Origin of the sequence: Methylicorpusculum oleiharenae (assembly GCF_009828925.2) — a bacterium.
Classification (GTDB): domain Bacteria; phylum Pseudomonadota; class Gammaproteobacteria; order Methylococcales; family Methylomonadaceae; genus Methylicorpusculum; species Methylicorpusculum oleiharenae.
In genome coordinates this window covers 5,073,604-5,241,379 of the sequence record NZ_WUTY02000001.1, presented here as the reverse complement: position 1 = coordinate 5,241,379, position 167,776 = coordinate 5,073,604, and the positions used below count along the sequence as shown (strand labels likewise).

At 46.6% G+C, this 167,776-nt stretch carries 138 protein-coding genes, 4 tRNA genes and 2 CRISPR repeat arrays (1 of these 144 cut by a window edge); of the genes, 86 read left to right on the top strand and 56 right to left on the bottom strand.

Going from position 1 to position 167,776, the window contains the following annotated elements; all coding sequences use genetic code 11:
* Positions 1–951 (bottom strand): dihydroorotase (gene pyrC, locus GO003_RS23365; RefSeq protein ID WP_231089164.1); only part of this gene is annotated, 951 nt, incomplete at its 3' end.
* 99 nt (positions 952–1,050) lie between these two features.
* Between pyrC and GO003_RS23360 the strand changes: the two genes are divergently transcribed.
* From GO003_RS23360 to GO003_RS23340, 5 genes are all read left to right on the top strand, one after another.
* The gene (locus tag GO003_RS23360; RefSeq protein ID WP_159658178.1) at positions 1,051–1,335 is read left to right on the top strand and encodes an FmdB family zinc ribbon protein; all 285 of its coding nucleotides are present in this window, start codon (positions 1,051–1,053) and stop codon (positions 1,333–1,335) included.
* Between the two features lie 68 nt (positions 1,336–1,403).
* Positions 1,404–3,194 carry an aspartate--tRNA ligase gene (gene aspS / locus GO003_RS23355; RefSeq protein WP_159658179.1) on the top strand — a complete coding sequence of 597 codons (1,791 nt, stop codon included), beginning with the start codon at positions 1,404–1,406 and terminating at the stop codon, positions 3,192–3,194.
* Between the two features lie 391 nt (positions 3,195–3,585).
* Positions 3,586–4,152 (top strand): DUF2780 domain-containing protein, encoded by a 567-nt coding sequence (locus GO003_RS23350; RefSeq protein ID WP_159658180.1) that lies wholly within the window; start codon positions 3,586–3,588, stop codon positions 4,150–4,152.
* Positions 4,153–4,304: 152 nt separating this feature from the next.
* Positions 4,305–5,402: a quinolinate synthase NadA gene (gene nadA / locus GO003_RS23345; RefSeq protein ID WP_159658181.1), complete on the top strand. Its 1,098-nt coding sequence runs from the start codon at positions 4,305–4,307 to the stop codon at positions 5,400–5,402.
* Between the two features lie 347 nt (positions 5,403–5,749).
* Positions 5,750–7,150 (top strand): sodium:solute symporter family protein, encoded by a 1,401-nt coding sequence (locus GO003_RS23340; RefSeq protein WP_159658182.1) that lies wholly within the window; start codon positions 5,750–5,752, stop codon positions 7,148–7,150.
* 70 nt (positions 7,151–7,220) lie between these two features.
* Here GO003_RS23340 and GO003_RS23335 read toward each other — a convergent pair whose 3' ends face one another.
* Positions 7,221–10,685 (bottom strand): hypothetical protein, encoded by a 3,465-nt coding sequence (locus GO003_RS23335; RefSeq protein WP_159658183.1) that lies wholly within the window; start codon positions 10,683–10,685, stop codon positions 7,221–7,223.
* Positions 10,686–11,446: 761 nt separating this feature from the next.
* On the opposite strand from GO003_RS23335, the gene GO003_RS23330 reads away from it, so the two are divergent.
* Together GO003_RS23330 and GO003_RS23325 are read left to right on the top strand one after the other, a co-directional pair.
* Positions 11,447–11,920: a Crp/Fnr family transcriptional regulator gene (locus GO003_RS23330; protein WP_159658184.1), complete on the top strand. Its 474-nt coding sequence runs from the start codon at positions 11,447–11,449 to the stop codon at positions 11,918–11,920.
* 20 nt (positions 11,921–11,940) lie between these two features.
* The gene (locus GO003_RS23325) at positions 11,941–12,159 is read left to right on the top strand and encodes a DUF2905 domain-containing protein (RefSeq protein WP_159658185.1); all 219 of its coding nucleotides are present in this window, start codon (positions 11,941–11,943) and stop codon (positions 12,157–12,159) included.
* 167 nt (positions 12,160–12,326) lie between these two features.
* Here the strand turns inward: GO003_RS23325 and folD are convergent, their stop codons facing one another.
* From folD to GO003_RS23285, 8 genes are all read right to left on the bottom strand, one after another.
* Complete coding sequence (gene folD, locus GO003_RS23320; protein ID WP_159658186.1) at positions 12,327–13,181, bottom strand: bifunctional methylenetetrahydrofolate dehydrogenase/methenyltetrahydrofolate cyclohydrolase FolD; 855 nt, start codon at positions 13,179–13,181, stop codon at positions 12,327–12,329.
* 130 nt (positions 13,182–13,311) lie between these two features.
* Positions 13,312–13,977, bottom strand: a complete 666-nt coding sequence (locus GO003_RS23315; protein ID WP_159658187.1) for a Crp/Fnr family transcriptional regulator — start codon at positions 13,975–13,977, stop codon at positions 13,312–13,314.
* A gap of 33 nt (positions 13,978–14,010) precedes the next feature.
* A complete protein-coding gene (locus GO003_RS23310) occupies positions 14,011–14,412 on the bottom strand; it encodes a hypothetical protein (protein ID WP_159658188.1) in 402 nt (133 codons plus the stop codon).
* Positions 14,413–14,465: 53 nt separating this feature from the next.
* Positions 14,466–17,822 (bottom strand): FecR domain-containing protein, encoded by a 3,357-nt coding sequence (locus GO003_RS23305; RefSeq protein WP_159658189.1) that lies wholly within the window; start codon positions 17,820–17,822, stop codon positions 14,466–14,468.
* Positions 17,823–18,066: 244 nt separating this feature from the next.
* Positions 18,067–20,352 carry a CHASE2 domain-containing protein gene (locus GO003_RS23300; RefSeq protein WP_159658190.1) on the bottom strand — a complete coding sequence of 762 codons (2,286 nt, stop codon included), beginning with the start codon at positions 20,350–20,352 and terminating at the stop codon, positions 18,067–18,069.
* Between the two features lie 144 nt (positions 20,353–20,496).
* A complete protein-coding gene (lpdA, locus tag GO003_RS23295) occupies positions 20,497–21,939 on the bottom strand; it encodes a dihydrolipoyl dehydrogenase (RefSeq protein WP_331001673.1) in 1,443 nt (480 codons plus the stop codon).
* 7 nt (positions 21,940–21,946) lie between these two features.
* Positions 21,947–23,233 (bottom strand): 2-oxoglutarate dehydrogenase complex dihydrolipoyllysine-residue succinyltransferase, encoded by a 1,287-nt coding sequence (odhB, locus tag GO003_RS23290; RefSeq protein WP_159658192.1) that lies wholly within the window; start codon positions 23,231–23,233, stop codon positions 21,947–21,949.
* A gap of 1 nt (position 23,234) precedes the next feature.
* Positions 23,235–26,063: a 2-oxoglutarate dehydrogenase E1 component gene (locus tag GO003_RS23285; protein ID WP_159658193.1), complete on the bottom strand. Its 2,829-nt coding sequence runs from the start codon at positions 26,061–26,063 to the stop codon at positions 23,235–23,237.
* 545 nt (positions 26,064–26,608) lie between these two features.
* Between GO003_RS23285 and GO003_RS23280 the strand changes: the two genes are divergently transcribed.
* Positions 26,609–27,331, top strand: a complete 723-nt coding sequence (locus GO003_RS23280) for a DUF2914 domain-containing protein (protein WP_159658194.1) — start codon at positions 26,609–26,611, stop codon at positions 27,329–27,331.
* Between the two features lie 236 nt (positions 27,332–27,567).
* Positions 27,568–27,882, top strand: coding sequence for an H-NS histone family protein (locus GO003_RS23275; protein ID WP_159658195.1), 315 nt, complete (start codon positions 27,568–27,570; stop codon positions 27,880–27,882).
* Between the two features lie 326 nt (positions 27,883–28,208).
* Here GO003_RS23275 and GO003_RS23270 read toward each other — a convergent pair whose 3' ends face one another.
* From GO003_RS23270 to GO003_RS23255, 4 genes are all read right to left on the bottom strand, one after another.
* The gene (locus GO003_RS23270) at positions 28,209–29,096 is read right to left on the bottom strand and encodes a carbon-nitrogen hydrolase (RefSeq protein ID WP_159658196.1); all 888 of its coding nucleotides are present in this window, start codon (positions 29,094–29,096) and stop codon (positions 28,209–28,211) included.
* A 28-nt stretch (positions 29,097–29,124) separates the two neighbouring features.
* A complete protein-coding gene (locus GO003_RS23265) occupies positions 29,125–29,742 on the bottom strand; it encodes a DUF2238 domain-containing protein (protein WP_159658197.1) in 618 nt (205 codons plus the stop codon).
* A gap of 97 nt (positions 29,743–29,839) precedes the next feature.
* Positions 29,840–31,519, bottom strand: coding sequence for a DNA repair protein RecN (recN, locus tag GO003_RS23260; RefSeq protein WP_159658198.1), 1,680 nt, complete (start codon positions 31,517–31,519; stop codon positions 29,840–29,842).
* A gap of 9 nt (positions 31,520–31,528) precedes the next feature.
* Positions 31,529–32,404: an NAD(+) kinase gene (locus GO003_RS23255; RefSeq protein WP_159658199.1), complete on the bottom strand. Its 876-nt coding sequence runs from the start codon at positions 32,402–32,404 to the stop codon at positions 31,529–31,531.
* A 396-nt stretch (positions 32,405–32,800) separates the two neighbouring features.
* On the opposite strand from GO003_RS23255, the gene hrcA reads away from it, so the two are divergent.
* From hrcA to GO003_RS23225, 6 genes are all read left to right on the top strand, one after another.
* Positions 32,801–33,859 (top strand): heat-inducible transcriptional repressor HrcA, encoded by a 1,059-nt coding sequence (gene hrcA / locus GO003_RS23250; protein ID WP_159658200.1) that lies wholly within the window; start codon positions 32,801–32,803, stop codon positions 33,857–33,859.
* Positions 33,860–33,920: 61 nt separating this feature from the next.
* Positions 33,921–34,568 carry a nucleotide exchange factor GrpE gene (grpE, locus tag GO003_RS23245; RefSeq protein ID WP_159658201.1) on the top strand — a complete coding sequence of 216 codons (648 nt, stop codon included), beginning with the start codon at positions 33,921–33,923 and terminating at the stop codon, positions 34,566–34,568.
* A 66-nt stretch (positions 34,569–34,634) separates the two neighbouring features.
* The gene (gene dnaK, locus GO003_RS23240; protein WP_159658202.1) at positions 34,635–36,566 is read left to right on the top strand and encodes a molecular chaperone DnaK; all 1,932 of its coding nucleotides are present in this window, start codon (positions 34,635–34,637) and stop codon (positions 36,564–36,566) included.
* A gap of 342 nt (positions 36,567–36,908) precedes the next feature.
* Positions 36,909–38,039, top strand: coding sequence for a molecular chaperone DnaJ (gene dnaJ / locus GO003_RS23235; protein WP_159658203.1), 1,131 nt, complete (start codon positions 36,909–36,911; stop codon positions 38,037–38,039).
* 4 nt (positions 38,040–38,043) lie between these two features.
* On the top strand, positions 38,044–38,850 hold the full coding sequence (dapB, locus tag GO003_RS23230; protein ID WP_159658204.1) for a 4-hydroxy-tetrahydrodipicolinate reductase: 807 nt from the start codon (positions 38,044–38,046) through the stop codon (positions 38,848–38,850).
* Positions 38,851–38,904: 54 nt separating this feature from the next.
* Positions 38,905–39,474 (top strand): DUF4124 domain-containing protein, encoded by a 570-nt coding sequence (locus GO003_RS23225; RefSeq protein WP_159658205.1) that lies wholly within the window; start codon positions 38,905–38,907, stop codon positions 39,472–39,474.
* Between the two features lie 86 nt (positions 39,475–39,560).
* Here the strand turns inward: GO003_RS23225 and bfr are convergent, their stop codons facing one another.
* Together bfr and GO003_RS23215 are read right to left on the bottom strand one after the other, a co-directional pair.
* Positions 39,561–40,025, bottom strand: a complete 465-nt coding sequence (gene bfr, locus GO003_RS23220; protein WP_159658206.1) for a bacterioferritin — start codon at positions 40,023–40,025, stop codon at positions 39,561–39,563.
* 185 nt (positions 40,026–40,210) lie between these two features.
* Positions 40,211–40,402: a (2Fe-2S)-binding protein gene (locus GO003_RS23215; RefSeq protein ID WP_159658207.1), complete on the bottom strand. Its 192-nt coding sequence runs from the start codon at positions 40,400–40,402 to the stop codon at positions 40,211–40,213.
* A gap of 364 nt (positions 40,403–40,766) precedes the next feature.
* On the opposite strand from GO003_RS23215, the gene GO003_RS23210 reads away from it, so the two are divergent.
* The 7 genes from GO003_RS23210 to rluB all read left to right on the top strand — a co-directional run bounded on the left by GO003_RS23210 (position 40,767) and on the right by rluB (position 47,114).
* Positions 40,767–42,683 carry an ATP-dependent DNA helicase gene (locus tag GO003_RS23210; protein ID WP_159658208.1) on the top strand — a complete coding sequence of 639 codons (1,917 nt, stop codon included), beginning with the start codon at positions 40,767–40,769 and terminating at the stop codon, positions 42,681–42,683.
* Positions 42,683–43,366, top strand: a complete 684-nt coding sequence (gene tsaB / locus GO003_RS23205) for a tRNA (adenosine(37)-N6)-threonylcarbamoyltransferase complex dimerization subunit type 1 TsaB (RefSeq protein WP_159658209.1) — start codon at positions 42,683–42,685, stop codon at positions 43,364–43,366. Before GO003_RS23210 ends, tsaB begins: the two co-directional genes overlap by 1 nt.
* Before the next feature lie 44 nt (positions 43,367–43,410).
* Entirely contained in the window at positions 43,411–44,034 is a 624-nt protein-coding gene (locus GO003_RS23200) for an L-threonylcarbamoyladenylate synthase (RefSeq protein WP_159658210.1), read from the top strand.
* A 14-nt stretch (positions 44,035–44,048) separates the two neighbouring features.
* Positions 44,049–44,702, top strand: a complete 654-nt coding sequence (locus GO003_RS23195) for a site-2 protease family protein (RefSeq protein WP_159658211.1) — start codon at positions 44,049–44,051, stop codon at positions 44,700–44,702.
* 64 nt (positions 44,703–44,766) lie between these two features.
* On the top strand, positions 44,767–45,591 hold the full coding sequence (locus GO003_RS23190; protein WP_159658272.1) for a segregation and condensation protein A: 825 nt from the start codon (positions 44,767–44,769) through the stop codon (positions 45,589–45,591).
* Between the two features lie 10 nt (positions 45,592–45,601).
* On the top strand, positions 45,602–46,267 hold the full coding sequence (gene scpB / locus GO003_RS23185; RefSeq protein ID WP_159658212.1) for an SMC-Scp complex subunit ScpB: 666 nt from the start codon (positions 45,602–45,604) through the stop codon (positions 46,265–46,267).
* Entirely contained in the window at positions 46,200–47,114 is a 915-nt protein-coding gene (gene rluB, locus GO003_RS23180) for a 23S rRNA pseudouridine(2605) synthase RluB (RefSeq protein WP_159658213.1), read from the top strand. The genes scpB and rluB overlap by 68 nt, the downstream gene beginning before the upstream one ends.
* An 89-nt stretch (positions 47,115–47,203) precedes the next feature.
* Here rluB and GO003_RS23175 read toward each other — a convergent pair whose 3' ends face one another.
* Positions 47,204–48,088: a GGDEF domain-containing protein gene (locus GO003_RS23175; protein WP_159658214.1), complete on the bottom strand. Its 885-nt coding sequence runs from the start codon at positions 48,086–48,088 to the stop codon at positions 47,204–47,206.
* 598 nt (positions 48,089–48,686) lie between these two features.
* Between GO003_RS23175 and GO003_RS23170 the strand changes: the two genes are divergently transcribed.
* The 6 genes from GO003_RS23170 (at position 48,687) to GO003_RS23145 (ending at position 53,093) form a co-directional block, all read left to right on the top strand.
* The gene (locus GO003_RS23170; protein ID WP_159658215.1) at positions 48,687–48,854 is read left to right on the top strand and encodes a DUF1674 domain-containing protein; all 168 of its coding nucleotides are present in this window, start codon (positions 48,687–48,689) and stop codon (positions 48,852–48,854) included.
* Between the two features lie 640 nt (positions 48,855–49,494).
* Complete coding sequence (sdhC, locus tag GO003_RS23165; RefSeq protein WP_159658216.1) at positions 49,495–49,869, top strand: succinate dehydrogenase, cytochrome b556 subunit; 375 nt, start codon at positions 49,495–49,497, stop codon at positions 49,867–49,869.
* Positions 49,870–49,882: 13 nt separating this feature from the next.
* Entirely contained in the window at positions 49,883–50,263 is a 381-nt protein-coding gene (gene sdhD, locus GO003_RS23160; protein ID WP_159658217.1) for a succinate dehydrogenase, hydrophobic membrane anchor protein, read from the top strand.
* A gap of 3 nt (positions 50,264–50,266) precedes the next feature.
* Positions 50,267–52,051, top strand: coding sequence for a succinate dehydrogenase flavoprotein subunit (sdhA, locus tag GO003_RS23155; protein WP_159658218.1), 1,785 nt, complete (start codon positions 50,267–50,269; stop codon positions 52,049–52,051).
* The gene (locus tag GO003_RS23150; RefSeq protein ID WP_159658219.1) at positions 52,051–52,836 is read left to right on the top strand and encodes a succinate dehydrogenase iron-sulfur subunit; all 786 of its coding nucleotides are present in this window, start codon (positions 52,051–52,053) and stop codon (positions 52,834–52,836) included. The genes sdhA and GO003_RS23150 overlap by 1 nt, the downstream gene beginning before the upstream one ends.
* Positions 52,836–53,093: an FAD assembly factor SdhE gene (locus tag GO003_RS23145; protein ID WP_159658220.1), complete on the top strand. Its 258-nt coding sequence runs from the start codon at positions 52,836–52,838 to the stop codon at positions 53,091–53,093. Before GO003_RS23150 ends, GO003_RS23145 begins: the two co-directional genes overlap by 1 nt.
* 100 nt (positions 53,094–53,193) lie before the next feature.
* Here the strand turns inward: GO003_RS23145 and GO003_RS23140 are convergent, their stop codons facing one another.
* Positions 53,194–53,829 carry a FlgO family outer membrane protein gene (locus GO003_RS23140; protein ID WP_159658221.1) on the bottom strand — a complete coding sequence of 212 codons (636 nt, stop codon included), beginning with the start codon at positions 53,827–53,829 and terminating at the stop codon, positions 53,194–53,196.
* A 405-nt stretch (positions 53,830–54,234) separates the two neighbouring features.
* Positions 54,235–56,520, bottom strand: a complete 2,286-nt coding sequence (locus GO003_RS23135) for a DNA translocase FtsK (RefSeq protein ID WP_159658222.1) — start codon at positions 56,518–56,520, stop codon at positions 54,235–54,237.
* Between the two features lie 357 nt (positions 56,521–56,877).
* Here GO003_RS23135 and trxB point away from each other — a divergent pair, with 357 nt between their 5' ends.
* The 6 genes from trxB to infA all read left to right on the top strand — a co-directional run bounded on the left by trxB (position 56,878) and on the right by infA (position 61,952).
* Complete coding sequence (gene trxB / locus GO003_RS23125) at positions 56,878–57,834, top strand: thioredoxin-disulfide reductase (protein WP_159658223.1); 957 nt, start codon at positions 56,878–56,880, stop codon at positions 57,832–57,834.
* 235 nt (positions 57,835–58,069) lie between these two features.
* Entirely contained in the window at positions 58,070–58,765 is a 696-nt protein-coding gene (gene aat / locus GO003_RS23120; RefSeq protein ID WP_159658224.1) for a leucyl/phenylalanyl-tRNA--protein transferase, read from the top strand.
* Positions 58,762–59,481, top strand: coding sequence for an arginyltransferase (locus tag GO003_RS23115; RefSeq protein ID WP_159658225.1), 720 nt, complete (start codon positions 58,762–58,764; stop codon positions 59,479–59,481). The genes aat and GO003_RS23115 overlap by 4 nt, the downstream gene beginning before the upstream one ends.
* A 279-nt stretch (positions 59,482–59,760) precedes the next feature.
* The gene (gene hemH, locus GO003_RS23110; protein WP_159658226.1) at positions 59,761–60,777 is read left to right on the top strand and encodes a ferrochelatase; all 1,017 of its coding nucleotides are present in this window, start codon (positions 59,761–59,763) and stop codon (positions 60,775–60,777) included.
* A 60-nt stretch (positions 60,778–60,837) separates the two neighbouring features.
* Entirely contained in the window at positions 60,838–61,626 is a 789-nt protein-coding gene (locus tag GO003_RS23105; protein WP_159658227.1) for a hypothetical protein, read from the top strand.
* Between the two features lie 107 nt (positions 61,627–61,733).
* Entirely contained in the window at positions 61,734–61,952 is a 219-nt protein-coding gene (gene infA / locus GO003_RS23100) for a translation initiation factor IF-1 (RefSeq protein ID WP_159658228.1), read from the top strand.
* A gap of 40 nt (positions 61,953–61,992) precedes the next feature.
* Here the strand turns inward: infA and clpA are convergent, their stop codons facing one another.
* Positions 61,993–64,263: an ATP-dependent Clp protease ATP-binding subunit ClpA gene (gene clpA / locus GO003_RS23095; protein WP_159658229.1), complete on the bottom strand. Its 2,271-nt coding sequence runs from the start codon at positions 64,261–64,263 to the stop codon at positions 61,993–61,995.
* 12 nt (positions 64,264–64,275) lie between these two features.
* Complete coding sequence (gene clpS, locus GO003_RS23090; RefSeq protein WP_159658230.1) at positions 64,276–64,599, bottom strand: ATP-dependent Clp protease adapter ClpS; 324 nt, start codon at positions 64,597–64,599, stop codon at positions 64,276–64,278.
* Positions 64,600–64,738: 139 nt separating this feature from the next.
* Here clpS and GO003_RS23085 point away from each other — a divergent pair, with 139 nt between their 5' ends.
* The 7 genes from GO003_RS23085 to rpoH all read left to right on the top strand — a co-directional run bounded on the left by GO003_RS23085 (position 64,739) and on the right by rpoH (position 72,078).
* Positions 64,739–65,194, top strand: coding sequence for an NUDIX hydrolase (locus GO003_RS23085; protein ID WP_159658231.1), 456 nt, complete (start codon positions 64,739–64,741; stop codon positions 65,192–65,194).
* Positions 65,191–66,303 (top strand): tRNA 2-thiouridine(34) synthase MnmA, encoded by a 1,113-nt coding sequence (gene mnmA, locus GO003_RS23080; RefSeq protein WP_159658232.1) that lies wholly within the window; start codon positions 65,191–65,193, stop codon positions 66,301–66,303. Before GO003_RS23085 ends, mnmA begins: the two co-directional genes overlap by 4 nt.
* Positions 66,304–66,390: 87 nt before the next feature.
* Positions 66,391–67,755, top strand: coding sequence for an adenylosuccinate lyase (gene purB, locus GO003_RS23075; protein WP_159658233.1), 1,365 nt, complete (start codon positions 66,391–66,393; stop codon positions 67,753–67,755).
* A 78-nt stretch (positions 67,756–67,833) separates the two neighbouring features.
* The gene (locus GO003_RS23070; RefSeq protein WP_159658234.1) at positions 67,834–69,063 is read left to right on the top strand and encodes a nucleoside recognition domain-containing protein; all 1,230 of its coding nucleotides are present in this window, start codon (positions 67,834–67,836) and stop codon (positions 69,061–69,063) included.
* Complete coding sequence (gene mtaB, locus GO003_RS23065) at positions 69,063–70,352, top strand: tRNA (N(6)-L-threonylcarbamoyladenosine(37)-C(2))-methylthiotransferase MtaB (protein WP_159658235.1); 1,290 nt, start codon at positions 69,063–69,065, stop codon at positions 70,350–70,352. The genes GO003_RS23070 and mtaB overlap by 1 nt, the downstream gene beginning before the upstream one ends.
* Before the next feature lie 150 nt (positions 70,353–70,502).
* Positions 70,503–71,036 carry a hypothetical protein gene (locus tag GO003_RS23060; RefSeq protein WP_159658236.1) on the top strand — a complete coding sequence of 178 codons (534 nt, stop codon included), beginning with the start codon at positions 70,503–70,505 and terminating at the stop codon, positions 71,034–71,036.
* 178 nt (positions 71,037–71,214) lie between these two features.
* A complete protein-coding gene (rpoH, locus tag GO003_RS23055) occupies positions 71,215–72,078 on the top strand; it encodes an RNA polymerase sigma factor RpoH (RefSeq protein WP_159658237.1) in 864 nt (287 codons plus the stop codon).
* A gap of 69 nt (positions 72,079–72,147) precedes the next feature.
* Here rpoH and GO003_RS23050 read toward each other — a convergent pair whose 3' ends face one another.
* From GO003_RS23050 to GO003_RS23040, 3 genes are all read right to left on the bottom strand, one after another.
* Positions 72,148–72,723 carry a DNA-3-methyladenine glycosylase I gene (locus tag GO003_RS23050; protein ID WP_159658238.1) on the bottom strand — a complete coding sequence of 192 codons (576 nt, stop codon included), beginning with the start codon at positions 72,721–72,723 and terminating at the stop codon, positions 72,148–72,150.
* Positions 72,724–72,751: 28 nt separating this feature from the next.
* Positions 72,752–73,141: a hypothetical protein gene (locus GO003_RS23045; protein WP_159658239.1), complete on the bottom strand. Its 390-nt coding sequence runs from the start codon at positions 73,139–73,141 to the stop codon at positions 72,752–72,754.
* Positions 73,142–73,569: 428 nt separating this feature from the next.
* The gene (locus GO003_RS23040; protein ID WP_159658240.1) at positions 73,570–74,508 is read right to left on the bottom strand and encodes a hypothetical protein; all 939 of its coding nucleotides are present in this window, start codon (positions 74,506–74,508) and stop codon (positions 73,570–73,572) included.
* A gap of 433 nt (positions 74,509–74,941) precedes the next feature.
* On the opposite strand from GO003_RS23040, the gene GO003_RS23035 reads away from it, so the two are divergent.
* The gene (locus GO003_RS23035) at positions 74,942–75,271 is read left to right on the top strand and encodes an exosortase system-associated protein, TIGR04073 family (RefSeq protein WP_159658241.1); all 330 of its coding nucleotides are present in this window, start codon (positions 74,942–74,944) and stop codon (positions 75,269–75,271) included.
* A gap of 312 nt (positions 75,272–75,583) precedes the next feature.
* Here GO003_RS23035 and GO003_RS23030 read toward each other — a convergent pair whose 3' ends face one another.
* The 3 genes from GO003_RS23030 to GO003_RS23020 form a co-directional block, all read right to left on the bottom strand.
* Positions 75,584–77,170: an FAD-binding oxidoreductase gene (locus GO003_RS23030; RefSeq protein WP_159658242.1), complete on the bottom strand. Its 1,587-nt coding sequence runs from the start codon at positions 77,168–77,170 to the stop codon at positions 75,584–75,586.
* Positions 77,171–77,641: 471 nt separating this feature from the next.
* On the bottom strand, positions 77,642–78,139 hold the full coding sequence (locus GO003_RS23025) for a hypothetical protein (RefSeq protein ID WP_159658243.1): 498 nt from the start codon (positions 78,137–78,139) through the stop codon (positions 77,642–77,644).
* Positions 78,140–78,696: 557 nt separating this feature from the next.
* The gene (locus GO003_RS23020; RefSeq protein ID WP_159658244.1) at positions 78,697–79,455 is read right to left on the bottom strand and encodes an alpha/beta fold hydrolase; all 759 of its coding nucleotides are present in this window, start codon (positions 79,453–79,455) and stop codon (positions 78,697–78,699) included.
* A 280-nt stretch (positions 79,456–79,735) separates the two neighbouring features.
* On the opposite strand from GO003_RS23020, the gene GO003_RS23015 reads away from it, so the two are divergent.
* The 5 genes from GO003_RS23015 (at position 79,736) to greA (ending at position 86,571) form a co-directional block, all read left to right on the top strand.
* A complete protein-coding gene (locus tag GO003_RS23015) occupies positions 79,736–80,122 on the top strand; it encodes a 4a-hydroxytetrahydrobiopterin dehydratase (protein WP_159658245.1) in 387 nt (128 codons plus the stop codon).
* A 57-nt stretch (positions 80,123–80,179) separates the two neighbouring features.
* Entirely contained in the window at positions 80,180–81,148 is a 969-nt protein-coding gene (gene dmeF, locus GO003_RS23010; protein ID WP_159658246.1) for a CDF family Co(II)/Ni(II) efflux transporter DmeF, read from the top strand.
* A 375-nt stretch (positions 81,149–81,523) separates the two neighbouring features.
* Positions 81,524–82,657, top strand: coding sequence for a glutamine-hydrolyzing carbamoyl-phosphate synthase small subunit (gene carA / locus GO003_RS23005; protein WP_159658247.1), 1,134 nt, complete (start codon positions 81,524–81,526; stop codon positions 82,655–82,657).
* 28 nt (positions 82,658–82,685) lie between these two features.
* Positions 82,686–85,904, top strand: coding sequence for a carbamoyl-phosphate synthase large subunit (gene carB, locus GO003_RS23000; RefSeq protein WP_159658248.1), 3,219 nt, complete (start codon positions 82,686–82,688; stop codon positions 85,902–85,904).
* 190 nt (positions 85,905–86,094) lie between these two features.
* Positions 86,095–86,571, top strand: a complete 477-nt coding sequence (gene greA / locus GO003_RS22995) for a transcription elongation factor GreA (protein ID WP_159658249.1) — start codon at positions 86,095–86,097, stop codon at positions 86,569–86,571.
* Between the two features lie 42 nt (positions 86,572–86,613).
* Here greA and yhbY read toward each other — a convergent pair whose 3' ends face one another.
* Positions 86,614–86,880 carry a ribosome assembly RNA-binding protein YhbY gene (gene yhbY, locus GO003_RS22990; protein ID WP_159658250.1) on the bottom strand — a complete coding sequence of 89 codons (267 nt, stop codon included), beginning with the start codon at positions 86,878–86,880 and terminating at the stop codon, positions 86,614–86,616.
* A gap of 46 nt (positions 86,881–86,926) precedes the next feature.
* Here yhbY and rlmE point away from each other — a divergent pair, with 46 nt between their 5' ends.
* The 10 genes from rlmE to GO003_RS22940 all read left to right on the top strand — a co-directional run bounded on the left by rlmE (position 86,927) and on the right by GO003_RS22940 (position 96,295).
* A complete protein-coding gene (gene rlmE / locus GO003_RS22985; RefSeq protein WP_159658251.1) occupies positions 86,927–87,547 on the top strand; it encodes a 23S rRNA (uridine(2552)-2'-O)-methyltransferase RlmE in 621 nt (206 codons plus the stop codon).
* Positions 87,548–87,691: 144 nt separating this feature from the next.
* Positions 87,692–89,611 (top strand): ATP-dependent zinc metalloprotease FtsH, encoded by a 1,920-nt coding sequence (gene ftsH, locus GO003_RS22980; RefSeq protein WP_206444736.1) that lies wholly within the window; start codon positions 87,692–87,694, stop codon positions 89,609–89,611.
* 240 nt (positions 89,612–89,851) lie between these two features.
* Positions 89,852–91,195, top strand: a complete 1,344-nt coding sequence (gene glmM, locus GO003_RS22975; RefSeq protein ID WP_159658253.1) for a phosphoglucosamine mutase — start codon at positions 89,852–89,854, stop codon at positions 91,193–91,195.
* Between the two features lie 53 nt (positions 91,196–91,248).
* Positions 91,249–91,998 (top strand): triose-phosphate isomerase, encoded by a 750-nt coding sequence (gene tpiA / locus GO003_RS22970; protein ID WP_159658254.1) that lies wholly within the window; start codon positions 91,249–91,251, stop codon positions 91,996–91,998.
* Between the two features lie 5 nt (positions 91,999–92,003).
* Complete coding sequence (gene secG / locus GO003_RS22965; protein WP_159658255.1) at positions 92,004–92,372, top strand: preprotein translocase subunit SecG; 369 nt, start codon at positions 92,004–92,006, stop codon at positions 92,370–92,372.
* Positions 92,373–92,399: 27 nt separating this feature from the next.
* Positions 92,400–92,484 (top strand) — tRNA-Leu (locus tag GO003_RS22960).
* 279 nt (positions 92,485–92,763) lie between these two features.
* Positions 92,764–93,942 carry an HPP family protein gene (locus tag GO003_RS22955; RefSeq protein ID WP_231089163.1) on the top strand — a complete coding sequence of 393 codons (1,179 nt, stop codon included), beginning with the start codon at positions 92,764–92,766 and terminating at the stop codon, positions 93,940–93,942.
* Positions 93,943–93,988: 46 nt separating this feature from the next.
* Positions 93,989–94,159, top strand: coding sequence for a rubredoxin (locus GO003_RS22950; protein ID WP_159658256.1), 171 nt, complete (start codon positions 93,989–93,991; stop codon positions 94,157–94,159).
* An 18-nt stretch (positions 94,160–94,177) separates the two neighbouring features.
* The gene (locus GO003_RS22945) at positions 94,178–95,191 is read left to right on the top strand and encodes an NAD(P)/FAD-dependent oxidoreductase (RefSeq protein ID WP_159658257.1); all 1,014 of its coding nucleotides are present in this window, start codon (positions 94,178–94,180) and stop codon (positions 95,189–95,191) included.
* 264 nt (positions 95,192–95,455) lie between these two features.
* Positions 95,456–96,295 (top strand): SHOCT domain-containing protein, encoded by an 840-nt coding sequence (locus GO003_RS22940; RefSeq protein ID WP_159658258.1) that lies wholly within the window; start codon positions 95,456–95,458, stop codon positions 96,293–96,295.
* A 280-nt stretch (positions 96,296–96,575) separates the two neighbouring features.
* Here the strand turns inward: GO003_RS22940 and GO003_RS22935 are convergent, their stop codons facing one another.
* Complete coding sequence (locus GO003_RS22935) at positions 96,576–96,818, bottom strand: hypothetical protein (RefSeq protein WP_159658259.1); 243 nt, start codon at positions 96,816–96,818, stop codon at positions 96,576–96,578.
* A 274-nt stretch (positions 96,819–97,092) separates the two neighbouring features.
* Here GO003_RS22935 and GO003_RS22930 point away from each other — a divergent pair, with 274 nt between their 5' ends.
* Entirely contained in the window at positions 97,093–99,927 is a 2,835-nt protein-coding gene (locus tag GO003_RS22930; RefSeq protein ID WP_159658260.1) for a PAS domain S-box protein, read from the top strand.
* 30 nt (positions 99,928–99,957) lie between these two features.
* On the opposite strand, the gene GO003_RS22925 is transcribed toward GO003_RS22930, so the two are convergent.
* On the bottom strand, positions 99,958–100,839 hold the full coding sequence (locus GO003_RS22925) for a LysR substrate-binding domain-containing protein (RefSeq protein ID WP_159658261.1): 882 nt from the start codon (positions 100,837–100,839) through the stop codon (positions 99,958–99,960).
* 374 nt (positions 100,840–101,213) lie between these two features.
* The gene (gene norR / locus GO003_RS22920; RefSeq protein ID WP_159658262.1) at positions 101,214–102,731 is read right to left on the bottom strand and encodes a nitric oxide reductase transcriptional regulator NorR; all 1,518 of its coding nucleotides are present in this window, start codon (positions 102,729–102,731) and stop codon (positions 101,214–101,216) included.
* 797 nt (positions 102,732–103,528) lie between these two features.
* Here norR and GO003_RS22915 point away from each other — a divergent pair.
* From GO003_RS22915 to GO003_RS22900, 4 genes are read left to right on the top strand one after another with little or no spacing between them, the layout of a single operon-like run.
* Complete coding sequence (locus GO003_RS22915; protein ID WP_159658263.1) at positions 103,529–104,356, top strand: hypothetical protein; 828 nt, start codon at positions 103,529–103,531, stop codon at positions 104,354–104,356.
* Between the two features lie 53 nt (positions 104,357–104,409).
* Positions 104,410–105,990, top strand: a complete 1,581-nt coding sequence (locus GO003_RS22910) for a DHA2 family efflux MFS transporter permease subunit (RefSeq protein WP_159658264.1) — start codon at positions 104,410–104,412, stop codon at positions 105,988–105,990.
* Entirely contained in the window at positions 105,987–107,447 is a 1,461-nt protein-coding gene (locus GO003_RS22905) for an efflux transporter outer membrane subunit (protein ID WP_231089162.1), read from the top strand. The genes GO003_RS22910 and GO003_RS22905 overlap by 4 nt, the downstream gene beginning before the upstream one ends.
* A complete protein-coding gene (locus GO003_RS22900) occupies positions 107,444–108,625 on the top strand; it encodes an HlyD family efflux transporter periplasmic adaptor subunit (RefSeq protein WP_159658265.1) in 1,182 nt (393 codons plus the stop codon). Before GO003_RS22905 ends, GO003_RS22900 begins: the two co-directional genes overlap by 4 nt.
* A 275-nt stretch (positions 108,626–108,900) precedes the next feature.
* Here GO003_RS22900 and GO003_RS22895 read toward each other — a convergent pair whose 3' ends face one another.
* Both GO003_RS22895 and GO003_RS22890 read right to left on the bottom strand, forming a co-directional pair.
* A complete protein-coding gene (locus GO003_RS22895; protein WP_159658266.1) occupies positions 108,901–109,779 on the bottom strand; it encodes a phosphate-starvation-inducible PsiE family protein in 879 nt (292 codons plus the stop codon).
* A 945-nt stretch (positions 109,780–110,724) separates the two neighbouring features.
* Positions 110,725–111,192, bottom strand: coding sequence for a phage virion morphogenesis protein (locus tag GO003_RS22890; protein ID WP_206444737.1), 468 nt, complete (start codon positions 111,190–111,192; stop codon positions 110,725–110,727).
* A 358-nt stretch (positions 111,193–111,550) separates the two neighbouring features.
* Positions 111,551–112,179: direct repeats of the CRISPR family, unit length 28 nt; unit sequence TTTCTAAGCTGCCTGTGCGGCAGCGGAC.
* A gap of 128 nt (positions 112,180–112,307) precedes the next feature.
* Between GO003_RS22890 and GO003_RS22885 the strand changes: the two genes are divergently transcribed.
* Positions 112,308–114,248: an IS1634 family transposase gene (locus GO003_RS22885; protein ID WP_231089160.1), complete on the top strand. Its 1,941-nt coding sequence runs from the start codon at positions 112,308–112,310 to the stop codon at positions 114,246–114,248.
* A gap of 452 nt (positions 114,249–114,700) precedes the next feature.
* Here GO003_RS22885 and GO003_RS22880 read toward each other — a convergent pair whose 3' ends face one another.
* From GO003_RS22880 to GO003_RS22835, 10 genes are all read right to left on the bottom strand, one after another.
* Entirely contained in the window at positions 114,701–116,212 is a 1,512-nt protein-coding gene (locus tag GO003_RS22880; protein ID WP_231089159.1) for an IS1182 family transposase, read from the bottom strand.
* A gap of 145 nt (positions 116,213–116,357) precedes the next feature.
* Positions 116,358–125,724: a CRISPR direct-repeat array (repeat unit 28 nt; unit sequence TTTCTAAGCTGCCTGTGCGGCAGCGGAC).
* 498 nt (positions 125,725–126,222) lie between these two features.
* Positions 126,223–126,810, bottom strand: a complete 588-nt coding sequence (gene cas6f, locus GO003_RS22875) for a type I-F CRISPR-associated endoribonuclease Cas6/Csy4 (protein ID WP_159658105.1) — start codon at positions 126,808–126,810, stop codon at positions 126,223–126,225.
* Positions 126,811–127,809, bottom strand: a complete 999-nt coding sequence (gene csy3 / locus GO003_RS22870) for a type I-F CRISPR-associated protein Csy3 (protein ID WP_159658104.1) — start codon at positions 127,807–127,809, stop codon at positions 126,811–126,813.
* Between the two features lie 11 nt (positions 127,810–127,820).
* A complete protein-coding gene (gene csy2 / locus GO003_RS22865) occupies positions 127,821–128,837 on the bottom strand; it encodes a type I-F CRISPR-associated protein Csy2 (RefSeq protein ID WP_159658103.1) in 1,017 nt (338 codons plus the stop codon).
* Positions 128,834–130,510: a type I-F CRISPR-associated protein Csy1 gene (gene csy1, locus GO003_RS22860; protein WP_159658102.1), complete on the bottom strand. Its 1,677-nt coding sequence runs from the start codon at positions 130,508–130,510 to the stop codon at positions 128,834–128,836. The genes csy2 and csy1 overlap by 4 nt, the downstream gene beginning before the upstream one ends.
* A 10-nt stretch (positions 130,511–130,520) precedes the next feature.
* The gene (cas3f, locus tag GO003_RS22855) at positions 130,521–133,823 is read right to left on the bottom strand and encodes a type I-F CRISPR-associated helicase Cas3f (RefSeq protein WP_231089235.1); all 3,303 of its coding nucleotides are present in this window, start codon (positions 133,821–133,823) and stop codon (positions 130,521–130,523) included.
* Positions 133,823–134,770: a type I-F CRISPR-associated endonuclease Cas1f gene (cas1f, locus tag GO003_RS22850; RefSeq protein WP_159658100.1), complete on the bottom strand. Its 948-nt coding sequence runs from the start codon at positions 134,768–134,770 to the stop codon at positions 133,823–133,825. Before cas1f ends, cas3f begins: the two co-directional genes overlap by 1 nt.
* 23 nt (positions 134,771–134,793) lie before the next feature.
* The gene (locus GO003_RS22845) at positions 134,794–135,021 is read right to left on the bottom strand and encodes an HD domain-containing protein (protein ID WP_159658099.1); all 228 of its coding nucleotides are present in this window, start codon (positions 135,019–135,021) and stop codon (positions 134,794–134,796) included.
* A gap of 68 nt (positions 135,022–135,089) precedes the next feature.
* Positions 135,090–135,290 (bottom strand): DUF2442 domain-containing protein, encoded by a 201-nt coding sequence (locus tag GO003_RS22840; protein ID WP_231089158.1) that lies wholly within the window; start codon positions 135,288–135,290, stop codon positions 135,090–135,092.
* A gap of 440 nt (positions 135,291–135,730) precedes the next feature.
* The gene (locus GO003_RS22835) at positions 135,731–136,711 is read right to left on the bottom strand and encodes a helix-turn-helix transcriptional regulator (RefSeq protein WP_159658098.1); all 981 of its coding nucleotides are present in this window, start codon (positions 136,709–136,711) and stop codon (positions 135,731–135,733) included.
* 412 nt (positions 136,712–137,123) lie between these two features.
* On the opposite strand from GO003_RS22835, the gene GO003_RS22830 reads away from it, so the two are divergent.
* Both GO003_RS22830 and GO003_RS22825 read left to right on the top strand, forming a co-directional pair.
* Positions 137,124–138,002, top strand: coding sequence for a WYL domain-containing protein (locus GO003_RS22830; protein WP_159658097.1), 879 nt, complete (start codon positions 137,124–137,126; stop codon positions 138,000–138,002).
* 83 nt (positions 138,003–138,085) lie between these two features.
* Positions 138,086–139,644 (top strand): IS3 family transposase gene (locus GO003_RS22825; RefSeq protein WP_231089157.1). Its coding sequence is split into 2 segments (ribosomal slippage): positions 138,086–138,548 and positions 138,548–139,644, totalling 1,560 coding nucleotides; the frame shifts between segments, so codons are not numbered across the junction.
* 171 nt (positions 139,645–139,815) lie between these two features.
* Here GO003_RS22825 and GO003_RS22820 read toward each other — a convergent pair.
* From GO003_RS22820 to smpB, 3 genes are all read right to left on the bottom strand, one after another.
* Positions 139,816–140,172: a HopJ type III effector protein gene (locus GO003_RS22820; protein WP_159652414.1), complete on the bottom strand. Its 357-nt coding sequence runs from the start codon at positions 140,170–140,172 to the stop codon at positions 139,816–139,818.
* Positions 140,173–140,196: 24 nt separating this feature from the next.
* Positions 140,197–140,763 (bottom strand): isochorismatase family protein, encoded by a 567-nt coding sequence (locus GO003_RS22815; RefSeq protein WP_159652412.1) that lies wholly within the window; start codon positions 140,761–140,763, stop codon positions 140,197–140,199.
* 134 nt (positions 140,764–140,897) lie between these two features.
* Positions 140,898–141,383 (bottom strand): SsrA-binding protein SmpB, encoded by a 486-nt coding sequence (gene smpB, locus GO003_RS22810; protein WP_159652410.1) that lies wholly within the window; start codon positions 141,381–141,383, stop codon positions 140,898–140,900.
* Positions 141,384–141,486: 103 nt separating this feature from the next.
* Here smpB and GO003_RS22805 point away from each other — a divergent pair, with 103 nt between their 5' ends.
* Genes GO003_RS22805 through GO003_RS22795 form a run of 3 tightly spaced genes read left to right on the top strand, consistent with a single transcriptional unit; the run spans position 141,487 to position 143,565 of the window.
* Positions 141,487–142,848 (top strand): sodium-dependent transporter, encoded by a 1,362-nt coding sequence (locus GO003_RS22805; protein ID WP_159652408.1) that lies wholly within the window; start codon positions 141,487–141,489, stop codon positions 142,846–142,848.
* A complete protein-coding gene (locus GO003_RS22800) occupies positions 142,848–143,279 on the top strand; it encodes a type II toxin-antitoxin system RatA family toxin (RefSeq protein ID WP_159652405.1) in 432 nt (143 codons plus the stop codon). Before GO003_RS22805 ends, GO003_RS22800 begins: the two co-directional genes overlap by 1 nt.
* 7 nt (positions 143,280–143,286) lie before the next feature.
* On the top strand, positions 143,287–143,565 hold the full coding sequence (locus tag GO003_RS22795; protein WP_231089234.1) for an RnfH family protein: 279 nt from the start codon (positions 143,287–143,289) through the stop codon (positions 143,563–143,565).
* Between the two features lie 122 nt (positions 143,566–143,687).
* Here GO003_RS22795 and GO003_RS22790 read toward each other — a convergent pair whose 3' ends face one another.
* Positions 143,688–144,221 carry an outer membrane protein assembly factor BamE gene (locus GO003_RS22790; protein WP_164505702.1) on the bottom strand — a complete coding sequence of 178 codons (534 nt, stop codon included), beginning with the start codon at positions 144,219–144,221 and terminating at the stop codon, positions 143,688–143,690.
* 138 nt (positions 144,222–144,359) lie between these two features.
* Complete coding sequence (locus GO003_RS22785; RefSeq protein WP_159652401.1) at positions 144,360–145,307, bottom strand: GNAT family N-acetyltransferase; 948 nt, start codon at positions 145,305–145,307, stop codon at positions 144,360–144,362.
* 357 nt (positions 145,308–145,664) lie between these two features.
* Here GO003_RS22785 and fur point away from each other — a divergent pair, with 357 nt between their 5' ends.
* Genes fur through lolD form a run of 3 tightly spaced genes read left to right on the top strand, consistent with a single transcriptional unit; the run spans position 145,665 to position 148,025 of the window.
* Positions 145,665–146,081 carry a ferric iron uptake transcriptional regulator gene (gene fur / locus GO003_RS22780; protein ID WP_159652399.1) on the top strand — a complete coding sequence of 139 codons (417 nt, stop codon included), beginning with the start codon at positions 145,665–145,667 and terminating at the stop codon, positions 146,079–146,081.
* Between the two features lie 20 nt (positions 146,082–146,101).
* Positions 146,102–147,352: a lipoprotein-releasing ABC transporter permease subunit gene (locus GO003_RS22775; protein ID WP_159652397.1), complete on the top strand. Its 1,251-nt coding sequence runs from the start codon at positions 146,102–146,104 to the stop codon at positions 147,350–147,352.
* A complete protein-coding gene (gene lolD, locus GO003_RS22770) occupies positions 147,345–148,025 on the top strand; it encodes a lipoprotein-releasing ABC transporter ATP-binding protein LolD (RefSeq protein ID WP_159652395.1) in 681 nt (226 codons plus the stop codon). The genes GO003_RS22775 and lolD overlap by 8 nt, the downstream gene beginning before the upstream one ends.
* A 154-nt stretch (positions 148,026–148,179) precedes the next feature.
* On the opposite strand, the gene GO003_RS22765 is transcribed toward lolD, so the two are convergent.
* A complete protein-coding gene (locus GO003_RS22765; RefSeq protein WP_159652393.1) occupies positions 148,180–148,698 on the bottom strand; it encodes a DUF2062 domain-containing protein in 519 nt (172 codons plus the stop codon).
* 354 nt (positions 148,699–149,052) lie between these two features.
* Here GO003_RS22765 and GO003_RS22760 point away from each other — a divergent pair, with 354 nt between their 5' ends.
* From GO003_RS22760 to GO003_RS22705, 12 genes are all read left to right on the top strand, one after another.
* Positions 149,053–151,326, top strand: a complete 2,274-nt coding sequence (locus GO003_RS22760; RefSeq protein WP_159652391.1) for a DNA internalization-related competence protein ComEC/Rec2 — start codon at positions 149,053–149,055, stop codon at positions 151,324–151,326.
* Positions 151,327–151,463: 137 nt separating this feature from the next.
* Positions 151,464–151,913 carry an SUF system Fe-S cluster assembly regulator gene (locus GO003_RS22755; RefSeq protein ID WP_159652389.1) on the top strand — a complete coding sequence of 150 codons (450 nt, stop codon included), beginning with the start codon at positions 151,464–151,466 and terminating at the stop codon, positions 151,911–151,913.
* A 14-nt stretch (positions 151,914–151,927) separates the two neighbouring features.
* The gene (gene sufB, locus GO003_RS22750; protein ID WP_159652387.1) at positions 151,928–153,376 is read left to right on the top strand and encodes a Fe-S cluster assembly protein SufB; all 1,449 of its coding nucleotides are present in this window, start codon (positions 151,928–151,930) and stop codon (positions 153,374–153,376) included.
* 132 nt (positions 153,377–153,508) lie between these two features.
* Complete coding sequence (gene sufC / locus GO003_RS22745; protein WP_159652385.1) at positions 153,509–154,264, top strand: Fe-S cluster assembly ATPase SufC; 756 nt, start codon at positions 153,509–153,511, stop codon at positions 154,262–154,264.
* Complete coding sequence (gene sufD, locus GO003_RS22740; RefSeq protein ID WP_159652383.1) at positions 154,265–155,587, top strand: Fe-S cluster assembly protein SufD; 1,323 nt, start codon at positions 154,265–154,267, stop codon at positions 155,585–155,587.
* Positions 155,588–155,686: 99 nt separating this feature from the next.
* Positions 155,687–156,910 carry a cysteine desulfurase gene (locus GO003_RS22735; RefSeq protein WP_159652382.1) on the top strand — a complete coding sequence of 408 codons (1,224 nt, stop codon included), beginning with the start codon at positions 155,687–155,689 and terminating at the stop codon, positions 156,908–156,910.
* Positions 156,910–157,362 carry a Fe-S cluster assembly sulfur transfer protein SufU gene (gene sufU, locus GO003_RS22730; RefSeq protein ID WP_159652381.1) on the top strand — a complete coding sequence of 151 codons (453 nt, stop codon included), beginning with the start codon at positions 156,910–156,912 and terminating at the stop codon, positions 157,360–157,362. Before GO003_RS22735 ends, sufU begins: the two co-directional genes overlap by 1 nt.
* Before the next feature lie 57 nt (positions 157,363–157,419).
* Positions 157,420–158,196: a class I SAM-dependent methyltransferase gene (locus GO003_RS22725; RefSeq protein ID WP_159652380.1), complete on the top strand. Its 777-nt coding sequence runs from the start codon at positions 157,420–157,422 to the stop codon at positions 158,194–158,196.
* A gap of 23 nt (positions 158,197–158,219) precedes the next feature.
* A complete protein-coding gene (locus tag GO003_RS22720; protein WP_159652379.1) occupies positions 158,220–158,540 on the top strand; it encodes a non-heme iron oxygenase ferredoxin subunit in 321 nt (106 codons plus the stop codon).
* Positions 158,541–158,936: 396 nt separating this feature from the next.
* Positions 158,937–160,035 (top strand): peptide chain release factor 2 gene (gene prfB, locus GO003_RS22715; protein ID WP_159652378.1). Its coding sequence is split into 2 segments (ribosomal slippage): positions 158,937–159,011 and positions 159,013–160,035, totalling 1,098 coding nucleotides; the frame shifts between segments, so codons are not numbered across the junction.
* Positions 160,036–160,256: 221 nt separating this feature from the next.
* The gene (lysS, locus tag GO003_RS22710; RefSeq protein WP_159652377.1) at positions 160,257–161,759 is read left to right on the top strand and encodes a lysine--tRNA ligase; all 1,503 of its coding nucleotides are present in this window, start codon (positions 160,257–160,259) and stop codon (positions 161,757–161,759) included.
* A 28-nt stretch (positions 161,760–161,787) separates the two neighbouring features.
* Complete coding sequence (locus tag GO003_RS22705; protein WP_159652376.1) at positions 161,788–162,363, top strand: Uma2 family endonuclease; 576 nt, start codon at positions 161,788–161,790, stop codon at positions 162,361–162,363.
* Between the two features lie 35 nt (positions 162,364–162,398).
* Here GO003_RS22705 and GO003_RS22700 read toward each other — a convergent pair whose 3' ends face one another.
* The gene (locus tag GO003_RS22700) at positions 162,399–162,836 is read right to left on the bottom strand and encodes a YcgN family cysteine cluster protein (RefSeq protein ID WP_159652375.1); all 438 of its coding nucleotides are present in this window, start codon (positions 162,834–162,836) and stop codon (positions 162,399–162,401) included.
* A 154-nt stretch (positions 162,837–162,990) separates the two neighbouring features.
* Between GO003_RS22700 and GO003_RS22695 the strand changes: the two genes are divergently transcribed.
* Positions 162,991–164,454 (top strand): helicase HerA-like domain-containing protein, encoded by a 1,464-nt coding sequence (locus GO003_RS22695; RefSeq protein ID WP_159652374.1) that lies wholly within the window; start codon positions 162,991–162,993, stop codon positions 164,452–164,454.
* Positions 164,455–164,534: 80 nt separating this feature from the next.
* On the opposite strand, the gene GO003_RS22690 is transcribed toward GO003_RS22695, so the two are convergent.
* The gene (locus GO003_RS22690) at positions 164,535–164,855 is read right to left on the bottom strand and encodes a hypothetical protein (protein ID WP_159652373.1); all 321 of its coding nucleotides are present in this window, start codon (positions 164,853–164,855) and stop codon (positions 164,535–164,537) included.
* Positions 164,856–165,209: 354 nt separating this feature from the next.
* Here GO003_RS22690 and GO003_RS22685 point away from each other — a divergent pair, with 354 nt between their 5' ends.
* Entirely contained in the window at positions 165,210–165,929 is a 720-nt protein-coding gene (locus GO003_RS22685; protein WP_159652371.1) for an SIMPL domain-containing protein, read from the top strand.
* A 158-nt stretch (positions 165,930–166,087) separates the two neighbouring features.
* On the opposite strand, the gene GO003_RS22680 is transcribed toward GO003_RS22685, so the two are convergent.
* The 3 genes from GO003_RS22680 to GO003_RS22670 form a co-directional block, all read right to left on the bottom strand.
* A tRNA-His gene (locus tag GO003_RS22680) sits at positions 166,088–166,163 on the bottom strand.
* 35 nt (positions 166,164–166,198) lie between these two features.
* Positions 166,199–166,275, bottom strand: a tRNA-Arg gene (locus GO003_RS22675).
* Between the two features lie 4 nt (positions 166,276–166,279).
* Positions 166,280–166,356 (bottom strand) — tRNA-Pro (locus GO003_RS22670).
* Between the two features lie 178 nt (positions 166,357–166,534).
* Here GO003_RS22670 and GO003_RS22665 point away from each other — a divergent pair.
* The gene (locus tag GO003_RS22665) at positions 166,535–166,801 is read left to right on the top strand and encodes a hypothetical protein (protein ID WP_159652369.1); all 267 of its coding nucleotides are present in this window, start codon (positions 166,535–166,537) and stop codon (positions 166,799–166,801) included.
* Positions 166,802–166,837: 36 nt separating this feature from the next.
* Here GO003_RS22665 and fchA read toward each other — a convergent pair whose 3' ends face one another.
* Positions 166,838–167,467, bottom strand: coding sequence for a methenyltetrahydrofolate cyclohydrolase (fchA, locus tag GO003_RS22660; protein WP_159652367.1), 630 nt, complete (start codon positions 167,465–167,467; stop codon positions 166,838–166,840).
* A gap of 54 nt (positions 167,468–167,521) precedes the next feature.
* Positions 167,522–167,776, bottom strand: partial view of a cysteine--tRNA ligase gene (gene cysS / locus GO003_RS22655; RefSeq protein WP_159652365.1) — the 3' portion only. The gene runs 1,137 nt beyond the window's last position; the window shows 255 of its 1,392 coding nt (coding positions 1,138–1,392); its start codon lies off the right edge, out of view; its stop codon occupies positions 167,522–167,524.

Here is a 167,776-nt window from a genome sequence, read left to right as displayed (position 1 = left end):
GCGCCACTCAGTTTTTACCAGGGTTAGCTTGTCAGCGTTTCTTGGCAGGCGATAAAAATCAGGTCCAAAGAAACTGGCAAAGCCCTCCAACTTATCCAATGCCTCTGCTTGCTCGAACGCTTCGGCATAAAGTTCAATGCCGGCATGTGCGCTATAACAGCCGGCACAACCGCACGCGTTTTCTTTAAGATGAGTCTGATGCGGAGCACTGTCGGTGCCCAGAAAAAATTTTGGATTACCGCTGGTCGCCGCCTTGACCAATGCTAAGCGATGATCTTCGCGCTTTAGAATGGGTAGGCAGTAATGATGAGGCCTGATGCCTCCTGCCAGCAAGGCATTGCGATTGTAGAGCAGATGTTGCGGAGTGATGGTTGATGCAACAAAAGAAGATGACGCTGTGACAAAGTCGATGGCATCCCGGGTTGTGGCGTGTTCGAAAACGATGCGCAGTTCCGGAAATTGGCGGACAATGTCAATTAATGTGCGCTCTATAAAAAGCCGTTCTCTATCGAAGATATCGGTTTTGCTGTCAGTGACTTCACCGTGAATCAGCAAAGGCATATCCACATTTTGAAGCGCTTCAAACAAGGGATAAATTGCTTTGACTTGGGAAACGCCCGCATCGGAATTTGTCGTGGCGCCCGCCGGATAAAGCTTAAATCCATAAACAATGCCGGATGCGGCGGCGGCTTTAATATCCTCTTGGGTTGTAGCTGCCGTTAAGTAAAGCGTCATTAAAGGCGTGAAGTCAGCGTTTTCCGGAAGCGCGTTTAAAATTTCCTGCCGGTAACTACTTGCCCGCGCAACAGACGTAACCGGTGGTTTCAGGTTGGGCATGACGATGGCTCTTGCAAACCTTTGAGCGGTATGGGGAATTACGGTTTTTAAGATGTCCCCGTTTCTCAAATGTAAATGCCAGTCATCCGGCCGGGTTATAGTCAATCGTTTCATAAGCGGTTTGATCTGTCGCAAAACTTGCATTCTAGCGCATGGAACTTGAAAAAATAAAATTGACCCTCATAAATTAGTTTATTTTCGGAGATTAAAAAGATGCCCATTTACGAATATCAATGCCAATCCTGCGGTCATGAATATGAGGCCCTGCAAAAGCTGAATGCACAGCCGTTAATAGATTGTCCTGCATGCAGTAAACCTCAGCTAATGAAAAAAATCTCAGCCGCAGGATTCAGGCTTAAAGGCGGCGGCTGGTATGAAACCGATTTTAAGAGCGGCACCAAAAAAAATGTCGCGGGTGACTCTGCTCCCAGTACTTCGGAATCAAAAAAACCGGCCGCATCGTCGGGCGGAGGCGCCTGCAGTAAAACCAGCAGTTGACCTTGGCTTGCACTGATGCATCTTAGCCAGTAATATCGGCTCTTTTTGGACAAATACGAGAACATTCTATGCGTAGCCACAAATGTGGAGAATTAACTGCCCAACATCTAGGCCAATCCGTTGCCCTTTGCGGATGGGTTCATCGGCGCCGAGATCATGGCGGTGTCATCTTTATCGATCTGCGGGACCGCGCTGGTTTAGTGCAGGTCGTATTCGATCCAGATGAACCGGAATCATTTGCTCTGGCCGAAAGCGTGCGTAGCGAATATGTTCTGCGCATTGAAGGTATTGTCAGAGAACGTCCTGAAGGCACGCATAATCCGAATATGGCAACCGGCGCTATTGAAGTGCTGGCCAAGCATATTGAAGTGTTGAACGAATCGGAAACTCCGCCGTTCCCATTGGAAAGCGATATAGAAGTCAATGAGGAAACGAGGCTGCGTTTTCGCTACATAGACTTGCGCCGCACGGTAATGCAACAAAAGATGAAAGTCCGCCGCGATGTGACGCGTCATTTACGTCAGTTTTTGGATGATCATGAGTTTTTCGAAATCGAAACACCTTATCTGACGAAAGCGACTCCTGAAGGCGCACGGGATTACATTGTGCCCAGCCGTACTCATCAAAATGCCTTTTTCGCTTTACCCCAATCGCCGCAGTTGTACAAACAATTGCTGATGATAGCGGGAATGGATCGTTATTATCAGGTCGTACGCTGCTTCCGGGATGAGGATTTGCGGGCCGACCGTCAGCCTGAATTTACTCAGCTCGATATCGAAACCTCGTTTATGAACGAGCAGCAAATCATGGAAGTCATGGAAGAAATGATTCGCCGTCTGTTCAAGGACATCATTGATGTTGACCTGGGCGCGCAATTTCCGGTCATAAGCTATCAGGAAGCCATGCGCCGTTATGGTTCCGACCGCCCTGATTTAAGGGTTCCGCTGGAACTTGTCGATATTGCCGATGAAATGAAAGATGTCGATTTCAAGGTGTTCTCAGGGCCTGCCAACGCCCCGGACGGTCGTGTAGTGGCGATGCGGCTGCCGAACGGCGGCGATTTAAGCCGGAAAGATATTGATGAATTGACTAAGTTTGTCGCAATTTATGGTGCCAAAGGTTTGGCCTACATCAAAGTCAACGATTTAGCCGCCGGTATCGAAGGCTTGCAATCTCCCATTGTTAAATTTGCGCCCGATACCGTTTGGGCCAACGTGATGAAAAAAGTCGGTGCTCAAAATGGTGATCTGATCTTTTTCGGCGCCGACAAAACCGCTATCGTGAATGAAGCGCTAGGCGCGCTTCGTGTCAAACTGGGTATTGACCGCAACTTGCTCGAAGGTGAGTGGAGACCGGTGTGGGTGGTCGATTTTCCTATGTTCGCTTGGGATGACAAAGCCAAACGCTTTACTGCAATTCATCATCCGTTTACTGCGCCAAGCTGTTCTTCAGAAGACTTGGTCGCAAATCCAGGACAGGCGTTATCGCGCGCTTACGATCTGGTCTTAAATGGTACTGAAGTTGGCGGAGGCTCGATTCGTATCAACCGGACTGCGATGCAGCAAACCGTTTTCGATATTCTCGGTATTGGTCACGAAGAAGCCCGGGAAAAATTTGGATTCTTGCTCGACGCTTTAAAGTATGGCGCGCCACCTCACGGCGGTATTGCTTTTGGTCTGGATCGATTGGTGATGTTGATGACCGGTTCTCACTCGATTCGCGATGTGATCGCTTTCCCGAAAACGCAAACGGCAGCCTGCCCGTTATTTAATGCACCTGCTTTTGTCAGTGAGGAGCAATTGAAAGAATTGGGAATTAAACTCCGCAAACCTGCGGGTAAGGAAGAAAAGCGGGATTAAAAGAGCGAGCCCAGGCAAGCATGGAACGGTCAAGTTGTAGCATCATGCCTTCCATGCTGCTGAAAACGACAGGCATTAGTTGGGTTAACAACAGTCTAACCCAGCCGAGGCTTTATCTGCTTGCTTCGGTCAATGGATTTCAGCAATTCCCAGTTTGATGATTAACAGGGAGAGGCGTAACCTTTGCGGGATGTCGGCAGCAGGGATGCTGCCGTCAAGCCCCCATCGAGGGTTCTACGGCGTTACTCGCAAGCCTTACGCCAACCCTCAAAGCCGCCACATAAAGTTCAAACTGGGAATTTGCTGCAATGGATTCTGCAAAACAACAATCGCACGTTGGTTGTTTACCCTTTTTCACCAAGCCACCATCTGGCCTGTCTAAGAGTCAATTATGAAACTATTAAAAAATGCAGCCGTTATAACTTCTTTGATAGGGCTGGCTGGCGGTTGCGTCCCAGCGCAACAAGGCACAGTTCAAAGCATCGGATTAGGAACTGCTCAGTCCGCAGTTAATCAGCAAGCACCTTTGGCCGGTGTTTTGGGTAATGCCGCGAGTGACAGTAGCGGGTTGGGTTTGGTCAATATCTTAGTCAATCAGCTGGGAATTTCTCCCGTTCAGGCTTTAGGCGGCGCGGGCTCGATTTTTTCAGTCGCTAAGCAAAGTATGAACGTTTCTGACTTTTCAGCATTAAGTAAAGCTGTACCGGGTATGGATCAGTATTTATCAAATGCCCCGCAGGTTCCAACCGCGGCTAATTCCTCTTTGCTGGGAGCCGCCAGCGGTTTGTTGGGCACTCAAGCAGGCGGTTTGGGTAACTTGGCGTCACTGGCGAGTTCTTTTCAAGCTTTGGGTATGAACTCAAATATGATCAGTCAATTTGTGCCGGTGGTCATGCAATATGTTCAGCAGCAAGGCGGAGCAGGTGCCATGTCATTACTTCAAAACGCGTTGTATTAAAGGATCATGGGTAACACTCCCGCTTTTGAGTTATGCTGATATTTGTACAGTCTGTTTCGGGTATTAGCTTTTAAACAGCATCCAAAACAATACAGTTCAATAACAGGTAAGGTGTTTAAACGTAAACCTTACCTATGATTTAGGTTCAAAATATGATATCCACTGCTTTACCCATCCAAAATTATGCCTTACTAGATGATGATGAGTGCGACGCGCGTATTGTTGCCGCTAAGCAAAAACTAGGCGCTCGTTGTGTGATTCTGGGGCATCATTATCAGCGGAATGAGGTATTTAAACATGCCGACTTTTCGGGTGATTCATTAAAGCTCTCCCGGAACGCAGCGGCTTCGGAAGCCGAATATATCGTATTTTGCGGCGTTCATTTTATGGCTGAAGTTGCCGATATTTTGTCTCGGCCCGAGCAAATCGCCATCTTGCCTGATATGGCTGCCGGTTGTTCGATGGCCGATATGGCCAATGTCATTAAAGTGAACAAATGCTGGCAAGAGCTTTCGGACTTATTGGATCCTGATGAAACGGTGACCCCCGTCACCTACATCAATTCGGCGGCAGATTTAAAAGCCTTTTGCGGAGACCATGGCGGTATTGTCTGTACGTCATCGAATACGCAAAAAGTTCTGGAATGGAGTTTTTCAAGACGCGAAAAAGTGTTGTTTTTTCCAGATCAGCATTTAGGGCGTAATACCGGCTATCGCATGGGTATTCCTCTGGATGAAATGGTGACCTGGGATTTTGAACAGCCTTTGGGCGGATTGACTGAAGCGCAGATCAGGCAAGCCAAAATCATTCTCTGGAAGGGTTTTTGTTCAGTGCATCAAATGTTCAAGCCCGAACACATTGACCGCTTTCTGGAGCGATACCCGGAAACTAAAGTCATCTCGCATCCCGAAGCCAGTTTCGAAGTGTGCGAAAAATCGGACTATGTGGGTTCAACGGAGTACATCCTAAAAGTGGTGGCAGACGCCGAACCGGGTACCCGCTGGCTGGTCGGTACGGAGCTTAATTTGGTCAATCGATTGAACGAATTGACCAAAGATCAGGGCAAAAATGTTCATTTCATGTCGCCCACCGTTTGTATGTGCTCGACGATGTTTAGAACGGATCCTCAGCATTTGGCCTGGGTAATGGAAAACCTCGCGGCAGGTCATGTGGTTAACCGGATACAAGTGCCTGAGAAAGAAGCTGTTTTAGCCCGGAAAGCGCTGGACAATATGCTGTCGATTCATTAACAAAAACAGTGACGCCTATTGGATCGAAAAACGTCTGGTTTCTAAAAGAGCAGGACTGTCGTCAGCATGTATGCCGCCTTCAAGCCCTGGGCACGGCTTTACTGGGGCCTCGACACAGGCGCATACCGTACCGTTAACAAAATCGAACGATTTTTCAGTATATACCTTTCGCACTTCAAATTTCGGCAGTGCCTAAGGAGGCAACGGGGTATTCGGCAAAGACTTTGCCAGCATGGAAGCTCGCATAGAGCCTACAGGGATGTATTTACGGCGTCCTTTGATGGGCACCCCGGTGCCGAATTTCGATTTACGATGGGTATAAAAGGCGTAAGGGGTCTCGACTGAATGTGAATTGGGTTCTGCTGGGCATTATTGTTTACATACTGATCCAGTTAGTGATCGGAATCGTTGTTTCTAAAAAGATCAACAACGAAGAAGACTATTTGCTGGCAGGAAGAAGTCTTGGAACCGGCCTTGCCACTTTAAGCGTTTTTGCGACCTGGTTCGGTGCAGAAACCTGTATCGGTGCAGCGGGTGCCGTTTATGAGAAAGGTCTGTCTGGCGCCACCATTGATCCTTTCGGCTATTCTCTTTGCCTGGTGGTCATGGGTTTATTGTTTTCAATACCCCTATGGCGAAGGCAAATGACGACATTAGCCGATTTATTCAAACAACGCTATTCGGTCAACATAGAACGATTAGCCGTTTTAATGATGGTGCCCGGGACGATTATGTGGGCGGCGGCCCAGATCAGAGCTTTCGGGCAGGTCTTGTCGTCGACGGGCGGTTTTCAGGTCGAATTGGCGATCAGTTGCGCCGCCGCCGTTGTGATTATCTATACACTTTACGGCGGTTTACTGGCTGATGTGATTACCGATGCCGTGCAAGGTGTGGCATTGATCATCGGTTTAATGATTTTACTGGTGTTAGTCGTTGAAGCCAATGGTGGTTGGCAAGCTGCCATCAGTAAAATTGAACCCGAACGTTTGCGATTTTTTAATGAAAGTTCTTCGAGTTCCTGGCTGGATACCGTTGAACTCTGGGCGATACCGGTCTGTGGTTCGTTAATGTCACAAGAATTGGTGTCTCGCGTCCTGGCCAGCCGTTCACCCGAAATCGCACGGAGAGCCTGTGTGGGGGGCGGATTGCTTTATCTCGCTGTGGGTTTGATTCCGGTAACAACGGGTTTGCTCGGTTACGGACTGCTGCCTAATCTAAGTCATCCTGAGCAAATATTGCCGCAATTGGCGCAAACCTATCTTAATTCTTTTCTCTATGTGATTTTTGCCGGGGCGCTGATATCGGCAATTTTATCCACTGTGGATAGCGCATTACTGGCCGCTTCTGCATTAATTTCTCACAACCTGATCGTGCCGGTTTTGGGGCATCCGGATGAGCGGAGTAAGGTGCTGATTGCCAGAGCTGCTGTCATGGTTTGCGGTTTTATTGCTTATGGTTTGGCGTTGCATGCCGGACGGGTCTATACCCTGGTTGAAGAAGCGTCCGCCTTTGGCAGTGCGGGCGTGATAACCGTCGTTGTGTTTGGTCTTTTTACCCGATTTGGCGGGAGTTTGAGTGCCGGTGCGGGGCTTATTTCAGGATTGGTAATGTGGCTGGCAGGCAATTACTGGCTTGAGCTACAGACGCCTTATTTATGGTCGCTGGGAGCTGCCATTTTCAGTTATGTCCTTTTGGCTTGCTATGAAAAGTGTGTGATTGAAAGAAGAGCTGCTTTTTGTCAGCGTTGAGTTTTACCCCTCGCCAAGTCAGGAAGCGCACCCTTTTTTAAGGTGCGCTTCCTAAACAGCATCGGTTTATCTAACTATTAAGCGCCTTGCGGTGAACCCAATCGGTACCCAACGTGCCGATCAAAGTCTGCGTATAGTTTGAATCATTCAAAGCTGAAAGCATGCGTTCAGCTGTATTCAGTTTTTCGGTTAATTGCTCTTGTATAACCGTATCACCTGGTTCGATCTCGCCCAATCTGAATTTGATATAGTCGCAGTGTCTTTGCCATAACTGCTTGTCACGCTGTTGCTTGATTTCCAGTCGTTCCTGATACCAATCACTGGCTAAAAGGTAGTCGCGGGTAAACATGCTACGGATAGCCGGGTCATCAATCGCTTTTCCTTCATATTGGCCTTCCGCCATGATATAGATAAGCGCTTTTAAAGGTGGGCACGCGTCTTCGACGGTACCATCCTCAATATACATCTGTGCGACCCGTTGTTGCGCTTCGTAAATATTGTCAATGCCGTCTACGAAAGCATCAAGATCCTGGGTTTCAGGTTTCAGCATCGCCTCATCGAAAACAGCACTAGGGTAGTCGAATATTTTACCGAAATTGGTATGCACAAAACGCTCGGTGATGCGATAACCCAACCGACTGGCATAAACGGTGCGGCCTTGATGCTCAAAGTCTTCCATTTTTTCCAGATGGCCGTGCTCGATCAAGTAACGGGGATCGCGTTCCTCAACTGTTAAACGTGACCAAAGTTCAGGAATTAACAAACTAATGTCATGATCGATACGGCGCTGCGAACCAATGTAACCGGCGCTGGTTGAAAAGCCTGCGTAGTCACACAAGATCATTGAGACCAGTGCCGTGTTAAGATCCGATGTCGCGCTCAGTGCGTTAAAAGGACCTTTGGTTAATGCGCCCTCAGAACCTGCTCCGGTTGTTGACGGGGATTTTCCGGTTAAGCTGCAGATGTAATCCATGAACAACTCAGGCAATTCCTGATAATGAATCGGGTTGTAAACGGCTAAAGGTCTGATACCGGCTGCAATTTCCTGTGGATTGTTCCTGCGTCCTGCCAGAACCGAGTTGACCGGAAAATAAACCGGTTGATCTATGTTCAACTTTCTGGAAAGGCGGGTCGACATTTCTGCGAGATAACGCATCAGAGGATTTGCCAGATCCGGACGGAGCTGTAAATAGCGAACGTTCAAGCTTGGCTTGCCATCGACAATTCTTGGATGAGCGGATGAAACAAAAAATTCACCTTCTTTACCCTGTGCAGCCCGTAAAATCACTTTCTGCATAGGTGCGCTGAATTCTTCAAAATGAATGACATCTTCGATCAGCTCTTGAGCGTCTTCAGGCGTTAAGGGTTGGAAATTTGAAATGAAGTTGTTGGTTCCGGACAAATCTAATTCAGTTTGTAAATCGGTGCCCCGATGAACCGCATCATCCGGGCGTTGAAAAAAGCTTTGTTCACAGTTTTCTACGAGCTTGATGCTTGGATTAGTGTAAGCGGGATTAAGGCCGCATAGGGAATCCGACCTAACCACGGTCGACGCGGTTATGTCATCTTCCAGTTGAACCTTCTCTGAAGCCATAAAGTCCTGACGCAGCTTAAATACGCGCCATGCACCTTTGGCATCAAAACCGACGCGCAAATAACTGGCAACCAGCTTGCGGCCATGAAATTTGAGTTCGTTTCCAGGATAACTGTTGACCAAGTCAACCGAAAAATGTTCTCGCCAATTTTGTCCCCATTCCTCTTTATAGAATCGTTTGATCATCAATACCAGGGCGAGAATGTGTTGAGGTATTGCTTCCAGCCAATGGTTGTATTCGTCGTTATAGTCAGAGACCGAAGGCGTCAGTAGTTTTATCACTGAGCCGAGTGTGCGTTTATTGCTTAATAAACTCCGTTGGTCCTGCCCTTGTTTGGCAGGGTCACGAAAACGGCCGGAGTAATCGCGCTCGAAAATACGGGCCACAAAATCCATATCTTTATCAAAGTCATCGACAAAAATGGCACCTGAAATGATGGCACCTGCAATGGACTTGGATATTTCCGATTTTCCTCCACCCGATACAGTAGACGGTTTATGGCAGAATGTGCCTTCCGGCTGGGTACCGATCAATCGCCAGCTGGGCGCGTGCGGGTGGCGCTCCATATGGATTTTGAAGCCATTGGGATACACATAGTAATGGTCGACCAGCAGTTTGATCGCCTGTTGTTGACCATTTTTTTCCCAGTTGATCTTTTGTTCCTGAATATTAACCTGTGCGTTTTCAGGTACATAAATGATTTCAGGATGTGTTTTGTCTATGGCATACCCCTCGGGCTTCAAATCAATGACAGCGGCCAATTTGGCATAAACATTTTCGAACGAATAGTCCGGGTCAAAATCAGTACTTAGCGGTAAATAGGTTTCCCCTAAATTGACCTGTGAAAAAGCCAAAGCACCACCGGAGTGTTCTTCTTCACAGTCACCCCGCAGGTTGGCTGAGTAGCTGATTTGCGATTTGTTTTCTTTTTTGCTGTAACCGAAATAATTGTCTGCAATGATGGTTACGATAACGCCTCGTATGTCCCTGCAAACCAATTTAAAGGGTGTGCCGTCGTTATACAATTCATCATCACTTTTCCAGCACATGCCCTCTTTACGCTGACGGTCTGTTGCCTGATCATAATGAGGAAGACCGACCTCTTTCTTTTTCAGACGAACTAAATGCGGTGCCAAGATAATGCAGCCGGTTGTGCCGGTCCAGTGATTGATATCCAACGCGGCGTCGTTATGCGGCAAATAGGGGTCTCCACCATTGCCAAAAATCGATTCGACAAAATCCAGATTAGCAACCAAACCGCCCGGCGCAAAAAAGCGCACTTCCATCGATTGTTCTGGCTTGCTTTCAGATATTTTAGGTCTTACGATGGGTCTTAACAGCAAGGATACCCAAACCTTTGCCGGATTATCCTGTGCACTGGTAAAAGGCAGTGCCAAAAGATCATCGGGTGGATTTAATGCGGCTTGCAAAATGCCGGCGTAAGCTTCGATAGGCACTTCTTTTTTGTCAGCCGGAACAGGAAGACCGCCTTCGACAATATGAAATACACCTTTTGTGGTCCGTCTGTCGTTCTGCGGATTATGCAGAACGCCTTGGGCCATGCGGTAAGAATCAACATAGGCCGAATGGAATTCATTTTGCTGATAGGGTACCGAAAGCTCCCGTGCTATACCCTTGTGTTCGAGTATAAACGACTCTCCGGGTAGCTTAACGTTAAGCTCAACACCGTTATCTTTCAGATAACTGTTTAAATAGTCCTGAATGCGCTGATCGGCAGGACAGCGGTACTTGGCAAGCAAGCGCCGTTGCTGCAAATAATTTTTAAGCAGACTGTCGGCGATTTTAAGGGTTTGTTGATCATTTTCAGCTTCACAAATGGGCTGGCCCAGCGCAGCGAGTTGCAAATTGATATGTTGCACCTCTTCAAACCGCTTTTGTCTGGTTGCGTCATCTTGCTGAGGTGTTGTTAACGTGTTCATCGTAAAAGCTCCGTTGGATGTGTTTGTATCAATAAATAATCACTTTAAAAAATAAAAAACCTGCGCTCGATTGGATATTGTTGATTTGGCGTTATTAATTAACCGATTTGTCGGTGGGGGTGTTTGGCTCGAGTTTGCTTATTTGAAAAGCAGCCATCTTTTTTTATTATTTTAAGTAACCATACAAAACATAACGCCTCAATCCGTCTAAGGCTAATTCATTCAGTTCTTGAATGATGATGTTGATGACTTTGGAGTTTTTCAGAATAAAAACGTCTTTAATGCACTAAATAGAATATGTTGAAATTTAGGATTCTTTAAGTAAGAGCGGGTAACTGTTTAAAGTCCTTTTTTCAGAATCAAAGCAAATTTACGATGTTGACCATTTTTCATTCGCTTACGACTGTATCTTCATTGAAAAACAGAATCAGATCAAGCCCTTTTATTACCCAGTCGATAGAAGATGCCTGGATAATTACGAACAAATAGGCTCCAAAAACGATTAAAATTAAAGTAATTATAAAAAGTTCTTATGACTTAAACTAGAATCCGAAATGTTCTAATATATTTTTAATTAAGCTTGAGTTTAATTCAAAACGATTATTTGTGCAGTAAACTTTAACTGAAAAATGCAAAATCCATCAGTGCTTAATTAAAGATCCTGGCGAGCAGTTGAGATCGCGGATTTTTTAAGATAACCGGCTGGTTTTGTACAAATCGATCAATGCTCCTCTTCAAACGGCACCCAATGGATAAGGTTAATGAGCAATATTCTGCATGAAATAATTGTTGATCCGGATTTTGAAGAAGGCCTTGCCTGGCGACGATTTCCTTTTTATGAACAGCAACTTATTGTTAAAGAAGGTGAGATCGGTCAATCCTTATTTTTGGTCGAAGAGGGCAGTCTCAGGGTTTCTGGGTATATAGCGATCGATGAAAAACGGATACAGTCGGGCTTTTGCGATTTAAATCCGGGCGATATTTTTGGTGAAATATGTTTGCTTGAATTTCTGCCCAGAATCGCGACAGTGACTGCCCTGACAGGCGGGCATGCGATTGAAGTCAATGGCAGGATGTTAAATGCCTACTTCGAAAAGAATCCTGAACCCGGATATAAATTTTATAAACAGCTGTTTGCGATTTTTATAGAAAGGATTAACCGTGCCAATCAGCGTGTTGAAAATTTGCTGGCGTGGGGACTTAAAGCGCATGGGATAGACCAGCACTTACTGTGAAACCTTTAGAGGAGGGCGTTATGTCAATCGGCAAGATATTAATACTGGTGGGTGGAATATTAATGATTTTTGGGCTTGTGGTCAGTTATGCCCCGGGATTAATCAGCTGGTTTGGTCACTTGCCCGGGGATATCAGAATAGAGGAGGAAAATAAAGGGGTATTTATACCGGTCACATCCATGATTGTGGTCAGTATTTTAATCAGTCTTGCGATTCATCTGTTCTCGTACTTAAAGTAATATAAAACTGAGGGTAACTACGCGCTCGCTTTGAATTAAGGTTGTAGGTGCTTGATTTCAAAGAACGCAAAATACGTCCCTGTAGCTCTCTGCAACATCCCTGTTGCAAAAGCCTTTTCAATCAACCACCTACAACCACTAAAATGGGAAGGGTTAGCAGATACAACTCAGGCCTGGTTGGCCTGTTCTGCAGCAATTACGGTATTGGCTACCAGCATCGTAATGGTCATCGGACCGACGCCTCCTGGAACAGGCGTGATATAACCGGCTACCTTTTTGACGCCTTCGAAATCTACGTCACCGACCAATCGACCGTCCTCAAGCCGGTTAATCCCTACATCAATCACCGCAGCTCCCGGTTTGACCATGTCCGATGTAATCAGGTTGGGTTTTCCTGTTGCTACAACCAGAATGTCAGCCAGCGATGTGAACTGCTTAAGGTCGCGGGTTTTAGAGGTGCAAATACTCACGGTGGCATTTTTTTGTAAAAGCATCATAGCCATCGGTTTCCCAACAATATTGCTGCGACCAACGATCACCGCATTTTGCCCTTCAATGGGAATGTTCGAATATTCGAGCAAGCATTGAACGCCGAAGGGCGTGCAGGGTGGAAAAATGGTATTACCAGACATCAAGGCGCCCAAATTATAAAGGTGAAAGCCATCAACATCTTTTTCAACGCTGATGGTTTCCAGCACTTTATTGACGTCAATGTGTTTGGGTAAAGGCAGTTGAACTAATATGCCATTGATAATTGGCGTCTGGTTTAAGTTCTCTATTGTCATCAATAACTGCGTTTCGCTGACATCCTCCGGCAGGTCAATCAGTTCAGAATGAATGCCGACCTCGTGGCAGGCTTTTATTTTGTTGCGAACATAGACTTGTGATGCAGGATTGTTGCCAACGATGATGACCGCAAGTCCCGGCAGAATGCCGCGTTGCTTGAGTCGATCGACTCTTTCTTTCCAGCTCTTTCTGACTTCAAGTGCGATTTTTTTGCCATCAATAATGATTGCGCTCATGGATTAACCGATAGTATTTGAAAGTGGGCAAGCTTAAAGAACTGGGGTAATGATGACAACGTTTTTTCTACGAATTCATCTATGTGTACAAGGCTAAATGAAGGAACATAGATTAAACTCAAAACAAGTCTTACCAGGATACGGGAAGTTTATTTACAATTTTAAGCGTCTTATGATCAATTTCTACATAGCCGCCTTTGGTGAGTTCCTTCATGATTTTATTGATCATTTCTCTGGAAGCGCCGACCATATTGGCTAATTCCTGTTGCGTCGGTCGGTTATGAATAACAGGAATACCTTGTTCATCAACCGCCATATCTTTCAAGACTCGAATGGTCCGCTCATAAACGTTGGATAAAGCCAGTTGTTTGACTTTGTCGGTCAGTTGTCTGACTTTATCGGAGAGTGTGCTTAAAAGCGCCAGACAAATTTCAGGATTTTGCAATAACCACTGTTTGAAATCGTATTTTGAAATGATGCCGCACAGACATTTCTCGGTAGTCACTACTGAGGCAGAACGAGGTTCATCGCCCAATAACGCCAATTCGCCGAAAAAAGACCCCGCTTCCTGAATGGCCAATGTGATTTCTTTGCCTTCATCATCACTGGTGAATACACGTACCTTGCCGCTCAGCAGAATGAACATCGAATGCGTATCGTCACCCTCAGTAATGATAAAAGCATCTTTTGGAAAGTGCGTTGTTTTGGCATGCGCAGAAAGCGATGCCAGTGATTCCTGCGGAACACTCGCCAGAAAAGGGATTTTTTGTAAAGTGTTCAGGAGTTCTTGATACACGGAAGTTCCACTTAACTATTAATTTATCCGAGATTACCAGCATTTTTCATATTCTCTCCCAGTAATCCGGTTAACGTAAGTTCGGCATGTTGGGTTGATTTTGAATTCGAATATACAATAACCAAGTTTTACATCTTTTACCTGGCCGGTTTTATCGCTTGTCTCTGGATTGCTCAAGCCAGGATCTGGAGTATCAGCCTGACAAAGTTTTTTAAACTCTCCTGCCGGCGCGCGACATTTATCACCTATTTTTTCCCGTTCTTCACAGGACAAAATTGGTTTGCCCTCATTATTCAACAAGACGAATTCACTGTTCTTAGTGATGACAATTATTTCACTGGTATCTTTTGGTAAAAAATTATCGCTGTTACATGCAGTCATTCCAGCTATTGATACCACAATAATGGATTTTTTAGCTAAGTTGATCATATTCATGTTTCATACCCTTTTTAAATTAAACAAATAAATTATTTCTGGAATAATTTCGGTTAAAAAGCCAGGTTAATAGTTGAAGAGATAAACCTTTCAGGTTGATAGGGTGAGGATAGGGGTTCACCCGTTCCGCTATTAGGGCTTTGGTAGTCGAATTTATGGTTAAAAATATTATTGATAGACAGTTTAATCAAGCCATATCTTTTGGGTAGTCTGTAGCCAATCGAAAAATCAGTGTTCCAAAACTGACTGTCTAGTCTATCCGTGCCGCTTGTTTCAGCCACAAAATCTACTTTTTGGTTAACATAGGTACTGGTAACTTTTGCAAACAAGCCACTTTCCATAAAATAAGCGACACTTAGCGGCAAAGTGTGAGTTAGGGTTTCTGCCGGATTGGTAGAGTCTTGTGTATCATTAACATAGTCTCTCTTAATATTCTCATAACCATACTCGGCACTCAATACCAGGTTTACAGTAGGTGTCCAATTTAGATAACTTCGATGATAATACTCATCGCGATCAGATCTGCCACCTCCAGTTAATGTGCGTTTAGTTAACTCCACACCTCCGAATAAGTCAGTAGACAATCGTTGATCCAAACCAATGCCGTGCCGCCATGCAAATGTTCCGTTAGTATCGTCGAAAAATTGATTAAATCCAGCAACCTGAGTAGGTTCCAGCGTTTGGTTCGATAATACGGGGCGTTTCATTGTGCTAAATGAGGCGTAACGCAGCGTTGTCCAGTCCGTTGGGTTGAGAATTAAACCAACTTTGGGGTTTATTCGTGTTTGATCCTGCTCCGATTGATTAAGCGTGTCAACACTTAAGCCTAAAGTCATTTTGGCAAAAGAAGTTAATACAATAGGTGTATAAGCATAAAAGTTGTGATATTCAATTTTTTCTGAAACAGTAAAGGGTTCAACGAAGATAAGTTCACCCTCTTCTGTTGCTTGAAATAAGTTATTTTGTTTATAAGGCTGGTTAGAATACCCTGCGCCAGAAATCAAATTAAAGCGTTCGCCATGAAATAAGTACTGTGACTCTAATTGATAGCCATTGCTTTTGGTACGATCGTCATTATGGATTGTCAGCGTATCGAAATTTTCATTATCTGAAGTATGCTGTTTGGCGTGTTTATAGATAAAAGATGACAAAACAGTATGACTTTTATTGGGGGAGAATTTAAGGCCCCCTCGGATAGTTTCTTCGTCGAAAAGATCGCGGTAATTTGGCCGGTGAAAATTATTTATTCTTTGTGCTATATCGCCATATTCAGTTGATTTTTTTCGGAGTTCGAGTTGCACGCTAGTGCTGGGCGTTAACGCGATCTGTGTGAACGCGCTATAGAGATTTTGCTTAATATGATCATTTGTTCTGTAGCCATCGGTTTGATAATGAAACTGGCTGAGGTTTATGGAAAATTGATTCCATAAACCCGATAGAATGACTTCATCCCCTAAACTGTTCTGACTTCCAGCAATGCCAGAGGCTCTGAGGGCGACACCATTGCGGGCGAACAAAGGATTAAATTCATTCAGGGAAAGGCTGCCAGGGCCTAGGTGGTCAACATTTTTCAGATTTGTTTCCGCCATTTGAGGTAAAACCGGCGTGATGTTGATCGGCTGCAGTAATTGAGTTTGCAGCGATTCGCTGACTTTCGCAATTTCATGTCTGGGTAAGACGGAATAATTATCGGCCATTAGCCGGTGTGCAGAAAAGTTAGTGGGATCAATGTTGACTGATTTCCATCCCTCCAGCAGACCTAACTCCTGGAAGCCCAAATCATTATAAATTCTACCCAAGCTTGCGCTTCTGGCGGCTAAATCCTCGTCCAGCAATAATCTTGATCGATACACGCCCCGATTATCATTCAATTCAATTGCGTGTTGCATATCATGGAGCGCTTCAACCGGCCGATTGGTGGTTTGCTTTAATATCGCATCATAAAACCAGGGGGTAGGATCTTTGGGGTCCATTTCTTTCGCAATTTTAAATTCGGTACTCGCAAAGTCCGAGTTTCTCAATTCGTAATAGGCTTTGCCGAGATAACTGCGCAAAACGGAATTGTTGGGGTCCAGATTGACTGCGGTTTCCAGATCGGTTTTTCCTGCTTCGATATCACCTTTTCTGATTTTCGATAGACCCAGCCCTAATCGTGCCAAAGGGTCGGACGAGTCAAGCGCCAAAGCCTGTTCAAAGTCTTCTTTTGCCCGTTCTATGTTGGTCCGGGCCAAATTGGCAAAACCGGTAAGAGTCTGTGTTCTGGCAAGGTGAGGATTAAGTTGACTGGATTTTTGAGCGGCTAGAAGAGCCGCGTCCTGGTCGCTCATCGAGAGGTGTAATTCTGTCAGTCTTGCCCAGGCCAGGGCGTTATCAGGGGCTAATCTAACGGCTGCTTGAGTGGATTTTAATGCCTCATCAATATTAAATAAGGATTGATAGGCATAGGACTGGGCTATTTTTGCGATCGAAGATTCTGGATTGGCAGTCACGGCTTGATTGGCCCATTCCAATGCTTGTTGTTGCTGGTTTTTTGCGACAGCGATAACGGCTTTTATCGCATACGCATCACTGCTGGTGGGTTCAAGTTGTTGTGCCTGATTAATCAAGGGCTCGGCTTCATCGACTCTGCCGACGGTAAGGAGAAGAGCGGCTTTCAAGGTTAAATAATGGACATTGTGCTGTTCAGCCGGCACCGCATCAAGAGCGGCAAGAGATTGAAAGCTATGTCCTTGCCTATAAGCTTCCAAAGCCGGAATCAGATTGTTGTCAGCGGCAAAACGGCCACCGGATGAGTCGTCAATAATGGGCGGATAATAGAGAGACCATTGCACGGCATCTTCCGGTTTTATCGTTAACGCTTGAATGTGGGGGGGGTGATTAGCGGAGGCAAGCCCCGTAAAGCCCTGACGTATGGAAATCTTGCCAAGCTCATTTTGAGCGGCGACTTGTCCGTCAAAAACACTGATTTGGGTTTGCGTTGCGTCGACTTCAACCAGAAATTCCGTACCTTCATGGACGGCATTGATAAAAGGCGTATGGATATTCAGTTGTTGTGTCTGCCTGCTTCTAAAAAATCCGGACCCTTGGAGTAGCTTTAAAAGCCATGGAATATTTTCCTCTTCAGGCTGCGAAAAAATCAGTGTGGAATTTTGATCCAGCGTGACAAGGGTTTGATTGCTCAGTAATAATGTTGCCCGGCTTCTTTTGCCGGTCCGGATTTTATCACCTGGACAAAAAATTTCTTCCTGTTTAACTGATAGCCACTGTGTATCACTCGGATGCTGGATATCAACCTTTCCCTGTCCGGATGCCAATTTGGCGATCCACTGCTCGCAGTCCCCCTTCGCCCAGGTCGTACAAGAGCAAGTAAGAAGGACTAATAAAAGGTAACCTTGAGCGATTCTGTTCATTTTAAGATGATTGCAAATAAATTAGGCGCTTAGGCTCGCCACCTCTTGAGTCAATCGTAGTCGATTTCAGAAAATGACAAGGAGAGACGGGTCCGGGATAAGCAGTTGATGCAAATGCATGCAGCAAAATTTAGAGGCGTAAAGCTTCTCTAAAAAATGAGTTTACTGTCCAGCGATTTGCAAAAAAGTAAATGAACCTTATCACAAAATTTCGCTTCAGTTCATTGTATGTTCATAAACTTTCCTATTGCAAGGCAGTGGTAATATTACCTAAGTCGATGACGCTTTTTTGTTTGAAATCAATGATTAGATCTTCTGATGGGGCGGGTTGATGTGTGAGGTAATTTAAATAAAAACGAGCAGGCCCATCATCCGGATACCTTTCGGCTATTGCTAAAAATGAATCATGAGCCTGAGTCCATTGATAAGACTGAAATAAATGCAGGGCGTTTTCAAAATCTTTGGCTCTATCCGCGGGATTTACAAGGCCGGATAAATTTAAACCGATTAATTCATAGACACACACGGGGTGGGTTTTGCCTTTGAGAATAAAAAGCCCCAGTTCCCGCTTTATAAAATGATCAAGATCATGGACAACCTCGTTTGTAACTAAAATGCGGGTGCCCAGGATTTTGTTTAGTCCTTCTATGCGGGTTGCGGTATTAACAACATCGCCGACAGCCCGGTATTCAAAATGATCAGTTGATCCGACGTTGCCCAGGTGCATTTCACCGTAATGAAGCCCAAGCCGAGTGTTGAGTGTGTGGGGTTGAGAGCGGTTAAACCTGTCGACCGCCTGTTGAATAGCCAAAGCGGCTTGACAGGCCCTGGTTCTCAACGCTTTGTCGTTATGATCCGATTTAGCCCAAATTGCCAGCATCGCATCGCCAATTACGTCGGAAATCATGCCTCCGTGTTGCTGCACTTCCGGGAATAAAGTGCCGTAGTAATGATTCATCAACGTGCTTAGGGCTTTAGGGGACAAGGACTCGGACAAGGATGTGTATTGCCCTGCGTCGCTGGCCATGCAGACGCCATTGATAAGCTCACCCAGACTGTTTAAACCGTCAAGACTGCCGTGGCCGGCCATTTTATTTACCATGTCTGAGGGTACATAGCGGCTGAATGCGTTAAACATATTTTTGTGTTCGCGCTTTCCCTCTAAATAATGTCCAACCGCCGCGGTGACGATAACTGAAAGCGCTTGAACAACAATCGGAATGAATAAAGGCAGCCATAAGTAATGCTGGTTAAAGCAGTAACTGGCGAGACTGAGGTAAGCGGCGGATGATGATGCAATAACGGCTAATAAGACCGAAAAAGAACAAAACCGGCAGGCCAGAGATAAGAACATGCTCCATAAAACCAGCAAAGCCAGCTGATAAGCAACGGGTAGGGCTTTGAGCCAGCTATGCTCGAGTAAATTGGCAATTGCAGTTGCAGCAAGTTCAATGGGGCTTATCGTGCTGCCGTCCTGTTCAGAATAGACGGTGTAAAATCCGCGGTTTTTTTCTTCCATGATATTTTCTGAGTAACCGATCAGGACAATCTTGTTGCTAAAAAGATCGGGGTTCAGTATGTCACTGACTAATGCCTGATAAAAAGGGATTGTGGTAAGGGTGCCGGCTTTTCCATAATGATTAAGCAGCAGACTGTCATTTTCTTTAAGCAAGGCAGCCCAGGATTTTAAAAGGTGGGCATTTCCCTGTGTAGCTTTGATAGCAGATGATGAATGGGGAACGTCATCTGTCAATCTCTGTTTGCTTAATACTGATTGGACGATTTGTATGGTTTCAAAATTATCCTGAGTGTTTACCAACCCTTCAAAATCAGGAGGAAATTGAGCGGAAAGTTCCGGTGCTGTTGTTTTGATCAGTTCCAAAATTGCCGGGTAAGCCTGTTTCAGCAGATGAGATTGGAACACGGCGACTGGAAATGTGGCGATATCGCCGGCGCTGCTTTTAAACGCCCAGAATTGTTTGATGCTGGATGATGATTTGGGGAGAGGAAATGGCGCAGTTCCCAATGCGACCTGATTCAAGATGGGAATCGGTTCTATGATGGTTTCGTATCTGAACTGGTTTAAAGGTCCGATGGAAGAAAGAGTGCTTTGTTTTAAATAATTGCTCAGCACAATGTTGCGGCCTTCTTTCATCGCTTGAGCGAGCATCAAATCGCTTTCGGCATCCCTGCTTTCCTCAAAAATGATATTAAAACCAATGATCGAGGGCCTTTGCTGATTCAGTTTATTTATCAGTTGGGCATAATAAGAACGCGGCCATTTTTCAGGGTCGTCCGGTAAGCGCAAGATTTCTGCAGAGGATTTGTCAATGCTGACAATGACTACCTCTTCGGGAGGGGTAACAGGGCCTCTCATATGGAATAACCAGGCGAGGCCCATTTCTTCTTCAAAATAAGCGCCCAATGGACTCAAACTTAGAACTATTCCCATCAAACTGATCAGCGCTGCCTGGAAGCAGGTATTATGAGTCTTACGGCTGAGTCTGATGTGAAGGGGTTGGTCACTCATGGTAGTAACACAGTCTGAAGCTTCAGAAGTGCGGTGATCACCGGCGGGTAAGAAGAGGTTGAGGAGCTGGCTATTGGATACTCCTCAACCGGTAGTCATTGTGAGACGGTCAGAATCACCGGTATTTTGTGCTTGGGTTTTAGCTTAAGGTAAGTGCAGTGAACGGTTGTCAATGGCTAATGCGGCTTCATGGAGGACCTCGGAAATGGTCGGGTGCGCATGAATTGTTCTGGCCAAATCTTCCGAGCTGGCTGAAAACTCCATTGCCAAAACAGCTTCTGCGATTAATTCGGATGCATTTATTCCGATGATGTGGACGCCCATGATTATATCGGTTTCAGCGTTGGTGATGATTTTGACCAGGCCTTCCGTTTTGTCAATGGCTTCTGCCCTGCCATTGGCTTTCAGTGGGAATACACCGGTATTGTATTTAATACCCATGGCTTGAACGGCCTGTTCGGTATGGCCCACCCAGGCGATTTCCGGATCCGTGTAGATAACACTCGGGATAATATCGTAGTTAATAGGTGTTTCCATGTTTGCAATTTGCTCGGCAACAAAAACGCCTTCCTCCAGTCCCTTATGAGCCAGCATCGGGCCGAGTAAGGTCAAATCGCCAATGGCATAGACACCTGGGACAGTGGTGCAGCATTTTTCATCGACATGAATGTAACCATTTTCATCTAAAACCAGTTCTGCTTCAGGTGCAGCAATATTTTCGGAATTGGGTTTTCGTCCGGAAGCGACAATCAGTTTATCCAGTTTCAAGGTGTGATTACCCTCTTGATCCTGATATTCGACGATTACCTTATCTTTAGATCGTTTTGCAGAAATAACCCGGGTGCCCATTCTCAGATCTAAACCTTGATCGGTATAAATTTTGTAGGCTTCCAGTGATATTTGTTGATCGGTTACATGCAGGAATATTTCCTGGGCTTCCAGCAGTGTGACGTCTGAGCCCAGTTTATTCCAGATTCCGCCAATCTCAAGGCCAATGATGCCTGCACCTATGATACCTAGCTTTTTTGGGACGGTTTGCAGGCTCAGCGCTGCAGTCGAATCGATGATGACATCGTTGTCTATAGCCGCACAGTTAAGTTCAATGGGTGAAGACCCGGTCGCCAGGATCACATTTTTTGCATTAAGAATAATCGGTTTGCCGCCGTTAGGAGGTGTTGCCGAAACTTGCCGGGCATTCATCAGTTTGCCTGAGCCATGAATAAAATCAATGCCGTTATCAGCAAAAACCTGCTTGATTTGCTTGCTGAGCATATCGACTTTTTTGTCTTTGCGGGCAATCATTTTAGGAACATCAAGGCTGATATTATCTACGGATATACCGTGGTCTTTGATGTCATGCCGAATCTGATGGTAGATTTTGGCAGATTCCAAAAGCGCCATTGATGAAATACAGCCTGCATTTATGTAAGTTCCGCCCAAACTGGTTTTACCGTCAGGGCTCATCCAGTTATCAACGCAAGCTGTTTTTAAGCCCAATTGCGCCGCTCTAATAGCTGCCACATAACCAGCAGGACCGGCGCCCAACACTATAACATCGTACGTTGATTCATATTTTGACATGGCAATATACCGTTTAAATATTTAGAAGCAGATGAGCAGGCGATTCTAGACATTCTTTGATAGTAGCCAGGAATTGCACTGCTTCACGACCGTCGACTAGTCGATGATCGTAGGACAAGGCCAGATACATGATGGGGCGGATCATTATTTCACCATTTTCAACGACTGGCCGCTCTTTTATAGCATGCATGCCTAAAATCGCGCATTGAGGCGGATTTAGGATGGGAGTTGAGAGCATTGATCCGAAGATGCCACCATTGGTAATAGTAAAAGTGCCTCCCGTCAGGTCATCCACGCTGATGTTGCCTTCTTTGGCCTTTTTACCGTAATCGGCAATACTTTTTTCAATGCCGGCAAAATCCAGTTGATCCGCATCGCGTAAAACAGGGACGATCAGGCCTCGGGGTGTTGATACAGCGATGCCGATGTCGTAATAGCCATGATAAATGATGTCGTTTCCGTCGATTGAGGCGTTCACTGCTGGAAACTTTTTCAAAGCTTCAATAGAGGCTTTAACAAAAAATGACATAAAACCCAGCTTGATTTTATGTTTATCTTCAAAACGGCCTTTGTATTGATTTCTAAGCTCCATGACGTTATGCATGTTAACCTCATTAAAAGTGGTTAACATGGCGGCATTTTGTTGAGCCTGTAATAAGCGTTCGGCAATTTTTGCTCTCAGCCGAGTCATAGGCACTCGTTGCTCGGGACGAATGCCGGCAGCGGCTACCGTCTTCACTTCTATCGGTGCGATGGGCTTTTCAGGTTCAATAGGGCTGACCGGCATAGGCCGTTGCTCTATAGGCGGTTCATCACTCAAATATTCAATAACGTCGTTTTTAGTCAGCCGTCCATGTTTGCCTGAGCCTTTGATTTGCGCTGGATCAATGTTTTTCTCGACGATCAGGCGGCGAACGGCAGGGCTCAGATGGGCCTCCAAAGATTGGGCGGCTGTGGATGCGGGTTGTTCAACCATCTTTTCAGGGCTTGCCGCAGATGCCGGTGCAATAACGGCTTCTGCCTTATTTTCAGCAGGGCTGGTGTCGGATGAGGTTGAAGAGGCTTCAGTGTCCAGTATTGCCAGGACATCATTACTGAAAACGAGGGCGCCATCTTCTTTGACAATCTGGCTCAATATTCCTGAGTTGGGTGAGGGTACTTCAAGAATGACTTTATCTGTCTCAAGATCAACAAGGTTTTCATTTTTATTGACCCAATCACCGGGTTTTTTGTGCCAGTTTATAAGCGTTGCATCGGCAACTGATTCCGGAAGAGCGGGAACGCGGACTTCAATGGTCATGTTATTTTCCTTTGTAGTTACCGAATAAAGCGGATTCTACGACTTGTTTTTGTTGTTCGAGATGCTTTTTAAAATTACCAACGGCCGGCGAAGCGGAGGCCGCTCTGCCAGCATATTGCAAGTTGATTTGAGTAGCAAGCGTATCGACGAAATGATGCCTGATTTGATACCAGGCGCCTTGGTTTTTGGGTTCTTCCTGGCACCAAATCATCAGTTCAAGATTTGGATATTTAGCGATTTCATCTTTAAACCGTTTGTCAGGAAAAGGATAAAGTTGTTCGATACGCACTATCGCGACATCTTCAGTATGAGTTTCACGGCGGGTTTCCAGTAAATCGAAATAAACCTTCCCGGCACAGAGCACCATTCGCTTTACGTTTTTTGGGTTTATCGAATCAGTTTCGCTGATGATTGTCTGGAATTTACCTTTGGACAGGTCCTCAAGTGTAGATACGGCCAGCTTGTGTCTCAAAAGACTTTTGGGGCTCATAATGATCAGGGGTTTGCGGTATGTTCTGATCATCTGGCGGCGCAACAGGTGGAAGATTTGAGCCGGCGTCGTTGGCGTGCAAACCTGGATATTATGTTCGGCACAGAGCTGCATATACCGTTCAAGTCGTGCGGATGAATGCTCCGGGCCTTGACCTTCATATCCATGGGGCAACAACATGACCAGGCCGCTGAGGCGGCCCCACTTGGTTTCTCCGGAGGTAATGAACTGGTCAATTACTACTTGCGCGCCGTTTGCGAAATCACCGAATTGCGCTTCCCAAATGACCAGGCAGTCGGGGGTGGTTGAACTGTAACCGTATTCGAAGCCTAATACCGCCTCTTCTGAAAGCAAAGAGTCATAAATCTGAACACGACCCTGATTGGGATCCAGATGGCTGAGTGGCTGATAAGTGCTGCCGTCGATTTGATTGTGAAGAACGGCATGGCGGTGGAAAAACGTGCCCCGGCCAACATCCTGTCCTGTTAATCTGACATTATATTTTTCCATAGCCAAGGTTGCATAAGCCATATTTTCGGCAAATCCCCAATCTAACGGGAGTGCGCCAGCGGCCATTTTTCTCCGGCTGTCCATTATTTTGCCGACCCGAGGGTGCAATTCAAAACCGGTGGGCAATAGTTGTAATTGTTTGTTGCAAAAACGTATCACGTCCAGGGAGACCGCGGTTTTGCAGGCTTGAGTCCATTTTTTATTCAGGTATTTATCCCATATGGCCGAATAAGAATAGACTTTTTCAGTGGCAATCGGCCTGGAGACGACTTGGCCCGATTCGAGTTTCCGGACATAGTCCTGTTCAATTCGAGTGGCATCTTCTTTGGAAATTACGCCGTCTTCAATCAGCTTATTGGCAAATATATGGCGTGTCGTTGGCCGGTTCCTGATGTATTTGTACATCAGTGGTTGGGTCGTCGCCGGTTCGTCCGCTTCGTTATGGCCTAGTCGGCGGTAACAAATGAGGTCAATCACCACATCCTTGTTAAACGTCATGCGAAAATCCAGCGCCATTTTTGCGACAAATAAAACCGCTTCGGGATCATCGCCGTTGACATGGAAAACAGGAATCTGAACCATGTTGGCCACGTCTGTACAATAAAGCGTGGATCTGGCGTCGGCCGGGTTGCTGGTGGTAAAGCCGATTTGGTTATTCACCACAATATGAACGGTTCCGCCGGTTGAAAAGCCGCGCGTTCCTGCCATGTTGAGTGTTTCCATCACAACGCCCTGTCCTGCGAACGCGGCATCGCCATGAATCAGAATCGGTAAAATAGTGTTATGGCTGTCAGCTCTGGGGTCTCTGTCTTGTCTTGCTCTGACCGATCCTTCCACTACAGGGTTGATAATCTCCAGATGCGAAGGGTTAAATGCCAATGTCACATGAATCGGTCCGCCAGGCGTAACTATGTCGGAAGAAAACCCCATGTGATATTTAACATCACCGGAATTCATCCCGGGTGCGGGAATGTGTATGCCTTTAAATTCCTCAAACAACTTGGCTGGATTTTTTCCGAGAATGTTGACCAGGACATTCAATCGGCCGCGATGCGCCATTCCGATCACAACCTCCTTCGTTTGCTTCTCACCTGCTCGTTGGAGGATGTTGTCCAAGATAGGAATTAATGATTCGCCACCTTCCAGTGAAAAGCGTTTTTGGCCTACAAAAGTATTGTGCAGGTATTTTTCTATGCCTTCTGCAGCGGTCAGAAATAAAAGTGTCGACATTTGTTCGTCGGCCGACAGTTTATGGTGAATCTTGGCGCCTTCCAGCCGGTTTTTAATCCAGCGTTTCATATCGGTGTCGACAATATGCATGTACTCTGTTCCGATATTGCCGCAATAAATTTCTTTTAGAGTGGTAATAATATCTCTTAAGGGGAGCCGGTCAACGCCGTACAACGTTCCTGTGTCGAACAACGTGTCCATGTCCAGTTCAGTCAATCCATAGTAGGCAGGATCCAAATCAGGAAAATACGGAGTTGTAGTGTGTAAAGGATTATTCGTTGCAATCTGATGACCACGAACCCGATAGTGATTAATCAGGCGTGCGACCGCCGACTGCTTTTTGACACTCTGCTCCGTAAAGCCTTGTAATTTGGCTAGCCGGCCCTGAGATTGTTGGGCTAATGAAGCGAAGCGTTCGATGATTGGGCTATGCGCTGTTTCCTGAATAGAGTCGCTTCGAATATGGCCGAACTTTTGTTTCCAGCTATCTTCGACTGAGTCCGGGTCCTGAAGATATTGTTCATACAACTCTTCTATAAAATTGGCATTGCTGCCGTACAAGGATGAAGATTCTCGAAACAGTTTAAGGAGGTCGCTCATTGATGTATTCCGTTAATTCTTTAGCAGTTGGGCCTATCTTAGGTCGAAAATGTTATATTACCAAACGTTAAAATCCACAAACATATGAAAAATGTTAGAGCTTCACGTGAAGGGATTAGCGTATTTTTTGATTTTAAAATCATCCTGATCCAGACTGAATACGGATTGCTAAAAGCCGCAAGTTAAAATTGTCGATATTGGTCGATCTCTTTGGTCTATGACCTCATATATATAAGCTGATTTTTAAGTGTCCAGAAAATTTATTTACCCTGTAATACTTTTCAATGTCAGGTCAATTTATAGCCGATCAGTATTTTTTCAGTTGAAGGCTGAGTTGTAAGAAACAGTAAACTTTCGACGCTATAACTCTCAATCAGAAATAGAGAGATTATTTTGGATGGATGCTTATTGATAATTCCATTGTTTTGCTTATAAGCGTTGACTTTTGGTCTGTATGAGTATTAACAAATAGATGTTATATTGAAAGAAAAATGAATGGGTTGGTTGTTGCCAAATCTCGAAAGGTAATGGATAGGAGCGGTGTTATGGCAGAGCAAAAGAAAATAATCATAAAAATAAATCATCCCAATAAAGCGGGTAAAAATACAAATCAGCTTAATGATGAAATTCAAATAACAGAATGGAATATTAAACGTATATTGATTGTCTCGTCTTTGATTTTACTGCTTATCGTTTTGCCTTATGTTTATCTGGATAACAGTCAACCGGAAAATAATGAGCTTCAAGGTATAAAAACTGAAGCCGAGTTTTTAGATGATACTGACGTCCAGACGCCAAAGTCTGAAGATGAAAAGGGTGTACTTAATCAAGATAATGCAGCAGATAAAAGCCCTCCAGTTAATTTGTCCCCAGCAAATCAAAATACAGAGTCACAGGTTGAAAGCATGGTCTCAGACCCGTCATCCCAAAAACAGTATAGAGTTGCGCGAGCTTCATTAACTTCGGGTATTCATGATAATCAACCCATGGATGAAGTGGTCTCTCCAATAAGAGTGGCCAAAAGCAAAGCAACAGGTATATTTTATTATACCGAGCTTTTCAACATGAAAGGCTTAAAGCTTTACCATCAGTGGCTGCACAACGGAAAAGAAAAGTTAAGAACCCCCATACTGGTTAAGCAGGATCATTGGCGAGTTTCAACCAGCAAACTGTTTACTCCTGCGGCCGAGGGAAACTGGTCGGTCAGGTTGATAGATCAGCAGGGTAGGATTTATCACAAAATAAATTTCACCGTAAAAACCAGGTAAAGCTATTTTGTTAACATCAATTTTTTGTTTTAAGCCTAGCAATTTTTTTAGAGCATGATAATTTATAGTTTTAAATAAACAATCGATGAATATATCGATTCCGTTTTAATTTTAATTGAACATATTTGGATAATGCATCCGTATTTGATATGATCAGCCGTCGATAACCTTTTAAGATAAATGATGGGTTATCAAAGAATATTGTTATGTTTAGGAATTTAAGGTGAGAAATACTAATGACTGAGTATCAGGAACTTTCTGAAAATGAATTGCAAGAGGTTATACTCAACGCAGAAAAAGCTTTAAAAACAAAATTAGCTAATAAGCGTAAAGACGTTATTGCTCAAATTAAAGAATTGGCCGCTGCCATTGATGTCAGTGTCGAAATAATAGAGAACGATAAAAAACTGACCCGTAAAGGATTGAAAGTGCCGATTAAATACCGGCATCCACAGGATCCCAGCAAAACCTGGACAGGAAGAGGCGTCACGCCAAGATGGTTGCAAACACTTTTGGATAGCGGGCGCGATCGGTCTGAATTTGAAGTTTAAAGGACCGGGATTAATAAAGTTGCGTTGTTCAATAGAGGGTTAATTGTATTACATAGGTATTGAGTAAGGCAGATTCCAGTATAGTTATATGGCTTATAACTTCCCGATGATTAAATTGCATGAATAATGAATTGGTTCTCTTCAACGCAATTTAAATACCTGATACAGATGACTCCGAGAAGTTATTGTTGGCATAAGTTTGAATCGTTTTGAAAAGATCATCAGTGTAGTGACTGAGGTGCTTTTACTCTCTATAATCAGTTTAAAACATGAGGAACCGGGTTTGTAACTCGAATAAGCCCGAACTCAATGTAGTACGGATTTGATTAATCTATAAATCGTTTAGTGATATCTCCGTACTCATCAATACGCCTATCTCTCAAATAAGGCCAAATTTGCCTTACTTTTTCGTTTCGGGCCTTGTCTATTTCACAGGTTAGTATCTTTTGTTCCGTTGCGTTAGCGCTGACTAATACCTCTCCTTGAGGGCCGGTTATGAAGCTGTTGCCCCAAAAATCAATGCCGGTATTAGTGTCAATCGGCGATTGCTCGAAACCGATACGATTGCAGGCGATAACGGGAATACCGTTGGCAACGGCATGCGCTCTCTGAATAGTAATCCAAGCGTCCAGTTGCCGTTTTTTCTCAGCCTCAGTATCGTCGGGATCCCAGCCAATTGCCGTTGGGTAAATCAATAATTCGGCTCCAGCCAGGGCCATCAGTCTGGCGCCTTCTGGAAACCACTGATCCCAGCAAACCATCACGCCTAGCTTGCCTACGGATGTTTCAATCGGTTTAAAGCCGATGTCGCCTGGAGTGAAATAGTATTTTTCGTAAAATCCCGGGTCATCCGGAATGTGCATTTTTCGATATTTTCCGGCGATGCTGCCGTCCTTATCGAAAATGACAGCGGTATTGTGATAAAGCCCCGGTGCCCGTTTTTCAAAAATGGTTGAAACAATCACCACGTCCAGTTCTTTTGCCACGTCTGCTAGAACAGATGTAGTAGGTCCCGGAATAGGTTCTGCGGTGGCGAATAACTGGTAATCTTCGCTCTGGCAGAAATAAGGTCCCAAATGTAATTCAGGCAAAACAACCAAGTCGGCGCCCAGGTTTTTGGCTTCGTGAATCTTGGTAATGGATAAATTTAAATTGGTCTGCTTGTCTGCATCGCAGGGCTGCTGAACGGCGCTTACAGTAAGGTTTGTTTTCATAATGGTAATGCTTTAATGAGCAGTCAGTTTATCGAAAATGGGGAGGTTGGCGGTTTGTCAGGTCATTGATTTGCCGGTCATGGACATGTGTCAGAGTCAACAGGGCAGTCACGGCGCCTAAAAGTGCGAAAGCCATATCGGATTGCGTGTCCCATTCATAACCTTGCGTGCCTAAAAAGGCAGTTGCGGCATCCTGACTTAACGTGGCTACCAACCACTCCAGCAATTCGTAAAATGCACTGATCGCCAGACAAATGCAAGTCACGATAAAATTTAACCAGGACAGGTTGGTGAGCACTGCTTTTCTAATAAAAATCTCTCTAACAATAATTGCCGGTATGAATCCTTGCGCTAAATGACCTAGTTTATCGTAATTGTTACGCTCCCATTCCATGGGCTGTTTTAGCCAATCGAACAGTGGTACTTCGGCATATGTGTAGTGACCGCCAATCATTAGAATCAAGCTGTGAATCAGAATCAAACCATAAACCAAACGCGTCAAAGGAAACCTTTGCCGGGAAATTATCATCACAAACAAGCCAATCAGAGCCGGTGATACTTCCAAAAACCAGGTTAATTGGTCTTTTGGTTCAAAGCCCGACCAGAAAAATCCGGCAAAAAAAATGACCAGCCAGATTTTCGTCATGGTGCCTGTCGCTTTGGACCGGCTCTAGAATCAATAGCGCTCTGAATTACGACGCCTAATGCGGCGGATGTGCCTTGCCGTTTAGTGCGTAACTTTGTCATGGTTCATTTTTTCCGGTCATCAGCATTTCCTTGGCATGTGCCAGCGTGTTTTCTGTGATATTAACGCCGCCCAGCATCCGGGCGATTTCATCTATTTGTTGTTGTTCATCAAGTTGTGAGACGGTAGAGGACGTCATTTCGGACTGGTTGTTTTTGGCAACAAAAAGATGATGATGGGCCTGAGCCGCAACCTGCGGTAAATGAGTGACACAGATGACTTGCCTGTTATGGCTCAAGCGCCGCAGTTTTTGTCCGACAATTTCTGCTATGCCGCCGCCAATCCCGGAGTCGACTTCGTCGAATATCATGGTGGGTGTTGATTTGTCGTTACTCGTTGTCACTTGGATGGCCAGACTGATTCTTGATAATTCACCTCCGGATGCCACTTTGGCTAGGGGTTTTGGGGGTAATCCTGGGTTTGCGCTAACCAGAAATTCGACCTTATCAAGACCCTGCTGGCGAGGTGTTTCATCTTCAAACGGCGAAATTCTAACCATAAAATCACCTTGCGGCATACCCAGTTCTTTAATCATCGTCGTGATTTGAGTTTGCAGTTTGAGCGCGCCTTCTCTGCGTGCCTCGCTTAACTGGTCGGCCAATTTGCGGTATTCGGTCAGCAAAGCTACGGATGCGGCACTCAGTTCTTCAATGCGTTCACTGCTGTGCGTCAGATTGGCCAATTCCTCATCAAGCCTTATCGCCAGTTCGGGTAATTGCTCAGGTATTACCTGGTGTTTTCGGCTTAAGTTCTGAATGATGCCGATTTGATTATCCAGCCAGGATAGTCGCTTAGGATCGGCTTCCAGGCTGTCCATGTATCTGCGTAATTGTTGAGAAGCTTCTTCGATCTGAATGTGCGCTTCAGTGAGGAGGGTGCTCACGCTTTCGAGCGCCGGAGCAAAACGGCTGAGATCCGTTAACGCATTAATGGAATACCCTAGCAGGTGGTGAATCGACATTTCGTCGTTTTCGTACAGCACATCGAGCTGCTGATGTCCGACGGTTAAAATCTCACCTAAATGCGCCAGTTGGCTGTGTTCTTCCGTCAACTCCGTGTAGTTGAAATGGTCCAGATCCAGTTGTTGTAACTCTTCTATCTGAAATTTCAGTAATTCTTCGCGTTCGGCTTTATCCGAATTGGCTTTCAATAACGCTTTGAGTGATTTGTTGGTATTAAGCCATTTCTGATGGCAGGCCTGAAGCTGTTCGAGTAAGCCCTGGTTTTGAGCAAAGTCATCTAACAGGCGGCGTTGCTCGTCGTTGTGCAGCAAAGTCAGATGAGCATGTTGGCCGTGAATTTCGACCAGCTTCTCGCTCAGATCTTGCAGTGATTGCAAGGTCACGGGGCGGTCGTTGATAAAGGCTTTTGAACGTCCATCCTGACTGATCACCCGGCGAATCAAACACTGATTTTCATGGTCCAATTCATTGTTTTCCAGCCAGGTTTTGGCTAAGGGTGCATCGGATAGGTCGAATTCAAGATTAATTTCCGCCCGCTTTGAATGCGGCCGGATATAACCCGAATCGGCTCTGTCACCCAAGGCAAGACCTAACGCGGTCAGTAAAATGGATTTTCCGGCCCCCGTTTCGCCGGTCAGCACCGACATGCCCTTTTCAAGCGCCAGTTCAAGCGATTGAACCACGGCCAAATCATTGATTGTGAGATTTAATAGCATGTGTTTGAGTTAACTGCTGCTCCAGTTAAGTTTTTTTCTAAGTATATGATAAAAATCATGTCCTTCGGGATGCAGAATTCTAATCGGTTTTGGGTCTTTGTTGATTAAAATTTTATCGCTGATCAAAACGTCAGGGATTTCCAGGTGATCACAAGTGACCAAGGCATTGATTTGTTTGGTCTGGCAAAAGCTGATTTCAATATGAGAGGAATCATCTATTACTATTGGGCGGTTTGTCAGGGTATGCGGGTTAAGCGGAACTAAGACCAATGCATTTAGCGAAGGATGCAGTATCGGTCCCCCGGCCGATAATGAGTAGGCGGTCGATCCGGTCGGCGTAGAGACGATCAGGCCATCGGAGCGCTGTGAATTAAGAAAAACCCCGTCAATATGGGTAACAATCTCTATCATGCTCGGCGTAATCCAGCGGTGGATCACCACTTCATTGACGGCGGTTTGCTCATGAATGACCGCATTGTCCCTGATGATTTTGGTGTGCAGTAAAAAGCGCTTTTCTTCCCGGAATGCACCGTTGAGAATTTGGTTGAGTTTGACCAGAAGCACATCGGGAGAAATATCCACCAAAAACCCCAATCGGCCTAAATTAACGCCAATCAGTGGAATGTTGTAAGGCGCAATGGCGCGCGCCGCTGATAAAAAAGTCCCGTCACCGCCTGCAGCGATAACCAGATCACAATGCAGTCCCATTTCTTCGGCAGCACAGGTCTTGACGTCGGATTCGTCAATAAATCCTGCGCTTTGCGCATCAACAAAGACGTGGTATCGGCACCGCTGCAAAAATTGATAGAGCAAGGTTAATGTTTCAGCAATACCCGGGTCACTTGATTTTCCAATAATGCCAATCTTTTTGAACAGTGTATGCATTGATCTCCGGTTTGCCGAATTACTTTTAAGTTATTTGGGTCATGCAATTAAATTTATCGATTGAATGGGTTTTAAAGACTGGCTTCAGTCAGTTTTAGAGCTAAACGGGAATCCTGCGTTTTTGGCCGTTTTACGGAAAAATCGAAATAACTTAATTCAGAGTGTTAATGTACAGGTACTTTAAGTATCTATTTGTAAAAGTTGTTGTAGGGTTGGTGCGAGATTATACAAAATATGGCTTCTTGTTTGGTTAAAACCAAAAATAATATTTGATTTACCCATTAAGCTTCGCTAAGCGAATGTTTTTGTTAATTTATTGATTTGACAAGTAAAGGGTTTGCTGATAATTTTTTGTTAGCACTCTGCTTTATAGAGTGCTAACATCGGAGCGAATAGATGGTTGAGAAAAAAAATCAGGCTTTAAACGAAAGATCTTTACTGTTACTTAAATCCTTGATTGAACGGTACATCTATGATGGTCAACCGGTAGGGTCAAGAGTTTTGTCCAAAGATCCGGCGCTTAATTTAAGTCCCGCTACCATCAGGAATGTGATGGCCGATCTGGAAGATCTTGGTCTTATTCATTCGCCGCATACCTCGGCAGGGAGAGTTCCAACCGTAAGCGGTTATCGCTTGTTTGTTGATTCACTGTTGACCGTGAAGCCGCTTGAAATCAGTGAGCTCAATCTTATTCAAAGCAGTTTGGTTGCAAAAAACGATATTAATCAATCTATTGGCGTTGCTTCAAAGTTGTTGTCCGATTTGACCCGAATGACCGGTGTAGTGACGTTGCCTAAAAGAGAACTGGTTAGTTTGCGGCATATTGAATTTCTGCCTTTATCGAATACCCGTGTATTGGTTATTTTGGTAACGAATGAACAAGAGGTTCACAACAAGATTATCCATACCTCCCGCGAGTTTTCTCCCTCGGAATTGCAGCAAATCGCCAATTACATCAACACTATGTACTCCGGACGTAGTTTGGCCGCAGTAAAAAAAGCGGTGATTGAGGAGTTGAAAGTCGCTCAGGAACGGATGAATCAGGAAATGCTGGATGTCGTGCAAATGGCTAAATTGGCGTTAGACCAGGACGAGAATTCTGAAGATTGTGTGATCAGTGGTGAGACCAATTTGATGGGCTTTTCCGAACTGTCGGATATTGATCGTCTAAAACAGCTTTTTGACGCCTTTAGCCAAAAACACAATGTGATTCATTTGCTTGATCAATGCCTTAATGCTGAAGGCGTCCAAATTTTTATCGGTGAGGAATCCGGCTATCAACCTTTTAATCAGTGCAGTTTGGTGACTTCGTCTTACTCTATAGACGATGAAGTGGTGGGGGTGTTAGCGGTTATCGGTCCTACACGCATGGCTTATGAAAAAGTGATTCCTTTTGTTGATCTGACGGCAAAATTATTGGGTGCAGCCTTGAATCCGAAAACATTGGCCCCATGATTACGCTTAATTGACAGTTTGCATCAGCACGACACCAAAATATAAACCGGAGTTTTAGATAATGAGTAACGAGCAGGAGTTGCCAGAGGCAGCGAACCAAGAAGAACTAAAAATTGAGGCTGAAGTAACACCCGAAATTCAGGAGCCGCCAACCGAAGAAGTTGCCGTGCAGCCGCCTGAAGTCCAAGAGGATTTATCGGCAGAGCTGCAGAAAAAGCTGGAACAGGCCGAACAAAAAGCCTCTGAAAATTGGGATAGGGCTATGCGTCTTCAGGCAGAAATGGAAAATCTGAAAAAACGTATTCAAAAAGATTTGGAAAGCGCTCATAAGTACGCGCTGGAAAGTTTTGCAAAAGAATTATTAGCCGTGCTCGATAGTCTTGAACTTGGCTTGCAGGCTGCAAGTGGCGAGAGTCCCGAAGTCCAAAAATTCCGTGAAGGCAGCGAATTAACGATTAAACAGTTCGAATCTGTTTTTACAAAATTCAATATTGAAGTCGTCAATCCGATAGGCCAGCCCTTCAATCCTGAATTACACCAGGCTATGGCTATGCAACCTTCGGCAGATGCGGAGCCTAATTCCGTTTTGAACGTTTTTCAAAAAGGTTATGTATTAAACGGCCGCTTATTACGGCCCGCAATGGTTGTGGTTGCAAAGGCGGAAGAAAAGCCGCCTGAAAATACACCCAAAATAGATGAGCAGGCTTGAAGATAACAAAACAGCCCTTATATAACTACTAACTTAAACAATCTCATATCAAGTCTGGAGAATTCAATGGCTAAAATTATTGGCATAGATTTAGGAACCACTAACTCGTGCGTAGCAGTGCTGGAAAACGGAACGGCGCGCGTGATTGAAAATAGCGAGGGTGCAAGAACGACGCCTTCTATCATCGCGTTTACCAAAGACGGTGAAGTACTGGTCGGGCAATCTGCCAAGCGCCAGGCAGTAACCAATCCTGAAAATACCTTGTTTGCAATCAAACGCTTGATCGGTAGACGCTTTAAAGATGATGTTGTACAAAAAGACATCAAAATGGTGCCTTATAAAATCATACCGGCTGATAATGGTGATGCGTGGGTAGAGTGTCATGGCAAGAAAATGGCTGCTCCGGAAATTTCATCACGGATTTTGATGAAGCTCAAAAAAGATGCGGAAGCTTATCTGGGCGAAGAAGTCAAAGAAGCGGTTATTACTGTACCCGCTTATTTTAATGATTCACAAAGACAGGCCACAAAAGATGCCGGACGTATTGCGGGTCTGGATGTCAAACGGATTATTAACGAACCCACAGCGGCAGCTTTGGCGTTCGGTATGGATAAGCCCAAAGGTGACATGAAAATTGCAGTCTATGACCTGGGTGGCGGTACTTTTGACATTTCTATTATTGAAATAGCTGAAATCGAGGGTGAGCATCAGTTTGAAGTGTTATCCACCAATGGTGATACCTTCCTCGGTGGTGAAGATTTTGATTTGCGAATCATCGATTTTCTGGCGGATGAATTTAAAAAAGATTCCGGTATTGATTTGCATAATGATCCTTTAGCATTACAGCGTTTGAAAGAAGCAGCTGAAAAAGCAAAAATCGAATTATCTTCAACGCAACAAACCGATATCAATTTGCCTTATGTCACAGCGGATGCATCAGGTCCAAAGCATTTGAACGTCAAGTTGACGCGGGCAAAACTGGAATCTCTGGTTGAAGATCTGGTTGAAAGAACCAAAGCGCCTTGTTTGATGGCAATTAAAGATGCAGGCCTGTCTGCGTCCGATATCAATGATGTTATTCTAGTCGGCGGTCAATCTCGTATGCCGCGTGTACAGGATTTTGTTAAATCCTTGTTCGGCAGAGAGCCTCGTAAAGACGTAAATCCGGATGAAGCAGTTGCCTTAGGTGCTGCGATTCAGGCGGGTGTGTTAGGCGGGGAAGTTAAAGACGTGTTGTTACTGGACGTAACGCCATTATCGTTGGGTATAGAAACGATGGGCGGCGTCATGACAAAACTGATTGAAAAAAACACAACGATACCGACCAATGCCTCACAGGTTTTCTCGACAGCAGAAGATAACCAGACGGCCGTTACCGTCCATGTATTGCAAGGCGAACGCGAAGTGGCCAGCGGCAACAAATCGTTGGGCCGGTTTGATTTGTCCGATATTCCACTTGCACCGCGCGGTGTGCCGCAAATCGAAGTGGCGTTCGATATTGATGCAAACGGTATCTTGAATGTTTCGGCCAAAGACAAGGCGACGGGTAAAAAACAATCTATTGTCATCAAAGCCTCCAGTGGTCTTGGCGAAGATGAAGTCCAGCGTATGATCAAAGATGCGGAAGCTCATGCAGACGAAGACCGCAAAATTGCCAAACTGGTCGGTGCCCGCAATCATGCCGAAGGTATGGTTCATGCGACAGAAAAATCCTTGAAGGAATTGGAAGGTCAAGTTGAGTCTTCAGAGAAGTCAGCGATTGAGTCCGCCATTAAAGATTTGAAGGATGCGATTAAAGGTAGCGATATTGACGTCATTGAAGCTAAAACCAATGCGCTGACTGAACTTTCCGGTAAGCTGGCCGAGCGCGTTTATGCTCAAAAAGATGAATCTGAAACCAAAGCCGAAGGACAAAGTTCCGGATCAAGTTCATCGACAGCGGATGATGGGGTGGTCGATGCTGAGTTTGAGGAAGTTAAAGAAGACGATAAAAAATAGTTTATGGAGCCATCACGCCGACAAAAAGTTGGACAGATGGCCCTGTAAGGTTCATAGTGCGGCTTTTTGACGCAGTCATGGGGCACAAAGTTGTGATTGACTTTGTGCCTTTGTGATTTCTGGCTGTGACGTTTGTTTAGCGGGTTCGGCATTTTCCTTAACAGGGTGTGCGGGATCAATTCAGGTTTTGTTGAAGTGTTTGCCTGGATTTCGGTGATTGACAAGCGGAACCCTATTATTTAAAAGCATAATTCCAAGCTCTCTAATGAGCGCGGGTATTCATAATTTGCAGCAATGCTATATCTTCTAATGTGACTTTAGAAGCGGATTGAACAGACTAACATGGCAAAAGAAGATTATTACAAGCTCCTCGGTGTCGATAGAAACGCCAGTGATGCGGAGATAAAGAAGAGTTACCGCAGCAAAGCGATGAAATTTCACCCGGATAGAAATAAAGAAAATCCTGAAGAATCAGAGGCGAAATTCAAGCAAATCAAGGAAGCCTACGAGGTATTGTCTGACCCCAAGAAGCGCTCAGCTTACGATCAGTTCGGGCATGCCGGGGTCGACGGTTCAATGGGCGGAAGATCGGGAGGATTTACCGGCGAAAGTTTCAGTGATGTATTCAGTGATGTATTCGGGGATATTTTTGGCGGAGGACGTCAGCGCAGCGGCGTTCAGCGCGGTGCTGATTTACGTTATAACCTTGAATTAAGTCTGGAAGAGGCCGTCGGGGGCACAGAAGCAAAAATCAGAGTTCCTGTCTTAGTGGTGTGTAACGAATGTGATGGTTCGGGCGCAAAAAAAGGCAGCTCTCCGGTCACGTGTTCAACCTGTCATGGTCATGGCCAGGTGAGAATGCAGCAGGGCTTTTTTTCCGTGCAACAAACATGTCCTACCTGTCACGGATCCGGAAAGCAAATTAAAGATCCTTGCCGAAAATGTCATGGTCAGGGCCGTGTCCAGGATACTAAAACTCTATCGGTCAAAGTGCCTGCAGGTGTCGATATTGGTGACCGGATCAGGTTGAGCGGGGAAGGTGAGGCCGGACTCAATGGGGGACCTTCCGGCGATTTATATGTTCAGATCAATGTCAGAGATCATGCGATATTCACTCGAGATGGCGCCAACTTGTATTGTGAAGTGCCTATTAGTTTTCCAACTGCTTGTTTAGGCGGAGAGCTTGAGGTCCCGACACTGGATGGTAAGGTTAAACTTAAAATTCCGGCGGAGACACAAACCGGAAAATTATTCAGGTTGAGAGGCAAAGGCGTAAAGCCGGTTAGAGGCGGTGCGGTAGGTGACTTGCTTTGCCGGGTCATTATTGAGACGCCGATTCATTTAACCAAAGACCAAAGAGACATGATTGAACAATTGGGGCAATCCTTGGTGGGTGGTGGTAAGCATCATAGTCCACAGGAACATTCCTGGCTGGACGGTGTAAAAAGCTTTTTTGAAAAACTGACAGGTTAGATTTATGGTCCGCGTTGCAATTGTGGGTGTTTCGGGCCGGATGGGCCTATGCTTGATCAAAGCCGCTGCGTTGTCCGGTTCCGCCGAATTAACTGCGGCTTTGTCCCGTCCTGAGAGTTTGTCAATCGGCAAAGATGCCGGTGAGTTGGCCGGTTTAAGTCCTTTGGCAGTTCAGGTGACCGATGATCTGGCTTCTGTGACTGAGCATTTTGATATCTTGATTGACTTTACCCGGCCGGAATCAACTTTACGCTACATTGAAATTTGTCAAAGTGCCGGTAAAGGTATTGTGATCGGCACGACCGGTTTTAATGAAGCGCAAAAAAATCTGATTAAATCGGCATCTGAGAATATCCCTGTCGTATTGGCGCCGAACATGAGTGTCGGCGTCAATCTATCGCTCAAATTGCTGGAAATGACCGCGAAAGTCATGGGGACCTATACAGACATAGAGATTATTGAGGCCCATCACCGTCATAAAATCGATGCGCCGTCGGGAACGGCATTACGCATGGGTGAGGTGGTAGCCGAAGCATTGGGGCGCGATTTAAAAGACTGTGCCGTTTATGGAAGAGAAGGGGTCACGGGGGAACGTGATCGAAAAACGATTGGTTTCTCTACCATTCGTGCCGGTGATATTGTCGGCGAGCATACCGTCATGTTTGCCGATGAGGGTGAACGTGTTGAAATAACTCACAAAGCCACCAGCCGTATGACGTTTGCCAACGGAGCTGTCAGAGCGGCTGTTTGGCTTCAAGGCAAGCCTAATGGATTCTATGACATGCTGGACGTACTGGGGTTGAAAGACTGAGATTTAAAGGGTCTTTGATCCTTAATGCCACATCAGACCGATGAGGTGTGTCCTATGAAGATCATCCTAATAGCATTAACCGTCACCGTTTTTGTGACGATTGAATCTGCGCAGGCCCAGGTTTTTAAATGCACCTTTCCATCCGGAAAAGTGCATTTTCAAGATGATGAGTGTCCATCAGAAGCGCAACAAGATTCTTTAAAAATTAAAGAAATGACGCCAGAGCAGAGGGTTGAGTCTGAAGCTCGTTTGAGGCAGTGGCAACTCGAGCAGGACGAAAAAGAGTCCAAAATAAAAAAAGCAGAACAGGAAAGGCGTGCTGAGAATGCCCGGTTGGAAGAAATCGAAGCCTTAAAGCGTAGCGCCAATGCTCAGGAAGACTTGGCGGAAACCAAACGCCGGGAACTCGAACTCCTTCAGCAGCAACCTTCAGTCAACATCTATCAGCCCTATTATCCGTTAGCCGTTCCATATAGAGAAAACGATTGGCGGAATCATCGCAAAGATCACTACGGTGACAAGAAACATAATAAAGCCCCGGTGATTGATAGAAATCAAAATCGTAGCGTCAATCAGGGAATCACCAATGACAGCGTCAATATAATCAGCAGGCCAAGACGCTAGCCTCGACCCGTTCAAAAAGGCTGTTTTGAGGGTTTAACTTTTTAACAAATTAGGGCGAATAGAATTCGCCCTGCTTGACGGGGAAGTTACATTTGAGATTGCAAATAGTTTTGCAGACCGATTTGTTCAATCAGTTCCAATTGTGTTTCCAGCCAGTCAATGTGTTCTTCCTCACTTTCGAGGATGGCTTCAAATAATTCTCTGGAAATGAAGTCTTGGACCGTTTCACAATAGATTATGGCTTCTTTTAAAAGCGGGACGGCCTGATATTCAAGCTTAAGATCACAAGACAGCATTTCCTGCGGATTTTCACCAATTAACAGTTTGCCAAGATTTTGCAGGTTTGGTAATCCCTCCAGAAATAAAAGCCGCTCAATCAGGCGATCGGCGTGTTTCATTTCATCGATCGATTCGTGATATTCCTTTTCGTTCAGTTTAGAAAAGCCCCAGTTTTTATACATGCGAGCATGTAAGAAATACTGATTGATAGCGGTCAGTTCGTTTTCAAGCGCTTTGTTGAGAAATTCAATAACCTTTGGATCGCCTTTCATTTTTGCCTCGTGGATTTGATAAATGGACGCGCAAGGGCAATATGGCAGTGAGGGCTTTAAAGTTAAGGGCATAAGTAGCAGTCAAATTCCAGAAAGGTAGGTTTTCCTGCAAACTTCATTCAAGCTCAGCTATTTAAACGTTACAAATTTACCTGAAAGATAAATATAAAACCTGCCAATGCTTCTTACGCAGCAGCCCACATTATAGGCGTTTGCGCGCGGTGTTCGTCAAGCAACTGTTTTACATGCGGCGAACATTTGCCGCAAACAGTTCCAACGCCCAAACATTGATTCAGGTCTTTACGAGAACAATAGCCATTGCTGATAGCCGATTTTATTTGCTTGTCAGTTACTGCTTTACAAACGCAAACATACATTGTGAATCTCCTGGAATTGTTTGTCATGTAAATAATAACAATTCTCATTAGAAAGTAAAGTCGTTTTTGGTATCTTTTGTGATGAAGTTTGCATAATCCGATATTTCGTATCAAATTCAAGCTTTTTAAACAAACTGACAACCCAATAAACAGTTTAATATTCATCGGGTTACGGATAAAGGCGATGAGCTTGACTGTTCCGTCACTCAGAATGAGTGGCGTGTTATTCACCTGCCATGAAAAAATCAATGATCATGGCTGCCTTAATAAAGATCAGTGAATGACATAAACATTTTAATTACGCTTGAATACTGACGATGTTCCTGCGTACACTTCCATCTTTTGTTATCAGCCTGTTATTAGAGTGATTGAACTGGAAGCATTTTTTGGTAGTGATGGGCCGCTGGCTAAAGTCATTAAAGGCTATAAGCCTCGTGCTGCGCAAATAGAAATGGCGTTAGCCATTGCCGAATCGATTGACCAAAAGAAGGACTTGATTGCGGAAGCCGGCACCGGCACAGGCAAAACATTTGCTTATCTGATCCCTGCTATTTTATCGGGAAAAAAATCCATCATTTCCACCGGAACGAAAAATCTACAAGATCAGTTGTTTTTTAATGACCTACCTGTTATCCGACAGGCCGTTACAGTGCCGTTTGTCGCGGCCTTGTTAAAGGGAAGAAGCAATTATCTTTGTTCATTTAGGCTTGATAATTCACTCAATTCGGCTCTGGGTTTCAGTAAGGAAGACGCCTCGGCATTGACAAAAATTCAGTCATGGGCCAAACGCACGCAATCCGGCGATATTGCAGAAATGCAGGATGTGAGTGAGGCTAATCCTGTGTGGTCTTTAGCTACGTCGACGGCAGACAATTGTCTGGGTGTTGATTGCCCTGACTATGAACAGTGTTTTCTGGTTAAAGCCAGAAAAAAGGCGCAGGAGTCGGATATTCTGGTGGTCAATCATCACCTGCTTTGCGCTGACTGGTCGATACGGGAAATTGGTTTTGGCGAGTTATTGCCCGATGCTGAGCTGGTAGTGATTGACGAAGCGCATCAGTTGGCCGATACCGCCTCCAATTTTTTGGGTATTTCATTCGGAGCCAGGCAATTAGATGATTTGGCTAAAGATGCGTTGGTTGAATATTTTAAAGATGCTACCGATATGCCCGATTTACGTACTGCTTGCGAAGAACTGGATCTTCAGATCAAAGCGGCGCGATTGTCATTTGGGCTTGAATTGAAAAAAGGGGATTGGGAGGACATCGAACATAATCAGGCGATCTGTGAGGCGCTGACAGAATTAGGTCAAAAGCTGAAATTTTTGCAGGATCAGTTGGAACTGGCCTCAGTTAAAACCAAAACACTGGAAGGCTGTTTCAAAAGAGCTCAGGAGTTGAGCGAGCAATTCAAGCTCATCATGCAGGACCATGATGGAAAATGGATACGCTGGTATGAAACGCATAAAAAAACCTTCACGCTAAGCCGAACGCCGCTGGATATTGCCTCTGAGTTTCGCGCCTTCATGAAACTGCATCCTGCTACCTGGGTTTTTACTTCTGCAACATTGAGTGTTGCCAATAAATTCGATCATTTTTCACGCAGTCTCGGACTGACCGAGCCAATCTGTCAGAGTTGGGAGAGTCCGTTTGATTATGCCAACCAATCCTTGTTTTATCATCCCAAGGGATTGCCGCAGCCCTCCACACCTAATTTTACGGAGCGTATTGTTGAATTTGCCTTGCCTGTTCTGGAAGCCAGTAAAGGTAGAGCGTTTTTTTTGTTTACCAGTTACCGCGCACTGAATCAGGCGGCGGAGTTGCTGGCTGGAAAAATGCCTTATCCATTACTGGTTCAGGGAACCCGGCCAAAAGGGCTGTTGTTGGAGGCTTTTAAACAAGCCGGTAATGCGGTTTTATTGGGCACTTCCAGTTTTTGGGAGGGTGTCGATGTCAGGGGGGATGCCTTATCCTGTGTAATTATCGATAAACTGCCGTTTGCAGCTCCGGGCGATCCGGTCCTGAAAGCCAGGCTGGCGTCAATGGAACGGCAAGGTCGCAACGCATTTTTCGAACACCAAATTCCTGCTGCAGCGATTGCATTACGTCAGGGTGTAGGTCGTCTGATTCGGGATGTGGATGACAAAGGTGTGCTGATGGTGTGTGATCCCAGGCTTTTAAAACGTTCATATGGGCAGATTTTTCTCGACAGCGTACCTTCAATGCGGCGGACCCGGAATATTGAAGACGTAAAAGCTTTTTTTCAAGATGAGAATACGTGATGAAATTACTTGCAGTTGAAACGGCAACTGAAGCCTGTTCTGCAGCTTTGCTGATTAATGGGGAAATCCGTGAGCGCTTCGAATTGGCCCCCCGGATCCATACTCAACGCATTTTGCCAATGATCGAATCACTGATGGCCGAGGCTGATTTACGGCCTCAACAATTGGATGCTGTCGCCTTTGGCTGTGGTCCCGGGTCTTTTACAGGCGTTAGGATTGCGACCGGAGTCATTCACGGAATTGCCTTTGGCGCAGACTTGCCTGTTGTGCCTGTGTCCACGCTTGCTGCTTTAGCGCAGGATGCGTTTGACTCTACTAACGCATCCGTGGCTTTTAGCGCCATGGACGCACGGTTAACCGAAATATTTTGGGCGGTTTATCAACGTGACGCAAACGGTTTTGCCCAATTGGCAGGTAAAGAGAGCGTGATACCCGCTGATCAGGCTGACGCGTGCCATCAAAAAGGTATCGGGGTGGGCAGTGCCTGGCGTGTTTACTCCGAGGTCTTGCTGGCTAAATTAACGCAAAGTGTTATTTCTTTTGACGCGGACCGTTTGCCGCGAGCTGCGGCTGTGGCTTCGTTGGGCGCGCAGGGCATGCTTGCCGGAAAGGCCGTTCCAGTTGAAGAGGCGATGCCCGTTTATCTGAGAGACAAAGTCGCAAAGAAAGAATCTGAGCGATAATGAGGTATAATGCCCGGTTTTTGAATTGGCGAAATTAAAACGTCATGGCTCAGTTTTTTCAAATACATCCCGAAACACCCCAGGCACGCTTGATTGTGAGAGCTGTCGATATTGTTCACAGCGGCGGGGTTATCGTTTATCCAACTGATTCATCCTACGCAATAGCCTGTCACATGGGTGATAAACATGCGCTGGACAGGATTCGCAGGATCCGTCAGTTAGATGATAAACATAACTTTACTTTGGTCTGTAAAGATCTGACGCAAATTTCGACCTTTGCGAAAATCAGCAATGATGCGCACCGGTTAATCAAAGCGCTGACGCCGGGGGCTTTCACCTTTATCCTGGACGCCACCCGTGAGGTGCCGCGCCGCTTGCAACATCCCAAGAAAAAAACCATAGGTATCCGTATTCCCAATAATGCAATAGCAAGACAGTTAGTTGAAAACCTTGATGAGCCCCTGTTCAGTTCGACACTGGTGTTGCCGGGGGAGGAGGATGCGATGATTGATCCTTATGAAATCAGAGAGCGACTGGAGCATGAGGTCGATCTGGTTATCGATGGAGGTGTTGTTAAGTACGAACCTACGACCATTATCTCCTTTTCAGGACAGACTGCCGAAATTATCAGGCAGGGTAAAGGTCAGGCACCCATGTTGGAAAAATAGAAGAGAATACCGTCATGATGAACGAATTAAGTATGGTGCAACGGATTGTCGTTTGGGTGTTGCCGGTCGTCTTTGCGATTACCGTGCATGAGGTTGCTCATGGCTGGATGGCAAAAAAATACGGGGATAACACGGCTTTTCTGCAAGGCCGTTTGACTTTAAATCCTATCAAGCATATTGACTGGCTGGGCACCATCATTATCCCCGGTATATTACTGCTGACCTTTACAGGATTTATATTCGGTTGGGCAAAACCAGTTCCGGTCGATGCCAGAAATTTTAAAAATCCTAAACAAAATATGGCTATCGTTGCCCTGGCAGGTCCGGTCTCGAATATTTTGATGGCGACAGGCTGGGCGTTATTGGCGCGGCTGGGTGTCATCCTTAATCTGGACTTTGTATCGCTGCCTCTGATCTACACCGGGATAGCCGGCATCACGATCAATTTGGTATTGGCATTACTCAATCTGCTGCCGATACCGCCGCTGGACGGAAGCCGAATTTTGACCGGCATGCTGCCGAACCGTTGGGCCTGGTATTACAACAGTTTAGAGCGATACGGCTTCATCATTCTTATTGTGTTGATGTATACCGGTGTCTTGCAACTGGTGCTCGGTTATCCTATGTTTGTCATCCAAAAGTTATTTTTTGATTTGGCCGGGTTGTAATGCATTCATTGGTTCGACAATCAGATGCTTATTCAAATGCCAACAACCGCTTTTGTTTAATGTAATGGAGCAGGCCGACTCTTTGAGCCCTTCCGGTCATAACGATCTTCTGGCATCAGTCGGCGGAGCGCCTTTTGTCGATTGGCCTGAGGACTTATATATTCCTCCTGATGCCTTACAAGTTTTTCTCGATGCATTTGAGGGTCCGCTGGACTTGCTGCTGTATTTGATCCGGCGGCAGAATCTGGATATTCTGAATATTCCCATTGCTCAAATTACTCGCCAGTACATTACCTACATTGACATGATGAGTAATCTTCAGCTTGAATTGGCTGCAGAATATCTGGTAATGGCCGCCGTTCTGGCAGAAATAAAATCGCGGATGTTATTGCCCCGGCAGTCTGAAGAAGACAATGAAGAAGACGATCCCAGGGCTTTTTTAATTCGTAAGCTGCAAGAATACGAGTGTATTAAAAAAGCGTCCGAAGAAATTGACCTGTTGCCCCGGATGGAGCGAGACATGTTCGAGATTGACGTCGATGCGTCACAGATCGCCGTAAACAAGCGTTTGCCGGATGTCGGTTTAAAAGAGATGCTGTTGGCTTTTCAGGATGTCTTAAAGCGTGCAGAACAATTGAGCCATCATCAAATTGTCAAAGAACCGCTCTCGGTGAGGGAGCGGATGACATCGATTCTGGATAGTTTAAAAGATATGAAAAGTCTTGTTTTTACGCAGCTTTTCGGACGATTCGAAGGGCGTCACGGCGTAGTCGTTTCGTTTTTGGCCATTTTGGAGCTCAGCAAAGAAGGTTTGATTGATATTATTCAACCCGAACCTTTTGATGCGGTGCATGTAAAATTACGTTCTGCAGTTTCAGTTCAGCAATAATCAAATTTATATGGACTTAAAGCGCATCATCGAAGCGTTATTGTTTGCTTCAAACAAGGCAATGTCGGTCAAACAATTGCAGCAGGTTTTTCCCGAACTGGAACAGCCGGAGTTAGACGATATCCAGGCGGCAGTGGAACTATTGATAGATGATTATGCCCACCGGGCAATTGAATTAAAAAAGGTGGCCAGCGGCTATCGTTTTCAAGTCAAGGCGGATGTTTCACCGTGGGTGGGACGTTTATTTGAAGAAAAACCGCCCAAATATTCACGCGCGTTATTGGAAACATTGGCGATTATCGCCTACCGGCAACCTGTTACGCGCGGTGATATTGAGGATATCCGTGGGGTCGCAGTCAGTTCGAACATTATCAAAACGCTATTGGAAAGAGAGTGGGTTAGAGTCGTTGCCCATAAAGAAATTCCAGGTCGGCCCGCCTTATTCGGAACCACAAAACAATTTTTGGATTATTTTAATTTATCTGCTTTAAGTGAATTGCCGACCCTACAGGAAATGGCCGATTTAAATGCTTTAGCAGAACACGATCAACAGCTCTTACAGGTAAACAGTGAACAACAAGAAACCAACCCACAACAAAGCCCAAACAATGAAGAATCGACCGAAGCCGTCGAAACAAAAACCGGCCTTGGCAGCACCGAAAGCGCCGTCGGCTAATTTGCCGACAGGGGACGAACGTATTTCCAAGGTGCTGGCTCGCGGAGGTGTGGGTTCAAGAAGGGAGATTGAGCGATGGATTGATGAAGGCCGTTTGATGCTCAATGGTGTGATTGTTAAGCAGGGGGATAAGCTGCAACCCGGAGATCACCTGCAACTGAATGGACGCATCATTCACTGGCAGCGATATGCTCAGCAACCTACCCGGATTTTAATCTACCACAAGCCAACCGGCGAAGTAGTCACCCGCCACGATCCCGAAGGCCGCCCCGTTATTTTTACACAGCTCCCCAAATTGCACACAGGTCGCTGGATTGCTGTCGGACGCCTGGACATCAACACGGCTGGACTGTTGCTGGTGACAAACAATGGTGAATTGGCCAATCGCTTGATGCATCCTTCCTCCGAATTGGAGAGGGAGTATGCGGTGCGTATTCTGGGTGATGTTGACGAGGCGGTTTTTGAAAAATTAAAAAAAGGAGTGGAGCTGGAAGACGGCATCGCTCGTTTTAATGATATTAAATTTCAGGGTGGCGAAGGCGCTAACAAGTGGTATCACGTGGTGGTGACCGAAGGCCGTAACCGCTTGGTCCGGCGTTTGTGGGAATCCCAAAACGTCACGGTAAGCCGATTGATTCGGATACGGTATGGCGCCATCGGAATGCCGGATGGACTTAAAGCCCATTCGTTTTATGAATTGACAATGGATGAGCTGAATGACTTGCTTGATTCAGTGGGCTTGGCGAAAGAGAGAGTTGTTGATCAAAGCACCTCATACGATAAAACACGAAAAAAGGAAAACAGAACCATTGTGACATCAAAAGGTAAAAGTAAACCCCGTTTTTAATGTTGGTGTTCCTATTCTGAATTCCGGATTGCTGGACAATTTATTGATCAGTCGCTTCTCCATTGAAGCAGTGAAGCGATTTTTGATCATCAACGAATAACCACCCGGTTTCTGCCAAGTTTTTTTGCGGTATACATGGCTTCATCAGCCCTGCTGACAAGTTGTTCTGCTTGATCGTCAGTGCGTAAATGGCTGATTCCTAAACTTGCCGTTAGTTTTAAGGTTCCCATGTCAAAGGCCAAGGTATGATTTTCTATATTGCTGCGAACACGCTCCGCTAATAACTCGGCGCCTTCCTTGTCGGTATCACTGAGTAAAATGACAAATTCTTCACCGCCATACCGATAAAGGATATCGCTGCCCCGAATGCTCTCTTTTATCCATTTTGCAACGGCTACCAGCGCGGAGTCCCCACATTGATGACCGTAGATGTCATTGACTTTTTTAAAGTGATCAATATCTAAAAAAATGACCGCTAAATCTAAATGATTGCGATGGGCCAATTGAATTTCTCTTCTCAGGCATTCATTAAATGAAGTTCTGTTGCGCGTGTTTGTGAGCGGATCGTTGAAGGCCATGTCGATGGCTTGATGGTAAAGCGTTGCGTTTTTTAGTGGGTAAATTAAGCAGCACAGCAACGATTCCAATAAATCCATTTCCTTTGGGTCAAATTTATGACGGCGCATAAATTTGAGTTCGCCTAACTGTTGCTCTTCTACTTTCATCGCATAGGAACAGGAATTGCGCGTTATAATGCCGTTCTTTATGGCGATGCCGAATTTGTTGTTGACATATTCAAAGCCACTGTGTGGAATCAGGTTTTGTATCTTTTCGCTGAAAATGGTAACCAATTGATTAAACTCGAGACTCGTTTGTAAAGCGCTGCTGAGATCATAATGGTGGAGATTTACCGCTTTTGAGGCTTCAAAAGTAACGTTGCTAACTAAGGCTAAATTGGCGACTTTGTTGGACATGATAGACCCCTTGCTCTAAGACTTTAACTTGTCTTGAGCAAAGCGAGTAACGTGCCATAAAGTTATATTTATAATATAAACAATCAATTACCTAAGTTTTTATGGCTGCTGATTGGCCTTGGTCAAAAATATGTCGCCATTCATGCGGCAAATATTTGCCGTTGTCCCCGATTGTTCACTTTCTTGTCATTCAGTTGAAATACGCATTTAATATTATTTAGGCGGATAGATATACCCATCGTAGATCGAAATTCGGCACCGGGGTGCCCGTCAAAGAACGCCGTAATATATCCATGTAGGCAAAACCTTTGCCGAACAACCCGTTGCCTCCTTAGGCACTGCCGAAATTTGAAGTGCGAAAGGTATAAATGCATCCGGGTTCTTCATTCGGAGGCGTTAGTAACATGGATCTTGATGAGGGAGTATCTTTCGTCGCAAAGATGCTAATCCCAGGCGCTTGTTCAAGACGATTCCGGAATAGAAAGGTGGTGCTAATGGTTTATAAAGCATTTCCTCATCTTATTAGAGACAGATCCGAGTAAAATAAACGTGGTCGTTTAGGGCTAAGGCCCTGGCAATTGAAATTCAGGAGATAAATATGAAAGAACTTTCTGAAAAAGAGAAAAGTATCAATGAAGCAGAGGAATTATCTGACTCAACCCCTACGATTGATACTGATAATGTTGAAGAAATCGGAGGCCGTAATGGCCCAGAGCCAACCCGGTTTGGCGATTGGGAAAAAAAAGGACGATGCATAGACTTTTAATCTGGATGAGTTGGGCCTGATGGATATGCCTCAACTTTAACAGGCCTGGTTTATTTCGTCAGCGTCTTCTCTCAAGCGAATTTTGCCAAGATCCTTTATCGGCTAATAGGCCGGTTTCAACCAGTATTTTGGTTTATTTTTCGGTAAAAATGACACAAAACGCGGATAATGGCTTCATTAGGTGCGAAATTTGAAATAGTCGGCACTTAAAAGGTGCGTCTACTAAACTTTAAGGCTTTATCGCAACCTATCAGGCTTTTATTTTTGCCTGTCTTTACTTTTTAAATCACAGGGTTACTTTAGCCCTAAGGGTGAGGCGTTTTTTTTGGCAATATTTGTGCATGCTGATACCTATCAAACCCTACGCTACTCAATTTAAACCGGATTTACAGATTCTAATGAGATTTTTATGTACTGAGCAGTACAAAAATTATTGAAAAGTTATCGATTTCAAGTTTCCTAAGCTTTACAGGACAGCACCAAATTCAAGGATTATTTTTCCAGAAGAGAATTTTAAAGATGAATGGATGCTATTTGAGTTTTTAACTAAATTTTTTCGGCGGGTTGTTTTATAAGCCAAACAATCAAAGTGATTGTATAAAACGGTCGTTTTTTTAACTTAAGCCATTCGGAATTGGATATGAATCACAACAACAGACCTTTATCACCCCATCTTCAAGTTTACAGGCTACCCCTGACCGGCATAGTTTCCATTACTCATCGGATGACCGGTGTGATGCTGTCCTTTGGGTTGTTCCTGTTTGTCTATTTAGTTTCAGCCATAGCCGGTGGGTCTGATTCTTATGCATCAATGCAGGAGGTCATGGATATATGGCTATTTCGTTTGATGTATTGGGGCTTCATTTACGCCTTGTTTTTTCATTTGGTGCACGGTGTCCGCCATTTGATATGGGATATGGGCAAAACGTATGAAAAAGAAAATCTGGACAGTTTGGCGATTAAAGAACTGATCGCTTCTTTTTCTTTGACCTTATTTACTTTCATTTTTGTTTAATAGGCTGTTAATTATGGATTTTAGAACCCCATTATCAAAGGTTAAAGGACTGGGCTCTGCCAAGTCCGGGACTTCACATTGGTGGTTGCAGCGAGTAACAGCCGTCGCGCTGGTCCCGTTGTCCTACTGGTTAGTAATATTGCTCGATATGACTTTAAATGCCCCTTATCAAGAGACGGTGGCATGGATGAATGAGCCTTTTCACTCGGTGTGCATTATTGCCTGGGTTCTGGCTGTTTTCTATCATTCGGCACTGGGTTTGCAAGTTGTCATTGAAGATTACGTGTCCCAGGAAGGCATCAAAATCGTTGCTGTCTGGTCCGTCAATTTGGTTTTCCTGTTGTTTGCATTGGCCGCATTGATAGCCGTTTTTAAAATTATATTGGTAGGGTAAATCATGTCAGGAAGTTACAAAATAATTGAGCATTCTCACGATGTCGTTGTTGTTGGGGCAGGAGGCGCAGGACTTAGAGCAACATTTGGCATGGTCGAAAAAGGGTTGAAAACAGCCTGTATTTCCAAAGTTTTTCCTACGCGCAGTCATACCGTAGCCGCTCAGGGAGGCATCAGTGCCGCGCTCGGCAATATGGGTGAGGATGATTGGCGATTTCACATGTATGACACCGTCAAAGGGTCTGACTGGTTAGGCGATCAGGATGCCATAGAATACATGTGCCGCGAAGCAATACCGGCCATTATTGAACTGGAACATTACGGGGTCCCGTTTTCCCGGACTCCTGAAGGTAAAATCTACCAGCGTGCATTTGGCGGGATGACTACGCATTACGGTAAAGGTCAGGCTCAGCGTACGTGCGCGGCGGCCGATGTGACCGGTCATGCGATTTTGCATACGCTGTACCAGCAAGCGCTCAAGCATAATGCCGAATTCTTTGTCGAATATATCGCACTCGATTTGATTATGGAGGGTGATGAATGCCGGGGTGTGCTGACTTGGTGTCTGGAAGATGGCCAATTACATTTGTTTAAAGGCCATATGACGGTTCTGGCAACCGGCGGTTTTGGGCGCAGCTTTTTTTCTTGTACTTCTGCGCATACCGTAACCGGTGATGGCAATGCCATGGTCCTGCGTGCCGGTTTGCCGCTGCAGGATATGGAATTTATTCAGTTTCATCCTACCGGCATTTACGGTTCGGGTTGTTTGATTACCGAAGGCGTGAGAGGTGAGGGCGGGTATCTGACCAACTCCGAGGGTGAGCGTTTTATGGAACGCTACGCGCCTTCTGCCAAAGATTTGGCGTCGCGGGATGTGGTCAGTCGGGCAATGACGATTGAGATCAATGAAGGCCGTGGCGTAGGCCCATTAAAAGATCATATTTATCTACATATCGAGCATCTGGATCCGGCAATTATCTATGAACGTTTGCCCGGTATCGCTGAAACGGCTCGCATTTTTGCCGGTGTAGATGTAACTAAACAGCCTATCCCGGTATTGCCTACTGTCCATTACAACATGGGCGGCATTCCCACCAACTATAAGGCCGAAGTTGTTACGCTAAAAGACGGCAATCCTGATCACATTGTGCCCGGCTTGATGGCCATAGGAGAAGCGGCCTGTGTATCGGTTCATGGTGCTAATCGATTGGGCTCCAACTCCTTGTTGGATTTAGTGGTCTTTGGCCGTTCTGCAGCAATTCGTTGTGCTGAATTAGTCAAACCTGGCTCGTCTCATAAGCCGCTGGCTAAAAATGCTTGCGATAAAGCGATAGAACGGTTTGATAAAATTCGTAATGCCAATGGCAGTCTCGCTACTTCTGAAATTCGCTTGAACATGCAAAAATCCATGCAAACGAAAGCGGCTGTATTTAGAACCGGTGCAACACTGGAAGAAGGTGCCAGACAGATTGCGGAAATACGCGCTACGTTTGAAGATGTTAAAGTCTCCGATAAATCGATGATTTGGAATACCGATCTGGTGGAAACATTGGAGTTGGATAATTTGTTGGCGCAAGCTTCCGTCACGATTAATGCAGCGGCTAATAGAAAAGAAAGCCGTGGCGGTCATGCGAGAGAAGATTTTTCTAAACGAGATGATGCAAACTGGATGAAACATACACTGACGTGGCTGAATGACGATAAAGTCACAATCGACTACAGGCCGGTTCATATGTACACATTATCTGACGAAGTTGACGTCATTCCACCTAAAGAGAGGGTTTACTAATGGTAGAATTTACGCTGCCCAAAAATTCAGTCATAAAAGAAGGTAAAACCTTCAAAGCCGCATCAGGAGTGACCAATATACGCCGGTTTGAAGTATATCGCTGGGATCCGGACAGTGGCGAGAATCCCCGTATCGATATTTATGAAATCGACATGGATACCTGTGGACCTATGGTGCTGGATGCCATACTGAAAATAAAGAATGAAATCGACAGCACTTTGACCTTCCGGCGCTCATGCCGCGAAGGGGTCTGCGGATCGTGCGCGATGACCGTCAATGGCAAGAATACGCTGGCCTGCACTAAGGCGATCAGCGATTATCCGGATACCGTCAAGATATTTCCTTTGCCGCATATGTCAGTGGTCAAAGATCTGGTGCCCGATATGACGCACTTCTTTGCTCAATATGCGTCCATCAAACCGTGGATAGAAACCCAAACGCCACCGCCGGCAGATTCCGAAAGACTGCAAAGTAAAGAGGACCGGGCCAAGTTGGACGGGCTTTATGAATGCGTGCTTTGCGCTTGTTGTTCGACCAGTTGTCCAAGTTACTGGTGGAACAGTGACCGTTATCTAGGTCCTGCTATTTTGTTACAAGCTTATCGTTGGATTGTCGATAGCCGCGATGAGAGTACCGGTGAACGTCTGGACGAGTTGGAAGATCCTTTCAAGTTGTATCGTTGTCACACGATTATGAATTGTACCGATACCTGCCCTAAAGGGTTAAACCCGGCTAAAGCGATTGCGGAAACCAAAAAGCTGCTGACTCAAAGAAAACTGGGCTAATGGCTAATATCAGTCAACTGCGGTGGCAATGCCGCCGCGGCACACTGGAGCTGGATTTGATGTTAATGCGGTATCTGGAGGCATGTTACGAATGCGCGTCTCCAGATGAACAAGCCTGGTTTGTTGAATTATTGACGTTACAAGATAATGTCTTAATGCCGTTATTGATGGGTGAGCAGCAAGCAGAAACTGAGAACTTGAGATTCATCGTTGAAAAAATTCGTTCAGTGCCGCCAAGTCAATCCGTCAGTCCCTGACATTCGCGGTTATTCAACCGGAATTAAATCCCAATCGCTGCTTATATAAATGTTGTATCACTTCCCCTAATCAAAACGGGGAAGTGACATTTGAGTTTTCTTACTGTAACGGCTCAAATTCTGATTTTGATTCGTCTGTATCTGCCTTTTCGGGTTCGGCTTCTACCGCCTTATCCGCTTCCTTTTCGACTTTTTCTATTTTCTTTGCTTTGAGCAAGTTTTTAACATCAGGACCCATTGAAACTGATAAATCAGAGGTTGAGATAAAGTGCCCGGTTTCTATGTCAACCACTCTTAATGAAATATAGGCATTTTCTTTACCAGGCGCGAATACGCCGATTATCAGAGCGCTGGCGCCTACTTTGTTCAGATCGGCTTTGGTCGTGTCGGAAAGATGTAAAATGCCGCTGTCACTTTTCACGAAGATCTCAGTAGGCAATTCCATTCCCATGATCTGATAGCCTGACCGGTGTAACGCTGAAGAAATCTGCTCAGATATAATCCTACCGAATGACAGCGTCTGACCTAAATCATCGGTATTGACCAATGAATTGATCACTACAAGACTGCCGCGCGGTAAGGGCTGTCTCAGATTTTTGATTAAATCCTCAACCGCATCGTAACTGACTTCAACTAAATCATCATCGTCAACTTCATCGGAATAATACATAGGCCCGCATCCTGAAAGAGCCAGCGAGGCTAAAAACAATAAAGTGATTGTTTGGAATCTGAACATATAAACGTCTCCTGGAAATTAAGCGGCAAATTCAGCCTATATTATAGATGCCGCTATAAGGATTTAAGCTGAACTTTTTAGTATTTATGCTGAAAATATTCAGATTTGTGAGTTGATGCAGTAAGAATACTTAATGGTTGATGAGCCGGTTGGTTTGGAATAAACAATAAGTGATTGTTTAAAATAATTTTTTCAAAATTAAAACCAGCTGAACTTAGAATTAAAAAAGTAAATGATTGAAAACAGGGTGAGTTGAAAAAAGGCGAGAAGCCAGAAATAAAATACAAAAAAAATGACTCTAATTTGCTTTTCTTCCTGCTTTTTACGCCGGGCTAATAGCAATCCACCCAAAAATGCGAGCAGCAGCATTGCTATCAAGCCAATGATGACAGGATTGTTCACGGGTTAATCTTTTTTAGGGGGAGGCGGTGCCAAAACCTCTCTTGAGCCATTGGTTTCGGCTGAACTGACAATACCTGCCGATTCCATGTCTTCAATCATGCGCGCAGCGCGGTTATAGCCCACTTTAAAGCGCCTTTGAACGCTGGATATCGAGGCTTTACGGGATTCAGTTACAAACATGACCGCTTCGTCGTACAGCGGGTCTGTTTCGCTATCGTCACTGGTGCTTCCGCCGAAACCGTCGCTGCTATCGGATCTTTCCTGAGTAATTTCTTCAAGATAATTAGCCGGTCCTGTTTTTTTCAAGAATTCAACGACTCGATGAACTTCATGGTCATCGACAAAAGCGCCGTGCGCTCTGATCGGAATGCTGGTGCCGGAAGGCAGGAAGAGCATGTCACCGTTGCCTAAAAGGGTTTCAGCCCCACCTTGATCCAGAATGGTCCTGGAATCGATACGTGAAGAGACCTGGAACGAAATACGGGTCGGCACGTTAGCTTTTATCAAACCGGTCAAGACATCGACCGATGGCCTTTGTGTTGCCAAAATCAAATGGATACCGGCAGCCCGGGCTTTTTGGGCGAGTCTGGCGATCAGTTCTTCAACTTTTTTGCCGACAATCATCATCATGTCTGCCAACTCATCGATGACAATAACGATACTGGGTAAAGTAGTCAGCGTAGGAAATTCCTCCCCATCTTCTAAAGGTCTTTCCAGAACGAAGAAAGGATCGCGAATGGTTTCGCCCTTTTCGGCGGTGTCATTGATCAGTTGATTAAAACCGGCCAGATTGCGCACCCCCATTTTGGACATCAGTTTATAGCGCCGTTCCATTTCGCCCACTGCCCAGCGAAGAGAATTGCTGGCTTCTTTCATATCGGTGACGACCGGCGTCAGCAAATGAGGGATGCCTTCATACACGGACAATTCCAGCATTTTTGGGTCGATCATGATCATTCGGACGTCTTGAGGCGTCGACTTATAGAGCAGACTGAGGATCATTGTGTTGATCGCGACCGATTTTCCCGAGCCGGTGGTACCGGCAACCAGGGCATGTGGCATTTTGCCGAGATCCGCTACCACAGGTATGCCTGAGATATCTTTTCCCAGCGCTAAGGTCAGTGCGGATTTGGCTTTCTCAAATCCGCTGGAGGCCAATAATTCCTTCAGGTTGACTATTTCGCGTTCTTGATTGGGAATTTCAAGGCCTATGACAGATTTGCCGGGAATGATTTCGACAATCCGGACGCTGGAAACTGATAAGGCCCTGGCCAAGTCTTTGGATAAACTGCTGATGCGGCTGACTTTGACGCCGGCGGCCGGTTGTAATTCAAATCGGGTGATGACAGGGCCTGGATGAACCGAAACTACCTCAACGACCACGTTAAAGTCCTGCAGGATATCTTCAACCAGGCGTGACATGTCTTCCAGTTCGCTTTTGGTATAACCTTTTACCCGCGTATCGCGCTCATCCAGTAAATCTACAGTAGGCAATTGTCCTGAGCTGACTTTTGAAAGGTCGACTCGCATGGGTTGTTTTGGAGCGGGTTTGGGTTTGTTTTCAAGGATTTGTTCAGGTTGAAAAACGGATGGCGCGGTCTTTTTGCGTGCTTTGGCTTCAGTTTTTCGGGTTTGCGCGGGTGTCGTCGCTTCTTCGTCATAGGTTTCGGGTGCAAGCTCATCATGAGTCAGTTTTAATAAGTGCCGAGTCAAAAAACGGCAAAGCAACAATGAGTATTTGCCTACATCATCAATGACTTTTAACCAGGACACGCCGGTAAATAAAGTGATTCCTGCCAATAAAACCGCCAGAGACAATAAGGTTGCGCCGGAATCGCCGAATATCACGACCAATGAATCGCCGATTTCCTGACCCAGAATGCCGCCGGTGTTTCGAGGTAATTCAATAGGTGCTCTCAGTAGATGAAGATAAAGTAACGCAGTTCCGGATAAGGTGGTGGCAATAAAGCCAAGCCATCTGAGGCTTAATACGAATTTACCGTTGTTCGATTGGCCCTGGGAATAGACCAAACAGCCATGCCAGCCAATCATGATAGGGAAAAGATAAGCCATGATGCCAAACAAACTCAGGCAGAAATCAGAGAGCCACGCCCCCACCATGCCACCTGCGTTGGCTATCGCTTGGCCCGTTCCGCTATGAGACCATCCTGAATCCTCATTGCTGAAAGTAATCAGGGAAATTAAAAAAAACACGGCTAATGTGGACAGACCCAGCAATGCTATTTCTCGTAATCCACGAATTGTTTTTTCTTCTATCACTGCAGACATGAATCAGTTCCCTAAAATAATTCGATAAAACATGATTATAGAATAGTATTTGGATAAATAACATTAATCTAGATCAGAGAATCAGGTTAAATTAATTTAGCCCGATTCACTCTCAAACAGATAGCCTAATAGGGGGCAGTTTGCGGATTTTCAACCGCTGCTGATATTAAAAATACAAATTAATCAATAGGTTAATTTTTTAGAAAGTTGCCTTGTTGCGCAAGGGAGGAAATGCACCGCCCTACAAGATAAGTTTGCTCAGCTTTTAGCGGATAATCAGCAAAAATTTGAGAATAAACATTCTCAAGTGATAATCTGTAGACAAAATTATTTCTTATCCTCTTTGGAGAAAATTCAATGACTGACATTAAACACTGCAGGCTTCTTATCCTGGGCTCGGGTCCTGCAGGCTATACAGCGGCAATCTATGCCGCGCGCGCCAATTTAAAACCGGTTATTGTTACGGGCATGCAACAAGGGGGGCAGTTGACCACAACAACCGATGTGGATAACTGGCCGGGTGATGTAGAAGGATTACAAGGTCCTGATTTAATGGAGAGAATGCTTAAACACGCGGAGCGTTTTGAAACCGAAATCGTGTTTGATCATATTCATACGGCCGATTTGTCTTCAAGGCCGTTTAAGCTCACTGGCGATTCCGGTGTTTATACCTGCGATGCACTGATTATTGCCACGGGGGCGTCAGCAAAATATTTGGGCATGGAATCGGAGGAAGCCTTCAAAGGCAAAGGTGTTTCAGCCTGCGCGACTTGTGATGGCTTTTTTTATAGGAATAAACCGGTTGCCGTGATTGGGGGCGGCAATACTGCGGTTGAAGAAGCGCTTTATCTGTCCAATATTGCATCCAAGGTGACCGTGATTCATCGCCGGGATAAATTTCGCTCTGAAAAAATTCTGTCCGACAAACTCATTGAAAAATCACGGTCCGGAAATGTCGAGATCAAATGGTATTCCACGCTTGATGAGGTCTTGGGCGACGACATGGGCGTTACCGGTATCAGAATCAAAAGCGCGCAGGACGATTCCACTGAAGAGCTGGACGTCCATGGTGTATTCATTGCCATTGGGCATACGCCAAACACGGATATTTTCAATGGTCAATTGGATATGGATCATGGCTATATCAAAGTAAAAAGCGGTATTCAGGGTAATGCAACGTCTACCAGTGTGACTGGCGTTTTTGCAGCGGGCGATGTCATGGATTCTATCTACAAACAGGCGATTACCTCGGCAGGGTCAGGTTGTATGGCCGCGCTGGATGCGGAAAAATTTTTGGATGAGCTTGACAATTGAAATGGCTTGAGGGGTGAATGGGTCAATGTTCCCCGTACTTGAAATAATAAAAGTATCTTGCCCACCTCCTCCCCTATTGTTGGGTGTAGTGGCTTGATTTCAAAGGACGAATGAATACGTCCCTATAGCTCTCTGCAACATTCCTGTTGCAGAAGCCTTTTTAATCAATCACCTACACCTTCCATCCCAAGCGGGCGAGTAGTTTGCAATGAAGTTCAATTTGTGATGAGAGACCATGCAACTGGCTGTTCTTGATCCCCTAAACGACAGCGAGCCGTTTCCGCCCGCTTACCTTGCCTTGCCGGATCCGAATGGATTGCTGGCTGTAGGTGGTTGCTTGTCTCCTGTTCGGCTGGTCAATGCGTATAGACAAGGTATTTTTCCCTGGTATAACCCTGGCGAGCCCATTCTTTGGTGGTCGCCCGATCCTCGCCTGGTGCTCTTTCCGGAAAAGTTGAACGTTTCGCGAAGCCTCGCCAAAAGGCTGCGAAAAGGTGATTATGTTGTGACCTATGATCAAGCGTTTGAGCAAGTTATGGACGGATGCGCAGAGCCTCGGAATCATGAGTCCGGTACTTGGATTACGGATGAAATCAAAGACGCTTATATTGATTTACACCATATGGGGGTTGCCCATTCGGTGGAAGCCTGGTGTAACGGAGAACTGACAGGAGGGCTATACGGCGTTGCAATTGGACAGGTTTTTTTCGGCGAATCGATGTTTCATACGCGAACGGATGCGTCCAAAGTGGCTTTTGCCTTTATTGTTGAAAAACTCAGGCAATGGAATTATCGGTTGATTGACTGTCAGGTCAAGACGCATCACCTGCTCAGTTTAGGCGCAGAGGAAATAGACCGGCAGGAATTCATTGATCTTTTACACAAATTTTGTGATCTCGGACCAGGGCCGGATGCTTGGCAAGCGCGATGACAACCATCAATCTTTATGTGTCTGGTGAATATCCCTGCGGTTACCTTAAAAATCATATTGCGCGCTCCGCGTTTGTGCATCCTTCCGAGGCTATTAATAACGCACTGTATTCTGATCTGATAGCTTTGGGTTTTCGCCGCAGCGGTGACAATGTTTACAGGCCGAGTTGCACGTCTTGTAATGCGTGTATTCCAACGCGGCTCAAGGTGTCTGAGTTTATGCCCAATCGCAGCCAAAAGCGCTGTATTGCGCGTAACCAAAAGACCGAAGTTGTTATCAAGCCGGATCTATTCGATGCCGGTCAGTTTGCTTTGTACAAGCGATATCTGGCCAGCAGGCATAACGAACACGGCAATTTGGAATTGGAAGCAGATGACTTTATGGGGTTTCTTGGCAGTCATTGGTGTAATACGCATTTTGTAGAATTCCGTAATGAGGGCGCAATGTTTGCGGTAGCGGTTGTCGATCAAGTTGAAAATGGCTTGTCCGCAGTCTATACGTTTTTTGATCCGGACTTTTCTGATTACAGTCCGGGTGTATATGCTGTTCTTTGGCAAATTGAACACGCCAGACAACTAAAGCTGGACTGGCTTTACCTCGGATTTTGGATAAAACAGTGCCAAAAAATGGCTTATAAAAGTAATTACCAACCCTTACAGTTGTTCGATGGCAAGCAATGGGTCGATTATCCGGGTGATGAGGATGAAACAGGTTGAGCCGGTTTACACTCATCGTAGATCGAAATTCGGCCACCGGGGTGCCCGTCAAAGGACGCCGTAAAACCATCCATGCTGGCAAAGCCTTTGCCGAACAACCCGTTGCCTCCTTAGACACTGCCGAAATTTGAAGTGCGCAAGGTATTAATAGGAGCATGGCATTATGAAAGCAAGGCCCGATTTACCGGCATTGTTTCCAGTTTGTACAGTATTCAATTTTCTCGTTATATAATTGTTTAAAACCACTTTAAGTTACAGTTTTGAAAAGGAAAACAATCAGTGAAATCAAAAACCGCCATTTTGCTTTTGAATTTGGGAACCCCTGATAGTCCGAGCCGATGGGATGTAGGAAGCTATTTGAGTCAGTTTTTAAATGACCCGCGAGTGATTGATATTCCTTGGTTAGCCAGAAAAATTCTGGTCAATTGTATTATTGTGCCGTTTCGCTCCGGCAGTTCTTCGAAGCTTTATAAGGCAATCTGGGACAAGGAATATGGCTCGCCGTTACTGAAACACACGGTTGATCTGCAAAATAAGCTACAAAAAGCCGTGGGCGGCGACATAAAAGTTGAGATGGCTATGCGTTACAAAAATCCGAGTATGGATGTTGTGCTGGAACGCATGCGTAAGGAAGGCTTTCATAAAATTATCGTTTTTCCGTTATTTCCACAATATGCATCCAGCAGCACAGGCAGTGCTTTACAAAGGTTTATGGAAATCGTCAGCCGGTGGTGGGTGATTCCCGAGATTAAAATTATTTCCCAGTATTTTGATAACGATGACTTTATCAATTGCATTGTCAATCGAGGTAAAAAATACGATCTTAATCAATATGATCACATTATCTTCAGCTACCATGGTTTACCTGAAAGACAGGTTGATAAGGTCTATAATGATGGGTACTTATGCAAGGATCATGATTGCGAAGAGAGCTTAACAGAGACTAATTATTACTGTTATAAAGCGGCTTGTTACCAAACCACAAAAGCCGTGGTTGAAAAACTGGGTATACCCGAAGACAAATTTACCTTGAGCTTTCAAAGCCGGTTGGACAATAAATGGTTAACGCCTTTCAGTGATAAAGTCATCGAAGAACTTGCGTTGAAAGGTGCCAAAAAATTGCTGGTTTTTTCGCCCGCATTTACTGCGGATTGTCTTGAAACTGTCTACGAAATTGGTACTGAATACCAGGAGATATTTCATAAACACGGCGGAGAAAAGATACAGCTGGTGGAAAGTTTAAACAGTGGCGATGACTGGGTTGAAACGATTAAAAAAATAGCGCTTTCAGCTTAGAGCATTGTTTTGTGAGGCTAAATGAATTTAAATTATTTTTTTATATAAGGTTGATCCGGCATGAAATTAAAATCTAACCCGTTATTACTGATAGGCGGCGCTCTTTTCTTAATGTCTTTTCAGGTTTTGTCAGACTCTTCTCAGCAAGTTTCTGTCCTTGAAGAGTTTCATTCTCTAGCGCCTGGTGCCATAGCTGATTTGGGTTTCGAATTGCCGATTAATGATTTTGTAGTTGAGGGCGTTGCAGTCGGAGTAGAAGGATCTGCTGTCAAAGGCAGTGTCAATCTTCTGGCAAATGATGAACTCTCTTTTAAATACAGATTATTGACGAAAGAGGATATTTCAGTTCCTGACGAAACATACAACGATTATGTTTATGTGACTTTAAGTGGTGTAGTTCAGGTATTGGATTATGTGGAGCCTGAATCGGAATATTCTGATTTTCCTGTAGGCACCTCAGAATTTGACAAGTACACGAACGAAAGGTCAGTTTCATGGTTATTGCCTGGTGACTTTACTGCGGGTCTTTATGCTTTGGGTTTAGGTATAGTTGATGTAGTGGATGCTGATTTTAGTTCAGCCATTTTACTTTATGACGTAATGCTAAAACGCAATGGGGAGTCAATGTACTTTGATTTTGGTAATGATGATCATATCAATAACGTCAATTTGCAAAAGATAGGCGATGTCAGACCTATTCAAGACAACATGGGTTTTGAATCAACCTCGGGTTACGATTCACTGCTTATTACAACGACGCCTGATTTTGTCCCTGTTCCCGGTGCAATGCTCTTGATGGGAACTGGATTGGTAGGTTTGATGGCTTATGGCCGAAAAAAAGCAGCATAGACATTCTGTAAGAATCGCGTACATCTCCATTGATCAAGCATATGTAGCTATTAAAACCACTGAGTCTGTGGTATGATTCGCGGCTTTAAAATGCTTGGAAAAGGTAGATGTCAAAAGAAGATCAAATTGAAATGGAAGGTAAGGTTGTTGAAACCCTTCCAAACACCATGTTTAGAGTAGAGCTTGAAAACGGACACGTTGTAACGGCCCACATTTCCGGAAAAATGCGTAAGCATTACATCAGAATTTTAACAGGTGATAAGGTTAAAGTTGAAATGACGCCTTATGATCTGAGCAAAGGAAGAATAACATTCCGCATGCGCTAGTTCCCGTCTTTCAACCGACGGGAAAGCGCAGCTTTTTCTCTTAACTTCTCTCTGATACAGCAAGTTCTTTGCTTTCTATTGAGAAGGCTAGTTCATTATTTTCCACAAAAATCCGGACGTGTCCGCCTTTCACCAGTTTGCCGAAGAGCAGATCATTTGCTAACGGTTTCTTGATTTTTTCTTGAATAAGTCTGGCCATGGGTCTTGCTCCCATTTTTGGGTCGCATCCGTTTTCGGCAAGCCATAGCCTGGCGTCTGTATCAAGCATCAGAGTGACATTTTTTTCAGTCAAGATCGCTTCAAGTTCAAAAATAAACTTGTCAACGACGTGACCTACGATAGAAATGTCCAGTGGTTTGAATTGAATGATGGCATCCAGCCGGTTTCTAAACTCTGGAGAGAACATTTTTTCTATCGCTTTCAAGCTGTCGGTCGCATGATCCTGATGAGTGAAGCCAATCGATGCCCGGCTGCCTTCGGATGCGCCTGCATTCGTAGTCATCACCAGGATGATATTGCGAAAATCAGCCCGGCGGCCATTGTTGTCAGTCAGCGTGCCGTGATCCATCACCTGTAATAACAGGTTGAATACATCTGGGTGCGCTTTCTCCAGTTCATCAAGTAACAATACGGCATGAGGATGCTTGTTAACCTGTTCGGTCAATAAGCCGCCCTGATCAAAACCTACATAGCCGGGAGGTGCGCCAATCAATCTTGAAACGGTATGTCTTTCCATGTATTCGGACATATCAAACCGGATCAATTCAACGCCTAGAACTTTTGCCAACTGACGGGTGACTTCTGTTTTTCCTACCCCTGTAGGTCCTGAAAACAGGAAAGAACCGATCGTCTTCTGGGTATCACGCAGACCCGCTCGGGATAGTTTGATAGCAGAGGCAAGCGCAGAGATGGCTTCATCCTGACCAAATACCAGCATCTTAAGATTTTTTTCCAATGCTTCAAGTTTCTCAGCGTCACTGGAAGAGACTGATTTGGCAGGCACCCTGGCAATTTTGGAAACGATGTCCTCAATTTCAAGGGTATCAATGATTTGTTTGCGCTCTGATGCCGGAAGCAACCGCTGTTTTGCGCCTGCTTCGTCAATCACGTCAATGGCTTTGTCAGGCAATTGGCGGTCAGTAATGTAGCGGTCTGACAGTTCAGCCGCCAATCGCAGGGCTTCGTGAGAATATTTGATATCGTGATGTTCTTCAAACCGTGATTTTAAGCCTTTCAAAATCAACACAGTATCTTCGACGGTAGGTTCTACCACGTCAATTTTCTGGAAGCGGCGGGCCAAGGCATGATCTTTTTCAAAAATACCGCGATATTCTTTGTACGTAGTTGAGCCAATGCAGCGCAGCTGACCGGATGCGAGCACCGGTTTAATGAGATTGGAAGCATCCATGACGCCGCCCGAGGCCGATCCGGCTCCAATTATGGTGTGTATTTCATCAATGAAAAGAATGGCTTCAGGCTGTTTTTTCAATTGATTGATCAGTCCTTTCAGACGTTTTTCAAAATCGCCGCGGTACTTGGTGCCTGCTACTAAGGCGCCCAGATCAAGCGAATAAATCGTGCAGCCGTTCAGGACTTCGGGGACTTGTTCCTCGACGATCCGTTTGGCAAGCCCTTCAGCTATTGCCGTTTTGCCTACGCCCGCCTCACCGACCAGTAAGGGATTGTTTTTGCGTCTTCTGCACAGAACCTGAATGGTGCGTTCAACTTCAATTTCACGACCTATCAGAGGGTCAATATTGCCGCGTCTGGCTTCTTCATTAAGATTGGTGGCATATTTATCCAGCGGACTTTCTGACGATTCGGAAATGCTGCTGGGCATATCGGACTCGCCATCGGCTTCATTTTCATTATCCGAATCAAGTTTGGAAACGCCGTGAGCAAGGTAGTTGACGACATCCAGCCGGGAAATGTTATGTTTGTTCAGCAGATAAACCGCATGAGAGTCCTGTTCACTGAACAGGGCTACGAACAAATTGGCACCTGTGACTTCTTTTTTGTCAGTCGCCTGAACATGAAAAACAGCCCGTTGCAAAACCCGCTGAAAACCCAGTGTCGGTTGGGTTTCTCGTTGAATGCCTTCAGGAATTAAAGAAATTGTTTCATCGATATACTGATTCAATTCTTTCTGAAGTTTAGGGATATCGCAGCCGCAAGCTTTTAAAACCGGCCTTGCTGTTGAATTGTCGAGCAATCCCAGCAGCAAATGTTCAACCGTTATGAACTCATGACGTTTGTCATGGGCATTTTTAAATGCGTTATTAAGCGTGACCTCTAGCTCTTTACTTAACATAATTTCTCCGCCCTACGCTTTTTCCATTGAACACATCAAAGGGTGCTGATGATCCCTCGAGTATTTATTGACCATGTGAACTTTTGTTTCCGCGACATCTTTGGAATAGGTTCCGCAGACGCCAACGCCCTGGGTATGAACTTGAAGCATGACCTGAGTCGCCTTTTCAAGTGACATGTTGAAAAATTCAATCAAAATCTCTACGACAAAATCCATAGGGGTGAAATCATCATTCAAGAGAATGACTTTATACAATGGGGGTTTTTTCAGTTGAGGCTTAGCCTCCTGAGTAGCCAACCCGACATCGCTATCTCGTGATGGAATTAAATCAGACATACATTTGAATACAGTCTAAAACAAAGTGAGTTCGACATAGAGTTTAACATAATGATTACAAGTGTAAATTTCAATCTTTAACCACATATCTTTAGTAAATGAAGTACAATGGCCGCCCCAAAATTCAGAGTATGAATGAATGGTTTGGAAACCCCATGTTACTGTTGCCGCAATCGTAGAAGAAGATAATCGCTTTCTTCTGGTTGAGGAGGAAACCTCAAAAGGGCTGGCATTTAATCAACCGGCTGGCCACTTGGAAAAAGGTGAGGATTTACTCACCGCCGTCAAACGTGAAGTCCATGAGGAGACCGGTTGGCTTTTTGAGCCGGAAAGTCTGGTTGCAGTTCAATTGTGGAGTAGAAATTCTGATTATCCGACATTTTTGCGAGTGTGTTTTTCAGGTAAAGTTCATTCTTTTGATCCTTCTGTGATCCTGGATGACGGAATTGTTGCGACGCATTGGCTGACTAAGCCTGAACTTGAAAAGTTGGGCCGGTTGCGAAGTCCTTTGGTGATGATTTGTATCAATGAGTACCTCAATGGTCAAAAATTTCCGTTATCTATAACACAAAACTTTCTAGATCTGGATTTATGAGCAAGAAAATTATCGTCGGCATGTCTGGAGGGGTCGATTCCTCAGTGACTGCGCTCATCCTGCTTGAACAAGGCTATGATGTGACCGGCTTGTTCATGAAAAACTGGGAAGAGGACGATGGCACCGAATACTGCACCGCGATGGAGGATTTGGCTGACGCTCAACAAGTCTGCGATAAGCTGGGTATTCCTCTTAAAACGGTCAATTTTGCCAGTGAATATTGGGACGAAGTATTCGAGGTGTTTTTATCCGAGTTTGAAGCCGGACGCACACCTAATCCCGATATCCTGTGTAACAAGCATGTCAAGTTTAAAGCCTTTCTGGATTATGCGCTGGATGATTTGGGCGCCGATTACATTGCGACAGGTCATTATGCACGAGTGCGTGAGCACAACGGCCAATACTATCTGTTGAAAGGCCTGGATCCCAACAAAGAGCAGAGCTATTTTCTTTATACTTTAGGGCAGCCTCAACTGGCCAGAACTCTGTTTCCTATCGGTCATCTTCATAAACCTGAAATACGGGCCATGGCTATAAAAGCCGGCTTCGATAACGCAAAAAAGAAAGACAGTACCGGGATTTGTTTTATTGGCGAACGGAAATTCAAGGAATTTCTGCAGCGCTATTTGCCGACCCAGCCGGGTGACATGCGCACACCTGACGGCAAATTCATCGCCAAGCACCAAGGGCTGATGTATTACACGCTGGGCCAGCGTCAGGGTTTGGGAATTGGCGGTGTAAAAGATGCGCCAGACGAACCTTGGTATGTCCTGGAAAAAGATTTAACGAATAATGTTTTGATTGTCGGACAGGGCCACGATCATCCGTTAATGCTGCATAATACGCTGGTGGCAACAAAAATGGATTGGTGTAGCAACACCCCTTTGGTCGGATCATTTAAATGCCGAGCCAAAACCCGGTATCGTCAAGCCGACCAGGATTGCCTGGTAACACTGCTGAGTGATGATCGCTATCAGGTACATTTTGACCAGCCTCAACGAGCCATAACGCCTGGGCAGTCGGTAGTTTTTTATGAGGGCGTAACGTGTCTGGGTGGCGGCATCATCGAATCCCGAGCCAATAGAGATTCTGACATAAGCGTTGATTAAGCCGATACATTCCGTTTGTCCTGAGTTTGTCGGCTGACGAATTCGGGGGCTCTAATACTTTTTTAAAATCTTTTCCGGACTTAACTTATGACAAATTTTGCTTTAACTGCCATCTCACCCATTGACGGACGTTATGCCGGCAAAGTCGGAGCTTTTCGGCCAATATTCAGCGAATACGGTTTAATTCGCTACCGGGTTCAGGTTGAAGTGCGTTGGCTGCAAGCATTGGCTGAACATCCTCAGATTAAAGAGGTGCAGCAGTTTAGCGAAGCTACCTTGAGCTTTCTCGATACGCTGGTGGAACAGTTTTCCGAACAGGATGCCCAGCGGATCAAGGATATTGAAAAAACCACGAATCATGATGTGAAAGCAGTTGAGTATTGGCTTAAAGAAAAAACCGCCCAGAATGCTGAGTTAACAGCGGTCAACGAATTCTTCCATTTTGCCTGCACGTCTGAAGACATCAATAATCTGTCTTACGCCTTGATGTTAAAAGAAGGGCGGAGCGTGTTACTGGGTCAAATCAACGAATGCATTGACGCAATCAGAAAAATTGCCCATGCAACTGCAGCACAGCCCATGTTGTCCCGGACCCATGGTCAGTCGGCCACTCCTACGACGACAGGAAAGGAATTTGCCAATGTTGTCGCGCGTATGCAGCGGCAAACCAGGCAGCTGGAACAGGTTGAGCTCTTGGGCAAGATCAATGGAGCGGTCGGCAATTACAATGCACATGCCGTCGCTTACCCGGAAGTCGATTGGCCTGGGTTTTCTAAAGCATTTGTGGAGTCACTGGGATTAACCTGGAACCCTTATACTATCCAGATAGAGCCGCATGACTATATCGCCGAGTTTTTTCATGCGTTATCGCGTTTTAACACTGTTTTACTGGATTTCAATCGCGATATCTGGAGTTATATTTCGCTGGGTTATTTCAAGCAAAAAACCGTTGCCGGGGAGGTCGGTTCGTCAACCATGCCTCATAAAGTCAATCCTATCGATTTTGAAAATTCTGAAGGTAATTTGGGTATTGCCAATGCCATCATGAATTTTTTAAGCGAAAAACTGCCCGTGTCCCGTTGGCAACGAGATCTCACCGATTCAACCGTACTGCGCAATATTGGTGTCGGTATTGCCCATACAAGTATTGCCTTGCAATCCACATTGAAAGGGTTGAGTAAGCTCGAAATCAATGCGCAGGCGATTGAAGCCGACCTGGATGCCAATTGGGAAGTATTGGCAGAACCGATACAAACCGTCATGCGCCGTTACGGCATAGAAAAACCCTATGAAAAACTCAAAGAGCTGACGCGCGGTCACCGAATTACTCCGGAGCAAATGCAGCATTTTATTGAAAGTCTGGATATGCCGGCCGACGCCAAAGCCGAACTCATGCAGTTAACACCGCGCAGCTATACGGGTTATGCGGAAAAACTGGCGCGTGATATCTAAGTTGGAGCCCACTGATACCTTAATTTCTCTGAAAAAGGATATTCAGAGAAGCTGTCTTTCGCCAACTCGCTAAGCGCAGTGCTTAACCTTATCTGGGTTAGTTTTTTTTTCATTTCTTTTATTGCCGCGTTGGTTCGGTTTTATATGGGTGGCGATGACACTGTTTTCGCTGCCATCATGGCGTCATTGTTCAGTCAGTCCAAAGCGGCATTCGAAATTGCGTTAGGGCTCACCGGAGTGCTTACCTTGTGGTTAGGCATCATGAAGATAGGGGAGCAGAGCGGCTTTATAAAATTAATCACCCAGGGTCTGACGCCGCTGTTTCGAAAGCTGATGCCCGAAATACCGGATAACCATCCGGCATTGGGTGCGATGATCATGAATCTTTCGGCTAATGCCCTGGGGCTTGATAATGCCGCGACGCCGTTGGGCATCAAAGCCATGCACGAATTGCAAACGTTAAACCCTAATCCCGATACGGCAAGCAATGCGCAAATCATTTTTTTGGTGATCAACACCTCTGCCGTGACCTTGTTTCCGGTCACCATTTTCACCTACCGCGCTCAACTCGGCGCGGCCAATCCTACCGATGTGTTCATCCCTATTCTGATCGCGACCTATTTTTCAACCTTGATAGGGTTTTTAGCAGTTGCCGCGATTCAGAAAATTAATATATTCGATAAAGTCATTTTGGCTTATCTGGGTGGCTTTACCGTGTTTGTGGGGTTGCTGTCAGCCTATTTTTTCCGGCTTGAGCAGGCGCAAATGCTGGCCCAATCGGCATTGCTCAGCAACGTGACGGTATTTTCTTTAATCATCGCGTTTATTGCCGGTGCGGTTTACCGGCGAGTCGATGTCTACAGCACTTTTATTGAAGGGGCCAAAGAAGGGTTTCAAATTGCAGTAGGCATTATTCCTTATCTGGTGGCCATGCTGGTGGCTATTGGCGTATTTCGTGCCAGCGGGGCACTGGAATGGATAGCGGATGGCGTAAAATTTGTTGTGCGCTTATGGGCTTTGGATGATCGTTTCGTCGATGCGTTGCCTACCGGTTTAATGAAGCCTTTCAGTGGCAGCGGTTCCCGTGCCATGATGATTGATACCATGCAAACGCTGGGCGCCGACTCATTTGCCGGTCGCTTGTCCTGTATCGTGCAGGGCAGTACCGAAACGACGTTTTATGTGCTGGCGGTTTATTTTGGCGCGGTAGGCATCAAACATATTCGTCATGCCGCGGCTTGTGGGATAATTGCCGACTTCGCAGGCTTAGTCGCCTCAATTTTTGTTGCTTATTGGTTTTTTGCATAATGTTAGTTCATCTCAAAACACTGGGTTGCCGCTTGAACGAAGCCGAGCTGGAATCTTGGGCGCAAGGCTTTCAAAAGACGGGGCATCAAGTAACCCGGCAAGCCGAAGCAGCCGATTTGATCGTCATCAATTCCTGTGCCGTAACACAGGATGCTGCGCGTAAATCGCGCAATCTGATCCGGCGTATCCACCGTGATAATCCCACAGCAAAACTGGTCGTTAGCGGCTGTTATGCCAGTTTGAACCGTGAAGAAGCGGAAGAACTGATGGGGGTGGATCTGGTGATCGGCAATCAGGACAAAGACCAGCTGGTCGAAAAAACGCTGGCTGAATTGAACATGGACAGTATGCCGGTGATGTCGGCAGAACCCGGAGAAATGTCGCTGTTTGCCCGCGGCAGGCAACGTGCGTTTATCAAGGTACAGGACGGTTGCCGGTATCGTTGCACATTTTGCATCGTTACCGTAGCCAGAGGAGAGGAGAGCAGTCGTCCGATCGCCGATGTGCTGGAAGAAATCAACAATCTGACGCGCCAAAATATTCAGGAAATTGTCTTGACCGGCGTCCACCTGGGTGGCTATGGTCACGATCGCGGTACCGATTTGGTTGCGCTGATCAATACGGTTCTGGCGGAAACTGACGTTCAGCGTCTTCGTTTAGGTTCACTGGAACCTTGGGAATTGTCTGAAGAATTTTTCGAACTGTTTAAAAATCCACGGGTCATGCCGCATTTGCATCTGCCCCTGCAAAGTGGATGTGATACTGTCCTGAGGCGAATGGCCAGACGCTGTAAAACCGAGGAATTTGCCGCAATTGTAAAGCGTTTAAGAGATCAAGTGCCTGATTTTAATATCACCACTGATATCATTGTAGGGTTTCCCGGCGAAACCGAGCAGGAGTGGGAAGAGAGTTTCGAATTTATCAGGCAAACCGGTTTCGGTCATATACATATTTTTACATATTCAAAGCGCGAGGGTACCAAAGCCGCCACCTTGCCCAATCCAGTGCCAACTGAAGTCAAGAAGCTGCGCAGTCAGGAATTGCATAGTCTGGCCAGCGAGCTGAAAGCGGCGTTTTATTCAGCCAATCGGGGTAAAACTACACAAGTGCTTTGGGAAGGCTACAGTGAGGATTTGGGTGATGGCAGTAAAAGAGTGTTCGGCTATTCGCCCAACTACATGCGCGTTGCTTGTGAAGTGGATGCTGAGCAGCTTCTTGAAAACTGCATTATTGATACCGTTTTACAGGAAGCAAATGAAGACTTCATAACAGGAAGGCTTCTTTTATAGTAACTACTCGCCCAAATGGAATAGAGGGTGTAAGTGGTTAATTGAAAAGGCTTCTGTAACAAGTATGTTGCAGAGAACTACAGGGAAGTATTCGTGCATCCTTTGAAATCAAATACCTACATCTTTTAAGCCATAGCCGGTAAATAGATCATGAAAAAAGTTCTGAAAAAACTGAGCGACTTAATTCTGGCATTCTGGATTTTGCTCTATGTGATATTTGAGGAGCTGGCTTGGGATCTGGTTGCAAAGCCCGTTTATCAGTATCTGCGCGGCCTCAAACTGCTACATGTAGTAGAAATCAAGGTAAAAAGCCTTGAGCCGCTGACGCTGCTGATTTTATTTTTAGTTTTGTTTGTTCTGGTTGAAGGTCTGGGTATTCTGGCTTTAAGTCTCATAGCACAAGGAAGCCCGATTGTCGGCATTGCCTTGTACATTGCCAAGCTGCCTATCGCCGCCTTCACGTTTTGGTTGTTTCGTGTTTCCAAAGAGATATTAATGGCGTTTGCCTGGTTTAAGTACAGCTATGAGCGCCTTGATTACTTTATTGACCGCATCAAAGCCAGTCAATTTCACCAACGTATTGTCGCCACGGTAAGCCGCTTTAAAGCCTGGTTAAAAGTCAGCCTTGGCGAGTTCAAACAACGAGTTGGTGCTGCGGTGCAAGCACTGAAAAAATCGATATGAGGTTTGCAATAGCAAGCCCTATTTGTTGCCGGATAAAAGTCTCGCATTTGATTTTTTCCGTTCGATATACAACCCGTCCGGGAACTTTTTTTCTCTAAACGGGCCTACTGCAATAAATTATTAGCACTCATTTATATCGAGTGCTAAAATTCTTGCAAACCAATTTAGAGGGGAAATCATGAGCAACGCATTAGCAATCACATTGCCAACGAACTTATCCGTTGGGTCTTTTGATTCTTATCTCAATACTGTTAGTCAAATGCCGATATTGACGCCTGAATATGAGCGTGAATTGGCCTTGCGTTACAGAGATAACGGCGATCTTGAAGCCGCGCGTGAGCTCGTTTTATACAATCTGAGATTCGTCGTTCATGTCGCCCGAGGCTATAGCGGCTATGGATTACCGCTGCCGGATATTATTCAGGAAGGCAATGTCGGTTTGATGAAAGCGGTCAAACGCTTTGATCCGGATGTGGGTGTCAGACTGGTTTCGTTTGCCGTGCACTGGATTCGTGCGGAAATTCATGAATTCGTGATAAAAAATTGGCGCATCGTCAAAGTGGCGACCACCAAAGCTCAACGCAAGCTGTTTTTCAATCTGCGCAAATCCAAAGAGCGTTTGGGTTGGCTCTCCAATGAAGAAGCCAAAGCAGTAGCTAAAGATTTGGGTGTTGATTTAAAGACCGTCTACGAAATGGAAAAGCGTTTGGATGGCAACGATGTCGCATTAGATATGCCGCATGACGATTCCAGCGACGAAAACTATTCGGCGCCCATCAGTTATCTTGAACAACACAACGCAGATCCGTCGACTTTACTGGAAAATGCCGAATGGCAGGATCATAAGGAAGATAAATTGTCTCTGGCCATGGCCGACCTTGATGAACGCAGTCTGGATATTCTTAACAGCCGTTGGTTAGCTGAAGAAAAGGCGACCTTGCACGAGTTGGCCGGACGCTATAACGTGTCGGCAGAAAGAATCAGGCAGCTGGAAAAAAATGCAATGAATAAGCTCAAGGCTGCCTTTGTGTTGGCCGCTTAAAACAAAATCAATAATATCCCCAGTTACATACAGCCCTGGCTCGAAGGTGCCGAGTTAGGGCTCTCTTGTTTAGAAGCTTCCCATCTGTTCCACTGCATCATGCCGGAAACAATCGACCGTATGGTCGTTGACCATACCCACCGCCTGCATAAAGGCGTAACAGATCGTGGTACCTGCAAATTTAAACCCCAGTTTTTTCAAAGTCTTGCTCATTGCGTCTGAAACAGAAGTATAAGCCGGAACTTCAGCACCAGTTTGCCAGTGGTTTTGTAAAGTTTTGCCGTCGGAAAATTGCCAAATAAAAAGGTCAAAACTCCCGTATTTTGCCTGGACTTCTAAAAAAGCCCGGGCATTGGTGATTGCGGAATTTATTTTGAGCCGATTGCGGATGATTGCCGGGTTAGCCAGCAGAGCGGCAACTTTATCGCTGTCGTAAGTGGCAATCTGTTCTGCGTCAAAATCATCAAACGCGGCACGATAGCCGTCGCGTTTTTTCAGAATGGTTGACCAGCTGAGACCGGCTTGTGCCCCCTCTAAAATTAAAAATTCAAATAAAATACGATCATCGTGAACAGGGACTCCCCATTCATGGTCGTGATAATGCATTTCCAATTCGGAGGCACACGCCCAGCTGCATCTATTCATTAGCAACTTTTAGCTGACAAGGAGTCGATTAAATGGCGTACGCGAGGATTGTGGCACCAACCCAGACAAAACCAATGGTCGTGATTGCAAAACTCAGCGCTGTGTATACTTTCCAGACCGGTTTATCCCAAAAGTTAGTATCAAAGGCAGCAATCACAAATACCCCGGGATTAGTCATTCCGCCAATCACGACACACCAGCACGCCAGTGCGGGTAGAGGTATTTTGATCGCATAAAATGCCAGACAAAACAATGACATTAAAACAAAGTCCACATGAGCCCTGATCAAGGTTTTGTAGTCTTTTAAAAAAACGCCATCTATGCCTTGGATTGGAAACCATTTAGCAAACGTCATCAGCCAAGCCGAAGCTAAAACTGCAAAAATCATAATGACTGCCCCAATTAATAATATTTCCATTGTTTTCTCTCATAATGAATTGTTTAGTCATTATAAATTCGTGGGCGGACTGTAGTCTGTTAATTTTTTAAGCTGTTCAGGACTCATCAATGCTAGATACACTGCAGTGCTTCAGCATTACTGCTTGCGCTATACCCCCTGTGCTTTAATAATGAACTTGGCAACGACGGTTTTGGTAGCATTATATTCGCAATGAAGACAATAGGCGCCGGCATTGGGATCACATTCATTTTTAGTTAGATGAAGATTTTAACGAGTTGAATAATGAGAATGTCGGTAATGAGTAGGATGGGCAAAGGAGGTACGACGTGCCCATCAATGCCGACCGTTATTGATGGGCACGCTAACGTTTTGCCCATCCTACGCTATGGAGTCCATCGCGCATTTTCTTAACGGCGATTGTTCTTCAGGCACGGATCAACTTTGGTTCAAGCTGCTTTCTGTTGTATTTCAGCGGCAAAAATACTTTGACTGATGTTGTCAACCAAACCTGAAAATATTTGATTTTCCTCGCTGGCTTCCATTTCATCGGTATTGTTATTTAATAACAAGCCGATTTCCGTAAACAAGTCATTAAAAGTCTGCTGAGGTTTAGACATCGCTTGCAGGCTTTGCTGAGCATCGGACAGCATGGTTTTGACCTTATCCAGAAAATCACTCGCTTGAGTCAGTAAATCGGTATTGATGGCTTGTTCCGGCGTCAGTGTTTGCTGATAAGCGGCCACAGCCTGTACCGATTTTTGCCGATTCAGATCCATGGAAAATCCGGCAATTTGCTGGTTGTCAAAGCCAAGTTTCATCGCATGTTTCATGGCGGCCTTATCGTTGCCGTTAAAAAAGGCATCACTGACTTTATGCATTTTGTTCATCAACTCTTTTAATGATTTTTGTTCATCTTCATTTAGCTCACCCTCAATACTGATAGTGAAGTCACTGCTAAACGAATAACTTTCCTCGTATCCGTTTATGCTTGAATCGTCTTGAGACATATTAAAAGCACTGCGGCTGGCGGATTCTGACTGACTAAAGTTGATCGTGACAATATCGCCTTCCTGAGTTTCTATTTGTATCTGAGCGGAACGGCCGGATTGCATGGCAATGCCCTGAAATGACATATCAGTCGCGGTTCCTCTTGAACCGGATTCCAGTTGGTCGCTTCCTTTCAAACTGGACATGTAGGTTTCTTCAATATCGTCGGCAAGCTGACCTAATGTCAGTTCGTCGCCTTTTAACGGCTTTTCACCGGAAAACGCAGGCTTCCGCTCAGTATCAATTAGCCTTTCCCGGTCATGATGAGGCATGTGTGGGCGGCCGAATCCGGTCAAATCAAATTTTGGAAAAGATGGATTTAATGAAGAACTAAACATGACGACACCATTGAATTGAATGCAACGTTGATTATGTGATCGGCATCTCATTAAAAAACTTTAATGAAAAATTCAATTCATTTGCTTACAGATCAGTCTGCAAGATTGACAAGTCTAATGTCCCGTCAGCTTTGCTGTTTGATCCAGCTTGTCTAAATGCCGATTAAACAATATGATCATGCATCTATGACGGTGTTATCGTTTTAATTCAGAATAAATCCTGTATTCACTGAGGCGATTTTTTCTGGGGACTGACACGCTGACGAAGTCATGTTTGCAGACAATTGGCGGTGCATGAAGTTGATGCAGGGTCAAACGCATGCATTTTGAGCAGCTTACAAATCAATAATTAGACTAACAGCACCTTATCAGAAATTGCGTGAAATTTACTTCGCCGCATTTCTTTTAATTTTGGCATTAACAGGGGGTCTCAATGACAAAACAAATCCATTACATCACAGCAGTCATCGCTGCGTCCGCGTTTTTTATGGCAGCACCCGCATCAGCAGACACCGCCGCAGATAAATTCACGAGAGGTTTGGCCGGCATGACCTGCGGGGTACTTGAAATACCGGGCAACATCGTTAAAGAAGCCAAAGCGCAAGGTCCTATCGGTATTCCTGTCGGGATGGCAATAGGCTTGGGAATGACGGTTACGCGTGAATTAGTGGGCGTTTATGAGTTTATTACCGCACCTTTTCCTATCCCGGCTGGTTTTAATCCTATTTTGAAACCGGAATATCCTTGGGATTATTTTAAATAATCAATGCGTTGTCCGGTATGTCTTGAACTTGGCTTGGCTAAGGATAAGCGGATTACGCTTTGCGAAGTCTTTCGATACACCAGTTTTGAATGAGCCACAGGATAAACGTAGCGTGTATAAAATAAATTTATGCGCATGCTTGATTTTGGGTGAGTTGAGTTTTTAGCAATAGCCAGCCCTGCATTTCAAGGCCATAACGTTTATATATGGGTGTCACCTCGGCATGGATTGCCTGGGTCCAGAACCCAAGGATGGCGTTGGACTTTCCCATCCTTGTGACCTGGGTTGCAAAAGCATGCAACCCAAACCTACCTACGCTGAATAATTACAACCTTTCTTTTCCAGCTGTCTCATTTCTACCGGCGAAACTCTCCCTTTCGAGGAAACCTTGTCATACACCTCATCGAAAGCTTGCCGACAATAAGGCAATCGCCCCCGTAAAAGGTCATAGCCGGTATGGTCGAACATCATTCTGAAATCCTCGCGGCTCATCGAGGTTCTCGCATATAAGGCTTGATAACCCTGATGGTCGATGACAAATTTTTCGAGTAAAGGCAGTGCTGTGGCGTTATCGAATCCCTCTTTGCTCGGGGTGCCATAAGCACCGATATCCACGTAGAGCTCTTCTTGGGTTCCTTCCGCTGTTCTGAACGGATGGACAAAACCAGGCTGTCCGCCATTATCTTTAATCGCCATCGGTGAAAGCCATAGGGGATATAACCGGAAGTGCTCGTCGAAATAGTCAATGGATTGTTTCAGATAACGGATCGGCATCAGCATATCCTGAACCACATGATGCTTTTCCCTGAGCCGCCGGGTGGTTTGAGTTTCTGTGTATTTCAGTAATTCGATGCGGGGAGGCAAGGCCCAGCCCAGCAATGCCCTGAACAGAGGATGATTTCCGAAAGAAATGATTTCTTCCATGGCCCAGAAATATCCACGGGTATGACGATGAAAATAATCCCGTACCGGCAAATACTCAATACCTTCTTTTTTATCCTTCAGATAAGTTTGGACATGCTTGTAAAACCAGGGTTTATACCATCGGCCTATGGCATTCAAAGCGCCATCCGCAGCGATAACATCGGCAAACTTGCCGGTCATAATCACCGCCTTATCGCGGCTATAAACCAAACCTTCCACAAAATCATTGTTGTCGGTATCGCGGCAGGCTTGTTCGAAAACGTTGACCATATCATCAAGGTTATAAACCGGCTGATAGTGAATCCGGATATATTTTTTGACCGGAATGATTTTCAACTCGGCGGCCACCAGAAAGCCCAAAGTACCGTGACTCCATGGAATCTGATAAAAAAGTTCAGTATTTTCCGAAGGACTGCATTTGACCAATTTTCCTTCCGCTGTGACAATTTCAAAAGATTCACAAATATGCTGAAATAACCCGTATTTATGGCTGCTGGTTTCTACGCCAAACCCCATAATCAAACCGCCTACCGTCAAGCTATCCAGTTCCGGCACAACAGGCAGCGTCCAACCTTTTGATATCAAGCTGCGCGAAATCTGGCCCATGGTCGCCAGAGGCTCCACTCTCAAAATTCCGCGCTGTTCGTCAATAGCAAGGATATCGTACATTCCAATATCGATTTTCCGATGCGTTAGCTTGTATTTAGGTACCAGCTCGCTCATGGTTTTCCAACCCGACCTTGCGGTGCACAGTTTTTGTTCCGCCCCCCTGTTTTTCCAGTCTTCGATTTGCCGGATAACGGCTTCGACTCTGGCATCATGCTTGGCTGGGGCGCTGTTCAGTCTAAAAGAAATCCAGTTAAGAGTGCTGATATAGGCGCTGTAAGCGGCCGAAATGGGCAGTAGGAAAATAGTGGCGAATATTCCCCGATAGTGAGTCAGTATGTGTTCGAATAGCTGCTCGATTTTTGGCATGGGATGAGTCCTGACTGAGGAACTTGAATTTCATAACTTCCTCAACTGACGGAGCTTTTAGCGCTTCTTCAGTGGCCCTAAAAAAACCGCATAGCATGCTATGCGCTGGGTTACCGGCCTTGAATCAGGGCAAAATCCACTATCAGCAGCTAAGTTATTTCATTCCTGTATAGTTATAAACACCCGTTTAAAACAGGTGGATGAATGGGAGACTAAGCGTTCGGATACGCAGTGATTAAACGATACGTGTTAAAAAGGGCAGCATTTTAATAGATCGTTTGAATCCTGTTCAAGGTGAGATTCAAAAGCCAGCAATTCCCAGTTTGAACTTTTAATGTTACTTTGTGGATTGGCGTAAGCTTTGCCGGGATCGCCTTAGACCCCTCCGTGGGGGCTTGACGGCAGTATCCCAGCAGCCAAGATCCCCGCAAAGCTTACGCCTCACTCTTTAAATCATAAGACAGTGCATCATCACTTTTCCAAACAACGATTAAACGCATAGTTAAAGTGAAATAAGGTCATGGCGATTGGAAATATCAGAAAATGTTCGATCATGAACAGGCTACCAATCGAAAGCGCCATGATTACTCCCGTTACCCAGAGATTATAGTGTTGAAATTTATGCATGATGCTCAGTGTTGGCTCGTCAATCGTCTGCCTTTGATTGATAAACACTAAAAATACAAAAGCAGACATTACCGACATATAGAAAGGGAACCAGTAAAACATGGGCACATCGTGTTGAAATTCTGAATGCCAGTCGGCAAACCAGACCAAAACAGTGGCACTGGCAAATATATCATGCCAGTCAATTTGCGGGATTTTTTTAATGAGTAGAATCAGGCCGGATAAGGTCATTAAGCTAGCGCCGATATAAATGGTTTCCGGCAGAATCAAAAAGCCAACCAGAGGATTCTCATTGAGGGTGAGGTAGCCCAGTGACAAACAAAGCAATATAAAAATTGGCATGACAAGTTGACATATGTTTGATTTGAAAAAAAGTTCGAGTCGATTAGCGCGTTTAACTGCATGAATGACAGTTTAATGCCCGGCATTATGACAGCCTATTCGCTTACTTCGAAAAGTCCAGGCTAAAAAAAACAGGTTGACGATTCTGAATTTTAGAATGTTCTTATGCACAGAATGATTAATGGATTGAAATTTAACGATTGCATGAGTATCAGGCTGTATTAAAAAGTTAATGACAATTTGTAACTAATTGAAATTAAATGGTAAATTGTTATTGTATAAAAAGTCGACAAGTTAACTCATGGCCTTTATAAATAAGGTCCTGAGGGCGTTATTCTGAGTTTACACACAGAGTTATCCACAGGAATTGTGGAAAAAGCGCCATGTGTTTGATCGTAAAAACGACATCTGCATGTCAAGCGTTATTGTCTAAATGTTGCTGAAAATAATGGCTGAGTAGAGTCGCCTCGTAACACAGCCAAAATACCGGCTCAAATTGAGCAATACATCTGTTGTGATGAAGGATACTTGAAGCGCAAATAACTTGGCTGGTAGCATTACTTAATCAAGTCAATAGCCAACTGCGTCAGCCATTGCTTAATTTGATCACAGAGCCAGCCTGGATCATCCAGAGGTAAATCATGTCCTGCAGTCGGATGAACGATAAGTTCGCAGTGTAAGGCACTTGCAAGAGCGGTGTTGCAGCGGAAGTCTACCAGCTGGTCTGTTTGGGATGCGGCTATCAACACCGGTTGAAGTGTGCGTTGGGTCCATCTGAAAGAGGCTGCGGCTCTAAGTTGACGCAGTGTATTGGCTTGAGAAACGGGGTGTTCTTGTTGCCATGCCTGCCATTGCTTCAATAGATCAGCGTCGAGTTGATGGTGACGGGATGTCAAGTTCAGATACAGTTGTTCTCGCCGGTTAATGTCCAGACGGCCCGGTCTGAAGAGTGCCGGATAGGTTTGCCAGCGTAAGCGTTGATAAAACGGTGATAAGGGGCTGGCGCTGGTATTGATCAGTATTCCACTGGCAATGTCTTCCCGAAACCGGTTCATCCAATCCAACGCGATCATGCCGCCCATGGAGAGTCCGATTATGTCCATAGGGCCGGCGATGGTCAATTGGCTGCGCAGTGATTGAGTCATGGCCCCAATGCTCGAAGGGCTGGTTTGTTGCCAGAACGGGCCATTGCCGGGAATATCGGGGGTCAGAATAGGGCGGTCTGGAAATGTTTTGGCCAGATACCCGGTAAAATCACCCCAGTAGCGGCTCTCCCGGGCCAATCCTCTCAACAATAGAAAAGGTCTGTCTGTCATAGTTCTTGTGCTCCATGGGACAGGGGCCTGTGTAACATGTGTAATTATCAGGTTACCGTCAGCAAAGCTAAAGCCGATGCCGTTCTAAAAGCATAGAAATTGCCCAATACGTTGAAAACTTGCAAGGCATTTTTTTAAAAGCGGGCAACAGACTGAACTAATACGTTAAAACCGGACCGGCAATGATAACGACCAGCAGTAAAATACTTTCCCGTTTGAGTAAAAGCTGATAGCTTTACATGCCTGTTGTTTTTCTATTCACTGGATTTAGGAGCTTACGATGAGTTGGAGAGAACGCAAACACGAAGAAGTTTATTCGGATCAAGAGGCACAAAAACGCTTGGAGGATGAATTGCCGCACTGGTATCTGGAAAACGGCTGGATACGCCGCAAATATAAAACCAGCGGCTGGAAATCAACGCTGATGGTGGTTAATACGGTAGGACATTTGGCAGAAGCGGCGTTTCATCATCCGGATATGACCGTATCTTATGCGTTTGTGATCGTCAAGCTGATGAACCATGCAGCAAAAGGCATTACGAATAAAGATTTTGAATTGGCAAGAAAAATTGAGGAAGTGATTATGTGGCAACCTGGAAAAGAGGAGAGTTCCAGTCTTGAGGGAACGCCCGACGATCCTCGCTTTAAGTATTTAAAATACGATTAATTAACACGGTAATCATCCCGCATAACACATTGAGTATTGATACCAAGAAATTCGACTATGGATTCCCACAAGCACAATCTGAGTCATTGGCGGCATGAGCACGATTTTTTACATTTCAATGCCAAAGGAGAAAGACGAACCCGGCTTGTGCTGGTCTTGACTGCCTTAACCATGATGGTGGAAATTGCAGCCGGGCTCAGCTTTAATTCTATGGCTTTATTGGCAGACGGCTGGCATATGGGGACGCATGTTGCGGCTTTCATGATCACCATATTTGCCTACCGGTACAGCCGTATTCATGCGCATGATCAAACATTTGCCTTTAGTCCTGCCAAGGTCGGCGTATTAGGCGGATTTGCCAGTTCCATCGCGCTCGCTGTAGTTGCCGTCATTATGATGATCGAGTCCATTCAGCGATTTTTGGATCCTTTTGATATCCGTTTTGACGAAGCTATCCTGGTTGCATCGTTCGGCTTGTTAATCAATGTGATTTCCGCCATTTTGTTGAAGGATGATCACGATCATCACGGGCATGATCATGAGTCGGATCACGATCACAAGCCCGGCAAAGTTCACCATCATCATGACCACAATTTAAAAGCTGCTTATCTGCATGTTTTAGCGGACGCTTTAACCTCGATTCTCGCAATCATCGCCCTGGTTGCCGGGAAATATTACGGCTGGGTCGGTCTGGATCCTTTGATGGGCCTTGTCGGAGCGGCCGTAATTCTGGTTTGGGCGTATTCGTTGATTAAAGAGACAGGACCTGTCCTGGTCGATGAAAGTATTGATGACGCCTACAAAAGAAAAGTCATAGAAGCGATAGAAAGAAAAGCAGGCAATCGGGTGACCGATCTTCATATCTGGAGGATGAGTTCGGGGCATTATGCGATGATTATGGCTATCGTGACGCGCTATCCCAAATCACCGAGTTACTACAAGAAATTATTGAGTAAATTTCACAAGCTGGATCACATGACGATTGAAATCAACCTTTGCAAAGGCGATCAATGTTTGCCTGATTAACAGTCCGTGTTGATATGCCGATATCAGCTGAATCGCCGTTCTTTCAAACCGACTTCAACTGGGCCAGCGCGCTGTTGAAGCCGCTGTACCTTAACGAATCCCACTTTCGGCAGATTATAAAACCCGAGTTTTCCTCACTGTGCTTCTTAAGCAGTGAGTACGCTGCTTCAGCGAGAGGGTTTGTTTGGTCACGGGTGCTTTAAATCAAAGGTTTTCAGATACATTGTTTACTTAAATTACAGCCTATAAGCATGTCAGACGAAAATTGTTAATGAATTTATACGGATAATCTCGTAAAATTTGACAGATTTTTATATTTTCAAACGGGATGTGCCGATTGGCTCATCCCGTTTTGCACATTTGAGGTGACTGATTTTGAGTAATCCTGCATTACTGGTATTGGAGGACGGGACTGTCTTTAAGGGGGCATCCATTGGTATTGATGGTTGCTCAACAGGAGAAGTAGTTTTTAATACATCGTTAACGGGTTATCAGGAAATTCTGAGCGATCCGTCATATGCAAGGCAAATAGTGACATTGACGTATCCGCATGTAGGTAATGTGGGCACCAATGCCGAAGACAACGAGTCTGCTCAAGTATTCGCCGGTGGCCTGGTGATCAGGGATTTACCTTTATTGGCCAGTAACTGGCGAAGTGAAAAAACATTACAACGTTATTTAATCGATAATAATGTTGTTGCCATTGCCGATATTGATACCCGCAAGTTAACCCGCTTGCTGCGCGACAAAGGGGCTCAAAATGGCTGTATCATCGCCGGAGAGACCGTTGATGAAGATGCGGCAAAGCAGGCAATCAGTCAGTTTCCAGGATTAAAAGGCATGGATTTGGCCAAGGTCGTGAGTGTCGATCAATCTTATGAATGGCTGGAAGATATCTGGGCGCTTGAATCCGGTTACAGCCAACGCAGCGATCTGCCTTACCATGTGGTGGCTTACGATTTCGGTATCAAGCGCAATATCTTGCGCTTGCTGGTCAACCGGGGTTGCCGTGTTACGGTTGTGCCCGCTCAAACCACAGCTGCCGAAGTATTGGCAATGAAGCCGGATGGTGTGTTTTTATCAAACGGTCCGGGCGATCCGGAGCCCTGCACTTATGCAATTGAAGCCATCAAAATCATTCTTGACCGGAAAGTACCAGTATTCGGTATTTGTTTGGGGCATCAGTTACTGGCACTGGCCAGCGGCGCACAAACCGAAAAAATGAAATTTGGTCATCACGGCGCCAATCATCCGGTGCAGGAATTAGCGACGGGCAAGGTTATGATCAGCAGTCAAAACCATGGCTTTGCGGTTGATGAGGCCAGTCTTCCTGAGCATTTAAAACCCACTTTCAGATCGCTTTTCGACGGCAGTTTACAAGGCATAGAACGCACTGATTGTCCTGCTTTTGGTTTTCAGGGGCATCCTGAAGCCAGTCCGGGACCTCAAGATGTGGAATTTTTGTTCGATCGTTTCATCCAGATGATGAAACAAGCCGCTTCGCACTAAACCCCACGCAACACACTTAATTAAAACAATGCCAAAAAGAACTGACATTAAATCGATTTTATTACTAGGCGCGGGTCCCATTGTTATCGGACAGGCGTGCGAGTTTGATTATTCCGGCACACAAGCGTGTAAGGCGCTTAGAGAAGAAGGCTACCGGGTCATCTTGGTCAATTCCAATCCGGCAACCATCATGACCGATCCGGATATGGCAGATGTCACTTACATAGAGCCTATCGATTGGCAAACAGTCGAGAAAATCATAGAGAAAGAGCGTCCGGATGCCGTATTGCCGACCATGGGCGGTCAAACCGCATTAAATTGCGCGCTGGCGCTGGATAAGCACGGTGTTCTGGAAAAATACGGTGTTGAAATGATTGGCGCCACGAAAGAAGCTATCAACATGGCAGAAGACCGTGAGTTATTCAATCAGGCAATGGGTCGTATCGGGCTTGAAGTGGCGCGTTCTAAAACGGCACACAGTTTGGAGGAAGCTTTGGCTGCTCAGCTGGAAGTGGGCTATCCGACGGTTATCAGGCCTTCTTTTACCATGGGCGGCAGTGGCGGTGGAATTGCCTATAACAAGGAAGAGTTCCTGGAAATATGCGAGCGGGGCCTTTATCTGTCGCCTACAAACGAATTGCTGATCGAAGAATCGGTGTTGGGTTGGAAAGAGTTCGAGATGGAAGTGGTGCGCGATTCCAAAGATAACTGCATCATTGTTTGTTCCATAGAAAACTTCGATCCGATGGGGGTTCATACCGGCGATTCGATTACGGTTGCACCGGCCCAGACCTTAACCGATAAGGAATATCAGATTTTGCGGAATGTCTCGCTTGCTGTGCTGCGGGAGATAGGTGTCGACACCGGCGGTTCCAATGTTCAGGTCGCGATTAATCCTGAAGACGGCCGTATGGTGATCATTGAAATGAATCCACGGGTATCACGCTCATCAGCGCTGGCCTCAAAAGCTACCGGTTTTCCGATTGCCAAAGTCGCTGCTAAATTGGCGGTTGGCTATACGCTGGACGAATTGAAAAACGAAATCACCGGCGGCGCAACCCCTGCTTCATTCGAGCCGTCCATTGATTATGTTGTTACCAAAGTACCTCGTTTTACGTTTGAAAAATTCCCCGATGCCGATGACCGTCTGACCACTCAAATGAAGTCGGTGGGTGAGGTCATGGCTATTGGCCGGACTTTTCAGGAGTCTTTACAGAAAGCTATCCGTGGGCTTGAAGTCGACAAAACGGGACTGGATGAAATCGTCGATTTGAATGCAGACGATGCATTGGAAAAAATTCAGCGCGAACTCAGGCATCCTGGCGCTCATCGTTTATGGTATCTGGCCGATGCGTTTAGAATCGGAATGACGCTGGAAGAGATTTTTTCAGCGTGCAAGATTGACCCCTGGTTTCTTGCGCAAGTTGAAGATCTGGTCATTACTGAAAAGTCTTTGGCGGCCAAAACGCTGGCAACCATGGATGACGGTGAATTGTACAAGCTAAAAAGAAAAGGGTTTTCGGACGCCAGAATTGCAAAACTGCTGGGTGCCAACGAGTCGGAAGTGCGCAGCGTGCGTCACAAAAAGAACATTCGTCCGGTTTATAAACGAATCGATTCATGTGCGGCTGAGTTTTCGTCCGATACGGCCTACCTGTATTCGACATACGAGGAAGAATGCGAGGCGCGTGTCACGGACAAAGAGAAAATAATTATTCTCGGTGGCGGGCCGAACCGGATCGGTCAGGGCATTGAATTTGATTATTGTTGTGTTCATGCTGCGTTGGCATTACGTGAAGACGGTTACGAAACGATTATGATCAATTGTAATCCCGAGACCGTGTCTACCGATTTTGATACGTCAGATCGCTTGTATTTTGAGTCATTGACCTTGGAAGATGTGCTGGAAATCATCCATCTGGAAAAACCCAAAGGCGTTATTGTCCAATTTGGCGGGCAGACGCCATTAAAGCTTGCTCGGGCACTGGAAGCTGCCGGCGCGCCTATTATAGGAACGTCTCCTGATTCGATCGATCTGGCTGAAGACAGAGAACGTTTCCAAAAGTTACTGGAGCGATTGGGTTTGCGCCAGCCTCCCAATGCAACAGCGCGTTCGGTAGAACAAGCCATTAATTCAGCCCGTGAATTGGGCTACCCATTGGTGGTCCGGCCTTCTTATGTCTTGGGCGGGCGAGCCATGGAAATCGTATTTAACGAAGAAGGTTTGCAGCGTTACATGAAAGAGGCCGTCAGTGTGTCCAATGATTCGCCTGTTTTGCTGGACCGCTTTCTTGATGATGCGGTGGAAATGGATGTCGATGCGATTTATGACGGGGAGCGTATTTTGATCGGCGGTTTGATGGAGCATATCGAGCAAGCCGGTGTTCATTCCGGTGATTCGGCGTGTTCACTACCACCTTACGATTTGGCCCCGGAGTTGCAGGATCAGTTGCGCGAGCAGGTTGAGAAAATGGCGGAAGCCCTGGGTGTTATTGGTCTGATGAATACTCAGTTTGCTATTCAGGGCACCGATGTTTACGTGCTGGAGGTTAACCCTAGAGCCTCCAGAACCGCGCCTTTCGTATCCAAGGCGACGGGTTATCCGCTGGCAAAAATTGCAGCGCGTTGCATGGCCGGCAAGAGTCTGACAGAGCAGGGTGTCACTGAAGAGCGTATTCCCAGTTATTTTTCTGTCAAAGAAGCCGTCTTCCCCTTCGTTAAATTTCCCGGTGTTGACCCCTTGCTGGGGCCTGAAATGAAATCCACCGGCGAAGTCATGGGCGTCGGAAAAACCTTTGGTGAAGCCTTTGCCAAATCGCAAAGAGCGGCGGGCGTGGATCTGAATCTTAGCGGCAAGGTGTTAATCAGTATTCGCGATGCAGACAAGCCCAAACTACCTGAAATAGCCCGGTTGTTAGTGGCAAAAAATTATCAGATTGTTGCGACCCGGGGAACGGCCAGAGTCATCAAGCAGGCGGGAATTCCTTGCGAAGAGGTTTTTAAAGTCAACGAGGGGCGGCCTAATACGGTTGATATGATAAAAAATGATCAGATTCAATTGATTGTTAACACCACCGAAGGCAAAAAAGCCATTAATGATTCGTTTACCATGCGGCGTGAAGCCTTGCAGCACCGTGTTGCTTATTACACGACAATGGCCGGTGCTAAAGCAGCGTGTTATGCCTTGGGTGAATTGAGTGCCGGGAGTGTTTCCTGCCTTAAGGATTTACATAAGACATTTGAATAAAGTGCGTCTTCTCGTTTTTTCTGAAGATGATCGATAAGTTAGGATCAGGCATCTGATAACCTCGCCTTTTACTGCATGAGTTTGGGAAAGGCGTTTTGATTATCAGGTTATGTTGCCTGTTACTAAAATGATAATTCCGGTTTAAAGCAAAACATATAGCCGGAACGAAATTGACTGGAGTTGTTTATAAATGAATAAAGTACCGCTGACTATTGTCGGAGCAGAAAAACTGCGTGCTGAATTAGAGGAATTGAAGTCGGTTGTAAGACCCAGAATCATTGCTGCAATTTCGGATGCCAGGGCTCATGGTGACTTAAAAGAAAATGCCGAATACCATGCGGCCAGAGAACAGCAAAGTTTTGCTGAAGGCCGGATTGCAGAAATTGAATCCAAGCTTTCAAATGCGCAAATCATTGATGTGACCAAGCTGGATGCGAATGGCAAAGTCGTTTTTGGTGCAACTGTTGAGATCGAAGATGCCGATACCGGTAAATCCGTCGTGTATCAGATTGTCGGTGAAGATGAGGCTGATATCAAAGCAGGGCGGATTTCAATCGGCTCACCCATTGCGAGAGCCATGATAGGCAAAGAAGCCGGTGATACCGTCATAGTCAAAGCGCCAGGCGGGGATGTTGAGTACGAAGTCATCTCCATTCAGTATATCTAGTCAGAAGTGACAGGCGAGGGAATGTGATTCCCTCGCAAAGGCTTATTTTTTTGGATTTAAACGATAAATGACCAGAATCTGTCCGATACTTTGAATAAAGTTCGCGCCGGTTCTATTGCAGATAGATTCTTGAATACGAACGCGCTCTTCACGTTCAGCGCGAATCTTGACTTTAATGAGTTCATGACTGTCTAAGGCGAGTTCAATTTCAGCCAAGACAGCTTCTGTTAATCCGGATTGACCTATCATAATGACAGGTTTCAAGCTGTGGGCTTGAGCCTTAAGCTTCTTTTTGTCGGCTGCGATCACTCTTAATTCCTTCGTAAAAAAGGCGAAATAATACACGAATTCAACAATGGCACGAAGCAAAAGCAGCAATCAGTGGTTACAGGAACATTTTCATGATGAATATGTCAAAATGGCTCAGCAGCAAGGATGGCGCTCCCGAGCGGTGTTCAAGCTTATTGAAATTCAGGAAAAGGATCAACTGATCAAGCCTGGAATGAATGTCATTGACTTGGGCGCAGCCCCGGGCGGATGGTCTCAATATGCCAGGCAGATTCTTGGCAAGAAAAATAAAATCGTGGCTTTGGATATTCTGCCGATGACACCGCTGGAGGGTGTTTCGTTTATTCAGGGTGATTTTCGTGAAGAGGCTGTACTTGACCAGCTATTTGAAGTGCTGGAAGGTGCTCCTGTTAGCGTGGTTCTTTCCGATATGGCGCCGAATATGAGCGGTAATAAAGGCGTTGATTTACCTCGCGCCATTTATTTGTGCGAATTGGCATTAGATACCGCTCGTTCTGTGTTAATGCCCGGAGGCGGTTTTTTAGTCAAAGTTTTTCAGGGCGAAGGCTTTGATGAATTCTTTCGTGATGTGAACAGTTCTTTCTCAAAGGTAGTGGTCAGAAAGCCAAAAGCCTCGCGGCCTCGCAGTAATGAAGTTTATATTTTGGCCAAAGGGTTTAAAAAATGAAATATAGAACCATATCACTTCCCTAGTGTCAAAAAATAATATTGTCAACCAATTACGAGGGCCGGGAATGACTATTCCTGTTATAATGCCAACGATTTATACAAAAGAGGACCGTTCCGGTCAGGGGCGAAAAGTTTGAACGATATGCTTAAAAATGTAATTTTGTGGGTTGTCATCGCTGTTGTGCTGATGTCAGTTTTCAATAACTTCGCGCCACAAGGAGCCAAAGGCGACGCCTCGCTATCTTATACACAGTTTATACAAGCTGTAAAATCAGGGCAGGTCCAGCACGTTATCATTGATGACCGTGTCATCAAAGGCAAAATGCAAAGCGGTGAACAATTTAGATCTTACGCCCCTAACGATCCCCACATGGTTGATGATCTTTTGGAAAACGGCGTTGAGGTTAAAGCCGTTCCGCCTGAGCAGCCCTCTTTCTTGATGCAATTATTGGTGTCGTTCGGCCCGATTTTGCTGCTGATTGGCGTTTGGGTATTTTTCATGCGACAAATGCAAGGTGGCGGAGCCGGAGGTAAAGGTGCTCTGTCTTTTGGCAAAAGCAAAGCAAAAATGCTTGAGGAAAATCAGATTAAAGTCACCTTTGCCGATGTTGCCGGGTGTGATGAGGCCAAGGAAGAAGTTAAGGAAATGGTCGACTTTCTCAAAGATCCGGCCAAATACCAAAAATTGGGCGGCAAAATTCCGCGCGGCGCGCTGATGGTTGGGCCTCCTGGAACTGGAAAGACCTTGCTGGCCAGAGCCATTGCCGGTGAGGCAAAAGTGCCTTTTTTCAGTATTTCCGGTTCCGATTTTGTTGAAATGTTTGTCGGTGTCGGCGCTTCGCGCGTCCGGGATATGTTTGAGCAGGCCAAGAAACATGCGCCGTGCATCATATTTATCGATGAAATAGATGCCGTTGGAAGACAGCGTGGTGCTGGCTTGGGTGGAGGACATGATGAACGCGAGCAAACTCTGAATCAGCTGCTGGTTGAAATGGACGGCTTCGAAGGTAACGAAGGAATCATTGTCATTGCCGCAACCAACCGTCCGGATGTATTGGACAAAGCGTTGCTCCGTCCCGGTCGCTTTGACCGTCAGGTGACTGTAGGTCTGCCGGATGTGAAAGGCAGAGAGCAGATACTGAATGTGCACATGAAGAAAGTGCCGGCGGCTGAAGATGTCAAAGTCAGATATATTGCTCAGGGTACGCCCGGTTTTTCAGGGGCTGACTTGGCCAATCTGGTCAATGAAGCTGCATTATTTGCCGCCAGGACCAATAAAAATACGGTCAGCATGGGCGACCTCGAAAGCGCAAAAGACAAATTGATCATGGGCGCAGAGCGCCGTTCTATGGTGATGAGCGAAAAAGAAAAGCGTATGACGGCTTATCATGAAGCAGGTCATGCAATAGTCGGCAAGACAGTTCCAGAACATGATCCTGTTTATAAAGTCAGTATCATGCCGAGAGGGCGCGCTTTGGGTGTGACCATGTTCCTGCCAGAGGCCGATCAATACAGTGCCAGCAAATGTAAGCTGGACAGTATGATTTCCAGTCTTTTTGGTGGCCGTATTGCCGAGGATATGATATTCGGCTGGGAACAAGTCAGCACAGGCGCATCCAACGATATCGAAAGAGCCACCGAACTAGCAAGAAACATGGTTACCAAGTGGGGATTATCCCAGCGCTTGGGGCCTTTGGCTTACAGTGAAGAAGAAGGCGAGGTTTTTCTTGGTCGGTCCGTGACCCGTCATAAGTCGGTTTCCGAGGAAACATCGCACACGATTGATGAAGAAATCAGGTCTATTATCGACAAGAATTACGCGAGAGCCGAAGAAATTCTGAAAGAGAATATCGACATTCTTCATGCAATGGCGGAAGCTTTAATCAAGTATGAAACTATCGATAAGTATCAGATAGACGATTTGATGAATCGCAAACCTGTGGGTCCGCCCAAAGGCTGGGGTGACTGGAATCCTCCGCAAAACGAAGGCAAAGAAAGCTCAAGTTCCACCGGTGGTAAACCCGTTGATTCAGTGGGTGATCCCGCTGAAGGAAGCCACTAATAAACGCAGTTTTTTCAGTCAGTTAAATAGCTGCCATTGATAACGGCGTAGTCAAACAAAGGAGCAGTGAATATTTTCACCGCTCCTTTTTTGTTTTATAAGTCTCTCGCTACTACAATTTCCTCAGTACAAACCATTGGCCAAAATTACCCGGCAAAGTGCCGTTGTGTCATTCAGGATTAAAGTTTGTCCGGTTATGATGATTTTTAAAAATAATTTATTTCAGAATAGGCTTGAACGATGAAGGAAAAAAAATATTTTGGAACAGACGGTATTAGGGGCAAAGTGGGTGTGCCGCCAATTACTGCAGATTTCATGCTCAAGTTGGGTTGGGCGGCCGGGCGGGTTTTTGCGAACGAAGGTCATGGCTTTGTGCTGGTCGGCAAAGATACCCGTATTTCCGGCTACATGTTTGAATCAGCGCTGGAAGCAGGACTGACGGCTGCCGGGGTCGATACGCGGTTATTGGGGCCGATGCCCACGCCGGGTATCGCCTATTTGACTCGGACTTTAAGGGCTCAGGCAGGCATTGTCATCAGCGCTTCGCACAACCCTTACTACGATAACGGCATCAAGTTCTTTTCTGTTCAAGGCACCAAGTTACCTGACGAAATAGAGAAAAAAATAGAAGGTTATATTGATTCTCCCATGACCACAGTCGAGTCATCGGAGCTTGGCAAAGCAAAAAGAGTGGACGATGCTGCCGGCCGCTATATCGAGTTTTGTAAAGGCACCATACCCACTTCCATGGATTTTAACGGCATGAGAATTGTCGTGGATTGCGCAAACGGAGCCACTTACCATATCGCCCCGCATGTGTTCAGCGAAGTCGGTGCGGAAGTTTTTTCAATCGGTGTCGAGCCGGATGGCTTGAATATCAACGAAGAATGTGGCGCTACCAAACCGGATAAACTCGTAGCGGCCGTTCAGGCCTACCGTGCTGATTTAGGTATTGCTTTGGATGGCGATGGTGATCGGTTGATCATGGTTGATCATAAAGGCGAGATCGTTGACGGTGACGAATTAATTTATATCATTGCCAAGTCCAGGCTCAAAAGCGGTCATTTAACAGGGCCCGTGATTGGGACGTTAATGACTAATCTGGGAATGGAGCACGCATTGAAAGATCTTAGTGTGCCCTTGTTCCGTGCGAATGTCGGAGACCGTTATGTCTTGGAAATGATGACGAATAAGCAAGGCATCCTGGGCGGGGAAAATTCGGGGCATATTATCTGCCTGGACAGGACAACGACAGGCGACGGGATTGTTGCGGCGCTTCAGGTGCTGGCTGAAATTCACGTTACCGGAAAATCACTGCACGAGCTGAAATCAGGCATGCAGAAATACCCTCAAGTACTGATCAATGTCAAAACCGCTCAGAAAATTAATCCCGACACGCATGAAGGCTTGCAAAAATCGATCAAGGACGCTGAGAAGAAATTGGGCGATACCGGTCGTGTATTGCTGAGATCATCAGGGACTGAACCCTTGATTAGAGTGATGGTGGAAGGCAGCAATGAAACATTGGTCAATGAATTGGCACAGTATCTGGCTGATCAAGTTAGGAACGCAATCGGTGCTTGAATTAGTGAAGTTATGCATATATGATACCCAGCTTATTTTCGCCGGAGAGGAAAATGCGTCGTAAACTAGTAGTTGGAAATTGGAAAATGAACGGTTCTAAAGAAATGACCGCATCATTATGTAAATCCATTATTTCAGGGTTGACTCAAACAGGAGCGGATATCGCGGTTTGTGTGCCCTATGTTTATTTATCTGACGCTGCTAACGCACTTAAGGGAACTCATCTTCAGCTGGGTTCACAAAACGTGGCAGACCAGACCTCAGGCGCTTATACCGGCGAAATATCTGCAGCCATGCTTAAGGAATTTGATTGCACCTATGCCATAGTAGGTCATTCTGAACGCAGATCCTACTACGGCGATTCCAATGAATCAGTCGCTGCACGATTTTGTCAGGCTCAGAAACAGGACATTCTGCCGATTTTATGTGTCGGCGAAACGCTTGAACAACGTGAAAATGATCAAACGTTCAGCGTTATCGACGAACAACTGGATGCAGTTCTGGCTGCAGCCGGAATTGAAGCATTTAAAAGTGCTGTGATTGCTTATGAACCCGTTTGGGCGATCGGTACCGGAAAAACGGCATCCGATGAGCAAGCACAAGAAGTTCACAAATACATTCGTGAGCGCTTTGCCAAACAAAACCCTGAAATAGCCAGCCAGCTGCAAATATTGTACGGTGGCAGCGTCAAAGCTGATAATGCCAAAGGTTTGTTCGCTATGGCTGATATTGACGGTGGCTTGATTGGCGGCGCTTCTTTGGATGCTGAAGGTTTCTTAAAGATTTATCAAGCGGCTAATTAATCGTTATGTATCAAGCTATTATCGTTATTCATGTATTGCTGGGTCTGGGTGTTATAGGCTTGGTTTTAATGCAACAAGGAAAAGGTGCGGATGCAGGAGCTGCTTTTGGTAGCGGCGCATCAGGGACTATTTTCGGAGCTCAGGGAGCTGCTTCTTTCTTATCAAGAACGACAGCGATCCTGGCATCATTATTCTTTATAACCAGTCTGGGCCTTGCAGTTTTAAGCGGCAGGACAACTGAAGTAAAAGATCTGCTGGATATGCCCGAAGCAGAAATATCCGAAGTACCTAATTTAGGGCCTAAATCAGCAACTGATACGCCAGTTCCTGTTCCGGCTGAACAAAATCAGTTAGATGTGCCGGCCTCTCAATAAGCTGGTAATCCGCTAAACTGAATTCAAGCCGATGTGGTGAAATTGGTAGACACGCCATCTTGAGGGGGTGGTGACGCAAGTCGTGCCGGTTCAAGTCCGGCCATCGGCACCAAATAAGGGTTTTTAGAAGCCCAAAGAAGTACAGAAACCCGCAAGTTGAAAGGCTTAGCGGGTTTTTTGTTTTCTAAAGGTGTCTACTTACCCTAGAATTTTATTAGGTGTAGGTAGTTGATTGAAAAGGCTTCTGCAACAGGGATGTGGTAGAGAGCTACAGAGACGAGTTCATGCGTCTGTTGAAATCAATCGCCTACACCCTCAGTTCAAAGCGGGCGAGTAGTTACGTCTAAAGTATACAGGGACTTTTTGTCTCAACGAGATGAGCCGCGCCGACATGATGATAAACATTAAAAATTGGTTTCATTTTGTAACAATTGACCCTGTCAACTTAAGCATCAAAGGGAAGCTGCTTTCCATTATTGCTTGTTTCGGCACCATTTTGCTGGTCGCCTGGGTAACCCGATATTTCAGTTCGAGCTCGGTTTCTCCCATTATTGTTGCTTCTATGGGCGCGTCTGCGGTCATTTTATTTATTATTCCCAACAGCCCGCTTGCCCAGCCTTGGCCTTTGGTGGGAGGGCAGCTGGTATCTGCTCTTGCCGGTATGTTTAGCGCTCAAATTATTCCCGATACGGTTTTAGCATCGGCGTGCGCAGTGGCCGGTAGTGTGCTGGTCATGTTATTACTCAGGTGTTTGCATCCGCCTGGTGCGGCAACAGCGTTGACGCCCGTCATGGCAGGCGATCCCATCACTTCTCTTGGGTATGGTTTTGTGCTGATGCCGGTTGGTTTAAACGTAGTCATTATGCTGATATTGGCGATTGCTTTTAACCGTTGGCTGTTGAGACATAATTATCCTGTTCATTCGCAACACCTGGCCAGTAAGAGAATTCGTTTGAATCCGGTTGTTGTTGAGCAGCAACGCATCGGATTTTCAGAGCAAGATATGGAGCAAGCGCTTGAGAATATGAATGCGTTTATGGACGTCACAGCGGCCGACTTAAGCAAATTGTTCACAGATGTTCAGATGCAACGCTTTAAGCGCTTCCAAGGCAACATTACCTGTAAGGATATTATGGTTGGAAACATCGTGTCGGTTGAATACGGAACAGAAGTGGAAGACGCCTGGCAAATTATGCAGGGTCAGCAAATCAAAGCCATTCCGGTTGTCGACAGAGCCAAGCGCGTGATCGGCATCATCACCTGGAATGATTTTTTTAAATTCATCAACGTAGCTGTTGATGAAACCTTTCAGGAAAAATTTCGAACATTCATCCGCCGCACCCCGGATGTATCGACCAGCAAGCCGGAATCGGTCGGTCATATTATGACCAGCACTGTCAGCGTCCTTCCGGAAAGCACGCACATCGCCGAACTGGTGCCGTTGATGGCCAATCAGGGTTATAGGCAGATACCCATTGTAAATAACGAAAAACGGCTGGTGGGCATGGTGTATCAGGCTAATTTGATTGCAGCGCTTTATAATGAGAGTCACAATAATGCGCGCGTTTGATAAAGACCTGTTAATTTAAACTTGATTTGAAGCAAGAGGAGTGGTTATGACCGACTATAAAAAATACGAATGTGGAATTTGCGAACATATCTATGACGAAGTTGAGGGTGATCCTGATTCCGGTATTGCCCCGGGTACATTATGGAAAGATGTGCCGGAAGATTGGTGTTGTCCAGTCTGTGGTGCTTCAAAAGTTGATTTTTTTCCGCTGGATTAACGTTCACAGGAGAGCATCATGGCCGTTGTAATTATTGGCTCGGGTATAGCGGGCGTTAGTTTTGCAGAAAAATACCGCACGTTAAACGCTGACGAAGCCATTACACTGATCACTCGTGAAAATGACGGCTATTACTCCAGGCCCATGCTCTCCCGCGGATTCACCAAAGCAGGCATTGAACAAACGATTATTCTGAAAAGCTTCGAAAAAATACGTGAAAGCGGTATTGCTGTCCTTAGCGATGCTGATGTTTATGACATAAATGCCACAAATAAAACCGTGTCCGTTAGTCAACAGGGACAAAACCAGACACTGGCTTACGATAAACTGATCATTGCTACCGGCTCGGCTGCTTTTATTCCTCCGCCGTTTTTACCCTACAAAGACCTTTTTTTTAGCTTGAACAGTCTGACTGATTTAAAACAACTGCTCAGCTTCCGGCAAAACGTGCAGCAACAAACCGGCAAGCCGCACTGGGCGATTATAGGCGGCGGTTTGATCGGTTGCGAAGTGGCTTCCGATTTGGCCGTGGCCGGCGATAAAGTCACTTTGTTTCATGCGATGGACAGGTTAATGGAGCGGCAACTGGATGTTGAGGATTCGGCAAGATTGCTGGATGTCCTTCAAACTGCGGGTATCGAAGTTCGTTTTAATCAGGCAATAAAAAGTCTTTGCAAACAGGACAATCATGTTTGCGTCAACACCGATAGTGCATTTGAATTTGATGGGTTGATTGTGTCCTGCGGATTTAAGCCGCGTACCGGGTTAGCTGAAATGGCAGGCTTAGATAGTGGTCGAGGCATAAAAGTCAATCAGTACCTGCAAAGCAGTGATGATGCTGTTTATGCGCTGGGCGATGTTGCCGAATTACCTGATGGAAAACTGTATGCATTTATTTTACCGATTCGCTCCCAAGCTTTGTGGTTGGCCGGTTTTCTGAACGGTCAAATTCAGGAGCCCTGGGCTGCGCCCGTTTTTACACCCAAAGCAAAAGTGCATGGTTTTGAGGCGCTTCACCCGCCTGCGTTTTAATGACGAACTAAAGGACTCTTCAGCGTAGCAACAAAATCAGGTAATGCTTAGAGTAGATTGGGTTGGCCCGTAGCGCGTAACTTAACAATCGGCGCTGAATAATCACACTGGGTTTTAATAGTCAATTGCCTTGATTTGTGTAACGATTTTTCAAAATTTAGCATGCGCTCAACTGGACAAATCGATTAAACTGATTACCTATTTTGTCCAAGTAGCTTTAAAAAGACTATACGGCTTTTGTTTATATCTCAGTGGAATCGCTCAATGTCTCAACTCACGCCAGAAGGCTGGCAAACAATCAATAATCTTGCTCAACGCTATAACTTCAGCTTCGATGCCGTGTTCAGTTTGTTGCAATCGGTCATCAACGGAAACGGTTCAATGGCTCAGTTCAGCCATCCGGAATTCGGCGGATCAGGGCAATGGATGCGGGGTGGAATGATCATGTTGGGCGACATGTTCAACAATAACCTAAAAAACTCAGTCGGCTCGTTGTGTCAGGAATTGGCCGACCTGGTCGCCAGCCAGCCGAACTTGCTGCAAACCGGCAGTTTTCAGTCGCAATCCCAAGGTAATCAGAAGCAAAATAACTTCTCCGGCGTTCAGACGCATCAAAATAGCACTGGAAGTGCCGAATCAGTCAGTTTGTTTGTTCCGCCTCCGCCCGGCAGTTCCGGTAACTGGTGGCCAGCCGGCCTTCAATTTCCCAATAGCACAGGATCGCAGAACAATGTGCGCTATGCTTATTTTGCAACTATTCATCGGTTGGCGATTGAAGCAAACGGACATGTGACACTTTACGACACGCTGGATCATCAGATCGGTGGCTTTTCTCAGCAACAGTCGGTAGGCGGTTCAATTACTTTTACCAGTCAGTATGGTTTGGTTGATGTGAACAATTTGCCGGTGATTTCTATCGACAATAACCCTGTGCAGCCTGAATCTGCGCCGGTTTATACTAATGAAGCGGTTAATATGCAACCGATAAACCTGGAAGGGGATATTTTTGCAACACTGGAAAAACTGGCTGATCTGAAGAGCAAAGGCATAGTGACAGAAAATGAATACAATTCCAAAAAAGCCGAGTTGTTGGCCCGCTTATAAAAAGGACGTATTGGCAGTCCATCCTTTTAGCTTTTTTGTAACTATCCTGCTGGACGCGCAATAGCCTCTCTCGTTTAGGGAGTGGCTAAAGTCAATGCCGTTAAGTTAAGGCCACCGCAATCAATCGATAGGTAGTCGTTAAGGAGCGGGCCATGCCCGCGGCCTGAGGTGGTTTAATCGCGGGCATGGCCCGCTCCTACAAAATGCGCTTAATTTAAGGATATTGAAGGAAAACTGCTTTTTTAACCCTCATCCTGACGTACATGAAGGCTTTTGGGCATCACTCCGGCAAAATGAAAGGCCGTTGTAGGGCGCAAAAGGCACCTGCCGCATCCGCCAATGCTTTTGAAGTTGGATTGTGCTGACGCTTATCCCATCTGCCACCCTCACTAAAACGGTAAAGAATGATGAAAACTTCTTTTTTTCCAAGGTTACTCATCGGTATTCTGGTTATGCTTGCTTTGACCGTGTTGCACTTAATACCGCTGCCTATAGTGGAAGTGTTTTTTTTGATTGTAATCATGATTCGTCCGCGCTGGTTTAAAAACCTGATTGACCGTTTGTATGATTCATAAAGCCCGGATACTGGGTCATTACAAAACTAAATCTGCCATGGCGTACACTGACAATGTCCTTTATCCACCCAGTTTGAGGGTTAAACAGTCTTTAAGCTGATAAGGTTAATCAGCAGATGGCCGTGGACTTAGGGATTCCCAAGATATATAAAAAATGTCCTGATGCGAATTCAGGTGATGTGAAAGCCTGCAAATAAGATGGGCTAAACGAGGATAGGTTTTATGAAAAACAGGGGCAGTGACGGAAAATTACGCAGGCAAGCTGAGAGGGAGCTTTTATCGGCCTCAAGACAAACACTCATCGATTCTCAGGATACAATAAAGCTGTTGCATGAGCTGCAAGTCCACCAAATTGAACTGGAAATGCAGAACGACGAACTAATCCGTGCCCATGCTGAAACAGATGCGGCATTGAATCGTTATACCAGTCTCTACGATTTTGCTCCCATTGGTTACTTTACGCTTTCTCCGGACGGTATCATCGTCCGGTTAAACCTGATAGGGGCAGAATTACTGGGTTCCAGCCGCGCATCGCTGGTGGGCAGACGCTTTGCCGACTTCATCAGCAGTGACTCACGCGCAGTCTATACCCGCATGCTGGCATCCGCGTTTACCAGTCACATTTCCGAAACCTGCGATCTGGCTTTAGTGCCTGAGGGCTTGAATCAACGGCGGCCCTATGTTCATATTAAAGCAGTGGTAGATGAATCAGAGGGGATGTGCAATGTCGCTATGGTCGATATCACAGGCAAGAAAATAGCCGAAGATGCGCTGCGGGAAATGGAGCTCAACTACCGGCTAAGAGCCGAGGAACAACTGAGCAAACTTTCGCAGGCCGTTGAGCAGAGTCCGAACAGTATTGTCATCACCGACCTTCACGGCATCATCGAGTATGTCAACAAAGCTTATACTGATGCCACGGGTTACAAAGCTTCCGAGGTGCTGGGTCACAACCTGTTTACAATCCAGTCTGAGCTGACGAACGTAACCACTAGCGAAGAGCTGTGCCGATTTCTGACTAGCGGCAAGGTCTACCGCGGTCAAATAAGCTGTCAACGTAAAAATGGTGAGACCTATTATGAGTTCGCCATTATCTCTCCGGTTCATCAGGCAGACGGAACGATTACCCACTTTCTGGCGATCAAGGAAGATATTACCCAGAAAAAAATGATGGCCGAAGAACTCGACCGGCATCGTCATCATCTGGAAGAGCTGGTTACAATTCGAACTTCCGAACTGGTTGATGCCCGGATTGCAGCCGATGAAGCTAATAGAGCCAAAAGTGTTTTTCTGGCTAATATGAGCCATGAAATCCGAACGCCCATGAATGCCATTATCGGCTTGACCTATTTGCTTAGGCAAAGCCATTTGACTCCTGCGCAGTGCGAACGCATGGATAAGATTGATGCCGCTGCACAGCATTTAATGGCTATCATCAATGCCATACTGGATCTTTCAAAGATCGAAGCAGGCCGGATGGAACTGGAATATGTTGATTTTTCGCTGAATTCGGTAATCGATTACATCAGGTCATCAATTAGCGATCAGGCAAAAGCCAAAGGGCTGACACTCAAGATGGATGTTGATGATCAGCCAATTCGGCTACGCGGTGATCTGACCCGGATAAGACAGGCCATGCTCAACTATGCCGTCAACGCAGTCAAGTTTACAGAATCCGGTTCCATCAGCTTATGCGCAAAGCTTATCAATGAGAACAGCAAAGGCTTATTGGTACGATTTGAAGTCCAGGATACCGGTATAGGCATTGCGAAAGAACATTTGCCGATGCTCTTTGAGATATTTTCTCAAGCGGACTCCTCAACGACCCGCAGATACGGTGGCACAGGTCTGGGGTTGGCAATTACCCGGCGTCTGGCGGAAATGATGGGTGGCGAGGCCGGTACAGAAAGCGCCCTGGGGCAAGGAAGTACCTTTTGGTTTACCGCGAGATTGCAACAGGGTAAAACTTTGACGGCAGCTGAAAAAGTCGAAATGCCGATGGATGCCGAAGCCCAGTTGTCCAGGAATTACGCAGGAGCGCACCTCTTGCTGGCAGAGAATAACGCCATCAACAGAGAAGTAGCTCTGGATTTGTTACATGAAGTGGGAATGTCCGTCGATGTCGCCGAAAATGGCCGCATTGCTTTGGATAAAATCCAGACCAATCGTTACGATCTGGTTCTGATGGATGTACAGATGCCTGAGTTGGATGGCTTGGCCGCGACTCAAAAAATACGTGCTCAATCCTGTTACTCCGATTTGCCTATTCTGGCGATGACTGCCAACGCCTTCGAAGAAGACAGGATGAACTGCCTGTCTGCCGGTATGAATGACTTTATCGCCAAACCGGTTATACCTGAGGCGCTCTACTCGGCACTGTTACGCTGGCTCTCTCCGGAGAAGCGCAGGCAAGTAGCGGCTGAAAGTATGGTTCAGTCAACCGGTCCCTCGCAAGATAAGACTGTGAATGCAGTTTATGAATCTGTTGATAAGGACAATCAGGACTATCCGGATTTATTGAATACTGATAGTCCCGGATCGCTTCATCTACTTACGCTGTTTGCTGACGGGCACAGTCAAGACATGAAGCATGTCTTGACCAGTTTGATACGAGGCGATATCCAGCGAGCGCGCCGATTGACGCACAGTCTAAGCGGAGCGGTAGCGATTTTGGGGGCCAATCGTGTTTTAACATTGGCGGTCAAGCTGAATAGTGTGTTGTGCCAAAACGCCAGGGTAGATGAATGTATCGCGCTGGCCCGCTCATGCGATCACGAATTGACGCAACTGGTTCAAAGGATAAGGGCCTTGCCTGAAGAAAGCGTTCAAAAAGAGAGTTCTGATAATAACATTGATCCTGAATGGGTCAATAAGCAGCTTGCGGAGCTGGAAATGCTGCTGGTTGAAGACAATGTTCGAGCCAGCCGCCTGGTTAATGACTCTGCCGAACTGTTAAAAGAGAGATTGGGAAATGACTATGAGCAATTTGTTGAACGCATGAACGTTTTTGACTACGAATGGGCTTTGGAAAGGTTGAGAAAAATAAAGTCATCCTGAGCCGTATGATTGAATAAAGGGGCCGCAGCGTCACCGGGCCATCGCTTGTTTGATTAACGCACTTAACTGCCGGATAAGCTCAACTCGGACGCTGGTTCGCCGCCAGACCAAACCTATCGTTCTGCTGGGTGCGGGGGCTTCAAAGGGAAGGTAGCGAATCCCCTCATCGTTTCCCTGAATAGCAATGTTCGGCATAAACGTAATGCCGGTTCCGGCTCGCACCATTTGCCTGAGTGTTTCAAGTCCGGTCGCTCTGACATCTTGTTCTTCCTCCGCCCCTATCATTTGGCAGATTTGCAGAGCATGGCCGCGAAGGCAATGGCCTTCATCCAGAAGCAGCAGCGGATGTCCGAGCAAATCCCCATGAGTGACAACGCTTTTGGCCGAAAGAGGATGATCGCCGGAGACCGCCAATAAAAATTCATCTTCAAACAATGCGGCCGTCTCCAAAAAATCTTCGGCTATCGGCAGCGCCAGTAAGGCGACATCCATTTGTCCGTTTTTTAATTGCTGAATGAGTAATTCGGTTTTTTCCTCGACCAGAATCAGCCTGACCCGAGGTAACGCCTGTTTGATCAACGGCACCAGCTGCGGAAAAATATAGGTCGACAGCGTTGGAAAGGCGCCGACACGAAGATTGCCTGCCAAAGGGTCCTGTGCCGTTTCGGCAATTTCTTTGATACTGTCGACCTCTTTTAAAATACGCCGCGCGGAGGCGATGATCTGTTCGCCCAATTCGGTAGGCAGCACTTTTTTGTTGGTGCGCTCAAAAATCTGCACACCCAGAGTTTCTTCCATTTTTTTTATCTGAGTGCTCAGCGTCGGTTGACTGATGCAGCAGCGTTCCGATGCCTGAACAAAGCTGCGCAGGTCAGCGACAGCAATCAAATAATATAAATCCCGTAAATTCATGGCTTGCCTTTAAATGGTATGTATCTATCGATGCTGAAGTTTCCCCGTTTTTGTAGGGGTGTCCAGGCTTGTGAGGGAGCTGTGTTTGCATTAAAAGTTGCCGGAATGGCGCCTCATGTGAACGGTGGTTTATTTAATGGGAACGCAGACCCTATCGATAATTCCTGCAGCCCCAGTGATGAACACAAGTTTACGTCTTAAGGCGCACGCAGTCCGTACGCTATCGATCATAAGCAGGAAAGCGAACATTACCCCCCCAAAAAGCGGCTTATAAGTTAAGCGTATTTTGTAGGAGCGGGCCATGCCCGCGATTGAACCCCTGTTGCGATGGCCTTAACTTCTGCATACAGGCTCTCGTTTTTTTCAAAAAGCGGTTATTTCATCCCCAAACGTTTGACCAAGCGGTGCAGGTTTCCTCGGTCCGTGCCCAGGCTGCGTGCTGTTTTGGCCCAGTTTTCACCCGAATCAGTAAAGGTTTTACTGATCATTTGCCGCTGAAAATCGTCCACCGCCTGAGTCAGTGATTTACCGTTCAAGCCGCTGTTATCATCGGCTATTGCCTTATTAAGTTCTGCGCCGATATCCAGATCGGAGGGTTGTAACACCAACGATCGGCCTCTTAGCGCCGAGGCGCGCAAAACCGCTCTTAACATGACATATTCGAGTTCTCTTACATTACCGGGCCAGGAGTAGTTTTCCAGCGTTTTGAGCGTGTCATTACTTAAATCAATTCGTTCCAGACCCAGGCGCGCTCTGGCCTGATTCAGGAAAAACCGGCTGAGTACCGCAATATCAATGATGCGTTCACGCAAAGGCGCTACATGCAGCGGATAAACACTGAGCCTATGATAAAGATCGGCCCTGAACCGGCCCTCTTTGACCTCTTCAGCTAATAAGCGATTGGTTGCGGCAATGATTCTGACATCAGCTCTATGGCTTTTATCGGAACCCACCCTCTGTATTTCGCCAAATTGCACCACGCGCAACAATTTAGCCTGAATGGCCAGCGGTAATTCGCCGACTTCATCCAGGAACAGTGTGCCGCCGTTGGCCAATTCAAACTTGCCTGCGCGATCACTGGTTGCGCCGCTGAAAGCGCCTTTGACATGTCCGAATAATTCACTCTCGGCCAACGAATCGGGTAGTGCCGCGCAATTTAGATAAACAAGTGGTTGATCGACTCTTTTCGAGCGTGCATGAATGATGCGGGCGATCACCTCTTTTCCGACGCCGGTTTCACCCAAAAGAAGAACGGTCAGATCTGAACCGGAGACAATATCGATTTCGCGGCTCAAAGTCTGCATCGCAAGGCTTTCCCCCAAGGTTTGGCTACTGCGCTGAAGATTCTCATTCACCAGTTCGTTGGCAACCAGTTCGCGGTGTTTCGCCAGCACTTCGAGTTGGGTGATATAGGTTTCATAACGCAGTGAAACCGTTGCCAGCGCAGCAAAAATCCGGAAAACGCTGTCGTCGATATGATCAAAGGCGCCCGGTTCCAGGGCATCTGCCGAAAGTACGCCAAACAGCGTGTTTTCATTGTAAAGAGCAATCCCTACGCAGGCATGAACACCTAATGTGCCCTGAACGTCTCCGCTTAGCAGGCCGTCATAAGGGTCGGGTCTGGGGTCGTTAGCTGTAAATCTGACCGGCACCCGTGATTGCATGATGGCAGCCAGGCGCGGATGACCCTCGGGTGGAAAATTCAGTTCCAGCACTCTTGGAACAAGACCCAACGTGGCAACCGGTATCAGGACGCCGTCCTGAAAACGTAGTAATGCGCAGGCATGATTACCGGTAATTCTGGCAAAAATACTCAAGAACTCGGTGTAGCGATCATTCATCGAAAGATTGGCCGTTAAGCTCAGTACGACTTCTCGAATGGCTTCATCCACAGTTGTTTCTCTCTGTTTTAGATTAGAGTTGTTGTCATTTTGACAATCATGATGTCAATAAGACGAGCTGTTGTCCAGTCCTGTTTGATATTCATTATTTTTCCTGATTAGCGAGATGGTTCAGCTAAATCCATAAGCCCGTCATGCCCTTCTGAAAACGGGCATCCAGTGCCATGGATGGTAAGCTTCGAGCTATCCATGTGACCTGGATTCCGGCAATCCCTGCCGGAATGACGCGCTCGAATACAGATAAAGAGTTAGAGCTGAATCCAAGAGGTTTTTTTAAACGCTTAGACCAGGAAGCGGTAAGAGCTCGTTGTTAAATAGATAACAAAAATAAGGCGTATCAAGATGAGTCGCTATAAATCAATGGGATATAAATTGGCTTGAAATTTGCTAAGTTCAATTAAAGTATTGAATCAATACCTTAATTGAAGCCTTGCGTCTTATTCCTCAGAAACTGCCGGGCTTGAAAAGCATTACTAATTTTTAATGCTATGGCTTTGAAATGTTGGATTGACTATCGCCTTCCGCAACCTACGCGGTGCATCCTCTTTTTTTGTTGCTCCGTTGAATAGTAGGTTGGGTTGCCTGCTTTTTGCAATCCAACAATTATCGCCATGGCCTTGAATTGTTGGCCTTTTAACCAAGTTGTATCGGAGCAATGTATGTGGTCTAAACACTTAATCATAAAAAGATCCATTGGAATGCGTCTCCAGAATCCCTTTCAACCGCAGGCCAGGTTTTTGAGGGCTCATTGTCAGGCATGGCTATTGCCTTTGTTGCTTGGCGGCTGCATGGCTCCTTCGATTCAACCTTCGGTTCAGCAACTGGCTCATATACAGAACATTCTGGTTATCCCCGTCGAAGCGCCGCCTCTACAGATTATTCCCGATCCTATAGAAGAACGATTGCCTGTTTATCGGCATGAACAAAACATGACCATCTCTGTGCCTATGCACGAGGCAATTTATAAAAATCCGGGTAATGTGCTTATAGCCGGGCATGTCAGCGAGGATGATATCGTCGTCGAACTGGACGAACAAGCGCACGCATCGACTCGTTTAGAACCTCGTGCGGCTCTAGGCGATCAGTGGATGCCCACGTCGATTTTGGCTGAGGCTATGGTTTCAGAGTTGAGGGCATTAAATATCAATGCGCGTCTCAGTCAACACTATTTCCGCTTGCCGGTGCCAGGCTATGGTCATGATGCCTACCTGTTCCATTGGCATACTGCGGTATCCGATTGGTATGCGCAGGACTCGTCTCAGCTTGATTATCGTCAAGTAGCGAACGACTCCGGTATTGATGCCGTCCTTGAAATCGGCCTCGGCACTTACCGGATTTTTGAAGGTCAGGTGTCGCTGCAAGTGCTGGTCAGGCTGATTGATCCTCATGACAATCGGTTACTTGCCAGAACGCAAAAAGCCGATTTTCGGGTTGCCGGATCAGCGCAGGCCTTACTCGAAAATGACAGTCATAAATTCAAACAAGTCATCAATGTCATCGGAAATCGGCTGATCAGGCAGGTGTTGTCCCGGATTGGCTTTTCGAGCAAGCTCAAAAGTGCTGGGGAATCTTCCCATTCGACTTTTGTCCTGCACTCGGCTAAGCGTTCCTCATGAGCCTGAATAGCGCTGTTGATAGCGTCTACTTTGTTGGCAAGCCGGACTGAGCCATGGCGTTTATTTATACCAAGCGTCTACGCGGCTGGCGTCTTTGCCTGTTTAACGGATGTTTGGGCATCAGCCATGCACTCGTTATTTTTAATGCCGGGGCTTATATAGCGATGTTGCCACGAGTAGCCGGCGGCTTGGGAATTCCGCTCAGTTTTGCGACCTGGACGCAAACCGATTATATGATAGGGATGGCACTTGCGTTTCCCGTCGGTGTCTGGTTATCCCATCGTATCGGAGAATACCGGCCCTTTATCGCGGCATTCGTTCTTTTTGCCTTGGCATCATTGCTCTGCGCCTGCAGTACTTCTTATTACGGCTATTTGGCCGGTCGGATTTTACTGGGGTTCTCCGGTGGAATAACGTTGCCTATGGGACAGGCTATGGTTTTGAAGGAGTTTCCGGATAAGCGCAAATCCATAGGCATAGGCATTTGGAGCCTGTTTACCCTCACGCCTTTCACCTTGGGCCCGCCGATAGGCGGATGGATTGCCGATGTGTTGGGCTGGCGCTGGCTGTTTTGGCTCAATATTCCGATTGCACTGGCCCTTTCCGGCATTATCGGCGCATTGCTGTATCAGCGCGGTTTCAAACGAATCCGCCGACGTTTTGATCTGACCGGATTTATTTTACTGAGCATCGCGCTGTTCAGTTTTCAAACGCTGTTAAATCAAGGCAACGATTGGGGCTGGACCCGGTCAGCCACTATCAACGGTTTGGCCGTTGTGATCATTGTCAGCGGCATCACCTGGGTTATCTGGGAACTGAGCATCAGGCAACCCTTTCTGGATATCCGCCTTTTTAAACATCGTAACTTCGCTATCGGCGCACTGACCTTGTTTGTGGGCTTTCTGTGTTTTCAAGGTTTGTTATCCATGTTGATTGTCCAGCTTCAGGTCTCAATGGGGTATTCCTCGTTGTTGGCGGGTCTGGTGTTTTTGCCCATGGCCATATTTGCAAAACCCATTTCCGGCATTTTTCATGAAATCACCCCACGCTTTGATGCCCGGTTGTTGGCATCGCTCAATCTGGTAAGCTTTGCCGCAGTCTACTTTTGGCTTGGCCGTTTTGATGACACCGATTCGTATGAACAACTCGTCTGGCCGATGTTGCTGGAAGGCGTGTGTCTGGGCAGTTTTTTTGTGCCTCTGACAGCACTGATGCTACACGGGCTATCACCGGAACGCCAGTGGCGGGCGGTTGAGCTGGCGTCACTGATGCGCATCGCCGGTGGTGCCTTCGGTATCACCTTACAGGGTATTGTGCTGTATCAACGTACACCGTTTCATCTGACTCGAATCGCTGAAACCCATCATCCGCTTAATACTGCGTATGACCGGGCAATCGCCCCCTTGCTTCAGGCCGGGTTGTCTGAATCTCAGGCATGGATCAAAGTGTTTCAGTTGGACGCACGCGCATCGGCAATTTCAGCGATTAATGATGCCTTTTGGCTGGCCGCCTGTGTCTTTTGCGGGTTGGCAGTACTGGTTTGGTTTGCCAATCCGACCCGACAGCGCAGACCGGTGACTGATGAACAACTGATCAGACGAGAAGCTCAGGAAACATTGGCGGAGGACCTGTGAAAACAGTTAAAGACCGCCTTGGTTTATCTGACATGACACTGCCTGCTGTTATCTTATCCTTAGTGATGACAGGTTGCGGCTGGTTTCCCAAAGAAACTCAACGCGCGTTCATTATCAGCATGCCTGCCGTTGAAAAAACCGTATCAAACGCCCGCCAAACGTTGCCGGTCACCGACGGCTGGCCCATTCAGGCCTGGTGGCATGTATTTAACAGTCCTGTTTTACCAAAGCTGATTGAAACGGCCTTATCTGAAAATCCCGATCTTAAAGTTGTATCGCAGCGCCTGCAACAGGCTCAGGCTATGGTCGATAACCAGGCCGCTGAGCAGTACCCCACACTTCACGCCAATGTGCGATTCAGTGCAGAGCGGTATTCAGCCAACAGTACGCAGGTCAAATTTGCCGGTGAACATTTCCGGCAATTGTTGATTAATCCTCTGGTATTACGTTATCACCTGGACTTTTGGGGACGTGATAAAGCCGCTCTGGAAGCTGCTGTTGGCCGGGCTTTGGCCGCTGATGCCGAATTGGCAGACGCCGGATTACTGTTGTCGGTTGCCGTTGCGGAAAGCTATTTTGACCTGACGGCCGCAGTCAAAAAACTGACCATTGCCGCCGATCTTGTCAAAGCCAAAGAAGACTTGCTGAAACTGCAATCGGTGCGCTTTAACTACGGCCTGGCTGCAGCAGCATCGCCGCTAAACGCAACTGTGGACGTGAATCAGGCTAAAGCACTTGAAGCCGTTGTTCGCACCGAAGTGGACTTTCATAAGCATCGCCTGGCTGCACTGGCAGGAAAAGGCCCGGATTGGGGGCAAAGTTTGACCGTGGACCGAATAACATTTCCTGAAAAACTGCAGTTGCCGGCAGATTTGCCGCTGAATTTGCTGGCCCGCAGACCTGATCTGACGGCCGCACGGCTTCATGCGCAAGCGGCTGACGAAGATATCAAAGTAGCCGAAGCGGCGTTTTATCCGGATATAAATCTGATCGCCTTTACCGGCCTGCACAGCGTCAGTCTGACGGATGTGCTGCTGCAAGGATCAAGCCTGGCTTATGCTGTTGGGCCTTCCATAGAATTTCCAATTTTTGAGGGCGGCCGCTTACGTGCCCGTTTGCGTTATCAGCAGTCTGGTTACGATGCCGCGGTAGAGCGCTATAACGCCAGTCTGCTTGGGGCTGTTCAAGAAGTGGCCGATGCGTTGACCTTCTGGCAAGGAACCGAAGCGCGTCTGGCTGCACAAAGGCAAACCCTGTCAGCAGTTACCGGCACCGAACAACTCGCACAGGTTCTTAATCGCACTGGGCTGAGCGCCGATCTCGATGTGCTTCTGGCCGGCATTCGTCTAAACGAGGCCAGTTTTGAACTGACAACATTGGAGAATGAACAGTTTAAAGCGGCGGTTCGTCTGATCAAAGCATTGGGCGGCGGCTATCAAGGAACCAACACACCATGAGCAGCGTTACGCATCACAAAATTCGGCCTAGAGACATTATTCGCAAGCGCAATCAAAGGCTCAAAGCGGTTCTGCTGACGATACTGATACTTGGTTTGTCGGCATTTGGGTACAGCTGGTATCAGCACCGAAACTGGGTCAGCACCGATGATGCTTTTGTTGCCGGTCACCTGATCACCGTCAAAGCCCAGACTGAAGGAAGCATTGTCGAAATACTTGCGGAAAATACGCAGACGGTAAAAGCCGGTGATGTATTGGTCAGACTGGACGGTACCCATGCAAAAATCGCCCTGGAGGAAGCGGAGGCCGAATTGGCGAAAACGATTCGAGATATCGTCAGCTTAACCGCTCAGGTTGACACGCTTGATCAACGGATAGCCTTAAGAAAAGCAAGTCTTGACACAGTGAGCCACGATCTAAAACGCTTCATGGCAGCCGCGCAGGAAGGGGCTGTTTCAGAACAAGACGTTCAGCATGCCAAAGACCGGATGCGGGAACTGGAAGCCTCGATCCGTGAAACAAAAGCAGAAAAGAACAGCGTGCTCGCTCAGATTTCCGGCACGACTTTGGCCCGGCATCCGGCCGTTGAAAAAGCGAAAAGCCGCATAAAAATGTCATATCTGGATTACCAGCGCCGACACATACTCGCGCCGGTTTCGGGCGTTATTGCCAATCGCCGCGCGCATGCCGGTGATAATGTAAAACCAGGGTCGTCATTATTAGTGATCGTGCCCTTGGAGAATGTCTGGGTGGAAGCCAATTTTCTGGAAACTCAAATTGCTGAAATTCAACCGGGCCAAACGGCAGAAATAAAAGTCGATGCCTACGGCAGTGAACAGCTCTATCACGGCAAGGTCGCCGGACTCAGTCCCGGGACAGGCAGTGTGTTTGCCGTATTGCCCACTAATAATGCGACGGGTAATTTTATCCATATCGCCGAACGCGTGCCGGTGCGTATCAGTCTTGATCCTGAAGAATTAAAGGCAAAACCTTTGCTGCCGGGCTTGTCCACGCAGACTCGCATTCAGATCAGTGAGGCAGGTGAGGGAGTATTGTCGTCATCGGTAAAAGTTGAAGATAAGGCCTATCAGACAGCGATTTATGATAAGGAACTGGACGGCATTGAACAACGCATCCAAAAAATCATCGATCAAAATTCAAACCGGCAGCACGATTGATCCATGAAAAACACGCCAGTGCTTTGTTCGGTTGCGAACAAGCAGCCGAGACATCTAAAGCCATCTTGCGCCCATTTGTTCCAGATGATTACGTTTTAAGTAAAACGCGACGCTCAGGATATCGCTACAAATAAATTCCCCCTTTGAAAAAGGGGGGTCGAGGGGGATTTATTAAAAACTCTCCCCCAGCCTCTCGTTTTCAAAGAGGGGGATAATCGAACGGTTCGACACAATCCTAATTCCGGGAAGTCATTTATGACGGAATCCTTAAGCTGCTAACTTTCTGAATTGACTTTAAATTCTCGCTCAAGCAGCCAATAGCAGCTGCCAAGTGCGGCTACCAATATACCGGTGCCTATTACATGAAGCGCAGAGACTTCGGTGAAATCGAATACGATAATTTTACGTGCAACCGCCATCAGTGCAGTTGCTACGACCATCTTTACCGGTATGACATCGTTTCTGATGTACAAGGTAATGTTGATGAATATCTCGACAGCGATCAAAACGATCATGAAGGCGCCGAATACATGCAGGATTTCGGATTTACCCAACGTCATGATGGATTCGTTCAGTATTTCCTTGTACATGATAATGACCACATCAACCACGCACCAGATGACCGTGAGCATCATCAAAAAAGCCAAGGCTTTAACAGCCAAGCGAATCATCACATGAAGAAATAAAATAAATTTGTCTTCCTCATTCAGAGATAACTCATCATGACTATTTTTCTCTTTTCTTTCGTTGCGAAAATAAAGAGTCAATTTATTGATTAAGTCGACCTTGTCAGGGCTTAGATCACCACTCAAATCGGTTTTATAGAACTTATTAAGCCCCGGTATAAAAAGCAGTTCATCCTTGGACACTTTTTTAAAGCCCATTGTCCATTCAACGTATTCGCGTTCAACAATGTTTTTTTTCTCGACGATGTGAATGTCTTTGTGCCGTGAATCTTTTCTGATATCCGCAGTTAATGCCTCTATGACTTTTTCATCGCCTTCCAACACCTGTATGAAATTTTTACCGGTGTAAAGAAGCATGCCGGTAACACCAAGGACGGCATTATTGAGTCGGGCAGTAGTTAGGATATCCATAAGATCATCCTTTATCATGGGTCGGGTTTGGGTGCTAAGGTATGTTAATTGGATCATGAGCAAATGCCTGTAGGGTAATTATTATCGTGGTATGGGGTTCATATCTGTGAAAAGGAGAGGGTTGAAGGTGAACTAAAACCATGATTTTTTATGGATGAACACGATAAATATTAAACATAAAGGGTTCGGTTGAACTGCCCAGAATGCCATTCTTTATAGAGCGAGCGAAGGTTGGCGTGGCAGAAATTTTCAAAATTATGAGAAAAAGGGGAAGTATTCTTTGCAAGGATGTAGGCTGCATGGCGGATTTTTATTCCTGACCAACTTTGCAGTTCCAGTATCCCTGTCCGCTAAGATCCCGAACGAGGCCCTATAGTGTCGGCAATTACGAAGCCGCATAGGGGGCGTATCAAGATGTAAGCAACGGTTAAATCGGTAACTGATCATAGCCATGATTGCACCTTTGTAAATTAACCATCAGTATGCGCTTTCCAGTCAGGAAATATCGGCTAATCTGGCTTGAGCTAAAGCCGCTTGCTAATCAGGAAATATATTGCACATCGGCTCCGGCGTATCAAAGCTGCCTGTGCGGCAGGGAACTGGTGTTGGGGCAAAACATTAGTTTAGATGCTGAAGGTTCATCCCCGCGGATGCGGGGAACGCCCGCTCGTCGTGCAGGTTGATTCGATAGAAGGGAGGGGGTAGAAACCGGATGAATAACAACACATAAATTCGCCCGGAAACCCACTTAATTCGCAGGAATCAGGCTAAATCATAAAATTCTTGAATTCCGGACAGTTTTGGCATGAAAGCGGGTAATTATGCCTATTAATATTGGAAAATTAGCCTCTACAAATGCGGAATAAATACCTATTTAACGCCGTTTATTCGATCATCGGACGCGGTTTTAATCCACCGTCACGTTTTCAACTAACAATTTATCGCTATCCGGAAAGCCGATCAGCTCCCGCTTGGGTAATCCTGGATGATTCACCCGCTTCCTTACAATGCCGGCAAAAGACAATGCTTTTTTCCTTTTGGTCCAAACGAATAAGGATCGGTGCCGCCATGATGCCATCCATCTAACTTAGCTTCACGGTTACCCCAAAAACCCAAAATCAACGTATCGCCTTCAATCTGATGATTAAAGTCAGCCAGCATACGACCGGTATCCCTCAAAACTCCACCCCGTTTCGACCGCACTTTTCTAGCCGTTTCGATGCATAATGACTTGGATTTTCTGAACGATTCATCCTGATTTTTCCAAACCGCACTACCCAAAGTGAGTGGCGATAAAGGCTTCCAGTCCTTACCTTCCGGATCAACACCCTGAGCATGTCGCCGCCGATTAACCCGCAATAACTCATTCCCTATGCCGCCCAGCATTTCATCCGGCGAGGCAATCTCACGCCTGGCCGCTTCTAAAATTCTATCCAAATGGCTGGATTCGAATTCGATATCAAATTGCATAATCTTTACCCTTATATATGATAAGTATGTGGCGATAGGAGACTGGCCGACTGTACGGCAGACCCAACCAAAACCACAGAACGGCCTTGCAGAGCAGGCCGTTCACTATTTTTTGAACAACAATCAGCCTAAACGTTGTTTATCGAAATACTTTAACCGTTGTTTTTGTGATAACGGCTTAGACCTCATCATGGTTGGCCCTGCCCATCCTGTTCGTCCTCACTCAAACGCGCCAATGGCATACTCGTTAGTGCCATCGATTTCAAACGAACGCAGATAACGTCGTTTCAACCACCAACGTCTAGGTGTATCTGGATTATTTGCAGCCCATGAGCCAACTTCATCCCAATGACACCAAACCCTGAGCTGCCTGTGCGGCAGCGGACTCCAACGTCGCTTCAAACTTTTTGTTCGGAATTTTCTAAGCTGCCTGTGCGGCAGCGGACAAACACAGCCGCCACGGCATGACCCGTTACGCTTTTTAAGCTGCCTGTGCGGCAGCGGACGCCCAGCCACCAACTCAACGCCACCACGCCCTTTTTCTAAGCTGCCTGTGCGGCAGCGGACGAATATTGATATCAAGTTAGATCGTGCTTTAATTTCTAAGCTGCCTGTGCGGCAGCGGACTTAGTGTGGATGGTAAGGCCGGACACGCAGAATTTCTAAGCTGCCTGTGCGGCAGCGGACAAAGAGTTGATTAGAGGTTAATGCCGTAGAACTTTCTAAGCTGCCTGTGCGGCAGCGGACGGTTAAAGCGTCAAAGCCGATCTTAGCTTGTTTTTCTAAGCTGCCTGTGCGGCAGCGGACCATCCGGGTGATGCGTTCGCCTATGGCTGCCATTTCTAAGCTGCCTGTGCGGCAGCGGACTTGCTCAAATGTGCTGAGTTTGCCTTGCATTTTTTCTAAGCTGCCTGTGCGGCAGCGGACCAGGGTTGGGTGCCAAGCACGGTATCGTTCTATTTCTAAGCTGCCTGTGCGGCAGCGGACATTGGCTTGCGTACCGTTAGCCTAACTTCGTCACTCAAACCTCTCTAAGTCATTGATATTTTGATTTCTGGCGATTTTTTGAAAAAAAGTCCTTTAAAATCAATGGCCAATTTTGTCAATCTAATGTAGTGCCATTATTTTTTGCGCATGATGTTGATTTTCTGCACCGGTTGCCGCACGCTATCGGCATGTATATTCGAAAAACCAAAACAAAAACCCTGGATGATGGCGAAGCCTACTTTACCTACCGACTGGTTGAATCGGTGCGTGAAGGGCAGCAGGTCAAACAGCGTACCCTGCTGAATCTCGGCAAAGACTTTGCGATTGAGCCTCAGCATTGGCCGTTGTTGACGGCCCGAATTGAACAACTGCTACAAGACGCGCAAGCGCAGCAAGTCGAAGTGTTTACCCTGGCGGATGAGATCGGCGTATTACTGGAAACCGCTGCCCAACGATACAGCCGTTTAATCGTACATAAACTGGCGCAGCCGCTTGAGCCTCCGGCGGCGGATTATCAACGCGTGGACATCAACCGCGTGGATGCAGTTGAAAGCCGCAGTATCGGCACGGAAACCTTGGCCTTGCATGCGGTCGATCAATTGCAAGTGGAGCAGAAGCTGACCGCGCAGGGGTTTAATGGTGTCGATCGTGCAGCCGTCTTGGGCAGCATAATCGGCCGCATGGTGTCACCGGGCAGCGAATCACACACGCATCAGTGGTTACAGTCTTGCAGCGCGCTGGGGGAGTTACTGGATCACGACTTTGGCAGCACCAGCCTGACCCGGTTGTACAAGGTAAGCGACCAACTGCTCAAGCACCAGAGCGCATTGGAAGGCTTTTTGGCGGATCAGGAGCAAACACTGTTTGATCTGAACCGGTGTATCGTTCTGTACGATTTGACCAACACCTACTTCGAAGGCCAGTGCGCCGGCAATCCGAAAGCCCAGTTTGGGCGTTCCAAAGAAAAACGCAGTGATTGCCCCTTGGTGACACTGGGCTTGGTGCTGGATGGCGATGGCTTTCCGCTCGGTAGCCAAGTCTTTCCTGGCAATGCCAGCGAACCGGCCACCCTGAAAACCCTGCTGGAAGGCCTGCAAGGCAAAAACCCGTTAGCGACGCCTAAGCCCGTCATTATCCTGGATGCCGGCATTGCCAGTGCCGACAATATCGCCTGGTTAGTCAAGCACGCTTATCGCTATATCGTGGTCAGCCGTGAGCGTCAGGTTAAAGACCCGCGCGAACAGGACAGCGCGCTGTTGATTCGCGACACAGGCCGTAGCCAGGTCCGGGTTTACAGGGACCTCGATGCGGACAGCGGCGAAATCCGCCTCTATTGCTACTCCGAACAGAAGGCCAAAAAGGAGCACGCCATCCGCAACCGCTTCCATGAACGCCTGGAAGCCGCACTGACTCAATTGCAAGCCGGCTTGAGTCAAAAAGGCACGGTGAAAAACTATGTCAAAATCCTGGAACGCATCGGCCGCCTACGCGAAAAAAACAGCCGCGTGGCCCAAGACTATCAGATTGACGTGACTCCGGACGCCGCGCACAAAAACGCCGTTGCCATCGCCTGGCAGCGTCAAGCACCTAGCGCTGAAAAAGACCGCCAATGCGGGGTGTATTGTCTGCGCAGCAACATGCCGAACTGGTCGGAAGAACAGTTGTGGACCACCTACGTCATGCTCACCGAGATCGAAGCCACCTTTAGAAGCCTGAAAACCGAGCTGGGCTTGCGCCCCGTGTATCACCAGAAAGAAGACCGCGTCACCGGGCACCTCTTCATTACCCTACTGGCCTATCACTTGGTGCACACCCTGCGCCATCAATTAAAGCTTAAGGGCATCCATTTGAGCTGGGACCGCATTCGCACCCTAATGGCCACTCAACAACGGGTCACGCTCATTTTGCCCACCGACGAACAGACCCTCATCTATCTGCGCACCACGACACGCGCCGAAGTTCAGCAACAAGAAATCTACGCCGCATTAGGCATCAAAGCCGATCCGCTAGGCAAACGTAAAACCAGCGTGAGCTGCAAAAAATCCGTAGTGCCAACCGACAGCGGATAAAATTTTTAACTGATTGAAATAGCAGGAAATTGCGTTTTTAGGTGACGAAGTTAGGTTAGCGCCAGTCAGTGTTTCTAAGCTGCCTGTGCGGCAGCGGACTTAGGGTTGTTCCGGCTGTTTTTGTTGTTCATTTTCTAAGCTGCCTGTGCGGCAGCGGACGGTGTCCGTGCTCTTTGAGTACCGCCATTTCATTTCTAAGCTGCCTGTGCGGCAGCGGACGCGTCGGGCAAGTAGTCGGTGTCGGTGCGAAATTTCTAAGCTGCCTGTGCGGCAGCGGACATCGGGTGCCCTTCTTCGTGATTACCTAGGAGCCTGTCCGAGAATAGCACAGCGAGAAGCCCTATTTTTTGAATATTCATTAGAGCATTCGAATATTCATATGTTGTTCCCGAATTTTGCACCTTTTAGCGCATAAACGAGCTTCTTGTCTTGCTAATGCTTTCTGTTTTTGCCTATGTGGCGGGATTTAATGCCCATTTCCCAAAATTTGGGCGCACTAATCCCGTACCCATCGCTTTGACCATTTTTTTAAGGTTGTGCGTGGCGCAGACCAGCGAGAATTCGCCGGCGACTTTGTCTTTGCCTCTGACACTGAAGCCCCGGAAACCGCTGTTCTTGATCTGCCCGAAGACCGGTTCGACAATGACTTTGCGTTGCCGGTAAACGGCCTTCGCAGCCGGTTGCCGCATTTTTTCGCGCATCTGTTGCCGCAACGGCTCTTGGGCGTCGGAGCTCAGCGTCCGCGCTTCGCCTTTTTGGGACTGACAGCAGCGTTTGAAGTAAGGGCATTCGGCGCAGACCGAGGCGTGGCCTTGATAGATCTTCTGCCCTTCGGCACTGTGCCGAACCACGGTGAGGGTTTGTTCGCCAGGACAGGTATAGGTGTCGTCCGCCTCGTGGTAGGTGAAGTCGGCTTTGACCAGTTTCCGCTCGGACGTGACCAAGGGGCTTAACGGCGTGGTTTCACCTTTTCCGGGCGCCAGATAAGCATCGACACCCTGTTGCGCGAAGGCCTCTAAATTATTGCCGGAGAAATAACCATTATCGGCACTCAACTGATCGGGCAGGCGCCCCGTGCTGTCTTGGAGCGCGGTTAAGGCCGGCTCGACTTCTTGCTGGTCGTTGGCATTAAGACTCAGGTGTTGGGCAACAATGATTTGCTGGTCAGCATCGACGCTGATTTGGCCATTGTAGCGGTAGTGAAAGTCACCCTTTTTGCCCATGATGCGTGCATCGGTATCGGCAAAGCTGATTTGTTTTTTGCCATCGATCGGCTGGTCCGGATTGAGCTCGGCTTCCCGGGCTTCGAGCGCTTGTTTGGCGGCTTTGATCTTGCTCAGCCGGCCTTGTTTGAACTGTAAGTCGGCCGGTAGTTCATAACCGGTTTGCTCGTGGTAGCGCTGATCTTCTTCCTGATCGCAGCGCGCCGCTTGGGCGATCAGCGCTTCGATCTCGTCGGTTAACTGGCGTTCCTGTTCCTTGAGGTGCTGATAGCTCATCGCTTTGTGCTTGGACGTATTCGCTTTGAATTTCGAGCCGTCCAAACTGATGTGACCCAACGAGGCCAGCTTTAACGCCAGGGCTAATTGGACGGTCTGCTTGAAGCAGGTTTGAAAGAACGCGGCATGGTCTTTTCGAAAGTCACTCAAAACCCGAAAGTTCGGACAGTGATTTTGCGCGATGAACAGGAACGACAAGTCTTCGCGGCAGCGCCGCTCGATTTGCCGGGAACTGAATACGCCGCGGCTGTAGGCATAGATCAGAATCGAAACCATCAACTTCGGGTGATAGGCGTGCTGGCCTTTCCGGCTATAGGTCTGCTCAATGCTAGTGGTATCCAACTGCTCGAACAGTTCGCCGTAGAGGAAGCATTCATGATCCTCGGGAAGGAGGTCAAACACATTGCCGGGAAATAATTGGTATTGATGAAACTCAACCGGTCGGGATTTGAAGGGAATCGTCATCGCTGCATAAAGGTCTATTATTTTTAATAATTATACCTTATCTTATTGATATTGTTAAATAATCATCCAGATCCTGCATTTCGTTCCCAGGACATGATATGAACTGATATCATACTAATTCAATTCTCGGACAGCCTCCTAGACGTTTCTAAGCTGCCTGTGCGGCAGCGGACGGATTCCGGAACTACCGGTTTCGGGTTGTTCGTTTCTAAGCTGCCTGTGCGGCAGCGGACCCGCCGGCGCTGCCCGAACCGGATTACCCGGATTTCTAAGCTGCCTGTGCGGCAGCGGACGTATTCATCCACCACCGTGTAACTTTCTATGTTTTCTAAGCTGCCTGTGCGGCAGCGGACGAATCCTCATCGCCGTCGGCTTAGTGGCGCGCTTTCTAAGCTGCCTGTGCGGCAGCGGACATCGTCCAAAACGGCCGGGGGCGTTAACACCTTTTCTAAGCTGCCTGTGCGGCAGCGGACGTATGTGTATTCCGCCTCCTGATTGTCCTAGTTTTCTAAGCTGCCTGTGCGGCAGCGGACGTATGTGTATTCCGCCTCCTGATTGTCCTAGTTTTCTAAGCTGCCTGTGCGGCAGCGGACGGTCTTTTCTTTGGTGCTGTGTCTGTTTCAATTTTCTAAGCTGCCTGTGCGGCAGCGGACACGTTTCGAGGTTAGATTCACTTCAGTTGATATTTCTAAGCTGCCTGTGCGGCAGCGGACCAGAAAGCCAGACCGAAACTGCCGACTTACTCTTTCTAAGCTGCCTGTGCGGCAGCGGACCAGCTACAGCATGTTCCTGTCTTCTGTCGTTCTTTCTAAGCTGCCTGTGCGGCAGCGGACTTAACATTGAATTTGATTACCGGCATTTTATCTTTCTAAGCTGCCTGTGCGGCAGCGGACAGCATCAAGCGGGCGGTAAATGCGGCCACTTTTTTCTAAGCTGCCTGTGCGGCAGCGGACGCTTTGATGTCCGCTTTATACGCGGCAAAATTTTTCTAAGCTGCCTGTGCGGCAGCGGACGATCAGTATATTGCCCAGCGTCTACCGTTTGCTTTCTAAGCTGCCTGTGCGGCAGCGGACACATAGCCGCGCCAGTCGTCATTGTCCGGCGTTTTCTAAGCTGCCTGTGCGGCAGCGGACATTAAAGACGAAACTTACATTGATCCTTATGATTTCTAAGCTGCCTGTGCGGCAGCGGACGCGGCATGAGTTTTCTTTTAATCTTTTTGATATTTCTAAGCTGCCTGTGCGGCAGCGGACTCGTCTAAACGTCCAAAATCCGTTTCTATGATTTTCTAAGCTGCCTGTGCGGCAGCGGACTACCTTGGCTGCTGTTAGCGCATCTGACGACATTTCTAAGCTGCCTGTGCGGCAGCGGACAGTTTAAATTTGTTCAGAATGAAGGCTGTAGATTTCTAAGCTGCCTGTGCGGCAGCGGACGATCAATCAAAACATTAGAAGGGTTATTCGATTTTCTAAGCTGCCTGTGCGGCAGCGGACCCTCGGTTAACTCGCCGATTTCTTTTTGTTTGTTTCTAAGCTGCCTGTGCGGCAGCGGACCTGATGCTGGCTTGTCTGCCCCCGCTCAAGGCTTTCTAAGCTGCCTGTGCGGCAGCGGACGAATCGCTCAAGACTGAGCGCGCTTCGTGGATTTTCTAAGCTGCCTGTGCGGCAGCGGACGCCACCGCGGGCAATGGCCGCGATATTACCAATTTCTAAGCTGCCTGTGCGGCAGCGGACTCTCCAGACAACATACCGGAGCTGGGTAAATTTTTCTAAGCTGCCTGTGCGGCAGCGGACTAAACTCCTCCGGGTGCCGTCGTCATTCCACATTTCTAAGCTGCCTGTGCGGCAGCGGACTCCAGAGCAGCACGGCCATCAGGATTCCTGAGTTTCTAAGCTGCCTGTGCGGCAGCGGACGATGTGAGTAATAAACCAGAGACAGTACGTGATTTCTAAGCTGCCTGTGCGGCAGCGGACTATAAAACAACACCTGCTCTTGCTGCTTGAATTTTCTAAGCTGCCTGTGCGGCAGCGGACCTGATGCGGGCTCTTTGAGCGATGACTTTATCTTTCTAAGCTGCCTGTGCGGCAGCGGACGTATAGTTTTCAGTAAATGACAGCTCGCCATCTTTCTAAGCTGCCTGTGCGGCAGCGGACTTATGAAATTCAGGCACGGCCACATACTCGAATTTCTAAGCTGCCTGTGCGGCAGCGGACATCTTAGCGACTAAGCGCCACGTCGGAGAGTATTTCTAAGCTGCCTGTGCGGCAGCGGACAGAGTTTAATTGGATGTTTAATGCCGTAAGACTTTCTAAGCTGCCTGTGCGGCAGCGGACTAACCGTATTTGGGCCAATGCCAGGCATGCCGTTTCTAAGCTGCCTGTGCGGCAGCGGACCATATCTCAGTTTTTCGGGGCGCTTGTCGAGTTTTCTAAGCTGCCTGTGCGGCAGCGGACCACAGTAAAGCGCCCCGGCTTGCTTATCACCGTTTCTAAGCTGCCTGTGCGGCAGCGGACAAAAGAGCAAATAACATTAATGAATTTGCTCATTTCTAAGCTGCCTGTGCGGCAGCGGACCAGTGGCGTAGGGCATAAATTAATTTTTTGTGGTTTCTAAGCTGCCTGTGCGGCAGCGGACTCCCGTGTAAACGGTTACTAAAACATTAACACTTTCTAAGCTGCCTGTGCGGCAGCGGACGATAACCGCCCGCTGTGCTGCTCCAGGCGCTTTTTCTAAGCTGCCTGTGCGGCAGCGGACTCTGATTCAAAGCAATGCCGCGCGGGAAGCTTTTTCTAAGCTGCCTGTGCGGCAGCGGACGACAACCAGGACCCTGAGGGCGTGGTGCGTGATTTCTAAGCTGCCTGTGCGGCAGCGGACGCTCACCGGATGGGAGAAAGCCGAAGCGGCTACTTTCTAAGCTGCCTGTGCGGCAGCGGACCCTATTTGTGCCCGGCGAATAAAGTAACCATCTTTCTAAGCTGCCTGTGCGGCAGCGGACGGTTTTAGGATGACCGATCACCAAAGGCGCGCTTTCTAAGCTGCCTGTGCGGCAGCGGACGCAGGAACAGGGCTATTTAGCCGGTCTACAGGTTTCTAAGCTGCCTGTGCGGCAGCGGACTTATTGATGCAATGAAGAATGACGGAATTATCTTTCTAAGCTGCCTGTGCGGCAGCGGACTTACAGTTTGCAAGTGTAATATGCCGAAATGATTTCTAAGCTGCCTGTGCGGCAGCGGACGATGTTACATCGTGCCTAACAAACCCTACGTTTTTCTAAGCTGCCTGTGCGGCAGCGGACCGGGATAACATGCATTTTTGACATGATAACCATTTCTAAGCTGCCTGTGCGGCAGCGGACTAGACAAGCAAAACCGCTTTTTGCCCTGGGCATTTCTAAGCTGCCTGTGCGGCAGCGGACTATCGACTAAGCTTTCCGTTCCATCTTTGAACTTTCTAAGCTGCCTGTGCGGCAGCGGACTTCATGGGGGGCATGGATAAGATAAAGTCCGATTTCTAAGCTGCCTGTGCGGCAGCGGACATCAGGTCCCGGACCGGCTTGGACAGGTCCGCTTTCTAAGCTGCCTGTGCGGCAGCGGACCCTGTGCCCGCTTTAAAATTATTGATGTGCCGTTTCTAAGCTGCCTGTGCGGCAGCGGACGCGGCTACAGCTGCAAATCCAACGCCAATTTTTTTCTAAGCTGCCTGTGCGGCAGCGGACTCCTGGAAGGTATCCTTGACGCCTCCGGGCTCTTTCTAAGCTGCCTGTGCGGCAGCGGACTAAGTGTACGGTTGGCGATGCTTTGCGCCGCTGTTTCTAAGCTGCCTGTGCGGCAGCGGACCATGGACGCGAATGAACGGCAGTCCGAGCAATTTTCTAAGCTGCCTGTGCGGCAGCGGACGCGAACTGCCGAGGGATGCTCGGGAGTTGGGTTTTCTAAGCTGCCTGTGCGGCAGCGGACAAATATCTAATTGATGTTCGATGGCTTTAATGCTTTCTAAGCTGCCTGTGCGGCAGCGGACTACGTGTACATTTTCCCCAGACCCCCACTGCATTTCTAAGCTGCCTGTGCGGCAGCGGACAATATATGGCTTTTTTGTTTTCGTGGCGTGTCTTTCTAAGCTGCCTGTGCGGCAGCGGACTTTTGATAACTCAGCATCCTAAGTTGGTCGATTTTCTAAGCTGCCTGTGCGGCAGCGGACGTATGCAGGTTTGGTTGCCAGAACCACTACCTTTTCTAAGCTGCCTGTGCGGCAGCGGACTGGACCAGGTTACAGCGTTTGCCGGTTCTGGTTTTCTAAGCTGCCTGTGCGGCAGCGGACATAATAGGCCCTCTTGCAAACTGCATTGGACTTTTCTAAGCTGCCTGTGCGGCAGCGGACACTACCCAGGCAAAACCGTGCGGCAGCGGACCTACCTGGCCGCTGGCTGGGAACGTTCGTAAGTTTCTAAGCTGCCTGTGCGGCAGCGGACTGGACCAGGTTACAGCGTTTGCCGGTTCTGGTTTTCTAAGCTGCCTGTGCGGCAGCGGACATAATAGGCCCTCTTGCAAACTGCATTGGACTTTTCTAAGCTGCCTGTGCGGCAGCGGACACTACCCAGGCAAAACCGTGCGGCATTTTATCTTTCTAAGCTGCCTGTGCGGCAGCGGACCGGTATTTGCCAAACGCGCGTTGAGCGTCATCTTTCTAAGCTGCCTGTGCGGCAGCGGACGCCAATGAAATGGTGGCAATGGATCAGATTATTTTCTAAGCTGCCTGTGCGGCAGCGGACCTACCTGGCCGCTGGCTGGGAACGTTCGTAAGTTTCTAAGCTGCCTGTGCGGCAGCGGACGGGCCTTGCATCAGGCACCAGTCTGGTTGGTATTTCTAAGCTGCCTGTGCGGCAGCGGACTTGTTATTGTTCCACTGTACGCAAAACCCGTATTTCTAAGCTGCCTGTGCGGCAGCGGACAGCCCGGCCAGATCGTAGAAAAACGAATCGCTTTTCTAAGCTGCCTGTGCGGCAGCGGACTATATAAAGAGCTTGAGGATGCATTATATTATTTTCTAAGCTGCCTGTGCGGCAGCGGACTGAGCAATGCAGCCTTGATAGCCTTTTTATATTTTCTAAGCTGCCTGTGCGGCAGCGGACAATTGCTAATGACAAGGTGTTATTGGATTTCCTTTCTAAGCTGCCTGTGCGGCAGCGGACTAGCTTTTGATATTGGTTGTATTGTTGCTATCTTTCTAAGCTGCCTGTGCGGCAGCGGACGTATTGTTATGACATTACTTTGTATATCAAGTTTTCTAAGCTGCCTGTGCGGCAGCGGACATTGATATGGCTAGTAATAAAATTACGCAATTTTTCTAAGCTGCCTGTGCGGCAGCGGACTAAATGTTGTTATGGGCAGCTCGCTGCAAATATTTCTAAGCTGCCTGTGCGGCAGCGGACGCTTTGAAATCTCGCAAGCCTTTGCACCGATCTTTCTAAGCTGCCTGTGCGGCAGCGGACGTATAGGGTTATGGGATTATTGCCAATTGGCATTTTCTAAGCTGCCTGTGCGGCAGCGGACCCGTCGACGGTTAAAGAGCTGTTGGCCGGTAATTTCTAAGCTGCCTGTGCGGCAGCGGACTGCAGCAGGCGCAAAGGGGCCAAGGTTGTTAATTTCTAAGCTGCCTGTGCGGCAGCGGACTAAAAAGAGAGTATTTCAGCCAAAAAGAAATATTTCTAAGCTGCCTGTGCGGCAGCGGACGCTTTTGCAGGAGTTGCCTCAAATGCTTTTGCTTTCTAAGCTGCCTGTGCGGCAGCGGACAAGCTCAGTAATTACTGTCACCGATAGTCATGTTTCTAAGCTGCCTGTGCGGCAGCGGACAGGCACTGGAGTATAGCCCAGTATTTATTGAATTTCTAAGCTGCCTGTGCGGCAGCGGACTTATGCATAAAGAGCGTTTTGCGGAATTGGTATTTCTAAGCTGCCTGTGCGGCAGCGGACGCGGCCTCGGGCCAGGGCTTCGCGGTTGATTTTTTCTAAGCTGCCTGTGCGGCAGCGGACACGTCCACGCAGCAGACGGCAGACCGCGCACATTTCTAAGCTGCCTGTGCGGCAGCGGACCAGGTGGGGGAGATTGACACGGATGTGCTGACGTTTCTAAGCTGCCTGTGCGGCAGCGGACACTAATTTATATTTCACTTTGGAGTAACCCATTTTCTAAGCTGCCTGTGCGGCAGCGGACTCACCAGCGCAAGCAACGTAATCGCCCTGCCTTTTCTAAGCTGCCTGTGCGGCAGCGGACGACACTCCTGAGCATAGTCATACGCGTCAGCATTTCTAAGCTGCCTGTGCGGCAGCGGACCTGGCCACGACGCCCTGCGCTTTGGTCAGTGCTTTCTAAGCTGCCTGTGCGGCAGCGGACCAAAAACAATAACTAAATTATGTGAGGTTTACTTTCTAAGCTGCCTGTGCGGCAGCGGACTGCTAAATTGATTTTATCTAAATCATCACTTATTTCTAAGCTGCCTGTGCGGCAGCGGACATCCAAGTCATGGGCAAAATGCCGCTCAATTCTTTCTAAGCTGCCTGTGCGGCAGCGGACGGCTGTGCGAAGACGAAAAACGGTATTTTATCTTTCTAAGCTGCCTGTGCGGCAGCGGACTTCAAGCGCTGTTGTCGGAGTGGCTGCCGGGTTTTCTAAGCTGCCTGTGCGGCAGCGGACTCCTGTATGCGCGTCAAAGATCGCACAAAGAATTTCTAAGCTGCCTGTGCGGCAGCGGACTTGGATGTCACCAACTTTAACGCCAACTACAATTTCTAAGCTGCCTGTGCGGCAGCGGACATCATGTAGACCTGGCCGTCAGTTAACCGAATTTTCTAAGCTGCCTGTGCGGCAGCGGACGATAAGGTTAGTTTTGTCATGATGTCTTTTTGTTTTCTAAGCTGCCTGTGCGGCAGCGGACAATCCACGATAGATGGTGTTCAGCCCGTTAGTTTTCTAAGCTGCCTGTGCGGCAGCGGACTAAAATCCAGCCCCCGCCAGCTGATTGTTGGTTTTCTAAGCTGCCTGTGCGGCAGCGGACGTAAAGCTACAAACGGCGAGGCTATTTTCGGCTTTCTAAGCTGCCTGTGCGGCAGCGGACCGCAAACAAAAGCCGTTTTGCGACCTGAGTTTTTTCTAAGCTGCCTGTGCGGCAGCGGACTTCTTACTCTTCCATGTTTGGCACTTGCCATTTTTCTAAGCTGCCTGTGCGGCAGCGGACTGTCACTTTCAGATGCTTCATTTATCCCACTTTTTCTAAGCTGCCTGTGCGGCAGCGGACATTAGCAATCTACAATTCTAAATTCGCCAGTGTTTCTAAGCTGCCTGTGCGGCAGCGGACACAAAAAAGTTACCCGGGACTTCTTTAATAACATTTCTAAGCTGCCTGTGCGGCAGCGGACAGATACCGGAAAGACTTATAATATCTGTAGAATTTCTAAGCTGCCTGTGCGGCAGCGGACTAAAACCTTCTGTTTTAGCATGGCTCATTAAATTTCTAAGCTGCCTGTGCGGCAGCGGACGCCAGAGCATCTTACTTTTGCTATCAAAATGTTTTCTAAGCTGCCTGTGCGGCAGCGGACAACGTTTTCATATCCGTATCGCCAAGCTTCACTTTCTAAGCTGCCTGTGCGGCAGCGGACGCTGCCCCCTTGGCCGACAATGCCGCCTTCGTTTTCTAAGCTGCCTGTGCGGCAGCGGACATAATTGCGCACAAAGCAATGAAGCGTCGACCTTTCTAAGCTGCCTGTGCGGCAGCGGACAACCGGGTAAGCTCAGCATTTAACAGTTTAAATTTCTAAGCTGCCTGTGCGGCAGCGGACAAGCGTCTGACCTACAGGCACAGCGGGCGTTTATTTCTAAGCTGCCTGTGCGGCAGCGGACTAAAACTGCTCAAGTCTGTAACTCCTAGTTGCTTTCTAAGCTGCCTGTGCGGCAGCGGACTCAGTACAGTTGATTTTGATAATTTTTCAAGCTTTCTAAGCTGCCTGTGCGGCAGCGGACACCGATTCATTGGCTCTTTCATCATTGCGGCATTTCTAAGCTGCCTGTGCGGCAGCGGACCAGCGCGTTGTGGCTGGGCAACCCATCTTCTTTCTAAGCTGCCTGTGCGGCAGCGGACAAGTAGCTGGAGCGCTTTACTGGTCCGTTAACTTTCTAAGCTGCCTGTGCGGCAGCGGACCAAACGTGGCGGTGGCTATGCAATCAGCATTATTTCTAAGCTGCCTGTGCGGCAGCGGACGTTCGCCGTTGTTGATAATGTGGCAGTGCAGTTTTCTAAGCTGCCTGTGCGGCAGCGGACTAAAATCGGCGTTGTTCCATTCGGCCTCGGACTTTCTAAGCTGCCTGTGCGGCAGCGGACCGTGGGTAATTTGTAAGATGACCTGTGCTAATTTTCTAAGCTGCCTGTGCGGCAGCGGACTAAATAACCTCACCCAGCCCTCTTTCTTGACTTTTCTAAGCTGCCTGTGCGGCAGCGGACTACCATCAAAAACCCAGGGCATCAATTCTGCCTTTCTAAGCTGCCTGTGCGGCAGCGGACGGAGCTCTAGCGCGTTTATTTCGTGCTTTGGTTTTCTAAGCTGCCTGTGCGGCAGCGGACGTGTCAATTCAGTTATTTGTTTTTCTATCAGATTTCTAAGCTGCCTGTGCGGCAGCGGACCGTTGAAACGCCCGAATGTTCCGCCTTTTTCAGTTTCTAAGCTGCCTGTGCGGCAGCGGACTTCTCCAGCCTTTAACCTTAATTACTTTAATATTTCTAAGCTGCCTGTGCGGCAGCGGACTCAATATTCATTAATTCAATCTCCAATGTGAGTTTCTAAGCTGCCTGTGCGGCAGCGGACGGAGCTCTAGCGCGTTTATTTCGTGCTTTGGTTTTCTAAGCTGCCTGTGCGGCAGCGGACCGGGTTTAAAAATACCGGCTCTTTTCTTTCATTTTCTAAGCTGCCTGTGCGGCAGCGGACCAACAACGGCGAACACGAATGTAACGCCGAAATTTCTAAGCTGCCTGTGCGGCAGCGGACTGCGCCGTTTAGTAAAGAGCTTTTCAGGGAGTTTTCTAAGCTGCCTGTGCGGCAGCGGACAGTATTAAATAACCACTACCGGAGACTCGAATTTTCTAAGCTGCCTGTGCGGCAGCGGACTAATTTAGAGGAAGCTAAGGCACATCCTGAAATTTCTAAGCTGCCTGTGCGGCAGCGGACTCGCGCTCTACCCACTGGGAGCGGGTTTCATATTTCTAAGCTGCCTGTGCGGCAGCGGACCTGTTCAATTGTTTTTTGAAAAGCGTCATAACTTTCTAAGCTGCCTGTGCGGCAGCGGACTAAAACTACTCAAGTCTGTAACTCCTAATTGCTTTCTAAGCTGCCTGTGCGGCAGCGGACAGTTTGCCGTTGCTGAAGCGGCAAATTTAGAATTTCTAAGCTGCCTGTGCGGCAGCGGACACGAGCATTGAAAATAAGGCGATTGTTTTATTTTTCTAAGCTGCCTGTGCGGCAGCGGACTGAAGTATAAAGAACAAAAAAATAATGGCAACAAGTACTTAGCTGGAAATTCTTGTTTTGACCATTATTTTTTGATCAATTGTAACTGATTGATTTTTCTATGTTGTTAAAGAGCCTAAAAAACTTGGGTCGAAACCGGTCAGTTTGATTTTGTGTTTATATAATCAGCCAGCATCTCGCTTGCCTAATACATGCAGTAAATTTTCCTAAATTTCAATACGGCGAGGGCGAGGTGTCACGAATTGCTAAGTGACTATCGGGAATGAGTGGTTCCTTTATGGACTTACCGTAAAAGGATAATCTGTTATTGATGAGTCCAAATACTCTAGGAATCCGGCTGATGACTTTTGTGTCAGCTACATTACCTCCACCTACTAAAATACACGCGGGTTGAGTGAAGCCAAATCAAGTCTGTAAAGTTGTAAATCCCGTTCACCCCATTCGGCAGCTTATGGGGTGAGCGGGATTTTGCCGCATTATGCCGCGAAAGAAAATGGATCAAAAATCAGGCACGGTTGAAACAGCACTTAAACCATAGCTGCTGAATGTCGTGCCAGTGGACTCGGTAGTCGTGGATTTTTTAATCCAGAGACAAAACTCCTGGTTTCCACTCAAGCTTTTAAGACGGATAAAGGGTGTCGCAATGCTTTTATGAGGCATTTCGCTATAGCGTTGATACGCCGAGTCATAGTCGATGTGATGCCTTTTTGCATAGCGCCTGGCTAAACGCTCTTTGCTGGTTTTGGGCTGTTCTCGTTGAAAAAAGGCGTAAGCCGTAATTTTTTCCGGCACGGGGCGAATGCCGGTCCAATGGACGTAGTCGCTCAAACGAGCCAACCATTTGGCGACATCAAATCGAGCGAGTGTCATTTCGTCTATAGCAAACAACCGCAATTTGTCGCCCAATATGCTGAATTTTTGCCCCGTTACATATTCAGGAAACGAGACACCAATCGGCACGCATCCCTGATCATCCTGTATCTCGACCAATCCCAAATGGATTTGCTGGAAGACTTTTGACCAGAGGAAATGGATAGGGACTTCATCTTGGGGTAATAACGATAGTTCCTGATAATAATTCATCATTTACTCATTACCCCCAAAGACACCCCCGCGAATCAGCGTCGCAATAACATAATGCTGCTGTTCGGCGGGAATCTCGCCTTCTTTCAGCCATTTAATGAATAAGGTATAAAAATCATTTTTTGAAATGCGGTAGGCTTCTCCACGAGATGTAACCGAACCATACGGCTCGATGGCAATAGCTTTTACATTACAGTCGTCTGTGTACCATGTGTCGATAGTCCGCAAGGCATTGCCGATTTTTTCGGAGTGCATACCGGCACAACCATTTAATTGAAATAAAAACTTCGTTTTTTGATCTTTTGGCGGATTCATGACCATTTCTTGTGATGGAAATACATGCTGACCTGATCCAAGTTTAGAGAATGCAGTTATTTCTAAGTACTCAAAACCGTCGCCTTGCAAACCGCTTTGGATTGTTGAAACCAATTGGGCAAAAGGATGGTTACTTTCATCGGGTAATGCTCTGAATTGATTAAGAAGGTAGTCGTAGGCATCAAATAGCCAGCGCCTTTCGCCGTGTTTTATTTCAATACTGATAGACTCGGCACCAACACGGTTACGCCATAAAAACCGTCCATTCACAATGTTATTGGCATACCGGAGAGCTAATTCTTTAAATTCATGTTCGATACGATAGGCCGCCACAATATCAGTCACCTTTTCTTCAAACGCTGGCGTGTTACAGGCTGTCGGTTCTTCAAGCTGTCCCAAAACTTTTAATGTAAATTTGACACGTAAGGTATCAACATCATGCGGTAGGGTGGCATCGTCACCCCAAGAAAGATTGGGCTTTGATTTGTCGTCATCTTTAGCACCAAATTGACTATGAGTAGCGCGGTTTCTTTTTTCATGCAAGGCAATCGGTTGCCATTTATCGGACTTGTCGATGTCGGACCACAAGCCCGATGCCATTAATGCATCAGACACTTCCAGTTTACGGCTAAATGCCAGTACCGATGGTAGCGATAGTACGGTCGATTTAGTTGTTTTTTCAGCCATCGTCTTTCTCCTTAGTTAAGTGAACTCAAAAAATCGTCTTCAAAATCATCGTCAGCAACTTCTTCTAATTCATTGGTTGCTGGTTCGGGTTCTGCCTGTTTACCTTGATGGCATAAATACCAATCTTGATCGTGGCGGTAATGCCACAGCATGTCTGACACTTGTTGGATACGGTGCAAGCTGCGCCATTCACCTATGCTGTGCGCGGCTTCTACAAAGCAAACGGGCGTGGTGAAATCGCGTGTGTTAGCCACGTCACCTGCGGGATAAACTTGGCTTATCGCTTTGTAACCGTTGGTGATGGGTACAAGCCAGCCTTTGGCGGGTTTGTCCATTCGTAGCCATTCTGCTTCGGTTGTATCGGTAGGCTCGAGTTCGTTTTCTTTAAGTTTGGGTTTGGCTTGATATTTAAGGGCGGAAAAATCCAGCCAAGCATCCATTAACTCTACATCCGATTTTTCTTGCTTTAAGTTCTGATAATGGCTGGCTAACAAATCGGAGCGATCCATCAGCACAAACCCAGGCAGTAGCAAGCGTTTAAGTTTTTTTGATAATTTTTGCTGATCCATATTGAGTACATGGATAGCTTCAATGTGGTGAATCGAACCACCTGCCAAGCGATGTTGATATGCCAAATTCTTGATGGTTTGCGCTAAGGCGTTAATTTCAGCCGTTCGGCTTACCTTCAAATCAGGACAAGCCATCACTAAGGAAACCGTCATATCCATTTTGCCTTCTTCGATAATAGGGGGCGTTTCTTTAGCTTTAGCTCTGGTAGTCGGCGGATTTTTGCTTTGGGCAAAGACATAATCGCCGAAGCCTTTAGGTTGATAGGCGTGTATTTGGTGCTGGTGGCAAATGACGGCGCAACCTTGCAAAGTCACAGACTGACTGACCGTTAGTTTTCTGGATAAGGCATGACCAAAACCTAAAAAATGCGTTATCGCCGGAAAGCCATAGGTAAATCCGGCAATGCAATTGGCATCGTGGACACTGATACGCTCAAAAACGATGTAGGCATTACTCATGCTCCCACCTCCTCTGTGTTGGTTTCTAAATCCACTTCAGCAATGGCATTAAATTCGCGCAATAAGGGCAAAAACAGTTTTTGCCACTGTTTTTCGTGTGTAGCGCCTAGTGTGAGTTGTTTGTGTTTTATATGCCGGTTAACCCATTTGGAAAAATCGACAATCACGTCACTTGACCAATCGAGCGTAGTTTTCGCGGTTTGAAATTCTTCTTCCGGTCTTAAAGGGTCAAGCCAATATTGTTGATGTACTGGCAATTTCGATTCTTGCGACCATCCCGAATACTCTTTAAGTCTTTGAACTTGTCTTGCATAATCGAGCACCACTTCGGCAATATCCGCTAGATGGTTACGAATAATTTGCTTACGCTGAAGATTTACACTGAGTTTGTTGGCCTTAATGGCTAACAATAAATTCTTGAGTTCTGTCAGCGGTTCTTTGGCTTGGTTAGCAAGTTGTTTATTAAATATAGTTTTTAAATGAATGGGCGGCTTGGTTTGGGTTTGCCATTGTGGTGGAACGGCTGGCAGCAAAATTAGTTGTCCCGAGCGCTTTCCATTTAAATTGGAAACATTTTGATGATTAGTTTGTGTGGCTTTTAAGACGGCGGTTCTATGAAACGACCTAGCTATTTCTGAACTGAAAGTTTCATCAGCTCTAGCCTTATTTACGGGTGTGTCTTTTCGGCGTGCTTCCCAAATTCGGTTATAAATGACTTGCGCTAGAGATGATGAAATCAGTGGGGCTAATAAGTGATAGTCGGTTACTGAAGTTAAAGGAAAATAAACTTGCTTAGCCAGAATATGACTGGATTTGTTTTTTTCGTTAAAAGCTAAACTAAATTGCTCTTGCCAATCCATTAGCTGGTTATCGTCTTGAGCATATGGTTTTAACAAGGTTGGATTTATGCAGATTTCTTTTCCAATTAATTGCAAGAACTCTGCAATCTGAGCGTAAGCGGCTGTTGAATAAGCAAAATCTTTTTTTATTTCTTTTGAACAATTAACAGTGATAACTAAGGGCTTAGAAGAATTTTTGTATAACGCTGTAGCATTTATATTTGAGGCTTTCGTGCTGGAATGAGTCAGTTTTGCAATATGGGTCATACCAACACTAACTTCACTGGCCTTTTGTGCCGCATCGTTAATCCATGTATTTCGTTGATATTTTTCTTGAGCAGTTTCTTTTGCCCCACTAATTGCGCTGGCGATTTTATCGTCAACGACAGCCAATCTTTCAAGTAACCGTTGATTTTTTCTGATTTTATCCGTTTGAAGTTTATCACCCTCAATTTTTTGAAAATACTTTTTATCTTGCTCGGAAATATGAGATTTATTCACCTCTTTTTTTAAGGATTTAAATTGCGCGGCAAGATTTGTTTTTAATTCATTGTGGTCAGAGGAGTTTTGATATAAATCTATAGCTTGCTGAAGTAATTCAGATATCCTTTCATCAGCACCAAAAATAACTACCAGCTTATCGAGTTTCTTACGCATCCATTGGTTTGATTCAAAGGCATCGTATTCCTTAGTATATTTTTCTAACTGATCTTTGTGTTTATGGTTATTTTTCTTATCCCTTATAGGCTTAAGAATTTCTTCAAAACCTGCTGCTACTGAGTCTTGAGTTTTTTCGATAAAAAAATCTTCAATTATTTTTTGTGGATTTTCCATTAAATATCCTCTATAAAATTTCTTTAAAAACCCCAAGCATTGGGGAGTAATACCATTCATTTATTTGATTTTCATAGTCCGGCAGGCGTATTTCGCCGAAACAATAGCTGATATATTTCAAAGGCTTTTCTAGTTGTTCTGCTAAATTTCCGTATTGATCTTGAATATTGAAGACAAACCAAGGTTGATTGCCTTGGACTGGCGTTACATCAATATTTGTAATATCCGATACGATTTCATATTTAATGGGATTAACGTTCTCGTTTTTGATTTTCCAAACGGGTTCGTCCTCTTCTTCTGCAAGATAAAGGCTATACGCTTGGTCAGGTGAAGAAGCCCTAAAAGGTTGCTTGCGCTGGATTTCGGCGCACCATGTAACTTGGTTTTGCCACCATAAATTAGCAGGACCTTTGTTATCTGTATTTTCAAATAACTTTTGGCGGTAGGCAATTTGTTCTAGCGTCACTAGGTTTAAAAATGGTGAGGTTTCTTTCCATTTTTTAGGTCGCTGGATACTAGGAATGGCATTCGGAGTTGAAAATTGAGTTTCTAGTAGAATTTCTGCTAAATCTTTTGGCTTCACTATTCGGTGTTCTGATTCAAATCCTGGATTTACAAAGGCCATTTTGTTGTCATCTTTGTTTTTAAGAGCCCTATAGTTTTTAGCCAGAATATAAAAATTCTCTGTTTCAGGTGTTTGCTTACGATGGCGCTGTATGCGTCCAGCTATTTGAATAATTGAGCGCATGGAACTAGGTTCGGCAATCGCCCAATCGTAATCGTGGTCACGCCCGACTTCCGCCACCGATGTTGCCAATACCACAAAAAGCTGATTTTGTTCTGGATAATGGCTTAAGGCATGTTGAATTTCGGAGCAATTCCAAATGGCTTCTGGGTCTTTGCGGTTGAGAGCTTGGTCTAATCTGCTTTCAATGAATGCTCGTTGCGCCAATGGATACTGGCTGTGATAAACGCAGTAATGGATACGGAAATTTTCCGGTGCAGGATTGGCATACAGCAATCTGGCAATTGCCACTAATGGGTTGATATTGGCTATGCGTACCAAACCGAGAGAGATGTTTTTACCGGATGCGTGTTGTTGATGATGGCCTCGGTGTAAGTCCATCATGCCCTGCCGGATTACTATACTCATCGTGTCAAGTGGCTGTAAATCGGCTGTCGCAGCAATTGCCAACAATTTTGCTTTACGAAAAATTAAATTATCCTGAGCGAGCTTGGTAATGCGTTTTTGAATGAATTCATCATGCGCTTTGATAAAGCTCTGAATGTTTTCCTGTTCTGATGTCTGTACACTGAACTCATCAAACCACGCGCACACAACGGATTTTGGTGTAATTGATTGATTGGTGGCGGCATTAAATGCTTTCCGCCCTTCTTGGTAGGCTTCAAATAAGGCATAAGCCAATGCAGGCGGCATAGTTGCCGTAGATAACAATACTTTTGCGCCCAACATACCAGCCCAATTCACCAATCGAGCCAAGGCTGGCAAGTCATTCAAATCAAATTCGTCTGGTTCATCTAAAACCAAGTCGGATGTAAGTAGGCGCAACATTGGTACAATTTGCCTGCCGCCTCGAACGCCTTCGGTTGCAGGCGTTAAGTGGTCGATAGTGCTGACTAATATAGGAGCATGTAACAGTTTTTTGGCTTTTCGATTATTTGGGAACCACTTTTCCAGTTGGCCTTCGTAAAGTTCGGTGCCATAAATCACATCGAAACCGTCATCATCCAACCCCCACTCCAAGCTTTCGCTACCGCGCATGGCAAATGGATCGTCCTCATTTTGTTTGCCTTGGTTGATTTGGTTTAGACGCAGAATAGCCTGTGATCCAATCAGCGTGGCAATGTCCGTTTTATCGAGCTCTAAGCGTTCTTGCAGGGCTTCACCTGTTTGTAAAGTCAATGTCCGTAAGCCTAAGGCTACACTAAAGCGGCAGCCTTCCGACTCGTCAGCTAAACCATACATAATTCTGGCGTTCGCCAAGGTTTTGCCTTTTCCAGTCGAAGCCATATTGATGCCGAAAAAGCCTTGATCTTTAACTTGGCTTTGAATCTGTTGAGCAGCCTGGAAGGCTTTAGTTTGCCATGGCTCTTTATCTTCCTTTGGGCCTTTGGTTAACGTTTTGTTGTCGGCAAGCGTTGGCAATTCTTCCCGTAAGCGTCTTAAATTTATAATGAATTCAAAAGCATGCTGGCTTACACCAATATTGTGCTCATCCAGTTTTTGCTTGGGTTGGCGGTGTTCGTCGGTATTGGCAAAAGCTTGGTAATGGGCATCTTGCCAGCGGGTTTGCGCGTCTTTGGCAGAATAGTGATGGTCGGCGAGCATTAGGGCCAGACGTGACAAATGCATAACAAATGGTTGGTTAAACCAATCGACTTCGCTCAAGCCCTGACAAGTCAAAGCCCGTTTTGACAGCTCTGTTGCCTTTTTTTGCCATGTTTTGCTTGCCAATGGAGTTCGATTGGAAAATTTCCAATTGGCTTCTAAGTGCTGCTGTTCCCATACGTGGTTTTGGCTATTGGTTGAATTCCAAGATTCGTCAAAAGCGTAGTTTAACCATGTATCAAGCTGGTCAAGGCTAGGCTCCGTTTCACCTAACTTGGGATAAACCGGCAAACGATGGTGAGAAACCACCAGCCACGCGACTAGCTTTGCAAATGCCGGTAAGGTGTCGAATGGATTGTTGAATGTATCCGAGCCAGGATTATCGACAAATATTTTTTGTATAACTTGGCTTTCTATATCTTCATCAACATTTACTAATTGTTTAAGCCATTCTTGGTCGTTTCTTCCATTAACAAATGCCTGAAAAATCCGTAAAGACACCCATTCATGCCTGTATGGTTCGAATCTTTTAGGCTTTTTGTCTTTTCTGGCTGGGTTAAGTTTTTCTTGAAACAAATCATTGGCTTTGCCCAAATCATGGAATAGTCCTGCAATTGCTGCGGCAATGGCAATGATTTCCGTTGTGTGCCAACCCTTTTCCCATTCACGATGACTTAAATTTTTTCCGGTGCTATTCACTGGCACGATCCCCTCAGCATTAAACCGCTTCCTATTCCCCACAATCCAAACCAACTCGCTCCGGCTTCTGGAACGCAGCCAATGGCAAGCCACGGCTGTATTTTTAGTGGCGGTTTTGCGCAGCAGGGTTTTAACGGCAATCAGGCCGTCTTCGGTTATGACTGTTTGCCAGGTGTTATCACCGATGCGGTTGGCGAAGGCGTCGAGTACACGACGAGTGCGGGTTAGTGCTTTTTTCTCGCATTGGCTGACAAAGGTGACCATCATGACCAGTCGTCCCGCATGGCTTGTTGTTTGACTTGGTCAAACATGAAGTCGAGGGCTTTGTGTTCGGTAAACTTTTGCAGAATTTGTTGGCGAAATTCTTGTTCGGTGGCTTTTTCTTTGGCGCAGATAAAAGCCCAGGGTAGAACGATGGAGTCTTTGATGAGGTCGGCGACATCAAACACTAACGCGCCGCGCCGGGTTTTTCCGTGCATGACAGCGAAACCGTGCGGTATGCCCAGTACCCAAAGTGTAGTGGCAGCCAGTCCATAGGCGAGGTAGTTGCCGTGGTTTAGATAGCCGTTGGCCAGGTCGGTGGCTTCCCGTTCTCTGATAAAGTCATTTAGGTGGGTGGCTTTAGCGGCGTAGCGGTAGAGTTGTTTGGTGAGCAGGGCTTCTTTTTGTAATAAATCACCGGTTTTTTCGGCATGAGGGATTTGATTGGTGTAATTGTTCAGGATTGTGCTGAGTTCTTGGTCATCCACAAAAAAGTTTTCTGCTTTCAAGTCGCGGTCTTTTTCCCATATACGCTGTAAATACTGAGTTCGTGCTTGTTGAAAGGATTTGGCCACAGTAAGCCGTTTGGCATCGTCAAACCAAAATCCGAGCCAGGCTTGTACGTATTCGGTGGGGCGATATTCGCTCTGTGGTGTGAGCCATTCAATCTCGCTACCGGAAAAGAGGGGCGTACTTCCTCCGCCACAAAAGCCTACCAATACTCCGGCACTGGCCAGCATACGCATGGCCGCCTGGGTGATGGAAGTGCCGGTGCCTAATAAGATCACTGTTGTATTGGCAATAGGAATGTTCCAGTAGTAGTTTTGGTCTTTGGCTTCTGTCAGATAGAGTACGCGGCCATCTTTTTGCATCACCCGGCATTTTTCCAGGTAGTAGATGTTGGCGCGTTTGGAGTGGAGTATGGCTTTAAGATCGGTGAGTTGTTCCATGATGCTGTTCTTGGTGAGTTTTTTTAAATAATTGAGGCAGTAAAAAACATCAGCCAGGCATAAGCATTTTCTTCTGTATCCAATTGTGTGAACTGCTTAAATTGCTGGCGTAATCTGGAATTATTTTTCCACCATTGGTCAGTTACCGCCACATCCAAACAATGATAAGGCAACAAATGATAGGCTGGACCGGATTCGCCTTCCGGTTTGGCTTTACCCCAATAGCTGTAATATCCGACTGTTTCGGTCATGCTTGCCTCACTTTAAACTGGGTTCACTGTTAGCTTGTATCAATGTGTACAAAAACTCCGGAGCGAGGTCAGCGCCATTGGGCCAGCAAACGGTACCTAATTCCGGATCCAAATCTGATTTGGCTGAAATTATTCCGGTCCAATAGCGGTTCAAACATTTCTCCCCAAAGCGCATTGCGTAAATCGGCAACACCGATCAATTCGTCGTTAAATACCAGTTTTATACGATAATCATCGAGATACGTGACCTCGGTTATGTGGAGAAACATGCTTGGATTCCGGTTGTTTTCATATAAATTCGGTCTGCATCACGCCATTTGAAATAGGCGGCAATTCGTTTTGAGCTTCTTGGCAATGCGCTGCTCCGACTCAGCAAATTGTCGTTAAATTTCTCTAGCCAGCCGGATGAAATCGATTCGGCGTATATAATACTGTCCAACAGACTTGGGTTGGCCTCGGTGCGGCTGAAGCCCTTTTTTACGATCCAAAAGCAAGTATTTTGATCCCCCCGCTTTTTCCCAAACTCAGGTTTGGAAGACTCTTCATTTGAGCTCTTGCTTACGGGTTTAGAGAAGCTGGAGCTTCTCGAACTGCTTTCCCAAGCAAAGAGCTTGGGAACGAGAGATACAGTGCTTGGTTCATATCAACCTCGTTTAGCGGTCTTGCCAGCTATTATGCATAGCTACCGTATCAAAGCGTGATACGGCGGCTACTTTTTTTGATAGATTTTCACCATGGCCTCAATTTGCTCGATCACTGCGTCGCGTAAAAAAGCCGGTTCCAAAATTTCGACTTCGGCGCCGTGGCGGAGGATGTCCATCAGCAGTTCGCGGTGATCGCCGAACGGTATTTGCAATTCGTAGCTGCCGTCTTTGTGCAGGCGACCGGTTTGTTTGGGATGCCATTGTTCGTCGGCGACCCAGCGGGCCCGCTCAGGTGTGAATTTTAGCTTTGCGATGTGCTGAGCATTGCCGGAAAAGATGCCATAGGCGGCGCTGAAATAGTCTTCAAGCTGTTGCCGATCGACGCTTTGGGCGGGTACTTCTTGGCGTATGGCGGTTTTAATGCGTTCTAATGCAAAGGTGCGCAGTTTGTTTCTAAGATGGCACCATGCATCGAGGTACCAGTTGTCCCGATAGTAAACTAGGTTTTGTGGGGATACGCTGCGCTCGCTAGTATGCCCGTCGCTACGCGCTTCATAGATCAAATCGAGACGTTGGTTGTCGAATAGTGCTCCGGCGATTTTGGCGAACCAAGGATTTTTGACGTTTTGACGCGAGGCGATCGGGATGATTTTAATGCATTCCAGTTTACGTTCGGCGCTGCTTCTATCTAACGCGAGAAGTTTTTCAATCCGATTTTGCAACTGGGTAATCTGATCCCCGAAAATGCCCGGCGAAATTTTTCGCAGCATCGTGTGGCAAGTCAGCAGACCCCAAAGCTCTTCGGCATTGAACCATAGCCCCGGCAGCTCGTAAGGATGTGCGCCGGTCTCGGTGTCGTAATAGTAGCCGTTTCGGTTTCTGTCGTAGACGATTGGTGCGTCGAAGTGATCGCGCATCAGTCTGACCAGCCTTTTGACGGTGACTTCACTGCATTCCAGTTTATCTTGTAGAAATTGGTTCGATGCTGGTGTTCTGCGCTCGGATAGTATGTGGTGCAGTTGGTAGATTCGTTCGAATCGGTCCATTTCCGCGGCTCCTTATTTTGCTGGGTTTTCCTTAAAGATAGCGCAATATCGCTAAGTACCGCCGACGATTATAAAGTACAGCGTTAAACGGCACTTTTCTATAAGGACGGAAAGCCGGTTACGCTGCGCTAAATTGAATCCAAGACTGCTGTCAGATCAAGCGATTGCTTCAGACATCAATGCTTTACCAACAGAAGCCAGTCCACTGGACCATGCATCCCATTCTTCATTATCGTCAAAGCAGAAATCGCCATCGCAAGCGGAAAAACGTTCCAAAACCGTTCCCGAAACGTCTGACTTTGTTCCAAATTAGTTTATGGTGTTTAGGGAAAATTCCGGTGAGAACTTTGAAAAATTCAGGTAAGCTTTAAACTAAAATCTATTGCCGTGCAAACTTTATTTTCATATTTTTATGCCTGAGATTTTACATGACCATTTAAAATGGGAACAACGCCAGCGTTTAACTTTACTTGAAGCGACGGTGTTTTGGAGCGGTGAGATTTCGACCGGTTCGTTAGTCGAGTTTTTTGGTATCAGCCGCGTGCAGGCGTCTAAGGATTTATCGCTTTACCAAAACTTATGTCCCGGCAACATTTGTTACGATAAGCATATGAAGCGTTATGTGGTGGACGGAGCGTTCAAGCCGGGTTTCATGGAAGGTTCGACCAGCGAGTTATTGCTGGTTTTGAAGTTGCAGCAGCAAAAGGATAATAAGGTAATGGTGTCTCTAGTCGGCAATTTGCCTTCTGTTGAAATCGTTAATCCCTTGGGGCGGCAGATTGATGAGTTGCTCATGCGCTCGGTAGTCCGGGCAATCCGTTTTAATCTGGAGCTGGAAATTGTTTATCAATCCATGACCAGTCTTGAGTTGGCAACGCTGCAAATATGTCCTTATACCCTGGTGTTTGATGGCTTGCAGTGGCATTTGCGGGCTTACAGTATCAAGGAGAGTGTTTACCGTGATTTTGTTCTGGCCCGGATTTACCAAATCACAATTTTGGGTAAGGCTGATGAGCCGCCCTTTTTAGACGGTTTGTGGGATACCTGGGTAACTGTTGAAGTTGGGCCGCATCCGGGTTTAAGTGAAACGCATAAAAGTGTGGTCGAGCGTGATTACGGAATGGTTGACGGTAAATGTGTGACGAAAGTAAGAGCGGCTTTGCTGAATTATTTCCTGTTTTGTATGCGAATTGCCAAGGATGACTTTAAGAGAGATCCGCTTTTGCAGAGGATTGTGCTGTTAAACCGTAAGGAGTTGAAGGGGCTTATCCGGGCTTCTTCGGGTCTTTAGGATAATTGTAATTATACAGGGTAGGTTGGGTTGCCCTCAGTGTCAGGATAGTTGTCGCCTCTAAAATTTTATAGAGGTACAAAATGCAAACCCGTTATAGTGAAGAATTTAAACAGCAAGCCCTGAGTAAAGTATTGCAACGCGGTGATAAAAGTATTCAATCGATTGCCGATGAATTGACTATCAGTGTGTTTACTCTGAAAGGCTGGCTTAAACAGACACGATCCAAATCAACAACAAACACTATGAAACAACAACGTCCTAAAGACTGGACTCGGGAACAACGGTTTGAAGCCTTGCTAGCCAGCGCGGGCTTGGAAGGCGAAGCACTCAATGCCTTTTGCCGTGAACGAGGCTTGTTTACCCATCACCTGCAAACGTGGCAACAAGACTTTATTAAACCTCTTGAGGTCACCGAACCCAGCCAAGTCTCAAGGAAAGCCTTGAAACCCTTGGAGAACGAGATTGCACAACTGAAGAAAGACCTGCAACGCAAGGAGAAAGCCTTGGCAGAAGCCGCCGCTTTGTTGATTCTTCAAAAAAAGTGCCACGCGTTCTGGGAGGAAAAGGCGCCATGATCCCTCTTGCAGAACGCACCCATTTACTCACCTTATTTAACGAAGCGTTTGATCACGGAGCCCGTAAAGCCAAAGCTGCCGAGGTGATGGGGCTACCGCTACGCACATTACAACGTTGGCAACGTCCCGAAGCCGTGCCGGTTGACGGTCGCACGCGCCGTCAACACGTGCCTTGTAATCGTTTGAGTGACGAAGAACGCGCTCAGGTATTAGCCCTAGCCAACAGCGATGAGTTCAAAGACAAAACACCGCATCAGATCGCGCCGATGTTGGCCGAACGCGGCGAGTATTATGCCTCGGAGTCGACGATTTACCGCATTTTTCGCGAGGCGAAACAAGTCAAACACCGTCATGCCTGCCGTCCATCGGTCGAGCGTAGTAAGCCGAAAGCCCTCATCGCGACGGCACCGAAACAACTGGTGAGTTGGGATATCACCTATTTGACCAGCCTCATCAAAGGCCAGTTTTTCTATCTGTATCTGTTCATGGATATCTTCAGTCGCAAGATTGTCGGCTGGCAAGTTTATGAACAAGAAAACAGCGAACTGGCGGCCGATCTGATCACGGATCTCTGCCAACGAGAAGGGATTCCACCGCACCAGTTGGTGTTACATTCCGACAACGGCAGCCCGATGAAAGGGGCAACGCTGCTGGCAACCTTGCAGCAGCTTGGCGTCACACCCTCACGGAGTCGCCCGGCGGTGAGTAACGACAACCCGTATTCCGAGTCGTTGTTTAAAACGCTGAAATACGACGCCCAGTATCCGACCCAACCGTTTGCCTCGGTCACCGCCGCCAGGGACTGGGTAACCGACTTTGTCGCCTGGTACAACCATGAGCATCGGCATAGTGGCATTCAATTTGTAACGCCTGAGCAACGCCACAGGGGTGAAGATCGGGCGATCCTGAAGCAACGCAAGGCCGTTTACGAGGCCGCTAAAGCCAAAAAACCGGAGCGCTGGAGTCGTAATACCCGAAACTGGGAATGGCAGGCAGAAGTCTGTTTAAATCCCGATAAACCGAGCGATAGTGCGGTAAAAAATACCGACACTACCGTTCATTAATTTTCAACTCATGCGACAACTACGTTGACATTTACCGGTTGGCTCGGGGAGCCTAAGCCAACATTAAAAGCATTCAGATTTCAAATAGGCCATTGGTTGGGTTACGGCTATCGCCTAACCCAACCATGTATCACTTTAGTTTTGTTGCTTTTCTGAATAATTAGGGTTAATTCAAGCTTTGGGCGTTAGCGGATTGCTTTTGAAATAAATCCCTTTCCAACCGTAGCGCATGAAATTGCGGATGTTTTGATGGTCGCTGCCTTCCGGATTTTTTAATACGTCTTCACGGTAGTAATCGCCAAACAGGCCAAGCGTTTCATCTTGATTTAACTCGTTGAGTTTGGCGAAGGCAAAAATTTTACACGACCCTTCGTTTTTTCCCGCTTCGTTTATCAGTTTGTTTTCATCAAGGCCGTTATGAAATTCTGAAGGAATGTAATCATAATTTTCCTGAATCACTGCAATAACGTCTGCAAAGCTGAGGGCTTGTTGGGCTTTGATTTTCTCGATTAAGTCTTTGGTCGTCATAAGTAAATGGGTACTGAGGATGAGTTAGCGAACCAGCGCTGATAGACTTTTAAAGTCGGGGTGTTGAGCGTCTTTTAGCCATTCGAACAAAACCGATTCGTAATTGGCGACAGTTGCGCCTTGTTGTTGCATTCTTTGCAGGGCATTGTTTTTATGCTGCGGGTTCCGCGAGCAAACCGCATCCTCGACGATATAGGTTTGATAGTCGAGAGCCAGCAATGCCAATGCTGTTTGTAATACGCAGATATGCGCTTCCTGGCCTGCCAGGATAATTTTTCTTCGCTCGGTTTGTTCAAGCGCCTGAGTGAAACCTTCCGCTTCGCAGCAGGAGAAACCGGTTTTTGGATAGGTTTTTGAATGGACCGGCAGTTTGTTTAAAACAGCGGTTTCGGTGGCGCCTAAACCTTTAGGGTATTGCTCGGTTACAAAAATGGGAATTGCCAGTGTATTGGCGGCCTCTATCAGTTTGCCGGTGTTGGCAATCATTAAATCTGCGTCGGCTTGCGGCATGGTGGCCGTCAGTTTGGCTTGCATGTCGACAATCAGCAGCACGCTGTTTTCTGCGGTTATCAAATTGGCGTGGTCTATCATGACGAATCACTCTCTGTTTATCAGGGGATGGGCGCTTTAATTTAGGCACTGTTTGCATTAATAGGGGGTGTCGCTCCGGCACGGATTGCCAGAATTAATGTCCTTTCAACTACTAACGTGAACAGTGCCTTATTTTAGGCGTGTTTCATGAGCCGCTCTTTTTCACGCTGCCATTCGCGGTCTTTTGATGCGGCACGTTTGTCGTGGAGTTTTTTACCTTTGGCCAGACCAATTTCCAATTTTGCCCGTCCGTTTTTCCAATACATGGATAAAGGAATCAAAGTGAATCCTTTGCGTTCGACGCTGCCGATCAGTCGGCTCAATTCCCGTTTGTGTAACAGTAATTTGCGTTGTCTGATGGCTTCCGGATTGACATGTGTCGATGCTGAGAGCAGGGCGGAAATGTGTGCGCCGGACAGCCAGGCTTCGCCGCGTTTGATGACGACGTAGCTTTCTTTGAGCTGAACGCGTCCGGCCCGCAGACTTTTAACTTCCCAGCCTTCGAGTACCAAGCCCGCTTCAAAACGTTCTTCAATAAAATACTCGTGAGTCGCCGTGCGATTATTCGCAATGGTTGCATTGGGTGTTTTTGATTTTTTCTTGGATTTTTTGTCGGCCATAGCCACGCGGTAAGATATATAAACTGACGTAAAGTAATAATTTTGGTATTTTACTCGATTATTAAAAAAATTGACTTTTTATGTAGAGAGGACGGGCATTTCAATGACGGATTCCAATAAATCATCGCACGGTGAGTGGTCATCGCGAATGGCTTTTATATTGGCGGCAACCGGTTCGGCTGTCGGTTTGGGCAATATCTGGAAGTTTCCTTATATTACCGGAGAAAATGGCGGTGGTGCTTTTGTCATAGTTTATCTGATGTGTGTGTTGTTGATCGGCATTCCCATCATGATTGCCGAGACGATGATTGGCCGTCGTGGCAAACGTAATCCTATCGATACCATGACCGTGCTGGCTAAAGAGTCAGGCGCTGATCCGAATTGGCATTACCTGGGCTGGTTAGGTGTTATAGCCGGTTTTCTGATTCTGTCCTATTACAGTGTTATCGCGGGTTGGGGTTTGTCTTATGTTCTGAACGTTTTTACCGGCAGTTTTTCGGGAGCGGACGGCGAGAAAGTCCAGACTCTGTTTAATGACTTTATGGCGAGTCCTCTCCAGCAATTGTTCTGGCATACCGTTTTTATGGTGGTTACCATGGGTGTGGTGGCCCGAGGTGTAACTGAGGGTTTGGAGCGCGCAGTTCAATGGCTTATGCCGGCTTTGTTTTTCCTGTTGCTGATTTTAGTGGCTTATGCCATGAGTACCGATTCCTATTTTAAGGGTTTGAATTTTCTGTTTAATGCGGATTTTTCAAAAATTACCGGGCAATCGGTTCTGACGGCCATGGGTCATGCTTTTTTTACATTGAGTTTGGGCATGGGGGCGATCATGGTCTATGGCGCTTATCTGCCTAAAGACATTTCAATTGCCCGGACCACCGTCATTGTTGCAGGAGCTGATACACTGGTGGCACTGCTGGCGGGTATAGCCATTTTTCCTATTGTGTTTGAGAATAATCTTCAGCCCGGATCCGGGCCTGGTCTGATTTTTCAGACACTACCGATTGCTTTTGGCAATATGACGGGCGGCTGGTTTTTTGGCATTCTGTTTTTTGTTTTATTGGTGTTTGCTGCGTTATCCTCGTCGATTTCGCTGATCGAACCGGCTGTGGCGTGGCTGGTTGAAACCCGCAATATGACCAGGCAAAGAGCTTGTGTGTGGGCGGGTGCTGTGACTTGGTTGCTGGGTTTAGGAACTATTTTTTCCTTCAATATTTGGTCTGAGTTCAAGATTTTTGATAGGACTATTTTTGAATTGCTGGATTATTTGACCGCTAACCTGATGCTGCCGATTGGTGGTTTTTGTATTGCCATTTTTGCCGGCTGGGTTATGAAACAGGAACACTGCAAAAAGGAATTGCATTTAACTAATCCTCAACACTTTGAGGTTTGGCGATTTTTAGTGTGCTACGTTTCACCCGCTGCCGTTTTTCTAGTGTTTTTAAACGTTGTGGGGGTCATTTAATGACGATGATTCAGAAAAGCGCGTTGGTCAAATACGCGGCTCATCAGATGTTTGATCTGGTTGATAATGTTGAAGCGTACCCGGAATTTTTGCCTTGGTGTGCGGGCAGTCGTGTCATAAACCGTAGCGATGATATCGTGGAGGCGGAACTGCTTATTGCCAAAGGTGGTTTTAAGAAATCCTTTGCGACACGAAATTGCCTGGACAGAGGCGGGCGAATTACGATCGCCCTATTAAACGGTCCGTTCAATTATTTGCAAGGCCGCTGGGACTTTATTCCATTGCGGGAAGATGCGAGCAAAATTTCGCTGGATTTGGAATTCGAAATGTCCGGATTGCTTGCGAATATCGCCTTTGGAACTGTTTTTAATCAAATTTGCAACACTATGATGGGTTCTTTTACTCAAAGGGCAAAGCAAGTTTATGGCTGAGCAATTGATAAGAGTTGAAGTTGCATACGCCAAACCGGAGGAGCAGATCATTTTGACGGTGACCTTGCCGGAAGGTTCTACCGCAGAGGATGCCATTAACAGTTCGGGTATTTTGAAACGGTTTCCTGAAATTGATTTGGCAAAAACCAAAATCGGTATTTTCAGTTCGGCCTGCAAGCTGGATCATGTGCTGAAAGAGTTCGACCGGGTAGAAATCTACCGGCCTTTGGAACATGATCCGAAGGACGCCCGCCGAAGCCGTGCTTCTAAAGAAGTAGAATCGTAAAGTTATGCCGGATTAGGCTGGGTAGAGCCAAAAGCGAAACCCAGTTTGCAGGGTTGCGGTGTGTATTCGAAATCCCCAAGAAGGCGAGTTGATTGGCAACAACTTCAGCAAGCTGTGCCGGATTATTTCGGAGCGGAAGAGCTGGATAAAGGATCTTCAGGCCTGTCCATTTTTTGCGGGGCTCTGCCTGTCGATTCTTCTCGGTATAAACCGTCAAATCCAAACAATCCGGTGATTTTTTCCCACAGTGTTTTTTCCAAATCTCTTGGAGGAAGTTCCATTGTGGTTTCATGAGCTACCCGTTCCACAGGTTTGGAGCTGGGTCTGAAATCCCCTTGAACGGCTTTGAGGCTGTCTTCCTTAAAGAACAGGGTAAGACGTTTCTGCATTCTGGGACCGCCTTCTTCCTGTTCTGAGTAAACATAATCCCATCGGTCTTCGTTGAAAACATCGATCAGCATCGGTGATCCCATAATATAAAGTACCTGCCGTTTATTCATGCCGGGTCTGAGTTGATCAACAACTTCCTGATCGATCAGGTTACCTTGTTGAATATCAATCTTGTAGACACCCGGCATATATTCCATGATGGTCGTACACCCGGTTAAAGTCAAACTGGCTGAGATGAAGGCTGGATAGAAAATCGACTTTTTCATGTACGGGACTAGCAAAAAGAATTGAATGATACAGGATGTGCATTGATTATCCTAGAATGGGCAGTCAACAATTCAGTAACCCGACGGATAAGGAAAGCCGCGTTTTTTGTCCCGTACAGCGTGTTGCCCGGTGATGGATTATAAATTGAGCGCACGAAATTCGGTGCAGGGTCTGGCGCGTTGCCATAATCGCTCGAACAGTTCTGCGAGCTGTTTGCTGCGCGAGGGCAGGCACGGACTCCAGTCGCCTTTGGCTTGTTCGTTGTTAAGGCGGAATAAATAGCCGCGTTGATCACTCAGCAGCAGCGCGGATGGATAACCAAGATCCTCCATTTCTGTCGGTGTTCTTAGCTGAATAGCAGAGGGCAGGCGCTGCGCCAAGTCAATCAGGGGGTGCGATCGCCCGTTCAAGGCGCCTGGGTCTTGAATCAGTATCATGACTAGGCTGTTTCTATTATTTATAGCAAATGATTTTAGTGCCTCAAGCATTGAATTTTGGGCATAAAGCGGCCATTCGAGGTCTTTACTGATAATGCAAATTTGCCGCCGGGCGGACGCAATAAGCTGGGTACTGGCTTCCAGGATAGCACTCAGGCTTTCCAGTTTGTCCGGCTCAATGCTTTCCGGGGCGGGTTTGGGGTCAGGTCGGCCTGGTTTTTGGGCGACAGGTTCTAGCGTCAAACTCAAGCTATAGACTCCCGGGTTGTTTTGAGTAACACGTGTGAATTTTAAGCGCTCAAAGAGGGTTTTATAGCGTTCAACCGCTTGAGCCTTGATTTCGGTCAAACCGGATTTTGCGGCTTTTTCGATCAATGCCGTCAGTAATGCCTGTTCAACACCCTGGTTATACCATTTCGGAATAACGGCTAATCCTTCGATGAAGCCTTCGGAGGTCAATCCGCCTGATCCGATCGGTAGATGCTGATTATCTCTTGCAATAAAATAAATACTTTGCGGATTGATTGAATCAGCCTCAATAATGTCGGACTCATCATCCGGTTGCTTATCTGCGTTAAGAATGGCTAGCAGATCATCATAGTCCGCCCGGTAATTGGCCGGTTCAACTCGAAAGTCAGGGATATTCATAAGGGTCGATAGCTTTGTATGTGTCAGGTTAATAAATAGGTAACTATTTAGCGGAGCAACGACATGCAGGTGATTCACCTTGTTGGTTGCGGTTGGCGATAGCCAGCCCAACATATCAAGGCCATGGCGTTAATTGTTGGGTTGCGAAAAATGTGCAATCCAACCTACGCTGAATAATCACAAAAACAGTCTATTGCCGGCGTTTATCCGGGTAAAAGTATAGGACAGTCTATTGTTCGTGAAAGATAAGAGACAAAAGTGTTAATATGGCGATCAACTAAATAACAGGAATGGCGAATACATGAAATCGGTAATGCGCCTTGTTTTAGACACTACTGGCTGGATAGGGAGAGTGATTTGGAAAAGCAAGATTTAAAAAACGCAGGCTTAAAGGTCACGTTGCCGCGAATGAAAATTCTTGAAATTCTAGAAAATCAGACCGAGGAAAGGCATCTGACTGCCGAGCAGGTCTATAAAATTCTGTTGAGTGAAAATGAGGAAATCGGTCTGGCGACTGTTTACCGGGTTCTCACTCAATTCGAAGCGGCTGGTTTGGTCAAGAGGCACCATTTTGAAGGGGGTAACTCGATTTTTGAACTTGACCGCGGCGGACACCATGATCATATTGTCTGTTTAAAATGCGGTAAAGTGGATGAGTTTACTGATCCGACCATAGAATCCAGACAAAAAGAAATAGCAAGCAAACTGGGTTATGATCTCACCGATCATAGTCTTTATCTCTATGGCTTTTGTGTCGATTGCAAAAAATCCTAACCCTCATTTAACATCATTTCATGTTTAAACCGCTAATCCTATACATTGGCTTACGCTATACGCGTGCCAAACGCAGAACTCAATTTATCTCATTTATCACATTAACTTCCATCCTGGGAATCGCCTTGGGTGTTACCGCTCTGATCACTGTGCTTTCAGTTATGAATGGCTTTGAGGCGGAATTGCGGGAAAGAATTTTAGGTATGACTTCTCACGCCACGGTAAGCGGCATTGATGGTCAATTACAGGAGTGGTCTAAAGTTCAGGAACGAGTGAAAGATTACCCGCATGTTGCAGGCTCGGCTCCGTTTGTTAACGGGCAAGTCATGATCAATGCCGATAGGCGGGTCAGTGGCACTATGCTGAGAGGTATTCTTCCCGAGCAGGAGCATGCTGTTTCCGAAGTCGGCGATAAGATGGTTGCCGGTGATCTCAATCAATTGGTTGAGGGCAATTACAATATCGTGCTGGGTGCCGAATTGGCCGGTTATTTGGGCGTAGGCCTGGGTGATCAGATCACCGTAATCACCCCGCAGGTTAATTCCACCCCTGCCGGTATTCTGCCCAGAATGCGGCGGTTTACTGTTACCGGCATGTTTCGGGTCGGGATGTTCGAATACGATAGAAATATGGCGATCATACATATGGCGGATGCTGCCAAGCTGTTCCGTTTGGAAGACGGCGTTTCCGGTTTGCGGCTTAAACTGGATGACCTTTTTAATGCGCCTCAAATCAGCCGTGCCTTGGCCAATACGATGTATGCTGACGGTTACCGGGTCAGCGACTGGACGCAAGCGCATAGCAATTTTTTCCGGGCTATCAAGACTGAAAAACGGGTGATGTTTATTATTCTGTTACTGATTGTTGCGGTGGCGGCATTCAATATTGTATCGACGCTGGTTATGGTGGTGACCGACAAGCGAGGCGATATTGCTATTTTAAAAACACAAGGTTTGTCTGCGCCTTCCGTAATGGGGATTTTTATTATTCTGGGCGGCATCATCGGGGTGGTAGGTACGGCACTGGGAACCGTCGGAGGCATTGCGCTGGCGCTTAATGTCGAGACCATCGTGCCGGCTATCGAGCAGTTTTTTGATACTCAGTTCATGGCCGCCGATGTGTATTACATCAGCGAATTGCCTTCCAAGCTGGAATGGTCTGATGTCTATGCGATAGCCGCCATGTCTTTTGGCCTTTCGTTGCTGGCGACCATTTATCCTGCCTGGCAGGCCTCGAAAGTCAATCCTGCCGAGGTCTTAAGATATGAGTAATCAATCAATTCTTTCCTGCCGGAAGTTGACCAAAACATTTAAGCAGGGTGGCCTTAACGTCACGGTCTTGAGAGGCGTCGATCTTGAGATCGGCGTAGGACAGCGTGTTGCCATAATGGGGGCTTCAGGGTCCGGAAAAAGTACACTTTTGCATCTGTTGGGCGGCCTGGATAAACCCGACGACGGCAGCGTTATTCTCAATAGCTTCGATCTGAACAAGGTTAGCGCCAGAGAACTTAACCAGTTGCGTAATCGCTCATTGGGCTTTATTTATCAGTTCCATCATCTGCTGGGTGAATTCACCGTTTTGGAAAATGTCGCGATGCCGCTATTAATTGGCGGCGAATCGGTTAAGCAGGCAAAAATCAGGGCGCATGGCTTATTGGAGCGAGTCGGATTGGGGCATCGGGTCGAACATAAGCCGGGTGAGTTATCCGGCGGTGAGCGGCAGCGCGCGGCAGTAGCCAGAGCCTTGATCAATAACCCGAACTGCGTTTTGGCTGATGAGCCAACCGGTAATCTGGACAGCAAAACGGCGGAGCAGATCTATCAGCTCATGCTGGAGTTAAATAGGGAGTTAAAAGTCAGTTTTCTTGTTGTGACCCATGATCCAGCCTTGGCTGCAAGGATGGATACGGTTCTTCATATGGAAGACGGCTTGATCGTCAATTAATTCAAGGATTCGCCGCCTGGATGCAGCATGGCGTAGTCCTGAATGAATCCTGGTATGCCCGTTATTTCGTTGCGATTTAACGGGCTTGTTCAGTCAAAAACTTTTCTATGGCACGCTTGGCGCCAAGTCCGGATTTGCCGTTAGACGTGCTTGATCAATGACTGGCTCTTAACTTTCTTTTGCTCCATCTAGAAGCGACGTGATAGCGCCAAAAGGCATTCATTCCGAAATAACCGGCACTGGAGCAAGTGACGCCAAGAATGAGACAGCCCAATAAAAACGGTGCCCATACATCGCCTAATCCATTCATCACGCCGTCCAAAGAAAACTCAAAATCAGCCGATGGCGAAGGTTGCCCCATAACAAAAAGGCCGACCCGGTAAGCGAAATAAAACAGGGGCGGCATGGTTATCGGATTTGTCAGCCAGACCAGCGCAACTGAGATAGGTAAATTGCCCCTAAAATAAAAAGCTGCAACAGCTGCAATCGCCATTTGTGTCGGCGTTGGAATCCATGCGGCAAAGAGTCCAATCGCAAAAGCCATTGATACTGACTTCCTGTTTAAATGCCACAGATTAGGGTCGTGAAGCTTTTCTCCTAAAAACTGAAGATTTTTATGTTTTTTTAAGGTTTCATGATCGGGCATGAATTTTTGTAATAATTTCTTTGGCATAGTGATGATTCTTTATAGTTATTTTTTCTAAACGATCGAATGGCAAAGGGCGGCAAAGACACTCAGTCGATAGGGTATTAATATTTTTTGTAACTATTCAGCGAAACAATAAAACAAAGGTGATGCACCGTGTAGGTTGCGGTTCGCGATAGCCAGCCCAACATTTCAAGGCCATGGCGTTAATTGTTGGGTTGCGAAAAGCATGCAACCCAACCTACGCTGGATAGTTACTATTTTTAGGTGTTGATCGGTTTTTCGCTAAACAGCGGGGAATGTCTGGTCAAGGCCTATGACCCGTAAGTCTATCAGGTTTTTCTTACCTGAAAAAAATTATTGCTAATCAGGAATTCTCTCATGGTGACGCTCGTACTCTGCTTTGTGTTGGGTGTTTTATGCCTGCAACAGCTACCGGAATTACCTGGGCCGATCGGGTTGTTAATAGTCATTACGTCTGTTGTCATTTGTGTTGCTCTGCGACTATGGAAATGCCTTGCTTTAGTTGTAGGTGTGCTGTGGGCGCTAGGTTATGCTGAAATGAAATTATCGGACCGCTTGCCTGAAGCGTTAGAAGGGCAGGTATTTCAGGTCGAGGGCAGGATAGAGCCCATTCCGGTTGTCTCTCAAAAGCGTGTTCGATTTGACTTTAAAGTCAGCAAAGCCGATCCCGGTGTACCTTCAAGGTTAAGACTTAACTGGTATTTTCCCAAGGTATTGCCCAAAGCCGGGCAATACTGGCGTTTTACTGTAAAACTCAAAAGGCCTAGGGGCAATTTCAATCCCGGTAACGTCAATTACGAAAGAAGCCTCTTTGTATCGGGTATTGGCGCTACAGGTTATATAAAAGAGCAGTCCAAACCGCAGTTACTGACAGACAATGACCCACTGTTTTCGCTAGCGGCTTGGCGGCAGAACGTTTTCGATCGACTGGTTCAGGCAATGCCCAATGCAGATTCTTTGGGTTTGATCCAGGCGCTGACTCTGGGTGAACGGCAATTGATGAGCGATCAGCAATGGCTGATGTTCAGAAAAACCGGAACAGTGCATCTGATGGCTATTTCGGGGTTACATATCGGTTTAGTGTCCGGCATGATTTACTGGCTGATCGCAAAAATTTGGATAAGATCGGGTGTGCTGAGCATTGCGCCTTATCAGGTGGCGGCTTGTTTTGCTTTGCTGGCAGCCCTGGCTTATTCGGCAATGGCCGGATTTGCCATTCCAACGCAACGCGCGCTGATTATGTTGGCGGTATTTATGCTGGCCTTGTTAAGGCAAAGGCATGTGAGTGCCATAAATACACTGGCTATCGCGTTATTAGTTGTTGTGATGATCGATCCTTTAGCTGTACTTTCAGCAGGATTCTGGCTGTCATTTTTTGCTGTGGGGATTATTTTTTATTCGCTGCGCAGTCGCCTGAAGTCCGGTAAAGCCTGGAAATCAGCTCTCAAAATTCATTGGGTCACCAGTCTGGCATTGGCGCCATTATTGTTCTTCTTTTTTCAGGAAGTGTCTGTGATAGCGCCATTAGCTAATCTGATAGCGGTGCCTTGGGTCAGCTTTATTATTATTCCGCTGTGTTTGGCTGGCGTATGTTTAATTTTTATTGCGCCTTCTGCAGCTCACTTAGTTCTGAGTTTTGCCGACGCCATGCTCTGTGGTTTGATGTGGCTGTTGTCCCGTCTAGCAGAGTTGCCGTTTGCAACATTTCAACTCTCACAGCCCAGTCCATTAGCCTTATTTCTTGGGATCATGGGTGCATTCGTGTTGATGGCGCCCAAAGGATTTCCGGGGCGATGGCTGGGAATTATGATGTTTTTGCCCTTGGCTTTTAATGACAGACCCGGTCCGGGTGATGGAGAGGTTGAGCTGACCTTGCTGGATGTAGGGCAGGGGCTTTCTGTGGTGGTTAGGACGGCGCATCACAGCCTCGTGTATGACGCAGGCGCCCGCTTTGATGAATCAGCCGATATGGGTAGCCGGGTCGTATTACCTTATCTTGACTTTCTGCAAATCAACAAACTGGATGCTGTTGTTATCAGTCACGGAGATAACGATCATATCGGAGGCGCTGCAATGCTTTTGAAGGGGATGACGCCTTCGCTGTTAATCAGTAGCGTCCCGGACCAGTTAGTACCTTATCGTGCTGAGTTTTGTCAGGCAGGACAATCATGGATGTGGGATGGTGTGCGATTTGCCGTGCTGAGTCCTCAATCCCGGCAGATAGACAACGATAATGACGGATCTTGCGTGCTGCAAATCAGTTCTGAGCAGGGTCGAATTTTATTAACAGGCGATATCGAGAAAACAGCGGAGGCTAAGCTGGTCGAAGCTTATGGCGATCAATTGTCATCCAGCGTCATGATCGCGCCGCATCACGGCAGTAAAACATCGTCAAGCACATTGTTTTTAAAGCAGGTCAATCCTGAGCTTATTTTAATTCCTGCCGGTTATAACAACCGGTTCGGATTTCCTCATAAGCTGGTGGTCAGGCGCTATAGCGAACAAGGCATCAAGTGGTTTGAAGTAGGCAGGGAAGGCGCTATTACGTTGCTATTGAGAGGAAACGCCATCACTATTGCGCGATCACGGTTACAACTGGGGCGATACTGGAATGAAAAGCCTGATCGGTAACCGTTCAGACTGTTTGTTTGATGGACCTACCCTTTAAAATTTAAGCTGTTTGTTGTCTCAATTTATTTTCCAATTACCTAGTACTTTACTCGGAATTAAAATAGGACTAAAATAGTCCTAAATGAATGAGGTTAACTATGTTGCGTCTTGGAAAGCTAACGGATTATGCGACTGTGATTTTAAGTTATATGGCCAGAGAGCCTTTGGCTGTTCATGCAGCCCATGAAATTGCTGATGAGACAGGAATTGCCTTAACAACTGTCAGTAAAATACTTAAGCTGTTGTCTAAAGCGAAGCTGGTCAGTTCTACGCGAGGGGCCAGAGGCGGTTACATTTTAGCGAATCCGCCGGATAAGATCTCGGTTGCAACCATAATCAGCGCGCTTGAAGGGCCCATTTCATTGACTGAGTGCAGCATTTCTCAACAAAGTTGCGAACAGGCCAGTGGCTGTGAAATAAGAGGTGTGTGGGGTCTGATCAATCAAAAGATTTTTTTAACGCTGGATTCGATTACGTTGGCTGATTTGATCATGCCCACGCAACAGGCCGAAGAAATTTATGTGCCGGTAGCCAGTCTTTACCGGTAATTAAGGAGAACAAAATGTCAGCAAGCACCAAAGAAATTGAACAACTGATCGGCAAGGAATACAAGCAGGGTTTCGTGACGGTGTTAGAAACCGAAACATTTCCCCCTGGATTGGATGAAGAAGTCATTCATAAATTATCCAAGGTAAAAAACGAGCCTGAATTCATGCTGGAATACCGGTTGAAGGCTTTTCGCCATTGGCAGACGATGAAGTCGCCGGAATGGGCTTTTGTTAATTTTGATCCGATTGACTATCAGTCTGTCAGTTATTATTCGGCGCCCAAACGCAAGGAAGATGGTCCTAAAAGTTTGGATGAAATCGATCCTCAAGTGCTGGAAGCCTATAAAAAACTGGGTATTCCTCTAGACGAGCAGGAGCGCCTTGCCGGTGTTGCTGTCGATGCGGTTTTTGACAGCGTTTCGGTTGCCACTACATTTAAAGGTAAATTGAAAGATGCAGGGGTTATTTTTTGCCCGATTTCCGAAGCGTTGCGCGAGCATCCCGAACTGATCAAACAATACCTTGGTTCTGTCGTGCCGCATACCGATAATTACTTCGCTGCGTTGAATGCCGCCGTCTTTACCGATGGTTCGTTTGTTTATATTCCTAAAGGCGTGCGTTGCCCTATGGAATTGTCAACTTACTTCAGAATCAACGCCGCTAATACCGGTCAGTTCGAACGAACGTTGATCATTGCCGATGAAGGCAGTCATGTCAGCTATTTAGAAGGCTGTACCGCGCCTATGCGGGATGAAAACCAGTTGCATGCCGCTGTGGTCGAATTGATCGCGCTTGAAAATGCCGAAATCAAATATTCCACGGTACAAAACTGGTATCCCGGCGACAAGGAAGGCAAGGGCGGCATCTACAATTTTGTTACCAAACGGGCCGATTGCCGGGGTGATAATTCCAAGGTGTCCTGGACCCAAGTGGAAACCGGTTCCGCAATTACCTGGAAATATCCCAGTTGCGTATTGACCGGAGATAATTCAATCGGTGAGTTTTATTCGGTCGCGTTGACGAACAACTACCAGCAAGCCGATACCGGCACGAAGATGATTCATATCGGCAAAAATACGCGCAGCACGATAGTTTCCAAAGGTATTTCGGCTGGCCGGGCGCAAAATACGTATCGCGGTCTGGTCAAGGTGTTGAAGAGCGCCGAAAACGCCCGAAATTACACGCAGTGCGATTCCTTATTGGTCGGTGATCGTTGTGGTGCGCATACGTTTCCGTATGTGGAAGTCAAACAGCCTTCAGCACAAATCGAACATGAAGCGACGACGTCCAAAATCAGCGAAGATCAGTTGTTTTTCTGCCAGCAGCGCGGTCTTTCCGCAGAAGATGCGGTATCGATGATCGTCAACGGTTTCTGTAAAGAAGTCTTCAAGGAATTGCCCATGGAATTCGCCGTGGAAGCGCAGGCCTTGTTGGGCTTGAGTCTGGAAGGGGCAGTGGGTTAAGGATTGGTTGGCACAATCCCTTACTCAATAAACGGTCAGCGATTCCAAGACAGGCTGAAGTTAAAGACATTTTGGCAAATAAGATTTTAAAGATTTGGGTGTAAAACCCGTCAAATAACCAGGTAATAAAACATGCTCAACATTGAAAATCTCCACGTTAGCGTTGGTGACAAGCCCATTCTAAAAGGCATCAATCTGCACATTAAACCGGGCGAGATTCATGCGATTATGGGGCCAAATGGTTCCGGAAAAAGCACGCTGTCCCATGTGTTGTCCGGTAAAAGCGGCTACACCGTGACCGAAGGAACGGTTACTTATGGTGGCAAGGATCTTACCGAAATGGCGCCGGAAGTCAGGGCGCGTGAAGGCGTGTTTCTGGCCTTCCAGTATCCGGTGGAAATTCCCGGCGTCAGCAATATTTATTTATTGAAAGCCGCGCTTAACGCGATACGCAAGCATCAGGGCCTGTCTGAAGTGGACGCGATGGACTTTTTGATGCTGGTGAAAGACAAAGTGAGGCTATTGGAAATGGATGAAAAATTTCTTTATAGAGCGGTTAACGAAGGTTTTTCCGGCGGCGAGAAAAAACGTAATGAAATTCTGCAAATGGCCATTCTGGAACCCAAGCTTTGCATTATGGATGAAACCGATTCAGGCCTGGATATTGACGCATTAAAGATTGTTTCCGAGGGTGTCAATTCGTTGCGGTCGCCTGAGCGTTCCTTTGTCATGGTTACGCATTATCAACGCTTGCTCGATTACATCAAGCCTGATTTTGTGCATGTGCTGGCGCATGGTCAAATCGTAAAGTCAGGCGGTGCCGAGCTGGCGCTGGAATTGGAGGAAAAAGGCTACAGTTGGGTTGAAAACAAACAGGCGGCGGCTTAAATGAACACGGTCATCAAATCGCGCTACAGTGCGGAATATTCGAAAGTAGAGCCGGCGTTACCCGGGCGATCTGCGCCCTGGTTAGTAGCTCTTAGAGCCGGCGCCCTGGATAAATTTTCCGGGAACGGTTTTCCTTCAATTCGGGAAGAGGAATGGCGTTATACCAATGTTTCAGGTATTGAGAAAAATCTGTTTGTACCCACAGATCAGCCTTCCAGCGCTACTGTCGATAAAGAGTGGCTAGACCGTTTTAAATTGCCGGATTGCTGGTCTTTTGTATTGGTCGACGGTTATTTTTCTGCGGAATTATCCCAATTGGACGGCATACCGGAAGGCCTGGTCGTTCAGAGTTTGGCCAAAACACTTGATACGGATGACGAACAGGTAAAACCTTATTTTGCTCAAGCCGTAAGCGATGATGAACACAGCTTTGTTGCATTCAACACGGCGTGGTTTTGTGACGGCCTGTTCTTAAAAGTACCTAAAAAGCTGGCATTGACTAAACCTGTTCAAATATTGCATGTAACGACTCAGCAAGAACGGCTTTCGACAACGCGTAATCTTATCGTGCTGGAGCCCATGGCCGAAGCGCAGGTTATCGAGACTTATGTTGGCGTTGAACAGGCTTATCTGTCTGCTGCCGTCACAGAAGTTTTTGTTGAGGCCAATGCCAATCTGACGCTTTATAAAGTGCAGTGCGAATCTGCAAAAGCGTATCACTTTGGCGGAACCTATGTAAAACAAGCCCGCGATGCGCGTTTTATTCACCATAACTTTGCTTTCGGCGGCTTATTGGCCAGATGCGATATTCACTGCGATCTGGATAATGCCAGCGAATGCGATCTCAATGGTTTGTATCTGGGCAATCAACGCCAGCATCTGGATAACCATACCCGCATCAATCATTTACAGCCGAATGCAGTGAGCCGGGAAATGTACAAAGGTGTTTTGGCGGGCCGGTCGCGTGGTGTATTTCAGGGGCGTGTCGTCGTTGCAGAAAATGCGCAAAAAACGGATTCGCAAATGAATAACCGTAATTTGTTGCTGTCGGATGATGCCGAGGCCGACACCAAGCCGCAACTGGAAATTTATGCAGACGATGTCAAATGTTCACACGGTGTTACGGTGGGGCAATTGGATGAAAAGTCCGTGTTTTATTTGCAATCGCGTTGTGTTGATGAAGAAACAGCCAGAAATATGCTGACTTTCGCATTTGCTAACGAAATGGTGAATAAACTGACCATCAAAAGCCTGCATGATCTGGTTTTGACTCAAGTGCTGGAGCGGTTTCCGCAACAAGGTATTTCAAAAGATTGGTTGTAATGGTTGCATAGCATCAAAATTAGCCGAGCGTTCAATTTTGCAAAATACGCCCGTTCGGCACTGAACTAGCAAACCTTAAAATGAGTTTAGACACACACAATGACACACTTTCCTGTAGAAAAAATCCGTCTCGATTTCCCGATTCTGGAAGAAAAGATTCGTAATAAACCTCTGGTTTATCTTGATAATGCGGCTTCGTGCCAGAAACCTAATGCAGTGATAGACACCATATCTCATGTGTACCGGCATGATTATGCGAATGTGCATCGTGGTGTTCATACACTCAGCGTGCGGTCTACCGACAAATTTGAGAATGCCAGGGAAAAAATCCGGGCTTTCATCAATGCCGATTCAACCAAGGAAATTATTTTTACCAAGGGTGCAACCGAATCCATCAACCTGGTTGCGCAGACTTATGGCAAAGCCAATCTGAAACCCGGTGACGAGATTCTAATAACCGCTATGGAACATCATTCGAATATCGTTCCCTGGCAAATGCTCTGCGAGCAAACCGGCGCTCTATTGAAAGTGGCACCTATCAATCAACAAGGCGAGTTGATTTTCACCGAGTTTGAAAAGCTGTTAGGCGACAAAACCCGACTGGTTGCCGTTGTGCACATGTCCAATGCGCTGGGAACCATTAATCCGGTTAAAAAAATCATTGACCTGGCGCATAACCGTTATATTCCGGTGCTGTTGGACGGGGCTCAAGCCATTCCGCACATGGCGGTTGATGTTCAGGCGCTGGATTGTGATTTTTACGTATTTTCCGGCCATAAGCTCTATGGGCCGTCGGGTGTCGGTGTCTTATACGGCAAACGGGCGCTACTGGAAGCCATGCCGCCGTATCAGGGCGGTGGCGATATGATAAGGAAAGTCACGTTTGAAGAAACGGAATACAACTCACTGCCTTATAAATTTGAAGCAGGAACACCGTCGATTGCCGATGTGATAGGTTTGGGGGCGGCCATCGATTATCTGAACGATATCGGCATGGACACTATTGCCGCCTATGAAGCCGAATTGCTGGCTTACGCAACCGAAAAAGCCAGGCAGATCAAAGGCCTCAGGATTATCGGCGAAGCGGCTGAAAAAGGCGCCATTCTTTCATTTGTGCTGGATGGAATTCACCCCCACGACATTGGGACCATGCTGGACAGTTTAGGTATCGCCATTCGAGCGGGTCATCACTGTGCCATGCCGGTCATGGATTTTTACGAAGTACCTGCAACAGCCCGCGCCTCGTTTGCCATGTATAATACCGAACAGGAAATAGATGTTCTAATGAACGGCATTGAATCTTTGATTGAGGTGTTTGGCTAATGTTTGATGATTTACGCGATCTCTACCAGGAGGTCATATTTGACCACAACCGTAACCCGCGCAATTTCCGGGTGATGGACAATGCCGACCGGAAAGTAGAAGGATTCAATCCTTTGTGCGGTGACCGGCTCACGTTATATTTAAAAATGTCGGGCGATGTTATCGAAGATGCCAGTTTTCAGGGCTCAGGATGCGCTATTTCAACGGCTTCGGTGTCATTGATGACGGAAATCATCAAAGGTAAAACCGAAGCGGAAGCCGAAGCGTTATTTAAAACCTTCCATGAAATGACGACGGGCAAGGATGAAAATATTCAACTCGAAGCGGTTGGAAAATTAGCCGTATTAGCCGGTGTCAGAGAATATCCCGCCCGGGTTAAATGCGCCACGCTGGCCTGGCATACGCTGGATGCTGCGTTAAAAAATGAACAGAAGTCCATCTCAACCGAGTAGTTTTGGGCTTTTCTTTCTATTTGCGCAACATTTAATACCAAATTGGCTGATCCGGGCATGACCTTTTCTTACAGCGGTAAACTCGCTGTTCTCTATGAAGGGCTGGGCGATTTGGCAGCTTATCAGCAACTTGCCGGACGCCTGTCTGTCCCGTTAAGGTCCGTATCAATGCCCGGATATGACCAGCAGGAGTCCTTTTTTCTGTGCTGGCGAGAGGGATCACTTAAACTCATCGATCGCCAGTTGCTGCGAAAAGGCGGTATGGCGGTCGAAATCGAACCCAGGCCCGGCGAGCAGCGTTCCTGGCCAGCGCCTAAAACAGGCGCATTGGCCCAGGCAATCGGTCGTAAAACCAAAACGGTCATTGATGCGACCACAGGTTGGGGACAAGATAGTCTGCACATTTTCCGGATGGGTTATGAACTGCGTTGTATCGAACGATCACCGGTGATGCTCGAGCTGTTGGCCGATGCATTTGCTCGATTGACCCAGTTGGATTGGGTCAGTCGTTTGAAATTAGAGCCGCCAGAATTGATACCCGGCAATGCGATCGCTGTTTTAAGTGAGCTTGAACACGCGCCGGATTGTATTTACCTCGATCCGATGTTTCCTCCCAAACGAAAAAAATCCGCGCTGGCCAAAAAATCCATGACCGTATTACGTGATCTATTGGGTGATGATGAGGACAAGGATCAACTATTTGCCGCAGCCATGAAGGCAACCGCTAAAAAAGTGGTGGTAAAAAGTCCTGATGATGTGGAGCCTTTAGGCGGGGCGCCTCATGAAAGTTTTAGCGGCAAATTGCTGCGTTATGATGTTTATCTTAAAGTTTAAGTGAAAGTTCAGGAGATAAATCAATGTCCGAATGGATAGATGTGGTCAGTCAGAATGCGCTGTCCGAGGGTGAGCACGTGGTTGTAGATGTCGACGGGGTAGACGTTGCCGTATTCAATCTGGAAGGAAGTTTTTACGCGATCGAAGATGTGTGCAGTCATGATGGTGCGGAAATCGCCAGCGGCGAACTGGAAGGCGATGAAATTATCTGTCCGCGTCACGGCGCCCGGTTTTGTGTAAAAACAGGGCAGGTCAAATCTGCGCCCGCCTATGAGGATATTGCCTGCTTCAAGGTGCGTATCGAAAATGAGCGTGTACAAGTGCGAGACGACAGATGGGATTGATCCACTCCTGATTTTTTGTAACGGTTCACCGTATTAACAAAGCCAAGGTGATGCACCTTGTAGGTTGGGTTGGCGATAGCCAACCCAACATTACAACGCCATGGCGATAATTGTTGTGTTGCCAAAAGCAGGTGGCCCACCTACGCTTAATAATTCCGAAAGTTCGCTTAATGCCGAACAATGATTTCAAGTCCATAGCCGAATAGTGTTCCACTGTTTAAGGTTATAATACCGGCTTACCATCCAGGATCGGCCTTTAATCAAGGAAAATCGAGTGCATCAAAATTGATGCACTAGCGATTGTTAACGGGTATTCGTTTATAATTCGCCTTTTAATAAATTCAGCGCCGTCATTCAACTGAAAGCCGGCACAACTCTATTTGCAACAGACAAGCCATGCAAGAAATCAATCCTATAAAAAATAAAATTGCAGACCTCAGAAGCCGCGGTGATGCGCTAAGGGGGTATCTTTGACTACGACACCAAAAACGAGCGACTGGTTGAGGTTTTAAGAGAGCTTGAAAACCCCAAGATTTGGGATAATCCCGAAAATGCGCAAACCTTGGGTAAAGAACGTGTTCAGTTAGAAACTATCGTCAATACGATAAACGAACTGGAAGGCGGCTTGGTTGACGCGAGCGAACTTTTGGAAATGGCGGTTGAGGAAAACGATGAAGAGACCGTCGATACCGTAGTCGCGGATCTGGAGCATCTGGAAAAAAGAGTGGCTGATCTGGAATTTCGCAGAATGTTCTCCGGTGAAATGGATGCCAATAACGCGTTTCTTGATATTCAATCGGGTTCAGGCGGCACTGAAGCTCAGGATTGGGCTTCCATGATCGAACGGATGTTCCTGCGTTGGGGCGAGGCCAAAGGCTTCAAGACTGAACTGATTGAGGAGTCGCCCGGTGATGTTGCGGGCATAAAAAGCGCGACCATCAAGTTTGAAGGGGAATATGCTTTTGGCTGGCTGCGTACCGAAACTGGTGTGCATCGTCTGGTTCGTAAATCGCCTTTTGATTCCGGTAACCGCCGCCATACTTCGTTTGCATCGGTTTTTGTTTCTCCTGAAATCAACGACGATGTTGAAATCGACATCAATCCGGCCGATCTGCGAGTCGATGTTTACCGTGCCAGCGGGGCGGGTGGTCAGCATATCAACAAAACCGAATCAGCCGTGCGGATAACCCACGGTCCTAGCGGCATCGTTGTGCAATGCCAAAGCGATCGTTCACAACATAAAAACCGCGATACCGCCATGAAGCAGCTTAAAGCCAAGTTGTATGAAATGGAAATGATGAAGCGCAGCGAAAAACAACAAGCCTTGGAAGACTCCAAATCCGATATAGGCTGGGGTAGCCAGATCCGGTCCTACGTCCTGGATCAATCGCGCATCAAGGATTTGCGCACCGGTGTCGAAACCGGCAATACCCAAGCAGTTCTGGATGGCGACCTGGATCAGTTTATAGAGGCCAGCTTGAAGAGTGGGTTGTGATGACTTTGACATTTGTCGGCCGATAATTCAACCAAGCATAAAATTACGTAATTATTCAGTGTAGGTTGGGTTGCTCGCTTTTCGCAACCCAACAATTAACGCCATGGCCTTGAAATGTTGGGTTGGCTGTCGCCAACCGCAACCTACGGTGCATCATCTTTGTTTTGTTGCTCCGCTGGATAGATACAAAAACTTAAAATACTAAATTAAGAAAAATCAGTATGTCTGAAATACAACAAGACGAACAAGAACAAATCAAACAACGCCGCAGCAAGCTGAATGATATTCGCGAGTTGGGTGTCGCGTTTCCTACCGATTTTCGCCGCAATGTGGTGGTCGGTGAACTGCTTGCCGAGTACGGTGAAAAATCCAAGGAAGAATTGGAAGCAGAGCCGGTAAGAGTCAAAGTGGCAGGCCGCATGATGACCCGCCGCGTGATGGGCAAGGCCAGTTTTTGTCATATCCAGGATATGTCAGGGCAAATGCAGCTTTATGTGACCCGGGATACGTTGCCTGAGGGATTTTATAACGAGCAATTCAAAAAATGGGATATCGGCGACATTATCGGTGGCGAAGGCGTATTGTTTAAAACCAATACCGATGAGTTGAGCGTTAAAGTCGACGATATTCGTTTGTTGACCAAAGCCCTGCGCCCGCTTCCTGAAAAATTCCACGGAATTGCTGATCAGGAAATCAAATACCGCCAGCGCTATCTCGATTTGATCATGAGCGAGCAATCGCGCAGTACGTTTACGATGCGGACAAAAATTGTCAGTTATATTCGTGAATTCCTGGTGAGCAGACAATTTCTGGAAGTTGAAACGCCGATGATGCAGGTGATCCCCGGAGGCGCCACAGCGCGCCCGTTTAAAACCCATCATAATGCGTTGGACATGGGGCTTTATTTGCGCATTGCGCCGGAATTGTATTTAAAAAGGCTGGTTGTAGGCGGTTTTGAACGGGTTTTTGAAATCAACCGTAATTTTCGTAATGAAGGTTTGTCGACCCGGCATAACCCCGAATTTACGATGCTGGAGTTTTATCAGGCGTATGCCGAATACGGCGATCTGATGGATTTGACCGAAGAAATGCTGCGCGGCATCGCTGAGGAAGTGGTAGGGCAGGTCGTCATTAGCTATCAGGGTGAGCACTATGATTTCGGTAAGCCTTTTGATCGCATGACCGTTCTGGAATCAATTCTCAAATTTAATCCTGACCTGACTGCAGCCGATCTCCAAACCCGGGAGGCTGCAGCACACGTCGCAGCCGGTTTGAATATTCCGGTAAAAGACACTTATGGTCTGGGTAAAATTCAAATTGAAATTTTTGAGAAAACGGTTGAACACCGCTTAATGAATCCTACGTTTATCACTGCGTATCCGGTGGAAGTATCCCCTCTGGCAAGACGCAATGATCACGATCCCCATGTGACTGACCGGTTTGAATTTTTCGTCGGCGGACGCGAAATCGCTAATGGGTTTACGGAGTTGAACGATGCGGAAGACCAGGCCGAACGTTTCCGTAAACAAGTGGAAGAAAAGGAAGCCGGGGACGATGAGGCCATGCATTACGACGCCGATTACATTGTCGCTTTGGAACACGGTATGCCGCCGACTGCGGGAGAGGGTATAGGCATTGACCGTCTGGTGATGCTGTTTACCGATGCGCCGTCGATTCGTGATGTCTTGTTATTTCCTCATATGCGGCCCAAAAATCAGCAGTAATCTTTTGTAGTCAGCGTCAGGGGGCAAGATGAATGATCCGGCTTACCGATCGGCAACTTACGACGATTTGTTAGATTTGCCTGAGCATGTCATCGGTGAGATTTTAAACGCTCAACTGATTACCCAGCCGCGTCCCGCGCCGCGGCATGCAAGGGCTTCTTCTATTGTTGGCGGAGAGCTGATCACCGCTTATGACCAAGGTCGTGGCGGCCCGGGTGGTTGGTGGATTCTGTTCGAACCTGAACTGCATTTGGGACGAGATATTCTGGTTCCTGATCTGGCCGGCTGGCGGCGAGAGTCAATGCCTAATTTGCCTGAAGAAGCGTATTTCAGTAGCGCGCCTGATTGGGTTTGTGAAGTGTTATCGCCTGGAACGGCCCGAATTGACAGGGCGGTTAAAATGCCCATTTATGCGCGAAACGGAGTGTCATGGTTGTGGCTGGTTGATCCTGATGCCAGAACCCTGGAAGTCTATCGCTTGTTGGATAGTCATTGGCTTTTGGAGTATACCTGGCAAAATGATGATGTGGTTAATGCGCCTCCGTTCGCCGAAGTCAGTTTGACGATGAGCGATCTCTGGGTGCCCGCCGTGCAGACAGGATAAATCAATTGGGAAATTTACTTTTTTGCGTCAGTCAATCAATCGAAATCTTCAATGATGTGATCTTCCAGATCAGCCTCATCCACTTCCGTTTCTGAAACAGCATAATCTCGGATCGAAATACCGGCAGTAATCACGCTCTCCGCTTTGCCCGATACCAAGGGATGCCAGTCGAAAAGTTCTTTGCCCTCTGCCAATAACCGGTAAGCGCAGGTCGATGGCAGCCAGTTCAGGGCTTTTTGTAAATTGCTGCCTTTAAGGTCTATACATTCGGGCACCCACTGCAACCGAGTCTCGTAGCGGCTGCAACGGCAGTTTGTTAAATCCAGAAGTTTACAAGCAGCATTGGTGAAATAAATATCGCCGGTGTCTTCATCTTCGAGTTTGTTAAGACAGCAGCGGCCACAACCATCGCACAATGATTCCCATTCCTGCAGGTTCATGTCGGCTAATTTTTTAGTTTCCCAGAAGTTCATGAAGTTAATTGAAGTGCTGTTTGTTGAAGGAATTTCAAGCTGTCAAGACGGGCTCTAGCATTACAAAACAGGCCAACCCGGCGCGGGTTGGGCCAATAGGGATGATGTGTTAGCATTGTCAATGATTCGAGTTTATCACAGGAAAAGAGAGGCTATGAAAACATTATTTATCGGCGGCACCCAGGGAAGTCAGCTCATTATGGATGCAGCGATTGCGAACCGTCACGGTGTTATTGCCGGCGCAACAGGTACGGGCAAAACAGTGACCTTGCAAGTTCTGGCTGAGGGTTTTTCAAAGCTCGGTGTTCCGGTTTTTTTAGCCGATATCAAGGGTGATTTGTCGGGGATTGCCAATCCGGGCAAAGCTCACGACAAAATTACCGAACGATTGGCCTTGATGGGTATACAGGATTTTCAATTTCGAGGTAATCCCACCGTTTTTTGGGATATTTTCGGAAAAAACGGTCATCCGGTGAGAACCACATTATCAGATCTGGGGCCATTGCTGCTCAGCAATCTGCTGGAATTAAATGAAACACAAACCGGTGTCATCTACAGCTGTTTCAAAATAGCCGATGATGAGGGTTTGTTGTTATTGGATCTTAAAGATTTGAGATCATTGCTGACGTGGATGGGCGAAAATGCATCCTCACTTTCCAGGGAATACGGCAATTTAGCCCCTGCCAGCATTGGTTCCATCCAAAGGCGGCTTTTAGTATTGGCCGAGCAGGGTGCGGAGCATTTCTTTGCAGAACCGGCCGTTCAAGTCGATGATTTTTGTAAAACTGATTTCTCAGGCAACGGTGTCATCAGTCTTCTTGATGCAACGGAACTTGCCCATAAATCACCCAGGCTCTACGCGACATTCCTGTTGTGGATGTTATCCGAGTTGTTTGAAACCCTGCCTGAAGTGGGGGATGGCGACCGGCCGAAATTGGTCTTGTTTTTTGATGAGGCGCATTTGTTGTTCAAAGAGGCGCCTAAGGTGCTTGTTGATAAAATAGAGCAAATCGTCAGACTAATTCGTTCCAAAGGTGTCGGCGTCTATTTTATCAGCCAAAGTCCATTGGATATTCCGGGTCCTATACTGGGTCAGATGGGTTTGAAAGTTCAACATGCGATCAGGGCATTTACTCCGGCTGACCGGAAGGTGCTTAAAAGTGTTTCGGAAACGTTCAGAGCGAATCCTGCGATTGACGTCGAAACTGCTTTACAGGAGTTAAAAACCGGAGAAGCGCTGGTTTCGGTATTGAATAAAGACGGGAGTCCAACGCCCGTCGAGCGTATTTTGATTAAGCCGCCCGAATCGCAAATCGGCCCTCTCACACCTGAACAACGGGTTGAATTGATTGGCCGGTCGCCTTACAAAGGGCGATACGATCAGGAAGTCGATCGTGAGTCGGCTTATGAGCTGTTAAAACAAAAAGCCGAACAGCAGGATTTTCAAGATCAAGTCAGACGCGATACGGCCAAAGTGTCTGCTCCGCGTTCGGCGTCATCTAACCGGCAAAGTGCCGGAGAAGCTCTGGTCAAGAGTGCTGTCCGGACGATAGGGTCGCAGTTAGGCCGCCAAATTGTTCGCGGTTTAATGGGTTCTTTATTGGGCGGAAAGCGATAGAAAAGACCAAACGTTTTTCCATATAGAATGGTGGTGAAGCACTCAGTCAGGCAAAACAAGGCATGGCTGAGTGCTTGGGCTTACTGTGTAACCATATCCTGAAGTTGCGATCTGCAGCGAAGATGGTTGGCCGAAATGCGATTGAGAAAGTTGCGGTAGACCTTGTCCATCCATTCAAGTGATGCCTGGGCTTCCTTTCGTGAATTGAACGGGCCGTGAAACTCGGCGTGTTCGTTAAAGCGTCTATCCTGGATCGTTTCAGGCCAGTTCACGATATAAAAGCCGGGTGTCAATGGTTTGCCTTCGCTGGTGTGGTACTTTTTCTGATAAGACTCGGCATCAATAAGCCAGAAATCATGTATGACGTTGGCAATTTCAAATAAATCATAATACGAGTCCATAACCTGCCTCCTCTGGATTAGAAGCATCAGAATCTTGATGCGCTTTTGCTCAGGGGGGCTCGCTATAGTAAAAAAGCGGCCTTTTCCTCGCCTGATTCCCGATGTTCCTGGTTTAAGGTCTTGGTCTGTCAACCCATGCGAGGGTATCCCCTTGGGTTAGAATTGGACCATAAACACAAGCAAAAAAAAATCCGTACGAATACTTACGACTAGCAAAAAAGTGGGAATTCCGATGAACACGTTGTCTTGTTTTGAAACGGTAAATGTCATTTGCGGTTGCGTAAAAAAATGATTTTTAAGATAAAGTAGCGCAACATATTCATCAGTAATCAACCAAGAGTGGAGTTCATTGCTATGTATCAGATCAAAAGTTCCAGTGCATTGGTTTTAGGCTTATTTATTTTTCTAGGTTTGTCAGCGTTAGGTTATTTGCTGGGAAACGCCGCTATCAAATTTAAGGAGTACGAACGCACTGTCACCGTTAAAGGACTTTCTGAGCGAGAGTTTCCGGCTGACATTGTCATTTGGCCGATTCAATTTACTGAAGCCGGAAACGAGCTGGAAAAGCTCTATGTTTCACTGGAGGGTAGTACGCAAAAGATCCGGGAATATTTAAACAAAGCCGGAATTAGTGATGCCGAAATATCGGTATCCACCCCGGCGATTACTGATAAATCCGCGCAAAGTTATGGTGATTCGACCAGGGCCGAGTTCAGATTTTCGGCTCAGCAGGCGGTAACCGTCTATTCAACTAATGTCGGTTTGATTAGATCGCTGATGAACGGGCTAGGGAATTTGGGAAAACAAGGCATAGTATTTAGTGCCGGGGGATTTCAAAGTCAAACCGAATATATTTATTCCCAGCTCAATCAAGTCAAACCAGAAATGATTCAGGAAGCAACAACCAAAGCCAGAGAAGTAGCGCAAAAATTTGCAGAAGATTCAAGCAGTCAGTTAGGTAAAATCAAGCAGGCATCACAAGGCCAGTTTTCCATAGAGCCAAGAGATACCAACAATCCCCATATCAAAAAGATACGCGTCGTATCCACGGTTGAGTATTATCTCTCGGACTGAGGCTGAAAAGCTAAAGGGTGTAAAAGTGTTCGCTCGACTTGCTTAGGATAAAAAGACAGAGAACTAAGCAGCGGGATAAAGTGGTGTGTACTGGCAGGTTGAAAATGAATTTGCGTTAAAGTTATCTTTGAATAGATAAAACGGAAGTATTGATTTGGTGGGGTGGGCGACGGGGCTCGAACCCGCGACAACCGGAATCACAATCCGGGGCTCTACCAACTGAGCTACGCTCACCATAATGAATCTAATGAGGGAGTTTCTGCAAGAAATGGTACGCTTGGCAGGACTCGAACCTGCGACCCTCGGCTTAGAAGGCCGATGCTCTATCCAGCTGAGCTACAAGCGCAGTGTGGTCGGGGTAGAGGGATTCGAACCCCCGACATCCTGCTCCCAAAGCAGGCGCGCTACCAGACTGCGCTATACCCCGAATACCTTCAAAATCTGCTTTGGCTTAGCTAGCTAAGCACCCCTGAAGAGCTGCATATATTAGCGATCTCGATTAGTTACGTCAACAAATATTTTAGGTTATTTTAGGCAGTGTTAAAGGTTTTGTTTACGGTAAGAGAGGGTGTCTTCCGGGCACGGATTACCGGCTTCAAGAAGCCATGGATGGCGTTGGATTTTCACCTCCTTGTGACCTGAATTACGGCAATCGAGGCCGGTATGACGGCGTTGAAGAGCTTTCAACTACTAACGCGACATGGCCTTGTCAAAGATGCAGTATGTGCCTGTCGAATACCGACATGAAGCCATTCATGGGGCTAGACGGCAGCAGCGATGCTGCCGATATTCTTGCCAAATACCCCGCGTCCTGCCCGGAAATTAGACGTTTTTTCGATCTTACAGGAGTAATCATGTTGACACTTCGTTGACAGCAAAATACACAACAAAAGAGCTGATAATCTGTCTTAAAGTTTCTCTTTTACAATGCGATAAACAGTTTCAGCCTCTGTACTTGAAAGTGTAAGTATTTCTTCCAGTTCATTTAGCGCTTCGTCAGCAAATTCTTTGTTCTTAAGGCTGCCTGCATTGATATAGACATTGAGTGCCGCGCTTTTCAGGCCGGCATAACCCGCCATGGCCGCGACGCCGGCATCGCTGATTACACCCAGATTACCCTTTTCTGCTGCAATACGGCTAAGCTTGATCGCCGAGGCGCAGGCCCGGGCGCAAGCCATAGGGACTAACGTGGCTTCTTTTAATTGCGTTTGAATGGTTTCGCTTCTAGTCGCTTTTTGTTCTTCACTTTCCTTGGGCAGGCCATACGCTGCCATTAACCGGTCAAAGACTTCAACATCGGCTTTTATCATGCCGGTCAGTTGCAGCCTGAGTGCTTCGGACTGTTCCAGTAATTGTTGCATGTCGGTTTCAACGGCTGCGTACTTTAGTTTTCCCAACGTTAAGTTACACACCATGCTGGTCAGGGCTGCCGATTGAGCACCCATGAAGGCCGCAGCGCTGCCTCCACCCGGTGTAGGCGCTTTACTGGCCAGTTCATCAAGAAATAAGTGAAGCGATTTGTCTTTAATTTCTGTCATGGGTAAAAGTGGATTGTAATCAATTGAATCAATATTTCATTTAAACGCCAGTGTCTATTCTCGGCGCCATGTGGTTATGCCGCCTGGCGCATCTTCCAGAATAACACCCTGCTGTTTTAATTCATCACGAATCTGGTCAGCGATTGCCCAGTTCTTGTTCTTCTTTGCATCAATTCTGGCTTGGATTTTTTCTTCAATTACGGCAGGAGAGAGCTGGTCTTGAGCGTTGCCGTCAGTTTGTTGCAGAAAAGCTTCCGGATCGTCCGAGAGAATGCCCAGGATTCCACCCAGAGCCTTGAGCGTAGATGC

Bases quoted from the DNA above. Each gene is read 5' to 3' on its own strand.
- GO003_RS23360 (WP_159658178.1), top strand. From the start codon at position 1,051: ATGCCCATTTACGAATATCAATGCCAATCCTGCGGTCATGAATATGAG.
- aspS (WP_159658179.1), top strand. From the start codon at position 1,404: ATGCGTAGCCACAAATGTGGAGAATTAACTGCCCAACATCTAGGCCAA.
- GO003_RS23350 (WP_159658180.1), top strand. From the start codon at position 3,586: ATGAAACTATTAAAAAATGCAGCCGTTATAACTTCTTTGATAGGGCTG.
- nadA (WP_159658181.1), top strand. From the start codon at position 4,305: ATGATATCCACTGCTTTACCCATCCAAAATTATGCCTTACTAGATGAT.
- GO003_RS23335 (WP_159658183.1), bottom strand. From the start codon at position 10,685: ATGAACACGTTAACAACACCTCAGCAAGATGACGCAACCAGACAAAAG.
- GO003_RS23330 (WP_159658184.1), top strand. From the start codon at position 11,447: ATGAGCAATATTCTGCATGAAATAATTGTTGATCCGGATTTTGAAGAA.
- GO003_RS23325 (WP_159658185.1), top strand. From the start codon at position 11,941: ATGTCAATCGGCAAGATATTAATACTGGTGGGTGGAATATTAATGATT.
- folD (WP_159658186.1), bottom strand. From the start codon at position 13,181: ATGAGCGCAATCATTATTGATGGCAAAAAAATCGCACTTGAAGTCAGA.
- GO003_RS23310 (WP_159658188.1), bottom strand. From the start codon at position 14,412: ATGAATATGATCAACTTAGCTAAAAAATCCATTATTGTGGTATCAATA.
- GO003_RS23305 (WP_159658189.1), bottom strand. From the start codon at position 17,822: ATGAACAGAATCGCTCAAGGTTACCTTTTATTAGTCCTTCTTACTTGC.
- GO003_RS23300 (WP_159658190.1), bottom strand. From the start codon at position 20,352: ATGAGTGACCAACCCCTTCACATCAGACTCAGCCGTAAGACTCATAAT.
- odhB (WP_159658192.1), bottom strand. From the start codon at position 23,233: ATGACCATTGAAGTCCGCGTTCCCGCTCTTCCGGAATCAGTTGCCGAT.
- GO003_RS23285 (WP_159658193.1), bottom strand. From the start codon at position 26,063: ATGAGCGACCTCCTTAAACTGTTTCGAGAATCTTCATCCTTGTACGGC.
- GO003_RS23280 (WP_159658194.1), top strand. From the start codon at position 26,609: ATGGCAGAGCAAAAGAAAATAATCATAAAAATAAATCATCCCAATAAA.
- GO003_RS23275 (WP_159658195.1), top strand. From the start codon at position 27,568: ATGACTGAGTATCAGGAACTTTCTGAAAATGAATTGCAAGAGGTTATA.
- GO003_RS23270 (WP_159658196.1), bottom strand. From the start codon at position 29,096: ATGAAAACAAACCTTACTGTAAGCGCCGTTCAGCAGCCCTGCGATGCA.
- GO003_RS23265 (WP_159658197.1), bottom strand. From the start codon at position 29,742: ATGACGAAAATCTGGCTGGTCATTTTTTTTGCCGGATTTTTCTGGTCG.
- recN (WP_159658198.1), bottom strand. From the start codon at position 31,519: ATGCTATTAAATCTCACAATCAATGATTTGGCCGTGGTTCAATCGCTT.
- GO003_RS23255 (WP_159658199.1), bottom strand. From the start codon at position 32,404: ATGCATACACTGTTCAAAAAGATTGGCATTATTGGAAAATCAAGTGAC.
- hrcA (WP_159658200.1), top strand. From the start codon at position 32,801: ATGGTTGAGAAAAAAAATCAGGCTTTAAACGAAAGATCTTTACTGTTA.
- grpE (WP_159658201.1), top strand. From the start codon at position 33,921: ATGAGTAACGAGCAGGAGTTGCCAGAGGCAGCGAACCAAGAAGAACTA.
- dnaK (WP_159658202.1), top strand. From the start codon at position 34,635: ATGGCTAAAATTATTGGCATAGATTTAGGAACCACTAACTCGTGCGTA.
- dnaJ (WP_159658203.1), top strand. From the start codon at position 36,909: ATGGCAAAAGAAGATTATTACAAGCTCCTCGGTGTCGATAGAAACGCC.
- dapB (WP_159658204.1), top strand. From the start codon at position 38,044: ATGGTCCGCGTTGCAATTGTGGGTGTTTCGGGCCGGATGGGCCTATGC.
- GO003_RS23225 (WP_159658205.1), top strand. From the start codon at position 38,905: ATGAAGATCATCCTAATAGCATTAACCGTCACCGTTTTTGTGACGATT.
- bfr (WP_159658206.1), bottom strand. From the start codon at position 40,025: ATGAAAGGCGATCCAAAGGTTATTGAATTTCTCAACAAAGCGCTTGAA.
- GO003_RS23215 (WP_159658207.1), bottom strand. From the start codon at position 40,402: ATGTATGTTTGCGTTTGTAAAGCAGTAACTGACAAGCAAATAAAATCG.
- tsaB (WP_159658209.1), top strand. From the start codon at position 42,683: ATGAAATTACTTGCAGTTGAAACGGCAACTGAAGCCTGTTCTGCAGCT.
- GO003_RS23200 (WP_159658210.1), top strand. From the start codon at position 43,411: ATGGCTCAGTTTTTTCAAATACATCCCGAAACACCCCAGGCACGCTTG.
- GO003_RS23195 (WP_159658211.1), top strand. From the start codon at position 44,049: ATGATGAACGAATTAAGTATGGTGCAACGGATTGTCGTTTGGGTGTTG.
- GO003_RS23190 (WP_159658272.1), top strand. From the start codon at position 44,767: ATGGAGCAGGCCGACTCTTTGAGCCCTTCCGGTCATAACGATCTTCTG.
- scpB (WP_159658212.1), top strand. From the start codon at position 45,602: ATGGACTTAAAGCGCATCATCGAAGCGTTATTGTTTGCTTCAAACAAG.
- rluB (WP_159658213.1), top strand. From the start codon at position 46,200: ATGAAGAATCGACCGAAGCCGTCGAAACAAAAACCGGCCTTGGCAGCA.
- GO003_RS23175 (WP_159658214.1), bottom strand. From the start codon at position 48,088: ATGTCCAACAAAGTCGCCAATTTAGCCTTAGTTAGCAACGTTACTTTT.
- GO003_RS23170 (WP_159658215.1), top strand. From the start codon at position 48,687: ATGAAAGAACTTTCTGAAAAAGAGAAAAGTATCAATGAAGCAGAGGAA.
- sdhC (WP_159658216.1), top strand. From the start codon at position 49,495: ATGAATCACAACAACAGACCTTTATCACCCCATCTTCAAGTTTACAGG.
- sdhD (WP_159658217.1), top strand. From the start codon at position 49,883: ATGGATTTTAGAACCCCATTATCAAAGGTTAAAGGACTGGGCTCTGCC.
- sdhA (WP_159658218.1), top strand. From the start codon at position 50,267: ATGTCAGGAAGTTACAAAATAATTGAGCATTCTCACGATGTCGTTGTT.
- GO003_RS23150 (WP_159658219.1), top strand. From the start codon at position 52,051: ATGGTAGAATTTACGCTGCCCAAAAATTCAGTCATAAAAGAAGGTAAA.
- GO003_RS23145 (WP_159658220.1), top strand. From the start codon at position 52,836: ATGGCTAATATCAGTCAACTGCGGTGGCAATGCCGCCGCGGCACACTG.
- GO003_RS23140 (WP_159658221.1), bottom strand. From the start codon at position 53,829: ATGTTCAGATTCCAAACAATCACTTTATTGTTTTTAGCCTCGCTGGCT.
- GO003_RS23135 (WP_159658222.1), bottom strand. From the start codon at position 56,520: ATGTCTGCAGTGATAGAAGAAAAAACAATTCGTGGATTACGAGAAATA.
- trxB (WP_159658223.1), top strand. From the start codon at position 56,878: ATGACTGACATTAAACACTGCAGGCTTCTTATCCTGGGCTCGGGTCCT.
- aat (WP_159658224.1), top strand. From the start codon at position 58,070: ATGCAACTGGCTGTTCTTGATCCCCTAAACGACAGCGAGCCGTTTCCG.
- GO003_RS23115 (WP_159658225.1), top strand. From the start codon at position 58,762: ATGACAACCATCAATCTTTATGTGTCTGGTGAATATCCCTGCGGTTAC.
- GO003_RS23105 (WP_159658227.1), top strand. From the start codon at position 60,838: ATGAAATTAAAATCTAACCCGTTATTACTGATAGGCGGCGCTCTTTTC.
- infA (WP_159658228.1), top strand. From the start codon at position 61,734: ATGTCAAAAGAAGATCAAATTGAAATGGAAGGTAAGGTTGTTGAAACC.
- clpA (WP_159658229.1), bottom strand. From the start codon at position 64,263: ATGTTAAGTAAAGAGCTAGAGGTCACGCTTAATAACGCATTTAAAAAT.
- clpS (WP_159658230.1), bottom strand. From the start codon at position 64,599: ATGTCTGATTTAATTCCATCACGAGATAGCGATGTCGGGTTGGCTACT.
- GO003_RS23085 (WP_159658231.1), top strand. From the start codon at position 64,739: ATGGTTTGGAAACCCCATGTTACTGTTGCCGCAATCGTAGAAGAAGAT.
- mnmA (WP_159658232.1), top strand. From the start codon at position 65,191: ATGAGCAAGAAAATTATCGTCGGCATGTCTGGAGGGGTCGATTCCTCA.
- purB (WP_159658233.1), top strand. From the start codon at position 66,391: ATGACAAATTTTGCTTTAACTGCCATCTCACCCATTGACGGACGTTAT.
- mtaB (WP_159658235.1), top strand. From the start codon at position 69,063: ATGTTAGTTCATCTCAAAACACTGGGTTGCCGCTTGAACGAAGCCGAG.
- GO003_RS23060 (WP_159658236.1), top strand. From the start codon at position 70,503: ATGAAAAAAGTTCTGAAAAAACTGAGCGACTTAATTCTGGCATTCTGG.
- rpoH (WP_159658237.1), top strand. From the start codon at position 71,215: ATGAGCAACGCATTAGCAATCACATTGCCAACGAACTTATCCGTTGGG.
- GO003_RS23050 (WP_159658238.1), bottom strand. From the start codon at position 72,723: ATGAATAGATGCAGCTGGGCGTGTGCCTCCGAATTGGAAATGCATTAT.
- GO003_RS23045 (WP_159658239.1), bottom strand. From the start codon at position 73,141: ATGGAAATATTATTAATTGGGGCAGTCATTATGATTTTTGCAGTTTTA.
- GO003_RS23040 (WP_159658240.1), bottom strand. From the start codon at position 74,508: ATGTTTAGTTCTTCATTAAATCCATCTTTTCCAAAATTTGATTTGACC.
- GO003_RS23035 (WP_159658241.1), top strand. From the start codon at position 74,942: ATGACAAAACAAATCCATTACATCACAGCAGTCATCGCTGCGTCCGCG.
- GO003_RS23030 (WP_159658242.1), bottom strand. From the start codon at position 77,170: ATGCCAAAAATCGAGCAGCTATTCGAACACATACTGACTCACTATCGG.
- GO003_RS23025 (WP_159658243.1), bottom strand. From the start codon at position 78,139: ATGCCAATTTTTATATTGCTTTGTTTGTCACTGGGCTACCTCACCCTC.
- GO003_RS23020 (WP_159658244.1), bottom strand. From the start codon at position 79,455: ATGACAGACAGACCTTTTCTATTGTTGAGAGGATTGGCCCGGGAGAGC.
- GO003_RS23015 (WP_159658245.1), top strand. From the start codon at position 79,736: ATGAGTTGGAGAGAACGCAAACACGAAGAAGTTTATTCGGATCAAGAG.
- dmeF (WP_159658246.1), top strand. From the start codon at position 80,180: ATGGATTCCCACAAGCACAATCTGAGTCATTGGCGGCATGAGCACGAT.
- carB (WP_159658248.1), top strand. From the start codon at position 82,686: ATGCCAAAAAGAACTGACATTAAATCGATTTTATTACTAGGCGCGGGT.
- greA (WP_159658249.1), top strand. From the start codon at position 86,095: ATGAATAAAGTACCGCTGACTATTGTCGGAGCAGAAAAACTGCGTGCT.
- rlmE (WP_159658251.1), top strand. From the start codon at position 86,927: ATGGCACGAAGCAAAAGCAGCAATCAGTGGTTACAGGAACATTTTCAT.
- ftsH (WP_206444736.1), top strand. From the start codon at position 87,692: ATGCTTAAAAATGTAATTTTGTGGGTTGTCATCGCTGTTGTGCTGATG.
- glmM (WP_159658253.1), top strand. From the start codon at position 89,852: ATGAAGGAAAAAAAATATTTTGGAACAGACGGTATTAGGGGCAAAGTG.
- tpiA (WP_159658254.1), top strand. From the start codon at position 91,249: ATGCGTCGTAAACTAGTAGTTGGAAATTGGAAAATGAACGGTTCTAAA.
- secG (WP_159658255.1), top strand. From the start codon at position 92,004: ATGTATCAAGCTATTATCGTTATTCATGTATTGCTGGGTCTGGGTGTT.
- GO003_RS22955 (WP_231089163.1), top strand. From the start codon at position 92,764: ATGATGATAAACATTAAAAATTGGTTTCATTTTGTAACAATTGACCCT.
- GO003_RS22950 (WP_159658256.1), top strand. From the start codon at position 93,989: ATGACCGACTATAAAAAATACGAATGTGGAATTTGCGAACATATCTAT.
- GO003_RS22945 (WP_159658257.1), top strand. From the start codon at position 94,178: ATGGCCGTTGTAATTATTGGCTCGGGTATAGCGGGCGTTAGTTTTGCA.
- GO003_RS22940 (WP_159658258.1), top strand. From the start codon at position 95,456: ATGTCTCAACTCACGCCAGAAGGCTGGCAAACAATCAATAATCTTGCT.
- GO003_RS22935 (WP_159658259.1), bottom strand. From the start codon at position 96,818: ATGATTACAATCAAAAAAAACACTTCCACTATAGGCAGCGGTATTAAG.
- GO003_RS22930 (WP_159658260.1), top strand. From the start codon at position 97,093: ATGAAAAACAGGGGCAGTGACGGAAAATTACGCAGGCAAGCTGAGAGG.
- GO003_RS22925 (WP_159658261.1), bottom strand. From the start codon at position 100,839: ATGAATTTACGGGATTTATATTATTTGATTGCTGTCGCTGACCTGCGC.
- GO003_RS22915 (WP_159658263.1), top strand. From the start codon at position 103,529: ATGGCTCCTTCGATTCAACCTTCGGTTCAGCAACTGGCTCATATACAG.
- GO003_RS22910 (WP_159658264.1), top strand. From the start codon at position 104,410: ATGGCGTTTATTTATACCAAGCGTCTACGCGGCTGGCGTCTTTGCCTG.
- GO003_RS22900 (WP_159658265.1), top strand. From the start codon at position 107,444: ATGAGCAGCGTTACGCATCACAAAATTCGGCCTAGAGACATTATTCGC.
- GO003_RS22895 (WP_159658266.1), bottom strand. From the start codon at position 109,779: ATGATCCAATTAACATACCTTAGCACCCAAACCCGACCCATGATAAAG.
- GO003_RS22890 (WP_206444737.1), bottom strand. From the start codon at position 111,192: ATGCAATTTGATATCGAATTCGAATCCAGCCATTTGGATAGAATTTTA.
- GO003_RS22880 (WP_231089159.1), bottom strand. From the start codon at position 116,212: ATGACGATTCCCTTCAAATCCCGACCGGTTGAGTTTCATCAATACCAA.
- cas6f (WP_159658105.1), bottom strand. From the start codon at position 126,810: ATGATGAATTATTATCAGGAACTATCGTTATTACCCCAAGATGAAGTC.
- csy3 (WP_159658104.1), bottom strand. From the start codon at position 127,809: ATGGCTGAAAAAACAACTAAATCGACCGTACTATCGCTACCATCGGTA.
- csy2 (WP_159658103.1), bottom strand. From the start codon at position 128,837: ATGAGTAATGCCTACATCGTTTTTGAGCGTATCAGTGTCCACGATGCC.
- csy1 (WP_159658102.1), bottom strand. From the start codon at position 130,510: ATGGAAAATCCACAAAAAATAATTGAAGATTTTTTTATCGAAAAAACT.
- cas3f (WP_231089235.1), bottom strand. From the start codon at position 133,823: ATGGTCACCTTTGTCAGCCAATGCGAGAAAAAAGCACTAACCCGCACT.
- cas1f (WP_159658100.1), bottom strand. From the start codon at position 134,770: ATGGAACAACTCACCGATCTTAAAGCCATACTCCACTCCAAACGCGCC.
- GO003_RS22845 (WP_159658099.1), bottom strand. From the start codon at position 135,021: ATGACCGAAACAGTCGGATATTACAGCTATTGGGGTAAAGCCAAACCG.
- GO003_RS22840 (WP_231089158.1), bottom strand. From the start codon at position 135,290: ATGTTTCTCCACATAACCGAGGTCACGTATCTCGATGATTATCGTATA.
- GO003_RS22835 (WP_159658098.1), bottom strand. From the start codon at position 136,711: ATGGACCGATTCGAACGAATCTACCAACTGCACCACATACTATCCGAG.
- GO003_RS22830 (WP_159658097.1), top strand. From the start codon at position 137,124: ATGCCTGAGATTTTACATGACCATTTAAAATGGGAACAACGCCAGCGT.
- GO003_RS22820 (WP_159652414.1), bottom strand. From the start codon at position 140,172: ATGACGACCAAAGACTTAATCGAGAAAATCAAAGCCCAACAAGCCCTC.
- GO003_RS22815 (WP_159652412.1), bottom strand. From the start codon at position 140,763: ATGATAGACCACGCCAATTTGATAACCGCAGAAAACAGCGTGCTGCTG.
- smpB (WP_159652410.1), bottom strand. From the start codon at position 141,383: ATGGCCGACAAAAAATCCAAGAAAAAATCAAAAACACCCAATGCAACC.
- GO003_RS22805 (WP_159652408.1), top strand. From the start codon at position 141,487: ATGACGGATTCCAATAAATCATCGCACGGTGAGTGGTCATCGCGAATG.
- GO003_RS22800 (WP_159652405.1), top strand. From the start codon at position 142,848: ATGACGATGATTCAGAAAAGCGCGTTGGTCAAATACGCGGCTCATCAG.
- GO003_RS22790 (WP_164505702.1), bottom strand. From the start codon at position 144,221: ATGAAAAAGTCGATTTTCTATCCAGCCTTCATCTCAGCCAGTTTGACT.
- GO003_RS22785 (WP_159652401.1), bottom strand. From the start codon at position 145,307: ATGAATATCCCTGACTTTCGAGTTGAACCGGCCAATTACCGGGCGGAC.
- GO003_RS22775 (WP_159652397.1), top strand. From the start codon at position 146,102: ATGTTTAAACCGCTAATCCTATACATTGGCTTACGCTATACGCGTGCC.
- lolD (WP_159652395.1), top strand. From the start codon at position 147,345: ATGAGTAATCAATCAATTCTTTCCTGCCGGAAGTTGACCAAAACATTT.
- GO003_RS22765 (WP_159652393.1), bottom strand. From the start codon at position 148,698: ATGCCAAAGAAATTATTACAAAAATTCATGCCCGATCATGAAACCTTA.
- GO003_RS22760 (WP_159652391.1), top strand. From the start codon at position 149,053: ATGGTGACGCTCGTACTCTGCTTTGTGTTGGGTGTTTTATGCCTGCAA.
- GO003_RS22755 (WP_159652389.1), top strand. From the start codon at position 151,464: ATGTTGCGTCTTGGAAAGCTAACGGATTATGCGACTGTGATTTTAAGT.
- sufB (WP_159652387.1), top strand. From the start codon at position 151,928: ATGTCAGCAAGCACCAAAGAAATTGAACAACTGATCGGCAAGGAATAC.
- sufC (WP_159652385.1), top strand. From the start codon at position 153,509: ATGCTCAACATTGAAAATCTCCACGTTAGCGTTGGTGACAAGCCCATT.
- sufD (WP_159652383.1), top strand. From the start codon at position 154,265: ATGAACACGGTCATCAAATCGCGCTACAGTGCGGAATATTCGAAAGTA.
- GO003_RS22735 (WP_159652382.1), top strand. From the start codon at position 155,687: ATGACACACTTTCCTGTAGAAAAAATCCGTCTCGATTTCCCGATTCTG.
- sufU (WP_159652381.1), top strand. From the start codon at position 156,910: ATGTTTGATGATTTACGCGATCTCTACCAGGAGGTCATATTTGACCAC.
- GO003_RS22725 (WP_159652380.1), top strand. From the start codon at position 157,420: ATGACCTTTTCTTACAGCGGTAAACTCGCTGTTCTCTATGAAGGGCTG.
- GO003_RS22720 (WP_159652379.1), top strand. From the start codon at position 158,220: ATGTCCGAATGGATAGATGTGGTCAGTCAGAATGCGCTGTCCGAGGGT.
- lysS (WP_159652377.1), top strand. From the start codon at position 160,257: ATGTCTGAAATACAACAAGACGAACAAGAACAAATCAAACAACGCCGC.
- GO003_RS22705 (WP_159652376.1), top strand. From the start codon at position 161,788: ATGAATGATCCGGCTTACCGATCGGCAACTTACGACGATTTGTTAGAT.
- GO003_RS22700 (WP_159652375.1), bottom strand. From the start codon at position 162,836: ATGAACTTCTGGGAAACTAAAAAATTAGCCGACATGAACCTGCAGGAA.
- GO003_RS22695 (WP_159652374.1), top strand. From the start codon at position 162,991: ATGAAAACATTATTTATCGGCGGCACCCAGGGAAGTCAGCTCATTATG.
- GO003_RS22690 (WP_159652373.1), bottom strand. From the start codon at position 164,855: ATGGACTCGTATTATGATTTATTTGAAATTGCCAACGTCATACATGAT.
- GO003_RS22685 (WP_159652371.1), top strand. From the start codon at position 165,210: ATGTATCAGATCAAAAGTTCCAGTGCATTGGTTTTAGGCTTATTTATT.
- GO003_RS22665 (WP_159652369.1), top strand. From the start codon at position 166,535: ATGGATGGCGTTGGATTTTCACCTCCTTGTGACCTGAATTACGGCAAT.
- fchA (WP_159652367.1), bottom strand. From the start codon at position 167,467: ATGACAGAAATTAAAGACAAATCGCTTCACTTATTTCTTGATGAACTG.